The 230686-nt window shown below is 54.1% G+C and carries 202 protein-coding genes, 11 tRNA genes, 1 pseudogene, 1 riboswitch and 2 other annotated features (2 of these 217 cut by a window edge); of the genes and pseudogenes, 51 read left to right on the top strand and 163 right to left on the bottom strand.

Annotation, left to right across the window (positions count from 1 at the left end; translation table 11 throughout):
- From rlmN to OGM59_03090, 24 genes are all read right to left on the bottom strand, one after another.
- Positions 1–614 carry the 5' portion of a 23S rRNA (adenine(2503)-C(2))-methyltransferase RlmN gene (gene rlmN / locus OGM59_03205; protein UYI91486.1) on the bottom strand. 439 nt of this gene lie to the left of the window's left edge, so the window shows 614 of its 1053 coding nt (coding positions 1–614); it begins with the start codon at positions 612–614; its stop codon lies off the left edge, out of view.
- Positions 611–1852: a 16S rRNA (cytosine(967)-C(5))-methyltransferase RsmB gene (rsmB, locus tag OGM59_03200; GenBank protein ID UYI91485.1), complete on the bottom strand. Its 1242-nt coding sequence runs from the start codon at positions 1850–1852 to the stop codon at positions 611–613. Before rsmB ends, rlmN begins: the two co-directional genes overlap by 4 nt.
- Positions 1842–2537, bottom strand: coding sequence for a zinc metallopeptidase (locus tag OGM59_03195; protein ID UYI91484.1), 696 nt, complete (start codon positions 2535–2537; stop codon positions 1842–1844). Before OGM59_03195 ends, rsmB begins: the two co-directional genes overlap by 11 nt.
- Before the next feature lie 4 nt (positions 2538–2541).
- Positions 2542–3465 carry a methionyl-tRNA formyltransferase gene (gene fmt, locus OGM59_03190; GenBank protein UYI91750.1) on the bottom strand — a complete coding sequence of 308 codons (924 nt, stop codon included), beginning with the start codon at positions 3463–3465 and terminating at the stop codon, positions 2542–2544.
- A 10-nt stretch (positions 3466–3475) separates the two neighbouring features.
- On the bottom strand, positions 3476–3931 hold the full coding sequence (gene def, locus OGM59_03185) for a peptide deformylase (protein UYI91483.1): 456 nt from the start codon (positions 3929–3931) through the stop codon (positions 3476–3478).
- 8 nt (positions 3932–3939) lie between these two features.
- The gene (priA, locus tag OGM59_03180) at positions 3940–6177 is read right to left on the bottom strand and encodes a primosomal protein N' (protein UYI91482.1); all 2238 of its coding nucleotides are present in this window, start codon (positions 6175–6177) and stop codon (positions 3940–3942) included.
- A gap of 1 nt (position 6178) precedes the next feature.
- The gene (gene rpoZ, locus OGM59_03175) at positions 6179–6388 is read right to left on the bottom strand and encodes a DNA-directed RNA polymerase subunit omega (protein UYI91481.1); all 210 of its coding nucleotides are present in this window, start codon (positions 6386–6388) and stop codon (positions 6179–6181) included.
- 22 nt (positions 6389–6410) lie between these two features.
- The gene (gmk, locus tag OGM59_03170; protein ID UYI91480.1) at positions 6411–6998 is read right to left on the bottom strand and encodes a guanylate kinase; all 588 of its coding nucleotides are present in this window, start codon (positions 6996–6998) and stop codon (positions 6411–6413) included.
- Positions 6988–7239, bottom strand: coding sequence for a DUF370 domain-containing protein (locus tag OGM59_03165; GenBank protein ID UYI91479.1), 252 nt, complete (start codon positions 7237–7239; stop codon positions 6988–6990). The genes gmk and OGM59_03165 overlap by 11 nt, the downstream gene beginning before the upstream one ends.
- Positions 7239–8117, bottom strand: a complete 879-nt coding sequence (locus OGM59_03160) for a YicC family protein (GenBank protein ID UYI91478.1) — start codon at positions 8115–8117, stop codon at positions 7239–7241. Before OGM59_03160 ends, OGM59_03165 begins: the two co-directional genes overlap by 1 nt.
- 243 nt (positions 8118–8360) lie before the next feature.
- Positions 8361–8540 (bottom strand): hypothetical protein, encoded by a 180-nt coding sequence (locus OGM59_03155; protein UYI91477.1) that lies wholly within the window; start codon positions 8538–8540, stop codon positions 8361–8363.
- 18 nt (positions 8541–8558) lie between these two features.
- A complete protein-coding gene (locus tag OGM59_03150) occupies positions 8559–14717 on the bottom strand; it encodes a hypothetical protein (GenBank protein ID UYI91476.1) in 6159 nt (2052 codons plus the stop codon).
- A gap of 352 nt (positions 14718–15069) precedes the next feature.
- Positions 15070–16029 (bottom strand): WYL domain-containing protein, encoded by a 960-nt coding sequence (locus OGM59_03145; GenBank protein UYI91475.1) that lies wholly within the window; start codon positions 16027–16029, stop codon positions 15070–15072.
- Between the two features lie 96 nt (positions 16030–16125).
- Positions 16126–17583: a penicillin-binding transpeptidase domain-containing protein gene (locus OGM59_03140; GenBank protein ID UYI91474.1), complete on the bottom strand. Its 1458-nt coding sequence runs from the start codon at positions 17581–17583 to the stop codon at positions 16126–16128.
- A gap of 57 nt (positions 17584–17640) precedes the next feature.
- Positions 17641–18873, bottom strand: a complete 1233-nt coding sequence (locus OGM59_03135; GenBank protein ID UYI91473.1) for a U32 family peptidase — start codon at positions 18871–18873, stop codon at positions 17641–17643.
- Positions 18870–20111 carry an endolytic transglycosylase MltG gene (gene mltG, locus OGM59_03130; protein ID UYI91472.1) on the bottom strand — a complete coding sequence of 414 codons (1242 nt, stop codon included), beginning with the start codon at positions 20109–20111 and terminating at the stop codon, positions 18870–18872. Before mltG ends, OGM59_03135 begins: the two co-directional genes overlap by 4 nt.
- On the bottom strand, positions 20104–20685 hold the full coding sequence (locus OGM59_03125) for a 5-formyltetrahydrofolate cyclo-ligase (GenBank protein ID UYI91471.1): 582 nt from the start codon (positions 20683–20685) through the stop codon (positions 20104–20106). Before OGM59_03125 ends, mltG begins: the two co-directional genes overlap by 8 nt.
- On the bottom strand, positions 20676–21215 hold the full coding sequence (locus tag OGM59_03120; GenBank protein ID UYI91470.1) for a DJ-1/PfpI family protein: 540 nt from the start codon (positions 21213–21215) through the stop codon (positions 20676–20678). The genes OGM59_03125 and OGM59_03120 overlap by 10 nt, the downstream gene beginning before the upstream one ends.
- 16 nt (positions 21216–21231) lie before the next feature.
- Positions 21232–21906, bottom strand: a complete 675-nt coding sequence (locus OGM59_03115; protein UYI91469.1) for a GNAT family N-acetyltransferase — start codon at positions 21904–21906, stop codon at positions 21232–21234.
- Complete coding sequence (locus OGM59_03110) at positions 21890–22801, bottom strand: phosphatidylglycerol lysyltransferase domain-containing protein (GenBank protein ID UYI91468.1); 912 nt, start codon at positions 22799–22801, stop codon at positions 21890–21892. The genes OGM59_03115 and OGM59_03110 overlap by 17 nt, the downstream gene beginning before the upstream one ends.
- A 7-nt stretch (positions 22802–22808) precedes the next feature.
- A complete protein-coding gene (locus OGM59_03105; GenBank protein UYI91467.1) occupies positions 22809–23027 on the bottom strand; it encodes a DUF896 domain-containing protein in 219 nt (72 codons plus the stop codon).
- Positions 23027–24163: an RNA polymerase sigma factor RpoD gene (gene rpoD / locus OGM59_03100; protein ID UYI91466.1), complete on the bottom strand. Its 1137-nt coding sequence runs from the start codon at positions 24161–24163 to the stop codon at positions 23027–23029. Before rpoD ends, OGM59_03105 begins: the two co-directional genes overlap by 1 nt.
- Positions 24164–24209: 46 nt before the next feature.
- Entirely contained in the window at positions 24210–25907 is a 1698-nt protein-coding gene (gene dnaG / locus OGM59_03095; protein UYI91465.1) for a DNA primase, read from the bottom strand.
- A 73-nt stretch (positions 25908–25980) separates the two neighbouring features.
- Positions 25981–26982, bottom strand: a complete 1002-nt coding sequence (locus OGM59_03090) for a deoxyguanosinetriphosphate triphosphohydrolase (protein ID UYI91464.1) — start codon at positions 26980–26982, stop codon at positions 25981–25983.
- Positions 26983–27115: 133 nt separating this feature from the next.
- Here OGM59_03090 and OGM59_03085 point away from each other — a divergent pair, with 133 nt between their 5' ends.
- A complete protein-coding gene (locus OGM59_03085) occupies positions 27116–27949 on the top strand; it encodes a metallophosphoesterase (GenBank protein UYI91463.1) in 834 nt (277 codons plus the stop codon).
- A 56-nt stretch (positions 27950–28005) separates the two neighbouring features.
- Here OGM59_03085 and ispE read toward each other — a convergent pair whose 3' ends face one another.
- The 4 genes from ispE to OGM59_03065 are packed head-to-tail and all read right to left on the bottom strand — an operon-like array spanning position 28006 to position 31385.
- On the bottom strand, positions 28006–28899 hold the full coding sequence (gene ispE, locus OGM59_03080; GenBank protein UYI91462.1) for a 4-(cytidine 5'-diphospho)-2-C-methyl-D-erythritol kinase: 894 nt from the start codon (positions 28897–28899) through the stop codon (positions 28006–28008).
- On the bottom strand, positions 28889–30055 hold the full coding sequence (locus tag OGM59_03075; GenBank protein ID UYI91749.1) for an aminotransferase class I/II-fold pyridoxal phosphate-dependent enzyme: 1167 nt from the start codon (positions 30053–30055) through the stop codon (positions 28889–28891). Before OGM59_03075 ends, ispE begins: the two co-directional genes overlap by 11 nt.
- Positions 30056–30072: 17 nt before the next feature.
- Positions 30073–30555 (bottom strand): Lrp/AsnC family transcriptional regulator, encoded by a 483-nt coding sequence (locus tag OGM59_03070; GenBank protein ID UYI91461.1) that lies wholly within the window; start codon positions 30553–30555, stop codon positions 30073–30075.
- Positions 30556–30575: 20 nt separating this feature from the next.
- Positions 30576–31385 (bottom strand): histidinol-phosphatase HisJ family protein, encoded by an 810-nt coding sequence (locus tag OGM59_03065; GenBank protein UYI91460.1) that lies wholly within the window; start codon positions 31383–31385, stop codon positions 30576–30578.
- Between the two features lie 142 nt (positions 31386–31527).
- On the opposite strand from OGM59_03065, the gene OGM59_03060 reads away from it, so the two are divergent.
- Positions 31528–31797, top strand: coding sequence for an ACT domain-containing protein (locus tag OGM59_03060; protein ID UYI91459.1), 270 nt, complete (start codon positions 31528–31530; stop codon positions 31795–31797).
- Between the two features lie 14 nt (positions 31798–31811).
- Positions 31812–33167, top strand: a complete 1356-nt coding sequence (locus OGM59_03055; protein ID UYI91458.1) for a PFL family protein — start codon at positions 31812–31814, stop codon at positions 33165–33167.
- Between the two features lie 60 nt (positions 33168–33227).
- On the opposite strand, the gene OGM59_03050 is transcribed toward OGM59_03055, so the two are convergent.
- From OGM59_03050 to OGM59_03030, 5 genes are all read right to left on the bottom strand, one after another.
- Complete coding sequence (locus tag OGM59_03050; GenBank protein ID UYI91457.1) at positions 33228–33887, bottom strand: sigma-70 family RNA polymerase sigma factor; 660 nt, start codon at positions 33885–33887, stop codon at positions 33228–33230.
- Entirely contained in the window at positions 33881–34318 is a 438-nt protein-coding gene (gene spoIIAB / locus OGM59_03045) for an anti-sigma F factor (protein UYI91456.1), read from the bottom strand. Before spoIIAB ends, OGM59_03050 begins: the two co-directional genes overlap by 7 nt.
- Entirely contained in the window at positions 34302–34631 is a 330-nt protein-coding gene (locus OGM59_03040; GenBank protein ID UYI91455.1) for an anti-sigma factor antagonist, read from the bottom strand. The genes spoIIAB and OGM59_03040 overlap by 17 nt, the downstream gene beginning before the upstream one ends.
- Before the next feature lie 74 nt (positions 34632–34705).
- Positions 34706–35791: a Mur ligase family protein gene (locus OGM59_03035; protein ID UYI91454.1), complete on the bottom strand. Its 1086-nt coding sequence runs from the start codon at positions 35789–35791 to the stop codon at positions 34706–34708.
- A 25-nt stretch (positions 35792–35816) separates the two neighbouring features.
- The gene (locus tag OGM59_03030) at positions 35817–38441 is read right to left on the bottom strand and encodes a valine--tRNA ligase (GenBank protein ID UYI91453.1); all 2625 of its coding nucleotides are present in this window, start codon (positions 38439–38441) and stop codon (positions 35817–35819) included.
- A gap of 40 nt (positions 38442–38481) precedes the next feature.
- Positions 38482–38689: a binding site (T-box leader), on the bottom strand.
- 820 nt (positions 38690–39509) lie between these two features.
- Between OGM59_03030 and OGM59_03025 the strand changes: the two genes are divergently transcribed.
- Both OGM59_03025 and OGM59_03020 read left to right on the top strand, forming a co-directional pair.
- Positions 39510–39827 carry a DUF1292 domain-containing protein gene (locus tag OGM59_03025; protein UYI91452.1) on the top strand — a complete coding sequence of 106 codons (318 nt, stop codon included), beginning with the start codon at positions 39510–39512 and terminating at the stop codon, positions 39825–39827.
- A 279-nt stretch (positions 39828–40106) separates the two neighbouring features.
- Positions 40107–40189 (top strand) — tRNA-Leu (locus tag OGM59_03020).
- Positions 40190–40228: 39 nt separating this feature from the next.
- On the opposite strand, the gene OGM59_03015 is transcribed toward OGM59_03020, so the two are convergent.
- Genes OGM59_03015 through OGM59_02995 form a run of 5 tightly spaced genes read right to left on the bottom strand, consistent with a single transcriptional unit; the run spans position 40229 to position 46492 of the window.
- On the bottom strand, positions 40229–42169 hold the full coding sequence (locus OGM59_03015) for a YgiQ family radical SAM protein (protein UYI91451.1): 1941 nt from the start codon (positions 42167–42169) through the stop codon (positions 40229–40231).
- Positions 42159–44762: a DNA translocase FtsK gene (locus OGM59_03010; GenBank protein ID UYI91450.1), complete on the bottom strand. Its 2604-nt coding sequence runs from the start codon at positions 44760–44762 to the stop codon at positions 42159–42161. Before OGM59_03010 ends, OGM59_03015 begins: the two co-directional genes overlap by 11 nt.
- A gap of 24 nt (positions 44763–44786) precedes the next feature.
- Positions 44787–45587 (bottom strand): hypothetical protein, encoded by an 801-nt coding sequence (locus OGM59_03005; GenBank protein ID UYI91449.1) that lies wholly within the window; start codon positions 45585–45587, stop codon positions 44787–44789.
- Positions 45580–45789 carry a hypothetical protein gene (locus OGM59_03000; GenBank protein UYI91448.1) on the bottom strand — a complete coding sequence of 70 codons (210 nt, stop codon included), beginning with the start codon at positions 45787–45789 and terminating at the stop codon, positions 45580–45582. Before OGM59_03000 ends, OGM59_03005 begins: the two co-directional genes overlap by 8 nt.
- On the bottom strand, positions 45770–46492 hold the full coding sequence (locus tag OGM59_02995) for an ATP-dependent Clp protease proteolytic subunit (protein ID UYI91447.1): 723 nt from the start codon (positions 46490–46492) through the stop codon (positions 45770–45772). The genes OGM59_03000 and OGM59_02995 overlap by 20 nt, the downstream gene beginning before the upstream one ends.
- Before the next feature lie 188 nt (positions 46493–46680).
- Here OGM59_02995 and OGM59_02990 point away from each other — a divergent pair, with 188 nt between their 5' ends.
- Genes OGM59_02990 through OGM59_02975 form a run of 4 tightly spaced genes read left to right on the top strand, consistent with a single transcriptional unit; the run spans position 46681 to position 51196 of the window.
- Positions 46681–48618, top strand: coding sequence for an aconitate hydratase (locus OGM59_02990; GenBank protein ID UYI91446.1), 1938 nt, complete (start codon positions 46681–46683; stop codon positions 48616–48618).
- A gap of 26 nt (positions 48619–48644) precedes the next feature.
- A complete protein-coding gene (locus OGM59_02985) occupies positions 48645–49820 on the top strand; it encodes an isocitrate/isopropylmalate family dehydrogenase (protein UYI91445.1) in 1176 nt (391 codons plus the stop codon).
- Between the two features lie 28 nt (positions 49821–49848).
- Complete coding sequence (locus OGM59_02980; GenBank protein ID UYI91444.1) at positions 49849–50502, top strand: redox-sensing transcriptional repressor Rex; 654 nt, start codon at positions 49849–49851, stop codon at positions 50500–50502.
- A 4-nt stretch (positions 50503–50506) separates the two neighbouring features.
- Positions 50507–51196 (top strand): hypothetical protein, encoded by a 690-nt coding sequence (locus OGM59_02975; protein ID UYI91443.1) that lies wholly within the window; start codon positions 50507–50509, stop codon positions 51194–51196.
- Between the two features lie 112 nt (positions 51197–51308).
- Here OGM59_02975 and OGM59_02970 read toward each other — a convergent pair whose 3' ends face one another.
- From OGM59_02970 to OGM59_02945, 6 genes are all read right to left on the bottom strand, one after another.
- Positions 51309–52262 (bottom strand): L-lactate dehydrogenase, encoded by a 954-nt coding sequence (locus OGM59_02970; protein ID UYI91442.1) that lies wholly within the window; start codon positions 52260–52262, stop codon positions 51309–51311.
- 33 nt (positions 52263–52295) lie between these two features.
- The gene (locus tag OGM59_02965) at positions 52296–52838 is read right to left on the bottom strand and encodes a phosphoribosyltransferase family protein (GenBank protein ID UYI91441.1); all 543 of its coding nucleotides are present in this window, start codon (positions 52836–52838) and stop codon (positions 52296–52298) included.
- Positions 52835–53173, bottom strand: coding sequence for a histidine triad nucleotide-binding protein (locus tag OGM59_02960; GenBank protein UYI91440.1), 339 nt, complete (start codon positions 53171–53173; stop codon positions 52835–52837). Before OGM59_02960 ends, OGM59_02965 begins: the two co-directional genes overlap by 4 nt.
- A gap of 6 nt (positions 53174–53179) precedes the next feature.
- Positions 53180–55810, bottom strand: coding sequence for an alanine--tRNA ligase (gene alaS / locus OGM59_02955; protein UYI91439.1), 2631 nt, complete (start codon positions 55808–55810; stop codon positions 53180–53182).
- Positions 55811–55883: 73 nt separating this feature from the next.
- Positions 55884–56099: a PC4/YdbC family ssDNA-binding protein gene (locus tag OGM59_02950; protein UYI91438.1), complete on the bottom strand. Its 216-nt coding sequence runs from the start codon at positions 56097–56099 to the stop codon at positions 55884–55886.
- Between the two features lie 54 nt (positions 56100–56153).
- A complete protein-coding gene (locus OGM59_02945; protein ID UYI91437.1) occupies positions 56154–57377 on the bottom strand; it encodes an acetate kinase in 1224 nt (407 codons plus the stop codon).
- 91 nt (positions 57378–57468) lie between these two features.
- Here OGM59_02945 and OGM59_02940 point away from each other — a divergent pair, with 91 nt between their 5' ends.
- Positions 57469–58536 (top strand): nucleotidyltransferase family protein, encoded by a 1068-nt coding sequence (locus OGM59_02940; GenBank protein ID UYI91436.1) that lies wholly within the window; start codon positions 57469–57471, stop codon positions 58534–58536.
- Here the strand turns inward: OGM59_02940 and OGM59_02935 are convergent.
- The 4 genes from OGM59_02935 to OGM59_02920 are packed head-to-tail and all read right to left on the bottom strand — an operon-like array spanning position 58518 to position 65336.
- Positions 58518–59096, bottom strand: a complete 579-nt coding sequence (locus tag OGM59_02935; protein ID UYI91435.1) for a DUF4093 domain-containing protein — start codon at positions 59094–59096, stop codon at positions 58518–58520. The two genes, OGM59_02940 and OGM59_02935, sit on opposite strands and share 19 nt — an antisense overlap.
- On the bottom strand, positions 59093–60133 hold the full coding sequence (gene holA, locus OGM59_02930; protein ID UYI91434.1) for a DNA polymerase III subunit delta: 1041 nt from the start codon (positions 60131–60133) through the stop codon (positions 59093–59095). Before holA ends, OGM59_02935 begins: the two co-directional genes overlap by 4 nt.
- Positions 60124–62136 (bottom strand): ComEC/Rec2 family competence protein, encoded by a 2013-nt coding sequence (locus OGM59_02925; GenBank protein ID UYI91433.1) that lies wholly within the window; start codon positions 62134–62136, stop codon positions 60124–60126. The genes holA and OGM59_02925 overlap by 10 nt, the downstream gene beginning before the upstream one ends.
- Positions 62137–62174: 38 nt before the next feature.
- Positions 62175–65336, bottom strand: coding sequence for a DUF4981 domain-containing protein (locus tag OGM59_02920; GenBank protein ID UYI91432.1), 3162 nt, complete (start codon positions 65334–65336; stop codon positions 62175–62177).
- 149 nt (positions 65337–65485) lie between these two features.
- Here OGM59_02920 and OGM59_02915 point away from each other — a divergent pair, with 149 nt between their 5' ends.
- Together OGM59_02915 and OGM59_02910 are read left to right on the top strand one after the other, a co-directional pair.
- Positions 65486–66526, top strand: coding sequence for a peptidoglycan bridge formation glycyltransferase FemA/FemB family protein (locus OGM59_02915; protein ID UYI91431.1), 1041 nt, complete (start codon positions 65486–65488; stop codon positions 66524–66526).
- Entirely contained in the window at positions 66523–67602 is a 1080-nt protein-coding gene (locus tag OGM59_02910) for an alanine racemase (protein UYI91430.1), read from the top strand. The genes OGM59_02915 and OGM59_02910 overlap by 4 nt, the downstream gene beginning before the upstream one ends.
- Before the next feature lie 40 nt (positions 67603–67642).
- On the opposite strand, the gene OGM59_02905 is transcribed toward OGM59_02910, so the two are convergent.
- Entirely contained in the window at positions 67643–68176 is a 534-nt protein-coding gene (locus tag OGM59_02905; protein ID UYI91429.1) for a hypothetical protein, read from the bottom strand.
- 178 nt (positions 68177–68354) lie between these two features.
- On the opposite strand from OGM59_02905, the gene OGM59_02900 reads away from it, so the two are divergent.
- The gene (locus OGM59_02900) at positions 68355–69341 is read left to right on the top strand and encodes a hypothetical protein (GenBank protein UYI91428.1); all 987 of its coding nucleotides are present in this window, start codon (positions 68355–68357) and stop codon (positions 69339–69341) included.
- Between the two features lie 67 nt (positions 69342–69408).
- Here OGM59_02900 and rpiB read toward each other — a convergent pair whose 3' ends face one another.
- Genes rpiB through OGM59_02880 form a run of 4 tightly spaced genes read right to left on the bottom strand, consistent with a single transcriptional unit; the run spans position 69409 to position 72630 of the window.
- Complete coding sequence (gene rpiB / locus OGM59_02895; protein UYI91427.1) at positions 69409–69861, bottom strand: ribose 5-phosphate isomerase B; 453 nt, start codon at positions 69859–69861, stop codon at positions 69409–69411.
- Complete coding sequence (gene tsaB / locus OGM59_02890; protein UYI91426.1) at positions 69861–70532, bottom strand: tRNA (adenosine(37)-N6)-threonylcarbamoyltransferase complex dimerization subunit type 1 TsaB; 672 nt, start codon at positions 70530–70532, stop codon at positions 69861–69863. The genes rpiB and tsaB overlap by 1 nt, the downstream gene beginning before the upstream one ends.
- A complete protein-coding gene (tsaE, locus tag OGM59_02885) occupies positions 70529–70963 on the bottom strand; it encodes a tRNA (adenosine(37)-N6)-threonylcarbamoyltransferase complex ATPase subunit type 1 TsaE (protein ID UYI91425.1) in 435 nt (144 codons plus the stop codon). The genes tsaB and tsaE overlap by 4 nt, the downstream gene beginning before the upstream one ends.
- A complete protein-coding gene (locus OGM59_02880) occupies positions 70963–72630 on the bottom strand; it encodes a formate--tetrahydrofolate ligase (GenBank protein UYI91424.1) in 1668 nt (555 codons plus the stop codon). The genes tsaE and OGM59_02880 overlap by 1 nt, the downstream gene beginning before the upstream one ends.
- Before the next feature lie 159 nt (positions 72631–72789).
- Here OGM59_02880 and OGM59_02875 point away from each other — a divergent pair, with 159 nt between their 5' ends.
- A complete protein-coding gene (locus OGM59_02875) occupies positions 72790–73950 on the top strand; it encodes an FtsW/RodA/SpoVE family cell cycle protein (GenBank protein UYI91423.1) in 1161 nt (386 codons plus the stop codon).
- Positions 73951–74013: 63 nt separating this feature from the next.
- Here OGM59_02875 and OGM59_02870 read toward each other — a convergent pair whose 3' ends face one another.
- The 7 genes from OGM59_02870 to OGM59_02840 all read right to left on the bottom strand — a co-directional run bounded on the left by OGM59_02870 (position 74014) and on the right by OGM59_02840 (position 82721).
- Complete coding sequence (locus OGM59_02870; GenBank protein UYI91422.1) at positions 74014–75288, bottom strand: diaminopimelate decarboxylase; 1275 nt, start codon at positions 75286–75288, stop codon at positions 74014–74016.
- Positions 75289–75309: 21 nt separating this feature from the next.
- Entirely contained in the window at positions 75310–75900 is a 591-nt protein-coding gene (gene yihA / locus OGM59_02865; GenBank protein ID UYI91421.1) for a ribosome biogenesis GTP-binding protein YihA/YsxC, read from the bottom strand.
- Positions 75901–75907: 7 nt separating this feature from the next.
- A complete protein-coding gene (lon, locus tag OGM59_02860; protein ID UYI91420.1) occupies positions 75908–78325 on the bottom strand; it encodes an endopeptidase La in 2418 nt (805 codons plus the stop codon).
- Between the two features lie 139 nt (positions 78326–78464).
- Complete coding sequence (gene clpX / locus OGM59_02855) at positions 78465–79751, bottom strand: ATP-dependent Clp protease ATP-binding subunit ClpX (protein ID UYI91419.1); 1287 nt, start codon at positions 79749–79751, stop codon at positions 78465–78467.
- Positions 79752–79817: 66 nt separating this feature from the next.
- Positions 79818–80408, bottom strand: a complete 591-nt coding sequence (gene clpP, locus OGM59_02850) for an ATP-dependent Clp endopeptidase proteolytic subunit ClpP (GenBank protein UYI91418.1) — start codon at positions 80406–80408, stop codon at positions 79818–79820.
- 93 nt (positions 80409–80501) lie between these two features.
- On the bottom strand, positions 80502–81932 hold the full coding sequence (gene tig / locus OGM59_02845; GenBank protein UYI91417.1) for a trigger factor: 1431 nt from the start codon (positions 81930–81932) through the stop codon (positions 80502–80504).
- 102 nt (positions 81933–82034) lie between these two features.
- On the bottom strand, positions 82035–82721 hold the full coding sequence (locus OGM59_02840) for a metallophosphoesterase (protein ID UYI91416.1): 687 nt from the start codon (positions 82719–82721) through the stop codon (positions 82035–82037).
- A 66-nt stretch (positions 82722–82787) separates the two neighbouring features.
- Between OGM59_02840 and OGM59_02835 the strand changes: the two genes are divergently transcribed.
- On the top strand, positions 82788–82955 hold the full coding sequence (locus OGM59_02835) for a DUF1540 domain-containing protein (GenBank protein ID UYI91415.1): 168 nt from the start codon (positions 82788–82790) through the stop codon (positions 82953–82955).
- 64 nt (positions 82956–83019) lie between these two features.
- Here OGM59_02835 and thrC read toward each other — a convergent pair whose 3' ends face one another.
- From thrC to OGM59_02735, 20 genes are all read right to left on the bottom strand, one after another.
- The gene (gene thrC / locus OGM59_02830) at positions 83020–84516 is read right to left on the bottom strand and encodes a threonine synthase (protein ID UYI91414.1); all 1497 of its coding nucleotides are present in this window, start codon (positions 84514–84516) and stop codon (positions 83020–83022) included.
- A 53-nt stretch (positions 84517–84569) separates the two neighbouring features.
- Positions 84570–84932 (bottom strand): YraN family protein, encoded by a 363-nt coding sequence (locus OGM59_02825; GenBank protein UYI91413.1) that lies wholly within the window; start codon positions 84930–84932, stop codon positions 84570–84572.
- Positions 84929–85534 carry a ribonuclease HII gene (locus OGM59_02820; protein ID UYI91412.1) on the bottom strand — a complete coding sequence of 202 codons (606 nt, stop codon included), beginning with the start codon at positions 85532–85534 and terminating at the stop codon, positions 84929–84931. The genes OGM59_02825 and OGM59_02820 overlap by 4 nt, the downstream gene beginning before the upstream one ends.
- Entirely contained in the window at positions 85531–86397 is an 867-nt protein-coding gene (ylqF, locus tag OGM59_02815) for a ribosome biogenesis GTPase YlqF (protein UYI91411.1), read from the bottom strand. The genes OGM59_02820 and ylqF overlap by 4 nt, the downstream gene beginning before the upstream one ends.
- A 107-nt stretch (positions 86398–86504) precedes the next feature.
- On the bottom strand, positions 86505–86882 hold the full coding sequence (rplS, locus tag OGM59_02810) for a 50S ribosomal protein L19 (GenBank protein ID UYI91410.1): 378 nt from the start codon (positions 86880–86882) through the stop codon (positions 86505–86507).
- 164 nt (positions 86883–87046) lie between these two features.
- Complete coding sequence (locus OGM59_02805) at positions 87047–87727, bottom strand: TIGR03936 family radical SAM-associated protein (GenBank protein ID UYI91409.1); 681 nt, start codon at positions 87725–87727, stop codon at positions 87047–87049.
- Positions 87684–89555: a TIGR03960 family B12-binding radical SAM protein gene (locus tag OGM59_02800; GenBank protein ID UYI91408.1), complete on the bottom strand. Its 1872-nt coding sequence runs from the start codon at positions 89553–89555 to the stop codon at positions 87684–87686. The genes OGM59_02805 and OGM59_02800 overlap by 44 nt, the downstream gene beginning before the upstream one ends.
- Positions 89552–90073: a hypothetical protein gene (locus tag OGM59_02795; protein UYI91407.1), complete on the bottom strand. Its 522-nt coding sequence runs from the start codon at positions 90071–90073 to the stop codon at positions 89552–89554. Before OGM59_02795 ends, OGM59_02800 begins: the two co-directional genes overlap by 4 nt.
- Before the next feature lie 58 nt (positions 90074–90131).
- Complete coding sequence (gene ruvX / locus OGM59_02790; GenBank protein ID UYI91406.1) at positions 90132–90542, bottom strand: Holliday junction resolvase RuvX; 411 nt, start codon at positions 90540–90542, stop codon at positions 90132–90134.
- Positions 90543–90616: 74 nt separating this feature from the next.
- The gene (locus OGM59_02785) at positions 90617–91303 is read right to left on the bottom strand and encodes a histidine phosphatase family protein (protein ID UYI91405.1); all 687 of its coding nucleotides are present in this window, start codon (positions 91301–91303) and stop codon (positions 90617–90619) included.
- Positions 91300–93792 (bottom strand): transglycosylase domain-containing protein, encoded by a 2493-nt coding sequence (locus tag OGM59_02780; GenBank protein UYI91404.1) that lies wholly within the window; start codon positions 93790–93792, stop codon positions 91300–91302. Before OGM59_02780 ends, OGM59_02785 begins: the two co-directional genes overlap by 4 nt.
- 114 nt (positions 93793–93906) lie before the next feature.
- Positions 93907–94833, bottom strand: a complete 927-nt coding sequence (locus tag OGM59_02775; protein UYI91403.1) for an exonuclease domain-containing protein — start codon at positions 94831–94833, stop codon at positions 93907–93909.
- Positions 94834–94909: 76 nt separating this feature from the next.
- Positions 94910–95161, bottom strand: a complete 252-nt coding sequence (gene secG, locus OGM59_02770) for a preprotein translocase subunit SecG (protein ID UYI91402.1) — start codon at positions 95159–95161, stop codon at positions 94910–94912.
- 247 nt (positions 95162–95408) lie between these two features.
- The gene (locus tag OGM59_02765) at positions 95409–97646 is read right to left on the bottom strand and encodes a DNA topoisomerase (ATP-hydrolyzing) subunit A (protein UYI91401.1); all 2238 of its coding nucleotides are present in this window, start codon (positions 97644–97646) and stop codon (positions 95409–95411) included.
- Positions 97647–97659: 13 nt separating this feature from the next.
- The gene (locus OGM59_02760; protein UYI91400.1) at positions 97660–99645 is read right to left on the bottom strand and encodes a toprim domain-containing protein; all 1986 of its coding nucleotides are present in this window, start codon (positions 99643–99645) and stop codon (positions 97660–97662) included.
- Positions 99646–99756: 111 nt separating this feature from the next.
- Positions 99757–101781, bottom strand: a complete 2025-nt coding sequence (gene ftsH, locus OGM59_02755; GenBank protein UYI91748.1) for an ATP-dependent zinc metalloprotease FtsH — start codon at positions 101779–101781, stop codon at positions 99757–99759.
- Between the two features lie 12 nt (positions 101782–101793).
- On the bottom strand, positions 101794–103101 hold the full coding sequence (gene tilS, locus OGM59_02750) for a tRNA lysidine(34) synthetase TilS (GenBank protein UYI91399.1): 1308 nt from the start codon (positions 103099–103101) through the stop codon (positions 101794–101796).
- Positions 103091–104464: a replicative DNA helicase gene (gene dnaB, locus OGM59_02745; protein UYI91398.1), complete on the bottom strand. Its 1374-nt coding sequence runs from the start codon at positions 104462–104464 to the stop codon at positions 103091–103093. Before dnaB ends, tilS begins: the two co-directional genes overlap by 11 nt.
- Positions 104465–104496: 32 nt before the next feature.
- Positions 104497–104940 carry a 50S ribosomal protein L9 gene (rplI, locus tag OGM59_02740; protein UYI91397.1) on the bottom strand — a complete coding sequence of 148 codons (444 nt, stop codon included), beginning with the start codon at positions 104938–104940 and terminating at the stop codon, positions 104497–104499.
- Between the two features lie 10 nt (positions 104941–104950).
- Entirely contained in the window at positions 104951–106723 is a 1773-nt protein-coding gene (locus OGM59_02735) for a ribonuclease J (GenBank protein ID UYI91396.1), read from the bottom strand.
- Between the two features lie 170 nt (positions 106724–106893).
- Here OGM59_02735 and rnhA point away from each other — a divergent pair, with 170 nt between their 5' ends.
- Positions 106894–107331: a ribonuclease HI gene (rnhA, locus tag OGM59_02730; GenBank protein ID UYI91395.1), complete on the top strand. Its 438-nt coding sequence runs from the start codon at positions 106894–106896 to the stop codon at positions 107329–107331.
- A 77-nt stretch (positions 107332–107408) separates the two neighbouring features.
- Here rnhA and OGM59_02725 read toward each other — a convergent pair whose 3' ends face one another.
- The 9 genes from OGM59_02725 to OGM59_02685 all read right to left on the bottom strand — a co-directional run bounded on the left by OGM59_02725 (position 107409) and on the right by OGM59_02685 (position 115164).
- Complete coding sequence (locus tag OGM59_02725) at positions 107409–108839, bottom strand: VanW family protein (protein UYI91394.1); 1431 nt, start codon at positions 108837–108839, stop codon at positions 107409–107411.
- 20 nt (positions 108840–108859) lie between these two features.
- Positions 108860–109561 (bottom strand): L-ribulose-5-phosphate 4-epimerase, encoded by a 702-nt coding sequence (locus OGM59_02720; protein UYI91393.1) that lies wholly within the window; start codon positions 109559–109561, stop codon positions 108860–108862.
- Positions 109562–109567: 6 nt separating this feature from the next.
- The gene (locus OGM59_02715; GenBank protein UYI91392.1) at positions 109568–111175 is read right to left on the bottom strand and encodes an FGGY-family carbohydrate kinase; all 1608 of its coding nucleotides are present in this window, start codon (positions 111173–111175) and stop codon (positions 109568–109570) included.
- A 127-nt stretch (positions 111176–111302) separates the two neighbouring features.
- Positions 111303–112598: a hemolysin family protein gene (locus OGM59_02710; protein UYI91747.1), complete on the bottom strand. Its 1296-nt coding sequence runs from the start codon at positions 112596–112598 to the stop codon at positions 111303–111305.
- A 192-nt stretch (positions 112599–112790) separates the two neighbouring features.
- Positions 112791–113474: a double zinc ribbon domain-containing protein gene (locus OGM59_02705; protein UYI91391.1), complete on the bottom strand. Its 684-nt coding sequence runs from the start codon at positions 113472–113474 to the stop codon at positions 112791–112793.
- Positions 113471–113911: a helix-hairpin-helix domain-containing protein gene (locus OGM59_02700; GenBank protein ID UYI91390.1), complete on the bottom strand. Its 441-nt coding sequence runs from the start codon at positions 113909–113911 to the stop codon at positions 113471–113473. The genes OGM59_02705 and OGM59_02700 overlap by 4 nt, the downstream gene beginning before the upstream one ends.
- Positions 113912–113944: 33 nt before the next feature.
- The gene (locus tag OGM59_02695; GenBank protein UYI91389.1) at positions 113945–114943 is read right to left on the bottom strand and encodes an acyltransferase; all 999 of its coding nucleotides are present in this window, start codon (positions 114941–114943) and stop codon (positions 113945–113947) included.
- Between the two features lie 60 nt (positions 114944–115003).
- Positions 115004–115080 (bottom strand) — tRNA-Val (locus tag OGM59_02690).
- A 10-nt stretch (positions 115081–115090) separates the two neighbouring features.
- Positions 115091–115164, bottom strand: a tRNA-Gly gene (locus tag OGM59_02685).
- 177 nt (positions 115165–115341) lie between these two features.
- Between OGM59_02685 and OGM59_02680 the strand changes: the two genes are divergently transcribed.
- Together OGM59_02680 and OGM59_02675 are read left to right on the top strand one after the other, a co-directional pair.
- Positions 115342–115430: transfer RNA gene (locus tag OGM59_02680), tRNA-Ser, on the top strand.
- A 76-nt stretch (positions 115431–115506) separates the two neighbouring features.
- Positions 115507–115597 (top strand) — tRNA-Ser (locus tag OGM59_02675).
- A 392-nt stretch (positions 115598–115989) separates the two neighbouring features.
- Here the strand turns inward: OGM59_02675 and OGM59_02670 are convergent.
- The 17 genes from OGM59_02670 to OGM59_02590 all read right to left on the bottom strand — a co-directional run bounded on the left by OGM59_02670 (position 115990) and on the right by OGM59_02590 (position 126277).
- A tRNA-Cys gene (locus OGM59_02670) sits at positions 115990–116064 on the bottom strand.
- 40 nt (positions 116065–116104) lie between these two features.
- A tRNA-Gly gene (locus OGM59_02665) sits at positions 116105–116180 on the bottom strand.
- 5 nt (positions 116181–116185) lie between these two features.
- A tRNA-Phe gene (locus OGM59_02660) sits at positions 116186–116261 on the bottom strand.
- 5 nt (positions 116262–116266) lie between these two features.
- Positions 116267–116343: transfer RNA gene (locus OGM59_02655), tRNA-Asp, on the bottom strand.
- Between the two features lie 5 nt (positions 116344–116348).
- A tRNA-Val gene (locus OGM59_02650) sits at positions 116349–116424 on the bottom strand.
- Between the two features lie 73 nt (positions 116425–116497).
- Complete coding sequence (hslO, locus tag OGM59_02645; GenBank protein UYI91388.1) at positions 116498–117376, bottom strand: Hsp33 family molecular chaperone HslO; 879 nt, start codon at positions 117374–117376, stop codon at positions 116498–116500.
- A gap of 4 nt (positions 117377–117380) precedes the next feature.
- A complete protein-coding gene (locus OGM59_02640; protein UYI91387.1) occupies positions 117381–118112 on the bottom strand; it encodes a methyltransferase domain-containing protein in 732 nt (243 codons plus the stop codon).
- Positions 118096–118410: a YerC/YecD family TrpR-related protein gene (locus tag OGM59_02635; protein ID UYI91386.1), complete on the bottom strand. Its 315-nt coding sequence runs from the start codon at positions 118408–118410 to the stop codon at positions 118096–118098. The genes OGM59_02640 and OGM59_02635 overlap by 17 nt, the downstream gene beginning before the upstream one ends.
- A 103-nt stretch (positions 118411–118513) precedes the next feature.
- Positions 118514–119845, bottom strand: a complete 1332-nt coding sequence (locus tag OGM59_02630; protein UYI91385.1) for a sodium-dependent transporter — start codon at positions 119843–119845, stop codon at positions 118514–118516.
- 191 nt (positions 119846–120036) lie between these two features.
- A tRNA-Leu gene (locus OGM59_02625) sits at positions 120037–120121 on the bottom strand.
- A gap of 58 nt (positions 120122–120179) precedes the next feature.
- Complete coding sequence (locus OGM59_02620; protein ID UYI91384.1) at positions 120180–120836, bottom strand: HAD-IA family hydrolase; 657 nt, start codon at positions 120834–120836, stop codon at positions 120180–120182.
- Positions 120833–122086, bottom strand: a complete 1254-nt coding sequence (locus tag OGM59_02615; protein UYI91383.1) for a spermidine/putrescine ABC transporter substrate-binding protein — start codon at positions 122084–122086, stop codon at positions 120833–120835. Before OGM59_02615 ends, OGM59_02620 begins: the two co-directional genes overlap by 4 nt.
- The gene (locus OGM59_02610) at positions 122083–122904 is read right to left on the bottom strand and encodes an ABC transporter permease (protein UYI91382.1); all 822 of its coding nucleotides are present in this window, start codon (positions 122902–122904) and stop codon (positions 122083–122085) included. Before OGM59_02610 ends, OGM59_02615 begins: the two co-directional genes overlap by 4 nt.
- A complete protein-coding gene (locus tag OGM59_02605; protein UYI91381.1) occupies positions 122901–123725 on the bottom strand; it encodes an ABC transporter permease in 825 nt (274 codons plus the stop codon). The genes OGM59_02610 and OGM59_02605 overlap by 4 nt, the downstream gene beginning before the upstream one ends.
- Positions 123706–124851 (bottom strand): ABC transporter ATP-binding protein, encoded by a 1146-nt coding sequence (locus tag OGM59_02600; protein ID UYI91380.1) that lies wholly within the window; start codon positions 124849–124851, stop codon positions 123706–123708. The genes OGM59_02605 and OGM59_02600 overlap by 20 nt, the downstream gene beginning before the upstream one ends.
- Positions 124852–124988: 137 nt before the next feature.
- Positions 124989–125552 carry a dipicolinate synthase subunit B gene (locus tag OGM59_02595; protein ID UYI91379.1) on the bottom strand — a complete coding sequence of 188 codons (564 nt, stop codon included), beginning with the start codon at positions 125550–125552 and terminating at the stop codon, positions 124989–124991.
- Entirely contained in the window at positions 125549–126277 is a 729-nt protein-coding gene (locus OGM59_02590; protein UYI91378.1) for a hypothetical protein, read from the bottom strand. Before OGM59_02590 ends, OGM59_02595 begins: the two co-directional genes overlap by 4 nt.
- 145 nt (positions 126278–126422) lie before the next feature.
- Between OGM59_02590 and murC the strand changes: the two genes are divergently transcribed.
- Positions 126423–127820 (top strand): UDP-N-acetylmuramate--L-alanine ligase, encoded by a 1398-nt coding sequence (gene murC / locus OGM59_02585; GenBank protein UYI91377.1) that lies wholly within the window; start codon positions 126423–126425, stop codon positions 127818–127820.
- Between the two features lie 55 nt (positions 127821–127875).
- On the opposite strand, the gene OGM59_02580 is transcribed toward murC, so the two are convergent.
- On the bottom strand, positions 127876–129513 hold the full coding sequence (locus OGM59_02580; protein ID UYI91376.1) for a hypothetical protein: 1638 nt from the start codon (positions 129511–129513) through the stop codon (positions 127876–127878).
- Between the two features lie 178 nt (positions 129514–129691).
- On the opposite strand from OGM59_02580, the gene OGM59_02575 reads away from it, so the two are divergent.
- Complete coding sequence (locus OGM59_02575; GenBank protein UYI91375.1) at positions 129692–131071, top strand: 4-hydroxybutyrate CoA-transferase; 1380 nt, start codon at positions 129692–129694, stop codon at positions 131069–131071.
- 30 nt (positions 131072–131101) lie between these two features.
- Complete coding sequence (locus tag OGM59_02570) at positions 131102–132022, top strand: 2-oxo acid dehydrogenase subunit E2 (protein ID UYI91374.1); 921 nt, start codon at positions 131102–131104, stop codon at positions 132020–132022.
- Between the two features lie 94 nt (positions 132023–132116).
- Here OGM59_02570 and OGM59_02565 read toward each other — a convergent pair whose 3' ends face one another.
- The 9 genes from OGM59_02565 to OGM59_02525 all read right to left on the bottom strand — a co-directional run bounded on the left by OGM59_02565 (position 132117) and on the right by OGM59_02525 (position 143148).
- On the bottom strand, positions 132117–133406 hold the full coding sequence (locus OGM59_02565) for a CdaR family protein (protein UYI91373.1): 1290 nt from the start codon (positions 133404–133406) through the stop codon (positions 132117–132119).
- Entirely contained in the window at positions 133403–134269 is an 867-nt protein-coding gene (gene cdaA, locus OGM59_02560) for a diadenylate cyclase CdaA (protein UYI91372.1), read from the bottom strand. The genes OGM59_02565 and cdaA overlap by 4 nt, the downstream gene beginning before the upstream one ends.
- A gap of 68 nt (positions 134270–134337) precedes the next feature.
- Positions 134338–135465 carry an aminotransferase class V-fold PLP-dependent enzyme gene (locus OGM59_02555; protein ID UYI91371.1) on the bottom strand — a complete coding sequence of 376 codons (1128 nt, stop codon included), beginning with the start codon at positions 135463–135465 and terminating at the stop codon, positions 134338–134340.
- Positions 135462–135680 carry a hypothetical protein gene (locus OGM59_02550; GenBank protein UYI91370.1) on the bottom strand — a complete coding sequence of 73 codons (219 nt, stop codon included), beginning with the start codon at positions 135678–135680 and terminating at the stop codon, positions 135462–135464. The genes OGM59_02555 and OGM59_02550 overlap by 4 nt, the downstream gene beginning before the upstream one ends.
- A 73-nt stretch (positions 135681–135753) precedes the next feature.
- Positions 135754–138174, bottom strand: coding sequence for an MFS transporter (locus OGM59_02545; protein UYI91369.1), 2421 nt, complete (start codon positions 138172–138174; stop codon positions 135754–135756).
- A 270-nt stretch (positions 138175–138444) separates the two neighbouring features.
- Positions 138445–139362 (bottom strand): hypothetical protein, encoded by a 918-nt coding sequence (locus tag OGM59_02540; GenBank protein UYI91368.1) that lies wholly within the window; start codon positions 139360–139362, stop codon positions 138445–138447.
- A gap of 8 nt (positions 139363–139370) precedes the next feature.
- On the bottom strand, positions 139371–140444 hold the full coding sequence (locus tag OGM59_02535) for a radical SAM protein (GenBank protein UYI91367.1): 1074 nt from the start codon (positions 140442–140444) through the stop codon (positions 139371–139373).
- Positions 140445–140455: 11 nt separating this feature from the next.
- On the bottom strand, positions 140456–141166 hold the full coding sequence (locus tag OGM59_02530) for an NAD-dependent protein deacylase (protein ID UYI91366.1): 711 nt from the start codon (positions 141164–141166) through the stop codon (positions 140456–140458).
- Positions 141163–143148: a right-handed parallel beta-helix repeat-containing protein gene (locus OGM59_02525; protein ID UYI91365.1), complete on the bottom strand. Its 1986-nt coding sequence runs from the start codon at positions 143146–143148 to the stop codon at positions 141163–141165. The genes OGM59_02530 and OGM59_02525 overlap by 4 nt, the downstream gene beginning before the upstream one ends.
- 106 nt (positions 143149–143254) lie before the next feature.
- Here OGM59_02525 and mnmA point away from each other — a divergent pair, with 106 nt between their 5' ends.
- The 6 genes from mnmA to OGM59_02495 all read left to right on the top strand — a co-directional run bounded on the left by mnmA (position 143255) and on the right by OGM59_02495 (position 149071).
- Entirely contained in the window at positions 143255–144301 is a 1047-nt protein-coding gene (gene mnmA, locus OGM59_02520; protein ID UYI91746.1) for a tRNA 2-thiouridine(34) synthase MnmA, read from the top strand.
- 119 nt (positions 144302–144420) lie between these two features.
- Positions 144421–145530 carry an iron-containing alcohol dehydrogenase family protein gene (locus tag OGM59_02515; GenBank protein ID UYI91364.1) on the top strand — a complete coding sequence of 370 codons (1110 nt, stop codon included), beginning with the start codon at positions 144421–144423 and terminating at the stop codon, positions 145528–145530.
- Entirely contained in the window at positions 145527–146522 is a 996-nt protein-coding gene (locus OGM59_02510; protein ID UYI91363.1) for an ABC transporter substrate-binding protein, read from the top strand. The genes OGM59_02515 and OGM59_02510 overlap by 4 nt, the downstream gene beginning before the upstream one ends.
- Before the next feature lie 80 nt (positions 146523–146602).
- Positions 146603–147514 carry an ABC transporter permease gene (locus OGM59_02505; protein ID UYI91362.1) on the top strand — a complete coding sequence of 304 codons (912 nt, stop codon included), beginning with the start codon at positions 146603–146605 and terminating at the stop codon, positions 147512–147514.
- Positions 147507–148319, top strand: coding sequence for an ATP-binding cassette domain-containing protein (locus OGM59_02500; GenBank protein UYI91361.1), 813 nt, complete (start codon positions 147507–147509; stop codon positions 148317–148319). The genes OGM59_02505 and OGM59_02500 overlap by 8 nt, the downstream gene beginning before the upstream one ends.
- The gene (locus OGM59_02495; protein ID UYI91360.1) at positions 148316–149071 is read left to right on the top strand and encodes an exodeoxyribonuclease III; all 756 of its coding nucleotides are present in this window, start codon (positions 148316–148318) and stop codon (positions 149069–149071) included. Before OGM59_02500 ends, OGM59_02495 begins: the two co-directional genes overlap by 4 nt.
- A 75-nt stretch (positions 149072–149146) precedes the next feature.
- Here OGM59_02495 and OGM59_02490 read toward each other — a convergent pair whose 3' ends face one another.
- The 5 genes and pseudogenes from OGM59_02490 to OGM59_02470 all read right to left on the bottom strand — a co-directional run bounded on the left by OGM59_02490 (position 149147) and on the right by OGM59_02470 (position 154162).
- Complete coding sequence (locus tag OGM59_02490; GenBank protein ID UYI91359.1) at positions 149147–149698, bottom strand: DUF2726 domain-containing protein; 552 nt, start codon at positions 149696–149698, stop codon at positions 149147–149149.
- A gap of 95 nt (positions 149699–149793) precedes the next feature.
- A pseudogene (locus OGM59_02485) lies at positions 149794–150279 on the bottom strand (peptidylprolyl isomerase).
- 34 nt (positions 150280–150313) lie between these two features.
- The gene (locus OGM59_02480) at positions 150314–152011 is read right to left on the bottom strand and encodes a glycoside hydrolase family 2 (GenBank protein ID UYI91358.1); all 1698 of its coding nucleotides are present in this window, start codon (positions 152009–152011) and stop codon (positions 150314–150316) included.
- Positions 151998–153656 (bottom strand): ABC transporter ATP-binding protein/permease, encoded by a 1659-nt coding sequence (locus tag OGM59_02475; protein UYI91357.1) that lies wholly within the window; start codon positions 153654–153656, stop codon positions 151998–152000. The genes OGM59_02480 and OGM59_02475 overlap by 14 nt, the downstream gene beginning before the upstream one ends.
- A gap of 50 nt (positions 153657–153706) precedes the next feature.
- Positions 153707–154162, bottom strand: coding sequence for a S24/S26 family peptidase (locus OGM59_02470; GenBank protein ID UYI91356.1), 456 nt, complete (start codon positions 154160–154162; stop codon positions 153707–153709).
- Between the two features lie 110 nt (positions 154163–154272).
- Positions 154273–154448, top strand: a riboswitch (cobalamin riboswitch).
- Positions 154449–154541: 93 nt separating this feature from the next.
- On the opposite strand from OGM59_02470, the gene OGM59_02465 reads away from it, so the two are divergent.
- The 6 genes from OGM59_02465 (at position 154542) to sigK (ending at position 160342) form a co-directional block, all read left to right on the top strand.
- Positions 154542–155348, top strand: a complete 807-nt coding sequence (locus OGM59_02465) for a DUF4430 domain-containing protein (protein ID UYI91355.1) — start codon at positions 154542–154544, stop codon at positions 155346–155348.
- Positions 155349–155404: 56 nt separating this feature from the next.
- Positions 155405–156559, top strand: a complete 1155-nt coding sequence (locus OGM59_02460; protein UYI91354.1) for a hypothetical protein — start codon at positions 155405–155407, stop codon at positions 156557–156559.
- Positions 156560–156760: 201 nt separating this feature from the next.
- Positions 156761–158326: a zinc ribbon domain-containing protein gene (locus tag OGM59_02455; protein UYI91353.1), complete on the top strand. Its 1566-nt coding sequence runs from the start codon at positions 156761–156763 to the stop codon at positions 158324–158326.
- Positions 158327–158336: 10 nt separating this feature from the next.
- Positions 158337–158762 (top strand): hypothetical protein, encoded by a 426-nt coding sequence (locus tag OGM59_02450; GenBank protein ID UYI91352.1) that lies wholly within the window; start codon positions 158337–158339, stop codon positions 158760–158762.
- On the top strand, positions 158759–159511 hold the full coding sequence (locus OGM59_02445; GenBank protein UYI91351.1) for a serine/threonine protein kinase: 753 nt from the start codon (positions 158759–158761) through the stop codon (positions 159509–159511). The genes OGM59_02450 and OGM59_02445 overlap by 4 nt, the downstream gene beginning before the upstream one ends.
- 102 nt (positions 159512–159613) lie before the next feature.
- Complete coding sequence (gene sigK / locus OGM59_02440) at positions 159614–160342, top strand: RNA polymerase sporulation sigma factor SigK (protein UYI91350.1); 729 nt, start codon at positions 159614–159616, stop codon at positions 160340–160342.
- Here sigK and OGM59_02435 read toward each other — a convergent pair.
- The 4 genes from OGM59_02435 to OGM59_02420 form a co-directional block, all read right to left on the bottom strand.
- Complete coding sequence (locus tag OGM59_02435) at positions 160328–160855, bottom strand: FumA C-terminus/TtdB family hydratase beta subunit (protein UYI91349.1); 528 nt, start codon at positions 160853–160855, stop codon at positions 160328–160330. The genes sigK and OGM59_02435 overlap by 15 nt on opposite strands.
- A complete protein-coding gene (locus OGM59_02430) occupies positions 160855–161073 on the bottom strand; it encodes a hypothetical protein (GenBank protein UYI91348.1) in 219 nt (72 codons plus the stop codon). The genes OGM59_02435 and OGM59_02430 overlap by 1 nt, the downstream gene beginning before the upstream one ends.
- Before the next feature lie 63 nt (positions 161074–161136).
- A complete protein-coding gene (locus OGM59_02425) occupies positions 161137–162987 on the bottom strand; it encodes a peptidylprolyl isomerase (GenBank protein UYI91347.1) in 1851 nt (616 codons plus the stop codon).
- A 162-nt stretch (positions 162988–163149) separates the two neighbouring features.
- A complete protein-coding gene (locus OGM59_02420) occupies positions 163150–165006 on the bottom strand; it encodes a peptidylprolyl isomerase (GenBank protein ID UYI91346.1) in 1857 nt (618 codons plus the stop codon).
- Between the two features lie 189 nt (positions 165007–165195).
- On the opposite strand from OGM59_02420, the gene OGM59_02415 reads away from it, so the two are divergent.
- The 5 genes from OGM59_02415 (at position 165196) to OGM59_02395 (ending at position 170803) form a co-directional block, all read left to right on the top strand.
- Positions 165196–166563 (top strand): O-antigen ligase family protein, encoded by a 1368-nt coding sequence (locus OGM59_02415; protein ID UYI91345.1) that lies wholly within the window; start codon positions 165196–165198, stop codon positions 166561–166563.
- Between the two features lie 141 nt (positions 166564–166704).
- Positions 166705–168063 carry a Trk system potassium transporter TrkA gene (trkA, locus tag OGM59_02410; protein UYI91344.1) on the top strand — a complete coding sequence of 453 codons (1359 nt, stop codon included), beginning with the start codon at positions 166705–166707 and terminating at the stop codon, positions 168061–168063.
- A gap of 20 nt (positions 168064–168083) precedes the next feature.
- Complete coding sequence (locus OGM59_02405; GenBank protein ID UYI91343.1) at positions 168084–169526, top strand: TrkH family potassium uptake protein; 1443 nt, start codon at positions 168084–168086, stop codon at positions 169524–169526.
- Between the two features lie 132 nt (positions 169527–169658).
- Entirely contained in the window at positions 169659–170378 is a 720-nt protein-coding gene (locus tag OGM59_02400; protein UYI91342.1) for a threonine/serine exporter family protein, read from the top strand.
- On the top strand, positions 170375–170803 hold the full coding sequence (locus OGM59_02395; GenBank protein UYI91341.1) for a threonine/serine exporter family protein: 429 nt from the start codon (positions 170375–170377) through the stop codon (positions 170801–170803). The genes OGM59_02400 and OGM59_02395 overlap by 4 nt, the downstream gene beginning before the upstream one ends.
- Before the next feature lie 56 nt (positions 170804–170859).
- Here the strand turns inward: OGM59_02395 and OGM59_02390 are convergent, their stop codons facing one another.
- Positions 170860–171576 carry a histidine phosphatase family protein gene (locus OGM59_02390; GenBank protein ID UYI91340.1) on the bottom strand — a complete coding sequence of 239 codons (717 nt, stop codon included), beginning with the start codon at positions 171574–171576 and terminating at the stop codon, positions 170860–170862.
- A 70-nt stretch (positions 171577–171646) separates the two neighbouring features.
- Between OGM59_02390 and OGM59_02385 the strand changes: the two genes are divergently transcribed.
- The 4 genes from OGM59_02385 (at position 171647) to OGM59_02370 (ending at position 176684) form a co-directional block, all read left to right on the top strand.
- The gene (locus OGM59_02385) at positions 171647–172099 is read left to right on the top strand and encodes a YaiI/YqxD family protein (protein ID UYI91745.1); all 453 of its coding nucleotides are present in this window, start codon (positions 171647–171649) and stop codon (positions 172097–172099) included.
- Positions 172074–173144: a glycerate kinase gene (locus OGM59_02380; GenBank protein ID UYI91339.1), complete on the top strand. Its 1071-nt coding sequence runs from the start codon at positions 172074–172076 to the stop codon at positions 173142–173144. Before OGM59_02385 ends, OGM59_02380 begins: the two co-directional genes overlap by 26 nt.
- A 61-nt stretch (positions 173145–173205) precedes the next feature.
- Positions 173206–173424 (top strand): methylenetetrahydrofolate dehydrogenase, encoded by a 219-nt coding sequence (locus tag OGM59_02375; GenBank protein UYI91338.1) that lies wholly within the window; start codon positions 173206–173208, stop codon positions 173422–173424.
- 2 nt (positions 173425–173426) lie between these two features.
- Complete coding sequence (locus tag OGM59_02370; protein UYI91337.1) at positions 173427–176684, top strand: glycosyl hydrolase-related protein; 3258 nt, start codon at positions 173427–173429, stop codon at positions 176682–176684.
- 330 nt (positions 176685–177014) lie between these two features.
- Here the strand turns inward: OGM59_02370 and ftsZ are convergent, their stop codons facing one another.
- From ftsZ to OGM59_02310, 12 genes are all read right to left on the bottom strand, one after another.
- Complete coding sequence (ftsZ, locus tag OGM59_02365; GenBank protein ID UYI91336.1) at positions 177015–178127, bottom strand: cell division protein FtsZ; 1113 nt, start codon at positions 178125–178127, stop codon at positions 177015–177017.
- Between the two features lie 221 nt (positions 178128–178348).
- Entirely contained in the window at positions 178349–179257 is a 909-nt protein-coding gene (locus tag OGM59_02360; protein ID UYI91335.1) for an FtsQ-type POTRA domain-containing protein, read from the bottom strand.
- Positions 179229–180512, bottom strand: a complete 1284-nt coding sequence (murA, locus tag OGM59_02355) for a UDP-N-acetylglucosamine 1-carboxyvinyltransferase (GenBank protein UYI91334.1) — start codon at positions 180510–180512, stop codon at positions 179229–179231. The genes OGM59_02360 and murA overlap by 29 nt, the downstream gene beginning before the upstream one ends.
- 56 nt (positions 180513–180568) lie before the next feature.
- Positions 180569–181693 carry an undecaprenyldiphospho-muramoylpentapeptide beta-N-acetylglucosaminyltransferase gene (murG, locus tag OGM59_02350; GenBank protein UYI91333.1) on the bottom strand — a complete coding sequence of 375 codons (1125 nt, stop codon included), beginning with the start codon at positions 181691–181693 and terminating at the stop codon, positions 180569–180571.
- Entirely contained in the window at positions 181690–182913 is a 1224-nt protein-coding gene (locus tag OGM59_02345) for a putative lipid II flippase FtsW (GenBank protein ID UYI91332.1), read from the bottom strand. The genes murG and OGM59_02345 overlap by 4 nt, the downstream gene beginning before the upstream one ends.
- 31 nt (positions 182914–182944) lie before the next feature.
- The gene (mraY, locus tag OGM59_02340) at positions 182945–183994 is read right to left on the bottom strand and encodes a phospho-N-acetylmuramoyl-pentapeptide-transferase (GenBank protein ID UYI91331.1); all 1050 of its coding nucleotides are present in this window, start codon (positions 183992–183994) and stop codon (positions 182945–182947) included.
- Positions 183994–185358, bottom strand: coding sequence for a UDP-N-acetylmuramoyl-tripeptide--D-alanyl-D-alanine ligase (locus tag OGM59_02335; GenBank protein UYI91330.1), 1365 nt, complete (start codon positions 185356–185358; stop codon positions 183994–183996). The genes mraY and OGM59_02335 overlap by 1 nt, the downstream gene beginning before the upstream one ends.
- Complete coding sequence (locus tag OGM59_02330) at positions 185355–186794, bottom strand: UDP-N-acetylmuramoyl-L-alanyl-D-glutamate--2,6-diaminopimelate ligase (GenBank protein UYI91329.1); 1440 nt, start codon at positions 186792–186794, stop codon at positions 185355–185357. The genes OGM59_02335 and OGM59_02330 overlap by 4 nt, the downstream gene beginning before the upstream one ends.
- 17 nt (positions 186795–186811) lie before the next feature.
- Entirely contained in the window at positions 186812–189004 is a 2193-nt protein-coding gene (locus tag OGM59_02325) for a penicillin-binding transpeptidase domain-containing protein (protein ID UYI91328.1), read from the bottom strand.
- 147 nt (positions 189005–189151) lie between these two features.
- The gene (locus OGM59_02320) at positions 189152–189694 is read right to left on the bottom strand and encodes a hypothetical protein (protein UYI91327.1); all 543 of its coding nucleotides are present in this window, start codon (positions 189692–189694) and stop codon (positions 189152–189154) included.
- 46 nt (positions 189695–189740) lie between these two features.
- Complete coding sequence (gene rsmH / locus OGM59_02315) at positions 189741–190652, bottom strand: 16S rRNA (cytosine(1402)-N(4))-methyltransferase RsmH (protein UYI91326.1); 912 nt, start codon at positions 190650–190652, stop codon at positions 189741–189743.
- A 1-nt stretch (position 190653) separates the two neighbouring features.
- Positions 190654–191142 carry a hypothetical protein gene (locus OGM59_02310; GenBank protein UYI91325.1) on the bottom strand — a complete coding sequence of 163 codons (489 nt, stop codon included), beginning with the start codon at positions 191140–191142 and terminating at the stop codon, positions 190654–190656.
- 313 nt (positions 191143–191455) lie between these two features.
- On the opposite strand from OGM59_02310, the gene OGM59_02305 reads away from it, so the two are divergent.
- The gene (locus OGM59_02305; protein UYI91324.1) at positions 191456–192856 is read left to right on the top strand and encodes a glycoside-pentoside-hexuronide (GPH):cation symporter; all 1401 of its coding nucleotides are present in this window, start codon (positions 191456–191458) and stop codon (positions 192854–192856) included.
- 60 nt (positions 192857–192916) lie between these two features.
- Here OGM59_02305 and OGM59_02300 read toward each other — a convergent pair whose 3' ends face one another.
- The 13 genes from OGM59_02300 to OGM59_02240 form a co-directional block, all read right to left on the bottom strand.
- Positions 192917–194518 carry a potassium/proton antiporter gene (locus OGM59_02300; protein UYI91744.1) on the bottom strand — a complete coding sequence of 534 codons (1602 nt, stop codon included), beginning with the start codon at positions 194516–194518 and terminating at the stop codon, positions 192917–192919.
- 83 nt (positions 194519–194601) lie between these two features.
- Positions 194602–195180 (bottom strand): hypothetical protein, encoded by a 579-nt coding sequence (locus OGM59_02295; protein UYI91323.1) that lies wholly within the window; start codon positions 195178–195180, stop codon positions 194602–194604.
- 2 nt (positions 195181–195182) lie between these two features.
- Entirely contained in the window at positions 195183–195668 is a 486-nt protein-coding gene (gene coaD / locus OGM59_02290; GenBank protein UYI91322.1) for a pantetheine-phosphate adenylyltransferase, read from the bottom strand.
- Complete coding sequence (gene rsmD / locus OGM59_02285) at positions 195665–196216, bottom strand: 16S rRNA (guanine(966)-N(2))-methyltransferase RsmD (protein ID UYI91743.1); 552 nt, start codon at positions 196214–196216, stop codon at positions 195665–195667. The genes coaD and rsmD overlap by 4 nt, the downstream gene beginning before the upstream one ends.
- Positions 196217–196323: 107 nt before the next feature.
- Positions 196324–198156, bottom strand: coding sequence for an excinuclease ABC subunit UvrC (gene uvrC / locus OGM59_02280; GenBank protein UYI91321.1), 1833 nt, complete (start codon positions 198154–198156; stop codon positions 196324–196326).
- 67 nt (positions 198157–198223) lie between these two features.
- Positions 198224–198487, bottom strand: a complete 264-nt coding sequence (locus tag OGM59_02275; GenBank protein ID UYI91320.1) for an HPr family phosphocarrier protein — start codon at positions 198485–198487, stop codon at positions 198224–198226.
- Positions 198488–198661: 174 nt separating this feature from the next.
- The gene (trmD, locus tag OGM59_02270; protein ID UYI91742.1) at positions 198662–199405 is read right to left on the bottom strand and encodes a tRNA (guanosine(37)-N1)-methyltransferase TrmD; all 744 of its coding nucleotides are present in this window, start codon (positions 199403–199405) and stop codon (positions 198662–198664) included.
- The gene (gene rimM / locus OGM59_02265; protein UYI91319.1) at positions 199395–199904 is read right to left on the bottom strand and encodes a ribosome maturation factor RimM; all 510 of its coding nucleotides are present in this window, start codon (positions 199902–199904) and stop codon (positions 199395–199397) included. Before rimM ends, trmD begins: the two co-directional genes overlap by 11 nt.
- A 164-nt stretch (positions 199905–200068) precedes the next feature.
- Positions 200069–202606 (bottom strand): hypothetical protein, encoded by a 2538-nt coding sequence (locus tag OGM59_02260; GenBank protein ID UYI91318.1) that lies wholly within the window; start codon positions 202604–202606, stop codon positions 200069–200071.
- 200 nt (positions 202607–202806) lie between these two features.
- Complete coding sequence (locus tag OGM59_02255) at positions 202807–203040, bottom strand: KH domain-containing protein (protein UYI91317.1); 234 nt, start codon at positions 203038–203040, stop codon at positions 202807–202809.
- Between the two features lie 44 nt (positions 203041–203084).
- Complete coding sequence (rpsP, locus tag OGM59_02250; protein ID UYI91316.1) at positions 203085–203327, bottom strand: 30S ribosomal protein S16; 243 nt, start codon at positions 203325–203327, stop codon at positions 203085–203087.
- Between the two features lie 70 nt (positions 203328–203397).
- Entirely contained in the window at positions 203398–204795 is a 1398-nt protein-coding gene (gene ffh, locus OGM59_02245; protein UYI91315.1) for a signal recognition particle protein, read from the bottom strand.
- Positions 204796–204818: 23 nt separating this feature from the next.
- Entirely contained in the window at positions 204819–205181 is a 363-nt protein-coding gene (locus OGM59_02240; GenBank protein ID UYI91314.1) for a DNA-binding protein, read from the bottom strand.
- A 302-nt stretch (positions 205182–205483) separates the two neighbouring features.
- Between OGM59_02240 and OGM59_02235 the strand changes: the two genes are divergently transcribed.
- The 7 genes from OGM59_02235 to OGM59_02205 all read left to right on the top strand — a co-directional run bounded on the left by OGM59_02235 (position 205484) and on the right by OGM59_02205 (position 213211).
- Positions 205484–206617 carry a sodium ion-translocating decarboxylase subunit beta gene (locus tag OGM59_02235; protein UYI91313.1) on the top strand — a complete coding sequence of 378 codons (1134 nt, stop codon included), beginning with the start codon at positions 205484–205486 and terminating at the stop codon, positions 206615–206617.
- A gap of 12 nt (positions 206618–206629) precedes the next feature.
- Positions 206630–206827, top strand: coding sequence for an OadG-related small transporter subunit (locus OGM59_02230; GenBank protein ID UYI91312.1), 198 nt, complete (start codon positions 206630–206632; stop codon positions 206825–206827).
- 102 nt (positions 206828–206929) lie between these two features.
- Positions 206930–207169: a binding site (T-box leader), on the top strand.
- Between the two features lie 70 nt (positions 207170–207239).
- Entirely contained in the window at positions 207240–208259 is a 1020-nt protein-coding gene (pheS, locus tag OGM59_02225; GenBank protein ID UYI91311.1) for a phenylalanine--tRNA ligase subunit alpha, read from the top strand.
- 12 nt (positions 208260–208271) lie between these two features.
- On the top strand, positions 208272–210671 hold the full coding sequence (pheT, locus tag OGM59_02220; protein ID UYI91310.1) for a phenylalanine--tRNA ligase subunit beta: 2400 nt from the start codon (positions 208272–208274) through the stop codon (positions 210669–210671).
- Between the two features lie 130 nt (positions 210672–210801).
- Positions 210802–211029, top strand: a complete 228-nt coding sequence (locus OGM59_02215) for an IreB family regulatory phosphoprotein (protein UYI91741.1) — start codon at positions 210802–210804, stop codon at positions 211027–211029.
- Between the two features lie 18 nt (positions 211030–211047).
- A complete protein-coding gene (locus tag OGM59_02210; protein ID UYI91309.1) occupies positions 211048–211341 on the top strand; it encodes a hypothetical protein in 294 nt (97 codons plus the stop codon).
- 202 nt (positions 211342–211543) lie between these two features.
- Positions 211544–213211, top strand: coding sequence for a hypothetical protein (locus OGM59_02205; protein UYI91308.1), 1668 nt, complete (start codon positions 211544–211546; stop codon positions 213209–213211).
- A gap of 216 nt (positions 213212–213427) precedes the next feature.
- On the opposite strand, the gene OGM59_02200 is transcribed toward OGM59_02205, so the two are convergent.
- Both OGM59_02200 and OGM59_02195 read right to left on the bottom strand, forming a co-directional pair.
- Positions 213428–215086 (bottom strand): alpha-galactosidase, encoded by a 1659-nt coding sequence (locus tag OGM59_02200; GenBank protein UYI91307.1) that lies wholly within the window; start codon positions 215084–215086, stop codon positions 213428–213430.
- A 20-nt stretch (positions 215087–215106) separates the two neighbouring features.
- Entirely contained in the window at positions 215107–218193 is a 3087-nt protein-coding gene (locus OGM59_02195; protein ID UYI91306.1) for a DUF4981 domain-containing protein, read from the bottom strand.
- A gap of 509 nt (positions 218194–218702) precedes the next feature.
- Between OGM59_02195 and OGM59_02190 the strand changes: the two genes are divergently transcribed.
- Positions 218703–220100, top strand: coding sequence for an MATE family efflux transporter (locus tag OGM59_02190; protein UYI91305.1), 1398 nt, complete (start codon positions 218703–218705; stop codon positions 220098–220100).
- A 62-nt stretch (positions 220101–220162) separates the two neighbouring features.
- On the opposite strand, the gene OGM59_02185 is transcribed toward OGM59_02190, so the two are convergent.
- The 10 genes from OGM59_02185 to sigG form a co-directional block, all read right to left on the bottom strand.
- Complete coding sequence (locus OGM59_02185) at positions 220163–221605, bottom strand: MFS transporter (GenBank protein UYI91304.1); 1443 nt, start codon at positions 221603–221605, stop codon at positions 220163–220165.
- Positions 221606–221641: 36 nt separating this feature from the next.
- Complete coding sequence (locus tag OGM59_02180) at positions 221642–223009, bottom strand: metallophosphoesterase (protein ID UYI91303.1); 1368 nt, start codon at positions 223007–223009, stop codon at positions 221642–221644.
- A gap of 96 nt (positions 223010–223105) precedes the next feature.
- Complete coding sequence (locus OGM59_02175; protein ID UYI91302.1) at positions 223106–223903, bottom strand: AraC family transcriptional regulator; 798 nt, start codon at positions 223901–223903, stop codon at positions 223106–223108.
- A 157-nt stretch (positions 223904–224060) separates the two neighbouring features.
- On the bottom strand, positions 224061–225935 hold the full coding sequence (locus OGM59_02170) for a heavy metal translocating P-type ATPase (GenBank protein ID UYI91301.1): 1875 nt from the start codon (positions 225933–225935) through the stop codon (positions 224061–224063).
- 23 nt (positions 225936–225958) lie between these two features.
- Complete coding sequence (locus OGM59_02165) at positions 225959–226177, bottom strand: cation transporter (protein ID UYI91300.1); 219 nt, start codon at positions 226175–226177, stop codon at positions 225959–225961.
- Between the two features lie 241 nt (positions 226178–226418).
- Positions 226419–226898, bottom strand: coding sequence for a winged helix DNA-binding protein (locus OGM59_02160; protein UYI91299.1), 480 nt, complete (start codon positions 226896–226898; stop codon positions 226419–226421).
- Positions 226899–226998: 100 nt separating this feature from the next.
- A complete protein-coding gene (locus OGM59_02155; GenBank protein UYI91298.1) occupies positions 226999–227610 on the bottom strand; it encodes a DUF308 domain-containing protein in 612 nt (203 codons plus the stop codon).
- 173 nt (positions 227611–227783) lie between these two features.
- Complete coding sequence (gene fusA, locus OGM59_02150) at positions 227784–229838, bottom strand: elongation factor G (GenBank protein ID UYI91297.1); 2055 nt, start codon at positions 229836–229838, stop codon at positions 227784–227786.
- Positions 229839–230072: 234 nt separating this feature from the next.
- Positions 230073–230237, bottom strand: a complete 165-nt coding sequence (locus OGM59_02145) for a hypothetical protein (GenBank protein UYI91296.1) — start codon at positions 230235–230237, stop codon at positions 230073–230075.
- A gap of 292 nt (positions 230238–230529) precedes the next feature.
- On the bottom strand, positions 230530–230686 hold the final stretch of the coding sequence (gene sigG / locus OGM59_02140; protein UYI91295.1) for an RNA polymerase sporulation sigma factor SigG. The gene runs 611 nt beyond the window's last position; 157 of the gene's 768 nt are visible here — the last part of the coding sequence; its start codon lies off the right edge, out of view; its stop codon occupies positions 230530–230532.

Raw genomic sequence — 230686 nt, 5'->3', positions numbered from 1 at the left:
TCTTGCATCAAATCGTAAATACGATCCACCAACCCACAAGTGGAAATGGTAATATTGCGCAGGCTGATATTCAGCCCCCGAGGGTCGTTGACCGTATGTAAAAACGAGATGGTATTATCATAATTATCCAACGGCTCGCCAATGCCCATCATCACAATATGGGATATGCGGCAGCCCAGGTCGTTCTGGGCAGCGTGCACCTGACTCTCCATCTCCGCCGGCAGCAAATTTCGCTGAAAACCGGCAAGGGTAGACGCACAGAAGGTGCAGCCCATTTTGCACCCCACCTGGCTGGACACGCAAATGGTATAGCCATAGTTATAGTGCATCACCACGGACTCTACATACTCGCCATCGTTCAAACGAAACAGATATTTCACCGTATCGTCCACGGCAGAAACATATTTTTCCTCGATTCGGCAGGCGGGAATGGTAAACCTTTCGTCCAGTTTGCTCCGAAGATCCTTGGACAGATTGGTCATCTCCTCAAAGTCCTGCACCCCCACCTTGTGTAGCCAAGCGTACACCTGATCGGCACGAAAGCGCTTCAGCCCAAGGTCCCCAAACCGCTGGCAAAGTGCCGGATAAGTTAAACTTTTGATGTCCTCTTTCATGCCTGTCTCTCCAAAGCGGCGTAATAAAAGCCGTCGCTGCCCTGTTCACACGGAAAGCGGGTACATTCCGCCGCCAGGAAAAAGGCGCTGTGCCGGTCCAGAAATGCCGACACAACCTTTTCGTTCTCTTTTTTATGGAGGGTGCAGGTGGAATACACCAGTCGCCCGCCGGGTTTTAAGTAAGTAGCTGCCGTCTGCAAAATGGAAAGCTGCAAGGCAGGCAAATCCTTAATACTGTCTAAATCTTTATAGCGGATTTCCGGCTTGCGGCGGAGAATGCCAAAACCGGAACAGGGCACATCGCAAAGAATGGCGTCTGCTGCCGGAATGTCCCGGCTATGCAACGTAGCGTCCTGCACGCGGGATTCTATACAGTCCAGGTGTAACCGCCGGGCACCGCTCTCGATCAGCTCCACCCGGTGGGGGTGCAGATCACAGGCGATCAAGCGGCCGGTATTGTTCATCTGTTCCGCCAAAGTAAAGGATTTACCCCCCGGTGCGGCACACACATCCAGCACCGTCAGACCCGGTCGCACCTGCAAGGCAGCGCAGGCCAGGTAGCAGGACAAATCCTGCACATGAAAATAACCTTTTTGAAAAGCGGCTGAACGTTCCACATCAAAGCCGTCGTCCACTGTCAGTACTTTCTCCGGCAGCAGACGGGCTTGCACGCCTTCCTCTGCCAACATCTCCTGCAATTGACCGGGCGTCACAAACAAGGGATTTGGCACCAAAAATAATGGCGCACGACCGTTGATATAAGGCAGAAACGCCGCCGTAGCATCCGCTCCATAGGTCTTTTGCCACATAGCCAGCAGGGGCTGCGGCACAGAATAGCGGAGCGTGGGCGTATCCGGCAAATCCGGATCCGCGGCGATCTGCCGCAGTACCGCATTGATCATACGGCCGTAATAACCTTGGCCCACCGTCTTTGCCAGTTCCACCGTTTCATTTACCGCAGCAGGCACAGGCACCTTGTCCATATACAGCGCCTGGTAGGCGCCCATACGCAACAACACCCGCACCTTGGGCTTCAATCGCCCGGTGGTGAATTTATCCACCAAAGCGTCCAAAGTGATCTGCCGTTCCAATACGCCCCGCACCAATGCAGTGGCAAAAGCCCGTTCCTGGCCGTTGGCCACAGGTAAATGGTCGAGAGAAAGATTGGAATAGGCGCTCTCCTGTTGAATTTTATATAGGGTTTCAAACGCGGCTAAGCGCGGAGATTTAACGGTCATTGCTTCGTCCTGCCAGGAGCAGCAGCCGCAGCAAAGTAGCCAGCGCAGAGGCCAGCGCCGCCACATAGGTAAGGGCAGCAGCCGTCAGCACTTTCTTCGCACCTCGGTACTCCTGTTCGGTTAAAAATTGATTACTTTCAATGGTCTGCAAGGCCCGGCGAGAAGCGTTAAACTCCACCGGCAAAGTCAGCAGCTGAAACAGCGCCACTAAGGCATACAACACAATACCCACCATAATCAGCGGCCGCCAGGTAAATACCATGCCCAGCAGCACCAGCGGAATACCCAAAGAGGAACCGATGCGGGTGGCAGGAATGGCAGCGTTACGAATCTTTAGCGGTGCATAGCCCTGTGCGTGCTGGCAGGCGTGGCCCGCCTCATGACAGGCAACGCCAATGGCCGCCACAGAGGTGGCGTTATACACATCGCCGGACAGACAAATTTCTTTATTCTTCGGGTCGTAATAATCGGTGAGGGTGCCGCCGATCTGGCGAATTTGCACATCGGTAATGCCGTTTAGTTGCAACAGTCGCGCCGCCGCCTGGGCACCGGTCATGCCGCACATGGCGTGCACGCTGCTGTACCGACGGAAAGCCCGCTTCACCTTGATTTGACAATAAAAAGAAAACAGCAGGACCGGGATCATAATGACCCCGGTTGCGTAATAAAGCATATAGGCGTTCATAAAATCACGCTCCTAAAACAGTACCTACTGCCACCGGGTGCCCAGCCAAAAAGGCCTTGGCATCCATGGCTTTCTTCCCCTGGGGCTGCACGGTCAGCAATTCCAAACCGCCGCCATCACCGCAGGCAACAACCAATTTGCCCTTGCTCTCGATCACCGCACCGGGGGTGCTCCCCTTTTTTTCGCTTAAGCGAGCAGACAGCACCTTCACCGTCTTGTCGCCAATGGTGGTGGTGGCGCAGGGCCAGGAATACAGCCCCCGCACCTGATCGTGCAGCTGCGCTGCCGAGCGGTTCCAATCCAAGGGACTCATAGACTTGGAGATCATTTTGGCATAACCAAAATCCCCTGCCGGTTGGGGCACCGGGTGCAGATCGTCCAGCCTAGGTAAAATTTCTGCCAGCGCCTGTGCGCCTAAAGCCGACAGCCGTTCAAACAGCATTTCCGCCGTTTCCTCCGGGTCAATGGGTGTTTTCTTGACCAGCAGCATATCGCCGGTGTCCAGTCCTGCGTCCATTTGCATAATGGTCACGCCGGTCTCTGTTTCGCCGTCTAAGATGGCCCACTGAATGGGCGCCGCGCCTCGATATTTAGGCAGCAGCGAGGCGTGCACATTGATACAGCCATACCTGGGCAATTCCAATACCGCCCGGGGCAAAATGCGCCCGTATGCCACCACCACGATCAAATCCGGCGCCAAAGTCTTTAACTGCTCCAAAGTGGCCGGATCTTTCATTTTCTCCGGCTGAAAAACCGGCACGCCGTTCTCCGCAGCCAGCACCTTCACCGGTGGCGGAGTCAGCACCATTTTGCGCCCCTGTGGCTTATCCGGCTGGGTGAACACGCCCACCACACTGTGGGGGCTGTCCAGCAGAGTTTGCAGGCACGGCACGGCAAAATCCGGCGTGCCCATAAATACGATACGCAGCGTTTGCATCTCAGTCCTTCTTTACTGTTTTATCCATACGGTCAATAAAAAGCACACCGTCCAGGTGGTCGATCTCATGGCAGAATGCCCGGGCCTTTAGGTCCTCGCCGGTATAGACATGCCATTTGCCCTCTCGGTCCTGGCCTTTCACCTGCACCTTTTTGGGGCGGCGCACCGTCTCGTACCGACCGGGCAGAGACAGGCAGCCCTCCTGACCGCACTGCTCACCCTCGGTCTTTACGATTTCCGGGTTAATCAGTTCCACCGGGCCGTCGCCGCAGTCGATGACCACAATACGCTTGAGAATGCCCACCTGCACCGCAGCCAGACCCACGCCGTTGTCCTTATACATGGTCTCAAACATATCCTCCACCAAGGTGGCGATACGCCGGTCAAACACTTCCACCGTGCGACTCTTTTTTCTTAAGATCGGATCACCGTATTTTACTACATTCCGTAATGCCATTTTTTCTCCTAACCCAAGTCAATGGGGTTCAAATCTATGGAAATCTGCACCTTTCGCAGTTCTTTCATTTTAGCAGTGGCTTTTAACACCTGCATGAGCAAATTGCGAACAGATTTTGAATTTTTACACTTAATTGCCAGCCGATACCGATAAGTATTGCTGATTTTTGATATTCTTGCCGGTGAGGGACCAAGTACAATCAGCTTTTGCTGCTGTTCTTTATTCTCCAGCACCAGCGTGTCAAAAAAGGCCTTGGCTGCCAGCGCCGCTGCGTTCTCGTCTTCGCTGACAAAGAACACGCCGTAAATATCGCAAAACGGCGGATAGGTCAAAATACGCCGCAGAGCGTACTCCGTCTCAAAAAAAGCCGGGTAGTCTTGCCGTGCTGCCAAGTCGATCACCGGATTGCAGGGATCAATGGTCTGAATCACTGCCGTGCCGGTAGCGTCTCGCCGACCGCTGCGCCCCACCACCTGGGTGATCAGGTCAAAGGCACGCTCGTGACTCAGGTAATTTTCATCATACAGCGCATTATCCGCATTCACCACACCCACCAGGGTCACATCGTCAAAATCCAGCCCCTTAGCCACCATTTGGGTGCCCACCAAAATATCATATTCGTGGGCCGCAAAGGCGTCAAACAGCTTTTGGTGACTGAATTTACCTGCGGTGGTGTCTGCATCCATACGCAAAATTCGTGCCGCGGGAAACAGCGCTTGCAGTTCATCCTCGATCCGCTGGGTGCCGAACCCGCTGTACCGCACCGCGTGGCTGCCGCATTCCGGGCATATATTGTCCAAAGGCTTGGAATAGCCGCAATAGTGGCACATCAGCCGGTTGGAATAACTGTGATAAGTCAGCGAAATAGAGCAGTTGGGGCAGGTGATCACATGACCGCAGTCGTTGCAGGCAATGAATGTATTGTACCCTCGCCGGTTCATCAAAAGAATGGTCTGCTTGCCCGCGTCCAAATTGGACTGTATCTGCTTTTGCAGGGTGCGGCTTAGAGGCGAACGGTGCCCGGCGTGCAGCTCCCCCTTCATATCCACGGTACACACCTGCGGCAACGCAGCGTTGCCAAATCTGTGCTCCAGGGAACAAAGGGTATATTTCCCCGCCTTAGCCGCCGCATAGCTTTCAATACTGGGGGTGGCAGACGCCATCACAAACAGCGCACCGCTCTCCCCTGCCCGGTAGCGGGCAATGTCTCGGGCGTGGTAACGAGGGGTGCGCTCACTCTTGTATGTCAGCTCCTGCTCCTCGTCCATAATGATCAATCCCAGGGTGTGCAACGGCGCAAACACGGCGCTGCGGGTGCCCAGCACGATCTTAGCCTCTCCCCGGTCAGCACGTCGGTATTCATCGTTGCGCTCGCCTATGGACAAGCCGCTGTGCAGCACTGCCACCTGGCGTCCGTACCGTTGATGGAACAGCCCCAGCACCTGCGGAGTCAATCCGATTTCCGGCACCAGCACAATGGTATCTTTCCCCTGCTGCAACGCGCGGTCGATCAAGCGCATATACACCTGGGTCTTGCCGCTGCCGGTAACGCCGTACAACAGCGCGCTGCCGCCGTCACCATCCAGCATAGCGGACAGCGTGTGGTACGCCTTTGTCTGTTCGGCAGACAGTTCGATCTCCGACGCCTTGGGGGCAGCAGGCAGATCCGCGTACGGATTTCTGTACTTCTCTTTTTTGAAAAAACGCAGTACGCCGCACTTTTCCATATTTTTCAACACGCCATCGCCTACGCCGCAAAGGGTCTTAATCTCCTCCACGGTGGCGCTGCCAATGTCCAGCAGAAGGTCGGCAACAGACTGCTGCTTTGGCGTTAAGCGGGGCAGCTCTTCGCCGCGACTGACAGTCAATTCCGCCATACGCACCCCTGCCACGCCGATCTTACCGAACCCACGGGGCAGCATTTGCAGCAGGCACTCGTAGGTAGTGCAAAAATAGCGGTTTTTCATCCACCGAGCCAGCCGAATTTGGCTCTCATCCAGCACCGTACCGTAATCGCACACACGGGCAATGTCTTTCAGCGCCGGATTGATCCCCACAAACACTTGCAGCACAATTCCTCGGCGCAGTCGATTGCCGCTGCCAAAGGGCACCTCTACCGCCACGCCCGGGTGCACCTGATCCGCCAGTGCAGAAGGCACCGCATAATCGTAGTCACTGTCCAGATTAAAGAAGGTGCGCTCCACCGCCACGGTGGCAATGGGTCGGTTCTCTGCTTTGTCGCTCACTTTATTTCTGCTTGAGTTCGTCCGGCTCCTCAATCACATACTTACCGGAACTGATGTCGTCAATAGCCAAGGATACGGTCTTGGTGTCCAAATGCTCCTCATTGGCAATAGCCTCGTCCTGAATTTCCCGGGCGCGCTTGGCCGTGCCAACCACCAGGCTGTATCGGCTGTTTACATTCTTGAGCATTTCTTTCAAATCGGGATTAAACATAGTATTCTACCTCCAGTAGCAGTTATTCTGCGTTGCGCTTTGCCAGCTCATCGCAGATGATGTGATTGATTTCGTGCACAGCGGTGTCCAAATCGTCATTGAGCACCTGATATTTGTAGCAGTCACGGGACTGAAGCTCTACTTTGGCAATTTCCAGCCGGTTGCGGATCACTTCGTCCGTTTCGGACATACGCCCGCGCAGGCGCTGCTCCAAAATCTCAAAATTCGGCGGATACAGGAAGATGGACACACAGTCCGGGCAAATACGCATTACATTCTTTGCCCCCTGCACCTCGATGATCAAAAAGCAAACCTTGCCCCTGGCAATGGCCTGCTCCACCCCGGCAATAGGGGTGCCGTAATAGTTGCCGGAATACTCGGCATATTCAAAGAAGCCACCGTCCGCGATCATCTTTTCAAAATCCGCGCGGGTCTTGAAAAAATAGTTCACGCCGTCCACTTCGCCGGGTCGGGGCGCCCGGGTGGTGGCAGAAACGGACTCAACCACATCGTCCCGCAGTGCCTCAATGGCCCGAAAGACCGTGTCCTTGCCGCAACCGCTGGGTGCGGACAAAACAACTAATAAGCCTTTTTTGTTCTCACAATGCATCGCGCACCTCCGCAGAAAATTTTTCAGCAATTTTGTTCAGATCCAAATAAGACAGGATCACATTGTCACTGTCCGTAATAATAACGCTCATGGTCTTGCGGCCATGGGTGGCGTCAATGAGTGTTCCTTTTGCTTTGCCATCTTGCACAATGCGCTTAACCGGGGCAGACTCCGGGCTGACAACGGCGATCACCCGATCCGCATTCACAAGATTGTTAAAGCCGATATTCACCAGTTGCATTATTCGATGTTCTGGATCTGCTCTCTGATTTTTTCTACTTCAGCCTTAATGTCGATCACTTTACCGGCGATGGCTACATTGCTGGCCTTTGACCCGATGGTGTTGGCCTCCCGGTTGATTTCCTGCACCAGGAAGTCCATCTTTCTGCCAATGGGCTCCTCTGCCTCCAGAAATTTGCCCAGCTGGGCAATATGGGAGCGCAGGCGCACCGTTTCTTCCGCCACTGCCACTTTGTCTGCAAAGATGGCCGTTTCTTGGAGCAAGCGGCCCTCGTCCAAGGTCACATCGCCCAGCAGCTCGTGCACCCGGGCAGCAAGCTTTTCGTTATATTCCCGCACGGTTTGAGGGGAGCGTTCTTCCACAAACGCCACACAATCCAAAATGGTCTGTGCCCGCCCGGCCACATCGGCCTTCATTTTGGCGCCCTCTACCTCACGCATGGCAACAAACTTATCCAGCGCAGCGGCTGCCACCGTCTGCACATAGGACCAGATCTTGTCCTCGTCCTCCTCTGCCTTGCGCACCACCAATACATCAGGAAAGCGGGCAATAGCAGCAGCGCCCCAGTCCTGCTTCGCACCATAGGTGTCTGCAATCTCCTGCAAAGCGGTGTTGTAAGCACCGGCTAAAGTGTGGTTCACTGCCACCTGGGCGGCCTCTGTATTCAGCGCCTCAATGCCCACAAAGCAATCCACCTTGCCGCGAGACACCCGACTGTTTACAAAGGACTTGAGCTTATCCTCAATAAAGCCGTACTGCCGCGGCACCCGAGAGGAAAACTCAAAATAGCGGTGGTTAACAGACTTCAGCTCCACAGTGATGACATAGCCGTCAATCTCCTGCACCGCACGGCCGAACCCGGTCATGGATCGTATCATAATATTACCCCCAAAGAACGGTATTTTGCGCCCACAGCGCCCTGCGTTCTTTTGTTGCAAATATTATAGTCGTTCCCACAGGATAGGTCAACACTTTGTTCACAGTATATTTACATTATTCATAATATATTAACATTTGTATTCGTGAAGCGCAAGAATAATTCAAACGGAGCGTTTTTGCGGCATCTCCCCCACACCACGGCAAAAGAAAAAGCAGGAGATTGCTCTCCTGCTTTTTTTGATTTAATAAGACCCAGTGGGATCGTTGGCATAAAAACCGCCGGTGCCTTTTGCGCCGGGATCGTCGCCTACTTCTTCACCGCCTTGGTCAATACCACCGCCGCCTGTGCTGGAGTCGGTGAATACAGTGAAGATGTTGAACGCTTCTACCTCCATCTCAGGAGTACTATAACGCTTTTTCATGTTAAATTCCTCCTTTGATTAAGCGCCTAAGAAAGCGCTGTTGTCGCAAATGTTACCATAGGCAATGCACTGAACCGTTGTGGTCTTTGTGCCGCCGGTGACAAGCTGGGTTTCATAAGTGTAAGTGAACTTCACATACGCTCTGGTGTAAGTGGCAGTTGCAGCCGCATTGGCATTCTTGTAATTCAGAATAAACTGATTACTGAAGTCAATGGGACTCTTGGCCCTTGCCATCTTAACATTCTTGCCGGCCTGTACACTGTCTACGGTAAACGCAGCATCGGTAGCCATGGCGGCGTCGCGGGTGTAAAGGGTGCCCATCTCTGTGATCTTCACATCCGCCGGCAGACCGGTGGTTGCCGCACTGTAAGTGCTGAAGGTGGTGGCCGCAGATTTGGACTTCAGTCCAACACTGAATGCGGTGGGGAACTTATGCTCCAGACTGTAACGAATGTTCGCATCGGTATCCAGCCGTACCAGATGGCCGCCGTCTGTCACATAGTACCCGGCTGCACGGATTACATCACCGCGCTCGTCTTTCTCAGCAGTCAGATAATTGACTGTGAAGAATTCCTTGTTGGAGCCGTCAATATAGAAGTCATAGGCGCTGCCGTAGGTGGCGATGGCATAAGTGCTGCCGGTCTTCACTGCCAGTGCATACGCATCGGCAGCCTTAGGAACGGAAACACGCACATCGTAGCCCTTGGCATACAACTGCTCACCGTCCAAAGACACAGTGAATACATCTTGACCGTTATACACATAAACCGGGCGCAGGATCACTTGGTTGCCGCCGGCAATCTTGGCCAGCTCCGCCAAAGTGTAAGTGCCGTAGTTGATGTTGTGGGGTTTGTCGCCCTCCATCACCTGCCAGCCGGCCAGCTTGTAATACGCGGAGCCGGTCAGTGCAACGGCACTGTCGCCCACCTGCACCTGCTCCAACTGGGATACGGTTACATTGGTATCCTGCAGCAGTGTGCCCTGGTAAACATTGGATCTGTACTGATCCTGAACAGACAGCTGTACCTGATTCTCGGCAGGCGCAGTATCCGTAGTCAAATAAGCGGTTACCAGAATGCTGTCCGCGGCTGCGTTCTCATTTTGCATACGCAGAGTGTAGGTAGTGCCGTAGTTCAGCACATCCTTCTCCTTGCCGCCGGCGGTTACGGACCACTTATAAACGGAGCCGACTACGCCCTCCGGTACAGTAAAGGTACCTACGGTGCCGTAGAAATAAGACTGATTCTCAGACACGGTAATGGGCGCGGCTTTGTCTACCACATACTTAAATGTAACAGAGAACTGACGGCGCAGCGTGTCAGAATTGTTGGCGTCGTTCAGCGCAGTAACCAAAGCGCTTGTGGTGCTGTCCAGTACCTTCTGGCCGGGCAGCTGGGTATCGGCAGCGGACTGGCCGATGTTGCGGTAGCAACTGCCGTTGTACTCTACATACGCCCGGTCATTATTCGTACCGTCCGTATTGTAAGCACCGGCTGCGGACTGAGAGCCCTGGTAGGCCTGTGCCTTAAACACATTTTTCACCTGACCGTCCGTATATCCGGCCTGCGCCAGATATTCGTCCGTAAAGGCGTTCTTATCCTGGGTGCCCAGTACCACCACGAATGCGTCATACGCGGTGTAATCCGCCGGGACTTCAATGCCCTTGATGGCTGCGTCCAAAGCGTCTTTCTTGTTGTTGATGTCCGTCTGATATTTGGACAGCTCTGTGGTGGTGCCCTGCAGGGTTACCGTGCCTTGCAGCAGGGTTTCCACTGGTACCTGGCCTGTCTTAAACATAGGCTGATCGGTTTTTTCAGACTTGGTGTAGGTGGCGTTTGCGTTGGCGTCCTTATTATCGGACAGCTTCATAGCCGCCGTGGCCGCATCATCAAAGGTCAGCCAAGTAGACAGGGTGTAGTTCTGCTGGCGTACCGTCTCGTTATTCTCGTTGATCACATTTTTGGTCAAACCGTTATTGGAGATCTGTACGCGATCGGAGCCGCCGTACAACTGATTAAGCTGCGAATAATCCGCACGCTTCATCAGCTTGGCATAAGCCAGCACCAGATCGTCATGCAGCTTAGAGGCCGTCTGTGCCTTGTTATCTGCATACGGGTTATTCTTATCAGTACGGTTTGCTGTTGCCACTGGGCTCAAGTCCGTATAGTGCTGCTTGGCAGCATCAAAGGCCTTGATAAACGCGGCGGCACTGGAATCCGTATACGCACCGGTGCTGCTGTCGCCGTCCGTTACATCGTCATAGGCGTCCTGATAGATTTTGCCGATGGCAGTGGAGGCGTCCATATCCGCGTCCAGTTTGGTATAGCCCTGCTCATCCAAGCCCTTAGAAGTGTTAATGGCATTGTCTACCGCAGTGTCAAAGTCCGTGACCAGATCGTTGCGCTTTTCCACGAATTGATTATAAAACGCACCGCCGTCGGTGGCGTTCAGATCTGTCGCCGGGTTCCAAGAGGTGGCAGCGTCCATACCGGACAGGATTTCCATTGCCGTATCCGCAGAGAACCGGGTGATGCTCCGAATCAGCTGGTACATATTCGCACCCTGGAACTTATCTACATTCTTAAGCTTCTCGGAAGCTCTGTCCATCAGTGTGGTGGGGCTGGCAGAGTTTACATCTACGACATAAATCTTGGTGGCATCATTGATAATGGCTTTACAGTTATTCGCTGCTTTGTCGTAATTATCCTTTTTCCCATTGGTGTCACCATAAATACCCCACGGTACGGTATAGACACCTTCCGGTGAAGTCTTGCCGGTTTTTGCCATACAGCGATCGGGCATAAACTGCAATACATTATACCAAAGATGTGTAGAGAGATTGGACAAACCAAATTCACCGGTGGTATGGTTCCAATGGTTCTCTCTTTCACCGGCAATATTGTAACTGTCATTAGAGCCAATGTAATTGCCAAACTCCCAGTTAGTGGTGGAATAGCCTCTCCACATTTGATCCGTGGTCAACAAATTCTCATTGGTTGCGTCAGCTTGCAGATTCGGTTTTCCGCTGCTTTGGGGATAATCGGAAATTAAGCGGAAATAGGGGTTCGCATTCCCCGATGTCGTTGATTCCGCAGGGAACAAACCGTTTAAGGCGTTTGAATTCCACCCACTATCACGAATTTGAGACATCACAACAGGCATGCACATAATGTTGGTGGTGTCATTCTGTGAACCGTTATACAGAAATACAGCGGAATTATAGTAAATCTCGTACCGGTTGTTCACAAACGTCTTCACATCGTTGGAAGCATTTGCCTTACTGGTGGGGCCGGCATACAACAAATTTTGAGAATACTTTGCATTGACAGTTTCATAAGCTGAACCATCACCTTTACCGGTAGCCACCTGGGCACCTACGGTGCTGAATTCCGCCTTATAGGGAGTCATTTTTTGAATGGCTGCATACAAATCCGCATTCAGCTTGGCCACATATTCCATATCCGGCACTGTCTTGCCCAGCTTTACGGCGTCCAAATAGCGGGACGCCTTGTCATACAGTTCATAAGCCGGTGCCATATTGGTGAGAATATTGGTAGCGGAGAAAGTCTTCATTGTAGACTTAAACAGGTCCATGTTCTCACGGATCAGCGCCTCTGCGTACGCGCTGGTGTCCTTAATAAACAGGTCATACGCGTCAATGGAGCCACGGTAAATATTCACATCGGTGAGCTTACCGGTAGCGCCCTCGCCGTACACCACCTGGCCGCCGGTACCGCTGGCCGTGCCGTGGATCAGGCTCTGTAAGGTTAAGCCGTTATCCGCATACGTCTTGCACTGCGATTCGCGGGCCTTGTAGGCGTCATACATATACACCTGCTTGCCGTCAATATAAACATAGATACGGTCATAACTAATGTACGGTACCACCTGTAAGGTCACATGACTCCATTTATCCGTAGGCAAAGTGAAGGTAGAGTCAGACGTAAAGGACGAGTCGCCGCTCTTGTACTCGATGGTGCCGTCCTCATTGACGCGGAAGTAGTTATCACTATCGCCGCCCATACGGAATACGGCGCCGTTATCAATGGTATCGCCCGGATTATAGAGCATGGTATAGGTATAACCGGCAGCCGTGTCTGTCAGATCCTTTACCGGGTCCACCTGGGTGGCCACGCCTGACTTATCCAAAGGCAGGTAGGTGCCGTACACACTGTCCTTAGCGGGGGTATAGCCGGCAGCAGTGCAGGGGTCCTTATAGATCACCTGTGTGGTATTGGCGTCATAGTTGGTCTGCGTTGCCTTCAGCTGATCGGCCTTTGCATTCTCCACATCGCCCAAAGACAGTGCCTGGTCATAAATACAGAAGTCGCTGATGTAACCATCCAGCAGGTTATATGTGCCGCCGATGGTAGTGGACCAATAGGGGTTCACGCCAAAGGTCAGCTTAGATTGATTGGCACCGGCATTCTGGAATACGGCCTTGAACCAATCACTGTCCAGTACGGTGCCGAAGTTCTCGCCGGTTGTGGAAGAAGAAACCAGCTTGCCGTCTACAAATACGGTAAAGCAGCTTTTGGAGATGGAGAACACATAGGAGTGCCACTGGTTCTTCGCCAAGCTGCCGCTGGTTTTGGCCTCCGTGCCCTTCTTCATACCGATGGAAGTGTTATCTGCCTGGTAGGACAACAGATTGAATTTGTTCGGGGTACTATTAACATCAAATTTATTCAGATAGTTCCACTTGGGCGAATCGATAAAGTCAAAGATATGCGTATCAGCAACGATAGCGTCCGTCATATAGGAGTCAAAGGAGATGGTAATACCGCGATTGATGTTGGTGTCGGAGAACATGCCGTCCACATTCATCCAAGCGGTAGAAACGCCCTTTACCTCTTTATCAATGGTTTTATCTGCGGCAGAACCGGCGTTGGCCTGCTTACTGTTATCAAAGCGCGCCGCCAGTCGGCCGTCCTGCACCACCATATTAACACTGCTCACATTACCGTTGTGCTTGGTGGAGCCGTTATACGCACCAATATGGTTGCCGTTGCCGGACACATCCTCCCGGGCATTGTTAGAGGTAAAGTACCGGGCAATCAAGTGGCTGTTGGCGGTATCGCCGGGCTTCACAGCAGTCTGGGTAGAGGTCGCCTTACCGAAAGCCTGGGACAGGTTGTAATACTCCATATCGGAAATAGGAATAATGCAGCCGTGGCTGGGGTTCAGGTGATTGATGGAGCAATTATCCGCAGAAATCTTAGAATAGCTCTCAAAATCAGAAGTATAGGAGAAACCGAAGCCGCCGTCGGAGAAATAGTCCACCAGCACGCCGTAGCTGCTTGTGCCGGAGATGGGGAACACCTGCGGGCCTTCTGCCTGCGTATTGGAGACAGACTCGAAAATCTTCGCATTGGCAGCGTCATATTCGCCGTCAGAATTAGAAGGGCTCTTGCCGGTCTTAAAGGTGTACCAAACTTTCTTGGCACCGGTGCCGGAGGAAGCCTCTTTCTTATACAGCATTACATAGCCGTTTCCGTACGGGGTAATATCGGCGTCGATCACACCGTAGCCCGGGTCAAAGAGCACCTGCTTCTCGCTAAAAGTGCGGAAATCCGCAGTGTAAGAATAATAGATCTTGGCGCTCTCATTGGCCGCAGAGTCCGCCTCGTTGGTGGCGAAGTAGACCATATACTTGCCGGCTACCGGGTCCCAAATGGCCTCCGGTGCCCAGCACATGTTGGTAATGGTCTTGGAACCGCCGCCCTTGTCCGTAGCAAACTGGGGATTGGCCAGTTCGTCCCAGGTGATCAGGTCGTTGGACCCCCAGGTGTGCAGACCGGTATTATTATAGTTGCTGGTGGTGTTGGCGTCCGTTGCCACCATATAGTACTTATAATCTGCACCGTCCTGCGCCTTCATAATATAAGGGTCGCGAGAGTGGCCGGTGCCCTGAGAAGCACTTGCCACAGGCACGCCGCCGTTCAAGGCCTCGTAATTATAGCCGTCCTTAGATACGGCGTAAAAAACGTTCTCACCGTTGGTGGACTTAGCGTCATTTCTAAAATACGCAAACAAGTACGCACCGCTGGTGCTCTTGGGCAAATTGCTGCTCTCATCTGCGGCAGAAGCGGACAGACCTGCAAAAGGCAGGCTGGTGGCCAGCATCAGCACAGACAGGAACAAAGACAACAGCCGTTTGGATACTTTTTTTCCCATAGAATATACCTCCATAAATCTCTTTCTTTACCAAGCGGGGTAAAAAGCGCGCGCTGTTTACTGACGACACAGCACAGGCGCCAAATCCTGCCGGCAGTGTATGGGTATAGTTACCCACACTCATTTACAGAGTAATTATACTACGCTTGAGAATTTCTTGTCAATAGAAATTGTAAAATATTTGTTAACTAATTGGATTTTTATGGAAACACGACAATTATTAGGGCAGTGTCTGTTAATTATGCACAAATATCAACCATTTTCTGCAAGTGTATATCGACAATAATACCATACACAAATAGCGTATAAGCAGGCAAAAAAAGCAGCAGGGACTCCCCTGCTGCACAAAATTCTATTCTTTTGCATACGCGGACAGCACCGTCTCCGCCCGGGCACGCACGCTGTCGATCAGGCTCTGGGGCTCCAGCACCTGCACGCGACCGCCGTACTGCATCAGCCAACTGACCATGCCCTCACTGACCGCCGCCGAAATGGTGGTCTCAAAATGATCGCCGTCCACCGCGTGAATGGGAATGGCCGTGCCGAAGCGGTCCACCATTTCCTCCAGGGTATCCAACTTGCAAAGCAAGCGCACCGTTGCGGTCTCGCCGGAGAACATATTGAACATTTTGGCGGCATAGTCTGCCGTATCAAACCGGCCCTTATACGCGCTGACCTCCTCCACCGGTCGTGCCTTTTGGCTCAGCGGTGTAATACGGCGCATACGATCCAGGCGCAGGTTCATCAGATTGTCATATTTTTCGTTATTACAAACCAAATAGTAGTGATCGTCCTTCCAGATCAGCGCATAGGGCGACACGGTAAAGATCTTCTCTCGAAAGGTCTTTTTATTCTTGGGATCCACCGCCCGGCGCTTGTAGGCGAACTTGACCTTACAGCCGTCACAGATGGCCTGGTGCAAATTATCTATAATGTAATAGATCTCTTCATTCGAACATTTGTTCTCGCTCTGGCAATACACCTGGCGCACCAAGCTTTCCGCCTGGCCGGCGGAGAGCAGACTCTCCAGCTTCTGCACCAGCTTCTCCGTCTTCTTCGGCGTAATGAACCCGGCGGACTGCACCGCGTCCATCAACATACGCACCTCTGCCAGCTCAAAAGTACGACCGGCCATGTAAAAGCCCCGGCGGGGATAGTCTGTGCGGCACACATCAAAGCCCACCTCCTGGAGCGCTTTAATATCCGCATAAATGGATTTACGCTCGCACCGAATGCCATAGTCGTTCTGTAATCGTTCAATCAAATCCGTAGCAGACAGCGGATTTTCCTCATCGCTGTACTGCTGAAGCATCTGTAGGATGCGCAGTGTTTTTAACTTTGATGTTTGCAAGTAAAGTCCCCCCTATTGTATGGGCATTGTACCACAAAAGGGACAGTAATGCAAGGCCTACGGCAACTTTGATACAATGCGGCGAAACACCGGGCAGCAATCGGCAGCGCCGGAGGTGCCGTTTTCCCGCATCACCACAATGGCATAGCGGGGATGATCAAAGGGATACACCCCTGCAAAATAGGTATTGAGCACTTCCCTGCCCCGCACATAACGGCCGGACTGGGCGGTGGCGGTTTTACCGGCGGAGCGGCCACGATAATCGGCGCCGCTGCCGGTACCCGCTGCTACCACCGTGCGCATATAGGCCAGCAGCGTCTTTGCATGCCTTGCCTGCATCACGCGGCGCGGTTTCGCTGTCGCCTTGCCGGTCAAATCCGGCGAACAATACACGCCGCCACCGGCGATGGCCGCAACGCAACGGGCAAAGTGCAGCGGTGTGTCCGTCAGCTTCCCCTGCCCAAAGCCCAGCAGTGCCAGCTGGCCGGGAGACGCCAGCACCGACAGAGACGGCAGCCGCCCGGCAGCGCTCTGAAAATCCTTATACAGCGCAATCGGCGTGCCGAAGCCAAAATCCAGCCCCATTTGGTACAACCGCCCGGCGCCTAACTTCTGCGCCAGCTGCACAAAGTAGCAGTTACAGGAATGGGCCAGCGCCTGCTCCATCGTCTGCCGACCATGCACCCGACCGTTTTGGCACCGATAGACTGTATCGCCCACTTTAATTTCACCTTTACAGGCATAGACCGGCTGCAAGTCTGCTTCCAACGCCGCAGCGGCAACAATCAGCTTAAAAACGGAGCCAACAGCGTAAGCGGACAATGCGCGGTTATAGTAGTCCGCAGGTGCGCTATACACGGCGCGCACCTCTCCGGTAGGTACATCCAGCACCACCACAGCGCCGGTTTTGATCGACTCGGCCGCCTGCTCCACCGTCTTTTGAAGTTCCAGATCCAGCGTGGTTCGCATGGTGGCAGGGGCGCCGGTACGATCTGTTTGCTCCGTCATGGCATTGCCGGAGAGCACCCGCCCCATGGCGTCGGTGGCGAAGTTCAATTTTTTCTCCGTGGCAACGGCTGTATATTGACCCAGTCCGCCGCTGGCACGGTCCAGCAGCTGACGGGCGTGGAGGGTGGTGCTGTCCCGCACTGTGCGCTCCATAATTACAATGTGGTTTGTATCCGCCTTAGTGGCTACCGGCTCCAGCACCGGATAGCCTTTTTGCAGTTCCTTTGCAATGCGCTGCACATCTCCGGGCGCAAACAGGCGCGGGAGTTCTCGCAGGCAATCCTGCGTAGGGCGGATCACAGCCACCCACTCTTTGCGGGTGCCGCCCATGGATCGTCCCAGTCGGTCTGTGATTTCCGTATCGTTCTGTTCAAAAAGCAGGGTGTAGCTGTTATAGCTTTGACCTACGGCAAAATCACCGCTGCGCGCCACATACAGCACCCGCCCGCAAACGACGGTAAATAGCAGGCACATAACCAGTGAAAATGCGTGAAGCCGTCTACCCATAAAAATACACCCCCGGTGTAGTATGTACATCAGGGGTGCAAAAAATGCGTATTCTGTTTAGTCCTCGTCCCGCTTGCGGCGCAAAATAGCATCCGGGGACACCGGGCGATCCACGGTAAAGGAATACACCTCCGTTGCCTTATTGGCTGCCTCCGTATGCGTGCCGTCTGCCTCTCGCACCAGGTCTCGAACAGTCAGGGTATAGGGCTTTTGCCCCGGTTCCAGCACCTCCAGGATATCGCCCTCAAAGAAGCGATTGCGCTGGTCCACGATCAACCGGTTCCCCTGCTGGTCTCGGTACAGGGCGCACACATCCCAGGTGCGCACATAGCCGCCGGTATTCAGCTCCTGCCCATTCTGCAGCGGACCGAAGTTAAAGCCGGTGGTATAAACCCGATGGCTCATTTTTTCCATCTCCGCCAGCACCCAGTCCGGCACACGGAAGTCCGGGGACGGGTGGGCAAAATAAGCGTCCAGCGCCTGACGATAAGCGTGGGTCACAACGGCGGTATAATAGGCACTTTTGGCGCGACCCTCAATCTTAAACGAGTCCACTCCTGCAGCCACCAGCTCCGGGATATGCTCGATCATACACAAATCCTTGGAATTGAAAATATATGTGCCGTTCTCCTCTTGATTGATGGGAAAATACTGCCCCGGGCGGGTCTCCTCCATCAAGTGGTACTTCCAGCGGCAGGGCTGGGCACAGTCACCACGGTTGGCATCTCGCCCCACCATATAATCCGAGAGAATGCACCGACCGCTAAAGCTCATACACATGGCACCGTGAACAAAGGCCTCAATTTCCAGCTCCGGAGGCGTATGGTCCCGGATCATCTTGATCTCATCCAGTGAAAGCTCTCTTGCGGTAACGATCCGCTTGGCGCCCATTTGGTAAAAGGCATTGGCCGCCGCATAATTGACGATCCCCGCCTGGGTGGAAATATGCACTTCCACCTCCGGTGCCGCCTGCTTGGCAATAGCAAGCACGCCCATATCCGCAATGATAAAGGCGTCTACCCCTGCCGCCCGGGCACTGCGGAGAAAGTCCGGCAGCGCATCCAGCTCATAGCTGCGGGGCAAGGTGTTGCAGGTCAAATACAGCTTTTTCCCGGCAGCGTGCACCAGCTTGCAAGCCGCTTGCAGCTGCGCCGGGTCAAAATTGGATGGGTTGGAGCGCATACCAAATTGGGTTCCGCCCACATACACCGCGTCTGCACCGAACTTAACTGCCAATTCCAGCCGTTCCATATCCCCTGCCGGGGACAGCAATTCCACCCGCTTCATCATGCAGCCAGATAGGGGGCGTAGGTCTGTACCTTCTGCTTAAACTCGGCATAGGTCTTGGCAGTGTACAGATTGCCCTTGGTGTCATGGAAGAAGTAATAATAACCGGTATCCGACGGATGGAGCGCCGCCTGAACGGCCGCTTTACCCGGGTTGCAAATAGGACCGGCAGGCAGCCCCACCACGGTAGAGGTGGTCTGCGTATTGTAATAATCCAGATAATAGTCCGCCGTGTGGGCACTGGTTGAGGACAAATTTGGCTTTACAAAGTTGGTAATATAGTCAGAGGTGGACTGACAGCCCAGGGATGGGAAGTTGGTTTTATCGCTCAGGCGATTATGAATGACAGAGGAGATAGTTTTCATCTGCTTCTCACTGCCGGCTTCCTTTTGAATAATGGAGGCAATGGTCATTACCTCATACATGGAATAGCCCAGCTTTTTGGCCTGGGCGCGATCTTTTTCGGAGATCTTGCTGTCGCCGTTAGACAGGAACTTCTTCACCACGCTGGAGGCGTTCTCCCCCACAAAAAACTCGTAGGTATCCGGGAACATAAAGCCCTCCAGACGGTAAGGCACATGCTCATTGGCCTTTAAGTCCGCCACCATAGAATAGGTAAATTCTGTGGAATCGATCACGGACAGCAGCGCCGTTTTGTCACACACATCGTTCTCTGTCAGTTTATTGACGATCTCCGGTACGGTCATACCCTCAGGAAAAATCAGGGTCACCGTCTCCGAAGTGGCAGAGGAGCCCTGCAAGGTCTGCAGCATACCCTCCAGGCCCATTTTTCCGTTTAAGTAATACACCCCTGCCGGGTACGGTCCGCCGATGGGATCGTTAAGCACCTTATCGTGCAAGGTGGCAAAAAACTTGCAAAAGCCCTTGCACTTGATCAGTCCCTGGTCCGCCAGCAGGTCAATGGCATCTGAAGCGGTCTTGACCTCCTCCTGCATAGACACAGTGACGGTGGACTTGGTCTTGGTGATGGCCAAAATGTCATTCATACAGAACACGGCGTACACAGACAGTGCCATGGACACCGCAATCACCACAATAAAGAACACATAAGTGGACTTTACGCCGTTGCCTTTTTTCGCCGGCTTGCGTTTTGTACCCACCGGCGTGGTGCGAGGGGTGCGCTCCTGCACACCGTTAGAGAAATAGTAGTCCCCTTTACCGCTGAGCTCCGAGGGATTAATACCGTTCTCCCGCTGATTCAAATCTCTGTTTTCATTCATACGCTGCTCCTTGCTCCACGGCGAACACCCAGTCCTCCGTAGCAATCTGCTGTACCGGCAGATCATAGTCCCCCACCGGCAGGCAGTCCTGCAAAAAATCATTATAGCAAAGTCCTAGGGTCACCCCACGGAATTTTGCCAAAAACCGGTCATAGTATCCCTTACCGTAGCCCAGCCGATACCCTTTGCCATCAAAGCAAAGACCCGGCACCAAGCACAGGGCCTGACCGTCTAAATCCATATTGTATTGGGGCGCGGCTAAAGACGGCTCCCTTACACCGAAGCTGCCGCTTTCCAGATCTTCCAGCGCCTGCACCCGATAAAAGGCCATTTGCCCGGCATCGTCAAGACAGCGGGGCAAATAAAGCGCCTTGCCCTCTGCCAGCGCACGGCGAAGAATGCCGTCCGTCTGTATCTCCTCCGGCAGGGCGGCATAGCCTAAAAGCACACTTGCCTGCCCATAGGCGCTGCTGTCCAGCACCCGGCGGGCAATGGCGGCGTCCGCCGCGGCTCTGTTTATCTTTTCCCGTCGCCGCTGCCGAAATGCGCGGCGCAGGTCACCCTTTACGGACATTGAATGGTCTTGCGCACGTTGGCTGCCATTTCACGACCCTCCAACTGGCACACAATCTCCAGCCCAAAGTCCACAGCCACACCGGCGCCCTTGGCGGTGATAAAGTCGCCGTCGCACACCACATGCTTTTTAGAAATGGTGGCGCCGGTCAGTTCCTGCTCAAAGCCGGGAAAACAAATGGCTTCCTTCTCATTAAGCAGACCCTTGTGGCCCAAAATAGACGGTGCGGCGCAAATGGCACAGATCAGCGTGTTGCGCTCTGCAGCCTTGTCAATGGCATCCTGCACCACCGGGCTTTTTTCCAAATTCTTCGTACCGGGCATACCGCCGGGCAGCACAATGGCGTCTACATTCTTGAAGCGAAAGGCCTTGTCGCTAATGTCGCAGGTAACGCTGACCCCGCAGGACGCAGTGATTACACTGCCGCCGATGCCAACGGTCATCACGCCGATTTTGGCCCGGCGTAGCATATCCACCGGCGCCAACGCCTCGATCAGTTCAAATCCGTCCGCTAAAAAGACATAAACCATAGTTATGTAACCTCCGTTAATCCATATACAGGCCAAAGTAGCCCGGTGGCAACGCCCGGCGGCTCCACAGCATACCCACCGGCTCGGCAGTCAGCACATTGCCACTCTTTTGGATATATTCGCAAATCCGACCGTCCCGCACCGCGGCGATCCCATCGTCTTTACAATAGAAGCTGCCATCCAGCAGCACATTTTCCCGATACAGGTAGTCGCTATCTACCAGTTCCACCGCAGGCGTCGGTGTCCAGGCACGGCGGCGGTCAAAATACACCTGTTCCCCCGCCGTTTGCCAGCTGTCGTCTAACTGTGCCGGCATGGCGGTACCAAACAGCAGGGACTGAAAACCGAATTTGGCATACACATCGAAAAGATACGCCTCTGCCGGCACCAAACATAGAAAATCATAATCCAATGCCTGGGAATAGTCAATACATTTTTGCATAAAGCCCTGTTTTCTGTAATCCGGGTGGGTGGCTACCGCATACACATAAGCCCCCTGCTGTCCGTTATAGGTACAGTCCAGCAAAAACAGCATAGACACCAGCCGCTCCCCCACAAAGGCACCTACGCAGCGTTTGTGGCGGCAGTTGTCCAAAAAGAAGCGGATATACGCTTCATCGTCCCCAAACACCCGGTGCCAAAGATCAACGATCTGTGTGGCATCTTCCGTAAATTCAATTTTCGTCAACATAGGTGGCCACGCACTTCTCTAAGAATATCTCCGGGTGATAGGACTGCTTGGCCTTGCGCAAGCCCTCCAATCCTAAATCTTCTTCCCGATTCACATAGGTATAGCCACTTAGGCACTGCTGCGTGAATACCTGATTGATGATGGGGAACGCCCCGCGCATATCTGCCGGTGCCTTTTCAAAATGGGTCACAAAGCATTCCTTACTGTGAGGCTCACCCATGGTGTAGGCGATCACCTTGCCGCCCACCCGGATCAGTCCGCCTACAAAGCCCAACGCCTTGTAATTGTCAAAGGCGGAGAGCACCGCTTCAAACTCCAGGGAAAACTCGGCGTCCTCTTCTTTTTGTTCCGTTTGGTCTTTCTCGTCAATCCAGCTGGTATGCAGGGCAATGCACTCCCCCACATTCTCCGGGGTGAGCACTTCAAACTGCCAGTCCGGATACGCCTTCATAAAGTAGGTAATGTGCCCCCGCTTGCCGTGATACTTCTTGCCGGACAAATTGGCCATTTTCTCTACACTGTAAATATAATCGTTATAATCGTCGGAATAGGTGTAGTTGAATTTTCCCGGGAAATCCGCCTCCAGCAATTCTTTATAGCTGGCGGTCACACCCAGCAGGCGTAAAGTGACGCCATTTTCTGCCGCGTCCTGCTGTAACACCCGCACCGCATCGGCAAAATCGCCGGTGCCCACCGGGGGCGAATACGCAATGTCTGCCCCTCTGCCGTAACGGATCAGCAAAAAGTCCTTATAATGGCAAATGCGGGTCACATACGCCGTGCGCCAAACGAAAATGTTGCCAAATGTATACTCGCAGTTCATACTGTGGGCGTGGGACAGGCATTGATCCACCCAGGGCTTGTCCGTAATTTTCGGTTCCTTGAAATCAAGCATAAATGCGTTAATCTCCTTTGTTCTCGTTGCGTTGCAGCTTGTGCTTTTCACCGTTCGGCTCCACTACATAGGTGTTATCCAGTTGGCTGACCAAACTACGCTTAAACGAGTCAATGTAGCGACGGCGCAAAGCGCCTTGTTCTTCCTTTTCCGCCGGGGTCAGACCCTCCGGCGTTTTGGCCTTACGGGCCAGCGCGTTAATGCGCGCGATTTCTTCCGGTTTCATCAGTCCAAAAAGTCCTTTAATTTCTTACTTCTGCTGGGGTGGCGCAGCTTGCGCAGTGCCTTGGCCTCAATCTGGCGAATACGCTCACGGGTCACATTAAATTCCTTACCCACTTCCTCCAAGGTCTTGGGGTTTCCGTCCTCCAAGCCAAAGCGCAGACTCAGCACCTTTTCCTCTCTGGGGGTCAGGGTCTTAAGCACATCGGCCAGTTGTTCCTTGAGCAGGCTCATAGAGGCAGCGTCTGCCGGGGCCAGCGCGTCATCGTCCGGGATAAAGTCGCCCAAATGGCTATCCTCCTCTTCACCGATGGGGGTCTCCAAAGATACCGGCTCCTGGGCCACACGCATAATCTCACGCACCTTATCTACCGGCATCTCCAAATACTCGGAAATCTCGTCCGCCGTAGGCTCACGGCCGTTTTGGTGCAGCAGTTGGCTGTTGGCTTTCTTTACCTTATTGATGGTCTCCACCATGTGCACGGGAATACGGATGGTACGGGCCTGGTCCGCAATCGCGCGGGTAATCGCCTGGCGGATCCACCAGGTAGCATAGGTGGAGAACTTAAAGCCCTTGGTGTAGTCAAACTTGTCCACTGCTTTGATTAAGCCCAGGTTGCCCTCCTGGATCAGATCCAAGAACTGCATACCGCGACCCACATAGCGTTTGGCAATGCTCACCACCAAGCGCAGATTGGCCTCTGCCAGTCGCTTCTTGGCCTTTTCGTCATTATCCGCAATGCGGATTGCCAGCTCAATCTCCTCCTCCGGGGTTAGCAGCGGCACCCGGCCGATCTCTTTCAAATACACCTTGACCGGATCGTCCATGGCCGCGTTATCGTTAGTGGCTACCGTCTCCGCAGCGTCCGTCTCCTTGGGCAGATCCACTTCCAGCGGAATACCGTCCAGCGCCTCGGCAGAAAAGTCGTCTACAATGCTGATGTTGGCCGAGTCAATCATCTCGTTCAGTTTTTCCAGCTCGTCCACATCCAGGTCAAGCTCCACAATTACATTGTCGATCTCTTGTGCGGACAGGTGGCCGGACTGCTTGCCCCGCTCCACCAGCTTCTTAAAGGCAGCGTTTTTCTTTTCTTCGCTCACCTGCTGCTGGGCAGGCAAATGCAATTCGTTGTTGCTCATAGTCTGAATCCTCATTTCATCGTATTTCTATATGTAAACCCATGGTTTATGAATGATGGCGAAACAGGTCACGAAAGGCCTGGTCGTCCAGTTCTGCCGCGCTCTCCTGCTTTTTTTGCTGCTCAGCACGAATGGTTTGCAGGCAGTCGGAAAATTCCTGCTTGGCGTCCGCTGACTCACCGCCACGGGCAATAATACCGGACAGGCGACCCATCTCGTCGTCCGTCAACCGGTCCCGCAGGTCCATCAGCTCCGTACCGTCACCATTCTCCAGCCGTTGCAAGATCAGCGTAAACACCCGTTGGGCAAAGCCGGGGGTCAGCCACTGAGGGTCAAAGTCCTTGCACAGGCGGCTGCAATCCGGATAGCGCAGCAGCAAGCTGATCAACCGATCCTCCGCCCGCAGCTTACGCAGGGAGGCGTCTGTGGCCATCGTTTCCCGAGCGGTCTTTCGCATATTCTCCTGCACAATACGGTTGAATTCCCGTTTTTCTCTTCTGTTGCCTTGACGGGCAACCAGGTCTTGCAGCTGCACCTTCATATTCTGCCGCTCCACACCCAGTTCCTCCGACAGGCGGGATACATACAAATCCTGCTCCACCGGCGGCAAAGTTGATAGGATTTGCAGTGCGCCGCCGATAAAGTCGATCTTGCCCTGGGTAGTGGCCAAATTGTATTGACGGCGCAGGGCCAGCAGGCGAAACTCTGTTTCGTTAGACGCGCCCTCCAGCATACCCTTAAACTTGTCCCGACCGTAGGTACGAATAATTTCGTCCGGATCCTTGCCGCCCACCAGCGCGGGAATGCGCACTTTCACATCTGTTTGGTCAAACAGGGTCATGGCCTTTTGCAGTGCCTTTTGCCCCGCCTCGTCTGCATCGTAGGTTAGGATCACTTCCTTGGCGTAGCGGCTGATCAGCCGCACCTGCTCCGTAGTCAGCGCCGTACCGCAACCGGCCACCGCATTGGTAAACCCGGCCTGGTGCATGGCAATCACATCCATATAGCCCTCGCACAAAATCAGCGCGTCCTCTTTACTGTCTTTGGCAAAGTTCAGGGCAAACAGCTCGTTGGTCTTTTTGTATACCAGCGTGTCGCCGGTGTTGATATACTTGGGCTTGCTGTCATCCAGCACGCGACCGCCAAAGGCGATCACATTGCCCCGCACATCAATAATGGGGGTCATGACCCGGTTGCGGAAGTTGTCATAATACCCTTTTTGCCCTTTTCGGGCCAACCCGGCGTCCACCAGTTCTGCCGGTTGGTAGCCCTTGGTGCGCATATGCTTGAGCAATGCGTCCCACTGATTGGGGGCAAAGCCCAAACCAAAATGATTGATCGTGGCGGCGCTCAGTGCACGACCGATATAATAATCATAGCCCACCTTGCCCTCCGGGGACAGCAGCACGCTATGATAAAAGCGAGCGGCCTCTCGGTTCATCTCCAAGATCCGGCGACGCCGTTTGGACAGGGAGTCGTCAAAGCCCTCCTGGGGCATTTGCAGCCCTGCCCGCTGGGCCAGGGTCTTAACTGCGTCCAAATAGTCTAAATTCTCAATCTTTTTTAAGAAGGTGATGGCGTCCCCACCGGCACCGCAGCCAAAGCAGTAAAAGGACTGCGTGGCCGGGTACACGGTAAAGGACGGCGTTTTCTCATTATGAAAGGGGCACAAACCCACCAGAGTGGCGCCACGCCGCTTTAAGGTCACATAAGTGGAGATCACATCTTCTATATCCGTTTTCATTTTTAGTTCCTGCAAAAAACTATCGCTCAAAGCCACGATCTCTCACCTCTTTCTGTCTATACTATAATGACCCTTACTCATGCCAAAACATAGGCACAAACAGGTGGTTAAACACTTTCAGTGCATACGTATCGCTCATACCGGCTATGTAGTCGCACACGGCACGCTCGTCACCGTCCTCACCGGCAATGCGCACATATTCCTCCGGCATTTCCTCCACATGGTCAATGTAGTAGCCATAAATTTTCGTCAGCATATCCACGGCTTTACGCTCCTCGCCCTTGCACACCGGGTTGGTATATACGGCGGTAAACATAAAGTCGTGCAGATCGCAAAACAACTCGTAAGTGTCCGAGCTCATACGAATCTTGTCCGTACTGTTCTCGATCACATCAAGCACCATGTGGTTGATGCGCTGGGATTTAGTCATACCCAATGCCATACGCAGTTCCAGCGGAATATCCTCCTCCGCCATAACACCGGCACGGCAGGCGTCGTCAATATCATGATTGATGTAGGCGATTTTATCCGCAATGCGAATGATCTGCCCCTCCAAAGTGTAGGCCTCCTCTCCCTTGGTGTGGCAGAGAATGCCGTTTTTCACTTCATCGGTCAGGTTCAGCCCGGCGCCGTTTTTCTCGATCTTCTCCACCGTGCGCACGCTCTGGGCATAGTGGGTAAAGCCGCAGGAGCACAAGCTGTTCAGCGCCCGCTCCCCGGCGTGACCAAAGGGGGTGTGCCCCAGATCGTGCCCCAGGGCAATGGCCTCGGTGAGATCCTCATTCAGCTGCAACGCCCGGGCAATGGTGCGAGCGATTTGCGCCACCTCTAAGGTGTGGGTCAGGCGGGTGCGGTAGTGATCACCGCTGGGCGCCAGAAACACCTGGGTCTTGTGCTTGAGCCGCCGAAAGGAACGGCAATGAATGATCCGGTCCCGGTCACGCTGAAAACAGGTGCGGATCTCGCACGCCGGCTCCGGTCGCAAACGGCCGCGGCTCTCTGCCGCCAAGCAGGCTTTTGGCGACAATATGCGTCTTTCATTTTCTTCCGATCGCAAACGAATTGCACTGTCCATAACGCCACTCCTATCCAATAGTCTATATTTTATACGCAAAAAGAGAAAAAATCCCTTTATTTTATAAATTCAATTTGTTTCTTGACGAAAGCTAAGAAAAAAGGTATGCTGTTGATGAAATGAGTGATGAAAAATGTATTGGATTCTTCCCGTAATCCTTGCCGCGGTGGTGCTGTTTCTGGTCTTTGCCTATAACCAGAACAACCGCCCGGATATAACCGCATACGATATGTCGGCTCCCGGTGCGCCACCCTGTACGGTGGTGCACCTGTCAGATCTGCATTCCAAGCCCTCCGCTCGTATTTTAAACGAAACAGCCGCCCAAAAACCGGACATCATCTGCATTACCGGCGATTATATCAACGACAAAAATCGAAATCGCCAAAAAATGCTGGACTACGGACGGCAGCTGGTGCAGCTGGCGCCGGTGCTGTACATTCCCGGCAATCACGAGCGACGGCTGGCGGATTTTGATACTTTGATGCATGAACTGTCCGCCATCGGCTTTCATGTGCTGACGGATAAGATCGAAACGGTCAAGGGCATTACCTTCCTGGGGCTGGACGAAAATCAGGCCAGCTTTGAGGCCTATCGCCAGCGCAAGGCAGGCACTTTTCACTACCGGGACTCCTCTGCCCTGTTTGCCCGGCTGGCAGAACACCCGGGCTATAAGATCGTGCTGTGCCATTATCCGGAGAACTTCGCCGCCGTGGCAGAAAACAATTACCGGCAGTATGACTTTGACCTGCAACTGTCCGGCCACGCCCACGGCGGGCAATGGATCCTCCCGGGGATCGGGCCGGTGTTCTCCCCCGGTCAGGGTCTGCGCCCACAGTACGCCCGGGGCAGCTTTGGAGAGCGGCCGCGACTGATTGTCTCCCGCGGAATCGGCAACGCCGAGTTCCCCCTGCGGCTCTTTAACCACCCGGAGATCATCGTGCTGCACTTAAATCCAACAAGAGAATAGCCCTGCAAAAGCGACGCAAAGGTCACCGCATATACGGTGACCTTTTTATCGTTCTATCAAGCCTCTATGACATCTACAATTTTGCAGCCTTGCCGCACCGGCTTGGTGACGGCTATATCCTTGGCAAAAGGTGCCAAATCTTGTGCCGCTGCCAGGGCCTGTGCTTTGTCAGTGAAAATGCCAAAAAGGGTTGGCCCGCTGCCACTCATACAAACACCTGCTGCACCGGCTGCACGAAGCACTTCTTTCATCTCAATACGACCGGGCACCTCCACAAACTGCTCAAACACATTTTCCAGCTTGCCGCAAATGGCAGGCAGATCCCGATTCTGCACCGCAGTGAGCATACCCAGCTGGTCCGCATTATGGGTCTTGCCATTGGTGTCAAACAAACCGTAGGCCTTGCCGGTATTCACGCCAAAGTCCGGCTTTGCCAGTACAATATGACAAGACGGCATAGGCTTTAAGGGACTGAGCACCTCGCCAATTCCCTGTGCAAGGCAAGTGCCGCCTACAATGCAAAAGGGCACATCCGCACCGATCTGCACGCCCATGGCGCACAGCTGGTCCGTAGATAAATCCGTGCCCATCAGCCGGTTCAGAGCTACCAGCACCGCCGCACCGTCTGCACTGCCGCCGGCCAGACCCGCTGCGTGGGGAATGTGCTTCTCCAAGTGAATATGCAGTCCCGGACAGCGCAGCCCGGTGGTCTTAAAGAACAAAGCGGCCGCTTTCCATGCAATATTTTTATCGTCCAGGGGAATATCATCCATACTGGCAGTCAGCCGCAGCTTGCGCCCCGGCTCACGCTCCACAGTCACCCGATCGGCCACGCCCACGCTCTGCATAATCATAAACAGATCATGGTAGCCGTCGGTGCGGCGACGGATAATATCCAGCATTAAGTTGATCTTGGCATACGCCAGCACTTCTACGCGTTTAACGGTCATGCTCGTCCTCTAATTCTTTCACAAATTCACCGATACGGGTGACAGCCTCTTTAATGTTCTCAATAGAATAGCAGTAAGACACGCGGATAAAGCCCTCGCCGCAGTCGCCAAAGGCGTTGCCGGGCACCACAGCCACCCGCTTGGAATAAATGAGCCGCTCGCAAAATTCCTCGGAGCTAAGGCCGGTGGATTGAATGCAAGGGAACAAATAAAACGCTCCCTCCGGCTCAAAACAGGGCAGCCCGATCTCACGAAATGCGTGCACGGTAAAGCGGCGGCGCATATCATAATCCCGGCGCATTTTATCAATGTCCCCGTCCCCATGGCGCAGGGCCTCAATGGCAGCCGTTTGACTGGTGGTGGGGGCGGACATAATGGCAAACTGGTGCAGCTTGGTCATCTGCTGAATAATAGGTGCAGGCCCCAGTGCATAACCCAGGCGCCAGCCGGTCATGGAATAGGTCTTGGAAAAACCGTTGATAACCACCGTGCGCTCTGCCATGCCGGGCATGGCAGCAATGGAGGTGTGGTCCGCACCGCCGTAGGTCAGCTCGCTGTAAATCTCATCGGACAGCACATAAATCTTGTGCTTTTGCAGCACTCGACAAATTGGCTCCAAGTCCTCCCGGCGCATCACCGCACCGGTGGGATTGTTGGGGTATGGGAACACCAGCAGCTTGGTCTTAGGCGTAATAGCGGCTTCCAGTGCGGCAGCCGTCAGACGGAAGCGGTCTTCTTCCTTCGTTACCAGCGGCACAGCCACACCGCCGCTAACCTCTACCAGCGGTTTGTAGCACACAAAGGACGGCTCCACCACCAGCACCTCATCACCGGGGCACACCAATGTGCGGATGGCCATATCAATGCCTTCGGAGCCGCCAACTGTCACCAGTACCTGATTTTCAGCCCTGTACTGCAAATGATACCGGCGGGCATAGAAGGCACAGATCTCCTGCCGCAGGGACAGCAGCCCGGCGTTGGCAGTGTAGCGGGTAGCGCCCCGGTCTAAGGAGTCGATCCCCTCTCGGCGGATATGCCAGGGGGTCAAAAAGTCCGGCTCGCCCACGCCAAGGGAAATCACGTTATCCATCTCTTCCGCAATGGAAAAGAACTTGCGGATACCGCTGGGCTTTACATTGCAAAGAGCGGGATTCATATCATTTTCATATTGGATCACAGAGAAATATTCCCCCGATCGTCCGTATTCTTCTGTGCAAAGAGCATGCCCTGCTCTTTATACTTCTTTAGGATAAAGTGGGTGGCGGTAGACACCACATCTTCCATGGGCGACAGGCGGCTGGCAACGAACATGGACACCTCCTGGAAGGACTTGTCCGTCACCAGGCAGCACAGGTCATACCCACCGCTCATCAGGAAAATGCTCTCCACTTCTTCCAGCGCCGCAATGCGCCGGGCAATATCGTCAAAGCCGTGACCGAACTTGGGCTGCACTTTGATCTCGATCAGTGCAGTCACCGTTTCGTCCCCGGCTTTCTCCTTATCCAAAATGGCGCAATAGCCTTTGATCACGCCGTCCGCTTCATATTGGCGCACCTGCTGTGCCACCTGCGCTTCGTCCCGATCCAGCGCCGCCGCCAACTCTGCATTGGTCAGGCGAGGATTCTCTTTGATTAAACTTAACAGTTCATCCATCATATCGTTTTCTCTCCTTGTGTTTACGCAATGGGCACCAGCATAGGCTCCCTGCGGTTAAAGATGGTCACATAGTCAAACCCGCACTTCTTGGCCAGCGCCATACCCTTGTCCACATTGCCGCACAGCTTTTCCGGCACATGGGCGTCCGACCCAACGGTAATATACTGCCCGCCCATATCGTGAAAGCGCTGTATGTACGCTTCCCCGGGCAAGGTGTCGCCTAGAGGCATGGCGATGCCGCTGGTGTTGATTTCTAAGGCTTTATGGTTCTTAATAAGCGTTTCAAAGATCTCGCCGATCACATCGTCGAACCGGGTCATATCCACCGGGATCTTCTGCTCCCCAACCATATACCGCAGTGGGTAGGTCAGGTGCGCCAGCGAGTCAAAGCCGTCCCATTTTGCCAACTCCAGTTCCTTTTGAAAATACCGGCTCAGCAGGTCATAAACATCTTTATCCTTATAATCCATAAAAAAGAAGTCTTCCATCTCCGGCAGATTATGGATGGAGCCAAGCACAAAATCATAATTAAACTTATCCAGAATATGATTTGCCAGCGGGATATTATAAATGGCCTGGCCCAGCTCAATCCCCTGGAGCACCAGCAGTTGACCCTCAAAGTACCGCTTGCACTCAAAGGTCTCTACATACTGATTGGTACACAGCGCGCGAAAGTCCTCGGTCTTTGAGTCAATCTCGCAGTGATCGGTAATGGCAATACAGGACGCGCCCTTGGCCACCGCCGTCTCGCACAGCAGCATACAGGACTGTTTGCCGTCAAAGGAATGATCTGAGTGGGTGTGCAGGTCTACCAAATTTTCGTAATGCACAATTTCATCTCCAATCCGCTTGTTGCACAGTATTTTACCACAATCGGCGGAAGTTGAAAATATATTTTGCGCTTTTATTGAAAAAATTTTACATCTTTGTTATAATCATTAGAAAATAAAAGACAAAACGGAGGTCTTGATAATGAGAGCAGTCATCACAGTTGTAGGTAAAGATACCGTGGGCATTCTTGCCAAGGTGTCTGCCATCTGTGCCGAACACCAGGTGAATATTGTAGAAGTGACCCAGTCCATCTTGCAGGATATGTTCTGCATGATCATGATGGCGGACCTGACCCGTTGCAACACTTCTCTCTCCGCCCTGTCCGGCGAATTGGAGGACTTTGGCAAAGAAAGCAATCTTTCTATCCATGTGATGCATGAGGATATTTTTAACTCCATGCACAAGATTTAACAGGAGGCACTCCATTGATCAATACTTACGATATTTTAGAAACCATTCGTATGATCCAGGACGAGTGCCTGGACATTCGTACCACCACCATGGGCATTTCCCTTTTAGACTGTGCCGATACGGATATTGACAAGGCTTGCGCCAAGGTGTATGACAAAATTTGCACTAAGGCGGAGAAGCTGGTCCAGACCGGCGAGGACATTGAGCGGGAATACGGTATTCCTATTATCAACAAGCGAGTCAGCGTGACCCCCATTGCCATTATGGCAGGCATCAGCGGCGGCGACCCGGTAAAGTACGCCCTGGCGCTGGAAAAAGCAGCCCGCACCATCGGGGTGAACTTTATCGGCGGTTACAGTGCCCTGGTACAAAAGGGATTTGCCGCCGGCGACCGGGAACTGATTGACTCCATCCCCCGCGCGCTGGCAGAGACGGAGCACATTTGCTCCTCCGTAAACATCGGTTCCACCAAAGCCGGTATCAATATGGACGCGGTAAAGCTGATGGGCCAAAAGGTCAAGGAAGCCGCAGAGTTGACCAAAGAGAACGACTGCATCGGCGCCGGCAAGCTGGTTGTGTTTTGCAACGCCCCGGAGGATAACCCCTTTATGGCCGGTGCCTTTCACGGTGTGTCCGAGCCGGACTGCGTGATCAATGTGGGCGTGTCCGGCCCCGGCGTGGTGCGCGCGGCCGTTGCCAAGTTCCCGGACTACTCCATTAACGATATTGCAGAGCTGATTAAAAAGACCGCCTTTAAAGTCACCCGTATGGGTCAGCTGGTAGGCGTAGAGGCCTCTCGGCGGCTGGGCGTGCCCTTTGGCATTGTGGACCTGTCCCTGGCCCCCACCCCAGCGGTAGGCGACTCCGTGGCCCATATTTTGGAAGAGATTGGCCTGGAAAAGTGCGGCGGCGCAGGCACCACAGCTTGCCTGGCTATGCTCAACGATGCTGTCAAGAAAGGCGGCGTGATGGCCTCCTCCAGCGTAGGCGGCCTGTCCGGCGCCTTTATCCCGGTATCTGAGGACGCAGGTATGATCGACGCAGCCCGCTGTGGCGCGCTGACCATTGAGAAGCTGGAAGCCATGACCGCTGTTTGCTCCGTGGGTCTGGATATGATCGTCATTCCCGGCGACACCACGCCGGAGGTGATCAGCGGCATTATCGCCGACGAGGCCGCCATCGGTATGGTCAACTGCAAGACCACCGCCGTGCGCGTGATTCCCGCCATCGGCAAGCAGGTAGGCGACGAGCTGGAGTTCGGCGGCCTGCTGGGCGCCGGCCCTGTCATGAAAGTGAACACCGGCTCCCCTGCCAAGTTCATCAACCGCGGCGGCAAGATCCCTGCACCGCTCCATAGCCTGAAAAACTAACAAGTATATATCAAAAGGCACAGCATTACGCTGTGCCTTTTTTCTTTATAGCTTTTTGCTTTATCCGTCCATGACCCGGCGCATTTTTTGCAGGACGGCTTTTTCTTTACGGGAGACCTGCACTTGGGACAGACCCAGAATTTCCGCCGTTTTGCACTGGGTCAGACCCTTATAATAGCGCAGCTCCACCAGCATTTGCTCGCTTTTTTCCAGACCGTCCATGGCTTGCAAAACGGTCAGCCGATCAAACAGTTGTTCGCTGTCGTCCACCGGAATATCCAGTGTGGTATCGCCGTCCTCACCGGCACTGTTGATGGACACCGTAGGCTGCATAACACCCACGATCTCCGCCGCCTCTGCCGGGTCGCAAGACAGCAACTCCGCCAGTTCGCCAATGGTCGGCTCCCGCCCCTCCCGGCGCAAAAAGTCCTCCCGCAGTCGCGCGGCGTGGAGCGCCTTTTCCTTAAGCACCCGGCTGACCTTCACGGCGCCGCCGTCCCGAAACAGGCGCTTGATCTCGCCGATGATCACCGGCACTGCATAGGTAGAGAACGCATACCCCAGGGTCGGGTCAAACCGATCCACCGCCTTGATCAGCCCCACACAGCCGGACTGGTACAGATCGTCGTACTCAATGCCCCGCCCGCGAAAGCGATTGGCAACGGTATGCACAAGCCCCAGGTTCTCTCGGATTTGCCGCTCCCGCTCCGCAGTTACCATTTTTGCTTGCCGGTAATGCGTTTTTCCAGCACCACAGTGGTGCCCTTGCCCGGCTTAGAAGTGACTCGCAGCTTGTCGCAAAAGCTCTCCATCACCGTAAAGCCCAGCCCGGCGCGCTCTCCCTCCCCGGTGGTATAAAGCGGGGTCATGGCTTGCGGCACATCGGCGATACCACAGCCCTTGTCCCGCACGGTTACCCGCACCGCCGGCGGATCCAACAGTACCGTATGTATATAGATCTTGCCGCAGCAATCCTTATAGCCATGGACAATGCAGTTGGTCACCGCCTCTGACACGGCGGTTTTCAAGTCCGCCAGCTCCTCCAAGGTAGGATCCAGCGGTGCCGCAAAGGCAGACACCGCCACTCTTGCAAAGCCCTCATTGACACTACGAGCGTCCAAAGTCAAGCGAAATTCATTGGTCTTTTTCATCTTCGTTCTCCTTTATCAGTGCAATGCTCCCCAGCCCCGCCAGCTCCATAATCTTTTTGGTGCGGGCGGTCACATTCTTGATCTCCACCGTGCCTTGATAGCTGTGCACCAGCCGATAGCGACCCATCACCAGCCCAATGCCGCTGGAATCCATAAATGTGACATTCTTAAAATCCAAGATCAGGTGGCCGGGCAGCTTGTCCTGTATGGCGCTGTCGATCTGGCTGCGCACCGCAACGGCGGTATGGTGGTCGATCTCGCCAAACAGATAGGCAATAAGCAAATTGCCGCTGCTCTCTAAAGTTACATTCATACCATCACTCCAAAAAAATACCGGTCTGTTTACACTGTAACAGACCGGTTTTGCAGAATTTGCCGTATTGTGTTTTAGATCAAATCTTTTCTGATCTCCCGTGCTAAATAAAAAGAACCGCAGACCAAAACAAAGTCGCCGTCCGCCTTGGCTGCCGCCAGCGCCCGGTGTGGATTCGGCTCTGCGGTCACATCGGGGCAATACTTTTGCGCCGCCGCCGCCAAATCTTCCGCAGACAATGCACGCCCCATACCGGGCACGGTGGTGGCAATCACTCGACGACACCGGGGCAGCACCTGACAGAGATAACCGTCAATGTCCTTATCCTCCATCATCGCCAGTACGGCAGTGATTGGACGATCCGTAGGCAAACGGAGCAGCAGCGCCGCAGCACCGTCCGGATTGTGGGCGCCGTCCAGTAACAAATTTTCGCCAAAGTGCTCCCGCCGGGCAGGCAACATAGGCAGCCCCGGCGTGGTATCCACTCCCAGCAGGCGCAGCACTTCCCCGGCCACCGCCAAGTCATCCGCAATCGGGTCCCCCTGCTGGGCAGCTTCCGTCACCGGGCAATGCAGCGCACGACACCGCTCCAAAAATACATCTTTGGCGGCAATATGGGGGTACAGTACCACCGGGCAACCGGGCTTGATAATGCCGCTCTTTTCCCGAGCAATGGCTTCTACCGTATCGCCCAAAAACGCCGTATGGTCCAGCGCCACCTTGGCAAAGGCGCACACTGTGGGGTGAGCCAGCACATTGGTGCAATCCCCGGCGCCGCCCATACCGCATTCCACCACAGCGTAATCTACCCCGCAGCGGTAGAAGTACAGATACATCACGGCGGTGATCAGCTCAAATTCCGTCAACGGTTCCTTCGCAAAGACCTCTACGCAGTCCGCAAAGTCCTGCTTGGGAATCATCCAGCCGTCCACAGTGATCTGCTCGCGAAAGTCCGTGACCCAGGGGGAGCTGAACACGCCCACCCTGTACCCGGCACGGCGCAGGCCGTCGGCCACGGCAGCGCAAACGGTGCCCTTGCCGTTGGTGCCCGCCACATGGATCACCTGCAATTTGTTTTGCACACTGCCGGTCTTTTCCATAGCCGCCAACATGCGGGAAAGCCCCGGCTGCACGCCGAGGCTTTGCTTTTGTTTGATCAATTGAATTGCTGCTTCGTAGGTCATTTTACTTGCCCAAATTTTCCAGGGAGGAGCGCAAGTTAGCGATCTTTTCCGTCAGCTTGGCGGCCTCGTCCCGGTTCTGCTGGACCACTTTCTCCGGTGCTTTGTTCACAAAGCCCGGGTTGTCCAGCTTCTTGTTGATAAAGGCCAGCTTTTCCTCGGCAGCAGCCAGTTCCTTTTGCAGGCGCTTGGCCTCCGCCTCAAAGTCCACCAGATCGCCCAGAGGAATATAAATCTTGGCGTCGTTGGTAACAATGGTCACCGTGTTGCCCAGGTCACCAAAGGCGTCTGCGATCTCCACATCGGAAGCATAGGCCAACCGCTTGATAAACTCACTGCCTACGGCGAACACGTCGGAAAAGGCGGTCTCCACATAGACCTTGGACTTTTTGCTGGGGGGGATATTCATCTCCGCCCGGCGGTTACGGATCGCCCGAATGGCGTCCATAATCTTCTCCATCTGGGCTTCCTCATCCGCAAAGGACAGCGTCGGGTCATATTCCGGCCACTTGGAAATCATAATGGACTCCGTATCGTGGGGAATAGCCTGATAAATTTCTTCTGTAATAAAGGGCATAAAGGGGTGCAGCAGCTTCAGGATATCCGTCAACACATACACCAGCACCGCCTTGGCGGTATCGGCGCCCTCGCCGGACTGCAAACGGATCTTGGCGATCTCAATATACCAGTCGCAGAACACATCCCAAATAAAATCATACAGCTTGGCAACAGCGATACCCAGTTCAAACCGCTCCAGGTTGTCCGTCACTTCCTTAGCCAGGGTATTGACCTTGGAGAGAATCCACTTGTCCTCAATAGCCAGATCCTTCGGTAGGCCCGGATAGCTGTAATCATTGCCCAGATACATCAGCACAAAGCGGGCGGCGTTCCACAGCTTGTTTGCAAAGTTGCGGGAGGCCTTTACCTTCTCGTCGGAGAAGCGCATATCGTTGCCCGGCGCATTGCCGGTAGCCAGAGTAAAGCGCAAGGCATCGGCGCCGTACTGGTCGATCACCAGCAGCGGATCAATACCGTTGCCCAGGGACTTACTCATCTTGCGACCCTGTGCGTCACGCACCAGACCGTGGATCAGCACCGTGTGGAAGGGCACCTGGCCCATGTGCTCCACACCGGAGAAGATCATTCTGGCTACCCAGAAGAAGATAATGTCGTAGCCGGTGACCAGCGTATCCGTGGGATAGAAATACTCCAGTTCCTTGGTATCGTCCGGATAACCAAGGGTAGAAAACGGCCACAAGGCGGAGGAGAACCAGGTATCCAGGGTGTCCGGATCCTGGTGCACATGGTTGCTGCCGCACTTAGAGCAAGTATGCACTTCCTGGGCAGACACCATCACCTCACCGCAATCGTCGCAGTAATAGGCGGGAATACGATGACCCCACCACAGCTGGCGAGAGATACACCAGTCCTTAATATTCTCCATCCAGTGGAAGTAGGTCTTGTCAAACCGCTCGGGAACAAACTTCACTTCCCCGTTTCTGACCACCTCCACAGCCGGTTTTGCCAGCGGCTCCATCTTCACGAACCATTGCTTACTAACCCGCGGCTCCACGGTGGTGCCACAGCGGTAGCACGTGCCTACATTGTGGCTGTAATCCTCAATCTCCACCAAAGCGCCCTCGGCTTCCAGGTCCTCGACGATGGCCTTACGAGCCTCGTAGCGATCCATACCGGCGTACTTGGGATAATCATTCACGATCTTGGCGTCCGGGGTCAGAACATTGATGACCTCTAAATTGTGGCGCAGCCCCACCTCAAAGTCGTTGGGGTCGTGAGCCGGGGTGATCTTCACCACGCCAGTACCGAACTCAATATCCACATAATCATCGGCAATCACGGGAATCTCTCTATGCACAATGGGCAGGATCAGGGTCTTGCCAACCATATCTTTATAACGCTCGTCATTGGGGTTCACCGCCACGGCTGTATCGCCCAGCAGGGTCTCCGGTCGGGTGGTGGCCAGCTCCAGGTAGCCGCTGCCGTCCTTAAAGGGATAGCGCAGGTGCCAGAAGTGACCGGCCTGATCCTCGTACTCCACCTCTGCGTCAGAGATCGAGGTCAGGCAGTGGGGGCACCAGTTAATGATGCGCTCGCCCCGGTAAATCAGGCCCTTATCGTACAGCTTGCAAAAGACCTCGCGCACGGCCTTGCTGCATCCCTCGTCCAGAGTGAAACGCTCCCGATCCCAGTCGCAGGAGGAGCCAAGCTTTTTTAGCTGCTCCACAATGCGGCCGCCGTACTGGGCTTTCCACTCCCAGGCGCGCTCCAAGAACTTCTCCCGGCCGATCTCCTCTTTGGTGATGCCCTCTTTGCGCATGGCCTCTACGATCTTGGCCTCCGTTGCAATGGACGCGTGGTCCGTGCCCGGCAGCCACAGGGTCTCGTAACCCTCCATACGGCGCCAGCGGATGAGAATATCCTGCAAAGTCTCGTCCAACGCATGACCCATGTGCAGCTGGCCGGTAATGTTCGGCGGCGGGATCACGATGGTGTAGGGTTTCTTGTCCGGGTTCACCTCAGCGTGAAAATACTTGTGATCGCACCAGAATTTATAGGTGCGGTCTTCCACATTTTGTGGGCTATACTGTTTGTCCAACTCTTTTGCCATATTTTTTTGCTCCTTACAAAAATAAAAAAGCCCCGTCTCATAATGAGACGGAACTGAACTTCCGCGGTACCACTCAAATTGCGCGCCAAAGCGCGCCGCTCTTGCCTTAACGCGGCACACGGGTGCGACTACTGCCTTCACCGCACCGGCTCCCGGACTACCTTCCCGCATTGGGCGCGCCTGTTTGCACCGACCACAAGCTCTCTATGCCGCCGTCATGGGGTACTCCTTCCGTTCTTAGCCGTTTTCTATCGGTATTATAGTACCAAAACCGCCGCCCCTTGTCAAGCGGCAGCCGGGATTTTGCGCCCACAAAAGTATGCAAATCGGTTAAAGAAACCACATATCACTGATAAAACAGCAACAGCCGCAAACAAAAAAACAACTCCGGATGCCTTGCAACACCCGGAGCGTATGTCCACTTATTATTTAGTTTTTATTTTCGGCACATAACGTACACACTGTTTAGCCCATTGGACCGTACCTCGTTTTTTAGATTTTGACAAATATTAAAGTTGAAAAAACGAAATTTACTTCTCCATTGGAATTCACCTGGTCGTAAAATACATCATCTATGAAAGCACCGCCTAGCGGTACTCCCAGGTCACTTGCAGGTGGATGACCGATATATACCTTTACTATTCAGTTGAATCAGCGCCTGCCGTTCCAATCAATCCTGCATGATAACTCTTACTTTGCTCACTTGAGCTTGTGTGCGCCGTGCAATTCCGATTTGCACTCTGTCCATACACAAATCCGTTATACTCTATTGACGAGCGGTACAGGCGGTCTGCTGAAAGGGTTCACTCTCCATTGGACCGACCTCCTTATTAGATTGAACACGCCTTAACTACTTCCTAAGGCTTACCTCCTGTGTTCAACTACATAGTAGCACCAAAGTTGGCAGTTGTCAATAGGTTTTTACATATTTTTTTGATTTTTTGTGCATTACTGATAATGATTTTCCACATTATGCAAAATATGGGATTTGTCCCCCGCCAACCACAAAATAGCCATTGACGGCAATGGGCAAATAGAGTATAATGCAAAAAGAAAGGCGTGAGAACTATGAGCGATAACAAAGAACTGTACGAACCGGACCTGATCTCCGTGACCGACGACGACGGCAACGAGATTGTATTTGAACTGCTGGAGCGATACGAGACGGACGACGATGTGTATGTGGCCATCACCGAGTACCACGATGAGGCGGAAGAAATCGTAGAGGCAGACAACGAGGTCATTATTCTGAAAGTGCTGGAGGAAAACGGCGAGGAATATCTGGCCGAGATCGAGGACGAGATGGAATTTGAGCAGGTCTCCGATATTCTGATGGCTATGGTAGAAAAGAAATATGATGTAGAATATTTTGAGCCGGAGCAGTAAGAATAAAGAACAGAACATCTGTTCTGCCCTTCTCGACAACCGTGTGATTTAATAACCCGAACAATTTTTTACAAGGGTTTCCTGCTCGGTCGGCGGGTATGCAGGCCTCCCCTGCGGGGACGTTGGAAGCACAAAACCGAACGGCGGTCACCCACCTGCTTGAGATGCAGGTTATTCTCGTCACACGGCGGCTGGGCGGAATAAAGAGCGGAGCTTTGCGGCTTCGCTTTTTTTATACTTGATTTTTTTGGCACAAAATGCTAAAATAAGAGCCGTTATGCGGGTATGGTGGAATTGGCAGACACGCAGGATTTAGGTTCCTGTGGGCAACCGTGCAGGTTCGACCCCTGTTACCCGCACCAAAAAGCACGACAGTTTCAGCTGTCGTGCTTTTTTCATTTCTATTTCCTTTTCCCGGATCGGTTGCCATAGGGTTTACGCTTGGTGGACTTTCCGTCAAAGCGATTGTTTCCGCCAACCGGCTTTCCGTAGCCGCGCACGCTCCCCTTTGCTTTACCACCGGAACGGTCATCCGGTCGTCCGCCGGGCGGTGTTGCCGGGATCAAACACTTAGGGCCATTGCCGATCAGATCAGTACGATGGGCTCGACGCAGTGCCTCAGAACAAAGGGCGTAGTTCTTAGGATTATAATACTGAAGCAGTGCCCGCTGAAGTGCCTTGTCGTGGGCGTTCTTGGCCACATAGACCGATTCCATGGTGTACGGATCCACCTCCGTATAGAACATACAGGTGGAGATGGTACCCGGGGTGGGATAAAAGTCCTGCACCTGCTCCGGGCGAATGTGATTTTTCTTTAAGAAACACGCCAGTTCAATGGCATCGTCCAACCGGGAGCCGGGGTGCGAGCTCATCAGATACGGCACCAGGTACTGCTCCTTTTGGATTTGGCCGGTGTAGGTAAAATACCGGCGGGAAAACTCAATATACGCTTCAATATGGGGCTTGCCCATTTTGTCCAGCACCGCAGCGGAGCAGTGCTCCGGTGCCACTTTCAGCTGGCCGCTCACATGGTGCTGCACCAACTCCCGGAAGAAGCTGTCGTCCGGGTCACAAAGCAGATAATCATAGCGAATACCGCTGCGGATAAACACTTTCTTGACTCCATCCACCTGCCGCAGCGCCCGAAGAATGTCCAAATATTCCCGGTGGTCCGCCTGCAAATTGGGGCATGGTTTCGGCGCCAAGCATTTTTTGCCCTTGCACAGGCCGTGCTGCTCCTGCAAGGCGCAGCTGGGGTGGCGGAAGTTGGCGGTGGGGCCGCCCACATCATGAATATAGCCCTTGAAGTCCGGCATTTGGGTAATCTTTTGCGCTTCAATCAGCAGACTTTTTTTGCTGCGAGAGGTCACATAACGCCCTTGATGGAATGCAATGGAACAGAAATTGCAAGCGCCGAAACATCCCCGATTGTGGGTAATGGAAAAGCGCACTTCTTCAATGCCCGGCACACCGCCCAGTTTTTCATAACTGGGATGGTACGCCCGCATATACGGCAGGCTGTACACCCGGTCCAGCTCCGAGGTGGTCAGCGGCTCCATAGGCGGATTTTGCACCACCATCACCTTGCCGTGGCGCTGCTTGAGCAGCTTGCCCCGCACATGATCCTGCTCGTCCTGCTCCAGTCGGCAAGAGCGGGCATATTCCTTTTTAGAGGCACACACATTCTCAAAGGAGGGACACTCTACCCCACCAAAGGGTGTGTCTTTAGTGGGCACCGCATACATGGTGCCCCGAATATCGTGCATACTGCCCAGCGGCTCACCCGCTCGCAGGCGGCGGGCGATCTCCGTTATCTGCTTCTCTCCCATACCGTAGATCAGCAGATCAGCACCGGAGTCCACCAGCGCAGAGGGTCGAATGGCATCGTCCCAATAATCGTAATGCGCAAAGCGGCGCAGGGACGCCTCCAGCCCGCCTAAAATCACCGGACAGTCCGAGTAGGCCTCTTTTGCCAGGCGGGTATACACATTCACCGCCCGATCCGGGCGCTTGCCGTGCTTGCCACCGGCAGTATATGCGTCGTCGTGGCGCAGCTTCTTAGCGGCGGTATAGTGGGCCACCATAGAGTCAATATTCCCGGCAGTGATCAAAAAAGCATACTTGGGCCGTCCGAATTTCTGAAAGTCCCGCACGCTGTGCCAGTCCGGCTGGCTGAGCACCACCACCTTGAACCCCTGGCTCTCCAGCAAGCGGGTAATGATGGCAGCACCAAAGGACGGGTGATCCACATAGGCGTCACCCGTCACATACACAAAATCCGGTTGTTTCCACCCTCGCTCGCGCATTTCTGCCGGAGTAATGGGTAAAAAATCATTCTGCATCGGTTTGGTCCTCATCTGACTCCGCTTCCTCAAAGCGCATTTGCTCAGCGGTCTCTGCATTCATTTTCGGTGCCGGGCCTTGGTTCTGCATTTCCAGCCACTGCTGTTTGTTGATCCGCACTTCACGCTTTTTAGCGCCGTCCTGGGGACCGATGATCCCCTTCTCTTCCAGCTGGTCCATAATTTTTGCCCCGCGGGCATACCCTACGGACAACTTGCGCTGCAAAAAAGAGGTGGACGCGGTGCCGGTCTCCAGCACGATCTCCACCGCTTCCTCAAAGCGGGGATCCAGCTGTTCCGAACTCTCGTCGCCCTCAAAGGGACTTTTTTTATCCTGCACGGCCTTGGCCTCAATCTCTTTTTGAATTTCGTCGCTGTACTGGCTCTCGCCCTGGCTCTTTACAAAATCGCACAGGGACTCCACTTCTTCATCGCTGATATAGCAGCCCTGCACACGAATGGGCTTGGAGGAGCCAATGGGCGCATACAGCATATCGCCGTAGCCCAGCAGCTTCTCGGCGCCGGAGGCGTCCAAAATGGTACGAGAGTCAATCTGCGAGCTGACGGTCAGCGCAATTCGAGACGAAATGTTGGCCTTGATCAGACCGGTAATTACATCTACGGAGGGACGCTGGGTGGCGATCACCAGGTGCATACCCGCTGCACGTGCCATCTGTGCCAAACGGCAGATAGAGTCCTCGATCTCCTTAGGCGCCGCCATCATCAGGTCGGATAACTCATCAATGCAAATGACGATCTTAGGCATGGGCTGCATATCCTCATGCTTCTTCACATATTTGTTATAGCCCTCAATATCCCGTACGCCGGTGTCACTAAAGGTCTGGTAACGCTTGAGCATCTCAGACACAGCCCAGCCTAGCGCACCTGCCGCCTTGCGGGGATCGGTCACCACCGGCACCAACAAATGGGGAATGCCGGAATACTTGCTAAACTCTACTTTTTTAGGGTCAATCAGTACCAACTTCACCTCATCCGGCTTGGCACGATACAAAATAGACACAATAATGCTGTTCATACACACGGACTTACCGGAACCGGTGGTACCGGCGATCAGCAGATGGGGCATCTTTGCCACATCACAGTACACCGCATCGCCGGAAATATCCCGCCCAAGGCCCACAGACAGCATCGACCGCTGCTTGCCAAACTCCGGCGTGTCGATCAGCTCGCGCATAGATACGCCGCTTTTTACGGAATTGGGCACCTCGATACCCACCGCCGCTTTGCCGGGAATGGGGGCCTCAATACGCACATGGGTGGCCGCCAAATTCAGAGCAATATCGTCGGACAAATTGGTGATTTTAGAAATACGCACACCGGCAGCCGGTTTCAGCTCATACCGGGTCACGGTGGGGCCGCGGCTAATGTCCGTAATCGTAGCGTCCACATTAAAGGAATGGAGGGTGTCGATGAGCCGCTCTGCATTGGATTTCAGCTCCCCGCTCACATCTTTTACAGACTTATGCTGGGCAGGGGTCAGCAGGGATACCGGCGGCAGCTTATAATCTGCCACACCCGCTTCCATTTGGGCATCCGTGACGGTAAAGACTTCCGACGGATCCGTTTTCTTCGGATCGGCCTCCTCGGTGGCCTTGTCCACAATCTCATCCAAGGACTTGGCCTTTTCCGGGGCAGACTGTTTTTTCTCTGCTATTTTTTTGCTGTGCTTCTGGTTCAGTTCTTTTACAATACTGTCTGTATCCACAGCGTCCGTATTCTTCTTTTTGCCTTTTTGCGCAGGCGGCTCCTCCGCCTCCTGTTCGCCGGGGGCGTGCGCGTCCAGGGGCACATCAATATTGGCCTGGCGGCGCTCCCGGTACACCTCAATGGCATCCCCTGCCTTTTCATAGGCTTTCTTTGCGGGTTGTGCCGCGCCGTTTAAGAACTGCATCACCGTCAGTCGCGCCAGCAGCATAAAGTCCACCACCAGCAGCACCAAATCCACAATAATGGCCGGTGCCTTGCCAAAGGTCAGCAGTGCCCAACCGATAAGCGCACCGAAAAAGCCGCCGTTAAATTCATAAGGCGCCTGGGTGTAGCCCAACTTCACGCTGTCTGCAAATTTCAACCCGGTAGGGTTCTCAATAATATGGATCAACGCCGCAATCAGCAGCACGATAATTACGCTCTCCACGCCCTTGGCGATCAGCTCTCGGGGAGACACCGGGGACTTTTGTGCTGCTGTCCCCTCTTCCATCGCGCGTTTTTTGGCCTTGTTCTCCTTGTAAGAATAAAGGAGAATGATCGCCACCGCCAGTATGGGAAACAACACGGCCGCCAACATGCCAAACAGCCCTAAGTACACATTATGTACCACTTTCCATGCGCCGTCACCGCCGATCACCGCAACGAAGAAAAAAATCACCGACAAGGCAAAAATTGCCACGCCGACAATACGGCTGATGTTCTCCTGACGCTTGGCGGCAGCCGCTTGGGCTTCCAGCTCCATTTGCTCCCAACGAGCCTGTTCCGCCTTCGTGCGCTTTTTTGGCGCCGGAGCAGTCCCGCGGGCCGCAGCTTTCTTTTCTTCCCGGCGATGACCCCGGGCATTCTTCTTTTGTACATTCGCCATTTTATCTGTCCTTAAAAGCTAAAATTATCGTAAAATCAGTTCAAAAATACCCACCACGGCGCACACACCGGCCAGGGCAAAATCGTAATAGGCAAACGCCTTAAGCTTGCCCCCGTGCAGGATCCACAGCATCAGCTTCACCATAAAATAGGTCACCGCCGCACTGAGTACCACCGCCAAAATACCGGCAATGATATTTACATAAGTCACACAGGTGCAAATTTCCACCACGCCCAGCACCAACAGGGTCAGCACGCTGGACACCGCCGCAAAGCGGTAAGAGATTTTGCGTGCCACGCCCATCATCACGCCCAGGCAGAACAGCGCGCCCATATAGGACAGCCCGGCAATGGGCAGGGAAAAGGCGGAGGCAAACCCCAAAATTAAAGCGGCGTACCAGTCCACATTCTTTTGGGGACCGTGCTTTTTCATTTGCAACAGCGCCAGCAGAATAAGCCCGCCTGTGAGAGCGAAAAACACGCCCTCGTCCAGCAGTGTGCCGTTATAACCCATGCTGCGAAACAGGCCGTACACATTGCCATACTTGCCTGCCGGCACCAACAGCAAAACCATCGGCAAAAAGCCCAGCACCGTGCCGAACATAAACCGGCGTACACCGCCGGGGTTTACAAAGGGATTTTGCTTTGCAAACGCATCTTTGAAAAAGGCGATAAACTCGCCAAACAGCCGCACAAACAGCTTAATGAACACCAAGAAGATACCCAGTGCAATACCAATATGTACCAGCCCGGTCAGCTCGCTGCCATTGCCGCTGAACCGACCGGAAAAATCGTGAAAGATCGCCGAATGCCCACTTTCAGACACCGGGAGTACCCAGGTGACTGCCTGTGCGACGGCTTGAAATATCGCAGTTAAAAACCACATGATCCTGCCCTCCGAACAAAGAAGCGCCCTCCAGACTGTACCCGTTGTTCAGGTAGTCAAAAGGGTTACTGGAGCGGGGCGCCCGGCTGCCCTGCGCCGCCTGGTAGAACACATCCGCCTGGCTAATGACCGTCCACAGCATGGTGCTCCTCCTCAATGGTGCGGTTGAGAAACGCAAGTGCGTCACTAAGACCGCCCATTTGGTCAATGAGCCCGCAGTCCACAGCACCGGCACCGTCCAGCACCGTGCCTACATCCATCACCAGTTCCCCGGTCTTCATCATCAGGGCACGGAAATCGTCTGCGCTGATCTTGGCATTATGCGCAATAAAGCGCACGATCCGATCCTGCATTTTCTCAAAATAAGACAGGGTCTGGGGCACGCCCAGTACCAGGCCGTTCATACGCACCGGGTGCACCGTCATGGTGGCGCTGGGCACAATAAAACTGCGCCGACAAGACACCGCCAGGGGCACGCCGATGGAGTGGCCGCCACCCAGCACCAGAGAGGCGGTGGGCGTTCGCATGGTGGACAACAGCTCTGCAATGGCCAGCCCTGCCTCCACATCGCCGCCCACGGTGTTGAGAATAATCAGCAGGCCCTCTACATCGTCGCTTTCCTCAATGGCCACCAGCTGCGGGATTACATGCTCGTACTTGGTGGTCTTATTTTGACTGGGCAAAATATAGTGGCCCTCGATCTGGCCGATCACCGTTAAGCAGTGAATAAAATGGCCGTCCTTCTGTACCGTGATGGAGCCGGTCTGCAAATTGGGTTGCAGATCTTCCGTCTGAACTTCTTCGTTCTCTATTTCCTTTTCTGTATCCTCGTTTGTGTGCGGCATACCATTCCTCCCGGAATTAGTATGCCCGTTTCTCCACATTCAACGATAATTTTAGCATAAGGCGGGCAGAAATTCAACAATATAATGAAATCTAATTATTAAATCTTTATTCTAATTGACATTGCTGCCGATTTATTATAAAATGGGGTTTGACAATTCTTTGAACAACTCAGGAGGTTTTTTGAACAATGGGTCTTACACTTGCACAAAAATTGATCAAATCCCACCTGGTCGAGGGTGAAATGATCCCCGGACAGGAAATTGGGCTGAAAATTGACCAAACCCTTACGCAGGACGCAACCGGTACCATGGCGTACCTGGAATTCGAGGCTATGGGGGTCGATCGGGTCAAAACCGAGCGCTCCGTGGCGTACATCGACCACAACACCCTGCAAACCGGCTTTGAGAACGCCGACGACCACAGATACATTCAGACCGTGACGAAGAAGCATGGCATTTACTTCTCCCGCCCAGGCAACGGCATTTGCCACCAGGTGCATCTGGAGCGCTTTGGCATTCCGGGCAAAACCTTGATCGGCTCTGACAGCCACACCCCCACCGGCGGCGGTATCGGTATGCTGGCTATGGGCGCAGGTGGTATGGATGTGGCCGTAGCCATGGGCGGCGGCACCTACTATATCCCCATGCCCACCATGACCCGCATCAATCTGACCGGCTACTTAAAGCCCTGGGTCTCTGCCAAAGATGTGATCCTGGAAGTGCTGCGCCGTATGACCGTTAAAGGCGGCGTCGGCAAGATCATTGAGTACGGCGGCGAGGGCGTAAAGACCCTGTCCGTACCGGAGCGCGCCACCATCACCAACATGGGTGCGGAGCTGGGCGCTACCACCTCCATCTTCCCCTCTGACGAGATCACCCTGGCGTTTCTGAAAGCCCAGGACCGCGCAGACGACTGGACGGAGATTCTGCCGGATCCGGACGCGCAGTATGACGAAGTGATCAATATTGACCTGTGCGCACTGGAGCCCATGGCTGCCTGCCCGCACATGCCCGATAAAGTCAAGACCACCGAGGAGATCGGCAAGATCAAGGTGGATCAGGTAGCCATCGGCTCCTGCACCAACTCCTCTTTTGTGGATATGATGAAAGTTGCCAAGATCTTGAAAGGCAAAACCGTGTGCCCCACCGTTTCCCTTTGCATTGCCCCCGGCTCCAAGCAGGTTCTGAATATGCTGGCTATGAACGGCGCACTGGGTGATATGATCGGCGCCGGCGCCCGCATTCTGGAGTCTGCCTGCGGTCCGTGTATTGGTATGGGTCAATCCCCCAACAGCGGTGGCATCTCCCTGCGTACCTTTAACCGGAACTTTGAAGGCCGCAGCGGCACAAAGGACGCCGGTATCTACCTGGTATCTCCGGAAGTGGCGGCAGCCTCCGCCCTCACCGGTTATCTGACCGATCCCCGGGATCTGGGCGAGGCTCCCACGGTGGAAATGCCGGAGCACTTTACCATTAACGATAATATGATTGAGCCCCCGGCCGGTCCGGAGGAAGCCGCCAGCATAGAGGTGCTGCGCGGGCCCAACATCAAGCCCTTCCCCAAAACCGAACCGCTGCCGGAGAGCATTACCGCTAAGGCTGTGCTGAAAGTGGGCGACAATATCACCACTGACCACATTATGCCCGCAGGCGCCAAGATCCTGCCCTACCGTTCCAACATTCCGCACCTGAGTCAGTTCTGCTTCGGCGTGTGCGATGAGAGCTTCCCGGAGCGCATTAAAGCCGAGGGCAAAGGCATCATCATCGGCGGCGCCAACTATGGCCAAGGCTCCTCTCGTGAGCACGCGGCACTTGTACCCCTGTACCTGGGTGTTAAAGCGGTCATCACCAAGTCCTTCGCCCGTATCCATGTGGCAAACCTGGTCAACGCCGGTATTCTGCCTTTCACCTTTGCCAATGAGGCAGATTATGATCGCATTGACCAGATGGATCAGCTGGAACTGGCAGACATTCGCACCGCTATGGAGAACAACACCCCGGTGGTACTGAAGAACCTGACCAAGAATGAGAAATACCCCCTGGACGCCAGCCACCTGTCTGCCCGTCAGCGCGCCATGCTGCTGTGCGGCGGTCTGCTGGACTACACCAGAGAGAGCAATAAATAAGCAATTTTACAGATTGGAGAACCGTTATGACTGATGAGAAACAAGCCATTGACGCGGCAGTAGAACAGTTCCGCTCCCTGATGGAGAGCCAGCTGGCCCGCGCCAAGAGAATTCGTGAGGATAAGGACTTTACCGACTTTGACGCGCTGGACACCATTGTGATCGGTATTTGCGGCGGCGACGGTATCGGCCCCGTCATTACCAAGGAGAGCGAGCGTGTGCTGTCTTTCCTATTGAAAGACGAAGTGGCCAGCGGCAAGATCCAGTTTAAGGAGATCGACGGCCTGACCATTGAGAACCGTGCAGCCTGCAACAAGGCCATTCCGGACGATGTGCTGGCCCAGCTGAAAGCCTGCAATGTAATTTTGAAAGGCCCCACCACCACGCCCCGCGCCGGGGATCCGTGGCCCAATGTGGAGTCTGCCAATGTGGCAATGCGTAAAGAGCTGGACCTGTTTGCCAATATGCGCCCGGTTAAGGTGCCGGAACAGGGCATTGACTGGACCTTCTTTCGTGAGAATACCGAGGGCGGCTATGCCATCGGCTCTTACGGCGTGAACATCACTGACGACCTGGCCGTGGACTTTACTGTGGCCACGCGGGAAGGCTGCGAGCGTATTGCCCGCTTGGCCTACGACTACGCCCAAAAGAACCACAAGGGTAAGGTATCCATCATTACCAAAGCCAACATCATCAAGACCACCGACGGCAAGTTCTTAAAGACTGCCCAGATGATCGGCCAGGAGTACCCGGAAATCGTCACCGACGACTGGTATATAGATATTACCACCGCCAAGCTGATCGACCCCATGCGCCGCAAGGACTTTAAGGTCTTTGTGCTGCCCAACCTGTACGGCGACATTATCACCGACGAGGCTGCCGAGTTCCAGGGCGGCGTCGGCACTGCCGGTTCTGCAAACATCGGTAAGAAGTATGCGATGTTTGAGGCCATTCACGGCTCCGCACCCCGCATGATCAAAGAGGGCCGCGGCCAGTACGCTGACCCCTGCTCCATGCTGCGTGCCACCGTTATGCTGCTGTCCCACATTGGGTACCAAAAGCAGGCGGACGCTCTGGAGGCTGCGCTGGACAAGTGCATGTTTGAAGAAAAGAAGCTGGTAATCACCGGCCGTGCGGACGGCTGCACCTGCAGCGAATTTGGCGACTATGTGATGGACACCATCACCCGGATGACCAAATAAAATCGTTCTTTTGAGAGGGATGAACCCTATGGAAAAAAGAGAAAATATATCCATGTCCATCATCAAGCGTCTGCCCCGATACTACCGATTTTTGCAGAGTTTGAAGGACAATGGCATTGTACGCATCAGCTCCAAGGAGCTGGCGGACCGTATGGGTCTGACTGCCTCCCAAATTCGCCACGACTTTAACAGCTTTGGGGGATTTGGCCAGCAGGGTTACGGCTACAATGTGCCGGAACTGCAAAAACGCATTGGCGAAATTCTGTGTGTGGATAAAGAATTAAAAACCATTTTGATCGGTGCCGGCAACCTGGGTAAGGCGGTATCCAACAAGATCTTTATCCGGCAGAGCGGCTTTAAGCTCATTGGCATTTTTGACAAGAACGAAGCCATCTGCGGCAACATGATCAAGGGCATTCCTGTGCGCCACATCAATTATTTGGAGAACTTCTGTATTGATAACCAGCCGGTGTGCGCCGTAATCTGTATTCCCGGCAGCGATATGCAGGAGATCACGGATATGCTGGTGCGCCTGGGCGTGCGGGCCTTTTGGAACTTTAGCAATTACGACATTGCCATGGCTCACCCGGAGGTGCTGGTGGAGAATGTGCACCTGAATGACAGTCTGATGACCCTGGGCTACCTGACCAACACCTCTATGGCAGAGGACGAAGCGAGGTAACACAGTGAAACAGATTAGCACAAAAGAGATCGTAGATCTGTTTGCCTACAACAAGGATTCTGCGGTTTTGGTAGAGAAACGCCCCCTGCCCGGCAATGCCCAATACAAGGTGAACTACTCGGTGGTAAACTTTGCCACAGGCGAGCAGGAAGTGATCACCAAAAGCGCCTACCTGCTGCGCAAATTTGGCTCTGCGTTCCAAAAAATCAGTACCGAGATTCCCAACTTTGTACAGTGCGACGCGGCGGTGCTCTATGACCGGCGGGTGCTGGTAATCTACCCCAACGGCGAGGCCGGTATTTTTGACCGAGAGGGCACGCTGGAGTGGAACGGTATGTTCCAGTACCACGACGCCCCGGTGAAGCACCTGGCGCTGGAGGAGAAGTATTTTTGGAGCGTTTGTCCCGGCGAGAATGCGGTGATTCGCTACGCCTGCCAAAATATGAAGGTAGACCTGCGCATTGGCGGCAAGGACGCCCAAACCTTTGTTAACCCCCAGCATATCTGCCAGTACAACGGCGACCTGTATGTGGCCTGCGGCGGCAACAAAATCCGTAAGATCGATGGTATGGACTATACCGTGTCTGACTACCGCACCTTTTCCCAGCAGGTCAAACGGTATCACAAATTCGGCCAGTACGCCCTGGTGGTGCTGGAAAGCGGCACCTACCTGGTGGACGAAACCAAAGAATGACCCTTACATAAAAACAAGGCATACACCCGCAGGTGTATGCCTTGTTTTTATGCCATTTAGGGCGCAAAAAAGCCGCAGGCAATGCCTGCGGCTATCTTATTTCATTACAGTTTTACTCTCTGTCCATACCGATCTCCTCGATCATCTCGTGGATCACATCGGCAGAGGCGGCAAACTTGGCTTTTTCTTCCTCATTCAAGTCCATTTGGAGCACCTCACGCACACCGTTGCGATTCACCACCGCAGGCACGCCGATATAAATGCCCCGCTGACCGTACTCCCCTTTCAGGTACGCAGACACGGTAAAGATAGAATTCTCATCAAAAAGGATGGCACGGGTCAATCGTGCCAGCACCATACCGATACCGTAATAAGTGGCCTTCTTGGCCTTGATGATGGCATAAGCGGACTCCTTTACATCCACGGCGATCTGCTTCATATCCTCATCCAGTGCAGGATGCGTGGCCTTAAAGTCGTCCAAAGGTTTTACGCTGATCAGCGCCTGGCTCCAGGGCACGAACTCCGAGTCCCCATGCTCGCCGATCACATAAGCGTGCACATTGCGGGGGTTCACATGGAAATAATCGCTCATCATATGGCGCAAGCGAGCGCTGTCCAACGAAGTGCCGGAGCCCACCACTCGATTGGCCGGAAAGCCGGACAAGGTATAGACCACCTGGGTCATAATATCCACCGGGTTAGAGGCCACCAGGAAAACGCCGTTAAAGCCGCTGGCAATAATGGGCTGCACAATGGAGCTGAAAACCTTGTAGTTCTTTTGCAGCAGATCCCGGCGACTCTCACCGGGCAGCTGGGGCGCACCGGCACAGATCACAACCAGATCTGCGTCGCTGCAGTCGCTGTACTCCCCTGCTTTGATTTTCATGGAACTGGGCGCAAAGGGCAGACCGTGAGACAGATCCGCCGCCTCGCCCCAAGCGCGCTCCTTGTTGATGTCGATCAGTACCAACTCATCGCAAATATTCTGGTTCAGCAGCGCATAAGCAAAACTCATACCTACCATACCAACGCCTACAATGGCCACTTTCTTCTTATCTGACAACATTTGAATACCTCCCAAAGGACCGCCTCTGCTCTATTATTTGAAGAACAAAGGTAATTTTTCCAGGAAAATAATGTCTTTCCGATCGGCAGCGTCACCCTCAGCCAAGGGCGCGGCGCTGGCCACGATATTTGCACCGAACAGAGCCACCAGTTGCCGCAGCGCCTTTAAGCTGTCTCCGGTGGAGATCACATCATCCAACAGTAACACGCGCTTGCCGTCCAGCAGATCACCGTCCTCATGACCCAGGTACAGGGTCTGCTCCTTTTGGGTGGTGATGGAATGGACGGTTACCTTCTCTGGTCGGTCCATATACACCTTAACGCCCTTGCGAGCCACAATGTATTTTTTGCCGCTTTGGCGGCTCATTTCGTAAGCCAGCGGAATACTCTTGGCCTCCGGAGTCACAATATAGTCAAATTCCGGTACCTTTTTCAGCAGTTCTTCAGCGCAAGCCTTGGTTAGCTCCACATCACCAAAAAAGATAAAGGCCGCAATGTCCATACTGTCAGACACGGGGAAGCGCTTTAGCTGCCGCTCCAGCCCGGCAATATGTAAGGTGTAATATGCGTCACTCATAAAATCTTCTCCCCCAGTTCCGTACCGCCGATCACATGGAAATGCAGGTGCATCACGCTTTGCCCTGCATCCGCCCCACAGTTGGAGATCACCCGGTAAGAGGTAATCCCCTGGGACGCTGCGATCTGCGGGATCGTTTCAAAAATATGGGCAACCACGGCACTGTTGTCTGCCGTGATGGCGTTTACATTCTCAATATGTGCTTTAGGCACCACAAGAAAGTGCACCGGTGCCACCGGGTTCAGATCCTTAAAGGCCAGAATTTGATCATCCTCATACACCTTGGTGGAGGGAATATTGCCGCTGACGATCTCACAAAACACACACATTTGCATTGCTCCTTACTGGATCATATCCCGTACCAGCGCAGCAGCCTGAGCCATTGCATCCGGCAATTTGTCTACATTCTTACAACCGGCCATGGCGCTGTCCGGGCGACCGCCGCCGCCACCGCCGGCCAGTTTGGCAATCTCACGCACCACATCGCCGGCCTTTACGCCGCGGGCAATGGCTTCCTTGCCGCAAACGGCAACGATATTGGCTTTTTCGCCGTTAACACCGGCCACCACAGCCACCACATTGTCGCCTTTGTTCTTTAATTCATCGCCCATAGAACGCAGCGCGTCCGGAGCCACATCCGTCAAAGTGGCGGTATAGAATGCCAGACCGTCCAGGTCAACTGGAGCGGCGAACAGGTCTGCACTCTTTAAGTGCGCCAATTCCTCTTTCAGGCTCTTGATCTCCTTGTCTTTGGCCTTATCGCTGTCTGCCAAGGCGGCCAGCTTTTCCGGCAGGTCATGAACGGCGCTCCTCAGCATTGCCGCAGCGCCGGACAGCATACCGTCCGCCTGATAAATATGAACCAGTACATTGTTGCCGGTGAGTGCCGTAATGCGGCGCACGCCGGAGGCCACAGAGGCCTCGCTGACAATATGGAACAGGCCGATCTGGCCGCTGTTGTTTACATGGGTACCGCCGCAGAACTCGGTGGAGAAATCGCCGGCCTTGACCACCCGCACAATGTTGCCGTACTTCTCGCCAAAGAGCATCATAGCCCCCAGCTTCTTGGCCTCATCAATGGGCATCTCCATGCTCTCTACCGGGTGGGCGCCCATAATAAAGGCGTTAACCAGGTGCTCCACTTTCAGCAGCTCATCCCGGGTCATGGCGTTAAAGTGGGTAAAGTCAAAGCGCACTTCTCGCTCATCTACCAGCTGACCGGCCTGCTCCACATGAGTGCCCAACACCTGGCGCAGGGCAGCCTGCAATAGGTGCGCAGCCGTGTGGTTGCGCATAATGCTGCGGCGGCGCTCGGCATTGATCTCCGCCTGTACCGTATCACCCACGCTGACAATGCCGCGGGTCACTTCGCCGCGGTGCAGAAAGATCTTGTCCGCATTCTTCACAGTATCCGCCACGATAAAGGCATTGTCCGCGCCGTTCTTGATCACGCCGCTGTCGCCTACCTGGCCGCCGGACTGGGCATAAAACGGGGTCTTATCCAGCACCAGCGTGCCGCTATCCCCGGCACCCAGCATGTCTACCAACTCGCCGTCTGCATTCACAATAGCCAGCACCTTAGCATCGCAGGCAAAGTCTGTATAACCCACAAAGTCCGTGGCCGATGCATTGATTTTTACGCTATTGCCCTTCCAAGCGTCTGCACCGGCGTCCTTACGGGCGGCACGGGCGGTTGCTTTTTGGGCAGCCAGCAAGGCGTTGAACTTATCTTCATCCACGGTAATGCCCTTTTCCTCCAAAATATCCTTGGTCAGGTCCAGGGGGAAGCCGAAGGTGTCGTTCAGCTTAAAGGCGTCCTCGCCGGAGAACACATTGCCATCCAACTTGCTGATATATTCGTCCAGCATAGCCAAACCGGCGTCAATGGTCTTGCCAAAGGACTCCTCCTCAGACAGAATGATCTTTTTGATCAGCTCTGCCTTATCGGCCAGCTCCGGGTACGCCACATGGTTCTCATGGATCACCGTGTCGCACACTTTATACAGGAACGGTTCGTTCACGCCCAGCAATCTGCCGTGGCGGCAAGCCCGACGGATCAGGCGGCGCAGCACATAGCCCCGGCCGTTGTTGGACGGAATTACGCCGTCGCCGATCATAAAGGTGGCGGAACGCACATGGTCGGTAATGACGCGCAGGGACACATCCTTTTGCGCGTCCTCATGGTATTTGGCACCGGAGATCTCGCTGATCTTCTTCATAATGTTCTGCACGGTGTCCACTTCAAAAATATTGTCCACACCCTGGAGAATACAGGCCAGACGCTCCAAACCCATACCGGTATCAATATTCTTCTGCTTCAGCTCCGTGTAATTGCCGTTGCCGTCGTTATTGAACTGGCTAAACACATTGTTCCAAAACTCAACATACCGGTCGCACTCGCAGCCGGGGCCGCAATCCGGAGAGCCGCAGCCATACTTTTCGCCACGGTCAAAATAAATCTCCGAGCAGGGGCCGCAGGGGCCGGAGCCGTGCTCCCAAAAGTTGTCTTCCTTGCCCAGACGCACAATGTGGCTGGGATCAACGCCGTTTTGCTTTGTCCAAATCTCGAAAGCCTCGTCGTCGTCCTGATAAATGGTCACATACAGCTTGTCCTCCGGCATTTCCAGCACCTTGGTGCAGAACTCCCAGGCCCAAGCGGTGGCCTCTTTCTTAAAATAATCGCCAAAGGAGAAGTTGCCCAGCATTTCAAAGAAGGTGCCGTGACGGTCCGTTTTACCCACCTGCTCAATATCCGGGGTGCGAATGCACTTTTGGCAAGTTGTCACCCGGGTTCTGGGGGGTGTGACCTCGCCGGTAAAGTACTTTTTCATGGGAGCCATACCGGAGTTGATCAGCAGCAGGCTGTTATCCCCCTGGGGCACCAGCGAAAAGCTGGGCAGCCGCAGGTGGCCCTTGCTCTCAAAGAAAGACAGGTACTTCTCTCTCAAGTCGTTTAATGATGTCCATTCCATATCTAAAATTCACCTTTGAATAGATTTGTTACAAAAGGGCAAAGGGCACCCACCGGGTGCCCTCTCACCTTGCTTAGAGTTTTTCAACCAGATTTTTCAGCTCAACGATCTCTTCCTTGGTAAAGGTCAGACCTTTGCTCATCTTGGTGTGGTCGGGTGACCAGTCTCTCACATCGATCTTCGGCTCGCGGCCGTTCCAAGAGATCATATTTACCTCTCGGGTCCAGCCCCGCGCTGTCTCAGAGATCACACCCAGGTGCTCCGTAATCTCATACTTAATTTCCGGCATATTCGCTCCTCCTTTGCTGATAATATTGTATGTAAAAACAGAATTTACAAGCGCTTATTTTTGCAGGCTTTCTACAACCTTTTGGGTCTCCTGCGCGATCACCAGCTCCTCGTCGGTAGCCAGGATAAACACACGCACCTTGGCACTGGGATCGGTCAATTCCGCCTCGGCGCCCTTCACGGTGGCTTGGTTCAGTTCCTCGTCGATCTGCACACCCATATAACCCAGGTAAGAGCAGATCCGAGAGCGCAGCCAGTGGCCGTTTTCGCCGATACCGCCGGTAAACACAATGCCGTCCACGCCGTTCATAGCGGCAATATAGGAGCCGATAAACTTGGCGATCTCATAGGCCTGCATCTCATGCGCCAGGCTGGCACGCTTGTTGCCGGCATTCTGTGCGGCGCAAATGTCACGGTCATCGGAGGACACGCCGGAGATGGCGTTCACACCGGACTGCTTGTTGAGAATGGTGTCCATCTCATCCGGGGTCAGACCCAGCTTCTTCATCATAAAGGTGACCACAGAGGGGTCCACACCGCCGGAGCGGGTGCCCATCATAAAGCCGTCCAACGGGGTAAAGCCCATGGAGGTGTCTACCACTTTGCCGTGATCCACAGCAGCCACGGAAGAGCCGTTGCCCAGGTGGCAGGTGATCAGCTTCAGATCTTCAATGGGCTTGCCCATCTTGTCTGCGCAGCGGTGAGATACATAAAAGTGAGAAGTGCCATGGAAGCCGTAGCGGCGCACGCCGTACTTCTCGTACCACTCATAGGGTACAGCATACATATAAGCCTTCGGCGGCATAGTGCTGTGGAATGCGGTATCAAACACCACCACCTGGGGCACATCCGGACCCACAACGGCCTTGCAGGCCTCATAGCCCTGGATATGGCCGGGGTTGTGCAGCGGCGCCAGCGGAGACAGCTTGCGCAGGTTCTCCACTACCGTTTCATCCACCAGCACGCTGTGAGTGTAAATATCGCCGCCCTGCACGATGCGGTGGCCTACGGCGTCAATCTCTTTCATAGAGTCGATCACCTTGTGCTCGCTCTCGCACAGAATGTGCTTCACTTCGTTAAAAGCATCCGTATGGGTAGGCAGTTCCTTGTCGTACTCAAACTTCTGTCCATTCACCTTGACAGACACATTCTTCTCGCCGCCGTTGATGGTCATACCGATCCGCTCAATGACGCCTTTACACAGCACGGACAGATCGCTCATATCCATCAGCTGATATTTTAAGGAAGAACTACCGCAGTTAATAACCAGAATTTTCAAAATTTATCCCTCCAAATCTTGCAATAGAATTCTACAGCCATTATAATAATATATATATTATAATATTGTCAAGGGAAAACGGGATTTTTTTATGATCAGCGGTATAATTTGTGAATTTAACCCCTTTCACGCCGGGCATAAACACTTAATTGACCAAGTGAAGTGCCACCCCGGCGATGCTGTGGTGTGCGTCATGAGCGGCAACTTTGTGCAGCGGGGCACCTTTGCGGTGTATGACAAGCGCGCCCGCACGGAAGCAGCGCTAAAGGGTGGCGCCGACCTGGTGCTGGAGCTGCCCACCGCCTACGCCACCCGCTCTGCCGAGGGCTTTGCCCGGGCGGGGGTGCAGCTGCTGGAGGCCACCGGTGTGGTGGAGCGACTGACCTTTGGCACCGAATGCGCCGATTTGCAGGCGTTGACGGCACTGGCCGGAGAAATCAAGGCCCACCAAGGGGAGATCGCACAAGTGATGAAAACCGGGTGCTCCTACCCGGCAGCTCGGCGCAAAGTCATCGACAGCCCGCTGCTGGACACGCCTAATAACATTTTGGCACTGGAATATATGGAATGCACCCAACTACCCTGCACCTGTGTGCAGCGGCTGGGGCTGGGTCACGACACAGCGGACCCGCTGTACAGTGCCTCAGCGATTCGCGCCACTCTCCCGGCAGAGGCAATTTACAGTATAGAGCACTGCCAGCGGGCAGTGCTGGCGGTACTGCGCCGTATGGAAGCAGCGGACTGGGCCGCCATTGACGATGTGACCGACGGACTGGAGAACCGGCTGGCTCGGGCCGCTCAAAGCGCCACCAGCCTGGAGGAACTGTACACGACCATAAAGACCAAGCGGTACACCCACGCCCGCATTCGCCGCATTGTGCTGCGTGCCTACCTGGGCATTGGTAAAGGAGACTACCCGGCTACGCCGCCGTACCTGCGGGTGCTGGGCTTTAACGCTGTCGGCAAGGCGCTGCTGGCGAAAATGCAGCACAGCGCCACGCTTCCAACCGTAACCCGTATGGCAGATGTAAAAGCCCTTTCCCCGGAGGGGCAGGCGCTGTTCCGGCTGGAGAGCCGGTGCACGGACCTGTACGCCCTGGGCGCAAAAAAGCCCCTGCCCGGCGGCGCCGAGCAAAGGCTTCAAATCGTATCCACATAAGTTAAGAATTCGTCCCGCTGCATACGGCTGTTGAGATACGCCAATAAAGCGGAAGTAGAGAGGAACTCCGGCAAGTCCAGTGCTGCCAGGAGTTTCTTCTTTTTTTGCTTGCTGTCGGGGGTGCCCGCCAGTCCGGCGGCGTATAGATCATAGCTGGTGATGGGATCCTTGGGCAGCTGTGTGGTATAGCGCACTTGCAGCCGATCAAACAGCGCCGTCAGCACGCTGTCGTCGATCCCCTCCACGCCCAGTTTGCCCTCCTTTGAGGGCTTTTGCTTGCGGTGCTCTTTGCCGTACACATCCGGGATATACAGGTGCTTCACCTGCTGCGGGGGCAATCCCTTGGCAATGTAATTGCGAATTTGGAACCCGCTGTGATCCGAGTCGGTGAGAATGATGATTCCCCGCTCCATTGCCAGGCGGCGAATAAACTGCAACCGCTTTTTATCCTTATATATAGCGAATCCGCCGGTTTCTACGATCATGGCGTCCAGGAAGTTAGACAGCTTGATCTTGTCATACTTGCCCTCCACGATCACTGCTTCCTCAATATGAATCATTGGCCGCTGACGGCGATCACGGACAATTTGACGATCGCCTCCTCCAGTAAGATTTTTGCGTCCACCGCGGTGCTCTTCAGCGCTCGGTCCAGATCGTCCAGCACCTGCATAGAGCGGCGCAGCGCGCCCACAGACAGCTTGGCTGTGTCCCGCATGGCGTTATTCAGCACAAAGTCCCGCCCTTTGTAGTTATAATACCGGGCTATATCGTCCGCTCTGCGGCCGTCGATCTTGGCGCACTTCACTCGGTACATATCCACATAATGATTGATAAGCACTGCCGCAATCGGTATAGGTTCCTCGCCCAGTTCAAACAGGGTATGCAGCACCTTACAGGCGCCGCCGGTATCGCCTTTCAAAATGAATTTGGACAGGTCGTATACACGCGCTTGCAGGCACTTAGTGGCCATATCGTCAATGACCGCCGCCGTGATCTCGCCGTCTTTGCAAAAGGCAGACAGCTTGTCCAGTTCGTGCAGCAGGGTCTGCATATCCGTACCCACCACAGAAATCAAATATCGCGCCTGGTCCGTTTGCAGCACGGCGCCCCGCTTTTTGGCGCCGCTGACCAGCATTTTTACCAGGTCGCTCTGGGTGCGGGTGTTCAGCTCCACCGCGTCCCCGGCCTTAGCAAAAGCTTTAATAATGCTGTTCCAGCGCTTTTCCTTTTTTGTGTCCACCGGCAAAGACTGGTAGGTAAATACCAGGACCGTGGTGTCCGGCACATCCTTGAGATATGCCTTAATATCCTCCACATCCGCCTTTTTGTCAAAGGGAAAGTCATAGACCAGCACCAGATTACTGCCGCCCATCATAGGGAAAGTATCTGCATCGTGGAGCACATCGGACAGCTGCGTGCCGTCCTTTTCATAAATATGTATATTAAAATCCGCAAAGGCCGGGTCCACCGCCTTTTTCTTAATTTGGGCAATATAGTGGTCCTTTAAGTACCCCTCGTCGCCATAGATAAAATAGGCGTGGGACAGCGTGCCGCTTTTCAACTGGGCGCGCAGCTCCTTTTCGCCGATCACAGCCATGGATCGTTCCTCCTTATCTGCAAAGCTCTGTCCTGCCGCAGCGTAGCTGTCAGCAGTTCGTCCTCCGCCAGTGCCCTGGCGCATACCAGTGTACCGACAGCGGTGCTTTGCTTACCAAACGCTACCGTTAAGTCGCCGCCGTTCAGGTCGGTGCCGTTGCCCAGCACGAGCCGCTTGCCCTTGCAGGTAATAGAGACGTTGTAGCGCTTTTTATTATATCTGTATTGCACCTGCACCCCTTGCCAAGGCGTGGTATCCATTGCCGTGGCGGTGAGGAGATGCTCGCACTCCGGCTGCACAGCCAAAGCGGTATTACCGCCGGGCAGCAGTACATTCACCGGGTGCACCGCAGTGGTCAATGCGCGGGTATAATACCCCACCCGATCATCGGGCAGGTACACGGCCACCAGTTGCAGCCGCCGATTTTGCAGAATGCGCGTGTAGGCGTAGTAGGCGCTTTGATCCGGCGTGCCTACCAGCAAAGCATAATGCGTATCATACAGCAGCGCCGAGCTGCTGCCGATACAAAGGTAAGCGTTGCCCTGCTCCACTGCCAACCCGGCAAAGGAAGTCAACAAATAAAAAGCGCAGGCCACTGCCGCCGTAACACCCAACCGCTGCCGTTGCAACAGAAAGTGCACGCCGAAAAGCAACAGCACACCGGCAATGGCAACACAGGTCAACGGCCCGGTCAAATCTATAATCGGTGCGCCCAGTGCGCTAAACTTTTCCACCAGCCACAGCATACCGCCGGTGGTGCCGGACACCACCACCGCACAGGCATACACCAGATACGGCAGCGGCGTAAAGAACAACATGAGCAGTGCAGCGATCATGGCCACTTGTGCCAGCGGAATCAGCACCAAATTACTAAGCAGAGATAACAACGCCGTCTGCCCAAAGGACAGCCACATAAACGGCAGCGTATAAAGCAGCACGCTCACGGTGGCACTAAAGCTTTGGCGCAAAAATTTGGGAATATGCAGCCGAGCAAGGCTCTTGTTCAGCACCGGGGATAAAGTCAACAGCGACAGAACGGAAGTCACCGACAGCTGCAAGCTCACATCCGTTACCGCAAAGGGATCGGTACACAGCAGGAATACCGCCAGACCAAGTGAATTCAGGCCGTCCGCCTTGCGGCCAAACAGCCGTGCAGCCAGCAAAACAGCCATCATCAAAGAAGCACGCACCACGGAGGCGGAAAATCCGGCTACGCCATCATACACCAAAAGCACCGCACCTGTCAAAACCGTAGTCAGCCAAGCAGACAACCGCAGCTTGCGGAGCAGCCAGTAAAGAGAGCCCACGATCACAGATAAATGCAGTCCGGACACCGCCATCAAATGGGTAGCACCGCAGGTGCGAAAGTGACTGACCGCACCCACGGACAAATCCGTCTTACTACCGGTGATCAGCGCCGTTGCCAACGCACCGCGATCCCCGGGCAGCACGGCAGCAAAGCGGCTGCTGATGGCGTGGCGCATTTGAATAAGCGCCACTGCGCTGCCGGGTGCAGACTGGTTGGTCTTACGCACCCGGGCAGCCTTGCCGCTAAGGAATTCGCCGTCACTGAACTTGCCCCAGGCGGCGTAACCATTCTCACCGGTGGAGGCAAAAGTCACCTTGCCGGTATAGATACCGTCCGGCACATCGCCAAGATCCGCATGGGCAGAAAAGGTGCTGCGGATATTCTGGGGCACACCAGGCAAATCAATAGCCGTGGTCTTGACCGTATAATAGTTTTTCTCCGCACCCCGGCGCACATCGGTCACATAGAACTGCACCTGCGCCGTTTGGCCGACTAACTTTTGCTGTGGCAGATAGGCAGCGTGAACACCTACAATAAAGGTCACACAAGCCACCACCGCTCCAACCAGGCACAGCCACACGCTCACCCCTTGGCGCAATCGCGGTACGGAAAGCACCAAACAGAGCGCTGCCAACACCACGCCTAACGCAACGTACGCAAAGGTGACGGAAAAGAAGTTTAAGATCAGCAGCATTACCGCCGCCGAAAATCCCAAATGGGCAAACACACGTTTCATTTCTTTTTATGCATCGGCTCCAAGATAAAGGCATAGCTGCACTTCTCCCCTGCCGTTACCCGGTATGGGGCACGCACTGCGCCTTGGCCCGGCAGATCGCCGCCAACACCGCACTGGGCGCCGTCAATATTCAATGTGGTCAAGGACGAATCATAGGGAATCTCGTGGATATGCGCAGCCTTGTCCAGCCCCATAGTGGTGTAGTGATAAGCGCTAAAGGCAAAGGGTGTTTCATAGTACGCCTGCACCCGGAAGCCCTCGCCGTGACTGTCACACAAATACAAGTCGTAAGTATCCGTGCGGTTGCTGCTCTCCTGGGGACGCATATAGCGGTGCTCCAGCGCAGTCACCGTAGATTGATAACGACCCAGCGCAGCCCCGGTTTTTCGATCCCGATAGCTGGGGTGCGGCCCTCTGCCGTACCAGTTTACATACTCGTAGCTGCCCGGCAAGGTCATCTGGAAGCCGAAGCGCAGCATATCCTGCTTGGGCACGGCACTGTGGTACACATACAGCCGCCCATTGGGATATATTTTATATGTGATCAAGTCCTCTCGCAAGCGTGGCGTGGACATGGCAATGTGCACCTCCACCGTATTGTCTGCCCCGGCCTGCACCACGGTACGCAGCGCGTGGGTGCGGCGCTGGGCACGGCGCCAGCCGTACAGAGGATGGAACTTGATCAGCGGCGGCACAAAGTTGAGAAAATCAATATCATTATCTGTCAGCGCCCGGAAATAAGCAGGCTCCAAGGGCGCTACCAGTCGCTGGCTGCCGTCGATCACCCAGCTGACCACTCGCCCGTTTTGAATGGTCAGGTCAAAGTCGGCGCCCTGCACCTCTACCCGGTTACCCCGGTGGTCGTAGTGCAAATCGCCGCCGTCTTTCTCCGCCACAGGCTGAGGCATAGGCCGCAGCACAAATTGGTCCCAAGCAAAGGTAAAGCCCGCTGCCAGTCCCGGCAATTCCCGGGTGGTGGCAAAGGACACCGTCAGCACCGCCATACCGTCCCCAGTGACCTGATCCATCGTGTAAGGCAAAGACACCGTCACTTCCGACAAAGGCGGGCAATCGATCGGCTCCAGCTTGCCGTGCATCAGCAGGCGGCCGCCCACTTCGATCTGCCAGCGGCACTCCAGCGCATTTATATTGGTAAAGAGCATTTTGTTCTTTACGGTAAAGGAGCCGCTGTCCGGGTTCACAGCCAGGGTCTGCACCGGGGCATATACCTTTTGCACCTCGTAATACTGAGGATGCACCGTGCGGTCCGCACCGATAATCCCGTTGGCGCAAAAATAGGTATTGGACCCGGTAATGGCCGTGGTGTTTGGCAGCGAATACCAGTGCCGCGGCTCTTCTTTTTCAAAATCCGTGCCGTAAAGCCACAAGTCCGTGCCGTCCTGCGCCTTGCGGTGCAACGCCTGGTCCACAAAGTCCCAAATAAAGCCGCCGCACATATTGTCATATTTTTCAAAATCCGCCATATAGTCGGCAAAGTTGCCCAGGGAATTCTCCATAGAATGGGCATACTCGCACAGCAGCACCGGCTTGCCTTCATACATCTCAGCAGTAATGGGCTTGCTGTCCGCTGCCAGCTGATTGGCGATATTGTCATAGAGGGAAATGGTAATGGGCTCTTTCTTGCCCAACTTTTCCATCACATCGGCGGTGGGATACATACGGGAGATCACATCGCTTTTGGTCAGGTCAAAATCCCCCTCGTAGTGGAATTGGCGCGTGTCGTCCAGTGCCAGTGCCGCCTGCTTCATTGCAGAAAAGGCGGTACCGTCCCCGGCCTCATTGCCCAGACTCCACATAAACACACATGGATGATTCCGGTCCCGCAGTACCATACGCTCCATACGATCCACGCAGGCCGCCGTCCACACCGGGCTGTCCCCAGGCACACCTTTGCGGCGCACGCCATGGCTCTCCACCTCGCACTCGTCCATTACGTAAAGGCCGTAGCGATTGCAGTAGTCATAAAACCGGGGGTCATCCGGGTAATGGGAGGTGCGCACCGCGTTAATGTTGGCCTGTTTCATCAGGTCCATATCCTGCCGATACCGTTCCTCCGGCACAGCCCAGCCATTGTCCGGGTCAAAATCGTGGCGATTCACCCCGCGCACAAACAGGGGCATGCCGTTAAAATAGATTTTTTCGCCCCGAATTTCCACTTTCTTAAAGCCCACGGTGTAGCGCTTAGCGCAAAGCACGCGTTTTCCGCACAGCAACTCCATCACCAGCGTATAGGTGTTGGGCTGCTCGGCGGACCACAACAGCGGCGCCTTAGCCGCAGCTTCCAACTGCAAGGTCTGACGGGGCCGGTCCCCCTTGCAGGCAGCACTGCCCAGGTCATAGACCTTTTGGCCGTCCCGATACAAAGCGGCACGCAAGGTCAAGTCTTCTTTTGAGGGGGCGTACAGGTGCAAATAACCGTCCAGGCGCACCGTCCAGTCCCGAAAATCCGCGTCCGGCTCCGTACGGAAATAAAAATCCCGCAGGCAAGCCTTTGGCTCAGCGAACAAATACACCTCTCGGTAAATGCCACACAGCCACCACATATCTTGATCTTCCAGATAGCTGCCGTCACTGTACCGGTACACCTTGGCGCACACCAGATTTTCGCCATTCAAAAGATACCGGGTCACATCGAATTCGTGGGGTGTCATAGAGCCCTGGGAATAGCCTACAAATTGGCCGTTCACATACACCTCCAGCGCCGCCTTGGCTGCACCAAAGTGCAAGAACACCTGACGCCCCTTCCACTCCGGATCAATGGTAAAGGTGCGGCGATAGTAGCCCACCTCCTGCATAGCAGGGTCAATTTTTGGAATCTTGCCCTTGCTGCGGCTGAGCGCTCTGGGAAATGTGCTGGCATAATAGTAAGGCACGGAATAACCCTGGGTCTGCCACACGGAGGGCACGGGAATTTCCCGCCAGGTGCCGTCATCATAATCTGGTGCCTCAAAGCCCTCCAGTTCGTTTTTAACGCCTTGGCACCAGCTGAACTTCCAAAGCCCGTTCAGGCTCCGTTTGTATGGGCTGTTCTCCCCTGCCAGCGCCTGCGCCGCCGTATCATACGGCATGGCGATGGCGTGGCCGTCTTCTTTATTCACTGCGATCACACTGGGATCGGCATATCTTGGTTTTTGCATAGGTCTGCCCCCGATTCATACTATATAGATAATAATAAAGGAACGCCCGCCGCTTGTCAACATAGCAAAATGCAGAAAACCGCCGGAGTGGGTGGACAAGCGGGCAGAATGTTGGTATAATAAAAAGCAGAAATATAAAGGAGTCTGTTATGATCGAGCGTGTAACAAAAGAGAATTTAGACCAATATGAAGCGTTTATCAAAAAGCACCCCAAGGGCCTGTTCCAGCACTCCTCCAAGTGGGCTAAGGTCAAGTCCGCCTGGAAGTGGGAAGCCGTGATGTTGAGGGATGAGGACGGCAACATTAAGGGCAGCGCCGATGTGCTGATTCGTACCGTGCCGGTGATCAAAGCCTCCCTGCTTTACTGCTGCCGCGGCTTTGTGGCGGACGAAGATGATTTTGCCACCTTTGACGCGCTCTTTGCCGCGCTTTTGGATATTGCAAAGGAATACCACGGCTACTGTATTAAAATCGACCCGGAGATCACCGTGGAGAACAAGGCCTACAAGCAACATTTGCTGAACAAGGGCTTTGTAGAACTGAACCCGGGGTGTATGGATTTTGAGAATGTGCAGCCCCGGTTTGTTTACTGCTTTGACTACAACGGCCTCAACGAGCAGGAGCTGATGCTCACCTTTAAGCCGGATTACAGAAATCGAATCCGCAAAGCGCCAAAGAAAGGCGTGGAAGTGAAAGTGATGGGCACCGAGGCGCTGGACGACTTTGTACGCATTATGCAGGAGACCGGGGAGCGGGACAACTTCTCCACCCGACCGAAAAGCTATTTTGAGCAAATTATGAACTGCATGGGCGAGGACTGCCGCCTGTATATGGCCTACTATGAGGGCAAAGCCATTGCCGGCACCTTGGCGATTAAGTGGGGGCAGAATGTGATGAAATACCAGTACGGTGCCTCCTCCAACGCCCACCGCAATGTGTACCCCAACTATGCCTTGCAATGGGCCATGATGCAGTGGGGTATGGAATGCGGCTGTAAGGTCTATGACTTTGGCGGCATCAGCGGCGACTGCCAAAACCCGGACAACCCCCACTATGGTCTGTGGCGGTTTAAGCACGGCTTTGGCGGGTATATGAAAGAATTTATCGGCGAATTTGACTATGTGATCAACAAACCGGTGTACCACCTGTATAACTTGGCAACAAAGGTATTGGAAAAAGTAAGAAAATGAGCAGATATGTAATTGATAAAACCGCATTGATCGAGAATGTGCATTACCTGCAAAAGAAAGCGGGCGTGCCTATTATCGGCGTCGTTAAGGGCAACGGCTACGGCTTTGGCCTAACGGAACTGGCGCTGATCCTGGAGCACTGCGGCATCACCACTTTGGCAGTAACGGAAGTGACGGACATTGCCCCCCTGCGGGCGGTGCTGCAACCGAACACGGATATTTTAGTGATGCGCTCCACCTGCGTGGACAGCGAGGCGCGCCATATTGCGGACACCGGCTGTATTGCCACCATCGGCAGTACCCGGGCAGCACAGGTGATGCAAGCGGCGGCTGCCGATTTGGGTGTCAAGGTTCCGTGCCATTTGAAGATCGACACCGGCATGGGTCGCTACGGCTTTTTGCCTGCGCAGGTAGCGGAGGCCATTGCCTGCTACGACCTGCCTAATTTGGAATTCACCGGCGCATACACCCATTTTAGCAGCGCCTTTCACGACAAGGCCAAAACCATTGCCCAGCTGGAAGTGTTTAAGGACACGCTGGCGCAGATTGAAAAGGCCGGCAAGACCGTAGGTACCCGCCATGCAGCCAACTCCCCCGCATTGTTGAACGTGGAGCATGTGGCGCTGGACGCAGTACGCATCGGCTCCGCCTTTACCGGCAGAGTAATTACCCATAGCAAAACGCCCCTGCACCGCTTAGGTCGACTGGAGGCGGAAGTGGTGGACATGAAGGAAGTGCCCGCCGGTTATGCAGTGGGCTACAACGGCACCTTTGTTACCAAACGCCCCACCACCATTGCCATTGTGCCAATGGGGCATTATGACGGCTTCGGCCTGACTAAGGAGAAAGAGGATCACAACTTCCACAGTGTGCTCTCTGCCCTCAAGCAATTTCTCAAGAAAGCCCATTTGACCGTCACCATTAACGGCAAAGCCTACCCGGTGATCGGCGAGGTAGGGCTGTCCCACACGGCGGTGGATGTGACCGGCAGCAGCGTACAGCCCGGCGATATTGCCACCTGTGACCTGTCACCCTTGCTGGTGAATCCCCGCGTACCCCGCGTTTATACGGAATAATTCAAAAAGCGACTTGTATCTTACAAATACAAGTCGCTTTTCACTTCTTAAACACGCTGCGCAGGCGCTTCTCAATCTTACGGGCATACAACAGTTCCGCCACACCCAGCAGCCGCTCGTAAAGGAAGAACAGCAAATTCATCGCCAGCCAAAAACCAACCAAAAACCACTTGTTACTGCTCACCGCGTCCATTGGAATAGCAAACACATACACCAGCAGCAGATTCACTGCCGCCAGTGCCGCATTAAACAGCAGACACTCGGCAGCCAGCGCCACCGACCGAGGCCGCAGCCGCCCGATCCACTGGCGCACGATGGTATAATAGCCGAAAAAGAGCACATACATCAACATACACTCCTTGTCCGGCACCAAAAAGAAGCTGAGCAGCCCCGTAGACACATAAGTGATCCACGCTGTGCCGTAGCCGAAGGTGCGCACCAGCACCACCATCAATACCCCGGTGAGCATGGGGCATACATAGGCCAGCACCGGCACCACACCGCCGAAAAACAGCAGCAGCACGCTCAGCGCCGTACAAATACCGCTCATGGCGACCTTAGCCGCAGGGCGCATACGCCCCACCTCCCTTTCCGTTTGTATTCATTATAATCCATTTGGCTAATTCTGTAAAGAATATGAATAAGTGGTAAACATTTGGCGACTTACAGCCGTAACCCTTGCCTTTTATGCATAAAAAGACTATAATGTAGGAGATATTACGGTGCAGAGCACCAAAAGGAGCGTGTTCCCTTTGAAAAAGAGTATTGCATTGATCATGGCGCTGAGCGTACTGGTCTGCGGCGTCTTTGCTGCCTGCTCTTCCAAAAAGACAGACGGACAGAACTCTGCCGCCGACACCACCCAAGCCGGTTTGGCCAATGCAGACACCGAGTTTGGCACAGAGATCAACAAAGACGGCAAAGAAGTAGATGTGGTCTATGAAAAGGACAAAAAGGGCAAAAACCACGCCTACGAAATCAACAAAAACGGCGAAAAGGTAACCAATAGCAACGGCGACTATGTAGAAGTGCCGATTGAAGACGATAACAATAATAACGGTAACAACAACAATGGTAAGGAAAACGGAAACGGCGGCAATAACAACGGCGGCAACGGCAACGAAAATTTGAAGCCAAATCCCGTAACGCCGCAGGAGCCGGACAATAAAGGCGAGACCACCGGTAAAGAGCTGACCACCATTGAGGCGTCCAAGGATAAAGTGCCCTCCACCAATGCCAGCGGCAAAAAGGTGATTTTTTCCCAACAGGATCTGGAGCGCATCGCAGCGATGCTGGAGGTGCCCGGTCTGTACAAGTTCAGTTATGAGAACAAGGACGGCGTCAGCGCCGAAATGGCTACCCATGTTGCCGTTTGGATGGCTGCCCGTGAGGATATTAAGGGCACCAGTTTTCCCTCCGGCACCATTGTGCTGGATCTGTTCAAATACTACGGCCAAACGGTGGTCAACTTTAAGAGCAATTGCAACGCAGCGGCCAAGAAAGAAAACGCCCCCATCAGTTACAGCAACAAGGACAGCGTGTTCACCATCACCAAGGGCGAGGCTAAGCAGCAGTCCGTAAAGATCAACCGGGTAGAGTCCCTGGGCAACAACAACTACTACAAGGTCACCGGCTCCGTCAGCGGCGAAAAGAGCTGCAAAAAGGTGGTCGCCGTGGTGCAAAAGAATCGCCTGGATACGGAACTGGGCTTCTCTATTAAGGCACTGAAGTGGTCCTAAATTCAAAAATAAATTTCAATAAAAAAGCGCACAGGCGATTGCCTGTGCGCTTTTTTCTGTCTTAAACTCAGTAGAGCTTTTTGCCAGCCTCAATGTCCATAATTTGGTCAATACGGGTCTGGTGACGGCCACCCTCAAAGGGTGTGGTTAGGAACACCTGCACCAGCTCCAGAGCCAGCCCGGCGCCGACCACACGATCGCCCATGCACAGCACATTGGCATCATTATGGGCGCGGGTGTACTTGGCGCTGAAATAATCGGAGCAACAGGCAGCCCGAATGCCCTTGACCTTATTGGCAGCCATAGAGATGCCAATACCGGTACCGCAGCACAGAATGGCTTTTTCGCAAGTACCGTCTACCACCAAATCACAGGCCTTTTGGGCGCTGATGGCGTAATCGAAGCGTTCCGGGGAATAGCAGCCCACATCTTCTACTTCATAGCCCTGCTCCAGCAGCACTTTTTTAATCTCCTCTTTCAGCGGGAAGCCCGCATGATCGGAACCCATTGCAATCTTCATTATGATTCTCCTTTTTTTAATTTTAATTGCCGTTCCGCCTGGCTAAGCCGCAGATATACAGGCATCAGCGCAGCGGCGGGCATGGTTTTCTGTTTTTGGGCGGCCAGGGCCACGCCGTGCCCGGTCACATACTGCCGCTGTGGAGGGGCTACCTCCCCAGCCGGGAACAAGGGTGCAAACAACTGGGCGCCGTCACCGGCCACGATCACTCGGTCATAGGCGGCCAATTCTTCAGCCAGTGCAGCGCCGTCCACAGCCCGGTCCGGGCAAAGGCGCTCCACCTCACCGTTCTCCACACGAAAAAGGGCGTTATAGAACTGCCCACGGCGGGCGTCCATCACCACGCAGATCACTGCGTTCTCCTCCGGGAACTGGTACGCCACCGCTTCCAAAGCAGACACGGCGATACAAGGAATATCCCTGTCGAAGGCAAGACCTTTAACGGTGGCCACGCCAATCCGCACCCCGGTAAAGGAACCGGGACCGGCAGTAACAGCAATGGCGTCCAGGTCTGCCACCGAGGTGTCCCCCAGTACCCGCCGAATCATAGGCAGCAGGGTTTCGCTGTGGGTCAGGCCGTTATGGAGAAAGTCGCTGCGCACCACCGCGCCGTCACCACTACATAGAGCCGCGGCTGCGGTAACAGATGATGCATCTACCGCAAGGATCATGCTTTCTCCTCCTCTTTTTTATAAATCTCAATGGTGCGATCCTGCTCCCCTGTTTTGGAAATTTCCACCATCAGGGTGTCCGGCGGCAACGCACCGTACACATTCTCGCTCCATTCGATGGCCAGGTAAGCGCCAGTGTCCAAATAATCAAAGAACCCGGTGGAATACAAATCGTCCCAGCTGTCTACCCGGTACATATCAAAGTGGTGCAGGGTCACATCTCCCTGCCGATACGTATTGCAAATGGCAAAGGTAGGTGAAGTCACATCCACCGTCAACCCCAGCCCTTTTGCCAGTCCGGCGGTAAAGGCGGTTTTGCCCGCCCCCAGGTCGCCCAAGTAGGCAATCACCGTGCCGGTTGGCAAGGTCTTTGCCAGATCGGCAGCAATACGAACCGTATCCGCATAACTATGAGAATGAAATACTTGCATCAGAACAGCCCCACGGTGTTGCCCTGATCGTCCACATCAATGCGGTAGGCCGCCGGTGATTTGGACAGGCCGGGCATGATCATCACATTGCCGGTTTGGCACACCAGGAACCCGGCGCCGGCAGACAGACTGGCGCTGCTGACGGTAATGCGAAAGCCGCTGGGGCGCCCTAGCTTTGTGGGGTCGTCAGACAAACTGTACTGGGTCTTTGCCATACACACCGGGAGTTTGTCTGCCCCCAGTGCAATAAAGCCGTCAATGGCCTTTTTCGCCGCCTTCGTGTAGTCCACACCGTCGGCACCGTAGACCTCTTTGGCAATTTTCTCGATCTTCTCATACACCGGCAGATCCAGGTCGTACAGGGTATGGAAGTGATTTTCCTTTTCACAGGCGGCAGCCACTTTCTCTGCCAGCTCCAGACTGCCGGCGCCGCCCTCCGCAAAGCACTTGGTCACGGCAAAATCCGCGCCTGCCGCCTTGCAGATTTGCTCTACGTAGTCGATCTCCGCTTGGGTGTCCGCATAGAAGTGGTTGATCGCCACCACCACCGGCACACCGAATTTCTTCAAGTTCTCAATATGCGCCAGCAAATTGACAGAACCGGCGCGCAGCGCGTCTAAATTCTCCTCTTTCAGCTGATCCTTGGGTACGCCGCCGTTATATTTCATAGACCGCACGGTAGACACCAGCACCACGCAGGCGGGGGTCAGCCCCGCGTAGCGGCACTTAATGTCAAAGAATTTCTCTGCCCCCAGGTCAGAGCCAAAGCCCGCCTCGGTAATGGCGTAATCGCCCAGCTTCAACGCGGTTTTGGTAGCCCGTACAGAGTTGCAGCCGTGGGCAATATTGGCAAAGGGACCGCCGTGCATAATGGCCGGCGTATTCTCCAAGGTCTGCACCAAATTGGGCTTAATCGCATCCTTCAGCAGCACGGTCATGGCGCCGTTTGCCTGAATATCCCGGGCATACACCGGTGCGCCGTCGTAGGTATACGCTACCAAAATATCACCCAGCCGCTTTTTCAAATCTTGCAGATCCTCCGCAAGACACAGGATTGCCATTACCTCACTGGCAACGGTTATGCAAAAGTGATCCTCCCGGGGCACGCCGTTCAGGGTGCCGCCCAGAGAGCAGATAATATTGCGCAGGGCGCGATCGTTCATATCCATGCACCGCTTCACCTGCACACGGCGGGGATCAATCCCCAGCACATTCCCCTGCTGAATATGGTTATCCAGCAGCGCACACATCAGATTATTGGCACTGGTAATGGCATGCAGATCACCGGTAAAGTGCAGGTTAATGTCCTCCATAGGCACCACCTGGCTGTAACCGCCGCCGGCAGCGCCGCCCTTAATGCCGAACACCGGACCCAGGGACGGCTCCCGCAGAGCGATCACCGCATTTTTTCCCAGTTTGCACATCGCTTGACCCAAGCCGATACTCACGGTGGTCTTGCCCTCACCGGCAGGGGTAGGGTTGACCGCCGTTACCAGCACCAGCTTGCCGTCCGGACGATCTTGCAGCCGAGTCAGCAGATCATCGGACAGCTTCGCTTTATAATGGCCGTAAGGCTCCAGCTCCTCCGGATGAATACCCATAGCCGCAGCCACATCCGTAATTCTTTTCATTTTCGCCTGTGCGGCGATCTCAATATCTGTCAGCATATACATACTCCTGTACGCGCCACAGCGGGCGCAACGTTTCTCGCAAGTTATTATAACACAAGGGATAAAATAATCCAAGTAATAATTGCCCGCTTCTCTTGAATTCTGGCAAAATTCATAATATAATAAAGACTACCCTGTAATGAGAGGAGGCAGATCGTGCACAGTCGGCAAAAGCAATCGCCGCTGTTGGAATTATTTTCCGGTTTAGATTATGTAACTTTGCTAACCGCCATGGTTGGCTCTCTATACGGTTTGGCGCTGGTGTACAGCGCTACCCACTCTGCCTTAAAGGACGGCAAGATCATCAGCAGCGATGTGCGCTCCATGTTCCTGTCCGTGGCGCTGGGGGTAGTGATCTGCCTACTGGTTTCTAATGTGAACTATGAGGCGGTAGCCAAGCTGTGGCCGGTGATCGCCGCCGGGTGCGTAGGTTTGATGATCTACACTTTTTTCTTTGGCATTGCGCCGGATGCCCGGCAGGACGCCCGCAGCTGGATCGACCTGAAGGTGCTGACCTTCCAGTCCTCTGAGCTGCTGAAAGTAGGCTTTATCATCTCCTTTTCCTACCACCTGGATATGGTACGGGACAAGATCAATAAAATACGCACCATCATTCCTTTGGTGATCCACGGCATGATCCCCATTGGGCTGGTGCTGATGACCGGTGACGCCGGGTCTGCCCTGATCTTCCTGATTATGTTTATCGGCATGCTGTTCTTTGCCCGCATTAACATCGGCTACTTCTTAGCCGGGTTTTGCGCGCTGATCGTGGGTTTTGTGGCCGCCTGGAAGTTGAAGCTGATCTCCGGCTTGCAGCGGGAGCGGATCATTGCCCTGTTTTACCCGGAGCAATACGAGAGCACCATGTATCAACAAAATAACGGCAAGATCGCCATGGGCAACGGCGGTTTTCTCGGCCAAGGCTTCTTAAAGGGCGATATGACCCAAAGCGGCGCCGTGCCGGAAAATCAGAACGATATGATTCTGTCCGTAGCCGGTGAGGAATTTGGGTTTATCGGCGCACTGGCAGTGATTTTAATTTTAACGATACTGATTTTGCGGGTAGGTCAAACCGGCCTGCGTGCCCGGGATAACGGCGGCTACCTGATGTGCAGCGGCATTGCCGTTATGCTCTTTGCCCAGACCTTTGTTAATATCGGCATGGAGCTGAGCCTGCTGCCCTGCATCGGCATCACCCTGCCCCTGTTCTCCGCCGGCGGTTCCTCGTCACTCTGTATCTACCTGGCTTTGGGAATCGAGATGAGTGTGTACCGATACAGCAAATCGCAAACCGGCGCCATGTTCTATACCAAATAACCAACAGCAAAACGCAAAAAAGCGATCGGACAAAATTGTCCGGTCGCTCTTTTTTTATCTTTCTTAGCCTTTGATCAGGTCATTGTAAAAGTCAAAGCAATCAAAGGTGGCAAAGTAATCCTTGGGCGTCTCTGCCCGACGGATCATCTGGAAAGTGCCGTCGGTCTTCAACAAAATTTCCGCACTTTTCAGCTTGCCGTTATAGTTGTAGCCCATGGAGAAGCCGTGGGCGCCGGCGTCGTGGATAAACAGCAGATCGCCCCGTTCAATTTCCGGCAGCATACGGTCCACGGCAAATTTGTCGCAATTCTCGCAAAGGGAGCCGGTCACATCGTACTTGTGGTCGCAGGGCTGATCCTCCTTGCCCAGCACCGTCACATGGTGATACGCACCGTAGATGGCTGGGCGCATCAGGTTCACGGCGCAAGCATCTACGCCCACATACTCCTTATAAGTATGCTTTTCGTTAATGGCGCGGGTCACCAAGCCGCCGTAGGGGCCCATCATAAAGCGGCCGAGCTCGGTATAGATCGCCACATCGCCCATACCGTTGGCGGTAAGCACCTCATCATACACCTTATGTACACCGGCGCCGATCTTCAAAATATCATTCGGCTCCTGCTCCGGACGGTAAGGAATGCCAACACCGCCGGACAGATTGATAAAGCTGATTTTTACGCCCAGCTCGTTCTTCAGCCGCACTGCTACATCAAACAGCACCTTGGCCAGCAGCGGATAATACTCGTTGGTCACCGTATTGGAGCACAGGAAGGCATGCAGGCCGAACTCCTCTACGCCCTTGGGCTTCATGATCCGGAAGGCCTCAAACAGCTGTTCGGTGGTCATACCGTACTTGGCGTCTCCCGGGTTGTCCATAATATCATTGGTGATCTTAAACATACCGCCGGGATTGTAGCGGCAGCTCATTTTGCGGGGCAGCTTGCCGCAGGCTTTTTCCACTGCTTCAATATGGGTAATGTCATCCAGGTTGATGATACCGCCCAGGTCGTTGCAGTATTTGAACTCCTCTAAGGGCGTGTCGTTGGAAGAAAACATAATATCTTCCCCCACGGCGCCAATGGCTTTGGAGAGCATCAGCTCCGTCTTGGACGAGCAGTCACAGCCGCAGCCGTACTCCCGCAGAATGTTAATCAGAAAGGGGTTGGGCGTTGCCTTGACGGCAAAGAACTCCTTGTAGCCCTTGTTCCAGGCAAAAGCCTCTTTCAGTTTAGCCGCATTTTCCCGAATACCCCGCTCATCGTACAGATGAAAGGGGGTGGGAAACTGCGCTGCGATCTCCTCCGCCTTTTCCTTGGTGACAAAAGGTAATTTCTCCATCTTTTCTATCCTCCGCTTCTATCATTCCGACTGGCAGGCCAGTTCGATCACGGCCTTTAACTGTTCGCTCCCCTGCCCTTTCACAGAAGAGAACGGGATCACCTGCACGCCTGTGCCCAGGTTTGGCAACTCCGTGCCCAGTTCTTCCAGTCTTTTTTTATACTGAGTGGGTTTTAATTTATCCGCCTTGGTGAGCACCACCACAAAGGGCAGTCCGATCTGCTGCAAAAAGTCGATCATTTGCAGATCATCCGCCGTGGGGGCGTGGCGCATATCAATCAGCTGCACCACAAGGCGAATGGGCCGTCCGCTTTGAAAATAGCCCTCCATCAACTCACCAAACCGCTTTTTCTCCGCCTTAGAGATCTTGGCATAGCCGTAACCGGGCAGATCCACAAAGTGCACGCCGTCCACATCATAGAAGTTGACGGTCACCGTCTTGCCGGGTACGGAACTGACCCGAGCCAGAGACTTGCGGTTAAACAGGCGGTTGAGCAGTGAGCTTTTGCCCACATTGGAGCGCCCGGCAAAGGCAATCTCAATTCCGTCTGCCGGGGGCAGTTGGGCGGAGATGCCAAAGGCGCGATCAAAGGTTGCTTTGTTATAATTCATAGGCACCTCACTGAGCCACCGGCCGATCGGCACGCTTGGACTTGGCCACCGGCACGGCGGCGGGCTTGTCCTCCCGGGCGGTAGGTGTGGGCATGTATTCCAGCGCAATAGGCAGCACCTGGTCAAAGGTGTCTATCGGCACAAAGCGCACGCCCGCTTTCACCTCTTCGCCGATCTCCTGCAAATCCTTGCTGTTCTCCGCCGGAATAATCACCGTGGAGCAACCGGCCTTGTAGGCGGCCATACTCTTTTCTTTCAATCCACCGATGGGCAGCGCCCGCCCTTTTAGGCTGATCTCGCCAGTCATGGCCACATCACAGCGAATGGGAATGCCTGTCAGCTCGCTGACCAGCGCCGTGGTGATGGCCAGTCCGGCAGAGGGGCCGTCCTTGGGAATGGCTGCCTCCGGAGCGTGAATGTGCAAGTCTTTATTTTTATAGAACTGATCGTCAATACCATAGGTGTCTGTGCGGGAGCGGATAAAGCCCACGGCGGTCTTAACGCTCTCGGTCATCACATCGCCTAAATTACCGGTGATCTGCACCTTGCCGGTGCCCGGGAAGGCAGACACTTCAATGGGCAGCATGGTGCCGCCTACGGAAGTCCAAGCCAGACCGTTGACCACGCCCACTTGGTTTTCGCCTGGGATCAGGTCATCCGTGTACTTGGGCACGCCCAGATAGTCCTGCAAGTTCTTTTCGTTCACGCGAAAAGACTTGGCGCCACTTTCCAGCGCTACGGACGCCTTGCGGCACAGGGTGCCGATACATTTCTCCAGCCGCCGCACACCGGCCTCTCTGGTATAATGCGCGATGATCTCCTCCAGCGCGCCGTCCGTGACCTTAAACTCTCTGGCACTCAGCGCATGCTTGGTCATCTCTTTCTTCACCAAATGATCCTTGGCGATACGGAACTTCTCCGTAGCGGTATAGGAACCAAGCTCAATAACCTCCATACGGTCAAACAGCGGCGGAGCAATGGTGGAAGTATCATTGGCAGTGGTGATAAACAGCACCTTAGACAGATCCACAGGAAACTCAATATAATGATCGGCAAAGGTATTGTTCTGCTCCGGGTCCAGCGCCTCCAACAGTGCGGAGGACGGGTCGCCTTTGATGTCGTTGCCGATCTTGTCGATCTCGTCCAGCAAGATAATGGGGTTCATACTGCCGCTTTTGATCACTGCATCAATAATGCGGCCGGGCATAGCGCCGATATAAGTCTTTCTGTGGCCGCGAATTTCTGCCTCATCGTGGACACCGCCCAGCGCCACCCGCACATACTTGCGGTTCATGGCCTTTGCCAGGGATTTGACGATAGAGGTTTTACCTACCCCAGGCGGGCCTGCCAAACAGAGAATTTGACCGGAGAAGTCCGGGTTGCGCCGCAGCACTGCCAAGGACTCCACAATGCGGTCTTTCACTTTATCCAATCCGTAATGATCCTTATCCAGCACCTTGCGGGCACGATCCAGGCGCATATTGTCTTTGGTATATGTACCGAACGGAATTTCCAGGCACTTGTCCAAATAATTGCGCACCACTGTGGCCTCGTGGGAACCTTGGGGCATTTTTGCCAGCTTGTCGCATTCCTTTAGCAAATGGGTTTTGGCTTCCTCATCGCAGCGCAGCTTGCCGATCTTCTCCCGGTAGCCGTCCGCTTCCTCCTGGGGATTATCCTCCTCGCCCAAAGACTCGGAGATCACCCGCATTTCCTCCCGTAGGTAATACTCCCGCTGATTTTTGTCGATCTCAGCCTGCACGCGCTCATGCAGCTCCGTTTCAATCTCCAGGGTGGTATTTTCCTTGCTCAGGAGCATTAAGAGCATACGCAGCCGCTCACCCGGGTCCAAGCACTCCAGCACATCCTGCTTGTCCGCATAATCCATAAAGGTATTGGAGCAAATATAATCCGCCAAAGGACCGTTTTCCTGATAAGCAAGCACCTTAGCAATCACATCATTGCTGATTTTGGGTACCATCTCGGCGTAATGCTCAAATTCTTTTTTCACCGCACGGCGATAAGCATTGGCCCGATCCGGATCCAACTGATCCTCCGGTTCCTCCAGCGGCTGTACCACCGCAGAAAGAAACGGCTTGGTGCGTACAAACGCCATTAAAGCGCCGCGCCCGTCACCTTCGGCTACCACGCGCATATTTTCGCTGCCGGGAATGCGCATCATCTGCCGCACAGAGCAAATCACGCCTACGCCGAACAGATCATCCAGCCCCGGTTCATCCACCGCTGCGTCCTTTTGGGACACTAAAAAGATCTTTTGATCCGCATTCATGGCTGCTTTCAGCGCAGCAACGCTCTTTTTGCGCCCCACATCAAAGTGCAGCACCATATCCGGGAACATCACCAGTCCCCGCAAAGGGATCACCGGGAAGCTGGGCGCCGTCTCAAAAATGTTCATCTCGTCCATCTATAAAACCTACTTCTACATTCAAAAAATCATAAGCAGAAAAAAATCGCTACGCAGTATTATATAATAAAATATATAAAAAGGCAACCTGTAAAGGAAAAAAGAGCGCAATACGCTGCTGCGCACTGCACTCCTTTGCTTATGCGTTCTTTAGAGCACCGGCCGTTAGGTCGTGGCTCTCCTTCTTGGGATTGCGCAAAATGATCGGTTCTGCACCGCTGCGCACCGTCTCCGGGGTAATGGTCACCTTCTCCACCGTGCTGTCGCTGGGGATCTGGAACATCAGTTCCTTTAAGGTCGTCTCAAACACACTGCGCAGACCGCGGGCACCGGTTTTGCGCTCCAGGGTCACATCCGCCATAGCCGCCAGCGCCTCCGGCTGGAACTCCAGCTGCACCCCGTCCATTTGGAACATACGGGTATACTGCTTCACGATGGAATTCTTCGGCTCCGTCATAATGCGGATCAATGCCGGTTTATCCAAATTCTCTAAGACGGCGATCACGGGAATACGCCCAATCAGTTCCGGAATCAGCCCATACTTCACCAGATCGTGCTGCTCTACCCGCTCCATCACGCGGTTTTCGTCCACATCTTCCGCTTGAATATCCGCGCCAAAGCCCATAGACTTGCCACCGATCCGCTTCTCAATGATTTTTTCGATGCCGTCAAAGGCACCGCCGCAGATAAAGAGAATGTTCGTCGTATCAATCTGAATAAACTCCTGCTGGGGGTGCTTGCGCCCGCCGCCGGGGGGAACATTGGACACTGTTCCCTCCAAAATCTTCAGCAGCGCCTGCTGCACACCTTCGCCGCTTACATCACGGGTAATGGAGCGGTTCTCACTCTTGCGGCTGATTTTGTCAATCTCGTCCACATAGATAATGCCCCGTTCGGCGCGTTCCACATCAAAGTCCGCCGCCTGGATCAAGCGCAGCAAAATATTTTCTACGTCCTCGCCCACATACCCGGCCTCGGTCAGGGTGGTGGCGTCTGCAATGGCAAAGGGAACATTCAGGATCTTTGCCAGGGTCTGGGCCAGCATAGTTTTGCCCACGCCGGTGGGACCCATCAGCAAGATATTGCTCTTTTGCAGCTCCACATCGTCCTTTTGGGTACTGAAAATACGCTTATAGTGGTTATATACTGCAACGGACAGCGCTTTTTTTGCCTCGTCCTGGCCGATCACATAGGCGTCCAGCTGGGCCTTGATCTCTGCCGGCTTGGGCAGCACCATATCGCCGTCCTCCCCCTGCTTACCGGGGGCGTCCGCCAATTCGGTGCTCTGGATCAAGTCGTTGCAAAGGCGAATACACTCGTCACAGATAAATACGCCCGGACCCTCAATCAGCTTGTGAACCATTGCCTCTGACTTGCCGCAGAAGGAGCACCGGGTCATACGATTGTAATTGTCATCTCGTGCCATGTATGCACACTCCAAATCCAAAATAGAAAGACAGGACGGATGCTGCCATCCGTCCGTCTAACCGTGTTATCTCTTGTCGATCACCTTATCCACCAGGCCGTACGCCAGCGCTTCCTGTGCGGTCATGCTGTTATCTCGGTCTGTGTCCTGCACAATCTGCTCATAGCTCTTGCCGGTATTCTTGGCAAGAATTTCATTGAGTCGTTCCTTGGTGCGCACCAAGTTCTTGGCAGCCAATTCAATATCTGTCGCCTGACCGGTCAGGCCATTGCCGCCGATCAAGGGCTGGTGAATGAGTATTTCACTGTTGGGCAGTGCAATGCGCTTGCCCTTGGCGCCGCTGGAAAGCAAGAACGCACCCATGCTGGCGGCCATACCCACACAGATGGTGGACACATCGCACTTGATATAATTCATCGTGTCGTAAATCGCCAGACCGGCAGTTACGGAGCCGCCGGGGCTGTTGATATACAGGCTGATGTCTTTCTCACTGTCCTGGCTCTCCAAAAACAGCAGCTGGGCCACCACCAAAGAAGCGGTGGTGTCGTTCACCTGGTCAGAGAGCACAATAATACGGTCACTGAGCAGCCGGGAATAAATATCCATGGAGCGCTCGCCGGCGCCGGTCTGCTCTACAACATAAGGGACTAAAGCCATAAAATCACTTTCCTTAAACTCAGTTTATGCGGAAACACGGTCTGTTATAATATAGACCGTGTTTTGCTTATTCATTCAAAGGCATGCGCCGAATTACTCGGCGTCCTCCTCTTTCTTGGCGGTTTTCTTGGCAGCGGGCTTCTTAGCGGCAGTCTTTTTGGCAGCGGGCTTCTTCTCTGCCTTTTTGTCGTCTGCCTTCTTGGCAGTGGACTTCTTGGCGGCCTTCTTTTCCGCTTTCTTCGCTACCAACTTGGCGCTGTCCACGATCAGATCCAGTGCCTTCTTGGTGGTTACATCGGCAGCGATCTGGTCAGCCGGTACAGCCTTCTTGATCTGCTCCGCTTCCATACCATACTGCTGGGCCAGCTTGTCGATCTCGGCGTTGATCTCGTCCTCTGTGGCTTCCAGCTTCTCAGCAGCCACGATGGCTTCCAGTACCAAAGAAGCCTTAACCTGCTTCTCGGCGCCGTCCTTAAAGGTAGCGCGGAATGCGTCCATATCCTGACCCATGTACTGCAAGTAGGTCTGCAAGTCAATGCCCTGGGCCTGCAAGCGGTAAGCATAGTCGTTGATCATCTCGTCGGCGCGCTTGGTGAACATCACTTCCGGGATCTCGGCTTCCATACCGTCGATGGCCTGCTCCAGCAGCTGGTTCTCCAGATCGCGACGGGCTTCCTCCGCCTTTTTCTCGCTAAGCTGCTTCTTCAGGTCGGCTTTCAACTCGTCCAGAGTGTCAAACTCGGACACGTCCTTGGCAAACTCGTCGTCCAGTGCCGGTACTTCCTTGGTCTTGATCTCGTGGATCTTCACCTTAAACACAGCGTCTTTACCGGCCAGATTCTCTGCCTGGTACTCCTCCGGGAAAGTTACATTCACATCAAATGCTTCCTCGGTCTTGTGACCGGCTACCTGCTCCTCAAAGCCGGGGATAAAGGAACCGGAGCCCAGCTCCAGGGGATAGTTCTCGCCTTTGCCGCCGTCAAATGCAACGCCGTCCACAAAGCCCTCAAAGTCGATCTCTGCAGTGTCGCCCATCTCGGCAGCACGGTCCTCAACAGTCACCAGTCGGCTGTTTCTGTCCAGCATGTTGGTCAGCTCGTTGGCCACATCCTCATCGTCTGCCTCTGTGGGCAGCTGCACAGCCTCCAGGCCTTTATACTGGCCCAGCTTGACCTCCGGGTACACAGTGACCTTCATGGTCATATCCACGCCCTCGGACTTGCTGATGGTCTTAACATCCAGCTCGGCGGGAGAGTCCACCGTACGCAGACCGGCCTCCTCAATGGCAGCCGTAACAACTGCGGGATACACGATCTCCAGTGCGTCCTCATAGAAGAAGCCCTCACCGTAGAGCTTTTCGATCATACCCTGGGTAGCCTTGCCCTTTCTGAAGCCGGGCAGTTGGATAGATTTTCTGCGCTTCAAATATGCGTCCTTGCAAGCCTGAGTAAATTCCTCAGGGGCAACGGTAACCTCGATTTCATAAACATTGGTGTCCACTTTATTGGATGATTTCAGTGCCATTGCTTTGACCTCCTCAAAATTTATCTAATATCACCGATTTGGCATTATAACATATCTATTTCTTAATTTCAAGCAAGTATTTATATTATTTGGCTTTTCTGCTCATTTGCAGATAAATAAGGGGGTAAACGCCAGATGATCGGCAGAGATCAGGCGAAAATCAATGCCTTGATACTCCCCCTCAAAAGCAAACCGAGCGGCTGCGCCGTGCAAATGGCCGTAGTAGCACTTTTGCACGCCGTACTGCTGCAACAATTCTACGATCGGGGCGCAGGCATTCCCGGTGGTCACCGGCGGATAATGAAGAAAAACGATCTTTTCTCTGTCCCCTGCCGCCTCCAACGACATACGAATACGCCCGACTTCCCTGGCCAGCACTTTCTCGTCCTGGGCCTCCGGTGTGTCCTCAAAGAACCAGCCCCGGCTGCCGCACAAAGCCACATCGCCGTAAGGGATCGCCTGATTATGCAAAATCTGTAAAGTATCAAAATGATTTTCCTGCAAATACAGATCCATTTTGCGCTTGGTGTTCCACCAATAGTCATGATTGCCCTTAAGCAAGATTTTTTGCCCGGGCAGATCATTCAAAAAGGCAAAATCTGCCGTACATTCCGAGAATTTCATGGCCCAGCTAATGTCCCCGGCGATCACCACCGTATCCTGCGGTTCCACCAAATGGCGCCAATTGGCCGCCAAGCGAGCGGTATAATCGCTCCAGCCGGGAAAGCTGTCCATGGGCTTGTCCGTGCCAAAGGACAAATGGGTATCAGCAATGGCATACAGCGCCATAAGGCACCTCTTTTCCGTATAAAATACCCGCACCTGCACAAACTATGCGGGAAGGGAGTGAAAAAAATGGACGAGATCAAAGGCATTTCCTGTGAAGTCAAGAACTGCAAGTACCACGATGGCTCCGACTGCTGCACCGCTGGTCATATTCAGGTGGGCACGCAAAACGCGAAGACCTCTACGGACACCGCGTGCGAGACCTTCCAGTGCTGCGACGGCTGTTCTTGTAAGTAAAAAGACGAAAAAGACGAAAAAGGCAGGGTATCATCTTAGGATATCCTGCCCTCTTTTTGTTCTGTTACAGGTTCAGCAGCTGAAAAACCATCTGGCTCATATTCTCCCGGTCACATACCTGGGTAAAGCGCACGGCCTTATCCTTTAATGCAGCCAAGGGCGCCGGTACGGCAGCGCCGGTGACCCGGTGCAGTTCCTCTACCATATCGAACTCATCCAGCTGCGGGGTTTTGCCCTCCAGCACGGCAGTGAGCACGCTCTTGGAGAACTTGTAAGGAGAGGCGGTGGAATCAATCACCGTAGGCAGATCGTCGCCGGTCTGGGCTACATAGTCCCGGTACACCTTTACAGCCACGGCGGTGTGGGTGTCGCACAGGTAATTCTGATCGGTATAAGTCTTGTGAATGGTATCCGCCACAGCGGCCTCATCACAGTAACCGGCGGCAAACTCATTTTGGATCTTTGCCATCACTTCCGGCTCTACCGTGTATTTTCCGTTCTCCGCCAGCTGGGTCATCCAGCCGCGCACGGCAGCGTCGCTCTCGCCGCTCATATGGTACAGCAGCCGCTCCAGATTGGAGCTAATGAGAATATCCATAGAGGGAGAAGTGGTGGCGTAAAAGTCCCGGTTCCGGTCATAAGTGCCGGTTTTCAGGAAATCAGTCAGTACATTGTTGGTATTGGACGCGCAAACCATGGTCTGAATTGGCAGGCCCATGTGCTTGGCATAATACCCGGCCAAAATGTTGCCGAAGTTGCCGGTGGGCACCACCACATTCATGGGCTCGCCTACTTGCAGCTGACCCATTTTGCACAGATCCGCATAAGCGGAGAAGTAATAGACAATCTGCGGCACCAGACGGCCCCAGTTAATCGAATTGGCAGAAGAGAACATCATATTCTTCTTTGCCAACTCCGCCTTGATTTCGTCATTGGTAAAGATAGACTTAACGGCGCTCTGGGCGTCGTCAAAATTGCCGTGAATGGCGCAGACTGCCACATTCTCACCCTCCTGGGTGGTCATTTGCAGCTTCTGCATGGGAGACACGCCGTCCACCGGGTAAAACACCAGAATCTTGGTCTTGTCAACATCCTTAAAGCCCTCTAACGCCGCCTTGCCGGTATCGCCGGAGGTGGCCACCAGGATCACAATGGTCTTGCCCTCAGCGGTCTTTTTGGCAGATACGGTCATCAGATACGGCAGCAGCTGAAGCGCCATATCCTTAAAGGCACAGGTGGGACCGTGCCACAGCTCTAAGATATTCTCCTTGCCGCCGATATTCACCGTGGGTGCCACGGCGGGGCTGGAAAACTTATCTGCCCGGTAAGCACCCTCTACGCAGTAATTCAGCTCCTCGTCGGAAAAGTCCGTCAGGAAGGTGCGCAGCACGGTCTTGGCCCGGTCAATGTAGGACATCTCCATCATTTCCCGTACCGTGTCCATAGAAAAATGCGGCAGTTCCACCGGCACAAACAGGCCGCCCTCCTCGCTGATTCCCTGGGCAATGGCCTGGGCAGCGGTTACACGGATCTTGTTGTTTCTTGTTGAAGTATATAGCATACACGCTCTCCTATTCGTTGGGGGTTGTGATTTCGTTTTTCTTGCAGAATATTTTATACCAATGCAAAGGCATTTTCAAGGTGTTTTACGGATTTTGTGCCGTCCTTTTGTAAAAACACTTCAATTACATCAAATCTGGGCTGCTTTTTCGTTGGATTTTGGGCCAAAAACAGCTTGGCGGTTTGAATGATCCGCTCCTGCTTGTATTGGTCCACGAATTCCGCCGGGTCGGCAATGGCGCCCTGACTGCGGGTTTTGACCTCCACAAACACCAAATACCGCCCCTTGGTACATATCAGGTCGATCTCGCCAAAACGGCAGCGGTAGTTCACATCATACAGCTTATAGCCCTGCTTTTGCAAGTACCGGGCAGCCTCCAGCTCGCCGTACTTGCCGTAGTATTCCGGCCGGATCATCGGTTCATCCATTTCTTCAGGAACGACAGCCGGTGAATGGGGCTGATCCCGTACTGCTCCAGCCGTTCATAATGCAGCTTGGTGCCGTAGCCCTTGTGCTTTTCAAAAGCGTATTGCGGGTATTTCTCCGCCATTTGCAGCATATAGCGATCCCGGCTGACCTTAGCCAAAATAGACGCTGCCGCAATGCTGGCGCTTTGGGCGTCGCCCTTAATGATCGTGCGCACCTCCAAGGGCAAGTCAGGGGCACGGTTGCCGTCTACCAAAGCGCAGTCCGGCTGCACCGGCAGGGCGGCTACCGCCCGCTGCATGGCAAGGTAAGTGGCGTTGAGAATATTGATTTCATCAATTTCTTTTTCTGTGGCAGAGCCGATCCCATAGGCGGCGCACTGGCTGCAAATGGTGTCAAACAGGGCCTCCCGCTTTTTTTCGCTGAGCTTTTTGGAGTCGTTGACCCCCTCAATCACCTGCCCCGGGCGGAGCACCACCGCCGCCGCGTACACCGGACCTGCCAAAGGACCTCGCCCGGCTTCATCAATACCACAGATGCAGGTGTAGCCCTCTGCGCGGGCCTGATCTTCAAATGCTGTCCATTCCATCATTCCGGCAGTTCCAGGGTCATTCGCCCCAGCTTTCCTCCTCTAAATTCATCCGCCACAATCACTGCGGACCGGTTATAGTCGATCTCGCCGCCCCGCATTAAAAAGCCGCGCTTGCGGCCGATGGCTTCCAGTATTTCCCAGCCCTGCATATACTCGTCCACCTCAATGCCGTACCGCTGGATAATGGCCTGCGGTCTGGTGCGCCCCAGTACCTCCAGCAAACGGCAGGTCAAGGTCTCCAGGTCTGTTACTTCATCTTTTACAGAGCCGATAAACGCCAGCCGATCCCCTACTTCCGGATCGTCAAACTTTGGCCACAGCACGCCGGGGGTGTCCAGCAGCTCAATGCCGCCGCCCACAGCGAACCACTGATTTTGCCGGGTGACACCGGCCTTGTCGGCCACCTTGGCGCGGTTTTTACCGGCCATACGGTTGATAAAGGAGCTTTTGCCGGTGTTGGGAATACCCACCACCATCAGCCGCAGTGGCTTGCCGGCCATACCTCGCTGGGTATTCTTCTCAATGGTCTTTTTCAGCACCTGCTGCACCGTGGGCAAAAAGGCAGACAGTCCCTTGCCGCTGCGGCAATCCACTGCCAGGGCAGTTTTGCCCTGCGCCTCAAAGGCAGCAATCCAGCGCTTGGTGGCCGCCGGGTCTGCCACATCGCATTTATTCAGCAGCACGATCCGGGGCTTGCCCCGCACCAAGGTGTCTAACTCCGGGTTGGCGGAGCTATACGGCACGCGGGCGTCCAGCAGCTCCACCACCCCGTCCACCAGAGGCAGCATTTCCTTGATCTGGCGCCGAGTCTTTGCCATGTGGCCCGGGAACCACTGTACCTTTTGTTTTTGAAAATCAGCCATTGTCTTTACCTATCCTTACTTACTGCCCCCAGTTTACCATACACCGCGGAAAAAGGCAAATAAAAAAGCTCCTGTCACCAAGGTAACAGAAGCATTTTTTATGTGTCTTACTCAGCGTCGGCAGTCTTTGCAGCGTTATCTCTCTGCAAGTTCTCCTTCACCTTAGCAGCCTTACCCACACGGTCACGCAGGTAATACAGCTTTGCGCGACGAACCTTACCGGAGCGGATCACCTGCACGCTCTCCACATTGGGAGAATGCAGCGGGAATACACGCTCAATACCTACGCCGTAAGAAAGGCGACGTACGGTAAAGGTCTTGCTGATACCGGAACCTTTAATCGCAATCACAGTACCCTCAAACATCTGGATACGCTCACGAGAACCCTCGCGGATCTTTACGGCGACCTTAACGGTATCACCGATCTGGAATTTAGGTGTTTCTTCTTTCATGCTGCCCTGAGCAATCAAATCAAGTGCGTTCATCAATAACAACCTCCTTCTTATTTATGAGGTGTTCTTAACAGAGATCTGCCAGAGGACCACCCTCGTTATGCCTGTAACGCAGAGCATTTCGCTCGTTGCAAGAAGCGCAACGGAATAAATGCGTTAGTATATTAGCACACTCGGTGCAAAAAAGCAAGTGTTTTTTACTGAAAGGGCCGATAATCTTTATCCAGCAAGTCCAGTCGGTAGATTCGCTTCCATTCCCATGGCAGTTCCACCAAGCGCAGCAGCGTGTCGCACAGCAGCGTAGGATTCAGATTTTTCTCCTGCCCGGCGGCCAAACGCAGGTGCAGCACCACTCCCTGCGGGGTCAGCTCCACACTGTACCGGTCAATGAAGGTCTTAATATCCACTTCCTTCATCACCCGCTTGCGACCCACCTTGCCCTTCTTCAGCGCCAGAATCTGCGGCGCGTCCAATACGGCCTGTAGCTTCTCCGCCCCGGCGGCATTATCGTCAAAAGCCAAGGTAAAGTCATAATCGGAAAAGGCAATCTCCGTACAGTCCCAAAAGTCGCAAAACACATCTTCAATTTGAATATCCGGCGGTAGGGCAGCGTTCATACGCCGCTGCACCTCCAGAGGCTCCATGGGCTCTATCAATCGAATATCCATACTCTCGCAGGCACTCTCCACCCCCAAGGACAAAGGCAGCGAAAAGCGCATATAAGCGTGGGGGTTATACCCTTCGGTGAACCACAAGGGAATCCCCGCCCGGCGCAAGGCTCTGGACATGACCCGATTCACATCCAGGTGACCAATGTACTTGGCCCGCCCGGTTTTACTGAACCGCAGTCGTATCTCGTGCCACTTCTGGTCTTGCATCGCAATGTCCTCCGTTGAGTTTGTTGGCACCGCACCCGGCACAGCGGATCCGGCAATGGGGCGTGGTCACATTTTGGTGCGCCCGCTTGTTCTCCAGTTCCAGGAACTTGCGAGACACGCCGTAATCCAAATGATCCCAGGGCAGCAGCTCCTCAAAGGGGCGCCGCCGCTTGGTATAGAAGTCCGGATCCAGCCCGCATTCTTCAAAAGCCTGCATCCAGGCGTCAAAGTTGAAGTGATCGTCCCAAGAATCGAACTTGCAGCCCAGTTCAAAAGCCCGCAGCAGCACCTTGGACAGCCGCCGATCTCCCCGCGCCAGCACGCCCTCTAAAAGCGATGTGGGCGTTTCATGGTAGGACACGCGGATTTTGCGGCTGGGCACACTCTCCAACAAGTGGGCCTGCTTGGCCTTTAAGGAGGTCATGGTGTCCTCCGGCTCCCACTGGAAGGGCGTAAAGGGCTTGGGAATAAAGGACGCGCAGGACACGGACACGCTGACGGCGCAGCCTTTCTTGTGCTCCGGCGTGTTATAGTAGGCGTCTACCACCTTGCCCGCCAGCTGAGCGATACCGGCAATATCCTCCATGGTTTCCGTGGGCAGCCCCATCATAAAGTACAGCTTAACGGAAGTCCAGCCGCCGGCAAAGGCCTTGGTACAGGTGCGCAGCACTTCTTCTTCCGTCACATTCTTGTTGATTACATCCCGCATACGTTGAGTGCCTGCCTCCGGGGCAAAGGTCAGCCCGCTGCGGCGCACTTTGGACAGCTTGTCCACCAGCTCGTCGCTAAAGTTATCCACCCGCAGGCTGGGCAGGGACAAATTGATCTTGTCCCGCACGGTCCAGTCAATCAGGGAGGTGAGCATTTCGTTGACGCAGCTGTGGTCGGAGGTGGACAGAGAGCACAGGGACAGCTCATCATACCCGGTAGAGTCAATCAGCGCCTTGGACTGACGGTTAATGGTCTCTACACTCTTCTCCCGAATGGGGCGATAGATAAACCCGGCCTGGCAAAAGCGGCAGCCGCGAATACAGCCCCGAAAAATTTCTTCCACCGCCCGGTCGTGGACAATATCAATAAACGGCACCACAAAGCTGTCCGGGTAATAGCACTTGTTCATATCGGACACAATGGACTTCTTCACCGTTGCCGGTGCTCCGTGGGTGGGGGTCAGGGCACACAGGGTGCCGTCCGGGTTGTAGCTGTCCTCATAAAAAGACGGCACATAAATGCCCTGAATGTGCATAGCTGCTTCCAAAAACTCTTGCTTACTCTTGCCGCTCTCTTTACATTCTTTCAGCAGATCCAGCACCGTATTGGTGGTCTCTTCCCCCTCGCCTAGGAAGATGATGTCCGCAAACTCCGCCATCGGCTCCGGGTTGCAGGCGCAGGGACCGCCAAAGGCCACAATGGGGGTCAGCGACTTTCGATCCTCGGCACGCAAGGGCACCCCCGCCAGATCCAGCATATTCAGAATATTGGTATAAGACAGCTCGTACTGCATGGTAAAGCCGATCATATCAAAGTTCTTGATCGGGTCGCCGCTTTCCAGGGCAAACAACGGTTCGCCGTGGGCGCGCATCAGCGCCTCCATATCGTCCGCCGGGGCAAACACCCGCTCGCACCAAGTGTCCTCCCGCGCGTTGGCGACGCCGTAAAGGATTTTCATTCCCAGGTGGCTCATACCGATCTCATAAGTATCCGGAAAACAAAAGGCATAGCGCAGCGCCACTTTACTTTTATCTTTCATTACGCTGTTCAGTTCGCCACCGGCATAGCGCGCCGGTTTTTGCACCGATTGCAGCAGTTTTTCAATCTCTTTTCTCATACAGACCTCAAATTTGATAGCATTAAATACAGGCTGATTCCCAGGAGCGACACCCCGCCGCCCCGGTACAGCACATAGCCGCCCAGCCCGGTAAGCGCCGCCAGCGCCAGCGCGCTAAGCACGGCAGCCAGCCGTCGTGGCAGCCAAAGCGCCGCCAGCCGTCCCCCATCCAGCGGAAAAATGGGCAGCATATTCAGAAGAAACAACGCTCCGTTGGCCGGGTTCCGCAGCAGCACCCACAAAATCAGATTCACCGCCGGGCCGCCAAAAAGCACCGCCGTCTCTCGCCGCCGATCCGGCACCCGGTCATACCGCAGCGCCATACCGTAAAAGGACAAGCGCAGCTGCCTGGGCTGCAGTCCCAGGGCGCAAAGCGCCGTCAAGTGCCCGCACTCGTGGAGCACGGAGAACAGCAGCACCTGCCACAGCAATTCGTTCTGTGCCCAGGCGGCAAAAGTCAATATCCAAAAAAACGAATAATCCAGCCGCAACCGTGTGCGGCCCACCGTCCATTCCAAAAGCACCACCGCTACATCTATACGCAGCGCCGGTGCTCTCTATCCGCTAAGGCGCGGTTTAGCGGTGACTGTCCAAATAAGACTGCAAGATCACGCTGGCAGACACAGCGTCCACCTGCTTCTTGCTTTTTTTGCCATGCACATTGCCCGCAGACAGCAGGTCATAGGCCAGCACCGTAGTCAGGCGCTCGTCCTGGTACACCACCGGAAGTCCGGTAAGCTCCGATAGCGAATCGCCCAAGCGGCGGCAGGCGTCACACCGGTAGCCATAGCTGCCATCCATATTCCGGGGCAGCCCCACAACGATCTGCTCTGCTTTCTCTGCCTTGGCAAGAGCCGCCAGTTTCTCGGCCAGCTTCGGCGCGTAGCGCTCCTCCACCGTGTCATAGGCGGTGGCCAGCATCTCCCGCACATCGCAAAAGGCCACGCCGGTGCGCACATCGCCGTAGTCCACAGCCATCATTCGCATAGCGGTTCTCCTTCCTGTAAAAAAGAGCGAAAGGATCCATACCTTGTTGATCGCTTTCGCTCCGTTCGTGTTTATTATCTTCCAAAAGGGTCGTGCCGGTACTCCGGCCGCCACCAGTCCTGCTTACCCAAGGTAGCGCAGTCCGCCGGTAAATGAGAAGCGTCATTCTCCAGCAGCAAGCGAGGTGTGCCGCTTTCACCTACTTCTAAAACGGACACGCAGGTGTTTTCACCCCAGTTCACATCGTTCAGCCGCTCAATGGGCCAACCGTGTGCCCAGCACAGCAGATTGCGAATGGCACAGCCGTGGGAGGCCAGCAATACGGTCTTGCCCGGATGGCGGGCGGCAAGCAGCAGCACCGCGTCTCGCATACGGTCAAACACCTGTTGCATAGACTCCCCTTTTTCTATGGCAAAGGCATGGGGTTCGTCATTCCACAAGGCACTCTCCCTGGGGTAGCATTTAGGAAAGTCCGAAAAGGGCAGACCCTCAAATGCCCCGCCGTTGATCTCGATCAGGCTGTTCAGTATGTGGATCGGTAGCCTATGCGCCCGGTTGCAGGCCTGGGCAGTCTTCACGCTGCGGCGCAAGGGGCTGGAATAAATCACATCAAAGCGCTCCCCTGCCATACGCGCAGCCAACAGATCCAGCTGGCGGGCACCATTCTCGGTAATGTCGCCGTCCGTGATACCGTTAAATACCCGGCGGATATTCCCCTGTGCCTCGCAGTGGCGCACAACGATAAAGCGGGTGGTGCTCATTCGCCGTCGCCCTCATTGGCCTTGGTGGGCTTTGGCTCTGCCGGTGCAGAGGTCTGCGGCTTCTGGGCTGCGGTGGTCTCGCCGCCGGCGGCTGTGGTATTCTCGCCGTCTGCCGCAGTGGTGGTCTTGCCGGAACGGCCGGAATTGCCGTAGCTGCCGGAGCCGCTGCTCCCGCCGGTGGAATAGCCGTGGCCGCCGGAGCAGTTGCCGGGCAGGTTGTTCACATCGTACCAGCCGTACACGCCGGTGCCGCTGCGCAACTTGCCACAGGAGGGGCAATAGGAACGCTTTACGATGCCTTCCGGCTCCTCAAACTTGGTTTTATACTGATCGCTGTCCAGCTTGTCATACACGGCGGACATCACCGTCTTCCACAAAGTACCGGAGGGGTTACCGGACAAGCCGTAGTAGATCTCCTTGGGCTGGTCATAGCCGTACCATACCCCGGCCACAAAGTCCGGCGTGCCGCCCATAAACCAGCGGTCCTTATCGTCCGTAGTGGTACCGGTCTTGCCGAAGCACTGAATACCGGACAACTTGTAAGAAGTACCGGTGCCGGCGGTCATAACCGTTTGTAGCAACTTGTTCATCACCCAGGCGGTATTCTCAGACAGTGCGGACTCTTTGGTCTTTTCCGGCTGCTTTTGCAATACCACATTGCCCTGCACATCCTCGATCTTCGTGTAGCAGTACGGCTCGTAGTAGTAGCCGCCATTGCCAAAAGTGGCGTAGGCCGCGGTCATCTCCAGCACGGTTACACCGTTGGTCACACCGCCGGTAGCCATAGGTGCGTAGTCGCAGTCCTTCACGCTGTCCAGCGTGCTGATGTGGAACCGATTGCTGATAAAGTCCAGAGAGTAATCCACCGCGCCGGCGTCACTGATCATATCCAGTGTGCGGGCGGAGATGGTGTTTTTAGACTGAGCAAGACCGTACTGCAAGGTAACGGTGCTGCCGCTGTAACCGCCGCCCTGGTTGGTGGGCCAGGGTTTGCCGTCCACCACCTTCAGCGGGGCGTCTTTGATCATGGTGGACCAATAAATATTAGTGTTTTCGTCCTGCAAGCTCTTTTCGAGCGCCGGTCCGTACACGGACAAAGGCTTAATGGTAGAACCGGGCTGTCGCTTGGACATGGTGGCACGGTTCAGTCCCAAATTGACTTTCTTCTTTCCGGTGCCGCCCACCAAGCCTAAAACGCGGCCGTTATAGTCCATTACTACCATCGCACCCTGGACAGTCTCGTCCGGCATGCGTTTGTAGTTCTCGTACACATTTTCCAGTGCTTTCTGCACATCAAAATCAATGGCAGTGTAGATCTTCAGTCCGCCGCCGTAGACCATATTCTTGGCTTTCTTGTAAGTGTAGCCGTTCTTTTGCAGGTCCTCAATCACGGAGGTAATCACATGATCCACATAATAGCTGTTGACGGTCTGGGTCTTTTTGGTGCTCTTGGCTTTGACCTTAGAGCCTTTATATTCTTTGCTGTTGGTAAATACCAGCTTATAACTCTTGGCACTCTCGTACTCGTCTTTAGAAATGGAGCCCTCTTTATACATGGCCTCCAGGAAGTACTCCTGCCGTTTCTTATTGGCCTTAGGGTCATTCAAGGGATCATAGGTGGACGGCGCCTTGGTAATGGCTGCCAGACTGGCACACTCTGCTGCATTCAGATCCTTAATGTCCTTGCCAAAGTACTTCTCTGCGGCGGTCTTTACACCGTAGCAGCCATTGGACAGGTACACAGTGTTCAGGTACGCCTCAATGATCTCGTCTTTGCTGTAATTGCGCTCCAGGTTCAGCGCCTGCAAGATCTCGTTAAACTTACGGATAAAGGTCACCTGGTTTTCGTCCGTTAAGTTCTTGATCAACTGCTGGGTAATGGTGGAACCGCCCTGACCGAAGTTGGTGGGCTTGACAAACACGCCGATGGTACGCACCCAGTCCACACCATGGTGCTCATAAAAGCGCTTGTCCTCACCGGCCACAAATGCCTTGGGCATATAGGGGCTCATATCGTCCATGTCCACCCAAATGCGGTTTTCTTCCCCATGCAGGCGGGTGATCTCCACAGTCTTGCCGTTCTTGTCTGTTCCATAGATGAAAGAGGTCATATTTTGGCTGTACTTCTGCTCGGTCAGGTCAAAGACCTTGTCGCCATGAACCACGCTGTAACCGTAAATAAACAGCACGGAGCAGCACACAATGCCCACCACGCAAATGACCATCAGGCAACCCAGCAGCACCTTGCCTAACTTGCGGGCAGGGGTACTCTCTTTGGGTGGCTTGCTTGCCTTCTTGCGCTTTTTGGCAGCCAGGCGGTTCTCCATCTGCTGCTCTTTCTTATGCCGCGCCGCACGGTCCGCCGCTGCATTCCTCTGTACAGGCGCCTGCTGCGCCTGCTTTTCTACCGCGTGCCGGTCCTCGTCATAAGCCTTAGACGAGTTGTTCATAAACGAACGCAGCAGATCGTCATAATCTTTATTCGCCACGCACATACCTCCTAAGTCGTTCGTATGTATGGGTGATCGGGTCGGACAGACCCATTTTATATTTTAATAATTATACTACAAAGATTAAAATAAATAAAGCAAATTATGAATAAATTAAGAATTTTTTGCTTTCTTGTCGCTCTTGCTCGGTGCTTTCGTGCGGCCGTTTTCCCGATCCATGGCCCGGGAACGCTTGCGGCTCATGGGCTGCACCTTCTTGCTGATCTGCACATGATCGTACATTTGCTTGGCACGCAGCTGCACCCAATATTTGGTGCCGCAATCCCGACACTCGCCCCAATTCTTAAAGGCGTTGTTGGAAAATTCAAAGGGACGCAGCATTTGCAGTTCTTTATGGCAACGGGGGCACTGAAATTTTTGCTGTCGAAGATCGAACCCACGGCAAATGGCGTGGCGCAGGTAATAGGGCTTGTACAGCAGCCGCTCAAAATAATCCCCGGAGCAGTCACAAATATACGGCTCAAACAGTGCCGGATCATACACTTTCTTAAAACAGGCGGCGGCCACATAGCAGTCCTCCAGCGCCCGGTGCAGGTTCTCCTCCTCCACAGAGATTTGGAACTTCTCGGCACAGTGGGCCAGGCTGATCTGGTTGTTGTTAGGATTATCGGTTAAGAAGCGCATACAGTACTTTTGCGCGTCCGCATACCGCTGCATAAACGGTACATGGGCACGCTGGCTAAAATACTTGTAGTTGCCGGCCAGCACATACAGATCGCTGTCCGACCAGCTCATAAACACACAGTTGTCCGCCCCACTCCAGCGGGCAAAGTCCCGAAAAGCCTCCTCAAAAGGAATGCCGTTTTGCTTCACCTCATCCGGGGTAATGTGGGTCAGATCCTTAAACCGACCGGTAAGCCGCTTAGATACCTTGGGCAGAATCAGCTGCTTAAAAGTATCTACAATTTGCAGCCGTTCATCCAGCATCACAGCGCCGATCTCTATGATCTCGTTCATACCGGTCTGCGCCTTATAGTTGTAGGCATTATTCCATTCTAAATCAAAAATTACAAAGTTCATGTTCGTTCTCGTTCATTCATTGGGGTGACTGCAAAAAAAATAACCTTGCACGCGGCAAGGTTATCTTTGCGTTTGCTTATCCGACAAACAGGAAGATGAGAAATGCAGCAAGCACAATCACAAAGAAAGCCACGATCAGCCATTTTGTGATTTTTTCTAACTTAGCCTCAATCGTTCTGCCCTTGGATTTGCCCAAAAAGGTCTCTGCACCGCCGGCGATAGCACCGGACAGGTTCTGGGAACGACCCTCCTGCATCAATACAACGATAGTTATAATAATCGACGCCAAAATCAGCACTGCGCCGAAAACATAATGATACCAAAGCATGAAAACTTCCTCCGCTCATAATTTACTTCAGCATTATAGCATAGCACTACGAGAAATGCAACCCCTTTTTACCAACAATTTACTGGCATACAAAGGCGCGGCGGCACGCACACTATAAACGGCAACAAAGAGAGTGCGTTTGCCTTTGCTGCCTCCGCTGCCTTGCAGCGGGTTTACATAGGGCGTTTGCCGCCGGTTTTTACAGGTCGATGGAAGATCGACCCGTTTTTTATGCAATCACGCCGGATCAAAAGGTCAGCTGCTCGCCAATGTCCGCCGCCGAGGGCAGTGCGCCCGCTGCCGGCAGATTTTTGGCACGGTAGCGCCAGGGCTTTTCAAACTCGCCTTCTTTGTACAGGTACATACCGGTGACCTTTTTATTTTTCTTTAAGGTCATGGCAGAAATACCGATGGTGTCCTTCGTGGATTTGGCCAGCACGCCGCCGGTATTCAGCAGCAGCTTGCGCCCGCTGTCAGAGCACAGCACCACTTCCGTATCCTCCGGAATATACATAGCCGCCGCCAAGGGTGACTTGGCGGAATAAGCATTCAAGAGCTTCTTGCGGTTGGTCTTGGTCTGGTAGGCAGCCACATCCACTTTGGCGAACTTGCCGTTCTCAAAGGCAAAGAGCATATAGCCCTTATATTCGTGGAGCAGCGCCATGTATACCGGCTGCTCGTCCTCTTCCATTTCCAATTTACCGGCCACATACTCGCCAAGCTGGGACGCTTTGCCGTCCTCAAAGTCAGATAAGCGGGACTTGTACACCTGGTGGTGGTTGGTAAAGAACAGCAGTTCGTCCCTGTTGGAGGCTTCCTCCTCCCGGAGCATGGTGTCCCCCTCCTTGAGCTTTTGCTCGCCGCTCAAGCGCAGGTTGGCGGTCTTGATCTTCTTCAAATACCCCTCGGCAGAAAGGAACACAGTCACCGGGTAGTCCGGTACCTCCTGCTCCGTCTCCGGCGCAGCCTCCTGCACATCGTAAAGAATTTCCGAACGGCGGCCGGTGTCGTACTTCTGGGCTACCGCCTGCAACTCACCCACGATTACTTTTTTCATCTTGTTTTGGCTGGAGAGCACTTCCTCCAGCTGGGCGATCTCATTCTCCAAATTCTCAATATCTTGAATGCGCTTAAGGATATACTCCCGATTCAAGTGGCGCAGCTTGATCTCCGCCACATATTCCGCCTGGGTCTCGTCAATACCAAAGCCGATCATCAAATTGGGCACCACATCGACCTCTGCCTTGGTCTCCCGGACGATCTTAATCGCCTTATCAATATCCAACAGAATCTTGGACAGACCCTTGAGCAAATGCAGCTGGTCCCGCTTTTTGTTCAGCATAAAGGTCAGGCGGCGGCGCACACATTCCAGGCGGAAGTCGATCCACGCCATCAACAGCTCCCGTACGCCGTAGACCTTGGGTTTGCCGTCCACCAATACATTGAAGTTGCAGCTGAAGCTGTCCTCTAAGGGCGTCATCTTGTAAAGCCGCAGCATCAGGTCGTCTGCATGCACACCCCGCTTTAGGTCAATGGTGATCTTCAGACCGGTCAGATCCGTTTCGTCTCGAATATCGCTGATCTCCCGCACTTTGTTGGTCTTGACCAGCTCCACGATCTTGTCAATGATCGCTTCGGCGGTGGTGGTTGGCGGAATCTCCGTTACATCAATGCAGTTGTATTTTTTGTCATAGGTGTACTTGGCACGCACCCGCACAGAACCGCGGCCGGTGTCGTAAATTTTGTCCAGCTCCGGCTTATTATAGAGAATATAGCCGCCGCCTACAAAATCCGGCGCCAGTAGGGTGTCTGCGATTACATGCGCAGGGTTTTTGATCAGGGCAATGGTGGTGTCGCACACTTCCTTTAAGTTAAAAGAAGCGATGGATGAGGCCATACCTACGGCGATACCGGTGGTCACATTACAGAGAATGGACGGAAAGGTCACCGGCAGCAAAGTCGGCTCTTTCATGGTGTTGTCATAGTTGTCTACAAAGTCCACCGTGTCCTTGTTAATGTCGTCAAACAGCTCCCGGCAGATGGGCGCCAGCTTAGCCTCTGTGTAACGAGAGGCAGCGTACATCATATTTTTGCTGTAAGCTTTACCGAAGTTACCTTTAGACTCCACATAGGGATACAGCAGGCTCTCATTGCCCCGGGACAGGCGGATCATGGTGTCATAAATGGCCGCGTCCCCGTGAGGGTTCAGCTGCATGGTGCGCCCTACAATGTTGGCGCTCTTAATAAAGCCGCCGGTAAGCAGCTTCATATTGTACATCGTGTAAAGCAGCTTGCGGTGGGAGGGCTTAAAGCCGTCGATCTCCGGCAAGGCGCGGGAGAGGATCACGCTCATGGCGTAAGGCATATAGTTGCTCTTCAAGGTGTCCACAATGGGCTCCGTCTGCACGGTGCCGGCACCTTTGATATGCACATTTTCGTCCAGCTTCCCGGCAACCGGGCGCTGGTCCTTTTTCTTCTTTGGCAATGCACGCCCCTCCTTAGCTTACATCTGCGGCGTCCAGATACAGGTAGCCGTAGTCTGCAATATATTCTTTACGACCCTCCAGGTTGTCTCCCAGCAGCAGGTCAAAGAACTTGGAGGTCTCCTCTGCATCCGACGGAGTCACCTGGATAATGCGGCGGGTGGCCGGGTTCATGGTGGTCAGAGCCATCATCTCTGCCTCGTTTTCACCAAGACCTTTGGACCGCTGCACGGTATAGGGCGCGTCGCCGATCTCTGCCTTGATCTGGTCCATCTCCACTTCATTGTAGGCAAAATAGGTCTGGCCCTTGCAGGTCACCTCGTACAGCGGAGACTCGGCGATATACACCTTGCCTGCCTGGATCAGCTTGGGCATCAGGCGATAGATCATCGTCAAAATCAAGGTACGAATCTGAAAACCGTCCACATCCGCATCGGTGCAAATAAGCACTTTGTTCCACCGCAGGTTGTCCATATCAAAGGCGGACAGGTCCTTGGCAGCCTTGGAGCGCACTTCCACGCCGCAGCCCAGCACCTTGATCAGGTCGGTAATAATGTCGTTCTTAAAGATTTTATCATACTCGGACTTTAAGCAGTTGAGGATCTTGCCGCGCACCGGGATCACCGCCTGGAACCGGGCGTCCCGGGCCTGCTTGCAGGCACCCAATGCAGAGTCGCCCTCTACAATAAACACCTCTCGCTCGCTTACATCCTTGGAGCGGCAGTCCACAAACTTTTGAATGCGGTTGGTCATGTCCATCTTGGACTGCAAGGTGGTTTTTAAGGTTTTGCGGGTGTTCTCCGCCTTTACCCGGGCGCGCATATTTACCAGCACCTGGTTGGCGATCTTCTCCGCCTCCATCTTGTTCTCAATAAAGTACACTTCCAGGGATCTGCGGAAGAAGTCGGTCATAGCCTCCTGAATAAACTTATTGGTGATCGCCTTTTTGGTTTGGTTCTCGTAAGAAGTGTTGGTGGAGAAGGAGGACACCACAAAGATCACGCAGTCCTCCACATCCTGAATATTGATCTGACCATCTGATTTGGCGTACTTGTTATTGGCTTTCAGATAGGCATTGATCTGGCTCACAAAGGCACTGCGAAAGGCCTTTTCCGGCGAGCCGCCGTGCTCCAAAAAGCTGGAGTTGTGGTAATACTCTTTCAGCTGGGTTTTCAGCGAAAAGCACACCGCAGCCTTGATCTTCAACTTATAGTCATTAAGATCCGCACGGTCGCGGCCCACCCGCTCACACTCCCAGTATTGGGGAGTAGTAAAAGCGGTGTCCCCTGCCAGCTCCGCCACATAGTCCTGAATACCGTTTTGGTAACAAAATTCGGTGGTGTTGAACTTACCGCCGGCGGTCTCCTCCTTGAGCACAAAGTGCACGCCGTCATTAACAATGGCCTGGCGCTTCATCGTGGATACGAACCAATCTCGGGGAATGTTAATATCCGTAAACACCTGAATATCCGGCTTCCAGCGAATGCGGGAGCCGGTATCGCGCTTGTGGTACGGCTCCTTGTGCAGGCCGCCGATGTTCTCGCCCTTTTCAAAATGCAGGGTGTAGCAGTAGCCGTCCCGGTGAATTTCCGCGTCCATATATTCCGACGCATACTGGGTGGCGCAAAGCCCCAGGCCGTTGAGGCCCAGGGAGAACTCATAACTGCCTGCGCCGCCGGCGTTATCATATTTGGACCCGGCGTACATCTCGCAAAACAGCAGCTCCCAGTTCTCTCGCTGTTCGTTCTTGTTGTAATCCACAGGAATACCGCTGCCAAAGTCCTGCACCTCATAGGAGCCGTCCAGGTAGCGGGTCACCACGATCCGATTGCCGCGCCCCTCTCTGGCCTCGTCTATGGAGTTGCTCATAATTTCAAAGATGGAATGCTCACAGCCCTCTAACCCGTCCGAGCCGAAAATCACAGCCGGGCGCTTTCGCACACGGTCTGCACCACGCAGGGACTTAATGCTTTCGTTGCCGTAGGTGGCTTTTTTCGCCATGCTTTTCCCTCCGATAAATTGTCTTTAGTCGTTGATATTATACAATATCTTGTGGAAATGTCAAGAAATGAAAAAAGACAGCTACCGGTAAGTAACTGTCTTTTCTTGGGGTTATCGGTCGGATTTAGGTGTTTCCGGTGCAGGGTCTGCCGGGGCATTTTCCGCTTCCGCTGCCGGTGCGTCTCCGCCCTCCTGCGCAGGCTCCGGGGCTGTGTCCGCAGCAGTCTGTGTTTCTGCCGCAGGGGCTTCCGGTTCTTCTGTGGGTTGGGCTTCCGGTTCGTCCAGCTTGCCGTTTTCCATCAGCTGGGCAAACATCTCGCCGGTAAGCTTCTCTTTTTGCAGCAGGGTCTCCGCCACCAGCTCCAGCTTCTCGTAATGGGTCTTTAAGATCTCTTCCGTCTGGCTGTAAGCGTGACGCATCATCCGCTCAATCTCTGCGTCAATCTTGGCAGAGGTTGCCTCGCTGTAATTGTTTACATGGCCAAAGTCCTTGCCAAGGAATACCTCGTCGTTCTCATCGCTGAATACAGCTGGACCCAGTACCTCGCTCATGCCGTACTTGGCCACCATGTCCCGACAAATTTGGGTAGCGCGCTGCAAGTCGTTGGATGCGCCGGTAGAAATATCCCCCAGCGCCAACGCCTCGGCCACACGGCCGCCCAACATGGAGATCAGGTCGTCCAGCATCTCCTTTTTGGAATTGTAATTTTCCTCTTGCGGGGTGTACCATGTGTAGCCGCCGGCACCCAGACCCCGGGGAATAATGGAAATTTCCTTCACCGGGTCGTGGCCCTCTACATAGTAGGCTGCCACAGCGTGACCCGCCTCGTGGTAAGCGGTCAGGCGCTTGGCCTTCTTGGAATATTTATGGCTCTTTTTCTCCGTGCCCATTTGCACACGGGAGGAGGCGTCGTTAATTTCCGCCATAGTCAGGGCTTTCTTCTTGCGGCGCACAGCCAGCAAAGCAGCCTCGTTGAGCAGATTTTCCAAGTCTGCACCGGTAAAGCCGATGGTGTCCTTAGCCACTTCTTTCAAATCCACATCCGGACCCAGAGGCTTGTTGCGGGAATGAACTTTCAAAATATCCTCACGGCCCTGTGCATCCGGTCGATTCACGGTAATTTGACGGTCAAAACGACCGGGGCGCAGCAGCGCCGGATCCAGTACATCCGGCCGGTTGGTGGCAGCCATCACGATAATACCGCTGTTGGTGCCAAAGCCGTCCATCTCTACCAACAACTGGTTCAAGGTCTGCTCCCGCTCATCATTACCGCCGCCGGTGCCGGCACCTCTGTGACGGCCCACAGCATCAATCTCATCAATAAATACAATGGCCGGTGCCTTCTTCTTGGCCTGCTCAAACAGGTCGCGCACACGAGAAGCACCCACGCCCACATACATCTCTACAAAGTCAGAGCCGGAAATGGACAAAAACGGTGCGCCGGCCTCACCGGCCACAGCACGGGCCAGCAAAGTTTTACCGGTACCGGGAGGACCCACCAGCAGCACGCCGCGGGGAATACGGGCGCCCAGTGCGGTAAAGCTGTCCGGGTTCTTTAAGAACTCCACAATCTCCTCCAGCTCGCCCTTTTCCTCATCACAACCGGCCACATCCTGAAATGTGGTCTTGCGCTTTTCGTCCTCCACCAAGGTCTTGGCGCGGATCTTGCCAAAGCCCAGCGTCTTGTTGGTGTCGTTCATCATGGCGTTGTTCATCCGCCGGAACGCATAGAACCCAAGACCCACAATAGCAATGAGCATAATAAGCGACGGCAGCATACTGGTGAACCAGTTGCCGGAAGCGCCCTTTTTGTAGTTATAAGTAATGCGGTTCTTATTATTGGTCTGCTTGGCGTTATACGCGTCTACATTATCCTTCACATCATCCAAAAAGAGCGACACATTGGGCACGGTGTAGCGTTGCTCCTTCTCCGGGTCCTTAAAGGTCTTGTAGGTCAGTGCGCCGCTGGACAGATCCAGGGAAAAGTCCTTCACCTGGTTCTCTTCAAACATCTGCACCACTTGGGAGTATTGCACCTCTGTGCCGGATTGGTTAGAAGACAAATACCATACTGCCCCGATCAAAAGCACCGGGATCAAGATATAAAACAGAATGGACTTCCAATTTTTTGCCATATTATTCATCTATCAGTCCTCCGTATGGGAAACTACATAAAGCACGCTCCGGGTGGTGGCGTCCACCCCGACGCGCTGATCGCAGCAGCAGCCTGCCACGGCGATGATCCCCGAATCGTCCTCCGCCACCAGGGGCAGAGCGCGCCGACTGTGGGGCACGCGGTATTCGCAATAGAGCTTCTTCAGCGATTTGCTGCACCCGCGACCGGCGGGAGAAATGCGATCCCCTGCCTGCCGCTGCCGAAAGCGAACACTGCCTGTTATTTTATCATAGTCGCAATAAAAATCAATTTTTATTTGCGATAATTCACGAATCGTTAAAAATTCCGCAACAGATACCACGATTTGTTCATAAGCAATTGCTGCCGCCGGTGGCGCACCTGCCGCTTCCAGAGTCAGCACCCCACGCTGTACATGGGCAAATCCGCCGGGCAGCTGCAGCCGTCCGCCGGACGCAAGCAACTCGTCCAACTGTGCCAAGTGGAAGGCATCCACGCTAAACCGGTTTTGCTCTAAAAGCGCCGTCAGTGCCCGTCGGCGTAACGGCAGCGGTGCGGCATTAAGTACCGCCGTTTGCAAACCGTTTAAAGTTCTTGCCGCCTGTAAAAGTTCGGCAGTCTGCGCCTGCAAGTAGGCTTCATCCGCTTGCAAATTCTGCAAGGTACGGGCAGCATTTTGCATAAAGCCCGGGTGCACCCGGTCAAAATCCGGCACCAGCGTATGGCGAATGGCATTGCGGCTGTACCGCTCATCGGCGTTACTCTCATCGATCCGATAGTCGATATGCAGCGCCGTGCATGCCGAGCGCACTTCCTCTCCGGTGCAGTCCAGCAACGGACGAATAATCTTGCCCCGCACCGGCGCAATACCGGTGAGTCCTCGCAACCCGGTGCCCCGAGCCAAGCGAAACAGCATGGTCTCCACAGAATCCGAAAGCGTATGTGCCGTGGCGATCCGATCACAGTCCAGCGACTGAAAAAAGGCGTACCGCGCTTGCCGGGCATACGCCTCAACGCCCATACCGGCAGCCTTGGCCTCTCCGGGTGCGTCGATTGCTTTTTCAAAATAAGACAAATGCTGCCGGGCGCAAAAATCCCGCACAAAGGCAGCGTCCGCCCGGGAGCTTTCGCCCCGAATGCCGTGCTCCACATGGGCAACGGTGATCTTCAGCTGCCACCGTTCCCTGCGGCTGAGCAGGTAGTGAAGCAATAACATGGAGTCCGCCCCACCGGACACTGCTGCCACCACCCGGTCCTCCGGGCACAGCATATTGTGTTCCGTTACCGTCCGGTCAATCCGGTCAAACAAATCAGAATGCATTGGCTGTCTTGTCCACCGCACGGAAGCGGGTGAATTCCTTATCAAAGGTCATCTCAATGGTGCCGGTAGCGCCGTGGCGGTTCTTGGCCACGATCAGCTCCGTATGGTTCTCGTCGATGTCGTCCTGCTTGTCCTCATCCACCTCGCTGCGATAGTAGTCCTCACGGTAGAGGAACATCACAATATCTGCGTCCTGCTCAATGGAGCCGGACTCTCGCAGGTCGGACAGCTGGGGCTTATGGCTCTTGCCGCGCCCCTCGGTACTACGGGCCAACTGGGCACAGCAGATCACCGGGATCATCAGGTCCTTAGCCAACATTTTCAGCTGGCGGGTAATCTCGGACACCTCCTGCACACGGTTTTCCTTGCGGGTGGCAGATTTGATCAAGCCCAGATAGTCGATCATAATCACATCCACATCTTTCATGCGCCGCACCCGGGACTTGATCTCCGGCACGGTGATAGAAGAAGTATCATCTAAATACAACTCTACATCATTAAACTGACCGGCAGCATTGCCCAGGCGCACCCACTCGTCGTTGTCCAACTCGCCGGTGCGCAGCTTATGACTGGGCACACCGGCCTGGGACGCCAGCAAACGCTCTGCCAGCTGCTCCTTGGTCATCTCCAAGCTAAAGAACACGCACTTTTTGCGCGCCATCATGGACACATTGGATGCCAGGTTCAGGGCAAAACTGGTCTTACCCATAGCCGGGCGGGCGCCGATCAAGATAAAGTCCGACTTATTTAGGCCGGTAATGTAAGTATCCAGCAGACCGAAGCCGGTGGGAATGCCCTTATATTTTTCTTTGTCCTCGCCGGTGAGCTTGCCCAGGCGGTCATACACGCCGTTGACGATCACCTCGCTGACCTTGGTGGGGCCGCCGGTGTCCTTACCCTGTCGAATATCATAGATCTTCTGCTCTGCCGCATCTAAGATAGAGGAGGCGTCGCCCTCACCGCTGGCCGCATCGTCCATGATCTCCCGAGCCGTTTGGATCAGGGTTCGAAGATAAAACTGCTCCTTCACGATCTTGGCATAGCTGGCTACATTGGCCGTAGAAGGCACACTGTTTGCCAGCTGCACCAGGTATTCCCTGCCGCCTGCCACATCGTAATGTCCCTCTTTGGCCAGCACATCGGCAATCAGTACCGGGTCAATATTGGCCTGAGAAGAGGTGTACATGGACAGCATGGCGCCAAAGATGGCTCGGTGCTGAGGCAGATAAAAGCTCTCTGCCTTCAGGTGCATCAGCACCTCCTCCATACAGCCGGAATTCAGCAGAATACAGCCCAATACGCTTTGTTCCGCCTCTAAATTGTACGGCAGCGCCACGCCGCCGGTCGTTGTTGCTTCCGCCATTTTCATCACCGTTTATGTTGTTTGGATTTCTCTTATGCCTCGGTCACCTGTACAAGGATCTTTGCCGTAATCCCGGCATAGACTTTCACTTCTGCCTGTACGGTACCAAAAGTCTTAATGTCATCCATCACGATCTTGCGCTTGTCGATCTCCACGCCCAGATCCTTTTTGATCTGCGCCGCCACATCCTTAGAGGTGACAGAGCCGAACAGCTTGCCGTTGGCACCGGCCTTGGCTTTCAGCTGAAAGGTCTTGCCCTCCAGCTTCTGTGCGTCGGCGGTGGCTGCTTTCACTTCCTCAGCTTTGTGGAATTTCTTGGCCGTTTCCTTAGAGTTAAACTCGTTCATAGCGGTGGCATTGGCCTCTACCGCCAACCCCTTGGGAAAGAGAAAGTTGCGGGCGTAGCCGTCCGAGGCATTTACTAAATCGCCTTTTTTACCCAGCGCTTTTACATCTTGTTTCAAAATGACTTTCATACGCTTCTCCTTAAATCTCCATCAAAATGGGCAGCACCATGGGGCTGCGCTTGGTCTTTTCATACATCAGGTGGGAGATTTCATCCCGCAGCTTGGACTTAACGGTGTTCCAATCCCGACCCTTCACATCGTAGTAATCGTAGATCACATGGCAAGCCAGGTCGCGGGCCTTGTTCATCAGGTCTTCGTTCTCCTTCACATAGACAAACCCGCGGGACACTACATCCGGGCCGCTGACCACATCGCCGGTCTCCGCATCCAAAGTGGCCACCACAATGATAATGCCGTCCTGGGACAGATGCTTACGGTCGTTCAAAACAATATTGCCCACATCGCCCACGCCTAAGCCGTCTACATACACTTCGCCGGCAGGCACAGTCTCGATCTGCTTCATCTCCGTCTTGCTTAGAGAGATTTTTTCGCCGATATTGCCCAGGTAAATGTGCTTCATATCATAGCCCATGGACATAGCCAGCCCGGCGTGCTTTTGCAGGTGCTTTTGCTCGCCGTGCACGGGAATGAAATACTGAGGCTTAACAATACCCATCATCAATTTCAGCTCTTCCTGACAGGCGTGGCCGCTGACATGCACCTCGTACATCTTTTCGTAGATCACCTCTACATTGTGCTTCATCAGCTCGTTGACCACATTGCCCACCATCTTCTCGTTGCCGGGAATGGGCGTGGCAGAAATGATCACATAGTCGTTGGGGCCGATATTCACCTTGCGGTGCTCGCCAAAGGCAATCCGAGTCAAGGCGGACATGGGCTCGCCCTGGCTGCCGGTGGTAATAATCACCAGTTTATCATCCGGGTAACGCTTAATGGCGTCAATGGGAATGAGAATATTCTCCGGCACATTCAGGTAACCCAGATCCTGGCCCACCTGAACCAAATTTTCCAAGCTACGGCCGGTCACGGCCACCTTACGCCCTCTGGACTGGGCCACATCAATAATCTGCTGTACGCGGTGGATATTGGAAGCAAAGGTCGCCACCACAATGCGCTTATTGTGTGCCTTGCGGAACAGCTGCTCAAAGCTCTCGCCCACCTTGCGCTCGCTCATGGTATAGCCGGGGCGCTCTGCATTTGTGGAATCGGAAAGCAGTGCCAAAACGCCCTTTTTGCCATACTCGGCGAAGCGAGCCAGATCGATCATATCTCCGTCTACCGGAGTGGTGTCAATCTTAAAGTCGCCGGTTTGGATAATCACACCTGCCGGGCAGCGGATGGCAAGACCTACCGCGTCCGGAATGGAGTGGTTCACATGGATAAATTCAATATTAAAGGCACCCAGAGTGATGTTGTCCCGGGGGCGAATTTCCACCAGCTTGGCCTTGTTCAGCAGGCCGTGCTCCTTGAGCTTGCCCTGGATCAGGCCGATGGTCAGCTTAGTGGCATAGATGGGCACGTTGATCCGCTTGAGCAGGAATGCCAGGCCGCCGATATGGTCCTCGTGGCCGTGGGTCACCAATACGCCCTTGATTTTGTGTCTGTTTTTTTCTACATAGGTAAAATCCGGGATCACCAAGTCCACGCCCGGCAGATCCGATGTAGGGAATGCCAGACCGCAGTCCACAATGAACATATCGTCCTTGTATTCATATAGCGTCATGTTCTTGCCGATCTCATTCATACCGCCTAAAAATGCAATATGAACAGACTCCTCCGGCTTTTTCTGCCGCGGAGCGCCTTTCTTTACCGGTCTGCGGTATGTGTAGCGCTTCTTGGAATTCCGTTTTCCGGAAGCAGCCTTACCGTCAGACTTATTCTGATTGATCATTCGATTTGATTCCTCCTGTTAAATATAGTTTTCCGAACATCACAAATTGCATATATCATAAAATAAATAACGCCAAATGTCAAGTGGCCCCGGACCGGTGTACGGATTTTGCCACGCTGTATTGATTATTGCCACAAAGCGTGCTAAAATATCCCGGCGAGGTAATATTTATGAAAAAAGTGAGCATTTATACCGACGGCGCCTGCTCCGGCAACCCGGGCAAAGGTGGCTGGGGCGCTGTACTGGTGTATAACGGTACGGAAAAAGAAATGAGCGGCTTTGAAGCGGAAACCACCAACAACCGTATGGAACTGACGGCGGTGATCCGCGCCCTGGCAGCCTTGCGAGAGTCTTGCCTGGTGAGCCTGACCACCGACTCCAAATATGTGTGCGATGCGGTAACCAAGGGCTGGGTCTACGGCTGGCAGCGCAAGGGCTGGCGCAAGGCAGACGGCAAACCGGCACTGAATGTTGACCTGTGGCAGCAGCTGCTGCCCCTGTTGCAGACCCACACCGTCACCTTTAACTGGGTCAAGGGTCACGCCGGCCACCCCTATAATGAGCGGTGCGATGCCTTGGCGGTGCAGGAATACACCAAACACAAATAATCGCATCCCTATTCTACTACGAACAGGCGGACGAAAAAACGGCTATACCGACGAAAAATCGGTATAGCCGTTTTCTATTAGTATTTAGACTTGGCAGTGTAATTCACCTTGCCGCCTACATACCGGCGCAAGGTAAAGTTTTTGCCGCGCTGGCTCACTTTCAGGCTCACCTTTTTGGGCTTTGCCTCCTTGCTGGTGTAGAACTTGCAGGAGATGGTACCGTCCTTTACGCTCATTTTGATCTTAATGGGCATACCGGTATTGTTCTTCCAACGAAAGTCCTGAGAGCCCCACATAATGGCTGCGTCCCGACCCAGGGGCACATAGGTAACCCGCTGGCTGTGCTGGTGCCGCTCCACAATAGACACATTGGCAAGCAGTGCGGTATTAAACATGGTGGAAGCCACCTGGCAGATACCGCCGCCAACGCCCATAACCGTGCCGCTGCCGCTGAACACATAGGCCTCTTTATAACCACGGCTCTTGGTGCGCTTACCGACAACTTTATTAAAGGAAAAGGTCTGTCCCGGCTGGATCACGGTGCCGTCAATGGCCTTGCTGGCAATGCGCAGATTGGTGGTGCGGTTCTTATTGTTCACATACTTGGAAGAATAGCTGGCATACAGGTTGGAGTAGCTGGAGCTGGTCACCTTGCTGTAACTGCCGTTGTACACCTTGTTGGGAAAGGACAGGTACGCCCGCACCTGGGCATAGTATGTACTGCCCTTTTTGATTTTTTTGATGGTAGTGGAAGTGGCGGAGGACTTGGTGATCTTCACCGTCTTAACGCCCTTTTTCATCTTCTTATCCGTGCTGTAACGCACTTCATAACCGGAGCAGGTTACCTTGTTCCACCGGATCTTCAAATTCGTGCCGGACTTGGTCACGCTCTTCATGGACACAGTGGAGGGACGGGTGCCGGTATTCAGTACCGCGCTAAGGGGACCGGCATAGGAGCCGTCCTTTTTGCCGCAGGCAGCAATCTTGAAGTAGTATTTTTTACCGGCAGACAGCTTGCTGATTTTGGCCTTGGTGCCGCTGACAGTGGCAACCTTGCTGTAATTGCCGTTCGCAGAAGTAGACTGATACACCCGATACACGGCAGCGCCGGGTACCTGCTTCCAGTTAATTGTAATGGTGGTGGTGGTCCGGCTGGTGGACATACCGGTCACCCGACCGGGCAGAATCTTAAAGCTGCGGCTCACTACGCCGGTATAATCACCAGTGCCGGTCAACTTCACCTGGGCGGTGCCGCAGGCAGTATTGGCGCTGTACTGCACCTTGTAATCCTGCCCCTGGACCAGGGCAATATCGTTATACCGCACCTTCACCGTGGGGCGCAGAGCCTTACCGGTGTAGGTAGTAGAAGCGTACTGCAAGGTCACTGTGCAGTCCCGCAGGTCCACGGGGGTCGGCTCCTCTCCCTCTGCCGCAAAGGCAGACACCGTACCCAGGGAGCAGGCAATGAGCATTAGTAGGCTCAAGGTCAGGCTAAACAGTTTTTTCATAAGAACTCTCCTCTTTTCTGTTATTTTTTCTGTCCGTAATAAGCATTGGCGCCGTGCTTGCGCAGATAATGCTTATCCAGCAGGTAAGATTCAATTCCAATGGGCCGCTCCCCGGCAATGCGCTCGGTGCGACTGGCCATTTTGGCGATTTCTTCCAAGATCAGCGCGTTCTCCACAGAGGCGGCCGCGCTCTTGCCCCAGGTAAAGGGGCCGTGGCGCTGCACCAGCACACCGGGGAACGCCCCCGGGTCCAGTCCGCGCCGGTGGAACTCCTCCACGATCACCCCACCGGTATTGGCCTCATACGCCGTGTTGACCTCATCCTCCGTCAGACCACGGGCACAGGGTATGTCGCCGTAGGCAAAATCCGCGTGGGTAGTGCCGTAGGCCGGTATGTCCCGCCCGGCTTGCGCCCACGCACAGGCCCAGGAAGAATGGGTGTGGGTAATGCCCCCGATCTCCGGGAACGCCTTATATAACGCCAAATGGGTGGGGGTGTCGGACGAGGGATTCAACTCCCCTTCTACCCGGTTGCCGGCCAGGTCCATGACCACCATATCCGCCGGGGTCAATTCACTATATGGCACGCCGGATGGTTTTATGACAAACAACCCCTGTTCCCGGTCGATGGCCGACACATTGCCCCAGGTGAGCACCACCAAATTGTAGCGCACCAGATCCATATTGGCTTGGTAAACTTGTTCTTTTAATGCTTCTAACATCTGCTTTTATTCTCCCTCTGCCGCCCGGCGCTCTAAGTCCAGGGCTGCGTGGAATGCTTGCATATAGGCGTCAAAATCCGCCACATCCTGCGCCGTAGGCTCCACCGTCACCGTTTGACAGCAGGCAAACACCTGCCGCTCCAAGAAGGCAGCCAAACGCTCTCCGTTCTGCCGCTGCAGCATATATGCCGCCAGCAGTGCCATACCCCAGGGGCCGCCGGAACCGGCTGTCTCCATCACAGTAACCGGCGCCGCCAAAGCGGCGGCCAGCAGCCGCTGCCCCACCTGCGGGGTGGTAAAGAACCCGCCGTGGCCGTAAATTCGCTGCAAGGGCACCTGCTCGTCCCGAGTCAGAATATCCATACCCACTTTCAGCGCCGCCAAGGCACCGCACAGGTTGCTGCGCGTCAGATTGGGCCAATTCACCGTGCTGTCTGCCCGACGCACCGTCAACGGTCGCCCGGCGTCCAAATTCAAAATACTCTCGCCGGAGGTGTAGCCGTAGGTAACAATCCCGTCACAGTCCGGCGCACCGTCCACAGCGCTGTTAAACAAAAAATCATAGATCTTGCCGTCCGGCACAGGCTGCCCCATAGCAGCGGCAAAATCCCGCAGCAAACCGGCAATCACATTCACCTGGGACGAACAGTTATTGGCGTGCACCATTGCCACCGGGTGACCGCAAGGGGTGGTAACCATATCAATTTCCCGGTGCACCCGGGCAAGAGGCCGATCCAAAACCACCATAGCAAAAACAGAAGTGCCGGCAGACACATTCCCGGTGCCGGGCGCTACGCTGTTGGTGGCCACCATACCGGTGCCCGCGTCCCCCTCCGGGGGACAAAAGACCGCGCCGGGCTGCAAGGTACCGCTGGGATCCAGCAGCGCCGCCCCTGCCGGGGTCAGGGTGCCTGCGGGCGTACCCACCGGCAAAATCTCCGGCAGCAAATCCGCCAAAGTCCAAGGGTAGTGATCCTCTGCCACCAGCCGGTCAAAGGCTGCCAGCATTTTTGCGTCATACTGCCCGGTAGCCGGGTCTATGGGGAACATACCGGCGGCATCGCCCACACCCAATACCCGCCGACCGGTGAGCAAATAATGCACATACCCGGCCAAGGTATTCATGGATGAAAGCTGCTGCAAATGCGACTCTCCGTCCAGCACGCACTGGTACAAATGGGCCACACTCCACCGCAGGGGAATATTAAAGTTGAACAGCGCCGTCAGCTTTTCCGCCGCAGCGCCTGTATTGGTGTTGCGCCAGGTACGAAAGGGCACCAGCAGCCGATCGCTACTGTCAAAGGCCAAATAGCCGTGCATCATGGCACTGATCCCCGCCCCTGCCAGATGGGTCAGATCCGCGCCGCAAACCGCCTTTACATCTGCTGCCAAGGCGGCATAGCAGTCCTGCATACCGGCGATTATAGCTTCCTGGCTGTAAGACCACAAACCGTCCACCATTTGATTCTCCCACAGGTGGTGACCCTGGGCAATGATCCGATTATGCGCATCCAGCAGCACCGCCTTAATGCGGGTGGAGCCGAACTCCATACCCAATACGGCCTTGCCTGCGGTCACAGTTTGTGCGATCTCCTTTTGTCTGGCGATATCCATAGGCAGCTCCTTCATCTTTTCTGTCTTAATTTTACAGTATTCCCCTATTATTTGCAATACGCACGCAGCAGAAAAATCAAAAAAAATACGGCAAACTGTTCGTACAGCTTGCCGCACTTTTTGTGCATTATTCCTGTGGCTGCGCCTCATCTTTTTCCTTGAGCGTCAAAATACAGGAAGCCACCGTGTGCTTACGCACATCCAGCACCTGAATTTCCAGGTCCTCCGTCTCCACATCAAACTTGCTGCCATCCTTGGGAATGGTGCAGTACAGGCCGAAAATGTAGCCGCTGAGAGTTTCGTAAGTATCCACCGGCAGCTCCAGCCCGGTCAACTCCGCCACATCGTCCAGGGACACGCCACCCTTGATCTTCCAGGAGCGGTCAGTCAGAGGCACCACATCCGGCTGGGCGTTGGGCAGCTCCTGGTCGTTATCCAGGTCGCCTACCAGCTGTTCCAGCAGGTCGTTCATGGTGATAATACCCACGGTACCGCCGTACTCGTCCAGCACCACGGCAAAGTGGTTGTGGCTCTTTTGCATCAGTTCAAAGAGCACGTCGATCTTCATGGTCTCCGGCACATAAATAGGCTGCACAAAAGCGTCCTTTGTCACCGCAGCGCGGGTCTTGTCGGCAATACGGAAGAACTTTTTGGAATCCAGCACGGCCACCACATTATCGATAGAGCCCTTGAACACCGGGTACAGACTATGGGTACTGGCGGAGATCACTTTCTCCCAGGTGGTCACATCGTCGTCAATATCCAGCGCCTGAATATCCTTGCGATGGGTAGAAAACTCGCCGGCGTCCTTGTCGTCAAACTCAAAAACATTGACAATCATCTTCTGCTCGGTCTTGTCAAAAATACCCTTTTGACCGCCCACATCTACCAGCATACGGATCTCTTCTTCCGACACCTCTTCATCGTCCCCATTGGGGTCAATGCGCAGAATGCGCAGCACCAGGTTGGTAGAGGAAGTGAGCAACCACACCAGCGGGGCAAAGAATTTAGAGGACACATAGATCAGCCCGGACACACCCAGGGAGATCTGCTGGGTCTTTTTCATTGCCACCCGCTTGGGCACCAGTTCGCCAAATACCAGCGTCACATAAGACAGAATGATGGTAATGACGATCACGGCAATGGTATTCAGCGTGCTTTCTTTGATCTGCACGCCCAGATCATCCACCAACCAGCGCACAATCACATCGGAGAAGTTGTCCGCCGCAAAGGCGCTGCCCAAAAAGCCGGACAGGGTAATGGCGATCTGAATGGTAGCGAGAAAGCCCGCCGGTTTTTCCGTCAGCTTACGCAGCCGCTTCGCTCTGCGGTTGCCGTCCTCCGCCAGCTTTTCCAGCTTCAACTCGTTCATAGAAACGATAGCGATCTCCGCGCTGGCAAAAACGGCGTTGACCGCAATCAAAATAACCTGAATAAAAAGTTGCCACCCAAGGGGTATGTCCAAAGAGAATTCCTCCAGTTAATAAATAATCTAAAATTTATGGTTAAACAACCAAATTTACTTCACTATATCAAATCCGGCGCAGATTGTCAATGCAAATCGTACCGGCCGCCCGACTGCACGGCAAGCCGCGCCTTTTGCGCATGATCCGAACTACGCAATAGCCACCGTTGCCGCATATACCGCCTTGGCGCCGTGCATACGCAGCATTTTGGCGCATTCGTTCAGCGTAGCGCCGGTGGTCTTTACATCGTCAATAAGCAGGACGGTCTTGTTCCATAGCGCGCTGTCGTCGATCACCGCATACGCGCCGTACACATTCACCCGCCGACTGCGGGCGTTCTGCTTGCGTTGCGCCGGATTGTTGCGCACCTTCTCCAGCAGATCCGCATAGGGAATGTGCAACGCCCCTGCCACTCGGCGGGCCAGCAGTTCCGCTTGATTATAGCCGCGTTTTCTGCGGCGGCGCCTGCCCAAAGGCACAGCTGCCACATAGTCAAAGGCCACATCGGCGAAATCCACGCGCACAGCGGCAGCTATACAGTCGCCCATATAATCCGCCAGCATGGGAAAATCATAAAACTTCAAGTTATGAATAGCCGTCACCAAGCTGTCCCGATACACAAAGGGCGCGGTGACCCCGGCGTATTCATGGTGCTTACCCTTGCAGGTACAGTCTTTCTTGGAACGACCGCACAGCAGGCACTTGGGCCGGGCAATGGGACGCACCTTTTGGCACTCCGGGCAAAGGGTTTCATCCAGCGCCACCACCGTGCCGCACAGAGCGCAACGACGGGGAAAGAACCACCGCAGCACCCGCTCCAGCGCCGGGTTCATACGGTCAGGTACGGTGCGATCTTGGCATACAGCCCGTCACCGATACCGCGAATATCTTTGATCTGTTCCACAGAAGTATATTTGCCAATCTGCTCCCGATAGGCCAAAATCGCCGCCGCTCTTTGGTCACCGATACCTTGAATGGCGGTCAATTCCTCAAAAGTAGCCGTGTTCAGGTTCACCGGGTAACTGACTGTGCCTGCGTTGCCGGAAGCGGCGGTTTGTGCAGCCGTTGCCGTGCTGCTTGCAGCGGATCGACCAACGGTGGCGGCAGCCGACCCCGTCGTGGTACCGGACTGCACCGCCGTCGTCGGTGTTTCAACCAGCACGCCGGAGGAGATCTTCGGCTGGGATAAACCGAGATACAGGCACAGCCCTGCCAATAAAAACAGCGCCACGCCCACCATCACCAGGCTTTGGCCCTTCTCACTTTTCATATTGCTTCCTCTTCTCTCTTTTCACACGCTCGGTCAAGCCATCACTTGCCGGCTTTTTCGTTTATTCCAAAGGCCCTTAAGCCACAACCAGATTCCCGCAGCCAGCAGTGCCAGCGCCAAGGTCAGTACCGGCAACAGCCAATCTGCCGCCATGCCGCGCACACCCCACCAGGGCAGCAGCTGCCGCTGGGCCAGGTTCCGCAGCGCCGGGTGCAAAATGTAGATCGCCAACGCAGACCCCTCGGCGTACAGCACAAAGGGATTTTCCCAGGTGCAAGTCACATTCTGGGCCAGCAAAAACAAGCTGACCGCAGCCACCAAAGGCCCTAAATACAAATCGGCGCTATCGTTCAAATACCGATATTCCAAAACAGACAGTACTAAGCCTACCAACACACCAAGCGCAGGCCACTTGCGACCCAGGCGCTTGATCTGCGTCTCTGCTTCCTTAAACAGCAGACCCAACGCAAAACAGGGCAAACCGGTAAACCAAGCATTTCGGCTGTACTGGGCAGCCACCTCCCGGTGGAGCATACCCACCACCACTTCACCAAGCACCAGCGGCACCAACAGCAGCAGCGGCGCCCACCGCAACCAGTGGGTTCTGTGTATTTTCATCAAAAGCAGCACCACGCCGTAGCAGTAAATCAGCGCCGGAATAAACCATAGGTGCGGCTTGGATTGCGTGTTGTTCAGCAGGAAGAACGAAACCACATTTTCCATCGCATAATGGCTCTTAAAAAAGGCCGCCGGGGTTTTGTCACTAAGCAAGAAGCAACACCAAAGCGCATAAAATCCGGCCGCCGGAACAAAAATGCGCAAAAGTCGCCGCATGCGGTGCACCAGCCGACCGGCATCCTCTCGCTGCACCGCACCGTATGTAAAATAGCCAGATACCATAAAGAAAAACGGCACCGCCCACCGGGCAAACATACGCACCGTGCCACCCACATCGCCGGGAAACGGCACATGGAGCAGCAGCACAAACAGCGCCGCTGCCCATTTGAACAGGTCAAATGTTCTGTTCCGCAAATCACATCGTCCTTTATCTGCAAATATGAAGAAACCGCCTTGCAGTGCAAGACGGTTATATGGTAGAGATAGAGGGATTCGAACCCACGACCTCTCGCATGTGAAGCGAGCGCTCTAACCAACTGAGCTATACCTCTATATTTTCCGTGGAGCAGGTGAAGGGAATCGAACCCTCGTGTTCAGCTTGGGAAGCTGACATTCTACCATTGAACTACACCTGCGCATGTGCCTGAACGGCTTTCTCATCGCGTGCAAATACTATAACACATCTGTTTGAAAATTTCAACACCCTTTTTCCATTTTTTGAAAAAACTTTTCTGCCCTGTCACAAACGGTGTTTTTTCACTTTTTTGCTTGACAAGGCCCGCCCGGGTATGCTATTATATCAAAGCACAAACGGAGAGGTACCGAAGTGGTCATAACGGAGCGGTCTTGAAAACCGTCGTGTCGCAAGGCACCGTGGGTTCGAATCCCACTCTCTCCGCCATTCGGTATCACACAAGGAGCATGGCTCTTTGATGATAAAACTTGACAGCGGTTTAGCACAAGTTACAACACAGTATGCAGAAGTACTCAAGTTGGTGACGAGGCGCCCCTGCTAAGGGCGTAGGTCGGGCAACCGGCGCGAGAGTTCGAGTCTCTCCTTCTGCGCCAAAAGGTATCAAGGATTTTCCTTGGTACCTTTTCTTTTTGTTGCAACTTCCCACCCGGGAGAGACGAGAACTCTACTGTCCATCTTTTTGCGCAGCAAAAAGGGACATAAAATGGGATCGTTCGCGCAGCGAACAGACAGGGCAGCGCCCTGTCGAGTCTCTCCTTCTGCGCCAAAAGGCACTGAGGTTTTTTCCTTAGTGTCTTTTCTTTTTGTTTGCAACTTCCCACCCGGGAGAGACGAGAACGCTACCGTCCATCTTTTTGCGCAGCACTTCCCCGCTTTCCAAATAAAAGCAGAAAATCCCGGCACAGATGTGCCGGGAAAGCAAATATAAGCAGATGAAAATGGCAAAAGAAAAAGCGGCAGGTCTCACAAAGACTTGCCGCTTTATTGGAGGCACCACCCAGATTTGAACTGGGGCATAAAGGCTTTGCAGGCCTCTGCCTTACCACTTGGCTATGGTGCCGGGAAAAGAATGGGCACAATGTAGAATACAAAGTGCCCGATGGAGCGGATTACGAGACTCGAACTCGCTACCTCCACCTTGGCAAGGTGGCGCTCTACCAGATGAGCTAAATCCGCAGATATGGTGCTTCCGGACGGAATCGAACCATCGACACGAGGATTTTCAGTCCTCTGCTCTACCGACTGAGCTACAGAAGCACAAATGGCGACCCGGAACGGGCTCGAACCGTCGACCTCCAGCGTGACAGGCTGGCGTTCTAACCAGCTGAACTACCGGGCCATCTGTGGTGGAAGTTACAGGGCTCGAACCTGTGACCCTCTGCTTGTAAGGCAGATGCTCTCCCAGCTGAGCTAAACTTCCACAAGGTGTCGCCATCAGCGACGGGTTATATAATACAATAACTTTCCCGAAAAGTCAACACCTTTTTTCAATTTTATTTGGATTTTTTTAGCAGGTCATTTAACTGCTCCGGTGTGAAGCTGTAAGTCTTGTCGCAGAAGTGGCATTCCACCTGAATATCCTCCCCTGCGTCGATCATCTGGCGCAGTTCTTCTTCCCCGGCGGTGAGCAGCGCCGTCTCCACCCGCTCCCGGTTGCAGTTGCAGCGATAGGCAATGGGATATTCGTCCAGTTTGTCAATTTTCAAGGTGCCCATAGCCTTGGCGGCAATCTCGTCTACCGTCAGCCCCTGTGCCAGCATGGTGGTCACCGGCGGGATAGAGTCAATGGCCGTCTCAATCGCAGAGATAGTCTCCTCCGGGCAGCCGGGCAACAACTGGATCAAAAAGCCGCCGGCGCACTGCACGGTCAGGTCCGGGTTCACCAGCACACCCAAGGCGCACACGGAAGGGGTCTGCTCGGACACGGCAAAATAATTGGTAATATCCTCGGCGATCTCGCCGCTGACAATGGCAGTCTGACCCACATACGGCTCCTTTAGCCCCACATCTTTCATTACATACAGATAGCCGTCCGTACCTACGGCGCCCCGCACATCCAGCTTACCCTTATCGTTCAGCGGCAGCTCCACCACCGGGTTTTGCACATACCCCCGGGGATTGCCCTTGCTGTCCGACACTGCGATCAGCGAGCCTGCCGGTCCACCGCCGTTCAGGCGCAGGGTCACGCTGTCGTCCGCGCCCTTGAGCATATCGCCCATCATAGACGCCGCCGTCAGTAGGCGGCCTAAAGCCGCTGTGGTCACGGCAGAGGTGTGGTGAATCTGCTCCGCCCGAGCGGCAATATCCGTGGTATCCGCCGCCAAAATAAAGGCGCTGCCGTCCTCTGTGATAAATCTTACGATCTTGCCCATGGCATTATTCCTTTCTCTTGCAAACATAAAACACCCGCTGGGTCTCCGGCCCGGGGGCGTCTGTGGTCAGCTCCGCATAACGACCCAAAATCTCAAATTCCGAGAGTGCCGCCGTTAGCTGCCGATAGGTATAGGCCCGCTCGATAAAGCTGTCGCTTAAGCGGTCATAACTCTCGCCGTTATAGCAAAACAGGTCGATGAGCACCCGCACTGCCGTATCGTCCAGTACCTCATTGTCCCATACCAAATAATAATCTTCTTCATCAAACACAAAGGTCTGCCCTGCCAGCACCTGCCGGTGCTTATAAACCGTATTCACATCAAACAGAAACAGCCCGCCGGGGCGTAAATTCTCCGCCACACGGCAAAAGCAATCTTCCACATCGGACAAAGCCGTTAAGTGATTGATACTGTCCAGCAAACACACGCAGGCATCAAACTGCGCCGGGGCAGAATATTCCGTCATGGACGCCCGATAAAATGCGCCTTCCGGGCACTTGCTTTGGGCGATGGTGAGCATATCCGCAGACAGATCCACCCCGGTAACCCGGTAGCCCCGCTCCAAAAGGCAGCGGCTGATACTGCCGGTGCCGCAGGCCAGATCCAGCACCTGTGCCCCCGGTTCTACCCCATATTGCAAAAAGAAGCCGGAAATGTACGCACTTCTGGCTTCATACTCCACATTTTCCGTCAGGTGGTCATAGACCTGCGCCCAGGCATCATACGGATTCATCATTGCCCTGCTCTTGCCGGTCGATCCGCTCAAAGATCTTGTCATACCCATCGCAGCCGTACTGCAAAGAGCGGTTCACCCGGCTGATGGTAGCGGTAGACGCACCGGTCTCGTTGACAATATCCGTATATACGCATTTTTCGGACAGCATCTTTGCCACCACAATGCGCTGGCTGATGGCGTTGAGCTCCTGCACGGTGCACAGATCCTCAAAGAAATCGTAACACTCCTCTACATTCTCCAGCGCCAGCACAGCCTTAAACAAAAAGTCCAAATTCTTATTATGCAAATTCAGTCCCATAATGGCCTCCAAATTGAAATCTGCAATTATTTTAGCACACTAATGCGTGATAGTAAAGACTAAAAATGCAAATTCTCCAATTTTGCGTCCACTTTATGCAACGTTAAAACGCCACATGAGCGATCAGTGCCACCCCGCACAGCAGCGCTGCCAGGGGAACATAGACAAAACGGCCCACATTATACCAAAGCACACCATGGCGTTTACCGCTGCCGGTATTCACTGCCGCCAGCAGATCGTCCTTCTTCATAATAAAGAACCAGGACACAGCACCCAGGGTGGCGCCGATGGGGATAATGTAAATCGATACCAGGTCCATCCACGGTCCCCACTTAGAGATGGTCTCCATCCCGATCCCGGCACCCAAGCACACCACCGCCAGCAGCACCAGCACCACCTTGCGGCTCAGCTTGGGGAATCGATGAAGCAGGGACTCTGCCACTGCCTCAAACATATTTTGCAGGGAGCTGACCCCGGCAAAGATCATGGCCACATAAAGAATCACCGCAAACAGACGGCCCATGGGAATGTCCTGCAAGATCTCCGGCAGGGTCACAAACAGCAGACCGGGGCCTGCCCCCACATCCAGCCCGTAAGAGAAGCACGCGGGAATAATCACCAAGGACGCCACCAGCGCCGCAATGGTATCAAACAGTGCCGTATGGCGAGCAACACCTACCACATCCTCCTCTTTGGACAAATAGGCGCCGTAAGCAATCATACCGCTACCGGTGACGGACAAGGAAAAGAAAGCCTGTCCCATGGCGCTGATCCACACTTTCGGATCTTTCAGTGCGTCCCAATGGGGCGTGAGCATAAACCGATAGCCCTCGGCAGCGCCGGGCAGCAGCGCCACACGCACCGCCAGCACCAGGAAGATAATAAAAAACAGCGGCATCATCACTTTATTGGTCTTTTCAATACTGTTGGCACCCAACAGCAGGGTCAGCAGCGTGCCCACCACCACGATTATATGGTACGGTACCACAGAAAAATCCTTTGTAGAGAAAGCCTGAAACCAGCTGGCGGTATCCACCGTCATTAGCGTGCCGGTGACCGAATCCACCAGCGCCTTGAGCACGTAGCTAACGATAACCGCATAGCCGATGGCAATGCACATAGACCCGGCCAGCGGCAGCCACCCAAGGGCACCCCCGGCCTTCTCCGCCTTGGGACTGCGGGAGCGCCAGGCGCGGGCATAAGAGCCCAGGGTGCCGGTGCCGGCCCAGCGGCCCACAGCAAATTCAGCCGGCAGCGCAATGCAGCCGAACAGCACGACAAATAATAAATAGATCAGCAAAAACGCCCCGCCGCCGTTCTGGCCCATTTTGTTGGGAAAGCCCCACACATTGGCCATACCCACGGCCGAGCCCACGGACGCTAAGATAAAGCCCCAACGGGTGCCGAAGCGCTTTGCATTCTTTGACTTAGACATATAAAAAAATCCCCCATCCTTACAGTCGGACTATCATTATACGGGATAGCCCTATCGAAAGTCAAGCAGCAAAATGCCCCATCCGGCAGAACACCACCCGGGCAGAGCACTTTGTCTATTAAAAGTTATAAAGCGAGGGGAAAACAAAAAAGAAAAGACCCTGCGGACATACATCCGTCAAGGTCTTTTCTTGGTGCGAGAGACGGGACTTGAACCCGTACGAGTCACCCCACACGCCCCTCAAACGTGCGCGTCTGCCGATTCCGCCACTCTCGCTCAACGCATAGAATTATAGCAAATACGGCAGATATTGTCAAGGGCTTTGCCTACATTTTCAAAAAAGGCTGGGGATATGGCTGGGGTCATCAATAATGGCCGCCGGGTGCTGAGCAAACAGTTCTCCAAAGGAGCGAAAGCCCCAGGACACACCGATGGTCTCTATCCCCGCGTTGCGCCCGGTGATCATGTCCACATCACTGTCGCCAAAGTACATAGCCTCCTTGGCGCTGCAGCCCAGCGCCTCCAGCGCCATACGCACAGTGGTGGGGTCCGGTTTCTTGGGCAGGTCGTCCGTGGCGCCGATTACCACATCAAAATAGTCTTTGCCAAAGATCTGCTCCACCATACCCCGGGCAGCTTCCGCCGGTTTGTTGGTGACGACGCCCAGGCGAATGCCCCTGGTCTTTAAGTCATCCAGCGCCGCCTGAATCCCGGGATAGGCATGGGCGTGATCCATTTTAACAGCGTTATACCTCACCTTAAACATAGCGTAAGCTTCTTCCAGCTGTTCCGGTGAGAGTTGGTGCTCAAAAGCGCGCTCCACCAGCTTTTTGGCGCCGTTGCCTACCAATTTCTTATAATCTGCCTGGGTCCACTTGGGCGTGCGGCCGTACTGCTCCAGCACATAGTCCGTAGCCAGTCCCAGGTCATCAATCGTATTCACCAGCGTGCCGTCCAAATCAAAGATGGCGCACTTAAACTGCGTATTCAATACAGATCCCTCAAATCCTGTTCTTTATTCTTGCGAGCCTTATGGATCAGCCGAGCCGCCACCGCCACCACTGCCGCAGCGCCCACCGCACCGGACGCCCAGTAAATGCGCCGGTCCTGGGCTTTGCCGTCTGCTGACAGCTGGCCGCTTTTAACCCGAGCCCACAAGTCGTTTTGCAGCTCCAGAATATTCTGGGGCAAATTGTAAAAATACTGTCCCTTAGGCCATACCTTGGGGTACACCACCGGATTGCCGTACAGGGAATTGTTCTCATCCTGCCGCACCGCCAAATTGGGTGAAGCGTAGTAGATATACTCCTGATTGGCAAGCGCTACTTGTGGCTCTTGCATAAAGTTGATAAACGCCTCGGCGCCCTTTTTGTTTTGTGTGCATTTGGGCACGCACATGGCGTCATAAAACAGATTGACACCTTCCTCCGGAAAGCAGTAACCCAGATCCGGATTGTTGTCTTGCATCAGGATATAATCGCCGGCATAATAGGTGGCAAAGGCATACTCCCCGCTTTCCATCAGGTTGAACACCTCATCCATCACATACACCGGGTGCACCGCATCCTTTTGCTTGGCGAGCAGCTCCGCCGCCGCGTTCCAGTCCTCCTCCGAGGTGGTGTTCAAATCCTGTCCCAGCATGAACTGAGCCAGTGCAAAAGCGTCTCTGGAATTGTTAAACATCAGCACCTTGTCCCGGTACTGTTCGTCCCACAGCACAGACCAGCTTTTAGGCGCTTCTTTCACCAGCTTTTTGTTATAGATCAGCACCGTGGTGCCAATGTTGTAGCACACGGTGTACTTCTGCTGGGGGTCAAAATACAGCCCCTTGCAGTCCGGGGCAATATACTTGTCATAATTGGGAATATTGCCGTAGTCCAAAGGCAGCAGCATATCCTCCTCCAGCAGGCGCTGGATCATATAGTCCGAAGGAATGATCACATCATAGGACACACCGCCGCCGGACAGCTTGGAATACATATTTTCGTTTGATTCAAAATTGGTATAATTCACCTTGGCACCGGTGAGCCGCTCAAATTCCTTAACGGTATTCATAGCCCCTTCCTGCCCCTCGGAGATATACTCGCCCCAGTTATACACATTCACCGTAGTGCCTTGCAGACCCAGGTTCTTGTAATAGGCCTTTTGCGCCGGCGTGAAAACATCATCCGCCGCAAAGGCGCTGACGGGCATTGCCAGCAGCACCAGCAGGGTCAGCAGAAAAGAAAAACACTTTTTCATTGGCGCTCCCCCTTCTCCCGCTTCTCCGCTCTGGCCTGCATCCAGTTGGACAGGATCAGCAAAACCAAAATGGTCAAGAACATCAGAAATGACAAGGCGTACATATCCGGCTTCACCCGCTTTTTGGTCATAGAGAAAATGTAGATGGGCAGGGTCTGGAAGCTGGGTCCGTTGGTAAAGTAGCTGATGATAAAATCGTCCAGCGACAGCGTAAAGCTCATCACACAGCCGGTGATGATACCACTGAGAATCTCCGGAAATACGGTCTTAAAAAACGCCCGCACCGGCTTGCAGCCCAGGTCCACCGCCGCCTCGTAAATATTCATATCAAACTGGTGCAGCTTGGGAATCACATTCAAAATCACATAGGGCAGACTAAAGGTCACATGGGCAATCAGCAACGTCCAAAAGCCCAGCACATTGCTGCGGTGCACCAGTCCCCCGGCAAAGACGAACAGCAGCATCATAGAGATGCCGGTAACGATCTCCGGGTTCATCATGGGCACATTGGTCAGCAGCATCAGCGAGCGCTTATAGAGCTTGTGCCGACTGTTAAAGATACCCACCGCCGCCATTACGCCCAAGAGCGTGGACACCGCAGCGGTGCACAGTGCCAGCACCACGGTATTTTGCAGGGCGTGCATAGCCGCTGCGTTGCTGAACAACTCCTTGTACCAATGCGTCGAGAAGCCTTGCAGCATATAGGTGTTGGCGCTGCCATTAAAGGAGAACAGCCCGATCACCAAAATCGGCGCATACAAAAACACATAGATCAGTGCCTGATAAATCTTGCCGATGGCAGAGGCTTTCTTGCTCATACGATCACACCTCCGTCACTGCTGTCGTCCGCGCCAAAGCGGTTCATCACGCCCAGACAAATCAAAATCAGCACCATCAGCACCAGGGACAGCGCAGCCCCCAGGTTGTAGTTATTGGCGCTTTGAAACTGGGTCTCAATCACATCGCCAACCAGCACCACCTGGCCGCCGCCCAGCTTTTGGGTAATATAAAAGGTAGATACGCAGGGCACAAACACCATGGTAATGCCGGAGAGTACACCGGGCAGGGACATCGGCAACACCACCCGCTGAAACACCTGATGCCGACTGCTGCCCAAATCCTCTGCCGCCTCAATCAGCGAGCCGTCCAGCTTGGACAGTACGGAATAAATAGGCAGAATCATATAGGGTAGGAAATTATAAACCATACCCAATATTACAGCACCGCCGGTGTTGATCAGCTTGGCCGGCTCCAGCCCCACGGCGGTCAAAAAGCTGTTGATCACGCCGGAGTCACCTAAAATCGTCATCCAGCTGTAAGTACGAATGAGAAAGTTCATCCACATGGGCAGCATCACCAAGAGCACCACCGTTCGCTGGCGGCGCGCCGCGTGCTTGGAGATCAAATAGGCAAAGGGGTATCCCAAAAGCAGACAGATCACCGTGGCAGCCAAGCCATAGAGTACCGACAGCAAAATGGTAGACAGATAGGACGGGATTTGGCTCACCGAGTGGAGAGAAAAGGCGCCGCCGGTGTCCGTAAACGCATAGTAGACCACCATGCAAAGGGGCGCCAGTACAAACAGCACCGCCCAAAGGGCATAGGGCTTGTCCAGCAGTTTACGACCCAGATTGCTCATTGCTCTCCTCCTCCCAGTTATAATCGGCATCCGAGATATGGTCCATCTCGTCCGAGAAGGTGGAATAGTCGCCAAATTCGCCGCTGTACTCGCTGCGCTTCATAATATGAATAGCGTCCGGCTCAATATACATACCCACGGTATTGCCCGCCGCATGGTAATGCGTGGTCTGCACCATCCAGATAAAGCCGCCCACATCCACAAAGATCTCAAAGAACACACCCTTGAACACCACATCTGTAATGGTGCCGGTCAGGGCTGCCTTATGCCCCGGGTCGCACAGACGAATATCCTCCGGGCGCACCACAGCCTCTACAAATTCATTGGGGGCAAAGCCGCTGTCCAGGCAGTCAAAGGTCACGCCGCCAAAGCGCACCACATAATCCCGCACCATCACAGCGTCCACGATATTGGACTCTCCTATAAAATCCGCTACAAAGGCGTTTACCGGCTCGTTATAAATATCCTCCGGGGTGCCGATCTGCTGAATTTTGCCCTTATCCATCACCACCACCGTGTCGCTCATAGACAGCGCTTCCTCCTGGTCGTGGGTCACATAGATAAAGGTAATGCCCAGCCGCTTTTGAATGGCTTTCAGCTCCTTTTGCATATCCTTTCTCAGCTTTAAATCCAGCGCGCCCAGCGGCTCGTCCAGCAACAGCACATGGGGGTGATTGGCCAAAGCACGGGCAATGGCCACTCGCTGCTGCTGCCCGCCGGACAGAGAGGAGATACTCCGCTTTTCAAACCCTTTCAGGTTTACCAGCTCCAGCATTTCCGCCACCGTTTGGCGTACCTCGCTGCGGCTCTTCTTTTGCAGTTCCGGGCCGAAGGCGATGTTCTCATACACATTTAAATGCGGAAAAAGAGCATAACGCTGAAAAATGGTGTTCACCCGGCGTTTGTGCGGGGGCACATCATTGATGACTTTGCCTTCAAAGACCACTTTCCCACTGTCCGGCTGCACAAAGCCGGCAATACAGCGCAGCGTTGTGGTCTTGCCGCAGCCGGAGGGTCCCAGCAGCGTTATAAACTCTTTTTCATTTATATACAGATTCAGTTTGTCTAAAATCACATTGTCGCCGTAGCTGACCGTGATGTTCCGCAGGTCAATGATCTTTTCCAATTATGCACTTCCTCTTTTGTCAGAAAGCCGCCGCTCTCCGCCCGATTTTTTAGCTTTCGCCTATACTTAAATTTCGTTTTAAGCAATAAGACTAATATATGCATTTTTGCACCGATTGTCAATACGAAACAAAAAAATCAGAAAATTTTTTCCGCGATTTGCTGTCCCTGCGCTGCCAGTTCAATGGCCTGGGGCACTCGGGCAAAATCGCACACCATGGACTTGGGCTTCATATAGCAGTTATCCATGCCAAAGGGCACAAAATAAAAGTGCTTGTAATTGAGCAGCTGGCCGATATTCTTGGCAGCGCCGCCCAAAGCGTCATTGGTGGACACGCCAATGACCACCGGGGCGTCATTGCGCAGGTGGCTCTTGGCAGCCATCGTAACCGCCGTGTCCGTAATACCCGCTGCCAGCTTTGCCAGCGTGTTGCCGGTGCAGGGCACAATGGCCAGCACATCAAACATTTTCTTTGGTCCCACCGGCTCCGCCTGGGCAATTGTGTGGATAATACTGTTGCCGGTAATGGCAATCAGCCGATTTTGAATATCCACCGCGTCTCCAAAGCGGGTGTCCGTGGTGTAAGCCGTCTGGCTCATAATGGGCGTTATGGTATGACCGGCCCGCACCAGCACCTCCAGTGCCTCCAAGGACTTAGCAAAGGTGCAAAAGGAGCCGGTCAGGCAATACCCGATCTTCATTCCAGTCCCTCCTCAATCATTTCGGCCACAGTCTCGCCGATCAGCGCACCGGCAGTCTCCGGGGCGGTGCGGCCGGGCAGATTGCGTCCGTCCACCACCGTGATTCCCAGAGTGTGGGCCATCAGCGTATCCACCCCGCCGGGGAAGGACGCCAGGTCCACCAGTACCGTGTCTCGCCGCAGCGCCTGTAGCTCTCGCTTGGTAAAAATCATGTGGGGCACCGTATTATAGACCAAATCATAATTCCCCGGCTGCACCAGACCGGAAAAGTCCGTATGCCGGGCACCGGCAAACAGCGCCTGGGTCTTGCTCAGGGCACTGCGGGAACACACGGTCACATCGGCGCCGTGGGCCAGCAGCAGCCCGGAGAGTACCCGACCGATTCGCCCATAGCCACACACCAACACCCGGCTGCGGTAGAGCGCCCGCTCCAGATGATTTTGCGCCAACCACAGGGCGCCCTCGGCGGTGAGTATGCCGTTTTTCTCCGCAAAATTCTCATTTTTGCAGTAGTCCAGCGTGCCGGGATAGCTGCCGCCTCCTAAAAAAACGGTCTTGCCGTCCAGTCCCTCCAGCATATAATCCTTTGCCGGCACCGGCAGCAGCACAAAGTCCGCCGCCTGCACCTCCTCCACCTGCCGATAGGAGCACTGCTCCAGGTAAGCCGCCGCATACGCCATACGCCGATCGGCGGTAAACGGCACGGCAAATGTATCCAGTTTCATCTCTACACCCCACAACGGCATTTTGTGCCTATTCCTTTCTACTCCATATTCTATGACAGAAAATTTTTTCAGTTCCTGCGGAATATGTATTTATTTTTCCGCCTTTTGGTAGTATAATATGAAAAAAGAATTGGGAGGTTCTCTCATGAAAGATATAGATACTTTACTAAAGGAAGTCAAGCGCATCCACTTTATCGGCATCGGCGGCTCCGGCATGTGTCCCCTGGCCGAAATCCTGCTGTCCCTGGGCTATCAGCTGTCCGGCTCGGACAATAACGACACCGAGACTTTTCGCCGGATTGAAAAAGAGGGTGCAAAAGTCTATTTGGGCCAGACCAAGGCCAACCTGACCCCGGATATTCAGCTGGTAATTTACACCAACGCTATCTTAGAGGGCAATGAGGAGCTGGAATGGGCTAAGACGCATTACCCCTGCTTTGAGCGGGCAGAGCTGCTGGGCGCCATGAGCCGCATTTTCTCCAACTGCATCGGCATCAGCGGCACCCATGGCAAGACCACCACCTCTTCTATGACCACCCAGGTGCTGCTGGAGGCAGGGCTGGACCCCAGCGCCGTCATCGGCGGCAAGCTGCCTGCCATTAACGCCTACGGCCGCTACGGCCACAGCCAAAACTTTGTATGTGAAAGTTGCGAATACAACAACACCTTTTTGCATATGGATCCGGACATTGCGGTGGTGCTGAACATTGACCGGGATCACCTGGATTTCTTTGGCGATCTGGAGCACATTCAAGAGGCATTCATCAAATTTGCCAACAAGGCCACGCGCACGGTGATCTATAACGGCGACGACGCCAATACCGTAGAGGCCATGGCCCAGGTGACCGGCAAAAAGATGATCACCTTTGGCACCGGCGACCACTGTGACTGGCAGGCCAAGAACATTCATGTGCCCGGCGGGTTCCACTCCGATTACGATGTGTACCACAATGGGCAGTTCCTTTGCCACGCAGAGATTTGCGTGCCCGGCGCGCATAATATTCTCAATTCTCTGGCTGCCTTTGCCGCTGCCTATGAAAGCGGCGCCAAGCCGGAGGATATTTGCCGAGGGCTAAAGGACTTTCACGGTGCCCACCGGCGGTTTGAGCTCACCGGCACCTACTGCGGCGTAACCTTTGCCGACGATTACGGTCACCACCCCACCGAGTTGCAGGCCACTCTGCGCGCGGCTATGCAAATGGGCTACAAGCGGGTATGGGCGGTGCACCAGCCCTTTACCTTCAGCCGCACCAGCGAGTTGCTGGACGACTTTGCCCGGGTGCTGCAAATTCCGGACAAGTGCGTGATCTCTGCCATTATGGGCAGCCGCGAGGTAAACACCATCGGCATTCACGCCAAGGACTTGGCAGATAAGATCCCCGGTGCCCTGCAGCTGGATACTTTCCCGGAGATCGCCAAGTATGTGACCGACCATGTGGAGCCGGGTGACTTGGTGCTGACCCTGGGCTGCGGCGATGTGTATAAGGTCAATCAAATGATGGTCAAGATCATGAAAGACAAAGAAACCAACGCAAAATCATAGCATAAAGGAACAGCCTTTCCGACAATGAACGGAAAGGCTGCTTTTATATATCTTTTTATTTGTCCAGCGGTTCGATATGTACCGGGTGTTCCTTGTCGTCGATCTCAATATCCCCGCCGCCTTTGCTCCAAAGCGCGTAGCCGTCAGTAAGGGTGATCTCATTCTCAAAAATACGAATACCGCTGTGAACGGGCGCGGTGATCTTGCCGCCCAGCGTGATCGGCTCCACCAGCACCGCCGCCAGCGTGGGCCAAAACCGCTTTTGCCGCAGGGTTGGCAGGTGGAATACATTGTGATGAATTTGCATATCCCGCACCGGGCCGGACTCATACCAGTCGTTGGCGTCATTGCTGACGAACACATTGGCCATAAACACATGCTCAAAGGTGTTGTGATGAATATCTACATGACCGCCGGAGGTACAGAGAATGCCCCGGGTGGGAATGCCGTGAATGGAACAACCGCTGATTTCCACATTCGGGCAGTAGCTGGCATTCTCAATCACCACATTCTGCTGGCCTCGGAACTTGGCGTCTATATCCTCCGGCAAAGGCCGATCAAAGGTCAAGGTGCAGGTTTTGGCATCTATATCGTCCTCCGCCGCAGCCACGGTATTTTCTTCTCCACAGGGCTGCAAAGAGCTGCGATAATAAAAACGCACCGTATCGCCGGGGAAGAACGCCCGGTAGCCGCCCTGCTGTCGGTGCACGAACTGAAATACCGCCGTATGGTCGTCAACGCGGCGCACAAAGCGCAGGAACGCACCGTGAATGTTGATCGCGTCGTCATGGGCCTGGGTAAAGGAACAGTCCTTTATGGTAACCGTGCCCTTACAGCCGCACACATGAATACAGTCCGCAAAAGACGACACATGATGCTGCGAATCCGGGTGAAAGTGCACCCCGGTAAAGGACACATCCCGGCACATTTGGGTCAACCAGCCAAAGCCGTGCAGGTAATTCACCGTCACCTGTGCCACGGCAAGGTCGCTGCTCTCGGAGAAAAAGGCGCCTGCCGTCTCTCGGCAGTTGTTCATAGAGAGAGCGACCGTCTCCCCGATCTGATATTTCTTCTTCCGCAGGGACCATACATCGAAGGTGCGCGCCCCGGTGCGGCGGGTGCGGTGCAGTCCAAAAAACGGCTGGTCCACCTCACGGAACACCGTCTCCCCCTGGTGACGCACGGCGCAGCTGCTGTTCTCGTTGTTGCGCATTTGCCAGTAATTCTTCTTGGTAAAGGGACTTTGCTCAAAAAAGACCACGCTGCCGCCGTCCATATAAAAGGGCTGATTCTCCGGCACTCGATAGCTGACCGTGTGGCCTTGCTTGGCGGTCACCTCCAGCTCCACATTGGTGGGGCAGGCGTAACGAATGGTAAAATTCCGCAGAGTGATCTGCCGACACCGCAGTACGCCTAAAGCGCTGATGTTGCCGTGGAACACAAAAACGGAGCCGTCCCCGTCCAGGGTCAGTTGCTCTTTATCCTGCAACAAAATGCCAAAGGTCTTTTTCGGCCGCTGAAAGCTGTCTGTATTGCTGGTGTGTACCAACAAACTTTGGCAATAGTCTTTGTAAAAATGGTACTCCCCCTTAGGAAAGTGCAGGGTGTCCCCCGGCTGCATTTGGCGCAGGGCTTCCGTCACCCCGGCGGCAATATTCTTAGGCAGGCCAAACTGCGTCACTTCATAGATCATAATGAACCTCACAAATAGTACAGATTACCTTTATCATACAAAAAACGGCACGCAAATGCAAGAATTCATTGACAAACAGCGCGCCTAATACTATACTAATTCCTAAAGAATTGGCGTTTATTCGTCATTTTTTCGATTTTGTCTATTACTGTGCTGTACACAGGATTTTGGAGAGCCTATGGACTGGAAAAGCATATATCAGTCAAAGCGAATGACCGTAAACGAAGCCATTGCCCTGATCCATAACGGAGACAAGGTAGTCACCGGCTTTGCCTGCGGCGAGCCGCTGGGCATTGAACGGGCGCTGGTGGAGCAGTACTGGAACTTTCAGGATGTGGAGATCATCTCCATGCTCACCTTAGGGGATTGCCCCTGGACGGCGCCGGAAATGGCCGGGCACTTTCACCTGAACTGTCTGTTTGCCTCTGCCGGTAACCGGAACGCCATTGCCAACGGCACTTGCGACTTTACCACCTGCCATTTTTATGAGATTCCGGACCTGCTGGAGAATTATGTGTGCCCGGATGTGGCAGTGGTGATGGTATCGCCGCCGGACGAGCACGGCTATGTATCCTTTGGCACCACCGTGGACTACACCAAGGGTGTGTGCGGCGTGGCCAAAACCGTAATTGCCCAGGTCAACAGCTATATGCCCCGCACCTTTGGCAACAGCATTCGCCATGTACGGGAATTTGACGCCTTTGTAGAGATCAACGAGCCTCTGCCCCAGGTGCCCTCCGCAGAGATCAGCCAGGTGGAGCTGCAGATCGGCAAAAACCGCGCCGACCTGATCCACGACGGCGACTGCCTGCAACTGGGTATCGGCGGTATTCCCAACGCCGTGTGCGCCCAACTGTGGAACAAAAAGGATTTAGGCCTGCACAGTGAACTGGTAGGCGACGGCGTGGTGGACCTGCTGGAGGCAGGTGTCATCAACAATGCGAAAAAGCAAATTCACCGAGGCCGCACCGTCATTGGCGCCGCCTTGGGTACGGATAAACTGAACGCTTATATCAACAACAATCCATCCGTAGAGATGCACCCCATCAATTATGTAAACAATCCGGCGGTGATCGCCAAGAACGACAATGTGGTCTCCATTAACTCCTGCCTGCAAGTGGACTTGCTGGGGCAGGTGGTCGCAGACACCGTGGGGCTGAACCAATTTAGCGCCGTAGGCGGTCAGGTGGACTTTGTGCGAGGCGCCACCATGAGTCGTGGCGGCCGCTCCATTATTGCCATGCCCTCAACCGCCAAGCGGGGTCACCTTTCCCGCATTGTGCCCATTATCACCGAGGGCAGCGCCATCACCACCCCGCGTAACGATGTGAACTATGTGGTCACCGAGTACGGCGTGGCACAGTTAAAAGGCAAGACGCTCAAGGAACGGGCGCGGGCACTGATCAAAATTTGCCACCCAAAATTCCGACCCAAGCTGGCGTTGGAATACCGTCACAGGTTCAAGGAGGACCCGTTCCCCCGAGAGGAGATCGGCGACTACATCAAAGAAGTACGAGAAGAAGTATACAAAACAGCCGTGTCCATCATCGGCGGCTAATCATATAATACCCAAGCAAAAGGAGAACCAATGGCACTGATAAAAGAAGAACACTTTGGCATTGCACGCAAAATCGTATCCAACATGACCACAGAGAGCTGGCGAGAGATCCCCCACGCCATCGTGATGTACGAGGCAGATGTAACAGATATTTTGCCGGTAGTCAAAGCGTTGAATGCCAACTGCAAAAGCCGGGAGGAAAAGATCACTCTGAATACCGTGATGATGAAGATCATCTGCGAGGGGTTGAAGGCAGCGCCGTCCATGAACACACACCTGCTGTTTAATCGCCGCCTGGTGCGCGGGTGCCTGAAATATTTTGACCACATTGATGTGTCCATGCCCATGCTGCTGCCGGACGGACAGATGATGACCGTCAACATGCGCGATATGGGAAATAAGACCCTCAGCGAAATGACCGCCGCCATTGTGGACACCGAGCGCCGGGCGCGCAATTCCAACATGGACGAGGTCATGTACGAGGTATCGCTGGACAACACCTTGCAGCGACTGAAACAGGGCAAGGTGGCACAGACGGTAATGCGGCTGATCGGCTCCAAGACCGGCGCCCACAAGGTCACCACGCTCCACGGTGCGGAGAAGAAAAAATATTATTCCATCCCCACCACGGATCGCCTGACCAAGAAAGATATTGAGCAGGGCACCACAACCATCTCCAACATAGGCTCTATTTATAGAGAACACAAGGGCAGTTGTGCCCTCTTGGAGATCATTCCGCCCCAAACCACGGCCTTTGCCATTGACTCTATCCAAAAGCGTCCTTGCGTAATCACAGACGCACAGGGCAACGACACCATTGCGGTGCGCCAAATTCTGCCCATCACCATCGCCATGGATCATCGTGCGCTGGATTACAGCGATATCATCCCCTTTATGCGCAAGCTGGACGAGATCTTTGCCAATGCAGAAGTGCTCAAGCAGTGGAAATAATCCGCCCCCTTCATACACGCCATACCCCCTTTGGCGCGTATGCCAAAGCGGCAGCCTTTCGGCTGCCGCTCTTTTTTATATTTGGTATTTGGTTTTACTTTTTGCTCAGCTCCACGGTGGCCTGGTAAGTGCCGTAGGCCCAGGTGCCGTCTGCCTTTGCAATGCTGACGGTCACCGGCAGTTGGCGGGTGCCGGTCTTAATGCTCTCGCCCTTCTTGGCGGTCAGATCGCAAGAGAGCATCACATTCTTGGCCTTTAGTCCGCGAATGGCGCTTTTTGGTCCGATGATGGTCACCGAGTCGCTGTTCAGCGCTGTTACCTTGGCAGTGTAGCCCGCCGGCACATTGTTCAGCTTAACCCCGGCGGCAGACACATCAATGTCCTTGCTGGTGTAATCCGAGGGCACCACCACCCGTACGGTGACTTTCTCTGTATCGTCCAATACGGTGATTCCCTCCAGCTGGGTGGCGTTAAAGGTAAAGGTGTTTTCCCCTACCCGCAGGTCGGTAAAGTGCACCTCGCCCAGCTCGGCCGCCTTAATATCCGTTCCGGCCAGTACGCCGGCGCGAATGCTGTCTGTACTGTAATAAATCTTGATCTTAGACAGATCTACCGACTCCGGCGCGTCTGTTAAGGTCACATGGGTACTCAACTGCTTCACCTTGAGTACCGGTATGGTCAAGGTCAACTTCTCTGCGCCGTAATTCAGGGAAATGTAGTCCACCTTGTTACCGTACACATCCACGGCCTTTGGCTCAATATTGATGGTGGCAGTCTCCGACAGCTTGTCGTTTAAATTCACATCGGCTACTACCTTGCTGACCCGTGCAACATAGGTCTTGGGGCCGCTAACCACCACATTCGGTTCGTTGAGCAGGCTCTCCCCTGCCACAAAGCCGTCTGCCACATAGTCCTTCGTGTTGTAATTCAGCTTAATTTCCATCTCCTGCTCCTCCGGTACATCAAAGTATCCGGTATACACAGTAGGATAATAGCTCTCAACGGTAAAATCGCCGCTGTCCCCGGCGCTGACACTGATGGGAACCTCGTGGATGCCGGTGGTGGTCACCGAACTGGTTTGCAGCTTCACATCCAAATCGTCGGCAGAAATATCCTTAGCCAGGTACTTCTTGGCTCGTACGGTCACATTCACCGTCATACTGCTCTCGCCGTAGCACTTAAATCCCAACTCCTCCGTCACCGTGTCGGAAAAGTCGATCTTCAGCGGAACAGAAATATTCTTGGTGGTCTCCGGTGACAAATTCATCGAGGTGGCAATCCAAATGCACACCGCCGCCAGCAGAGAAATAATAATTAAGTTCTTGTCATTATAGATCAGCTTGCGCAAAGAAAAGCGCTTTTTGGGCTTTTGCTGTTCGCTCATTTTTTCATCCTCCTTACCAGACGGGAGATAATTTTATCGTCTGAGGAGGAACCGCTGGGCAGAAATTCCGTTTTCAAAATATCGCGCAGATCGCCGTCAGACACATCGTGGTTCAGCACACCGCCTATAGCAACGGAAATGGCACCGGTTTCCTCGCTGACAATCACCACCACAGCGTCGGACTGCTCCGTCAAACCGATACCCGCACGGTGGCGGGTGCCCAGGGCGGAGGACACGCTCTTTTTGGTCAAAGGCAGAATACAACCGGCTGCGTACAGCCGCCCGTCCCGAATCACAAGTGCGCCGTCATGGAGCGGTGATTTGGGGAAAAACACATTCTCAATCAACTGGCGAGAGGCCTTGGCGTGCAGTTCCGTGCCGCTGGCAATAATATCGCCCAGCATCGTCTCGTTCTCAAACACGATGAGGGCGCCCACATGCTGGTCGCTCATATCCGAGCAGGCCTTACAAGTGGCCTCAATACAGTCGCCGATCTCCGCCACATCAATGGCAACTCCCGGGTGAATGATCGTCTTTAGGCTCTTACCGGTGGCGCCTTTACCCACCTGCTCCAAAATATTCCGCAGCTCCGGACTGAATAAAATAGCCGCCAGCAGCAAAATATTGGAAAAAATGCTCTTAAAGATAAAGCTGGAAGCCTCCATGTGCAGCAAATTAACAATGCCATACATCACCAGCAGTAGCAAGATGCCCTTAGCCAACTGCATTGCCCGCGTTTCACGAATAATGCGAATGCAGCCATAAATGATTACGGCCACAAACAGAATATCCAGTGCGTCGCTAATGCCAAAGGTGGAAAACACGCTGAGTATCTTATTAAAGAAGTCGCCGATGGCACTCATACATTCACATCCTCACTTATACAATTCCTTATACTGATTGTAACATACTTTGAAAGTCAAATAAAGGGTTATTCCCGGAATTTTACAGAATTCAGGAAATATTCACATTCGTTCATCCCGGTAAACACGCCGGGACTGATCCGCACAGTGCCCCGCTTATCCGTACCAAAAAACCGATGGGCGCAAGGGGCGCAGTGATACCCGCCACGCACAGCGATCTGCCGGGCAGCCAAATAAGCTGCTGTCTCCTCCGAGGTGCGGTCGTCCACATTAAAGCTGAGCACCGGCACGCCAATATGCTCCGGGGGCGTGTACAGCTTTATCCCCGGACAGGCGGCCAACTCCTCATACAACCATCGGGTCAAGCGCATTTCGTACTCGTGTATTTCTGCCCGACCGGTCTTTTCAATAAACCGCACACCGGCACCCAGAGAGAGAATACCCGGGTTGTTCAGCGTTCCTGCCTCCAGCCGATCCGGCAGATCCGGCGGCATTTGCGGGTCAAAGGAGTGGCTGCCGGTACCCCCTTCGGTCAGGCTGTCCGGTGAAATGCCGTCAGCCAGCGCCAGCACGCCGGTGCCCATGGTGCCGAACAGACTTTTATGCCCCGGGGCGCACAGGGCGGAAATATGCATTGCCTGCATATCAATAGGCAAAATGCCTGCGCTTTGAGCGGCGTCTACCACAAAGAGCCAGCCCTTGCGGTGACAGTAGTCGCCAACAAGCCCCAGCGGGTGTACCACCCCAAACACATTGGAAGCATGGAGCATGGCCACCATCGCCGTATTGGGCTGCTCCAGTGCCCGGATATTCTGTAAAAAGCGGTCCGGGTCCGGGTGATACGGCACCAGGTCGTAGGTGATACGCCCCTCCCGGGCCAGCTTGTAGATGGGTCGAAACACCGCATTATGCTCCAAGGCGGAGATCAGCACATGATCCCCGGGCTTCAGCAGTCCTTTCAGTGCCGTATTCACTGCAGTCGTGCAATTGTTGGTAAACACAATATTCTGCTCCGGGCAATGAAAAAAGCGGCCCAGGCAGTCCCGCACAGCAAAAATCTTTTCTGCCGTCTGCACAGACTCCCGATAGCCGCCACGCCCACTGTTATACGCATACTTACGATTGGCCCGGTACACCGTCTCCAGCACGGAAAACGGCTTGGGATAGGTGGTGGCCGCATTGTCTAAATAAATCATAGCTGCTCCACCCCGGTGATCCGCACCCCATGCTGCCGTAGCAGTTCCAGCGCCTCCCCATCGCCGTCCTCCAGCCGTAACAGATACCCGCATCCGTCCGCCGGGCTGGGGCGCAGCTGCTTGTGTACAAACACACGGTAACCCGCATTTTTCAGCAGCTTGGCCCCCCTTTGTGCGTTGGTCACAGAACCAACCTTGATCTCATATATCATCATAAAAACCCCATTTCCTGTCATAGTTTATCCTATGCGGAAATGGGGTTTTCGTTATGTAGGGTTTACTTTTTGATTACTTACGCTTCTTGGCAGCCTTCTCGGCCTTGCGGCGAGCCAGTTCTGCCTCTTCCTCTGCACGCTTCTCAGCTAAGCGAGCTTCCTTCTGCTTGTCTTCCTCAGCAGCGGCAGCCTTTGCTTCATCATACAAAGCGGCAATTTCGTCAAAGTGCTTGTAATTCTCTTCCTGTACCAGCAGCTTCTGTGCGTCATTGTAGGGCTTCGCCGCACGGTTAAAGCGTGCAAACTCGTCCTGCAAAGCCTTAGATTTTGCCAATACAGACTTACGCTGTGCCTGTACATTCTTAATTTCAGCACGCAACTCACGAACCTTATCCAAGTCCCTCGCCTTGCGGGCAACTTCCTTGGCCTCAACCAATTCAGCAATACGCGCGTCCAGGTCGTCCTCACGATTGAACAGCTCGGTCAGTGCCTCCATATCCGGAGAAACGAATTCTTTTACGGTGCCGTAATACTTATCGTGTGCCTTCTTGGCAGAAATCTTTTTCTTAGCAATTTCAATAGAGAAACTACGGATTTCTTTCTCATCTTCCGTATCCTTCGGCATAGCCTTCGCAGCAGCCAGCTCCCGACGCAGCTCTGCCAAATCAGCAGACTTAATGCCGTCCAGACCCAGCGCATATACCTTAGAATACTCCGCAACCTGATGCTGCGTTACAGGCAGGCCGAACTTATCCAGCTCTTTGCAGACGAACTGAGAAATCTCAATTTCCTCATTGTATTCCAAATCAGCACGATACTGCTTTTTGGCAGCCTTACGCTCTGCCTTATCGCTGATATTGCGATAGCTGCTCTTATCTACGGTCTTAGGTGTAGCAACAGCCATTTCACGGGCGTTGTTTACCATATCAATGGCTTCAACAATCTGGTGATTATTCAGCGCCTTGTTGCCAAAGTCCTCAAACAGAGAACGCACCTGCAACACGCGGATTACGCTCTTTTGCTTCTTCTCATTAAAATCATAGAAGAAGTAAGGCGCCATATTCAGGAATGCACCCACGGCAGCCATAATAATCAGCACGCTCATCAGCTTGTACAGCAAGTCCGGGTCGCCGTTGTTTACATCCAAAATATCAAAGGAGTTTTTGTAGCCGTTGCCCTCATACACGCCGTATCTCTGATACACAGCAGGCAGAACGGCAGAGGTCAGCAATGTTACGATATTACCAATGGTCAGCACGGTTGCAAACATACCGTCAATACGCTCACCGGAACGATACTGCTGATAGTCACGAATATCTGCCTGAATGGCAGGTGTGGTAATCTGTTCAAATGCACCAACCAACCAGTTAAAGTACACGCAGATAAACAGCCACCAAATGCTGCGCATATTGATAATCATAGAAAGAATACAAACAATGTTTGCAAAGTTTACGGCAATCAGTACCTTCTTCTTGCCCCACTTGCGAATACAAATGGGGGCCAATAACATACCCCACAAAGAAGCGTTACCGGTCAAGGTTTGAATCAAGGCGAATGTACCGCCACTGCAGGTATGACCGTAGTTATAAGACCAGGTCAAAATATTGCCGTATGCACTCTCCAAGAAGCCAATCCATCCGGCCAAAGCAATAATCCAGAAATACTTATTCTTGGCAACTGCCTTAAAGGAGTCAATAAAGCTAATCTGAATGGTATGGGTCTTAGCCTGCACGATTTTTTCCTGTGTGTTGGCATAAACCATAATGGTCAGCACCATACCGAGAACGGCAAACACCGGGTAAGAAATCCGATACACACGAATATCATACAGGTCGTTGTTGGTGGCAAACTGCGCAACCAACGGCAGCACGATATTGATGATAGACGGTGCTAAGGAATACACAACGCTCTTGATTGCCAAAACATCCGTTCTCTCCTGCGTATTGGGAGAAAGCACGTGAATCAAGTTGGTATATGCATCCTGGAAGAAGTTAAAGAAGAACTGCAGCAACAAGTTAAAGATCAATACCATGACGCACTTAGCTATGTAGCCGCCCTCGTACCCCATAATCTTACCGGAGAATAAGGAATACATAGAATCATACGGGAACCACACATACGCCAAGGAAATCACGGCGGTAGGAATACCCATAGAAATCAGGTAGGGACGATATTTACCGCCCTTACCGCGTGTATTATCTACCATGTTGGCACGCACCGCCGTCAGCGGAATGTTTGCCAAGGTAGAAATCAGGTAAAGCACATACATATCCATAGGTGCAACGCCGATTGCGCCGCCTACGATCATATTTGTGGTAGAGACGACTAGCGCAGCGCCCATAGAAATCAAGAAGTATGCGCCGATACCGCCTACGGAATAAGCAGCCACCTCTTTGAAAGACATATACTTGCCTTTCGGCGGTTCTGTCCAGTAGTACTTAATGTTGTCGATGAGGCCTGTGGCTTTTGCTTTCAGGCCGGTTTGTTCTGCCATTGGATCTCCCCCTGTGTCATATTTCTGCAATATTATAACAAATCGGTTTATCAATTACAACCAAAAAAGAAATTTGTCCGCAGAAATTTTCTGTGCAACTTGTAATGTCCAAAATATTTTTAGACATTTTTCTCTGTTTTTGTCTATTATTTTCCAAAATGTGCAGAATTCATAGACAAATGATACAAAAAAACCGCCGAAAGTTTTTCGGCGGCTCCAAAGCGGCGGTGTCGGGTTACACATCACTTCGCTTGGTTGTTATTTGTTCCTTTACAGAGTAAAGGCGGCGGTCTTACCGCTGTACAAGACGGCAGTTAGGGTGTTGCCCTCCAGCGTAAAGTACGCACAGGAGCGTAGGGCGGCATAGGGGTTCTTTTTCATCTTCACTGCCGGCGCCTTTTCATTATCCGAGTAGGTAAAACCTTTTTGCAGTCCACCGGTTTGCAGTTCCTTATCCGTCATAGCAAAGCAGGTCAGCCCCTCCCCTTTGCGCACAGACAGCTCCGTTGCCACATCAAAGTTATACACCGTGTCGCCCAGGGTACAACGGGTAAAGTACCAGGGATTACCGGCGGCGTCCTTGCCGACGATATGCCCGGCGTCCACCCCGCCCTGTTGCAGCAGGAACTCAAACATACCGCTGATGGCAGCACTCATGCCCTTGCCTTGCAAAATGGCGGTGTAAGTGTCGGTCGCACTGTCGTCATAAGTCGTGTGGGTTGCCACATAGTGGTACACATTGAGGAGATACACATTATTGCTCACCGTGCCCTTGCCGCAGGCTTTCAGAATGGTATGGACCTTTTGGGAAAAGGCGCCCACCAGCCGGCGATGCGTATCCGTATCGTTTTTATATTTGATGGTCACGCCGGAATTGTCGCTGTTCACCGAAACCGTGTCCACCAGCGCCATCAGCGGAAAGCCTGTGTACAGCAGCCGGTTCACATCGTCCATCATATCCGTATTCACCCGCACGGCCACACCGCCCTCTGCAATGGCTTTGGCGATCTTCTCATACGCCCGCACAGCACTGGGGTCCGTCTGCTTATAATGGCTGTCATACGTATAGGCCAGGGTGTAAGCGGCAGGCGCAGCCGTGGTCGTCTCCTCCTTACCATCCTTTGAGCAGGCAGAGAACAGTCCCACCGTCAGTACCAGTGCCAGCAGTACAGAAATCGTCTTTTTCATAAAACACCTCAACGCAGTTGAGCAAACAAATGCTCCGTATTTGCAAAAAAAGTTTGGTAAGCCCGGCAATAATCCGTGCCCACTCGGTTGCGCTTGCAGCCGCCGCCCCGACAAAGCGTGAACCAGCGGCAGGTCTTGCACGCCGGGGGCAACTGAAAAGAATTCTTTAAGAATTCCACCATCTTTTCACTATGGAAAAAGCCGTCAAAATCCCCGGCACAGATATTGCCCAGGTACCAATCATCGGTACAGTAAAAGTCACAGGGGTAGGTACTGCCGTCCGCCTCCACCACAAACTGGGTAGCGCAGGTGCCGTTCATACCGCACTGCTCTGCGTTCTGCCCCCGAGCCAGCAGCAAGTAATTGTCAAACATACGCACAGACACCGGGTTACCCCGCAGGGCATCGTTGGCATACAGCTTGAACCCCTGCTGCAAAAAGGCGGCGTAGTCGTCATCGGTCATAAACAGATCCTCCGGCGCATCCATGGCAAAGGGGCGCAGGCAGGGTATGTACTGCAAGTGGCGCAGCCCTTGCTGCTTAAAGAAGCGATAGGACGATCGCACATGGGTAGCACCGTAAGCGGTGAGCACCGAGAGAATATTAAAAGGCACCCTGCGCCGGGTCAGCAGCTGCACACCGTGAAACACATCGTCAAAGGAGCTGCGTCCGTCCGGGTACACCCGGTAACGGTTGCCCTCCCGGTCGCCGTCCAGAGACACACCCACCAAACAGCCGTATTCCAAAAACAGGTCGCACCATTCGTCGTCCAGCAAAGTACCGTTGGTCTGCACGCAGAACTGGACGGTCACGCCGGGGCGCTGCCGTTCCTTGCAAGAGGAGAAGAAAAAGCGAAAAAAGTCTTTCCCCGCCAGCAGCGGTTCCCCGCCCTGAAAGGTAAAATATACCGGTCCGTCCCCGGCAAAAGCCAGGGCTTTGTCCATCACCTGCAAGGCGGTATCCCGGGTCATATAACCCTTGTTCTCCGTCTGCCGGGTAGCAGCCAGGTCGTGGTAAAAGCAGTATTTACACCGCAGATTGCAGTTGCCGGAAGCCGGCTTGAGCATCACTGAAATGGGCATAAGCGCCTCCGTTAGCGTACTTGAATTTGGGACAGCACCTGCCCCACCTTTTGGTGCAGCACCAAGTCTGCCAGCTTGTCCGCCGGGGTAGGATCCCGGTTAATGAGTACAAAGTGCTCCCCCTGAAAGTAGCGGATAAAGCCCGCCGCCGGGTACACAGAAAGAGATGTACCCGCCACGATCAGGCAGTCTGCCCGGGCAATGGCATGTACGGCGCCCTCTACGGTCTGTTGGTCAAGTCCTTCCTCATACAGCACCACATCCGGCTTGATAATCCCACCGCAAACGCACCGGGGTATACCGGCAGCCTCTGCCACCGCCTCCACACCGTAGGCTCTGCCGCAGCGCATACAGTGATTACGCAGCACGGAGCCGTGGAGCTCATATACCGTGCGGCTGCCCGCTGCCTGGTGCAGGCCGTCAATATTCTGGGTCACCACAGCGGTGCACTTGCCTGCTTGCTCCAGCTCTGCCAATTTGTAATGGGCAGCGTTAGGCTTGGCATGCGGGCACAGCATTTTGCTGCGGTAAAAGCGGTAGAATTCCGCCGGGTTCTCGTCAAAAAAGCTGCGAGAAAGGATCTGCTCCGGCGGATAGTCATATTGCTGATGATACAAGCCGTCCACACTGCGAAAGTCCGGAATACCGCTCTCGGTAGACACCCCGGCGCCGCCAAAAAAGACGATGCGCCGAGAACGATCTACAATTTCCTGTAAAGTCATCCTTTAATCCTCACTGCGGCGCGCGCCACGGGGCTTTCCGCAGTCACGCCGTTTGTTTTGGTTTGCGCCACCAGGCGATAGGCGGCGGTTTTGCCCCGCTTGGGGGCTGTGTCGATATAGCGGGTGCCGGTAAGCGTTACCACCCGGCGGTATTTGCCGCGGATGCTGCCGTCTCTACGGTAAAGCACATATTGCTTGGCGCCGGGGACCGCTTTCCACTGCAGGGCGATCTTGCCCTTATATTTGCCACGGCGGATCCGGCCGCCTACCAGGCGGGTACTGCCTATGGTTGAGAACTTCATATTCTTGCTGCCCTGCGCGATTCCCTGCCCCTTGGTGTTGCCGGTAAGCCGATCGCCCACGGTGGTCAGGGCAGTTCCCGGCTGGGAACTCATCCCATAGCGACGGCAGCCGCTGATCCGATTGCTGCCGGTGGCGGCAGTGCTCTTCTCCGCCAGGCAAATGCCGTTATGACCCATTGCCTGAATGGTATTGCGCAGCAGACGCGCCTTTTTGCTCCGCTGCACAAAAATGCCGTTGGTGGCCCCGGCGCGAATGGTGTTTTCCGTCACCTCTACCCCGTTGCTGTCCACAATGCAAACGGCGCTGGAGCGGCTGTTCGTTACCGTATTGCTCCGCAGCTCGTTGTTGTGGGAGGCGTCCATACACTTCAGCCCGTTGTGTAGGGCGGTGCAAGTATTTTTCTCGATCAAATTACCACTGCTGCCGTGAAGGAGAATTCCCACAGTGGTCTCCGCCGCCGCACCGGTATGGGTAATGCGGTTGTCTGCAAGCGTGCAGTTTTGCAGATCGGTGCCGGTGATCCCGCCGCCGGTGGTGGTAAGGGTGTTACCACTGACCGTCAGGTTATAGACTGCATAATTTCCGGCAGGCATTTTGCCGGTGGCCTTGCCGCCGTACAGAAACATACCCCTGGGCTTGTCCATCTCCGCTGTTTGACAAACGGAGATGATATTGTCGGTAATGCGGCTGCCGCAGTCCGTATTGCGCTTACCCAGCACCTTGCCGCTGCCGTCGGTGAACACATCGGTCACGCCGCTGTTTTTGCACATATAATATGCCACGCCCCGACCGCAGTCGGTGATGGTGTTCTTCTCGACCACTGTATCCACATAATTGGTGCACACAATAGCCGTGCCTTGCAGGCGCCGAAAGGTGTTGCCACGAATGGTAACGCCCTTCTGATACCGCCCGGCAAAGGCGTTGCGGGTGCCTACCCCGCAGATCAGGTCCTGAAATGTGCAGTCCTCTACGGTGATCTTTTGGTTCATCGTGCCGTCATAGGCCGGAAAGTTGGCGAAGTGCCGATTTTTCTCTAAAATATCAATTTGCAGCGCCTCCGCACTGCTCTCCGTTTGATTGGTCTGACCGGAGAACAGGCAGTTTACGAACCGCACATTGTACCCGGCGGCCAATTCTGCGTGGTGGGAGTCTGTGTTGTTGAGAAATGCCGTGCCGTCCACGGTCACATTCTTGCAATGCGCCAGGCGCAGCAGGCAGGAGCCGTTGGTATTGCCCGGCGCATAATCCAGCGTGCCGCCCCGCAGCGTGCAGTTCTCCAACGCAGAATATTCGGTGTAGTCCTTGCCGGTACGGTCCCGATTGGGTGAGATAAAGATGTTACCCTTGCCTGCATTGGCATTGAGTAGGGTCACCCCTGTCAGGTTCAGGGTCATATCAGACGCCAGCACAGCGCTCTTTGTCATTCGATATTCCCCGGGGGTCACGGTAACCGTGCAGGTGCCGTAGGCGCCGCTGCGCACCGTGTCCAGCGCCGATTGCAGCGCCGGGCAAGCGTTCTCCGGATCCATGGGCGCAGCGTAGCACACCTTCCCGCTGCTGTCCCGCACAGTCACGCTCTCCCCTGCATAAGCAGCAAAGGGCGCGCCCGCCACTGCCAGTAGCAGCCAAAAGGCCAAAAACAGCGGAAGGCACCGGCGAAAAAAACGCATTTTTTGCATAAAAACTAAAAACTCCCTCTTTACTTCTATTCCTGTATATATTAGTATAGTAGACTGAAAGTGTCAAGAAAGCAGGTGCGTTTTTTTGAAAAAAGCATTGATCGCCATGAGCGGCGGCGTGGACAGTTCCGTGGCCGCCAAGCTGATGTTGGACGCCGGGTACGACTGTATGGGTGCCACCATGAAGCTATTTGATAGCGACGATATTTTGATGGCCCAGCGGGAAAAGACCTGCTGTTCCCTGTCCGATGTGGAGGACGCCCGCAGCGTGGCCCGCCGACTGGGTATGCCCTATCAAGTGTTCAATTTTAAAGGCGACTTTAAGGAAAAGGTCATTGATAAATTTATTGCCACCTATGAGGCAGGCGGCACCCCCAACCCCTGCATTGACTGCAACAAGTGCTTAAAATTTGACACCCTGTGTCGCCGCGCCATCACCCTGGGCTACGACTATGTGGTCACCGGCCACTACGCCCGCATTGACTGCGTGGACGGCCGCTATCGGCTGCGCAAGGCGCTGGACGACAAAAAGGATCAAAGCTATGTGCTCTATAATCTATCCCAGGAGCAGCTGGCCCACACCCTGTTTCCCTTAGGTGAGCTGCATAAGGACCAGGTGCGCGCCATTGCAGAGGAAAACGGCTTTATCAACGCCCACAAAAGAGAAAGCCAGGACATTTGCTTTGTGCCGGACGGGGACTACGCCGCCTTTATTGAAAGCTATACCGGCCGCCACTATCCCCCCGGGGATTTTGTAGACACACAGGGGAATGTACTGGGCCGCCACAAGGGCATTATTCGCTACACCATCGGCCAGCGCCGTGGGCTGGGTCTTGCGCTGCCGGCGCCGCTGTATGTGTGCAAGAAGGATCCGGAAAGCAACACGGTGACCCTGTGCCCCAACGACCAACTGAACAGTACGGTGGTACGGGTGACCGAGTTCAACTGGCTGAGCATTGCAGCGCCTGCCGAACCGCTGCATGCTGCTGCCAAGATCCGCTACAATATGCACCAGGCGCCCTGCACCGTAGAGGTGCTGCCCGGCGGCGATGTACAGCTAACCTTTGACGCGCCGCAACGAGCGGTGACCCCCGGTCAGGCTGCCGTTATTTATGACGGCGACACGGTACTGGGCGGCGGACGCATTGTGTAGTTGCAATTTATCACTTTAACTTGCTAAAGAATTTCGTTGACAAAGCCCGCCTGCGGTGCTATAATTTTCACACAGTCCTATAAGAGGATTATAAGTTAGCCAGGAAGGACCTAAATCCTATGACGGATTATTCCATTACCCTGCCGTCCTATTCCATCGGCGAGCAGGTTTACAAGCAAATTCCAACGGTGTGCGCGCCCTTTGGCGCCACAGCGGTGGTGATCGGCGGACACAAAGCCATGGCAGCGGTGCGGGAGCGTCTGCTGGCCGCGATCCAAGGCAGCGCCGTGACCATTACGGATTTTGTGTGGTACGGCGGCGAGGCCAGTCGGGAGAACATTGCTGCCTTGGCAGAGAACCCGGCAGTGGCAGCAGCAGATATGATCTTTGCTGTTGGCGGCGGCAAGGCACTGGACACCGGCAAAGCCTATGGGGAAGAAAGCGGCAAGCCGGTATTCACCTTTCCCACCATTGCCTCCACCTGCGCGGCCACCACGGCAGTATCGATTCTGTACCACGCAGACGGCACCTTTTTGGCGCCGGATTTTCACAAAGCGCCGCCGGTGCACGCCTTTATTCTGCCCTCGGTGATTGCAGCCGCCCCACGGCGCTATATTTGGGCCGGTATGGGCGACACTTACGCCAAGTATTTTGAAGCGGAGATGAGCTCCCGAGGTGAAGCGCTGGTGCACTACCATGCCCTGGGTGTAAATGTGAGCCGAATGTGCTTGGACCCGCTGCTTACCTACGGTGCACAGGCCATGGCAGATATAGATGCCGCGCGCTGCACCTATGCAGTGGAGCAAGTGATTCTGGCTATCATCGTCACCACCGGCATTGCCTCTATTTTGTTGACGGCAGAGCATATTGTGGATTACAATTCCGGCCTGGCGCACGCCGTGTTTTACGCACTCACCGCCTGGCCCCATATTGAGGCGCGCCACCTGCACGGTGAAGTGGTGGGCTTTGGCGTGCTCATTCTGCTGCTGACCGACGGCAATTTGGACGGCTTCCGCCAGATGTACGCTTTCAACAGAAGCGTGGGACTCCCCACCGCCCTCTCCCAAGTGGAGATGACCGGTGCCGATGTGGAAAAGCTGGTGCCCCTGGTAGCCAAAATGCCGGACATTGCCCACAACCCCTACACCATAACCGAGGAAATGCTGCACAAAGCCTTTGCAGACCTCGATTATTATAATCAACACCAAGCGTTTAAGGAGAATGAATGATGAAAAAGTTTTTTGCCACCCTGCTGTGCCTGGCACTGGTTGCCGGCCTGTTCGCCGCCTGCTCCGGCAGCAAAGATAACAATGCCAAAGCAGACAGCAAGAAAGTAGGCATTGCCGTGCTGTCTGAGAACGGTGCCTTTACCGATATGCGTACCGGGATCGAGTCTAAGCTGAAAGAGAAGTACGGCGACAATGTGACCTGCGTGTACAAGAACGCTGCCGGTGACGCCGCCAGTCTGAGCACCATTGTGTCTGACTTTGACAACGGCGATTATGACGCAGTATTCACCATCGCCACCCCGGCCACGCAGGCGTTTGTGAACCAGGAGTCTGAAACCCCTTGCTTCTTCTGCGCCGTATCCGACCCGGTAGCTGCCAAAGTAATGTCCGCGCTGGACACCCCGGACAAAAACGCTACCGGTACTTCCAACGCCATTCCGGTATCTGAGATCATTGACATGGGCTACAAGCTGACCCCGGATGTAAAAAAATGGGGCTTTATTTACTCCACCAGCCAGGTGAACGCCACCTCCACCGTTAAGGCGGCCGAGAAGTACCTGGACAGCAAGAAAATCGCTTATGCGGAAAAGACCGTGGAAAACTCCGCCGATGTGAAGTCCGTCACCCAGTCCCTGATTGACGGCGGCTGTGATGTCATCTTCGTACCCAACGACTCTGTGGTACAGGACGGTGTGTCTGCCCTGACAGAGCTGTGCCAGGAGAAGAAGATTCCCACCTACTGCTCCTCTGCCACCACGGTTGCCTCCGGCTGCACCGCCACCCTGGCCATTGACGACAAGGGCATCGGCGAAAAGACCGCAGAAATGGCTATTCAGTATTTTGACGGCAAAAAGGTAGCGGAGATCCCCGCCCAGGTGTGCGGCATCGACTACTGCTCCGTAAACAAGACAGCGCTGGCTGCCGGCGGTTTGGCTACTCCCACCAAGGATACCGTTGGCTATGAGGTCAAGGTGCTGGAAGCAGCAAAATAAGCAACATAAATCACAAACCGGCGGGCGCGCTGCAAGGTGCGCCTGCTGCAATTTTTTCATACCCAAAGGAACAAGAACTTATGCTTTATCTCACTGCCCTGCAAGAGGGCTTACTGTACGGATTGTTGGCGCTGGGCGTTTACATCAGCCTGCGGGTGCTGGACATTCCTGACCTGACCACCGAGGGCAGCTTCGGTTTTGGCTCTGCACTGGCCGCCGTTTTGGCTGCCGGGGGCCACACCTATCTGTCCCTGCCCATTGCCTTTTTAGGCGGCATGGCCGCCGGACTAATCACCGGGCTGCTGCAAACCAAGCTGCAAGTACACCCGGTACTGGCCGGTATCATCACGATGAGCGGACTGTACTCCGTTAACTTGATTGTTCGGGGCGGCCCCAACCTGTCCATCGGCGCCGCCAATCTGTTTAAGCAGTTCTATAAGGCGCTGCACCTGACCGGCGATCAGCGCAAGGTGGCCGGTGCGCTGCTGGCGCTGGCGATCTGCCTGGTAGTGACCCTGCTGCTGATTGTATTCTTTAAGACCCATGTGGGCCTGTGTATCCGCGCTACCGGCGACAATCAGGATATGGTGCGCGCCTCCTCCATCAATGTGGACGCCACTCTGATCCTGGGGCTGTGCATCAGCAACGGACTGATCGGTCTGGCAGGCGCACTGGTGACCCATTATGTAGGTTACAGCGACACCTCCACCAGCAACGGCACGCTGATCTACGGCCTGGCCGCTGTCATTATCGGCGAGGCGCTGTTTGGCAAGCGGGGCGTCACCGTGGGGCTGATCTCCGCCGTGTGCGGCTCCGTGATCTACAAACTGATCGTCACCTTTGTGGTGGATATTGAGCTGTTTGGCACCAACAGCGCCAATTTGATGAAGCTGATGTGCGCCGTGATCGTGGCTGCCACCTTTATTATCCCGGCTGCCAAGCGCACCGCCCGGAACCGCAAAGTAAAGAAGGAGGCCCGCCGCAATGCTTGATGTAAAGAATGTTTCCAAGACCTTTGCCAAGGGCACCGTCAATGAACACATTGCCCTGGAGAAGATCAATTTGCACCTGGATCGGGGCGAATTTCTCACCATTGTTGGCTCCAACGGCGCCGGCAAATCCACCCTGTTTAACCTGATCTGCGGCACCTTTATGCAGGACAGCGGCACCGTTACACTGGACGGGCAGGATATTTCCTTTCTGCCGGAACACAGGCGTGCCAAGTTGATCGGCCGGGTGTTCCAGGACCCGATGAAGGGCACCGCACCGAATATGACCATTGAGGAAAACCTGGCGCTGGCCTACACCCGCGCCCACTCCAGCGGGCTGGCGCTGGCTCTGTCTAAGAAAAAGAGCAACTTTTTCCGGGAGCAGGTGTCTCGCTTTAATATGGGGCTGGAGGACCGAATGAAAACCAAGATCGGTCTGCTGTCCGGTGGGCAGCGGCAAGTGGTCACCTTGCTGATGTGCACCATCTGCACCCCCAAGCTGCTGCTCTTAGACGAACACACCGCCGCACTGGATCCGGTCACCGCCAAAAAGGTGATGGACATTACCAACGAGATCGTGGCAGAAAACAACATCACCACCATGATGATCACCCACAATATGTCCTCTGCGCTGGCCACCGGCGACCGCACCATTATGATGGACAGCGGCCGAATCATCATTGACCTGGACAAGGAGCAAAAGGCCCATATGACCGTGTCGGACCTGCTGGCACTATATCGGGAAAAAGAGACCAAAGAGTTTGACACCGACCGCATTTTGCTGCAAAAAGAGGAGCCGACCCAATGAAATGTATCAGCTGGAATGTAAACGGCCTGCGGGCCTGTATGGGCAAGGGCTTTGCCGACTTTTTTGCTGCGGCAAACGCGGACCTGTTTTGCCTGCAAGAGACCAAGCTGCAAGCGGGACAGATTGACTTTGCGCCTCCGGGCTACCACGCCTACTGGAACTATGCGGAGAAAAAGGGCTACTCCGGCACCGCCATCTTCTCCAAGCAGGAGCCGCTGCGGGTGCAGTACGGCATGGGCAAGGAGGAGCATGACCGGGAGGGGCGACTGATCACCCTGGAATTTCCTGAATTCTACTTTGCCACCGTATATGTGCCCAATTCTCAGCGAGAGTTAACCCGGCTGGACTACCGTATGCAGTGGGAGGACGACTTTCTTGCTTATCTGCAAACCCTGGATCAAAATAAACCAGTGATCTTCTGTGGCGACTTGAATGTGGCCCACCGGGAGATCGACCTGAAAAATCCAAAGACCAACCACAAAAACGCCGGTTTTACCGATGAAGAGCGAGGCAAAATGACCGCCCTGCTGGGTAGCGGATTTACCGATACTTTCCGCTACTTTTACCCGGATGCCACCGGCGTATACAGCTGGTGGAGCTATATGTTCCACGCCAGAGAGAAAAACGCCGGTTGGCGTATTGACTACTTTATCACCTCTGACCGGCTGCAACCTAAATTACGGGACGCCAAGATCCACACAGATATTTTTGGCAGCGACCACTGTCCCATTGAGCTGGACATCGACCTGTAATCCACAACAAAAAGACCACCTGCGCAAGCAAAACCTGCGTAGGTGGTCTCTTTATTTATACCTAACAATATGCTGCTATTCTGTCGGTGCAGTCGGAGCGGGGATCAAGCCCAGCTCTGCTAATTTTGCTGTAATATCTTCAAAATTATAAATATGCGCAACGGGATAACCGGCTTTTTGACACACTGCGTCCACAAAAGAATCTCTTTGCTGTCTGCTTTGCGCTTGGTGGCTTTTATCATCCAACTCTAAAAGCGCAAGTACCTGCAAATTATCCGGCTTGCACAGCACAAAATCAACATGCTTTTTACTGACCATATTGAAATACTTTATGCGGTCTTTGCCTTGCTTTTGACTGCTTACATCTACCAGATCAGCCAATCGAACCTTAGCCAAAATGTGCAGATTGTGCCGATCACAAATGGGCTTTAATTTTTTATAAAACGCCCATTCATTCTTTGTCAGCAGCAATTTTTTGGTGTACGGCAAATCTGCTTCCGCCGCACCCGGCTCGGGCGTTACCTGCTCCACGGGCTGTGCATTTTGCTTGCGTGTTCCCAGCAATACATTCAGCACCACAGACACAAGCGCGACCAACGCCAGTATGCCAATCACAACATATATCACTTTTCGATCCTCTTTTCTTTTTTTCCGTTTTATTCCTGCACTTCGATGGTATCGATCACCACATCATTGACCGGTTTATCCCCGGGGCCGCAGGGTACGGCAGCGATGGCGTCCAGCACATCGGCACCGTCGATCAGCTGGCCGAACACCGTGTGGTGGAAGTCCAGCCAGGGGGTGCCACCCACCTGCTTGTACTGCTCTACCACTTCCGTAGGATAGCCCTGGTCAGACAGCGCCTCCATTTGGTCAATCAAATTGGCGGGTACAGACTTCGCCTGGACCACAAAGAACTGGCTGCCGTTGGTGCCGGGGCCGCTGTTTGCCATAGACAGAGCGCCATAGTAATTGCGGGCGTCCAGCGCGAACTCATCCTCAAAAGGTTTGCCCCAAATGGACGCGCCGCCGCAGCCGGTACCGGTAGGATCGCCGCCCTGGATCATAAAATCCTGAATCACCCGGTGGAAGATCAGGCCGTCATAATAGCCGTTCTTGGCGTGGGTGATAAAATTCTCCACCGCCTTGGGCGCCGCTTCGTCCAGCAGCACAAAGGTCATATCGCCGCGGTTGGTTTTGATCACAGCTTTTTTGCCGTCTTTCTTTTCTAACTGATTCATCTTAATACTTCACTTTCTCATTGATTTTTTGCAGCACCGCCGGGTCGATCTTCGCCACCTGGCGGTCATAGGTCATCAGACCGTTGATCTCGTCCTCCACATCCGTCACCTGTGTATAAACGGTGGCAGCCAGGCCGGTTTTGATCTGGGGAATGATCACCTTGTTAAACAGTTTTTGGTACGCCGCCGTCAGCTTTTCCTTGCTGGGATAAACTCGGTAGCCAAAAGTGCGTTCGTTCCAGGTGTGACCGGGCGTTTTCAGCGCATAACCGCCAAACTCTGTCAGCAGCCAGGGCTTGTCGCCGGCGTGCACCCGAATGGGGGTAAAATAAATGTGCTTGCTGATCACATCACTGTCGCCGCAGGGGTGCCAGCCGCTGGCGGCGTCCACCGTGCGGGTGGGATCCCATTCTTTCAGCAGATTGTAGGCCACCGTAGAATCAAACTGACCCCAGCCCTCATTAAAGGGCACCCACATGGCAATACAGGGGCAGTTATACAGGGCGTCCACCATCTCCCACAGTTCCTGATAGTACAGCTCACGAGCGGCCGCGTCCGTGCGCTTAAAGGTCTTATACTTCCGGTCATCCAGGGTAATACCCACAAAGGGAATCGCGGAGATCTCCAGCCCGTAGTGCCCGCCGCCGTTGATCATATCCTGCCACACCAAAATGCCCTGCACATCGCAGTAATGATACCAAAGAAGCGGCTCCATTTTAATGTGCTTGCGCAGCATATTAAAACCACAGCGCTTTACATGGGTCACATCGTACGCCATAGCTGCATTGGCCGGTGGGGTCAAAAAGCCGTCCGGGTAATACCCCTGGTCCAGCAAACCGTTATGGAAATAAGGCTTATTGTTCAAAAACAGACGGGGCAGACCGTCCAAGTCCCGACCGACAGAGAACTTGCGCATACCGAAATAGGAACGGATCACCTCGCCGCAGGCCTCAAATTCCACCTGATAGAGAAACGGCGACTCCGGGCTCCAGGACTTAAAGTCCGGCAACGGCACATCTGTGTCCGTCGTGTCGGCGACCAAAGTCTCGCCGTCATAAATGCGGGTGCGTACATGGTCGGTGCCAAAGAATTCAAAATGCACGGCGGCGCCGTCATAATTCGGCGTGATCCGCACCTTCTCCAGGAATTCCACCGGCGTGGACTCCAGCCAAACGCTCTGCCAAATGCCGCTTTGGGGCGAATACCAAATACCGCCACGCTTGGTCTTTTGTTTTCCCCGGGAATACTGATTTTCGTCCGTAAAGTCCTGCACAGATACTTCCAGCTTGTTCTCCCCCGGTTGCAGGGCCTCTGTCAGCTCCAAAGTAAAGGGTGTGTAGCCCCCCTGATGGCCGCCCACCTGCACACCGTTTAAGTACACGGTGCACATTTGGTCCACCGCGCCAAAGTGCAGGAACACCCGCCCCCGGTTAAAGTTCTCCGGCAAAGCAAAGGTGCGCCGATAGTGCAGGTACTCACCGGGCTTTAAGGTGCGCTCCACCCCGGAAAGCGGCGTCTCCGGCGAGAAGGGCACGCAAATGGCCGTGTCCATCTGTACCGGCACGGTGCTGTCCCTGGTAAAGGCACACTGCCACATACCGTTTAAGCTCAGGTACGAATCCCGCACAAATTGCGGGCGCGGATACTCAGACAGCGGACAACTTTTGTCCAACTGCTTCCCCCATTCAGTCAGCATCATAAGTTCTCTCCTCACTTACAATTTTGCAGTCCTCAATGCGTACATGTTTATTACAGATCCGCAGCGCTGCCTTTTTATGAGACACAATAATGCAAGTCACATTTTGCAGCGCTTTCAGATTTTTCAAAAAGCGATGTTCCGTTTCCTCGTCCAGCGCGGAGGTGGCCTCGTCCAGCAGCAGCACCGGGGATTTGGACAGCAAACTGCGGGCAATGGCCAGCCGCTGCACCTGCCCCTCGGACAGGCCCATACCCCGCTCGCCGATCACAGTCATCAAACCCTGGGGCAATTCGTTGATAAAGGTGTCTGCACAGGCGATCTCAACGGCCCGCTGCACCTCCTCGTCCGTAGCGTTACTGTTAATAAACTTCAAATTATCCAGTATCGTGCCGGACAGAAGCATATTCCCTTGGGGCACATAGGCAAACAGTCGGCGGGTGTGCTTGTCTGCCGGGATATGGCTGCCGTCCGCCATCTCCAAGTAAATAGAGCCGTCCTGGGTAGGAAACACGCCCAGCAGCAACTTCAGCAGCGTGCTCTTGCCGATACCGGAGATGCCGGTGATGGCCACAAAGTCCCCTTTGTTAATGGTCAGTGAGGTATGATCCAGGATCACATCCCGGTCATAGCGGAAGTCGATATGATCGAACTGCAACGCCCGCAGATCCCGGTAAGCGGACGGTACATCCACATCGTCTGCGTTGCTGCTCTCCTCCTCCGGCAGATTCTCGATCTCCATCAGTCGCTCCGCAGAAGCAATGATGGCAAAATACTTGGGCATAATACCGGACAAAGAAGCAAACGGCCCCTGAATTTGGTTCACCAGCTGGAGCATGGCGGTAACTGTACCGTAGTCCAGCCCGTTTAGCAGTCGATAGGCGCCAAAGGCCAGGGCAAACACATAGCCGATATTAAAGGTGGTAGACAGCCCGGCGTTGGCGGCAATGCCAAAGAAGCGCCGCTTCATACGCGCCACATAATTCTCCTGTTGCAGCACATCCGTCTGCTGGTTGATCTTGTCCTCCGCCACAAAAGTCTTGATCACCAGCAGATTGCTGATGGTCTCTTGCATAAAGGAGCGGGTCTTGCCCTCCGTTTGCTGGACCTGCTTGTGCAAACGCTTTAAGGTCTTGCGAAACATACGGGTAGACAGGAACACAAACACCCCGCCCACCAAAAAAGCAAGGGCAAACACCTTGTCAATAATCACTAAGTAAATAAAGGCACTAAGCAGCTTGACGATAAAAAACACCACATTGGGCAACAAGGTGGTATAGCCGTCTGTAATCACCTGCACATCGTTAAACAGCAGATTATTCAGCTCGCCGGTATGATACTTGGACACACTGGCGTAGTCCTTTTTAATGAGCACCTGGAGCATATGCTTTTTGAAGATCATATCCAGGCGCGCCTTGCATCGCTCGGAAAAGCTGCTGCCGATTAGATTCAGTGCCATCTGCACCATGATCAGGATCAGCAGATAAATGGCATAGCGCACCACATAACCCCAGTCCTTGTATTCGGTAGCGCCGTTAATGATATGCTTGGAAAAATTGGCAAAGCACACAGACAGCGCCGCGCCCAGCGCGTTGGTAAACAACAGTACCGCCGCTTTAGGCAGCTGGCTCTTGCCGATGGCAGTCATCCAGCGAATGGCAGCCCAATCGGAGCGAGAGGGCTTTCGTTTGGTCCGGTTCAGGATCGTTCACCTCTTTTAAAAATATGGCGACGGATCCAGCCGCAGCCTTTATGGACAAACATGATCAGCGGGCGCACCGGGTACAGTGCCACCCACACCCGGCTGTACAGCCGGTAGCGGCGACTGTTTTGGCAGTCCACATATCGCTTTCCGTCCTTATAGAACCCGGCCAGCACGCCGCAAATGCTGTCGTCCGTAACATATTCCTTTTGAAGCCGATTGTCGCCGATAATTACATAATCCTCTGGGCGCACCCGCACAATACGATGCATAATGTACTTGCCGCCGGGGGTGCGATACACCGGCACATCGTACTTCTTTAGCCGCCCCCGGGGACGCACGATAATAATATTGTCCCGCCCTTGATGAATCAGCGGCCACATAGAGGTTCCACGGGTCAGCCCGGTATAAATGCCCTTTTCGGCAATGATCTGTTCAATGCTGTCGTACATACTTGCGAAAGCTCCATTATCTTAAAACAAAATATATCTATTTCAGTATAACAGATAGCTGGATTTTATGCAACTGTGTTGACCCAAAGAAAAAAAGGTGTTATACTGTAAAAAAACAAAAGAGCCGCGGTTCCCGGAAGGGATCAAATCGGAAGCACGGTGCAACGCCGTCACAACCGCCATTACCGTGATCGAGTTTTGCTCTGCACAGGCCATTGCGCAAGCGAGAAGGCGCAGAGCGAGTATATCGTAAGTCGGGACACCCGCCGCAGGCTTTGGATCGCAAACACACTTTTGGGCTTAAGGGAAAGATGTGGAGGCAGCGCTGGTATAACTGCGCCCTTTTCTGTCCCCTGCCCATGGCAAGGGACTTTTTATTTTGCAAAGAACACGAAAAAGCATTGCACTGCTGATGTTGGCACTGGCGCTGTTCTTTACCGGCTGCACGGCCGGAGCCAACGAACAGACCGGTCCCTCTCCGCAGAGTCAAACCGTTACGGCAGCCGGAAAAGCGGATACAACCGCCGCCAAGGCCGGTTCCAATACGGTCACCGGCACCACAGCCAAAGGCGCAGCGGCAGCCGGAACCACCGCCAAAACCGATGGTGCAAAAAGCAGCACCCCCACCGGCAGCACAGCTGCCAAAGCAAAGGGCAGCAGCGGCAAAAGCACAACCACCACCCGCGCCGCAAACAGCGCCAAGTGGCAGGGCGGCTCCGCCGGCCTGATCCCCACCGGCGGTACCACCCGCAAACAAACTACGCAGAAGCACACCACCAAGCGGCACACGACTCCCCAGTCCAAAACCGTGACCTGTACCATTACGGTGGAATGCAAGAATATTCACAAGCACATGAGCCAGCTGAAAAGCGGCCACGAGCGCTTTGTACCGAACGACGGCTACATTATCCACGCAGAGAGCCACACGGTGAATCGGGGCAGCACTGCCTACGATGTGCTGAAGCTGGCTTGCAACGCCCACGGCATACGCCTGACTGCCAAGAGCACTTCCTACGGTGTCTATGTGGTGGGGATCAACAACCTGGATGAAAAGGACTGCGGCAGCGCCAGCGGCTGGATGTACAAGGTCAACGGCACCGTACCTATGACCTCCTGCGGCAAATATAAAATGGACAACGGCGACAATCTGGTATTCTATTATGTATGCACCGGAGCCGATCGCTAAAGCGATATTTGCAGGTTTCACCTGTTCAAATAAAAAATAAAACGGAGGACAAAACAATGAAAAAACTGATGAGCACCTGCACTGCGCTTTTGCTGGCTGTGTGTATGCTGCTGCCGGCTTACAGCGCTTTTGCTGCAACCGACAACGACAAGATTGGCCAACGCCTGGAAAAGGTGGCGAGCCAGACCGAGGGCGCTACCAACTACCTGTACAAGGATAAGGACTTCGGCGTGGCCGACGCAGTAGACATGCTGGCTGCTGTGCGCAACTTCGATGCCAGCGATGCACAGGTGGAGGGCTTTATGGCTGCTGTGGAGAAAGAGCTGAAGGCGAACGGCGGCAAGCTGTATTACCCGGTGCCGGTATATGATGACAACTATGCACAGATCGGCACCAACAACACAGAGGAGCTGGAGCTGTATGCTGCCGTCATCTGTGTGTATGACGCCCTGGGCAAGGACTACACCGATGTGGCCGGCTATGACTTGAGCAAGCTGATGCAAAACTGCGGCACCGCTGTTTACGGCACCAACTACTACCTGTACCGCCTGGTGACAGAGGCCTGCGCCATTGTGGACGCGCCCCAGAGCTTTGTGCAGTCTGTGATCAAGAACCTGACCGATCTGTACAAGATGGGCGAGGGTCCGGATTTTTGGGGCGGTTACGGCGCATCTGCCGACGACCTGGGCGCGTTCCTTACCGCTTTGGCCCCCTATGCTGACGATTACAAAACCTACATTGACGACGCTGTGGAGCTGCTGGAGAAAAATGTGTCCGACGCAGGTTACACCAGCTGGGGTTCTGCCAATGCAGACTCCACCGCTATGGCACTGATGGCTTACAGCGCCTTGGACGATCAGGAAAAGGCGGACAAGGCCTACGACCTGCTTTGCAAATTCGAGTCCAAGACGACCGGTGTGTTCACTTACGACGGCGAGGAGAATTCGCTGGCCACCAAGGACGCTCTGACTGCACTGGGCTACTACACCGACCACCTGATCGGCCGCATTGTGATCGATCCTGATGATCCGACAGAGCCGACCACCAAGAAAAACGCCGAGAAGACCACTGCAAACAAGAGCACCAAGGAAACCACCAAGAAGAGCACTTCCAAAAAATCCCCGGCCACCGGCAACAATGCCGCTGCCGCCGGCGTGATGGCCATTACCGCTGCCGGCGTTTGCCTGCTGCTGGCCAAAAAGCGCAAATAAACCGTTCTAAACACAGACCGCACCTCACAAGGGGTGCGGTTTTTTCGTTGCTTTTTTTACCGCAAGTGTACGCAATTTGCGTATATCCTAACTCAAATCTTTTTGTTGTATCGGATTGACAAAAGCACCAATCCACACTACAATATAAAGTATATGCGAACGGTGGCGAACCGTACGGAAAGGGAAAGAATAATAGATATAATGATTGAGAAGAACTGTCCTCATTGCGGGGCGGCCATGCCGGAGGAGGCGCACTACTGTTTGCAGTGCATGACCCCCTGTACCCCGGCACAGCCCAGTACCGCCTATTTGAAATCCTGCGCAGAACATAGCCAAAAGCGTATCAACCGCAAGCAGATATCCGCTGTGCTGGCAGCAATGATTCTGCTGGTGGTACTGATTCCCAGCGTGATGGCGGCACCGCTCCTGCAGCAAAATACCGTCACCGCACAGGGTGCCCTCACCGGCACCGTACAGGCGGCGGAAACGGAGGCGGAAGCGCAGCCAAAGACACTGCTGGGCAAAGTGAAAAAAGCCGCGAAAAAAGCGGAGCAAAAGATACAGAGCGCCACCGGCAAGATGAAAGAGGCGGTGGGCATTGCCCCCACAGCGGAAGAAAAGCAGGCCATGGCCAACGAGGCCGCGAAGCAGGCCGCCCAACAGGCGGAAAGAGACAACCGCTCCACCGGCAACCGGGGTAATACCGGCAACACAAACTATCTGGGGAACGGCGGTGCAAGCAACGGCAACGGGCACAGCACCACCGGCACCACGGCCCCGTCCACAAACGGCACCACCAAGCCCGGCAGCACCACCACAACGACCACCACGAAACCGACCACCCAGCCGGAAAACACAGCCCTGCCCAAGCCGGAATATAACAAATACGAGTACACCTTGGACGGCGACTATGCCAAGGTGACCAAATACACCGGCAACGCCAAAGTTGTGGTACTCCCTGCCGCCATTGACGGACATCAGGTGAAATACTACTGTACCGGCACCTTTACAAATAAGGATATAGAACTGGCCGTTTTTGAGGATTTTGAGGTCTACCACACCTTGTGGGTACAAAACGCAGTTTTCAAAGACTGCAAAAAGCTGAAAAAGGTGGTATTTCCCAATCACGCTGACCTGGGCATTCTTCCCAACTTTGCCTTGGGCTGTACCGCTTTGAGCAAAATTGAAATCGACAACTGGCAATATAAAATGCAGGACGGCGTGCTGTACTACTACAACACAAATAGCTGGGCTGCTCAATACTACTGCGAGGGCTACACAGCCACCCGCTGGAATGTGGCGGAATACTGTACGGGCATCAACTGTGAAGAATCCTTAAAAAACAATGCCCATATTCACCAGCTGCGGCTGAATTCCTATGTGAGCTGTCCCCCCGGTTACAAACTGCCGGAGAGCCTGCAGGCCATCTATGTGGCAGAGGATAATAAGCAGTATTTTAGCAAAGACGGTGTGCTCTACTATGGGCCGAACACCAACAACCCCAACCGCCTGTTTTGTTATCCGGCCGACAAACCAGCCGTCACCTATACCATACCGGAAAATACAGTCTTCGATATGGGGTTCGTCAAGAACAAACACTTAAAGACCTTGGTGATTCCCAAGAGTGCAACGGTATATGACAGCACGCTGAAATACATTTGCCGCGGCACGGTGTTCCCAAATTTGGAGACCATTAAAGTACAAAAAGGCAGCCCCCACGTGGATTATATCCGCACCACATTCACCGGCAAGGTGATCGTATATTAAGGAGAACCGTATGGCAAAAAACACCAACGATCTGCTGGATCAGCTGGCAGACAACAACTGCTCCATTGACGACTACCTGGAAGAGAACCGGGAGGATATGATCGTTTTGGCAGCCAAGGATTTTTGGGAGGCAGCCATTGAACGCAGCGGAATGTCCAAGTGCAATATTATCAACAAGGCAGACTTTAACTACTGCTATTTTTACGATATTGTCAATGGGCGCAAGATCGCGTCCCGAGACAAGGTGATCCGCCTGATTCTCAGTATGCACCTGACCACCGACGACTGCCAGGAGGCACTGCGTATCAGCGGCCGCTCCGCCCTGTATCCCAAGGTACAGCGGGATGCACTGCTGATCTACGGGATTGAGAACCGCTACACCGTGGATGAAACCAACCAGCTGCTTTCCGCCCATGGGGAGGATACGCTCCGATGAGCAAAACAGAGAAAACGGAGATCAGCGACCTGCGCCGCTATATGGAACAGTCCCTGGCAGAGCACTACACGCAGGTTATTACATTTAAGGATCGGGGAGACAGCTTTGTGTCTTTGTACGCCCACAAAGACAGCGGCCAAAAAGTGCTGCTGCGCCGCTCCGGCAACCGCAACGACGGTGTGTACCGCGCTCTGCGAGGCAAGCGGCTGTGTAATTTGCCTATGGTTCTGGAAGTGTGCTCTGAAGAGGCACACCTGCTGGTGTTGGAAGAATATATAGAAGGGCGCACCCTGGACAAAATTCTGGACAGCGGTCAACTGACTTCGGCGCAGGCAGCAGCCTATACCATTGACCTGTGTCATGCGCTGGATGAACTGCACAACCTGGGTATTGTCCATCGGGATATTAAGCCCGCCAATGTGATGATCACTCCGGAGAACCGAGCGATTTTGCTGGATCTGAGCATTGCCCGGGAAATCAGCAGCGACCAGCAGGACACCCGCAGTCTTGGCACCGTAGGCTATGCGGCACCAGAGCAGTACGGCGTGGCACAAAGCAACCGCGCCACTGACCTGTACGCCTTAGGGGTACTGCTGAATACCATGATCACCGGCGTGCACCCGGCAGTGGATATTCCCCGCGGGCCCATTCGCCACATTGTGCAAAAGGCCACGGATACGCAAATATCCAAACGGTACAAATCTGCCGCTGCTATGGCTCGCGCCCTGCGTCCTTATGTACGGTTATAAAAATCAAGAAGTGCCCGATTAAGCGTCGGGCACTTCTTTACTTTTGTCTAAAAATTGTCACCCCTGGCACAATAAGCGCATAGACTGGAAGGGGTGATACTTATGTTCTCTGCGCTACTCTCTTTTTTAAGCGCCAATGTGCTGCTGTTTATTCTACATATTGACGGCAGCAGCAGTTTTCCAAAGCCTTTATCCGCCAAAGAGGAGCGGGCGGTACTGGAGCGACTGCAAGACGGTGACCCGGCGGCGCGAGCCACGCTCATTGAGCGCAATCTGCGGCTGGTAAGCCATATTGTAAAAAAATACTACTCCCGCACCAACGATACGGAGGATTTGGTAAGCATCGGCACCATTGGGCTCATCAAGGCCATAGACAGTTTTGACCCATCCAAGGGCACCCGCTTGGCCACTTACGCCAGCCGGTGTATAGAGAACGAGATCCTGATGTACTTCCGCGCCCAGCGCAAGACCAGCGGCGAGGTGCACCTGGGCGATGCCATTGAGATAGATAAAGACGGCAATCCCCTGACCCTGCAAGATGTGATCCGCGATGAACGGGATATGGAGCAGGAGCTGGAACAAAAAATCCGATGGGAAAAGGTGCGCCGCTACATTGAAGCCATGCCGGAGGGGCGGGAGCGGGAAATTTTGGTGCTGCGCTACGGTCTGGACAATCAAAAACCGCTGACCCAACGAGAAGTTGCGCAGCGGTTAAATATCAGTCGTTCTTATGTAAGCCGCATTGAAAAGAGCGTACTCACCGCCATTCGACGGGCGGTCCAGCCGGAAAAAAACGGCAAAAAGCAACGCAGCCGATCAACGATCAAATAAATTGCTACCGTCACAGGCAATAGCCACCGTTAAGGGGAAATCGGCAAATTCCAGTTCCTTTACCGACTCGCAACCCAGATCTTCATAGGCGATCACTTTGCAGGTCGTAATGCACTTGGAAGCCAGCGCACCGGCGCCGCCAATGGCACACAGATACACAGCCTTGTTGCGTACGATCGCATCACACACGGCGGCGTTGCGCTCGCCCTTGCCTACCATAGCCACCACGCCGGCGTCCAACAGGCGGGGGGCATACGGGTCCATACGGCTGCTGGTGGTGGGGCCGCAGGCACCCACGGCCAAGCCCTCCGGCGCAGGCGTAGGCCCGGCGTAGTAGATCACTGCGTCTTGCAGATCATAGGGCAGCGGCTCCGCGGCGTCCATGGCAGCCACAATGCGCTTGTGCGCCGCATCTCGGGAGGTATAAACACGCCCGGACAGCAGCACCCGATCCCCGGCGTGGAGCCGCGGGGCCATTTGGCGCAGCTGGGCGCAATTCAATTTATATTCCATTACTCTTGCTCCTGCAACCGGGCGCGCAGTGCGCGATTTTCGCTTTCCAGTGCTTCCAGCACGGCTATATTCTGCCGCAGCTCCCGATTGGCTTCTTTTAGTTGAAAGTCCAGATTTTTATTGACGATCTCCAGTCGCTGGCATTCAAAATTCACATCTTCCAGCGCAGCCATCAAGCGAGAGATCTCCGCTTGCAGGCGCTCTAAATCCGTTTGCACCGGACACTCCCCCTCTCTTTAGGGACAAACAGGAGGCGAAAAACCGCCTCCTGCAATGATCTGTTACATATCAATATCGGTGTCGATCTCAAAGTAGCGAGAACCGAACCAATGCTCCTTAATGGAGTAGGATTTCTCCAGCGCCTTGGTATCTGCGTCACCGTCAGAAGAAGCCATGGCCTGCTGGGCGGTGTACTTCCATGCGGGCATATTTGTCTGCTTCACGAAGTACATAATATGATAGCCGTAGTCCGTCTGTACCATGGCCACATCGCCGCTCTTACGGCTGCTGTCAAAGCACCAGTTGCCAAAGGAGTTCACCATCTGACCGGGATATACATTCTCGTACAGGCCGCCGTCTTTGGCGTTGTTGTCCGCAGAATTGTCCTTCGCCAGCTGGGCAAAGGCGTCCTCGGTCTTCTTGCCGCTGTTATACTGGGCCAAAATCTTCTCAGCCTTCTTTTTGGCGTCATTCCACTGCTTGGTGGTCGCCTGAGCGGCGGAAGTGTTTTTGCTATTCGTCTCCGGCTTAATGAGAATATGGCGTACATTAACGGTCTTGGTCTCAGACAGAGCCACCGGGCGCAGAACATACACCACAGAGGTGCTGTACTGCTTTACGTCACCGGCCTTGCGGTCCTTGCTGTACAGCCAGTCCAGGCCGGGATACTTGGTGCTGTCCTTGCTGTCCGCAGTGGCAATGGCCATCTGCTGGTTCTTCAAGGTGGTCTTGGTCACATCCAGCTGGGTGGAGTAACCGGCAGCCTTATAGGCTTTCTTGTAGAAATCGGAGGAGGCATACGCGCTGCACAAAGCAGTGAAGTTGGAACCGTCGCTCTTCAACGCCTTGGCAAAGGCCTTGGCATCATCCTCGGTGTCGCACTCAAAAGCACGAATGCTTACGCTCACCAAGTCGTCCCGATTTTCTTTGAGATACTTGTTATAATCGTCCTCGGAGTAGGTCTTGCTGGCCTTTTTCTCAGACAGGTCATTTTTATAATTCTGGGCAATGTAGGCGATCTTGGCCTCCTGGCGGAACGTCTTTTCCGTTACGCCGCGGCCCATGGCCTTTACAAGATATGCGCTTAAGGTATAACCGTACTTATGCGCCTGCTCCTTGTACTGCTTCATGGTATCATCAATGTCGCTCTGCTGCTCATCGGTGATCTTCGGTTCTTTGCCGTCGTTGGCCTTTACAGCCTCCAGGTAGTACATATAATTGGACTTGATGGTCTCCAGCACTTCGTCGTGCAGGTACTCCAGCCAAGTGACTTCCTTATTGTCGTCATTCTTGGTGGTTTGCTTAGATAGGGGCTTGTCAAAGTCCACATCCAGGTGGTACTTGCTCAAATCCAGGCCGTACTTCTGGTACTGGCTCTGCTGGCTCTGCATATTGTTGTAAGTCGTAGCAAAGTAGTAGTTGTATGTACTTACTTTAATATTGGCCTTTTGGTCCTTGCCGTCGGTAACGGTCAGCGCCGTCACCGTCTGGGCCGGCCAGCCCAGGTAGCTGATAAAGCCCTTTCGCACGGCACCGGTGGCCACATAGGTCACCAGCAGCGCCACCACAACCACCACCGCAATCACAGAGGTCGCGATCTTCTTGGTGCGCTTAGCCATCTGCAAGGCGGCCTTTTTGCTGCCCAGTGCAGCCAGCTGGCTTTGCAGTGCCTTGAGCTTTTGCTGCTCTTTTTCTTTCTTCTCGGTATCGCTCTCTGCGGCAACGGCGGCCTTGGTAGCCTCGATTTCCTTTAAGAGCTTTTCCTTCTTGGCAGCCAACTTAGCTGCGTTCTTTTCTGCCTTTTTCGCAGCGGCCTGCTTTTTCTTCTCAGCCTTTTTGTTGTCGGCGTCGGAAGAAAGGGTCTTGCCGCCGGTCAAAAGATCGTCGTCCAGTTCTTTTTTGTCTTTTGCCATTTGTCAATCATCCTTAATTCGTTAGAATTTACTAAAAACAATGCAAAGATATTTTACACTACTTGCTAAAATATTACAAGGGTTTTTTGTTTTTTTTCAATAAAATATACAAAAAAGCAGGCGTTCTCCGGAGAGAGCGCCTGTTCCCTTTGGGTTTTGGAATTATTCGCCGGTGGTGCCGGAGGCAGCAGAGCTGCCGGTGTTGCCGGAGGTAGCAGAGTTGCCGGCGGTGGTGCTCTCCTCCGGCTTAGCCTGGGTGGCCTTCTTCATCGCCGTCTTGTGCTCCTTTACGGCACAGCCGTCGACCATCTGGGTCTCCCGGTTGGAGAGAATGTCCTTTTTACAGTTGTACTGGTACTGAGGGCATTTGTCAATGAAATACATAATGTGGTAGCCGTACTTGGACTTTACAATGGCCACATCGCCGTACTTGCGGCTGTCGTCCATAGCCCATTTTTCAAATTCGGGCACCATGGCACCCTTTTTGGTGCCCTCAATCATACCACCGAAAACGCCCTGACCGCCTGCGGAGGTAGAATTGGTATCGGCGCTGTTTTCCTCCGCCAGCATGGCAAAATCATACTCGGTCTTGTCCGTCTTGTTGTACTGTGCCAGCAGCTTTTCAGCCTTTTCCTTGGCAGCTGCCCACTCTTTTTTGGTGTACTTCTTCTCGGTGGAGGAGGTGCTGCTGTTCTTGCTGTCTTCCCCGGGTGTCACCAGCAGGTGCCGCACGGAGTACACGGTGGTCTCGTCCAACTTAGGTGTGCCGGTCTTGATAAACAGATAGATAAATCCGTTTTCCTCGTCGCAGTAATAAGTGGTGTCGCCCACCTTGGTGCTGTCGTTAAACAGCCACTGCGTGGTCTCCTTGCCATAGGAGGTGTCCTTGGCGGTCATGGTGTTCTCCACATACTCGCTGAGCCCATCCACAGCCTTGGCCTCATTCTCAAAGTAGCCGCCGGCTACATACCGCTTGATCAAATCCGCGCACACAGTGGGAATCATCTTTTTCATATCCTTTACAGAATGGATCTTGGTCAAGTACTCCTTTGCCTTTTTCACCGACGCTGCCTTGGTCTCTGCGCTGGTGGTGTCATAGGTCATCTCAATAAAGGCAAAGGCGCAGTTGTAATAATCCTTACTGTGCGCCTTATAGAACGCATTGTATTCCGCATCGCTGATGTTGGAACGGGTCAGCGTGTGGCGATAATAGTTCTCAGCAATATATGCCTGCTCCTGCACGGTCTCCAGCGTGGCAGCGGTGCAGTAATCGCCGAATTCTTTCTCAATATAATCGTCCAGGGACTGATTCGCCTCGGAGGCGCTGGACTTTAAGCTGTCCATCTGCTCCTTGATGCTCTTCTTCTGATCCGCCGTCAGGGTAATACCCGCTGCCTGCCCAGCCTCATAATACGAGGTCACATACTGAATCTGATCCACGGTCTTGTCCTTGAACATTTGCAGCCATGTAATCTTCTCCCCATCAGAATTAGTCACATACTGCTTGCTGTAATCCTTGGTTGAGTCCAAGTCATAGTAGCCGTAATTGGCGTAGTTCAGGTAGTTCTGAACGATACGGGAATAATAGTAGTTGTATGCGCCCAGGGACACTTTTGTCTCACCCACCGTCAGGGCCGTGCCGCCGGGATTGAGCATTTCGCCCTCTTTGCCGTTAGGCACGGTGTAGTAACGTACACCTAACACTGCCAATACAGCCACCACGGCTGCAAACAGCAGACAAAACAGAGCGATCTTCAAAGGTGCCGTACGCACAGTAACCTGCTTTTCGCCGCTGTTTGCCGCAGGCGCAGCAGGTACAGACTCTGCCGGACGAGGTTTCTCCGCCGGCATCTGAATCTCATACTGATCATCGGCCAGGAAATTGTCATCCAAAGTAGGCGCCTGAGCCTCAAATTCCCAATTATCGTTTTCCTCATAACGCACAGAGGGCTTGGTTGCTTCCGGCGGTGCCGTATCCTTCTGCGGCTCATCACCGGACCATTTTTTCTCGTCGTCCATAGAACAATGCTCCTTTGTTTCAATGTCTTATCAATTATACTATACTTAGACTGCGGTTGCAACCTTTCTTTGCCGATGAAGGTGTAAACAATCTGTAAATCCCCCGCCCTTGCAAAATTCGCTGTCTTGTAGTAATATAGGGGCAGAAAACGCCAAGAAAAGTGCAGCCCCCCTGCACGGAGAGTGTATATGAAAGAAAAACTTGCCGCGCTAAAAATCGAATATCGCACCAACCCGGGCTGGTGTTGGCTCCTTGCCATCCTGTTTCTCTTTCCCCTGCTGCCGGAGTATGTAAGTCCCTTTATTCTGTTTGCGGGCTTTATCGTCTTTAAGGTGCAATGGAGCCGGGAGAGGCGAAAGGCCAAGGTGGGCACCATCGGCAAAATGATGATGCTGTTTATGGGCTATGCCCTTCTCAGCACCCTGTGGTCCCCCACGCCATTTTCCACTTTTTCCACCGCTGCGCTGTGGTGGGGTATGTTTCTGCTCCAGGTGATGATCTACAACTTGGCCCGCAGCCGGGACAAGATTGATGCGCTGCTGCAAACCTGCACCGCCAGCGCCTGCGTCAACGGCGTGATCGGCACCTTGCAGATCTGCGGCTACACCCTGAACCGCTACGACTGTATTCCGGACGGCGCCGTGCTGGTAACCCCGCTGTACAAGGGACTGGACAAATTCGTTTACACCCACCTGCCCTTTGCCATCAGCACCAAAACCTTTGACTCCCGAGCCAGCGGCACTTTTTCCAATCCCAATCTGCTGGCCACCCATATGGTGATCGCCTATCCCATTTCCATTTACCTGTTCTTAAACGCCAAGACAAAAAAGCAGAAAGTGCTGTGCTTTCTTGCCAATGTGCTCATCAGTGCCGGGCTCAGTTCCACCCTAACCCGCGCCGGCTGCGTGATTGCTTTGGCCGGCTGGGTCTTTATGTTCATTGTACTGTGCCGCCGGTACTGGAAGCAGATGCTCACCATCTTCCTGCCCACCATTGCAGTGATCGTGCCCTCCATTCTCACCCGGTACGGCATTATCTTCTCCTCCGGGGGCAACGGCGAGGCAAAAAAGTCCTCTGTGGCGCACTTTAATATTTGGGAAAGCCTGATTGATTATGTGCTCTCCCACACCCGGGCATTTTTCATCGGCACCGGCTTCGGATGTGAGGAAACCGGCAACATTCTCAAGTATATGTATAATCTGGACAAACCCCACGCCCACAATTTTGTTATTGAATTTTGGGTAGAGCTTGGGGTGGTCGGTATTATTCTGCTGGGCATTCTCCTGATCTGGAGCGCCGGCAAACTGCTGGAAATCAACACCAACAATTCCAGAAAGCTGACCCTTGTGTTTTGCGTGTTCACCTCCCTGGTGCTGTACCTGGGTTTTGGGCTGTCGGACTTTATCTTCAACTCCCCCAAGCAGATGATCTTTTTGTTCCTGTTGCTGGGGCTGACCCAATCCATCAGCTACTGCTACGACAAAACCGTCATTACAGACGCCCGCACCCTGGAACGGGCCGCCCGCAAAGAGATCCGCAACACCTTAAACCAATAAGCAAGAGCCGTCTGCCTGGGGCAGACGGTTTTTCATTTTATTTTTTAACACAGGTATATTGCAAATCCCGTATGAAAGTGGTATGATTTGGGGCAGTATAGGTTTGTAATTCTACTAAATCTAATTAAATGAGGAAAAAGAATGAATATTATTGTTGTTGGCTGTGGTAAGATCGGCTCCACCCTGGTGGAGAGCCTGTCCGCCGAAGGGCACGATGTAGTGGCGCTGGAAAAGGACGCCCACGTTCTGGAACAGATCACCAATATGTATGATGTGATGGGCGTCTGCGGCAACGGCGCCGACTGTGAGACCCTGGAGGAAGCAGCGGTAGACAAGGCGGAACTGGTGGTGGCGGCCACCGGCTCGGACGAGATGAATATGCTGTGCTGCTTTTTTGCCCGCAAAATGGGCGCCAAGCACACAATTGCCAGAGTGCGTAACCCGGAGTACAACGACCGTTCCCTTGGCTTTATGCGCCAGCAGCTGAACCTTTCTATGTCCATCAACCCGGAGCTGCTTACTGCACAGGAGCTGTTTAATATTCTCAAAGTGCCCTCTGCGGTGAAGATTGAATACTTCTCCGGGCGAAATTTTGAAATGGCAGAGTTGCGCCTGCGAGAGGACTCTATACTGGACGGCATTCGCCTGATCGACCTGCAAAAGAAGTACCATACCCGGGTGCTGATCTGTGCCGTGCGCCGGGGAGAACAGGCGTTTATCCCTGACGGCAACTTTATTCTCCATGGGGGCGACAAAATCAGCTTGACCGCCTCTCCGGCTGAAATTCAAAAGCTGCTCAAACGCCTGGGCGTGCTGCGCAAGCAGGCCAGAGATGTAATGATCCTGGGTGGCAGCCGCACTGCCTTTTACTTGGCCAAAATGCTTTCCAACACCGGCAACAATGTTAAGATCATCGACCAAAATCGGGCACGCTGCCGGAATCTGTGTGAGGCCCTGCCAAACGCTGTGATCATTAACGGCGATGGCTCCCAGCAGGAGCTGCTGTTGGAGGAGGGGCTGCGTTCTATGGACGCCTTTGTAGCACTCACCGGCATTGATGAGGAAAACATTTTAATGTCTTTGTTTGCTGCGTCCCAGAATGTACCCAAGGTGATCTCCAAGTTCAACCGCAACGAACTGGGCGATATGGCGGAAAAGCTGGGGCTGGACTGCCTGGTGTCGCCGAAAGACATCACCTCCGATGTGGTGGTTCGCTATGCCCGTGCCCTGCGCAATTCCCAGGACAGTAATATGGAAACGATGTATAAAATTATGGACGGCAAGGCGGAGGCGCTGGAGTTCAAAGTCTGCGGCAGCTCTGCCATAACCCAAACGGCGCTGAAAGACCTGGCATTAAGGCCAAACACCCTGATCGCCGGGATCATTCGAGGCAGAAAAACCATTATTCCCACCGGCGAGGACAAGATTATGCCCGGAGACAAAGTCGTGGTGCTGGCTGCCAATCGCCGCTTGCACGACCTGACGGATATTATTAAATAAAGATTAGAGGAACAGAAACCATGAACCGTAAAATGGTATTTTACATGATCGGTAAGATCGTTCAGGCGGAGGCAGCCATGCTGCTGTTGCCGCTGGTGGTGGCGCTCCTCTATAAAGAAACGCCGCTGCCCTTTCTCATCACCATCGGCATAGCCCTGGTGCTGGGTATCGCCCTGTCGCTGATCTTTAAGCCGAAAGACCGGGTGATCTACGCCAAAGAGGGCTTTGTAATCGTGGCCTTTGCCTGGATTGCCCTGTCCCTGATCGGTTGTATTCCCTTTGTGCTCAGCGGCGCGCTGCCCAACTTCTTTGACGCTTTTTTTGAGACAGTCAGCGGCTTCACCACCACCGGCGCCTCGGTAATGGCCGATGTGGAATCCATGCCCCACGGAGTGCTGATGTGGCGCAGCTTTACCCACTGGGTAGGTGGTATGGGTGTGCTGGTCTTTATTATGGCCATCATCCCCTCAGTTACGGACCGCTCCATTCACATTCTGCGAGCGGAAATGCCCGGTCCCATTGTGGGCAAGCTGGTACCCCGCGCCAAACAGACCGCGCGGATTCTCTATTTGATTTATGTTTTTCTCACCGCAGTGGAAGTCATCTTTCTGGTATGCGGCAAAATGCCCCTGTTTGACGCACTGGTGCATTCCTTTGGCACCGCAGGCACCGGCGGCTTTGGCATTAAAGCAGACAGTATCGGCAGCTACTCCACCTATTGTCAGGTGGTCATTACCATATTTATGCTGCTGTTCGGCGTCAACTTTAACCTGTATTTTCTGGCGCTGTTGCGCAACTTCCGCTCCCTATTCAAAAGTCAGGAATTGTGGTGCTACCTGGGCATCTTCGGTGTGGCAACGGCGCTGATCACCGCCAATATTTACAATCTGTACCACAGCCTGGGCAAGGCGTTGCAGCTATCCACCTTTCAAGTGGCGTCTATCCTGACCACCACCGGCTTCTCTACGGCAGACTTTGACCTGTGGCCGGATCTGTCCCGTTCCATTTTATTCCTGCTGATGTTTGTGGGCGGCTGTGCCGGTTCTACTGCCGGCGGACTGAAGGTCTCCCGCGTCATGCTGCTGTTTAAACTCATACGCCGGGAACTACGTCACATGCTGCACCCCCGCTCCGTAGGCGTGGTCAAATTAGAAGGCAAGCGGGTAGACAACGCGACCTTAAACGGCGTCAGTGCCTACTTTCCCATTTATTTTGCCTTCATCGCCGGGATCTTTCTAATCCTTTCGTTGGAGCCGAACTTTAATATAGAGAGCAACCTGTCCGCCACGGTGTCCTGCTTTAACAACATCGGTCCCGGCCTGGGGCTGGTGGGTCCGGTGCAAAGCTATACCGGATACTCGAACTTGTCCAAATTTGTCCTGTCCATGGCAATGCTGCTGGGGCGGTTGGAAATCTTCCCGCTTTGGTTTGCACTCTCCCCCTCCACCTGGTCCAAAAAATAAAAAGCGCAAGCAAAGACGCACAAGTCCGTAAAGACAGTCAATATAAAAACCCTCTTGATGTAAAATATGCACCAAGAGGGTTTTTATATTTTTTCCCGCTTTGCGCACACTAAGAATATGGAATCGCAAAAAATGCAAGCGCTGCGTCTATCCCTGGAGATCGGTGCGGCTATGATGGAAAGCGGTGGCGAAGTGCGCCGCACAGAAGATACAGTCACCCGGATCAATTATGCCGCCGGTGCCACAGATGCCCAGGTGTGGGCTGTGCCGGGCATACTCACCGCCACGGTGATCCTGGCGGACAACACCACCCATACCGGCACCAAGCGCTTGGGACCGGAGGAAATTGACCTGGCAGAGCTGGATCGACTAAATACCCTGTCCCGCCGCCTGTGCAGGGGCGAGACGGTAGACTGGACTGTCACCAAACGCCGGATATACAGCAGGCGCACCCGACTGCTATGCACCTTTTTGGCCACTGCTGCCTTTTGCATTTACTTTGGCGGCACTTGGGCAGAAGCGGTGCTGTGCGGCGGATTTGGCATTTTAGTGTCCGGCTATCGACCGGCACTGCAATCCGGCTTTACCGCCGTGCTGCTGGACGCCACAGTAGCCGGTCTACTGGCGTTTACGCCGCAGGCACTGGGACTGCCCCTACGGGGCGCCAACATACTCATTGGCACCATTATGTTGCTGGTGCCCGGGCTGACGGTGGGCAACGCGCTGCGAGATATGATTGACGGTGATCTGCTGGCCGGACTGCTGCAACTGGCAGAGGCAGTGCTGTGTGCCCTGGCTATCGCCCTGGGCTGTGCCTTTGCCCTTTGGCTGCCGGGGAGCGTGGGGCGGTGAGAGAGATCCTCTCCGGTGCCCTTGGCACTTTCGCTTTTTCTGTTTTAATGCAGGTGCCGCGGCGACTGCTGTTCTTTACAACTTTTGGCGGTCTGCTGTCCGGCACTGTATATCGGTTTGCCGAAGAAAATGGCATGGGGGCTTTTGGCGCCACCCTATGGGGCATGCTGGCCGTTGCCCTGTACGCAGAGCTGCTGGCGCGGGTGCTGAAAACCCCATCCACCGTACTGCTCTACCCCTCTACCGTGCCCCTGCTGCCCGGCAGCGCCATCTACTACGCCATGCAATACCTGTTGTGGGGCCAACCGAATCAAGCCGTTGCTTATGCTGCACAAACCTTACAGATCGCCACGGGTATGGGGCTTGGCGCTGTGCTGGTGGCGGTGCCTATCCGCCTATTGCGCGCACATCGAGAACAAAAATAATGCACCCTACCGGGATGGATCCCGGGCAAGGTGCATTTTTTATATTCTTTTTAATGTTAATGGCGGGTATCATCTTCAAAGCATTCGCAAAACCGCGCAGCAAACGCCGGCGGCTCCCCCGCCGCATACAGGTGGGACAAATCGCCAAACTGCTGCACACGGAAAGTGGCAATTCCTTGCTCCCGCTCCTCGGTCACCACTGTGGTAACGGAGGTGGGCAGCGCCACAAAATTGTGCCAAAGGGGCATCGGCGATACAGAGAGCAGGTGGCTGAGCAGCACCGCCTCTACACCAAAGTGACAAAACAGAACAATGGTATCATGATTGCCGTCTACCACATCAAACACTCGACCGTTGTGCCGATAGCCGTGCCGCGCCAGCAGGGTGTCCAAATGGCGGCATACATAGCGATACTCTTTCTCCACATTTTTGCTTTGCATCAGCCGCGTGTTCAACCACGCATCGGCCGAATAGTAATTGTCCTCCCTGCACCAGTAAGAAGGCAGCCGATCCCAACAGCCCTCCACTTTCAGCCCCCGGCGCACCTTGCCGCGGAATTCTTGCAGCCAATCCAGAGTCTCCGCGCTGCGCCCCAACCGCTGCAAAGTGGGTCGTGCCGTGTCCTGCGCTCGGCCCAAAGGTGAACAGTAAAATGCCTTTACATCTAATTTACACAGTCGCTCCGCCAACAGCTCTGCCTCCCGGAACCCCTTGGGGGTCAAAGAGTCCTTCTCATAGTCCGGATCGCCATGACGCACAATTAAAATTCGCATATCGTCACCGCCTTTCTTACGCCAGTATAACAGAATTGCAACCAAAATTCAAATGTGGTACAATATGGCTATGAAGATTTTAATTGACGCTGACGGCTGCCCGGTGGTGGATCTGACTCTGCAAGCAGCAGCCGAACATGGGCTGGAAGCCATACTCTTTTGCGACACCAGCCATGAGTTTAAAGAGAAAAACGCCCGGGTAGTCACAGTGGATAAAGGCAGCGACAGCGCAGACTTTGCCCTAATCCGCCAGGTGAATCCGGGAGACATAGTGGTGACCCAAGATTACGGACTGGCAGCCATGGTGCTGGCCAAGCGGGGCTATCCCATTACCCAAAACGGCAAGCGGCTCACCGATGCCAATATTGACACGCTACTGCTCACCCGCCACGCAGCCAAGAAAGCCCGGCGAGGCGGCTACCGGCTGAAAGGGCCGTCCAAGCGCACAGCAGAACAGGATAAAGACTTTCAAGGGGCACTCAGGAGGTTGATTGAAGATGCACATACTCATTGCGCCGGATAGCTACAAAGGCTCTCTGACCGCCCGCCAGGTGTGCGATATATTGGCGCAAGCGTTGCTGACCCACCCGGGGATGACGGTAGCCACCCTGCCCCTGTCCGACGGAGGCGAGGGATTTGGCACCTGCTGCGTTGACGCCTGTAAGGGCACTATCCTTTACACAAATGCCGTTGACCTATATGGCAATACAATACAAGCACCCCTGTACACCTGGGGCGATACGGCGCTGATCGAGTGTGCCGCAACCTGCGCTTTACAGACGAAAAAGGACATTATGGCCGCCTCCTCCTACGGCGTGGGTATGCAGCTAAAAAACGCCATAGACCTTGGTTTTCACCATTTTATCATCGGCCTTGGCGGCAGCGGTATGTGCGACGGCGGCGCCGGTGCGTTGGCAGCTCTTGGCGTGGCATTTTATGACCGAAACGGGACTTCTGTCCCCCACCCCACCGGCGGCGATCTTCAGCGGATCGAGCGGTTGCAGATCCCGGCTGATTTTCAGAATCGCGTAAAGGGAATGCACTTTACATACGCCTGCGATGTAACCAATCCTTATACAGGCGAAAACGGTGCCGCTGCGGTATTCGGTCCCCAAAAAGGTGCCACTCCGGCGCAAGTACAACTGCTGAACAACGGTATGGCACACCTGGCGGCTCTGTTGCCGAATGCTGTCAGTGCTTTGCCCGGTGCCGGTGCAGCCGGCGGACTGTGCGGCGGCCTGTACGGCGTACTGGGCGGTAGCACCCAAAGCGGTTTTGATCTGCTGGCGGCGCTGGCCGATCTGGACAGCGCCATTGCCGGGGCCGACCTGGTGATTACTGGCGAGGGGCGCACGGATCGGCAAACCTTGATGGGCAAGCTGCCTTATCGGGTGGCGCAACGCGCCAAAAAGCTGGGCAAGCGCTGTGTGGTGATCAGCGGCGATGGGGACGGCACCCTGGTGGGTGACAAGGTGATTACCTTAACAGATAAGGACACCCCGCCCCGGGCTGCCATTGCCCACGCTGCCGCCCTGCTGGCAGAAAAAGCCGATCTGCTCTTGCAATAATATGTTTTTAATATTATAATGAAGTATATTTTATGGGCTATGCCCGGAACAGGAGAACAGTATGAAAGTCAGACTTCCCAAACACAGAGAGTTTTTGATCAAATTTGCCGACGGTTATGAGAAAGAGGACGAGGCCTGGCAGGCATTGAATCAAATTGTAGCCGACTACTCCAAGGATGGCAAGAGCGTGTACACCCCCACCTTTATTGAGGACAATGAGGACAAGGTAAAGGCTCTGCAAGAGCAGTACGAATTTACCTATGAGATTATTGAGAAATAAGTATGCAAAAGAAGAAAGTATATGCAGTCTCCACCGCCCATCTGGACACGGTGTGGCGCTGGGATCTGCGCAAAACCATTGAGGAATACCTGCCGGATACCTTGCGTAAGAATTTTGATCTGATCGAGCGTTATCCCGACTACTGCTTCAATTTTGAAGGTGCCTTTCGCTATCAGCTGATTGAGGAATATTATCCTTTGGCCTTTGCGGAAATTCAAGATTTAGTAAAGCGCGGCAATTGGTATCCCGCCGGTGCCTGCTATGAGAACGGCGATGTGAATATTCCCTCTCCGGAGGCACTTTTTCGCAATATTCTCCTTGGCAATCGGTATTTTCAGGAAAAGTTCGGCGTGCAGTCTAAGGACATTTTTCTGCCTGACTGCTTTGGCTTCGGCCAGGCGCTGCCATCTGTGATGAAGTACGCCGGGCTACTGGGCTTTACTACCCAAAAGCTCAGCTGGGGCAGTGCCTACGGCGTGCCCTTTACCCTGGGTTATTGGCAAGGCGTGGACGGCAGCCGTGTGCTGGCGTGCCCCAACGCCCGGTCTTACCGTTCCAAATTCAGCGGCGACCTGCGCGGCGAAGTGTCCGTCATTGACGATGTGGCAAAGAACGCCTTTGAAGGCGGTCTCCCCTATGCCCAGCACCTGTACGGCACCGGCGACGTTGGCGGCGCTCCCACAGAGGAGAGCGTGCAAAGCGTGTGCGCCAGTGCGGCAGAAAATGGGCAAAAAGACTTTGATGTGATCAGTGCGCAGTCCGACCAAATTTTCAAGGACATTGATGCCCTGCCGGACAGCGACAAGGACCGCCTGCCCGTGTGGAACAACGAGCTGCTGATGACCAGCCACGGTGCCGGCGGTTACACTGCCCGGGCGATGGGCAAGCGACTGAACCGCCAATGTGAGGTGCTGGCCGATGTGACAGAGAGCACCCTCTCCACCGCGGAGCTGCTGGGGGTCTATACCTACCCGCAGGAAACGGTGACCAAGGCCTGGGAACGGCTGATCCAGCACCAGTTCCACGACGATCTGCCCGGCACCTCCAATATGGACATTTACAACACTGGGTGGAACGACTACCACACCTCGCTGGTGCAGCTGCAAGGGGAATACACCGGTGCAGTGGCTGCTATTGCCAACCAACTGGATACCCAATGGGTAACGGACTGCGCCCTGATCGTGCACAATCCCCTGCCCTTTGCCAGAACAGAATCGGTAGAAGCCCATGTACGACTGAATCACAACGGCAAGTACCTGCGGGTGCTGGATCGAGACGGGATTGAGCTGCCCAGCCAGGTAATCCGCAAAGAAGGCAAGGCATTTCACATGGCGGTGCTGGCCACCGTACCTCCTATGGGCTACCTGGTATTGGATGTGACGGCGGCAAACGCCCCCTGCCCGGTAAAGACCGACCTGCGTTGCGGCGAGCACATGCTGGAGAACCGCAAGTACCGTCTGCTGCTGAACAAAAACGGCGATATTGCCTTTTTGTATGATAAAGAGCTGGGGCGCCAGATTTTGGAAAGACCCATTAAGTTGGCTGTGCTCCACGATACCGGCGAACTGAACTACCCGGCGTGGGAAATGCGCAAGGCCGATATTGACAAAGCGCCTTATCTCTATGCCAACACGCCGAAGTTTGAACTGCTGGAGAGTGGCCCCGCCAAGGCGGCTGTTAAAGTTAGCCGTCAACTGGGCGTGTCTAAAGTGGAACAGGTGATCAGCCTGGATGCCGGCAGCAGCTGTATTCGGGTGGAGAACGCTGTAGATTGGCGCAGCCGCCGGTCTATGCTCAAGGCTGAATTTCCCTTTGTTGCCGCAGCAGACGGCGCGGACTACGACCTGGGACTGGGTGTAATCCACAGAGGAAATAATAACGAAAAGCTGTATGAAGTGCCGGCCCAAAAGTGGGCGGATCTGACAGGTAGCGACGGCGACTTTGGGGTGTCCGTCTTTTCAGACAGCAAATACGGCTGGGATAAGCCGGACGATCACACCCTGCGGCTCACCTGCCTGCACACGCCCGCCGGCGCTTTTATCAAAGAGGCGCGCCAGGATTTGATGGACCTTGGGCGCAACCGCTTCGGCTTTGGCATTTACAGCCACAAGGGCGGCTGGCAGACCGGCACGCAAACAGCGGCAGAAGCCTTTAGCAAACCGCTGGTCGCATTCCAAACCTCCGCCCGCAAGGACGGCAAGCTGGGTAGCGCATTTTCCGCGGCTGCATTAAATACGGAGAACGCCTTACTCCGCGCCTTTAAGAAAAGCGAGGATGGCAGCGGTTATATCGTCCGCATTGGCGAAGCTGCAGGCCAAGCACAAAAGGCTGTAACCTTCTCCGTCTATCGGCCCATCGCCGGTGCCACTCTGTGTACCGCAGACGAGCGACCGATGCAAGCGGTAGAGATCAAGAACGGTCAACTGACCTTTGATTTGAAGCCCTTTGAAGTGAAAACCTTTTTACTCACCTTTGAGGCAGAAAAGCTGCCCCGAGAGAAATTTAAAAAAATGGAACTTCCGGTGAACACCAAGGGCTTAACCACCGACGAGGATATGCGTAACTGCATTCTGCAAGGCGCCGGGTTCTCGCTGCCGGCAGAGTTGCTGCCGCAGGTACCCACTTATAAAGGCATTACATTTAAGCTGCCGCAGGTCAGCAACGGCAACGACCTGCTTGTGGCTCGCGGCGAGACTTTGGAGCTGCCCAAGGGCTGCACCAAGCTGTACTTTCTGGCAGCCAGCACCGCCGGTGACCGGCAGGCGGAATTTGCCACCGATCGGCGCACCAAGACCCTGACCATTCACAGTATGGCAGAGCTGCCATTTCTGTGGGATATGGCCGGACTGAAGCAGACCGCCCGCATTAAGGATGCGGACATTGCCCTTGAATTCACACACTGCCATCACCCGGAGGGCAACATTGCCGCCAAGAAAGCCTGGTTCTACCTGTATGAACTGGACATTCGCGGTGCCAAGACCCTGACCCTGCCAGAGGACAATCGACTGATCATTATGGCCATGACAGCGGTAAAGAAATACGCCAACACCACCCTGGCTACCCCCCTGCTGGACACTATTACCGGCGACTACGACTTTGACGATATTCCGCCAATGGAAAAACTCATTGACAAGGCGGACTTTGTCACCATTCGTGCAGGCAAGATCCAGGACCAGGCCAAGGGCGGTAAGGGCAAAGGCTGGAAAAGGGACAACCCCATTACCAACATCATTCGCTCTTATACAAAAAGTGAATGGTAACGGTGCATAAATATCAAAAGGACCGGTATGCAAATTCTGCATATCGGTCCTTTCTCTCTGTAAGGCACAACGCCTTTACAAAATCACAAAGTGAAAATCGATGTGGAAATCTATGTTCAAACTGTGGAAGTCTCCATTGGTTTGTGAACGAGATTTGCGAAAAACTCGGTGGAAAATGTGCAAAATGTAAAGGCTTTCACTTGCTTTCACATTATTTTCCACATTTCTATACCACAGAGACGATAAATATACATCCTGCCCACTTTTGAACGATCTGTATAAATACAAAGCGCTCCTGAAAAACAGGAGCGCTTTTTGTATCAAACTTGCTTACTTCTTAAAGAAATCCACAATCTGGTCAAAGGCGTCATCGTCGCTGTTGGTAAACGCAGAGGGGGCAGCAGTGGTAGGCGCCACAGGCTCGGTTACCGGCGGTGCAACCTCCAGGTTAGCGGTAGTAGACTTGATCTGATGATTGGGGCCTTCGTCACCAAAGCGGGTGGCGATGACGGTGATAATCATCTCGTCCTCCAGCTCCTCATCGAAGTTGGCACCCCAAATGATCTCACAATCCGGGTGAACCGCATTGGTCACGATGGTAGAAGCTGCATCAATCTCTTCCAGACCGATATCCGTAGAAGCGGTAATGTTCAGCAGTACGCCCCGGGCACCCTCGATAGAGGTGTTCAGCAGCGGAGAAGTGATGGCCTGCTTTGCAGCCACCTCGGCCTTGTCCTTGCCCTTGGCGCGGCCAACACCCATGTGCGCATAACCGGCGTCCTTCATGATCTCGGTCACATCAGCAAAGTCAGAGTTTACCAGACCGGTAGCATTTACCAGGTCAGAAATGGACTGCACGCCCTGGCGCAGTACATCATTCGCAATCTCAAAAGCGTTGAGCAGGGTGATCTTCTCATCGGTCACATACTTCAGATTTTCATTGGGAATGACCATCAGGGAGTCCACATACTGAGCCAGATCCTCGATGCCCTCTTTTGCCTGATTCATACGACGTTTGCCCTCAAAAGCAAAGGGAGTGGTCACAACGCCAACGGTAAGAATACCCATATCCTTGGCAATCTTCGCTACAACGGGAGCAGCGCCGGTACCGGTACCACCGCCCATACCGGCAGTGATAAATACCATCTCTGCGCCGGTCACAGCGTCAGTAATCGCCTCGCGGCTTTCCTCGGCGGCACGAGTGCCAACCTCCGGCTTAGCGCCGGCGCCACGACCCTTGGTAGCTTTTTCGCCGATCTCAATCTTATGAGAAGCGGCAGACTTAGCCAGAGCCGGACGATCCGTGTTGATCGCAACGAACTCCACATCCTGAATATTACATTTTACCATGCGGTTCACGGCGTTACCGCCGCCGCCGCCAACACCGATTACTTTAATCTGAACAACCTTGTTGTCATCCGTATCAATTTCATAACGAGCCATAGATTATGTATCTCCTTCATTTATTTTGTAAATCCATCAGTTTGTCAGTAGACAACTTTACAAATCATATTGTAACAATATTGTAATCCTTTTGCAACACTTTTTTTGAATATTTCTCAAAGTATTTGACAATTTTTCCGATTTTCAACCGGCGGGACTTTGTGCAGTTTCCACAAGTGTGCGAAACTTGTCTAAAATATGTATATTTATTTTCTTTACAGCTAATCTTCTGTAAAGTAATATTGCTTTTCACCTGTTAAACGAAGAGTTCCTTTCACAGAAGGGTTATCCTGATCCAACTGTGCACAGGCAGCTAAGCCCTGATGGATCTTCTTTTCCAGCTTCTCACAGGTGCCCAGCTTAAAGACGATCCGACCGTCATATACAATAGAGTTACTGTTCAGTCCCTCGCTGCAAATCGCCGTTGCCTCTGTGAACTGATAATCACGAATGGCCTGTGCCAACTGGGTCAAACACGCTGCTACATTCTTGTTGGCAAACTGGGCGGTCTGTCCCACCTTGGCACTTTTTAAATTGGCCTTTTGAATAAGAATGCTCTCTTTCGGCTTCTTCTGCACCACTTCCAGCACCTTGAACCGATCGTCCATCAAGGTATAGGTCTTGTCCTTATTCTTCACCGCATAGGCCGGTGCGGCGTCTGTCACCTGAATCTGAACGGTGCCGGGCAGCTTGCGCTTGATCTTGGCGCTGTACACATACGGCAGTGCCTGCTGCAACTGTTGGGCTGCCTTGTCCGTATCTGCCAAAAACAGGTTCTCCCCTGTTTCAATGGTACAAACGGAGAGCACCTTTTCCGTGTCATATACCTTACTGCCGGTAACGGTAATGCTCTCAATCTTAAAGAACACGGTCAGACACAGCACCGCCACAATCGCTACCGCCAGCAGCACCAAACCGATCACGGCCAAAGCCCGGCGCACGCTGCGCTTTAACCGGCGGCGTTTATTCTGTTTTTTGCGCCGTTCCTGACGGGTCATCGGCGGCGCCTGGCGCTGCTGCCGGGAAGCGGCTTGCTGCTGCTCCCGACGATACAGCTTCGGCGGCTCCAGCCCATTATCCAAGTAAGCGCTGCGCCGTTGTTCAGGCGGTTCTGGTGTCCTTTGTTTCATGGTTCGTCCTCTTGATATTTGCCCCTACCGCGGTGAGTACGGTCGGCAAGTCCTCATAGCCGCGGGTAATATGATGAATTTCGCTGATGGTGGAAGTACCGGCAGCAGCCAATGCAGCCACCACCAAGGCGGCACCGCCACGCAAGTCCGTAGCCTCTGCCTTTGCCCCGTGGAGCGTAGGCACACCGCGAATTACCTCCGTTTTGCCGCTAACAGCAATGTCACAGCCAAAGCGCTGCAACTGGCAGGTATAACGAAATCGATTTTCAAATATATTCTCACAAATCACAGATGTGCCCCGAGCAGTTGCAGCTGCGGCGGCAAGCACTGCCTGGCTGTCTGTGGGGAATCCCGGATACGGCATGGTGGTCAGCCGCTTAAAGGCGCGCAGCCGCTCCGGCGCTGTGATCAATAGATCTGTGCCGTCCAGGCGCAGGTCACATCCCATCTCCTGAAACACCGGCAGTACCGGTGCCAAATGCGCCGTGCGCACCTGCCGCAGCAACAGTTTACCCCCGGTAATGGCCGCAGCGCTCATATATGTTGACGCCACGATCCGATCCGGGATCACGGTATGCGCCGCGCTGTGGAGCGACGGTACACCCTCAACGGTCACCGTACCGTTGCCATCTACCAGCACCTTGCCGCCCACTGCATTTAAGAAGTCTGCCAGATCACCGATCTCCGGCTCTCGCGCTGCGTTCATTAAGGTAGTCACGCCCTTGGCGGTACAGGCCGCCAGCATCACGCACTCTGTGGCACCGACGCTGGGGAACGGCAAATGTATGGGACAACCCACCAGACCACCGGGCGCCGTACAGTGCATACAGCAGCCGTCCTCCGTGACCCGAGCACCCAGCTGCCGCAGAGCGGACAGGTGCAGATCAATGGGTCGCAGTCCAATATCGCACCCACCGGGATAACATACGGTGGCGCTGCCTGCCCGACTGAGAATCGCCGGTAAAAACAGCATGCTGGAGCGCATGGTACGCATCATTTCTTCGGAAATACAGGTGCCGCTCATCGTCGTAGCGTCTACGGTCACTACCCCCGGCTCCTGCTGCACCCGGCAGCCCAGAGACTGCAAAATGGCAGCGGCCGCCGCCACATCGGACAGCGCCGGGCAATTATGTATTTCACATACCCCGGGTACCAGCAGCGTGCCGGCTAAAATGGGCAGCGCAGCGTTTTTGGCGCCGTGCACCGGCAGCATACCCCGGAGTTTGGTCTGACCCTCGATTACATACTGTTCCATTCCATCACCCTCGTACTTGCCATACTATGCAAGGAGGGGACTTTGGGTGTATCGGGTTATTTTGCCTTTGCCAGGTCCAGGATTACATCGGCAATGCGGCTGCGAGCGTCAGCCACAGACATAGCCTTGGCATTACGCTCAATTTCAAACAGCTTTTCTTTATCGGAAAGCAACTCGTCCATCATGGCAGACAAGGTATCTGCGGACAAGTCCTTCTCCTCCAAAATACGGGCGGCATTACGATTTACCAGCGCCATCGCGTTGTGGAACTGGTGATTCTCTGCCACATAGGGCGAGGGAATTAAAATGGATGCCTTGCCCATGGCCTCAATCTCAGACAGAGAGGAGGCGCCGGCACGGCCGATCACCAAATCCGCCGCCGCCATACATACATCCATATTGTCAATATACTGGCGCACTTCCACCGTGCCTTTGCGACCATCGGTGAAGCCCGCCTGCGCAAACTTCTCTAAATATTCGCCGCCGTTGGTGCCCACAGAATGAATATGGTAACAGCTGCCGTCCTCTGCATGGCGCAGAAGAATGGGCAGCATGGCCTCATTCAGGGGCTTAGCACCCAGAGAGCCGCCAAAGGACAGTACCAACATTTGACCGTCCGGTATGCCCAGTCCTGCCCGGGCAGCCGCCCGATCGGCACACAGGAGTTGACCGCGCACCGGCAGACCGGTAACCACCGGCGGATTCTTCGGCGTTAAGTGCTTGGCAGCATCCTCTACCGTCAGCATAACCCGATCCACCGTTTTGGCCAGGGTCTTATTGGTAATGCCTGGGTAGGCGTTTTGCTCGTGAATACAAGTGGGAATACCCAGTTTCACCGCCTGTTGCAGCACCGGACCGCTGACATAACCGCCAAAGCCCACCACCACATCCGGCTGAAAGTCGGTGAGGATCTGTTTACATTTCTTTTCGCTTTTCATCAGCCAGGCCACCGTGCGCACATTGTGGGCAATGGCCGCCGGTGAAAAGGAACGGCGAAAGCCGCTGATCTGAATGGTCTTAAAATCGAACCCGGCAGCAGGCACCAGACGGCTTTCCATATGGTCCGCCGTGCCGACAAACAAAAACTCTGCCTCTGGATATTTTTCTCTTAGGTAGGAAGCCACAGCCAAAGCCGGGTTAATATGACCGGCTGTACCGCCGGTGGCAAACAGGAGCTTCATTCGCTTACCTCCACTCTTTGATTGTTTTTGCGTGATACGGAGAGCACCACGCCGATCTCGCCCAGCAACAGGATCAGTGCTGTGCCGCCGTAACTGAAGAACGGCAGCGCAATACCCGTGTTGGGAATGGTATCTGTGACCACCATAATGTTCAGCACCACCTGAAACCCGATCTGAGCCATAATGCCCAGCACCAGCAGGGAGCCGAACCGATTGGGGCACTTTTTGGCAATATCAACACCGCGCCACACTAAAAGCCCAAACAGAAGAATAATAAACGCAGCGCCTACAAAGCCAAGTTCCTCACATACAATAGAAAAGATAAAGTCGTTTTGCGGCTCAGACACATACAGGTACTTCTGCTTGGAATTGCCCAGCCCGGTGCCAAACAGACCGCCGGAGCCAATGGCATACAGGGAGTTGTTGGTCTGCCAGCGCAGATCATCCGGCGAGTAGCTTTTATCCAGCCAGGCGCGTATGCGCTCGCCGGCGTAATTCTCCAGCAACTCCGGATTGACCACCACCAGCACTGCCACAGCTGCCACGATACCAACGCCGATAGCAAACAACTTCCAGTTGCTGCCCCCGGCCCACATCAGCGACGCACCAATGAGAAAGATCAAAATGGTGCAGGACATGTGATGCTCTAAGTAGATCAGCCCGCAAAACACAGCTATGACCAAAATGGGATACACAAAGCCGTACTTAAACTTGCGCATTTGGTGGTAGTACCGACTGATATAATTGGCCAGCACCACCGAGATGGTGAACTTGGCCAGATCCGACGGCTGAAAAGTAATGGGACCAAGGGGGATCCAACGGCGAAAGCCCCGCAGATTTGTGTGATACACCAGCACCAAACACAGCAGCGCCAATGTGACCAGCAGCAGCGGCACAGTAGCCGCCTGGATCACCTTATAATTCAATTTGGATAGAATAAACATCGCCACCAGGCCCACAACTGCAAATATCAGCTGGCGGCTGATATAAGCATAGCTGTTGCCATCATCATTATAAAAAGCATAGGCATAGGAGGCGGAAAAAAGCATCACAAGCCCGATGGTGAGCAGCAGCAAAGACAGCGCCAAAAAAGGCACATCAAAGGAGCCGGTGACCCAAATATCACTTTTTTTCAGTCGCTGTTTGCCGCCTTTTTGCATGGGCAGCACCCGTTCCCCCTCGCTGTGGGAAGACAATGCGTTATCTGCGTGGTAAGCCACAGAATGCTCCTTTCTGTTCTTTCTTCAAATCTTATTTCCCGAAGGTGCCCTTAATCAGCAGCACCAAAGCGAGAATACATCCGGCGGCATTTACCAGTGAAAACACAACGCAAATCTTCTTTTCTTTCCAGCCGCACATCTCAAAGTGATGGTGAATGGGCGCCATTTTGAAAATACGCTTGCCGTGGGTGATCTTAAAGTAACCGATCTGGATAATATCGCTCATGGTCTCGCACACATAAACGATACCGAAAAGCAGCAGCAAAATCGGGCACTTGATACAGTAGCCTAAGGCTGCAACCAAACCACCTAGGAACAGGCTGCCGGTATCGCCCATAAAGGTCTTGGCCGGGTTCCAGTTCCAGCACAGGAAGCCCAACACGCCGCCCAAAATAGCTGCCGCCAAAATGGACATACCCGTGTAGCCGCAGTACATACCAAAATAGATAAAGGCAATGGCTACGGTAGCGGTCACAGAGGAACAAAGGCCGTCGATGCCGTCGGTCAAATTCACGGAATTTACCGTGCCGTAAATGATAAAGATGGACAGCACCCAAAACAGCAGTCCGGTGCCGAAATTGCGCTCAAAGTTCACGGAACCGGCAAAAGGCAAGTACCACACTGTGTTGTGGGAGAACCACAGGGTCGCCACATATCCTACTGCCACAATCAGCTGACCCAAAGACTTCTGCTTAGCAGACAGGCCCTCGTTGCGCTTCAGCTTGATTTTGATAAAATCGTCGGTAAAGCCTACAATCCCGTTGCCGAGGGCCAGGCACAGACCCGCCACCAGCAGAATGATCTCCCGCCCGGGGAGCAGTTCGGAGTAGGCGCTCTCCAGCGACCCGCCGGAAAAGTGCAGGGTCAAGGCGCCTACAATAAAGGCTACAATGATCCCGATAATAAACATCAATCCGCCCATATTGGGCGTGCCCTGCTTTTTCTTATGCCACACGGGGCCAATGTCCAAAATGGTTTGACCGAAGTGCAGCTTGCGCAACCACGGAATGATCACAAACCCCAGCCCTGCAGTGACGGCAAAGGCCACCACTAAACTGATCAGAACAGATACAATAGACATTACGCCTTCTCCCACCTTTCATACACCGTGTGCATTACATCCTCCAGGTGCATCCCACGGCTGCCCTTAAAGAGCACACCGTCACCGGGTTGTACCTGCTGCGCCAGCGACTGCGCCAGCGCCTCTTTTGTGTCAAACAATCGGGCGTTTTCCAGCCCCGCCTGCTTGGCCGCTTCTACAATATAGGCAGCGTCTGCCCCATAGGCCAGCACGCCGTCTATGCCATTCTCTGCCGCCATCTTGCCCACTTGGGTGTGTGCCTCCTTGGCGTAATCTCCCAGCTCCAGCATGGCCCCCAGCACCGCATAGCGGCGGTGCACCGGCAGCTTGCCCAAGGTTTGCAATGCCGCGCGCATGGAGTCCGGGCTGGCATTATAGCAGTCCTCAATCACCTGCACGCCACCTACCTGCACCAAATTTTGGCGCATACCGGCAGGCACATAGTTTGCCAGGGCTGACGCAGCAGCAACATGATCCACCCCGGTCACATAGCCCACAGCCATAGCCGCCAGGGCGTTATAAACATTATGTATACCCACAGTGGGAATGGTTACCGGCTGGGTAAAGGTGCTGTGGTGCACCGTAAAAGTGGTGGTGCTCCCCTGCTCTGCAATATCCGTGGCAGTAAAATCTGCGCTTTGATCGTCAATGGCAAAGGTCAAAAGCGGACGGTCCCCCAGCTTGACCGTGCGCAGCATATCATTATCTATATTCACAATCAGGGGCGCATCCGGTGCCATCCCCTCCAGTATTTCCAGTTTTGCCTGCAAAATTCCCGCCCGGGAACCCAGGTTCTCAATGTGGGACACGCCAATGTTGGTGATCAGTCCCACAGTGGGCGCCACCGCCCGGGTCAGACGGCTGATCTCGCCAAAATGGTTCATGCCCATTTCAATGACCGCCGCCGTGTGGCTGTCCTCCAAGCGGAACAGCATTTGAGGCACACCAATCTCGTTGTTCAGGTTGCCCTGTGTCTTTAAGGTATTATACTTGGCACCCAACACCAGAGCGATAAACTCCTTGGTGGTGGTTTTGCCCACGGAGCCGGTCAGGCCCACCACCGGCAACTGAAACCGCCGACGATACCAACCGGCCAACTGGAGCAGCGCCTTGCCGGTATCCGTTACCACCAGCTGGGGCACATCCGCGTCTACCGGGTGATCCACCAGGAGCGCCGCCGCACCTAACTTTGCCGCCTGAGACGCAAAGGAATGGCCGTCAAACCGTTCCCCCCGCAAGCAGACAAAGAGGCTGCCGGGCTGTATTTTTCTTGTATCCGTGCAAACATCGGCCAAGGTGGCCTGGGCTTGCATTTGGGGCAAGCCTAAGGCTGCCGCCGCTTCCTGTAAAGTAAATGCTTTCATTCTTTCTCGGCGCCGAGGATCTCTGCCACGACTTCTCTTTCATCAAAATGAATGGTGCCCGTAGGCAGAATTTGGTAGGTTTCATGGCCTTTGCCCGCCAACAGCACAATGTCTCCCGGCTCCGCGTGATGCAGTGCCCAGGCAATGGCCTCCTTGCGGTTTTCTACAACCACATAGGGCGTGGAGATGCCTTGCATACCCACTAAAATATCTTCAATAATGGCGTGGGGATTCTCGCTACGAGGATTATCCGAAGTAACCACACAAAAATCGGACAACTCTGCCGCAATCCGTCCCATCTTGGGACGCTTGGTCTTATCCCGATCGCCGCCACAGCCAAACAGAGTCATAATGCGACCGGTTGCGATCTCCCGCAGAGAAGAAATGATATTCTCCAGTCCGTCCGGTGAGTGGGCATAGTCGATGATCACCGTAAAGTCCGTGTCGGTAGGTACCACTTCAATGCGGCCCTTTACCCCTTTTGATTTGCTGATGGAGGTGAGCACGTCGCCAAACGGCACGCCCAGTTCCAGCGCACAAGTAGCGGCGCACAGCGAATTATAAACGGAAAACCGGCCGGGAATGGGGCAGTGACAGCGACCGATATTTTCCGGCGCCACCAACTCATATTCCACACCGCTGGGCTTAAAGTTCAGGTTCTTTGCCACATAGTCGGCGCTGTTGGTATCCACCGCATAAGTGGTCACCTGACAGGGCAGACCCTCCACAATCTTCAAGCCGTTTTTGTCGTCTGCATTTGTGACGGCTTTGTCGCAATTCTCAAACAAAATACGCTTGGAATTAAAGTAATTTTCCCAAGTCTTATGATAGTCCAAATGATCCTGGGTCAGATTGCTGAAGGCGGCAAGTGCAAAGTGAAGTCCCTTTACACGACCCTGTGCCAGCGCTTGGGAGGACACCTCCATCACACAATACTGACAACCGGCCTGTACCATCAAAGAAAACAGCTTTTGCAGCTCGTGTGCCTCCGGTGTGGTGTACTTGGCCGGGTAAACCTCGCTGCCCACCATATTCTGCACCGTGCCAATGAGGCCCACCTTTTTGCCTGCATTCTCCAAAATTTGCTTAATGAGGAATGTGGTGGTGGTTTTGCCGTTGGTGCCGGTAAGGCCGATCAGCTGCAACTTCTCTGCCGGGTTGCCGTAATAATTGGCACAAATGGTTGCATAGGCATCCCGGGTATTGGGGGTAATCACCTGGCTGGGCAGCCCCATGTCGTGGTCACATACCACGGCAACGGCGCCCTTTTCCAGCATTTCTGCCGCCACGGCGTGGCCGTCAAAGCTGGCGCCCTTGATGCACACAAACAGATACCCCGGCTCCACCAGCCGAGAGTCCTGGGTCACATCCAGCACCTCCACATCGTTGTAGGTACCGGTGCAGGGGATCCCCTGCAGCAATTCGGATACTTTCATTGCGATCTTCCCTTCTGTCAGTCTAAAACGGACTCTGTATTTTTGAACGATACAACGACCACTTTCCCCTGGGCAACCATAGAGCCTTGCTTCTCGCTTTGGCGATAGGCTTTTACATTGCCGGAGGACAAATCGTTGCCGGTGATCTCTATATTCAGATTGTGAGCCTGCGCCAATGCCTTGGCCTCACTAACGGAGCAGCCTGTAAAGTTAGGCACCTTTACCTTCTTTTCCTTACCGCTCTCCGTGTACAGCCACACCGTGCCGCCGGCCGGAATCACATCATTGCCGGAGGGGCTTTGTGCCACCACGGTTTTGCCGCTGCCCACCACCTTGTACTTGTACTTTTGCTCAGAAAGAGTGGATTTTGCTTTCTCCACCGTTTTGCCCGTAACGGACGGTACGGCGGTAGACAATGCAGACAGTTCGCTGTCGGTATAAACCGGCTCTACGCCCAGTTCCGTCATGGCCTGTTCCACTACCTGAGAAGCGATAGGCGCGCACAGTGCGCCGCCGCCCAGATCCTCATTCGGCTCATCTACAATAATCAGCATAGCAATTTGCGGGTCATCGGAGGGAGCGATGGCAGCAAAGGAGACAATATATTTGTCCTTCTCCCCTGCGGCGGACTCGCCCAGCTTGGTGGAAGTACCGGTTTTGCCGCCTACACGGTAACCGGCCACATAGCCATTCTTGCCGGTGCCCTCATCCACTACGGCCTTCATCATCTTACAGACCTTTTTGGAGGTATCTTCACTGATCACCTGGCGCACAGCGGTACGGCTGTTCTTTTGTACCACTTTACCGTCTGCGTCCCGCACCTCAGACACCACATAAGGCTTCAGCAGCGTGCCGCCGTTGGCAATGGCACACAATCCGGTGCACACCTGAATGGGGGTCAGGCTGTTGGTCTGGCCAAAGGAAGCGGAGGACAATTCCACAATGCCATACTGCTTCTCTTTATAATACTGGGGGCTGGCCTCGCCGGGCAGGTCGATGCCGGTAATATCCGTAAAGCCGAAGCCCTGGAAATATTTGAAATAATTGTGCACGCCCAGCCGCTGGCCAATGGTGATAAAGAACGGATTACAGGAGTTCTCCAGTCCTTGGGTCAGATTCTGTGTGCCGTGACCGGCGTGATAGTGGCAGTTCATTTTGTAATCTTCTACCTGAATGGAGCCGGTACAGGTGTAGCTGGTGTTCAAATTCACCACTTTTTCCTCCAGCGCAGCGCTGGCAATAAAGGTTTTGAACACGGAGCCGGGCACATAGGTATCAGACACGGTAAAATTGCGCCACTGATTTTGTACGGCAGCGCTCTCTGCCTCACTCTTTTTGGTCTTATCTTTAATTTTCTTAATGGCTTTTTTGTTCTTATCGTAAGTGAGTTTGTACGGCTCGTTGCAGTCATAATCCGGCATAGAGCTCATTGCCAGCACCGCGCCGGTGTTGCAATCCATCACCACACCGTAGGCGCCCTTGCTCCGGTACTGCTCCATGGTCTCCCGCAGACCCTTTTCCAGGTAATACTGAATGGTCTGGTTAATGGTCAACATCAGAGAGTCGCCGTCCTGCGCAGCAATAGAGGTGGAATAATCGTCGGAAATACTATTGGATTTGGCGTCCTTAGCCGTGATCAGCCGTCCCGGCGTACCGGTGAGCAGATCATTGTAGTTCTGCTCCAGACCGGACAAGCCCTGATCGTCTGCGCCGGTAAAGCCGATCACACTGGAGGCCAGTGAGCCGTACGGATAATATCGCTTGGTGGACTGCTCCATCCCAATGCAGTTGGCCATTGCCTGCTTGTCAATAAAATCCGCCAGCTGCTTTTTAATATTATTCTCCACCTGCTCCCGCACAATCACATAGTGATTTTTTTGTCGGGTTTTTTCTTCCAACGCCTTGGCTTCTTCTTCGTCCAAATCAAAGAGCTTGGTCAGCTCCGCGATTAGTACCGGACGCTGTTTGTCCTTAATATTCAGCGGATCCAGATATACGGTCCACACCGTAGCGGACTGGGCCAAAATATTACCGTCGCTGTCATAAATGGTACCGCGCATGGCCGGTATCTCCGTATCAGACAGCTGCTGACTCTCCGCCTTGGCGGCGTATTCGTCACCCTTTAGCACTTGCAGATAAAAAATACGGGCCACATCGAGAGAAAGCAAAAACAGCACAACGATCCCCAGGATCGTAATGCGATTGTTCATCACTTTTCTTCCGAAAATGGCCACAGTTTTATGCTCCTTTCTGCACAATAAGCGCAGATTTATGCCCATTCGACAGGCCGAATAAAATACTTATGAGAGTTGAAGCCAATGCTGCCAACTCTCAATCATACGTTTATGCTTCTTTCCTTATTCCCGCACCACACGGGCATAAGCGCCGGGGGACGGCTGGGTCTTTTGCGCCTTGGCGCGAGCCTGCATATAGGCGTCCACATCCACATAGCGCATTTGACCGGATTGCATTTTGCTCATACCCAGTTTTTCTACGGCGTATTGGTCAATCATCTCCACAGAGACCAAGGCGTCCAGCTGACTGTTCAGCCGTGTGCTCTCGCTCTGCGCTTCGCTGATCTGGCGATTGATGCTTGCCACTTCATGATTGAGTTTATTCTTCTGTGCAAAGGTAAAGAGCACGCCGCCCAGCATACCCAGGGTCACCAGCACGCTGACCACCAGGATTGCCGCCTGCTTGGCAGCCATACGCCCTTCGGTGTGCAGCTGCTGCTCGCTTTTCAGGCGGGTGTTCTCGTGCACCCGCAGTTCCCGCTTTCTTTGCCGCCGAGGCGGCTGATAGGCAGGTGCCGCCGCAGTTCTGTGGGCGTTAAACGCCTCCAGCGCATAGGAAGCGTCCGCAGAATACGCATACCGTCTGAAATCGCTGCTGTTTGTCATTTCGGCTCACCGACCTTTCCACATCTTTTATTTTTTACAATCTTCTTTAGTATTTTTCAAATACCCGCAACCGCGCGGAACGGGCGCGGGGGTTTTCCTCCAGCTCCGCCGCCGAGGGGGCAACGGACTTCAGCGCCTTGCCCTTGGGCTTATTACCGCACACGCACACCGGGAATTCCTTGGGGCAGGTGCAGCCCTTGCTCCACTGGGCAAAAGCATTCTTCACCATTCGATCCTCTAAGGAATGAAAGGTAATGATTACCAGCCGACCACCGGGGTTCAGGCAGTCAAAGGCGTCGTGCAACGCCTGCTGCAGCACATCCAGTTCACCGTTCACCTCAATGCGAATCGCCTGAAAGGAGCGCCGAGCCGGGTGGCCGTCGCGCATGGCTCGCTGGGGCATACTGGCTTTAATAATATCCACCAGCTGGAATGTAGTCTCAATGGGCTTTTCCTGCCGGGCTTTTACAATATTGGCGGCAATGCGGCGGCTGAATTTTTCCTCCCCATAGCGGTAGAGAATATCCGCCAGCGCAGCCTCGTCATAAGTATTGACCACGTCCGCGGCGCTGCGGCCGGTCTTACTCATACGCATATCCAGCGGCGCGTCTTGATGGAAGGAGAAGCCACGCTCCGCCGTATCCAGCTGAAAAGAGCTGACTCCCAGATCCAGCAGCATACCATCTATGCCGCTCAGACCCCTGTCGAGCAATATGTTTTTAATATTCGCAAAATTGTCGTGTACAATGGTCACATTAGGCAGATCGTCCAGCCGTCGGTGCAACACCGCAATGGCGTCCGGGTCCTGATCCACTGCCAGCAAGTGGCAGCCGCTTTCTGCAATAGCGCGCGCGTGACCGCCGCCCCCTGCCGTACCGTCTACCAGCCATTTGCCCGGGGTCGCCTGCATGGCTGCCACCGTCTCTGCAAACAGCACACTCTTGTGCACAAATTCCATCTTATACACCTGCCGTCTGCTCTTCCGAAGCCGGCTTTGCTTTCTTACCGGCATCCATCAGATCCAGGAAGTTGGTATCCGTCCGCAGGCCGTTGAACATGGTGTTGAAGCCCTCATTGGTCCAGATCTCAATGGTGCGCTTGTGACCTTGCATAATCACGGTAGAGCCGTTTTCCATGCCGGCATAGTCTTTCAGCCGGGCATTCAGCGTAAAGCGACCCTGTGCATCCAGCGTACACTCCTCTGCGTTGGAGAAGAAAATTTTGTTTTTCTCATACACTTCGTTAGCGGTACCGTCGTCCAGTGCCTCCACGCAGTGCATAAACTCATCTTGCGGATACAATTTGATACAGGTGCTGCCCCGCAGGTTCATACAAACCATAAAAAATTCCGTTCCCAGGCGTTCCCGCCACTTGGCCGGAACAGAAAGGCGCCCTTTGCTGTCCAGCTTCTGGTCCATATATGTACCCACAAAGATACCTAAATTCACAAGCGGCGCCTCCTTTCAGCTAAGATAAACAGAATGCATTTATGGGAAATCCCGCCCAAATCTCAGGTTTGGTTAGGGACAGTGATGAAAAACGATGGAATTTAGTGGAACTCTCACCACTCGTACTTATTATAATGGGCAGCCAAGGATATGTCAACCCTTAAATGATTTGTAACTCTTTTGTAACTACTCCACTTTTTCCACAAGGTTTGGTGCGTTTTTTAAAATTTGTTGCGCTGGGTGCACTATATATGCTATAATTGTAAAAAAATAATGCTCAAAGGGAACTTTGAGTCAAAACAGGAGACTGCTTATGGATGAATACAAGACCACCTGGCGTGAAAAGCTGGGTTACGGCATCGGTGCAGTGGGACTGGACCTAAGCTACGGTATGTTCTACTCGTACCTGTCCTACTACCTGTCAAGCGTACTGGGACTGAAAGAGGGCTTTTTGCTGCTGCTCACCCCGCTGGCGCGCATTTGGGACGGCGTTAACGACCCGATGATGGGCACCATTGTGGACAACACCAAAACCAAAATGGGCAAATACCGCCCTTGGATCATCATCGGCGCGCTGTCCAATGCCGTTGTGCTGACCCTACTGTTCACCAGCTTCGGCATGAGCGGTACCCGGCTCTATGTGTACATTGCCTTTATGTACATTCTGTGGGGCATGACCAACACCATGGCAGATATTCCCTACTGGTCCATGGTGCCTTCTTTCACTTCCGACCCGAAGGATCGGAACTTGGTAGCCACCGTAGCGCGCACCTTTAGCGGTATCGGACAGGGACTGATTACCATTCTGACCCCGCTGATCCTGCCCAAGCTGTCCGACGGTATCACCACCGACAAGGGGTACAGCGCCTCCGGCTTTTCTCGCTGGGCACTGATCTGTGCCGTGGCGCTGGTATGCTTCTCCCTGATCTGCGTGCTGAGCACCAAAGAGCGTCATGTAATCTACAAGGCAAATAAAGAGAAATTCAGTTTTAAGAAAATGTTCCAAGTGGTGGCGCATAACGATCAACTGGTCATCTTTATGATCTTTGCCATGCTCTCCAACGCCGGCTGGTATCTGACCAGCGGCACCGCTGTGTACTACTTTACCGATGTGTTGGAAAAGCCCACGGCACAGTCCATGTTCTCTACCATCGGCGCCGTCGGCTCTGCCGTGGGTCTGTTGGTCATTCCGCTGTTGTCTAAGAAATTTACCAAGCGCACCATCTACATCATCTCTCTGTGTATGACCATCTTTGGCTACATACTGATGTATATCTTCGGCCCGATACTGAAGCTTACCATTGCGCTGGACATCAGTTACATTATCTCCTCCGTGGGGATCAGCTCCATGTTTGTGGCGCAGACCATCTTCCTGGCAGATATTGTGGACTACGGCGAATACAAGAACGGTGAGCGCAACGAAAGCATTACTTTCTCTATGAAAGGCTTTTTGCAGAAGATGGCCTACACCATTCAGACCATCATTCTGTTTGGCGGTCTGGGTCTGATGCACTACAACCAGCAGATCGTCACTGCGCACATTAACGACGCCACCAAGACGGCCATCGGCTTTATCGCCTTTGGCGTGCCGCCCATTCTGGTGCTGCTGGCGCTGATCGTCTTTGTGCGCAAGTTCAAGCTGTACGGCGACTTGGCTGACAAGGTACACGCCTACATCGTGGATCGAGAGCGCAAGCGCACAGACGGTGAATAAATCTGAGAAAACATAAAAAGACGGTACAGTCACACGACTGTACCGTCTTTCTTTTTCTGCTTATGATTTAGATTGCGGGTCGTTAATCACCAACCGATCCCCCAAACGCAGCACCGTGTCGCCGTCCGGGATTAAAATCTGCCCACCCCGGCGCACCAGGATTACCAGCCGATCGCCGGTGTGGATCCGGCATAAGGGCTGATCCAGCCAGCTGCTGTCCGCATCCAGCGTTTTTTCATACAAATGCACGCCCTCTACCGCTCCCGCAGCCGTGCCGCTCAGAATCAAAGTATCTCCTGCCTGCAGCTGCACGCTGCCATCCGGCACGATCCGCCGATCTCCACGAAGAACCAATACTAAAATGGACGCCGGCGGCAGCACCACCTGACGCACAGCTTGCCCTGCCCAAGGGTGCCCCTCCGGCAGAGAAAAGCGGATGAACTGCACCGGTACCTCATCCACATAGTCGGTAAAGGTTTTCATTACATCGGCGCCGTCGTCGGTCATGCCCAGCTTTGCCGCCACTCGAGGCAAACAGGTACCCTGAAGCAGCACGGAGAACAGCACAATAAAGAACACAATATGGAACACATCGTTTTGCATCACCGCCGGGTGCATGGTTGCCATAATGGCGAATACGATGGACGCCGCGCCACGCAGACCGGACCAACTCACCAGCAGCTGCTGGCGAAGAGGCGCACGAAACGGCGTAAGCAGCAGTGCCACTGCTGCCGGGCGGGCCACAAAGGTCAGAAACAAGGCAATCAGCAGCGCCCGGGGCGCAATGTGCGGCAGCTGGGACAGAAATGCCAGCAGCCCCAGCAGGAAAAACAGTACCATTTGCATCAGCGCCGTGGCAGCGTCAAAAAAGTGTACCAGCCCGGACTTGTTGGGGATCCGGCTGTTGCCCAGAATCATACCGGTCAGATATACGCTGAGATAGCCGTTACCGCCCAGCATTTCCGGCAGCACATAGGACAGCAGCGCCACCGCCACGGCAAACACCGCATCAAACCCGGCAGAGAAGCGAAAGCGACCCAGCACCCATCGAGCCGCCAGTGCCAACACCACGCCAAACAGCACACCATAGCCAATCTGTGCCGCCAGCATGGCCGCAAATTGACCGCCGCTGCTGCCACCGTGCATCACAGACAGTACAATGGTGGTGAGCATGTACGAAAACGGATCGTTACTGCCGCTCTCCACCTCTAACAGCGATGCAGTATGATATTTCAAATTCAAGTGCCGACTGCGCAGCACGGAAAACACGGACGCCGCGTCGGTGGAGCTGATGACCGCACCGATCAGGAAGCTCTCCCACAGGGCAACCCCCAGCACAAAGTGGCAAAACACGCCCACCAGTCCGGCAGTAAGCACCGTGCCCACAGAGGACAGCAGCACCGCCTGCGCGGCCACCGGGCGCGCCGAGCGCACATTGGTACCAAAGCCGCCGTAAAACATAATAAACAGCAGTGCCACGGAGCACACATTTTGTGCCAGCTCAAAATTGTCAAAGGAGATCTTCACCACGCCATCTGTGCCGAAGAACATACCCAATAAAATAAAAAAGAGCAGCGCCGGAACGCCCACCTTGCCGGATAGGCGCTGAAACAAAACGCAGCCCAAAATAACAACGGCCGTCAGCCATAAAATCGTGGTCATGGCGGTCAAAAAAAGCACTCCTTTACTTATGAATAAAAAAAAGCGGAGCACCCACATAGATGGGAGTGCTCCGTTGCCGTTTTTTACGGATTGTCGTTTGCAGAGGTATTTCTGTGCTGACTGTTCATAATGTTCTGACGAATCCGGCGCACATCGCTCAGGGCTTTGTACAGAGAGTCGTCGATCTCCAGCAGGGTGTCGTCTGCATAATTGTTTACGGCGGTGAGCATCTCACGGCTCTTGTTCTGTGCCGTGGTCACCATCTCATTGGCCTGGGTAGTGGCTTTGCCCAGCAACTCGGAAGCCTGGTTCTGCGCCTGCTTCACATAAGCCTCGCCCTCGCTGTGGGCCTTGGCAATGATCTCCGTTGCCTCTTTCTGGGCGTTCTGGGTGATCTGATCGCGAGCCACCAGTTCCCGTGCCTGGGCCTGCGCCTCGCTGATGATCTTGGCCGCCTCTTTCTTGGCCTCGTCCAAAATATTGTTTCTGGAGTCCACAATGGCCTTAGCCTGCTTGGTCTCCTGAGGGGTATTCAGTCGAATATCCTCAATAATGGTCTTGATCTTGTCCACATCTACCAAAGATTTTTTGGTCATGGGCATAGAGGTGGCATCGTCCAGCACATCCTCCAGGTCTTCCAGCAAAATATCCGTATTGGTCATATCTAACGCTCTCCTTTACATCTTGCAATAATGTCATCTAAAATTTCTTTGGGCACAAAGGCGGAAATGTCCCCGTCCAGACGGCACACTTCCTTCACCATACTGGAGGATAAAAACATATTTTCCCCCTTGGCGGTGAGAAACACCGTTTCCAGTTGCGGACACAGGCTTTTGTTGGTGAGCGCCTGCTGAAATTCGTACTCAAAATCAGACAAAGCGCGCAGCCCTTTTACCACAGCGGCCGCACCAGTTTGCTTGGCGTAGTCCACCAGCAGGCCGTCATAAGTATCAATTTGAATGTTTTCTGCGTGCAGGCAGCGGCGAATCAGCCGGCAACGCTCCTCTACGGTAAAGAGGCCGTCCTGCTTGGCACTGTTTTGCATCACCAGCACCGTCACCTGATCAAACAGGCCGGCGGCGCGTTCAATAATGTCTAAATGCCCCAGGGTCACCGGGTCAAAGCTGCCCGGGCAAATGGCTGTTTTCATTCTGCCAAGTCCTTTCCGCGAAGATACAGGGCGATCTTGGTTTTGCCGTGGCGACGCTCCCGATCCAGTACGAAAGAGCCTACCTGGGCCGGCAGTTCCTCATCCCGCCCGGACTCGCACACCACCATGGCGTCATCAGACAGCCGGGGTACCAGTACGGGCAGCACCCGCTGCAAAATACCCTTGCCGTAAGGCGGATCCAGCAGCACCAGATCATAGGTCCCGCTGCGATTTAAGAACGACAGGGCGTCGGAAAAGACCACATTCGCCTGCTCCTCCAGCCGGCAGTGAGCCAAATTCCGCTCCACCACCTGCTTGGCGGAGCGGTTGTTCTCCACAAAAGTACAACTGCGGGCGCCGCGAGACAGCGCCTCGATCCCCAGCTGGCCGGAACCGGCAAACAGATCCAGCACACGGCGACCCTCAATATCAAATTGGATCATAGAGAACAACGCCTCTTTGACGGATTCTGTTGTAGGTCTGGTCACATCTTCACCGGGCAGGGTCTCTAACCGTCTGCCCCGTGCGGAACCGGTAATTACTCGCATCATTGTGCAACATTCCTTAATTTTATACGACTATCATTATACAGTCATCCGCACCGTTCGTCAAGTCGCCCGGCGGGATTTTTACGATTTGTAATAAATGGCAGTGCTTATTTCGCCGCTGTCTCACCGTGGTAATAGGCGTAAACGGCCTTGGCATTTTCCCGGGAAATGCCGGGCACTGCAGCCAGCTGCTCTTGGGTAGCCTCCCGCACGGCGGTCACGGTTTTCAGCGTCTTCAGCAATGCCTTGGCTTTGGCGGGACCGATCCCCTCAATCTGCAATAAAGTGGAATTGAAGGCGGATTTTTTATGCTTTTGGTGGTGGTAGCTGACCGCAAAACGGTGCACCTCCTCCTGAATGGAAGACACTAAAGTGAAGGACTGACGGTTGGCGTTGATTTGAATTTCACCACCGCCGGTAGAAATGGCCCGGGTGCGGTGCTTGCTATCCTTGACCATACCGAACACCGGCACATCAATATGCATACCGGCCAGCACCGGCAACACCGCGTGCACCTGGGCGTCGCCGCCGTCCAGCAAAATCAGATCCGGCAGGATCTTAAAGGTACTGTCCTCCGGGTCCTCCCGGTAATGGGTAAAACGCCGCTGCAGTACCTCCTGCATTGACCCCACATCATTTTGGCCGTCAAAGCCTTTAATGGCAAATTTTTTATAAGCTTTCTTCATGGGGCGGCCGTTGTGAAACACCACCATGCCCGCCACATTATCCGCACCAAAGGTGTGAGAAATATCATAGGACTCAATATATTCCGGTGCCTGGGGCAATCCCAGCAGCTGCGCCAACTCCTCCAGGGCGGCGAACTCTCGCCCTAAGCGCCCGGCGTTCTGCGCCAAATGCTCGTTGGCGTTCTTGATACACAACTGCACAATGGACAAGTGCTCCCCTTTTTGCGGGTGGATCAGGCTGACTTTTTTGCCTCGCTTATCCTCCAGCCAGGCAAGCAGCAATTTCTCGTCCTCCAGCTCTCCGTCCAAAGCGATCCGGGCAGGCACCCGGTCCCGCATAGAGTAGTACCGTTCGATCAGTGCACTGCGGGCGGCAGGCAGATCCTCCGGCGGATCCAGCAGCCAGTGCTCGCTGTCTGTCAGGCGACCGTTTTCAAAGCGGATCACCTCAAAGCAAGCCTTTTTCCCGGCGATCACCAGAGCAAACACATCCTCCTCCGGCACATTGATGGACACGACTTTTTGCCGTTCGTCCAAATTACGAATGGCCTTGATCCGGTCCCGCAGCTTGGCAGCCTCTTCAAATTCCATGGCCGCGCTGCACGCCTGCATACGGGCAGTCAATTCCTTCACTGCCTTGGCGCTGCCGCCCTTTAAAAAATCCACTGCATCTGCAATATTGGCGGCAAAATCAGACTTGCTGATCCGACCGGCACAAGGCGCGGAGCAAATACCCATAAAGCCGTTCAGGCAGGGGCGAGACTTGCCGTAATCTCGGGGAAATTGCTTATTGCACCGGGGCAATTTGTAAATCTTTAAGGTCTCCTCCACCGCCTGCTTCACGGAATAGCCGGAGGTGTACGGCCCTAAGTAGCTACTGCCGTCCTCCGTCATCTGCTTGCACTCGCTGATCTTAGAGAACGGCGGCGGGGTGATCTTGATATAATTATACCCCTTATCGTCCTTCAAAAGGATATTGTACTTGGGCTGATGTTGCTTGATCAGCGAGCACTCCAGCACCAGCGCCTCAAACTCGCTGTCACACAGGATATAATCAAAATCATCGGCGTGCTCCACCATGCGGATCACCTTTAAGGTGTGATTGGTGTGGGAGCCAAAGTAGGAAGACACCCGGTTTTTTAACGCCTTGGCCTTGCCGATATAAATGATCTTTTTGTTCTTATCCTTCATAATGTACACGCCCGGAGTGGTAGGCAGTGCCATTGCTTTTCTACGCAGTTCTTTCTCAGTCAATGCAGATCACCATAAAAAAATGCGGAGAAAAGAATTCTCCGCATACGCTGTTCGTATTGTGTGGCCGTTACTCGGTAAAGCCGCTCTTGACCAGGGCTACCAGACCCTCCACAGCTTCTTCCTCATCGGAACCGTCGGCGATGATGCGGATATCCGTGCCGCCCATAATACCGAGAGAAAGCACGCCCAACAGGCTCTTTGCGTTCACGCGGCGCTCTTCCTTCTCTACCCAAATAGAGGACTTGTACTCATTTGCCTTCTGAATAAAGAAAGTGGCGGGACGTGCATGCAGGCCAACCTGATTTTCCACCTTAACATCTTTCACGAACATAGTGATTACCTCGCTTAACTCAAATACACATTTTATGGATTCGGGTCGAAAGCCATCTCGACCCCAGTACTTTATATATTATACCATTAAAGTCCGTTCGGTCAACGCCTTGGGGCAAACTTCGTCTGTATTGTTAATTAGGCACAAAATTTTTTCACTCCATTTGTGCAAAATTCACAGAATTTTATTTGCTTTCAGCGTTTCCAAAATCTTCTTGTCCGCTTTTGTCAAATCCGCTCGTTCCAAGAGATCCGGCCGCCGCTCCAAGGTGCGCTGCAAGGACTGCTGCCGCCGCCACTTGGCAATGTTGGCATGGTGGCCGGAAAGCAGCACCTCCGGCACCTCTCGGCCCCGCCACACCGGCGGTCGGGTGTACTGGGGGTACTCCAGCAGGCTGTTATAATGGCTCTCCTCCTCAAAGCAGGCTGCGTCAGACAGCACGCCGGGCAGCAGGCGGGTCACACTGTCCGCCAGCACCAGCGCCGGCAACTCACCGCCGGTGAGCACATAGTCCCCTACGCTGATCTCCTCCGGCTGCAACTCCTCAATCACCCGCTCGTCAATGCCCTCATAATGGCCGCACAGCAGCACCAGATGCTCCATACCTGCCAGTTCTTTGACCCGCTGCTGGGTCAGGGTCTTGCCCTGGGGGGTCAGATAAATCAAATGGTGGGGCACATCCCCCGCCCGCTGGCAAATCGCTTGGTAGCAGTCATATACCGGCTGGGTCTGCATCACCATACCCATACCGCCGCCGTAGGGTGTATCGTCCACATTTCTGTACTTATTTTCTGTATAAGCCCGAATATCCGTGGCTTCGATCTCCACTTTCCCGGCCTTGCGTGCCCGGCCCACAATGCTCTCGTCCAGCACGGCGCGGCACATGTCCGGGAACAGGGTCATAATATCAATCCGCATCAAAAAGTCCTTTCATGGGGCGGATCTTTACCACCCCGGCGGCTACATCTTTCTCCACCACCACATCGTCAATGGCCGGCACCAGTGTGTGTGCCTTGCCCTTCTGCACATCGTAAATATCACAGGAGCCGTAGTTCTGCACATCGGCGATCGTGCCATACGCGGTGCCGCTGTCTGCATCTATCACCAGGCACCCCAACAGATCCTGAATATAGGTGCGCCCCTCCGGCAGCTTGCCGTCTGCTCGGTCGCCGTACAGCACCTTGCCCTTGATGGTCTCTGCCTGTTCAATAGAGGTGATCTCCGCAAAACGGATAATGGCTCCCTGCTTTTGGGGGCGCAGGGATGTTACATGCAGCGTGCGCTGCCCCTCCGGATCCAAATACAACACCTGAAAGCGGCGCAAGTAGTCCAGATCGTCACACCACAGGGTGAGTTTCATCTCCCCGCGGACACCGTGGGTATTGTTTAGCAGTCCAACTTCCAAATACTGTTTCATAGCGGCTCCGTTTCTTTTTTTGCTGCATTTATTATATGCAAATGGCCGCCGATTGTCAAACCGGCGCAAAAAGCGGTGCCACCCGGGCACCGCTTTTGCTTATTTTGTTTGCACTTTTCTTTTTTTGGCTTTTCTTCTGCTGTTTTTCCGGACAGCCGGCTTCTTTACAGTTGGATATCCTTGCTCAACTTGCCGTGGTGAATGGCATTGCCAATGTTGACAGGCGACAGATACACCTTGATCCGCTTGGCCGCTGCGTGCAGCGGATCCCGATCAAAGGGCACATCGCTCAGGCTCTTGACCCGAATACTCTCCGCCAGTTCGCGCAGGGTGCAGTCCGGGTCTGCCGCCAAAGTCACCGTATGGCTTTGACCGGGCAGCAGATCAAAATAGTTGTCGCTAAAGGGTAACGAAGTGCGGCTGCTCTCCAAATGCACCAGCCGGGCAAACCGGTCGGTGGTCACCGTCAGGCACAGTTGGTCTTTTTGGATCTCCACCTTGGTGTGCAGCTTGGCGCCGGGCAGCTGCAAGCGCTTTTCCTGGTCGAAAAGTACCGTCTTTTGTTGCAGGCAGGTGCCGTTTTGCACCAGCCGCACCGCCAAACCGGTGCGGCGCAGATCGTACTTTTTGCGCAGGGGCGCCATTTCCCGGGAAAAGGCCACCGCATTCTCCACCGGCGGCAACAACAGCTTCTTTTTCTCATTCTCCAGCGTGCCGGTAACAAAGTCGAACAGTTCGTACTCCACCGTCACCGTCTGGCGAGCGTTCAGGTCGTTGAGCACATACACATCGAACCGTTCCTTGCTGTCCTCTACCGACACGGACAAAGGCGCGTTAAACCGCCGTGCGCCGTATTGCAGCGCCTTGTAATTGCCGTAGTAGTCCAGGCTGGACCAGGAGCACACACCCCAACAGTCGTTAAACTGCCAGTACATAGCCCCGTTGCACTGCCCCTTGTGGCGGCGCCAGTGCTCGGTGGCGTCAGCAATGCAGGTATCCTGGGTCACCTGGGACAGATAGATATAATCCCAAAACCGCCGGGGCAAATGGAAACGAGAAGCAATATAATACACCATCTTGTCGTTGCCGCTGGCGCACTTTTGGTGCAGGTTAAATACCGGGCTGTTCAGGGCGTAATCCCCGGGCTTTGCGTACTGGCGAATGGCCTTGGCATCCGGCAGGCTCTCAAAGCCGAATTCGCTGCAAAAGCGGGTCATTCGTTTGCGGTAATACTGCATAGGCTGCAAGCCGTGCCACACGCCCCACAGGTGGGTGTCGCCTACATTGTCGCTGTAAACGCCCTCATTATGGGCAATGCCCACCGGTGAACCGGGGGTATAGGGCGTGTCCGGATCCTCCGCCCGAATTTCCGGCTCCAGGATCTCATAAAAGAATTTTTCCGTCCACTGCACATACTTTTGCATGTGCACCCAGGCCATGTGCATATCCTCGATCTCGTTATTGCCGCACCACACCGCCAAGCTGGGGTGGTGGCACAGCCGCTGCACCTGGGCGTGCACCTCGGTCTTTACATTCTCCAGGAATTCCGGCAGGAAGAAGGGGTACGCCTGGCAGGCAAAACCAAAGTCTTGCCACACCAGAAGCCCCCGCCGGTCGCAGGCGTCATAAAATGCGTCGGATGCATAGTAACCGCCGCCCCACACCCGCAGCATATTCAGGTTGGCAAACTGTGCAGCATCCAGCAGTGCCTCTAACTTTTTGTCATCAAAGCGGGTAATAAAGCTGTCCGGCGGAATCAAATTGGAGCCTTTGATAAACAGGGGCACGCCGTTTAACCGGAACTGGAAGTTCATACCGTATGGATCCCGCTCCCGGTTCAGCTCAATGGTGCGCAGACCCACACGCTTTTCCGCCCGGTCCAGTTCTTTCTCTTTCGCCGTCAGCACCGCCGATACCGTGTACAGGGGCTGGCGGTCCTTGCCGGACAGCTCCCGGGTCCACCACAGCTCCGGCTTCTCAATTTCGAACACAGCCTCGGTGCCTTTTTCCGTCAGCACCGTGCCGTCCGGGCAGGTCACCTGCAAGGTGCAGGTACAGTCACCGTACTGCTCCACTTGGGCCTTGGCGGTAATCACCGCCCCATCTCCCTGCAGCTGCTGGCGCACGGAAAGCTGCGCCACCCGGGCCGTATCCACGAAATCCAGCCCGATTTCCTCGGTAATACCGCTCACCGGCAGCACCGGACCCCAATCCCAGCCAAAGTGGCACTGGGGCTTACGAATATGAACAATGCCGTTCTGCCCGTTGGAGTTCATAGGGGTCATACACTTTTTGTATGCCGCGCTCACATACTCCACCGGTGAATAAAAGCGAATGGTCAGGGTGTTCTCCCCTACCTGCAAGCGCTCTTTTACCGGCACCCGGTAAGGCACAAAGCAGTTTTTGCCTTGCAGCACCCGGTGACCGTTAAGCGTCACATCACAGATGGTGTCCAGCATATCGCAGCGCAGATACACTGCGTCCGCTTGTAATTCTTCCGCCGTTACGGTAAACTGCTTTTCGTATACCCAGTCGGCGTGGCCCACCCAGCCTACTTCTTTTTCGTTCATACCCACAAACGGGTCCGGGATCTTGCCGGCTGCCATCAGGTCTAAGAAATTGCAGCCCGGCACCTTGGCCGGCATCCAGTCGCCCTGATCTGCCCGGCGAAAACGCCAGTCCCCGGTTAATGTTTTATACATCGGTATTCCCCCTATAGGTCAAGTTTTGCTATTCCATTATACCTAAGCCTACCTGTAAAGTCAAAGCAGAAATGCAGCGCCCGGAATACATTGCCGATTTTATCGTCCAGAACGGCAAAAAAGACACTTTACAGTATGAAATTCACAGCATAAAAAAGGACCCGTGCCGATGCACAGGTCCTTTTTGTTTACGCTTTTGATCAGTCGATCTCCACCGCAATTTTCTCGTCGCAGCGGGTGGCGGCAGCGCGCATAACCACGCGGATGGCCTTTGCAATACGACCCTGCTTGCCGATGACCCGACCCATATCACTCTCTGCAACATGCAGGTGATACACGATCACACCCTCATCGTCCGGCTGATCCACCTCTACCGTGACAGCGTCCGGCTGATCCACCAAACCACGGGTGATGGCTACCAATAGTTCTTCCAAGAAAACACCTCCATATTAGTTCTTGCAAATGGGCAAAGAACTAATTATAAAATGCCTTCCTTCTTCAGAATAGCCTTCACAGTGTCAGTGGGCTGTGCGCCGTTGGCGATCCACTTCTTTGCCTTCTCGCCGTCGATCTTCACCTCAGCGGGATCCACCATGGTGTTGTAAGTGCCGATCTCCTCAATGAAGCGACCGTTGCGGGGATATCTGGAATCTGCCACAACTACACGATAGAACGGTGCCTTCTTTGCGCCCATGCGGCGCAGTCTGATTTTTACTGCCATTTTTGTTACCTCCGTAAAAATAAGTAATAATGAATTTATATAACCAAAATGCTTTTGGCAATAGATAAAGTTAGAACCCAAAGGGGTTAGAGCCGCCGTTTTTGCCCATCATACGCTGGGCCATCTCCGGGTTTTGGCTCATCATGCGGCGCATTTTCTTACTCATCTTGGGGCCGCCCTTGCCGCCGCCAAACTGCTTGACCATCTTTTGCATCTGCTTAAACTGGGAAAGCAGCCGGTTCACATCCTCCACCTGCATACCGCAGCCGGCGGCGATACGCCGCTTTCTAGAAGGATTGATGATCTCCGGCTTGGTGCGCTCCTCCACGGTCATAGAGTAGATAATGGAGCGGAAGCGGTTAAACGCGCCCTCGTCAATGTCCTCGTCCTTAATCTTGGAGCCGATACCGGGCAGCATCTTAATGGTGTCACGCAGGGAGCCCATGCGCTCGATCTGGTCGAACTGATCCAAAAGATCGTTCAGATCAAACTTATTCTTCGCCAGCTTGCGTTCCAGCTCTGCCGCCTTTTTCTCGTCCAGGCTCATCTCTGCCCGTTCAATGAGGGAAAGCACATCGCCCATACCCAAAATACGGGAGGCCATACGACTGGGGTGGAAAGTCTCCAGCTGGTCCAGCTTTTCGCCGGTGCCGATGAATTTAATCGGCTTGCCGGTCACGGCTCGCACAGACAGCGCCGCACCGCCGCGGGTGTCACCGTCCAGCTTTGTCAGAATCACACCGTCAATGCCTAATGCCTCGTTAAAGCTCTTGGCCACATTCACAGCGTCTTGACCGGTCATGGCGTCAATCACCAGCAAAATCTCGTGCGGGTGAACAGTGGAGCGAATGTTTTGCAGCTCCGCCATCAGCGCCTCGTCCACATGCAGACGACCGGCGGTATCCAGCAGCACATAGTCGTTGCCGTGATCCCGCGCGTACTTTACTGCCTCACCGGCAATGGTCACCGGGTTCTCCGTGCCCATTTCAAACACAGGCACATCCACCTGGGCGCCTACCACCTGCAACTGCTTAATGGCTGCGGGTCGATACACGTCGCAGGCCACCAGCAAGGGTCGGTGCCCTTCTTTCTTCAACTTCTTTGCCAGTTTGGCAGAATGGGTGGTTTTACCGCTGCCCTGCAAGCCGCACATCATCACAACCGTCGGCGGGTGATTGGCAATGGCCAACCGGGACTCCGTGCCGCCCATCAACTCCGTTAACTCCTCGTTGACGATCTTGATGACCATTTGGCCGGGGGTCAGGGACTCCATCACATCCGCACCGATGGCACGCTGGGTCACCTTGGCGGTGAACTCCTTGGCCACCTTATAGTTGACATCCGCCTCCAGGAGCGCCATACGCACCTCGCGCATAGCTTCCTTTACATCGGACTCTGTAAGCTTGCCCTTGGCACGCAGCTTTTTAAATGAATTTTCCAGCCGTTCGCTGAGCCCTTCAAATGCCAAGTTCTACACTTCCGTTCTTTTTATCATTCGCAAAGATAAGCGGTCAGGGCCTTGATCCGGGCCACATTGTCGTTGATCTCCCGGGACAGTGTGTGCGACAGATTGTACGCATTAATGGCCTCGGCGCACTGCTCGATTTCTTCCAGTCCCTTCTTCAGGGTCTCGAACTTCTTAGCCAGACCCAAGCGACTCTCCATCTCAAACAGCTGGTTCTCCGCCCGCTTGATGGCGTCGCGCACGCCCTGACGGGTAATGCCCTCATTCTCTGCGATCTCAGAAAGCGAAAGGTCCTCGTCATAGTAATACACCAAAAAATCGTGCTGCTTTTGGGTCAACATTTCGCCGTAAAAATCCAGCAAAAAAGAAACTTCCAAATTCTTTGCCAAGGACGCCCTCCCCTTTCTTAGTCTCTTGCGCTGTAAAGTGAAAGTTCTTTACAGCAAGGGGTATTATACTAAAACCGGGCCGCCTTGTCAACCGCTCTCTGCATATTTTTTGCAACAAAATTTACGAAAAAAGCGCTTGACACAAGCTATAGTGCACCGCAAAAGCGCCACCCCACCGGATAGTGGTGCGCGCCGACAAAGCAAAAGACACAATTTGTTTACAAAATCGATACAAATCATTGACAAGCTGTCGCCTAATACATTATAATAGTCAAAGTCCAAAAAACACGGAGGTACTGTACATGAATCCATTGCATGAATTTGCAGCGCTGTTCTCCAACTTCGGCAACATTGATCCCCGTATGATCGTGATGTGGGTGGTTGGCGGCGTGCTGGTCTACCTTGCCATTAAGAAGGAAATGGAACCCACCCTGCTGCTGCCCATGGGCTTCGGCACCATTTTGGTGAATCTGCCCCTCAGCGGCGCCATTACCCAAGCCGGGGCGGAGGAAGGCCCCATATCCGTACTGTTCGATGCAGGCATTGCCAACGAGCTGTTCCCGCTGCTGCTGTTTATCGGTATCGGCGCCATGATCGACTTTGGCCCGCTGCTGAAGAACCCGTGGCTGATGCTCTTCGGTGCGGCCGCCCAGTTCGGTATTTTCTTCACTTTCTTTGTGGCCGGCTTCTTCTTTGATATTAACGACGCCGCGTCCATCGCCATTATCGGCGCTGCCGACGGCCCCACTTCCATCTTTGTGGCCAATACACTGCATTCCAAGTATCTGGGCGCCATTATGGTGGCTGCGTACTCTTATATGGCACTGGTGCCCATTATCCAGCCGCCGGTGATCAAGGCCGTAACTTCCAAGAAAGAGCGCCTGATCCGTATGAAATACCATGCAGGCGATGTAAGCAAAACCACCAAGATTGTGTTCCCCATCGTGGTAACTGCCGTTGCCGGTTTGGTGGCACCTAAGTCCGTTGCACTGGTAGGCTTCCTGATGTTCGGTAACCTGATCCGCGAGTGCGGCGTGCTCAACCAGCTGTCTGAGACGGCGCAGAACGCCTTTGCCAACATTATTACAATCCTGCTGGGTCTGACCGTCGCTGCCAAAATGCACTATCAGGACTTTGTATCCTGGCAGACCCTGATGATTCTGGGTCTGGGTCTGGTTGCCTTCATCTTTGATACCGTAGGCGGCGTGATGTTTGCCAAATTCATCAATCTGTTCCTGCCCAAGGAGAAGAAAATCAACCCCATGATCGGTGCAGCCGGTATCTCCGCATTCCCCATGAGCGGGCGTGTGGTCAACCAAATGGGCCTGAAAGAGGACCCGCAGAACTTCCTGTTGATGTACTCCATCAGCGTCAATGTTTCCGGCCAGATCGCCTCCGTTATTGCCGGCGGCCTGATCCTGACCCTGGTATCGTAAGGAGGATAAGATATGCAGACTTTATTTGCTTCTCTGCTGGCTGTGGTTACCATGGCCATCAACGCCCAGTCCTGGAAAACCACCCTGCCGGATATGCTCTTCGGTATGATCGGCATCTTTATCGTGATCGGCGTGATCATTCTTGTCACCTATGGGCTGAACAAAGCCTTTTCCAAAAAGAAGAAGAAGGACGACAAGGACGAGAAATAAAAACAAAATGAAACCCAAAGGCGCTCGGCAAGTCCGGGCGCTTTTTCTGTGCAAAAAACAGGGTTGCAAAATGCGACGGTCTATTGTATAATATAGGCAAATTCAAACGCTATGACGAAGAAAAGTAGCGCTCCCCCTGCTGTTTAGAGAGTCGCGGTCCCGGCTGAAAGCCGCAGCACAGCAGCCTGCGTGAAGTTCCCTTCCGAGCGGTTTTGCTGAACCACAGTAGGCAAGAACGGTGTGAGTACCGTTATCAGGCTCAAAGAGTGTTTGCTCCGATTGGCACTTGCCAACTTGCAAAAAACAGGGTGGTACCGCAGGTAATTCCGACTTGTCCCTATACGAACGGGGCAAGTCGTTTTTTATTTGCACACTGCCGCGAGCAATACAGAATGAAAGAAAGGATACGAAGATGAAAGCACAACTGGAACAAATCCGCCGGGCCGCCAAAGAAGCACTGGCCTCCTTTGACAGCGCCGAACAGCTGGAAAAAGCCCGTATTCAGTACTTGGGCAAAAAAGGCGAGCTGACCGCTATTTTGAAGCAGATGGGCAAGCTGTCTGCCGAGGAGCGCCCGGTGATCGGCCAACTGGCAAACGAAATTCGCAAGGACATTGAGGACACCATCGCCAACAAGTCCGCAGAGATCAAAAAGGCAGCCCAGGAGAAGCGGCTGGCTGAGGAAACGCTGGATGTGACCATGCCCGGCACCCTGCCACAGATCGGCTACAAACACCCGCTGTCCATCGTTTTGGACGAAATCAAGGACATCTTTATGGGCATGGGCTTTGACATTGCCGAGGGTCCGGAGGTGGAGTACGACTACTACAACTTTGAGGCACTGAACATCCCCAAAGACCACCCGGCCAGAGACACCCAGGACACCTTTTATATCAATGACAACATCGTACTGCGAACCCAAACTTCTCCGGTACAGATCCGTGTAATGGAAAAAACGCAGCCCCCCATTCGAATCATTGCCCCGGGCCGTGTATTCCGCTCCGACGCGGTAGATGCCACCCACTCTCCCCTGTTCCACCAGATCGAGGGCTTGGTGGTAGACAAGGGCATTACCATGGCAGACCTGAAAGGCACGCTGGAGACCTTTGCCAAGCGGCTGTACGGCGAGGATACAAAAATCCGCCTGCGTCCCCACCACTTCCCCTTTACAGAGCCCAGCTGCGAAATTGATGTCAGCTGCTTTAAGTGCGGCGGCAAGGGCTGTCCCTTCTGCAAGGGCGAAGGCTGGGTCGAGATCCTCGGCGGCGGCATGGTGCACCCCAAGGTGTTGAAAAACGGCGGCGTAGACCCGGATGTATACAGCGGCTTTGCCTTTGGCGTAGGCCTGGAGCGACTGGTGCTGTTCCGCTTTAATATTGACGATATGCGTTTGCTGTATGAGAACGATATGCGTTTTCTGTCCCAGTTTTAAGGAGGTGCAAATATGATTTTATCCAGAAAATGGGCCAACGATTATGTGGACCTAACCGATATTGACAACAAGACCTTTTGCGACGAAATGACCCTGTCCGGCTCCAAGGTGGAGGGGTATGAAGTGGAAGGCAGCGACATTGAAAATGTAGTTGTGGGCCAGGTTCTTTCTATGGAGAAACACCCGGACTCCGACCACCTGTGGGTGTGCCAAGTGTCCGTAGGCGACGATCAGCCGCTGCAAATCGTCACCGGCGCCCAGAACTTAAAGCCCATGGACATTGTGCCGGTGGCACTGGTGGGCGCTACGGTGATCAACCGCAAAGACCATAAGTTAGAAAAAATCAAAAAGGGCAAGCTGCGGGGGGTTGCTTCTGCCGGTATGCTGTGCTCCTTTGACGAACTGGGTTTGACCCAAAACGACTTCCCTTACGCCTGCGCCGACGGCATTTTTGTACTGGGGGACGACTGCGACAAGACCCTGGGCATGGATATTCACAAAGCCATCGGCTATGACGACACCTGCGTTGAGTTTGAGATCACCTCCAACCGGTGCGACTGCCTGTCCGTAACCGGTTTGGCCCGTGAGGCAGCGGCCACCTTTGACCGGCCTTTCACCTTGCCGGAGCCGGAAGTAAAGCCCGGCCACGGCAATGTAAACGACCTGCTGCAAGTGCATATTGAAGACGGCGAAAAGTGCTACCGTTACACCGGCGCTGTAGTAGAGAATGTGCGGGTCAAGGAGTCACCCCGCTGGCTGCGGGAGCGACTGCGTGCCTGCGGCGTGCGCCCCATCAGCAACATTGTAGATATTACCAACTATGTGATGCTGGAGTACGGCCAGCCCATGCACGCCTTTGACCTGCGTTACCTGGTAGGCAACACAGTGAATGTGCGTAACGCCAAGGCCGGCGAGACCATCACTACCCTGGACGGCGAGACCCGGGAGCTGACGGAGAATATGCTGGTGATTGCCGATACAGAGAAGCCTGTGGCCGTTGCCGGCGTAATGGGCGGCGAATACAGCGGTATTATGGACGACACCACCACCATCGTATTTGAGTCCGCCTGCTTTAACGGCACCTGCGTGCGCCGCACCGCCAAGGCGTTGGGTATGCGCACCGAGGCCTCTGCCCGGTACGAGAAAGAGCTGGATCCCAACCAAACCATGCGCGCCTTAAAGCGTGCCCTTCAACTGGTACAGCTGCTGGACGCCGGCGATGTGGTAGACGGCGTGGTGGACTGCTGCAAGAAAGTCAAAGAGCAGGTCACCGTGGACTGGGACTACCAGTGGATCAATCGGTTCATCGGCTTTGATCTCAGCGAGCAGCAGATGATCGATATTCTGAAGAAGATCGAATTTGATGTGCGCGACGGCAAGGTCTATGCTCCCACCTTCCGCAATGATATTGAGCACCTGGCAGACCTGGCGGAAGAAGTGGCCCGGTTCTACGGCTTCCACAACATTCCCAACCACATGCTGCAAGGCGCCGCCAACGGCAAGCTGACCCACCGCCAGTCCTTTGAGCGCAAGCTGGGCAACACGCTGCTGGCCTGCGGCTGCACCGAGGTATCCACCTTTAGCTTTATCAGCCCCAAAGCTTATGACAAGATCTGTCTGCCCCCGGACAGCGAACTGCGCAACTCCATTGTAATCCTGAACCCCCTGGGCGAGGACACCAGTATTATGCGCACCACCATCCTGCCCTCTATGCTGGATGTGCTGTCCTTTAACTACAACCACAAGACGGAGGCCGCTTGTATGTACGAGATGGGCACCGTTTACACCCCCACAACCCCGGACAAACTGCCCATCGAGAGTCAAAAGGTCACCATCGGTATGTACGGCAACGGCGCAGACTTCTTTGCGCTGAAAGGCATTGTGGAGAAGTTGCTGGACTGCCTGCATGTGGATCACTACGATGTGGAGCCGGTAAAAGATAACCCCACCTTCCACCCGGGCCGTACCGCCGCCTTCACCATGGACGGCAAGGTGCTGGCTACCCTGGGCGAAGTGCACCCCACCGTGGCAGAGAACTACGCCATTGGCACCCGGGTTTATCTGGCGGAGCTGGATGTGAACACCGCTTATGAGAACGAGAGCGGCACCCGCACCCACAAGCCCCTGCCCAAGTACCCGGCCAGCAACCGGGACCTGGCCTTTGTATGCGACAAGGAGATCCCGGTGCTGAAGTTGCAGCGCGCCATCGGCGAGGCCGTAGGCAAAACCCTGGAGAGCGTCAAGCTCTTTGATGTGTATCAGGGTGAGCAGATTGAAAAGGGCAAAAAGAGCGTGGCGTTTAACATTCGTATGCGCGCCCACGACCGCACCCTTACCGATGATGAAGCCGACGCTGCCATGAAGCGGGTGGTCAAAGCCCTGGACAAAATGGGCATCAGCCTGCGGAGTTGACCGAAAAAACGGACAACTGCCTGGTAATTTGACCGGAATATTGGAATTTTTGCATTTTAATATTGTAATTATTTCAAAAAATGTATATAATGATGTGTACGGAGGTGACTTTACCGTGACAGATAAGACCATGACATTTAGAATCGGTGATGAAAAAGAGGATGTTATGAAGGATACCTTAACCCAGGTGTTTGACGCCCTGCGGGAAAAGGGGTACAATCCCATTAACCAGATCGTAGGCTATCTGCTGTCTGAGGATCCCACCTACATCACCACCCACAACAATGCCCGCAGCCTGATCCGCCGGATCGACCGGGACGAGTTGTTGGCCGCTATGGTAAAGTCCTACTTAGATTAAAACGAAGGAGGCGTTCCCTTGGCGAAGAAAGGCGAATTCTTGGAATACAAAGGCAGACCGCTGGTACGCTGCGGCAACACCATTTACTACGGCAGTATGGCCGACCCGTTCGTTGTGTGCCTGAAGGTACAGAGTGAGAAGAAGCAGGGCGACCAAACCATTGCCGACAAAGTGATCATTCAGCTGCTGAATACGGACGAGCAGATCTCGCCCAAAGAGCAGGTGGTCAAAAAGAGCGAAAAGACCGGCCTGTTCAACGCGCTGGATCTGGGTGCCGTTTGGCTGGAAAGAGCCTTAAAGAAAAACGCGTAATCCCAAGTAACCAAAAGAACCGAGTGCAGTTTGCACTCGGTTTTCTTTATTGCCTGTTTCCGACGGCCTGCCCTTATTGCGGATTGCACAAGGGCGGGGGCGTTTTTTTATGCAATATGTGAATTGACTTCACCGGATCAACAACTTATAATTAAGATAAGGGTAATTTTACGCACTTTTGCAACGGAAGGGGCAACTGGATATGAAGAAGAATTTACGCAGCCTATTGTGCGGTCTGCTGGCACTGGTGCTGGTGTGTTCCTGCGCCGGCGCGGCCTTCGCCAAGGACAACGGCGCCACACCGGTAATCTCTGTGCACGGCATGGGCGGCTCCGGCCTGTACCTAAATCCGGGCACGGAGGATGAGCAGCAAGTGGGCGTGTTTGACGCCAAAAGTCTGCTCACCCGCGGCGGACTCATCCAAAATGTGCTGGCTGCCGTCGGCGGCAAGCAAACGGACCCGAACGCCGTCATTGACCAAATCGCCGATCTGATGAACGACTACCGCAACATCGCCTGCGATGAGGACGGCAACAGTCTTTACAATGTAGGCATCGCCAACTACTGGACCGACAGTCTGAAAAACCACCCGGGCTACCTGTCCGGCACCAGCAACGAGCCGGCCATTTGCCGCCAAGTGGCGCAGAATATCGGCGCAGACAAAGTGTTTGCCTTTAACTACGATTGGCGACTGGACGCCTGCGAAACGGCTGCCAAGCTGGCCGACTTTGTGAGTCAGGTCAAAGCCAAAACCGGTAAAAAGCAAGTGACCCTGATCGGCAGTTCAGAGGGCACGGTGATCCTCAGCGCCTACATAGATCAGTACGGCAATCGGGGTGACATCCGCCGTCTGGTGATGATCAACGGGGCGCTCACCGGCGTGTCCGTCACCAAGCTGTTTTGCCAAGATCTGCTGTTTGACGCGGATGTGGTCAAGAAATATTTAGACCGGGTGACCACCTCTTACCATAACCTGGACTTTGACTTTAGCCAGCTGAACCGGCTGGCAAACAGCCTGAATGTGAGCTACCTGTGTGACTTTTTGACCAAAGTAGCAGAGGACCCTGCACTGGTGGAGCGTGTGTATAACGAGATCTTTTACCCGGTGTTCGGCTGCATTCCCATGCTGTGGGAGTTTATCCCCTATGATGATTTTGACGACAGCGTGGATGCCATGACCGCCATCGGCTTTTTAGACCAAAGCAGCGGCCTGTATAAGAAGATCACCCGCTATCATAAGGTGCAAAAGCGCCTGCCCGGCAATCTGAAAGCCATGCAAAAGGCCGGCACCGATGTGGTGATCGTAGCCAACTACGGCCTGCCCAATATTCCCATTAACTCTGCGTATGCCAATCAGACAGATATTCTCATCGACACCAAATACGCTTCCGTGGGAGCCACCACGGCGGACTACGGCAAGACCTTGAAGCGCACCGGCGCCCATGTGTCGCCGGACCGTATTGTAGACGCCGCCACCTGTTTGCTCCCCAACAACACCTGGTTCTTTAAGGGCGTGGCCCATGTAAACTTCTGGTACGACAGCCAAGCCACCAAATTCTTGGCCGGACTGATCACCAACCCGGAGAAAAAGCAGTCTGTGCAGGCAGTAAAAGCCGCCACCGGCAACGGCCAGTTTGTCAATACGGACGAGAAGCAAAACATTGTACCCTTTAGCGCCGGCAAGAGCACAAACAACAGCGGTACGAAGAACACCAATCCCAAGAACACCGCGACTGCAGCTATGAAGTCCCCTGCCACCGGTGCCCATTGGAGCCTGGCAGTGGGCGGCTCCGGTCTGGCCGCCTCCGGCTTGCTCTTTGCCATGTACGCTCTGTTTGCCAAAAAGAAGAACGACACAGCCGCAAAATAATATCTATACTTAAACCAGCGCTCCCTTGCATAAGCAAGGGGGCATTTTTTTACCCAAAATTCGAAAAAGTTGCGGGCCTATGTAGGCATCGGCCCCTACTTACCAATCCCTCCACCGCCTACAGCGGTTCACCTCCCTTTACAAGGGAGGCAAAGTGGCAAAAATAGCGGCTCCCCTTTTTACAAGGAGAGCCGTATTTTTTGTATGAAACTGTAATCACTTTTCGTCTGCGCCGAAGGCGAAGATCTGGCCGGTGTACACATTGAACTGCATGGTACAGGGGCGGTCGCTCTGGGTATACCGCACAGTGAGCACATCGCCCTCCTGGCTCACATCCGTTAAAGTGGCGGTATCGGCCAGAGTATCGGCAAACAGACTGGCCTGCTCCGGCTTATAGGTGCTCACATCGTCCGAGGTGAAGAGCACGCCACCAAACAGCTGAATAAACTTAGCCAGCAGCGCCTGCTGCTCCGGGGTAAAGCTGATATTGTTGCGCCGTAGCAAGAACACATCCGGGTCGTTCAGGAACGCACGACCGTTCAGCCCACGGCGATACACGCTGTTGAGCACCGCATTGGGTGTAGACACATCCTCCCGGTGCATTTGGCGGCGCCGGGCTAAATGAGGCCAGCTGAGGGCCATATCTGCACCGATGCGCATATAGTCCGCCACGCCAAAGCTGGGCAGCATCGGTGCGCCGCAAGCCAGCAGCAGCTTATCCTCGCCCACGCACTCCCGCAGCAGCTCCATGGCGTCATACGCCACCTGGCCGCGGGTCTTGCCGTACAAGGGCTTAACGGAAGCGGCGTACAAAAAGTCCAGCTTCACCATATCAAAGCCCCAGGTATGCAGCACCGTTTGAAACACCTGCTTAATATACGCCCGGGCTTCCTTATGATAAATATCCAGGGCATAAAAGCCGCCCCAGTTGGCGCCCACCATCAAGGGGCTGCCCTTTTTGTCTGCCACCAGCCAGCCCGGGTGCTTCTTTGCCAAATAGGCATTCTTTTGCACCGCAAAAGGCGCCAGCCACAGCCCGGCTTTCAGCCCGCGCTGATGAACCGCATCCGCCACCCGGCGCATACCGAAGGGAAACTTCTTGCTGTCCACAGACAGCCAGTCGCCCACGGCGGTCTGGTAGCCGTCATCCACCTGGAAGGTATTGACCCCGGCGCAGGGGGCAATGGCCCGCAGATCATGCATGATGATATTGTGATTGATATTGCTGTAATAGTTGTACCAGGAGGTATAGCCCCGTAGCTTTTCCGTTTGGCGGGGGTGTACGCCCAAGGCGGCAAAGTAGCCGTCAAATACCGCGTCATAATGCCCCTGCTGCATATAGAGATCCAGCACCGGATAATCCTCCGTGAGCATCAGACCCTCCAGATCCTTAGACACTGCCAACACATTGCGGTTCATATCCGCCGTAATAACGGTAAAACCGGTGCGGTCCGTCAGGGAGCCGATAAAGTCCAGCATGTCGCCGGTGCGCACATAGGCAAAGCCGTGAGAATGGAACACGCCCGCCTGCTTTTCCTCCGGTACAAAGGTATAATCGCCGGTATACTGCATACCCAAGCGGCGGCCGATGGGCGATTTGCCAACGGTGCCCAGCCCGGGCATGCGCTCCGTGGGGCCGAATTCCCGGCTGTCCGTCCAGGACTGAAAGCCGTTGGCCATAAAGCGACTGGCCGGGGTAAACAGGAACGGCAGCTCCAGAATAAAACTGCGTACCTGTATGGGCGCGGTGGGGTGCAAAGTCACCTGCAAGCGGTGGTCGCTCTCCCGCACCTGCAAAAGCAGGTCCTCGTTACTGCCGGTGGCCGTCTTTACGGTGCTGCCCAGCTTATAATCAATGTGGTAGGAAAAGGTCATGGGGCGGTTCTCTCCAATCATTATTTTTTGAATTGCAGTGCGCAGCGCAGGGTCAAGGTCTGCATTTTCGGCAGCTTATACTGGGGCTTTAAGGTAGCCACAGCAGGCACATCGCCGCCAACACCCTGCTGGCCGCCGTCAATATTCACCGTCAGGTAATCATGGCGGGGCAGGTCGCAGGAATGCTTGGCTGCGTCCAGTTCCTCCAGGGTGTAGGGGTGCACGCCGGCCTCAAAAGCACGACCCACAGCGTCTACCCGCAGCTTCACATCGCTGCCCACTTCCAGCCAGCGCACATCGCAGCGGTTGCCGTTCTCCTGCGGATACAGGTAGTCGTGGATAAAGTCCTCGGCGCTCTTAAAGTGATACACGCCCAGGTACGCGCCGGTCTTGCGGTCGCAATAATTCTCGTGGGGGCCTTTACCGTAATAGGTCACGCCGTCCTCCCCGGACATCAGCTGGAAGGTAATGCCGTAACGGGGCAGATCCATGGGTACAATATTGCGACAGGTCTGGGTCACCAGTACCCGGCCGGACGGCAGCACCACATAGGTGGTCTCTACCTGATCCAGGTAGCGGCACAGCCAGCGCACGGTGATCTTCACCGCATCTTTGCCTTGCGTGGCTGTTACCTCCAGCGGGATCATAGCCTTGCCGGCGTTCTTAAAGGCATTCAGCCCGATCAGGGTGCGCACAAAGTCAAAGGGAATTTGGGCAATGCGCTCATTGTCAATATTGGCACGGCCAAAGCAGGGGCGCACGCCGCTGCGCAGGCACTCCCGACCGTCCAGTTCATAAGAGCTCAGCTCGCCGGTTTTCTTAGATACAGCCAGACTGAAATGATCGCCGCTGACCACATAGGCGTCTGCCCGCTTGCACAGGCTGATTGCTGCGGGCGTCTCCTTCTTCACAGAGAAATCGTACTGTCCCAGCACAAACTGCTCTCTGGCCATCAGGTGACCGGCAGGCAGGTGCATGGCGTCCGCCTTCAGAATTAAATAAGCGTCCAGCAGCTGCTCACTCTTGGTATTTAGGTCAAAGGGAATATCAATCGTCACCTTCTCCAAATGGCCCGCTGCCGGCAGGTCCATGGTCTCCTCTTGCAACACGCCGCTCTCATCGGACAAGGTCAGCCGCAGGGCAAAGGCGCTCAAGGGTGTAAACATAAACCGATTGACAATCTGCAAGGTGTTACCCACCCGGGTAAAGTCCGCCTGCTGGTAGCACTTAACCACCTCATAATAATGAGGGTTGGGTGAACGGTCGCCGCGGAACACACCGTTAAAGGCAAAATTGCCGTCGTTGGGCTTGTCGCCAAAGTCGCCGCCGTAGTTCCACTTGTCCTTGCCATCCTTGGTCTTGGTACGAATGGCCTGGTCCGCAAAGTCCCAAATATAGCCGCCGGCCAGCCGGTCGTACTTCTTAAAATCATTCCAATAATCGGAGAAGTTACCCATGGAGTTGCCCATGGCGTGGGCATACTCGCACTCGATAAAGGGCTTATCCCGGTACATCTCCGGAGTCAGGCGATAGCCCATACCGCCGTTCCAAAGCGCGCGGCTGTGGATATGGGGTTTGTTCTCGCCGATTTCTTTCATCTCCGTCTGCACGGTATACATCTCGCTGAACAGATCGCTGGTTTCCAAATGGGCGTCCGGCTCATAGTGGAAGGGCCGGGTGCGGTCAATCTGCTGGGCAGCTCGCTTCATATCCGGGAACGCCTTGCCGTTGCCGCTTTCATTGCCCAAGGACCAGAAGAGAATACAGCTGTGGTTCTTAAAGGAATTGACCATATTGGTCATTCGATAGCAGCACTGGGCGCTCCACTGGGGATTGCTGGCAGGAATTTGCTGGGCCAGACCGTGGGTCTCCAGGTTGTTCTCGCTCATAACCAAAATGCCGATCTCGTCGCACAGCTCATAGAACCGGCGGGAATTGGGATAATGGCAGGTGCGCACATTGGTGATATTGCTGCGCTTAAGCAGCTCCAGGTCGGAACGAATCATACGCTCCGGCACGGCGTGGCCGTAATCCGGGTGGAAATCATGGCGGTTCACGCCGCAGATCTTCAGCGGCACGCCGTTCAGTAGAATGAACGGTCCCCGCTTGGTGTCCGGATTATAACCGACGATCTTCACCTCTCTAAAGCCGTACTTATGGGTACGCAGGTCTACCGGCTCCCCGGCCACCAGCAATGTGGTCTCTACCGTGTATAGGTACGGATCCTCGTGGCTCCACAGATGGGGCGCCTCCACGGTGCAGTCCGTATCTACCGTAACCCGGCAGCCATCCTCCAGCACCGGGCAGCGAGCCTCCATTTGGCCTACGGCTTTGCCGTCTGCGTCTAAAATACGCACCCGGTAAGCGGCGTCTGAGCAGTCCGTCCCCCGGCACTCCACAGCTACCTGCATACGGAAGTGAGCCGTCTTGTAGTCCTCTGCAAATTCGCTGTAAAAATAAGTATCCTGAATATAGGTCTTGGGCTTGAACACCAGGTTCACATCCCGGAAGATACCAGACAGCCGCCACATATCCTGATCCTCCAGGTAGCTGCCATCGCAAAACTGATGCACTGTCACCGCCAAGCGGTTCTTGCCCGGGTGCACAAAGCGGGTTATATCGTACTCCGTCTCGTCAAAAGTATCTTGGGAATAGCCCACAAAGGTGCCGTTCATATACACCTCGCCACAGGAGTTAATCCCACCGAAGTGCACGAACACATTATCCGCCAGCTCTTCTTCAGTCAAATCAAAATCCCGAATATACAGACCCTGCGGATTCTTCTTGTCGTCAATATGGGGAATGTTAATCTTTGAGATCGGCGTAGGGTAATTGATATTGGTATAAATGGGGGTGCCATAGCCCTTGATCTGCCACTCGGAGGGCACCTCTAAATCGTCAAAGCTAAAGGGGTCGAATTCCGGGTTCTGATAGCCCTCTATCGTCTGATCGCTGCCGGGCAGGAATTTAAACTTCCAAATGCCATTCAGCAGCCGGCGCTTTTCTTCCCCGGTGTGGACATCCCTTGGAAAGCCGGCGGCACTGCGCCGCTCGGTGTTGACACTGAATGTGTCTATATCTTGCCAGATGGGTATATCTTTGTTCATACTGTTACTCCTTATGTTTAGAATCCCCGCCGCAGGCCAAAGGGCAAACTGCGGTTAATAACAGTATAACGGAAACGGCGGCACTTTTCAATGCAAAATCCGCAAATCGCCGGGATAATGGGCAAAAAAACAGCAGACCGTCGAACCGCCGACAATCTGCTCTTTTATTATACGACACTGTCGCCCATCAGGCAATAAATGTGCTGTACAGTTTAGAAATAAAGCCCGGTCCCTACTGTTTGGCCAATAAAATCAGTCCGTGTGAATTCGCCGGTACTGCGCCGGGGTGCAGCCGTACTGCTTGCGAAAAGCGGCGGGCCGGGGCCCTATCCCCCGGCAAAGGCACTGGTAAAAAGTGCAAACAAAGGCAGCAAGCAAGCTGAAAAACTGCACAAATAATAAAGAAAAGAGAGAGCGAATTTTTCACTCTCTCTGTTTTTATCCCCTGCCCTAGGGTTTACCTATGAGAAATGCGGGTGTATAATAGTGCCGGATGAAGTGAGGCAACTATGAAAGATACAAGAGTAAATTCGGATCAAAAACAAAACAGCGCCACCATGTTGATGACCGAGGGCAAAATCTGGAAACAGCTATTGGTGTTTGCCGTGCCGTTGATTCTGGGCAATCTGCTGCAACAGATGTACAACGCAGTGGACTCCATTATTGTAGGCAACTACGTAGGCAGCAATGCGCTGGCCGCCGTTGGCTCCAGCAATGCACTCATTAACCTGCTGATCGCCTTTGCCCAAGGGGCGTCCGTAGGCGCCGGCGTGGTGATCTCCCAGTTCTTAGGTGCAGGCGATACCAAGCGAGTGCACCGGGCAGTCCACACGGCAGCCACCATCGCCTTATTGCTAGGCCTAATACTCACCGGGGCCGGCATCGCTCTGAGCCGGGTGCTGCTGGTGGCCATGGACACCCCAACCGCTGTACTGAACGACTCAGTGCTGTACCTGCGCATTTACGCCGGCGGTTTCCTCTTTAATGTGGTGTACAATATGGCCACCGGTATTCTCAACGCTGCCGGCAATTCCCGCCGCCCGCTGCTGTACCTGGGCGCCGCCTCCGTGACCAACATTGTACTGGACTTGGTGCTTATTGAGGGGTGCAAAATGGGCGTAGCCGGTGCCGCTGTGGCTACCGATGTGAGCCAGCTGATCTCCTGCCTGCTGGCAGTTAGCTACCTGCTGCGGGTAAAGTCCGATTATAGAATCCGCGTGAAAAGCCTGTGCCTGGACGGCGATATGGCCAGGCGCATTGTTCGCGTGGGGCTGCCTACCGGCATACAGAATATGGTCATCAGCTTCTCCAATGTGCTGGTGCAAACCAGTGTTAACCACTACGGCGCTATGGCCATGGCCGGATTCACCGCCTACTTAAAGGTGGACGGCTTTAACATATTGCCGGTGCTGAGTATCAGCATGGCAGTGACCACCTTTGTGGGCCAAAACTACGGTGCAGGAAATCTAAAGCGGGTCAAAAGCGGAATGTGGACCGCCCTGCTGATGAGCACCGTTTATACCATACTGACCGGCGCGCTGCTGCTGACGTTCTCCCACCCGGTGATGCGGCTGTTCACCTCAGACAGCGCCGCCATTCATTACGGTGTGTTGGCGATGAAATACTTTTGCCCCTACTATGTACTGCTGGGTGCGCTGAATGTGCTGGCAGGCACTGTGCGTGGCACCGGCAAAAGCATACCGCCCATGCTCATACTGCTGTTTTCCATGTGCATCTTCCGCATCATTTGGATCCAACTGGCAGTGCCCCATTATGACAACATCGACGGTGTGTTTATCCTCTACCCCATCTCCTGGATAATCGGCTTAGTGCTGATGGCACTGTACACCTGGAAAGGTCACTGGCTACACTACGGCAACGAAGAAGAGAAGTCGAAAACAGCATAACAAAAGGCAAATGGAAACGCACCTTGCAATCGTTGGATCGCAAGGTGCGTTTCTTTATTGTTTTAATCTTCTGCCGCCACATCGTAGGTTTTGCGCTGCTCCAGCAGTTTTGCATGAATTTCTGCCTTGCGGGCACCGGTGAGCTTGTAAAAGAAAAAGGGCACACCGGCCAGGAACATCATAATACCGTGGAAGATGGTGTAGAAGAACAACATCCAGATCTTGGTCTTCAGGGATTGCAGGGTGCCGTCCTGGATGCCCTGCACATAGCCGCAAATAGAGTTGTCTCCGTACAGAATCAGCGGAGACAGGGCACCGGCAACGGTGCCGCTGACCATGGTAAAGATACCGATGACAAATCCCAAAGAGGCGTCCATTCGCTTGCCTGTCTTCAACTCAATATCCTCCAGCACATCTGCCTGGAACATATTAGGCAGCAGATTGGAGGCACCAAACTGCAAGCCGATCAGGAACAGGAACACGATAAACACGATTTGGAGCGGACCACCGGAAGTTTCCTGCTTAAAGTAGGTGTAACCGATCAGGAACGCGCCGGTGTTGGCAATCAGTGAGTAGATGCCGCTGGCAATATACAGTACCCGGGAGTCAAATTTCTTCAGCAGGAAGTTGATAACCAGCATACCCACAGCGGTGCCGATACCGGTGGGCAAGCCGAACAGCAGAAACTTGCTGGAATCGCCCAGCAGCGCCGCTGCCAGGAAGGTGCCCATAAAGTTGGCAATGCCACGAAAGCTCTTTAAGAATTCGGACACAATAATGGTCCAGGCATACTTGTTACGCAAAATGTCGCCAAAGCCCTCCATTGGGTTCTTGCGCTCATTCTCATAGGCAATGCGCTCCCGCGTGGCACGCATACCGCCCAGCATAGTGATAATGCCCATCACGCCGCTCAGAGCGGCGCAAAGAATAAATTGCAGTGCCTTATTGTCTTTCCAGATCAGACCCAGCACTAAAATGATCACCAAGGATGCAGAGTTACCCACCGCAGAAACAATGCCACGGAATGACATCACCGTGTCCCGCTCACGCAAGTTAGGCGACATCACCACAGCCAGGTTGTTGATGGTATTGCCGAAGGTGTTCATCACGCCCCACAGAATGCCCACGGTACACAAATAGATCATCAACAGCGTGCCTGTCAGGCCCCCGGGCACCCAAAAACTAAGAAACAGCAACAGCCCCATAGGCACTGCCGCCAGCATGACCAGCGGACGGAACTTGCCCCGCTTGCCAATGGCGCGGCCGTCAATGTACATGACAATAAAGAAGTTCAGCACCCAGGGCACCACGCTCACCAGCGTGTTAAACAGCGCCGCCTGGTGCTGATTGATCTGCACCACATCCACTAAAAAGTTGTTGCGGTACTGCCCCACCATACCGGTCATATTGGTATAGAAAAACACAGACACCATGTACCATATAAATTCGCCGGTGCCAATCTGCTTTTGGTCGACTGCGGGTGCAGCCATGGTCTTGCCGGACATTTAGAAATTCCCCCTTCAAAAATGCCGCTTTTGTTTTTATTTAGTCAACTGCAAGGTGCAGTTGTAATCCCGTTGCTTTTTGTCGCCGATCATGGAGAGCACAAAGGCGCGCAGATCGGAGAGCTGCGGATTGCCGGCGGAGAGCTTCTTCTCCAAAATATGCAACACCGGAGACAGACGACGCAGCAGGTGATCCAGCGCGTCATACATGGGCGTACCGGGCACGTACGGCTCGTTGCCCATAAAGATATTACGCACCAGCTCCACGCCCACATCTGCCACTCGACGATCACCGATGGACGGATCCACCCGGAACCAAAACAGCCGCCCCAGCTGCTTTACCGTCAGCTTTTGCAGCAGCTTGCCTACTGCCGTGACCGGACCTTTCAGCTTTTCCTTGCCTTGGCTGCCGCCGAATTTACCCATAAAGGCATCAAAATCCGTAGCCATAGCGTCCATTATATCCGTGATCATACGGTCAAAGCGCCACTGCAGATATTCTGCCGCGGTGCGCCCGCCTTTATCATAGTCAAAGTCATCAATCGTGTAGGAGCGAATGTCCACCTGGCCATCCGGTGCCACCGTCACCTTGCGATAGGCGCAGGGACAGCCCACAAAGCATCCGGTCTGCACATCGGTAATGGTGTTGCCTGCCGGCGAGATGTGCTCTGTCACCGCCTGAGCGTGCATATGACCGGTAAAGATCAGCTCCAGCCCGGCGTCTGCCAGCGTGTTGGCGGTTTGTTCCCAGTCGGTCAAATGGGCGTCGCCGATCAGACCCATCACTGCCGAGAACGGCAGCAACGGATAATGGGTCATAGCAATGATCCGCTCCCCGGCAGCGTGTGCCGCCTGAATTTGTGCCACTGCCCAGTCCAACTGCTCCGGCCAAAGGCCCTTAAAGTCCTTGCAGTCGCCGTCACAATTCAGTGCCAACAACCGCAGGCCCGGCGCCAGCTGCGCCACATAAGACATACTCTCCCGGTGCTCGGCAATGGCGTCGTCAAATCCGAATTCCCGGTAAAAGTCCCGCAGGTCGCTGCGCTCCATGCCGGCAACCGGCACCGTGCGGTCACCTATAAATTCGCAGGGATTCTCCGCATAGTCATGGCGGGCAGTGATCAAGTAAATCTTTTTGCCCGCTTCTTGCAGTCGGTACAGCCGCTTGCGAAAGCCCACATGGCTTTGGTATTCGCCTCGGTACACCAAATCGCCGGGGATCAGGATCACACGCGTCTCCCTGTCCGCTGCAATCTGGGCAAACCCGGCGTCAAGGATGGCCGGCGTCTCCGCCACACACTTTTGGTCTGTGCGGGAGCGGGCCTCGTAAGCCGATCCGCTGCGGCCGAAGGACTCGTCAAAATAATGGGGGTCCGTCACTAAATAAAAGGAAAAATCGCTCATGATTCTATCTCCCGGGCAAAGGAGCCCTATATATTATAAAATATCACAACAATAGCTTTTATTCAACTGGATATATCCAATATTGCTTGCGATTTATCACATTTCCGTGAGCGCGCGAAAGCGACTGGGAGAGCACCCGGTTCCCTGCTTAAAGGCATAAGAAAAATACTGGGCGTCCGTATAGGACAGGGCATCTGCAATTTCGCTGACAGTCATCTGGGTATTGATCAGGTAATCCTTTGCGATCTGCAGACGACAGTTTTTGTAATATTGATACGGCGTCACGCCGAATTTGGCAGAAAACCGGTTGATAATATGATTTTTGGAATAATTCAAAGTCCGGCATAGTTCCTCAAGATCCAAGTGCATGGTGGCACGGTTCTCAATCTCCCGCTTGATGCGATCCGCCAGGTCATACTCCGCGGTGATCTGCCGATCGTAAATGCTCTGCACCAAGCTAAACAGCACCGGCGCCATGGCGATCTGGGCCTTGTCTTGATCCTGATTGTTGAACCCCAGGCTAAACAAGCGGGCAAAGGCCTTTTCCACATAACAGCCATGAAACAAATAGGTGTCCCGAGGCAAATAGGTGCGTAGCAGGCAGTCTGCCACCGGACCGCTAAAACTGATAAAATACTTGTGCCAGGGGTGGTTCTGATCCGCATAATAGGTGTGGCGGCTGCCCTCGGTCAGAAGAAACACATCCCCCGCCTTGGGGTACAATACCTGGCCGTTGATCTCCAGTGTGCCAGCGCCATCCACAATATATTCCAGAGAGTTTAGATCACTGCACGATCGACTGATCCGATATTTGCCGTCGCACACCGTCTCTCCCACAAAGCGCACCTCCAGCGGGCGCCCACTCTCCGCAAACAGCTTAATGTTCTCATACATTGTGACAATTCAAACCTTTCTTCATTTATACTCCCGTTAGCAGCAGCCTATGTGTGATAATTTTAATATAGCACAAACCGACAGGAACCGCAATCCCCGTAGGGCATAAAAAACGACGGTTGCAAGCCATAGCCCTGCAACCGCCGTTGTTCAGTCATTATTTGATTTTCAGTGCGCGGGTGGCGTTGAGCACCGCCAGTACCATCACGCCCACATCGGCAAAAATCGCCAGCCACATACCGGCAATACCCAGAGCGCCCAGCACCAGGCAAACAGCCTTCACCGCCAGGGCGAACACAATATTTTGCCATACGATCTGCAAGGTGTGGCGCGAGATCTTCATGGCCAGCGCAATCTTAGACGGATCATCGTCCATCAGCACCACATCTGCCGCTTCAATGGCAGCGTCCGAGCCGAGGGCGCCCATAGCGATCCCCACATCCGCGCGGGACAGCACCGGCGCGTCGTTAATCCCGTCACCTACAAAGGCCAGGTTCTCCTTGGGACCTTTCTCTGCCAGCAGCTTTTCCACCTGCGCCACCTTATCTCCGGGCAGCAGCTCGCTTTCCACCCGATCCATACCGATCTCCGCAGCCACCCGATCTGCCGCAGCCTTTGCGTCACCGGTGAGCATGACGGTCATTTTTACGCCATTCTCCTTGAGCGCAGCCATCGCTGCCTTGGCGGTGGGCTTCACCACATCAGAAATGACAATGCAGCCGATATACTTGCCATCCGCCGCTACATACACGGTTGTGCCGTCCGTACGCGCATCGGGCAGGGCAGCGCCGATCTTTTCCATCAGCTTGGCGTTACCCACAGCTACCGGATGGCCGTCCACCAACGCCTGCACGCCGTGACCGGCGATCTCCTGAATGGCGCTGACCCGCTCCCCTTGCAGAGGCTGACCGTAAGCATCTTTCAAGCTTTGACTGATGGGGTGATGCGATCCACTCTCCGCATAGGCCGCCAGACCCAGCAACACCTTTTTATCCACCCCCGGCGCCGGGTACACACCGGTCACCTGGAACACCCCTTTGGTCAGGGTGCCGGTTTTGTCACATACAATATATTTGGTGTCTGCCAAAGCTTCCAAGTAGTTGGAGCCTTTCACCAAAATACCGTTTTTAGAAGCGCAGCCGATACCGCCGAAGAAACTCAGCGGAATAGAGATCACCAGCGCGCAGGGGCAGCTGATGACCAAAAAGGTCAGTGCTCTTGTGATCCACTCGGCCCACATAGCCGGATGACCTGCCAACAGGCGAATCAACGGCGGCAGCACTGCCAGCGCCAATGCGCTGTAACACACGGCGGGGGTATAGTATCGGGCGAACTTGGTGATAAAGTTCTCGGACTTGGACTTTTTCATGGCAGAATTCTCCACCAAATCCAAGATTTTAGACACGGTAGACTCGCCGAATGGCTTGGTGGTGCGCACCGTAATGCGCCCGCTCATATTGATGCAGCCACTAATCACATCGTCTCCCGGCTTGGCCTCCCGTGGCACGCTCTCGCCGGTAAGCGCACCGGTATTCAGGGTTGTATTGCCCTCTACGATCACACCGTCAATGGGCACCTTTTCGCCGGGATCCACCACAATCTCCGTGCCCACTTCCACATCGTCCGGATCCACCTGTTCCAGTTTGCCGTCCACCATCAAATTGGCATAGTCCGGACGAATATCCATCAGGGCGGCAATGTTCTTACGGCTCTTGCCCACCGCCACACTCTGGAACAGCTCGCCGATCTGGTAAAACAGCATAACGGCCACGCCCTCTTTGAAGTCTTGTAAGCAAAGGGCGCCAACGGTGGCCACTGCCATTAAGAAATTCTCATCAAACACCTGGCGGTTTTTGATCCCCTTAAGCGCTTTCCAAAGAATATCGTAGCCGATCACAAAATACGGCACCAAATACAGAACAATCATAGCCCACTGTGGCAGCAGGGCCAGCTTATCCAGCAGGATCACCCCTGCCAGCAGCACCAGCGCAACAATAATGCGCACCAGCACTTTCTTTTGCTTCTTGCTCATACCTTTCCCTCCCAAATGCAGGTTTACAAAAAGATCTCGCAATCGCTCTCCACCCGCTTGCAATTTTTTCGGGCGGCTGCCATCACTGCATCCACATCCGCACCTGCTTCAAATTCCACTTTCAACTTTAAGGTCATAAAGCTCAGGACAGCGTTCTGCACACCGGGGGTCTTTTTCACAGCGTCTTCCATCTTGGCAGCACAATTGGCACAATCCACGTCCACATTATAAGTCTTTTTCATAGCCATTCTCCTATGCAAAATGTTTGTTTTTTTGCTCTGAACAGTATTTCATATTCTCATCTGTTCATATATTATTATATTCAACCGGATAGAGCATGTCAATAGATTTCTGAAAAAAGGCGCAAAAAATAGGCAGTGCACCACTTTTGCTCATCAACCGGGTACACCACCTGCAATGACGGTTCAAAACAGACAGAAAAAACCGCCCTGCCGAAACAGGACGGTTCAAGTTTATAATAGATTACATATCGGCAATGTTTGCCTGCACAATTTCCAGAATCCGATCCAGATCCTGAATATCCGCATCGTTCAAACCGGCATACAGGGTCTCGATCATTTCTTTCTCTTTGGCATGGAAATCAGCGATCACAGGCTTTGCTTTCTCGGTAAGGGCAATACAAACAGCGCGACGATCCTGCACATTACGCTCAACGGTCACATAGCCCTGCTGACGCAGATTCTCTACGCAGCGACTAATCATACCCTTGGAGTACTCCGTATCACAGCTCACATCGCGCACGGCCTGCGGGGTCTTGGATTGATCCAGGCACAGCAGGATCTCAACCATACATCTGGATACTTTTGCCTTTTTTTCGCCCATTACAGCCACAGCGGGTGCGGCCTCCAAGCCTACGGTCTCAGCCAGCTTCTGGCGCTTTTTGGAAATAGCTTTGGAGGTTTGAATGAACTTGCTGCCGAATGCAGTCATTTTTTTGCTCATAATGAAGTCCTTTCTGCTTCACCCTCTTCTCGCCTATAAATATACTATAAAACAAAATCCTTGTCAAGCAGGAAAGCAGAAAATCGTATGCATTTATCGATTATTTTACACTTTCGTCCTGATCATCCAATACGCGAGCGTTTTCGTCAATGATCGGCGCCGTACGATTCACTGCGTCCTCCACAGAGCGGCCCACCTTGCGCAACTGCACATAGCCAACGGCTTCCATCACTGCATACAGCAGCAGCGCTACGCCCAGCATTCTGGCCAGCGCCAGGGCGGTATGAAAAGGATTGACCATACACACGATCCCTAAAATGACGGACACCATCGTCAGTGCCAGATTGACACCCCAGCCGGGCAGCAGCCGCATTTCCCGCCGCAGGGCGATCACCAGACCAATGATCCCGCCGCAAAAGATAGATGCACCAAACAGGAATTCTACCAATGTGAGAATACTCTGGTACTTGACGCAGACGATCACGCCGCACACCATGGAAATCAATCCCGCAGACAGCGCCACCGGGCCGGCAGTCTTGCGAAAATACTGCACCACCCCAACAGCGCCCATAATCAACAAAGCACCGCCAAAGGCCAGGCTGATATAGCGAATACTGGCTTCCGGAAAAATCAGCAGTGCCAGCCCGCACAACGCGGAAACAATGATACTGACAATGGAATAAGAACGAAATTTCTCAAACAATTCGCGCATCGTGATCCCTCCAATAGAAACGATTGCCCTAAACCGGGCACACCTCATTTATAGCACCAAACGGCCCCTTTGTCAAATCATAGACAAGCCGCCCTTTTTCAGTATGCCATCGAAGCCGAAAATCATACAAAACAGCCCCCGGCGTACCGAGGGCTGCCCGTATATAATATGTATTATAACTGACTGGCCTCCGCCTTGATCTTTTGTGCAATGTGCTCCGGGCACCGATCATAGCGGGCAAAGGCGGTGGTAAAGGAACCACGACCCTGGGTCATTTGGCGCATGGCGGTAGAGAAGGTAGACATCTCCGACTCCGGCACCTCCGCCATGATCTCCTGGCTGCCGTCCCCGGAAGGGGTCATACCCAGCACGCGCCCGCGGCGCTTGTTAATATCACCGATCACATCGCCCATAGCCTCATCGTTCACCGTTGCGGTCACTGTCAGGATCGGCTCCAGCAGCACCGGCATCGCCTTGGGAATGCCCTCTTTATAGGCCAGGGACGCAGCGGTCTTAAAGCTCATTTCGCTGGAGTCTACCGGGTGGTAAGAGCCGTCAAACAGCGTGGCCTTTACGCCCACCATAGGATACCCGGCCAGCACACCCTTTTGCATACTCTCCCGCAGACCCTTTTCTACTGCCGGGAAGAAATTCTTGGGCACGGCGCCGCCTACCACACGCTCGGCGAACACCAGTTCTTCTGTATCATAAGGCTCAAATTCAATAAACACATCACCAAATTGGCCGTGGCCGCCGGACTGCTTCTTGTGCCGCCCTTGGGCAGAGACCTTCATAGTAATGGTCTCCCGGTACGCCACGCGCGGCTGCACCAATGTCGCCTCCACACCGAATTTGCTCTTCAGCCGGGCCATCGCCACATCCAGGTGCTGCTCGCCCAGGCCGCTGAGGATTTGCTGATGGGTCTCGTTGTTGACGCCAAAGTGCAGGGACGGATCCTCCTCGCACAGACGGCTGAGACCGGAAGCCACTTTCTCCTCCTCGCCTTTCTTGGCCACTTCCACAGCCATGGCATAGGTGGCACTCGGAATATGCACACCGTCCAGGGTCACCACTTGCCCGGCGCTGCAAAGGGTATCGCCGGTGGCAAAGCCGCCCAGCTTGGTCACTGCACCAATATCCCCGGCGGACAGTTCGCTGATGTCCGTCTGCTTGGCGCCGAATACGCTTACCATCTTGCCCATGCGCTCCTCTTTGCCGGTGCGGGCGTTGTAAGCAGGGGTAGCGGCAGTGATTTTGCCGCTGATCACCTTAAAGTAAGACAGCTTGCCGATAAACGGATCCGCCACCGTCTTAAAGCAGACCGCAGCCAAGGGTCCGTTGGGGTCCGGGGTCAGCTCGATAGGCTCACCGTCAGCGTCTGCCGCATACTCACTCTTAGGCGCAGGACAAACCTCCGCCAGGAAATCCAGCAACAGATCGCAGGCCGTCTCTGCCAAACCGCTCAGGGCAAACACCGGGATAATGGAGCCGTCCGCCACGCCGGCTTTCAGCCCGCGGATTTTCTCCTCCGGGGTCAACTCCTCGCCCTCAAAATATTTTTCCATCAGCTCTTCATCAGCAGAGGCCACGGCTTCCGTAAACACGGCCTGTACCGCCGCAAAGCGTGGAGCGTCGTCCGGCTGGGCATCACTCTCAGTGCGCTTGCCGTCTGCATACGCATAGGCCTTGCCGTCAATCATATTGTAATAGGCAGCCACCTTGCCGCCGGAGATGATGGGCACCACCACCGGGCAGGCCGCCGTGCCGAACTTGGCCACAATGCCGTTAAAGCTCTTGTAGAAATCCGCACGATCGTCGTCCATTTTGGTAGTCACCAGCACCCGCGCCATACGGCGGGAGCCGGCGTTCTTAAATGCCTTTTCCGCACCCACAGCCAGACCGCTGCGGGCAGACACCACGATCACCGCCGTCTCTGCGGCGCGCAAGCCCTCAAAGGCCCCTTGCTCAAAGTCAAACAAACCGGGGGTGTCAATAAAGTTCAACTTTTTGCTCTTATATTCAATGGAAGCCACGGCGCTGGCCATACTGATGTGGCGCTTTTTCTCCTCGGCGTCAAAGTCAGTCACCGTGTTGCCGTCAGCCACTTTGCCGGCGCGCTCCGTCGCCCCTGCCAAATGCAGCATAGCCTCCAGCAGGGTGGTTTTGCCCTTGGAAGCGTGACCTGCAAGCGCAATGTTCCGAATTTGATCAGGTGCATAAGTTTTCATAAGTCCATCCCTCTTTAATAAGAATTGCTTTTGTGCATATTGTATAATATTTTTCAACATCCGTCAATGCTTTTTGCAGCCCTTTTACAAATAATTTGCAAAACTCCATCGCAAGGCAGCCAAGTGCCCCGTACAATATATGCACGCACCCCTACCGCAGAACCCCACCGACGCCCCTAAAATAGCAGAAATGGGCATAGAAATAGCCGGGCGGATAACTGCCCGGCCGTTTCGTTAGATTGGGTTGGTGGAAATGGGAATAATACGAACAATGTCGCCCACTTCGTTGCGAATGCCCACGGCAATTTGCACAAACAACAAATCGCCCTCTGACAAAGTCGCTTCAATGATTACATAATCGTCCGTTTCTACCAGATCTTTCGTATCCTCTACAATCATTTTCAATCCTCCTTTGTGTCGATTATGACACAAAGTGGATATAATTGTCAATGTTTTTTGTAAATTTAGTACACACCGTCCTATAAAGTTCACATTCTCATCCGTTTTATATAGCATCATTCCACATTTTGTCGATTAGGCATTTTTGCGATTATGCCCACCAGCAGCGTTGTTGGAGGGATAAATACACGGACTATACGCTGAAGTCGTCTTATCCTTGCTGATCGTTACCGTTTTGGCGCTCTTAAACTTGCTGCTGGCACTATAGTTGTTACTGTGGCTTTTGTTTTATCTATTTGCCCTTAATGCGGCGCAGGGCGGTTTTTTCCAGTCGGCTGACCTGGGCCTGGCTGATGCCGATCTCAGCCGCCACCTCCATTTGGGTTTTGCCCTCCATAAAGCGCTTATAGAGAATGTTGCGCTCCCGATCGTCCAGCTGCCTGATCTGA

The sequence above is a fragment of the Oscillospiraceae bacterium genome (assembly GCA_025757685.1).
GTDB lineage: Bacteria > Bacillota > Clostridia > Oscillospirales > Acutalibacteraceae > CAG-217.
Note: the sequence above shows the minus strand (reverse complement) of the source record. Positions and strands in the feature narration are given on the sequence as shown.

What these genes read in the sequence shown, in the direction of transcription:
- OGM59_02605 (UYI91381.1), bottom strand. Translation starts at nt 123,725, where the DNA reads ATGAGCAATCTGGGTCGTAAACTGCTGGACAAGCCCTATGCCCTTTGG.
- OGM59_02425 (UYI91347.1), bottom strand. Translation starts at nt 162,987, where the DNA reads ATGGCAAAAGACAAAAAAGAACTGGACGACGATCTTTTGACCGGCGGC.
- OGM59_03105 (UYI91467.1), bottom strand. Translation starts at nt 23,027, where the DNA reads ATGAAACCGGAAGAAATCGCGCGCATTAACGCGCTGGCCCGTAAGGCC.
- OGM59_02615 (UYI91383.1), bottom strand. Translation starts at nt 122,086, where the DNA reads ATGAAAAAGTGTTTTTCTTTTCTGCTGACCCTGCTGGTGCTGCTGGCA.
- OGM59_02445 (UYI91351.1), top strand. Translation starts at nt 158,759, where the DNA reads ATGAGCAAAACAGAGAAAACGGAGATCAGCGACCTGCGCCGCTATATG.
- OGM59_03135 (UYI91473.1), bottom strand. Translation starts at nt 18,873, where the DNA reads ATGATGAAGCGGGTGGAATTGCTGTCCCCGGCAGGGGATATGGAACGG.
- OGM59_03085 (UYI91463.1), top strand. Translation starts at nt 27,116, where the DNA reads ATGTATTGGATTCTTCCCGTAATCCTTGCCGCGGTGGTGCTGTTTCTG.
- clpP (UYI91418.1), bottom strand. Translation starts at nt 80,408, where the DNA reads ATGGCTTTAGTCCCTTATGTTGTAGAGCAGACCGGCGCCGGCGAGCGC.
- OGM59_02205 (UYI91308.1), top strand. Translation starts at nt 211,544, where the DNA reads ATGAAGAAGAATTTACGCAGCCTATTGTGCGGTCTGCTGGCACTGGTG.
- OGM59_03015 (UYI91451.1), bottom strand. Translation starts at nt 42,169, where the DNA reads ATGCAGAATGATTTTTTACCCATTACTCCGGCAGAAATGCGCGAGCGA.
- OGM59_03145 (UYI91475.1), bottom strand. Translation starts at nt 16,029, where the DNA reads ATGCTTCAGCAGTACAGCGATGAGGAAAATCCGCTGTCTGCTACGGAT.
- OGM59_03090 (UYI91464.1), bottom strand. Translation starts at nt 26,982, where the DNA reads ATGGACAGTGCAATTCGTTTGCGATCGGAAGAAAATGAAAGACGCATA.
- OGM59_02190 (UYI91305.1), top strand. Translation starts at nt 218,703, where the DNA reads ATGAAAGATACAAGAGTAAATTCGGATCAAAAACAAAACAGCGCCACC.
- OGM59_02820 (UYI91412.1), bottom strand. Translation starts at nt 85,534, where the DNA reads ATGATGGAATGGACAGCATTTGAAGATCAGGCCCGCGCAGAGGGCTAC.
- OGM59_02390 (UYI91340.1), bottom strand. Translation starts at nt 171,576, where the DNA reads ATGCGAATTTTAATTGTGCGTCATGGCGATCCGGACTATGAGAAGGAC.
- OGM59_03160 (UYI91478.1), bottom strand. Translation starts at nt 8,117, where the DNA reads ATGATACGATCCATGACCGGGTTCGGCCGTGCGGTGCAGGAGATTGAC.
- rplI (UYI91397.1), bottom strand. Translation starts at nt 104,940, where the DNA reads ATGAAAGTCATTTTGAAACAAGATGTAAAAGCGCTGGGTAAAAAAGGC.
- tsaE (UYI91425.1), bottom strand. Translation starts at nt 70,963, where the DNA reads ATGCAAGTATTTCATTCTCATAGTTATGCGGATACGGTTCGTATTGCT.
- mraY (UYI91331.1), bottom strand. Translation starts at nt 183,994, where the DNA reads ATGTCTATTGTATCTGTTCTGATCAGTTTAGTGGTGGCCTTTGCCGTC.
- OGM59_02715 (UYI91392.1), bottom strand. Translation starts at nt 111,175, where the DNA reads ATGGATATCGCCAGACAAAAGGAGATCGCACAAACTGTGACCGCAGGC.
- OGM59_02550 (UYI91370.1), bottom strand. Translation starts at nt 135,680, where the DNA reads ATGATGATATATGAGATCAAGGTTGGTTCTGTGACCAACGCACAAAGG.
- OGM59_02635 (UYI91386.1), bottom strand. Translation starts at nt 118,410, where the DNA reads ATGGGACTGAATTTGCATAATAAGAATTTGGACTTTTTGTTTAAGGCT.
- OGM59_02320 (UYI91327.1), bottom strand. Translation starts at nt 189,694, where the DNA reads ATGACAAACAGCAGCGATTTCAGACGGTATGCGTATTCTGCGGACGCT.
- OGM59_03040 (UYI91455.1), bottom strand. Translation starts at nt 34,631, where the DNA reads ATGAATGTAACTTTAGAGAGCAGCGGCAATTTGCTTATTGCCTATCTG.
- dnaB (UYI91398.1), bottom strand. Translation starts at nt 104,464, where the DNA reads ATGGCGGAAGCAACAACGACCGGCGGCGTGGCGCTGCCGTACAATTTA.
- OGM59_02785 (UYI91405.1), bottom strand. Translation starts at nt 91,303, where the DNA reads ATGAGCACCACCCGCTTTATCGTTGTGCGCCACTGCGAGGCACAGGGG.
- OGM59_02185 (UYI91304.1), bottom strand. Translation starts at nt 221,605, where the DNA reads ATGTCCGGCAAGACCATGGCTGCACCCGCAGTCGACCAAAAGCAGATT.
- def (UYI91483.1), bottom strand. Translation starts at nt 3,931, where the DNA reads ATGGCATTACGGAATGTAGTAAAATACGGTGATCCGATCTTAAGAAAA.
- OGM59_02160 (UYI91299.1), bottom strand. Translation starts at nt 226,898, where the DNA reads ATGAGCAAAAAAATGACTGCATTCGGCAGCAAGTTCATTCAAACCTCC.
- OGM59_02970 (UYI91442.1), bottom strand. Translation starts at nt 52,262, where the DNA reads ATGTTGTCAGATAAGAAGAAAGTGGCCATTGTAGGCGTTGGTATGGTA.
- dnaG (UYI91465.1), bottom strand. Translation starts at nt 25,907, where the DNA reads ATGAAAACGGATATAGAAGATGTGATCTCCACTTATGTGACCTTAAAG.
- OGM59_02300 (UYI91744.1), bottom strand. Translation starts at nt 194,518, where the DNA reads ATGACCACGATTTTATGGCTGACGGCCGTTGTTATTTTGGGCTGCGTT.
- OGM59_02905 (UYI91429.1), bottom strand. Translation starts at nt 68,176, where the DNA reads ATGCGCCCTGCGGCTAAGGTCGCCATGAGCGGTATTTGTACGGCGCTG.
- OGM59_02760 (UYI91400.1), bottom strand. Translation starts at nt 99,645, where the DNA reads ATGGCGAAAAAAGCCACCTACGGCAACGAAAGCATTAAGTCCCTGCGT.
- pheT (UYI91310.1), top strand. Translation starts at nt 208,272, where the DNA reads ATGATTTTATCCAGAAAATGGGCCAACGATTATGTGGACCTAACCGAT.
- OGM59_02565 (UYI91373.1), bottom strand. Translation starts at nt 133,406, where the DNA reads ATGAGCGAACAGCAAAAGCCCAAAAAGCGCTTTTCTTTGCGCAAGCTG.
- hslO (UYI91388.1), bottom strand. Translation starts at nt 117,376, where the DNA reads ATGGGCAAGATCGTAAGATTTATCACAGAGGACGGCAGCGCCTTTATT.
- OGM59_02950 (UYI91438.1), bottom strand. Translation starts at nt 56,099, where the DNA reads ATGCCGGAAATTAAGTATGAGATTACGGAGCACCTGGGTGTGATCTCT.
- OGM59_02385 (UYI91745.1), top strand. Translation starts at nt 171,647, where the DNA reads ATGAAGATTTTAATTGACGCTGACGGCTGCCCGGTGGTGGATCTGACT.
- thrC (UYI91414.1), bottom strand. Translation starts at nt 84,516, where the DNA reads ATGCTATATACTTCAACAAGAAACAACAAGATCCGTGTAACCGCTGCC.
- tig (UYI91417.1), bottom strand. Translation starts at nt 81,932, where the DNA reads ATGGCACTGAAATCATCCAATAAAGTGGACACCAATGTTTATGAAATC.
- OGM59_02230 (UYI91312.1), top strand. Translation starts at nt 206,630, where the DNA reads ATGCAGACTTTATTTGCTTCTCTGCTGGCTGTGGTTACCATGGCCATC.
- OGM59_03115 (UYI91469.1), bottom strand. Translation starts at nt 21,906, where the DNA reads ATGTTGACGAAAATTGAATTTACGGAAGATGCCACACAGATCGTTGAT.
- OGM59_02805 (UYI91409.1), bottom strand. Translation starts at nt 87,727, where the DNA reads ATGCAAGACCAGAAGTGGCACGAGATACGACTGCGGTTCAGTAAAACC.
- ylqF (UYI91411.1), bottom strand. Translation starts at nt 86,397, where the DNA reads ATGGCTGATTTTCAAAAACAAAAGGTACAGTGGTTCCCGGGCCACATG.
- OGM59_02995 (UYI91447.1), bottom strand. Translation starts at nt 46,492, where the DNA reads ATGCCGCACACAAACGAGGATACAGAAAAGGAAATAGAGAACGAAGAA.
- OGM59_02575 (UYI91375.1), top strand. Translation starts at nt 129,692, where the DNA reads ATGGACTGGAAAAGCATATATCAGTCAAAGCGAATGACCGTAAACGAA.
- OGM59_02275 (UYI91320.1), bottom strand. Translation starts at nt 198,487, where the DNA reads ATGTTCGTGAAAGATGTTAAGGTGGAAAATCAGGTTGGCCTGCATGCA.
- OGM59_03025 (UYI91452.1), top strand. Translation starts at nt 39,510, where the DNA reads ATGAGCGATAACAAAGAACTGTACGAACCGGACCTGATCTCCGTGACC.
- OGM59_02540 (UYI91368.1), bottom strand. Translation starts at nt 139,362, where the DNA reads ATGAAAAAGACGATTTCTGTACTGCTGGCACTGGTACTGACGGTGGGA.
- tilS (UYI91399.1), bottom strand. Translation starts at nt 103,101, where the DNA reads ATGCATTCTGATTTGTTTGACCGGATTGACCGGACGGTAACGGAACAC.
- OGM59_02380 (UYI91339.1), top strand. Translation starts at nt 172,074, where the DNA reads ATGCACATACTCATTGCGCCGGATAGCTACAAAGGCTCTCTGACCGCC.
- OGM59_03110 (UYI91468.1), bottom strand. Translation starts at nt 22,801, where the DNA reads ATGCTTGATTTCAAGGAACCGAAAATTACGGACAAGCCCTGGGTGGAT.
- OGM59_02215 (UYI91741.1), top strand. Translation starts at nt 210,802, where the DNA reads ATGACATTTAGAATCGGTGATGAAAAAGAGGATGTTATGAAGGATACC.
- pheS (UYI91311.1), top strand. Translation starts at nt 207,240, where the DNA reads ATGAAAGCACAACTGGAACAAATCCGCCGGGCCGCCAAAGAAGCACTG.
- OGM59_03000 (UYI91448.1), bottom strand. Translation starts at nt 45,789, where the DNA reads ATGCTGTGGACGGTCATTAGCCAGGCGGATGTGTTCTACCAGGCGGCG.
- sigK (UYI91350.1), top strand. Translation starts at nt 159,614, where the DNA reads ATGTTCTCTGCGCTACTCTCTTTTTTAAGCGCCAATGTGCTGCTGTTT.
- OGM59_02870 (UYI91422.1), bottom strand. Translation starts at nt 75,288, where the DNA reads ATGGAGAAATTACCTTTTGTCACCAAGGAAAAGGCGGAGGAGATCGCA.
- OGM59_02325 (UYI91328.1), bottom strand. Translation starts at nt 189,004, where the DNA reads ATGAACAATCGCATTACGATCCTGGGGATCGTTGTGCTGTTTTTGCTT.
- OGM59_02155 (UYI91298.1), bottom strand. Translation starts at nt 227,610, where the DNA reads ATGCGCGAATTGTTTGAGAAATTTCGTTCTTATTCCATTGTCAGTATC.
- OGM59_02370 (UYI91337.1), top strand. Translation starts at nt 173,427, where the DNA reads ATGCAAAAGAAGAAAGTATATGCAGTCTCCACCGCCCATCTGGACACG.
- OGM59_02505 (UYI91362.1), top strand. Translation starts at nt 146,603, where the DNA reads ATGCTTTATCTCACTGCCCTGCAAGAGGGCTTACTGTACGGATTGTTG.
- OGM59_02915 (UYI91431.1), top strand. Translation starts at nt 65,486, where the DNA reads ATGATCGAGCGTGTAACAAAAGAGAATTTAGACCAATATGAAGCGTTT.
- rsmH (UYI91326.1), bottom strand. Translation starts at nt 190,652, where the DNA reads ATGGAATTTGTGCACAAGAGTGTGCTGTTTGCAGAGACGGTGGCAGCC.
- OGM59_02990 (UYI91446.1), top strand. Translation starts at nt 46,681, where the DNA reads ATGGGTCTTACACTTGCACAAAAATTGATCAAATCCCACCTGGTCGAG.
- ftsH (UYI91748.1), bottom strand. Translation starts at nt 101,781, where the DNA reads ATGGCAAAAAATTGGAAGTCCATTCTGTTTTATATCTTGATCCCGGTG.
- OGM59_02450 (UYI91352.1), top strand. Translation starts at nt 158,337, where the DNA reads ATGGCAAAAAACACCAACGATCTGCTGGATCAGCTGGCAGACAACAAC.
- OGM59_03070 (UYI91461.1), bottom strand. Translation starts at nt 30,555, where the DNA reads ATGATGGATGAACTGTTAAGTTTAATCAAAGAGAATCCTCGCCTGACC.
- OGM59_02375 (UYI91338.1), top strand. Translation starts at nt 173,206, where the DNA reads ATGAAAGTCAGACTTCCCAAACACAGAGAGTTTTTGATCAAATTTGCC.
- ruvX (UYI91406.1), bottom strand. Translation starts at nt 90,542, where the DNA reads ATGCGAATGATGGCTGTGGACTACGGCGATGTGCGCACCGGCGTGGCC.
- OGM59_02965 (UYI91441.1), bottom strand. Translation starts at nt 52,838, where the DNA reads ATGAGTGACGCATATTACACCTTACATATTGCCGGGCTGGAGCGGCAG.
- OGM59_03030 (UYI91453.1), bottom strand. Translation starts at nt 38,441, where the DNA reads ATGGCAAAAGAGTTGGACAAACAGTATAGCCCACAAAATGTGGAAGAC.
- OGM59_03050 (UYI91457.1), bottom strand. Translation starts at nt 33,887, where the DNA reads ATGGTAACTGCGGAGCGGGAGCGGCAAATCCGAGAGAACCTGGGGCTT.
- cdaA (UYI91372.1), bottom strand. Translation starts at nt 134,269, where the DNA reads ATGAGTGCCATCGGCGACTTCTTTAATAAGATACTCAGCGTGTTTTCC.
- lon (UYI91420.1), bottom strand. Translation starts at nt 78,325, where the DNA reads ATGGACGAGATGAACATTTTTGAGACGGCGCCCAGCTTCCCGGTGATC.
- OGM59_02980 (UYI91444.1), top strand. Translation starts at nt 49,849, where the DNA reads ATGGAAAAAAGAGAAAATATATCCATGTCCATCATCAAGCGTCTGCCC.
- OGM59_02405 (UYI91343.1), top strand. Translation starts at nt 168,084, where the DNA reads ATGAACCGTAAAATGGTATTTTACATGATCGGTAAGATCGTTCAGGCG.
- OGM59_03060 (UYI91459.1), top strand. Translation starts at nt 31,528, where the DNA reads ATGAGAGCAGTCATCACAGTTGTAGGTAAAGATACCGTGGGCATTCTT.
- OGM59_02175 (UYI91302.1), bottom strand. Translation starts at nt 223,903, where the DNA reads ATGTATGAGAACATTAAGCTGTTTGCGGAGAGTGGGCGCCCGCTGGAG.
- OGM59_03140 (UYI91474.1), bottom strand. Translation starts at nt 17,583, where the DNA reads ATGGGTAGACGGCTTCACGCATTTTCACTGGTTATGTGCCTGCTATTT.
- OGM59_02480 (UYI91358.1), bottom strand. Translation starts at nt 152,011, where the DNA reads ATGATGCTGACTGAATGGGGGAAGCAGTTGGACAAAAGTTGTCCGCTG.
- OGM59_02545 (UYI91369.1), bottom strand. Translation starts at nt 138,174, where the DNA reads ATGGCAGAACAAACCGGCCTGAAAGCAAAAGCCACAGGCCTCATCGAC.
- OGM59_02590 (UYI91378.1), bottom strand. Translation starts at nt 126,277, where the DNA reads ATGAAACTGGATACATTTGCCGTGCCGTTTACCGCCGATCGGCGTATG.
- OGM59_03195 (UYI91484.1), bottom strand. Translation starts at nt 2,537, where the DNA reads ATGAACGCCTATATGCTTTATTACGCAACCGGGGTCATTATGATCCCG.
- OGM59_03155 (UYI91477.1), bottom strand. Translation starts at nt 8,540, where the DNA reads ATGAAAAAGCGTTATAGTACTCCTGAGATGGAGGTAGAAGCGTTCAAC.
- OGM59_02725 (UYI91394.1), bottom strand. Translation starts at nt 108,839, where the DNA reads ATGAAAAAACTGTTTAGCCTGACCTTGAGCCTACTAATGCTCATTGCC.
- OGM59_02640 (UYI91387.1), bottom strand. Translation starts at nt 118,112, where the DNA reads ATGATGAATCCGTATGATGCCTGGGCGCAGGTCTATGACCACCTGACG.
- OGM59_02305 (UYI91324.1), top strand. Translation starts at nt 191,456, where the DNA reads ATGGATGAATACAAGACCACCTGGCGTGAAAAGCTGGGTTACGGCATC.
- OGM59_02455 (UYI91353.1), top strand. Translation starts at nt 156,761, where the DNA reads ATGATTGAGAAGAACTGTCCTCATTGCGGGGCGGCCATGCCGGAGGAG.
- alaS (UYI91439.1), bottom strand. Translation starts at nt 55,810, where the DNA reads ATGGAATGGACATCATTAAACGACTTGAGAGAGAAGTACCTGTCTTTC.
- OGM59_02570 (UYI91374.1), top strand. Translation starts at nt 131,102, where the DNA reads ATGGCACTGATAAAAGAAGAACACTTTGGCATTGCACGCAAAATCGTA.
- OGM59_02415 (UYI91345.1), top strand. Translation starts at nt 165,196, where the DNA reads ATGAAAGAAAAACTTGCCGCGCTAAAAATCGAATATCGCACCAACCCG.
- OGM59_02500 (UYI91361.1), top strand. Translation starts at nt 147,507, where the DNA reads ATGCTTGATGTAAAGAATGTTTCCAAGACCTTTGCCAAGGGCACCGTC.
- holA (UYI91434.1), bottom strand. Translation starts at nt 60,133, where the DNA reads ATGGCTGTGATCGGCGAAAAGGAGCTGCGCGCCCAGTTGAAAAGCGGC.
- OGM59_02985 (UYI91445.1), top strand. Translation starts at nt 48,645, where the DNA reads ATGACTGATGAGAAACAAGCCATTGACGCGGCAGTAGAACAGTTCCGC.
- OGM59_02145 (UYI91296.1), bottom strand. Translation starts at nt 230,237, where the DNA reads ATGATTGTAGAGGATACGAAAGATCTGGTAGAAACGGACGATTATGTA.
- OGM59_02835 (UYI91415.1), top strand. Translation starts at nt 82,788, where the DNA reads ATGGACGAGATCAAAGGCATTTCCTGTGAAGTCAAGAACTGCAAGTAC.
- OGM59_02360 (UYI91335.1), bottom strand. Translation starts at nt 179,257, where the DNA reads ATGAAACAAAGGACACCAGAACCGCCTGAACAACGGCGCAGCGCTTAC.
- ispE (UYI91462.1), bottom strand. Translation starts at nt 28,899, where the DNA reads ATGACCGTTAAACGCGTAGAAGTGCTGGCGTATGCCAAGATCAACTTA.
- murG (UYI91333.1), bottom strand. Translation starts at nt 181,693, where the DNA reads ATGAAGCTCCTGTTTGCCACCGGCGGTACAGCCGGTCATATTAACCCG.
- OGM59_02330 (UYI91329.1), bottom strand. Translation starts at nt 186,794, where the DNA reads ATGAAAGTATCCGAATTGCTGCAGGGGATCCCCTGCACCGGTACCTAC.
- OGM59_02435 (UYI91349.1), bottom strand. Translation starts at nt 160,855, where the DNA reads ATGGAATATAAATTGAATTGCGCCCAGCTGCGCCAAATGGCCCCGCGG.
- coaD (UYI91322.1), bottom strand. Translation starts at nt 195,668, where the DNA reads ATGAAAACAGCCATTTGCCCGGGCAGCTTTGACCCGGTGACCCTGGGG.
- OGM59_02530 (UYI91366.1), bottom strand. Translation starts at nt 141,166, where the DNA reads ATGACTTTACAGGAAATTGTAGATCGTTCTCGGCGCATCGTCTTTTTT.
- OGM59_02700 (UYI91390.1), bottom strand. Translation starts at nt 113,911, where the DNA reads ATGAAAAGTGAGAAGGGCCAAAGCCTGGTGATGGTGGGCGTGGCGCTG.
- OGM59_02260 (UYI91318.1), bottom strand. Translation starts at nt 202,606, where the DNA reads ATGTATAAAACATTAACCGGGGACTGGCGTTTTCGCCGGGCAGATCAG.
- rpsP (UYI91316.1), bottom strand. Translation starts at nt 203,327, where the DNA reads ATGGCAGTAAAAATCAGACTGCGCCGCATGGGCGCAAAGAAGGCACCG.
- OGM59_02470 (UYI91356.1), bottom strand. Translation starts at nt 154,162, where the DNA reads ATGTACGACAGCATTGAACAGATCATTGCCGAAAAGGGCATTTATACC.
- rpoD (UYI91466.1), bottom strand. Translation starts at nt 24,163, where the DNA reads ATGAGCAACAACGAATTGCATTTGCCTGCCCAGCAGCAGGTGAGCGAA.
- OGM59_02940 (UYI91436.1), top strand. Translation starts at nt 57,469, where the DNA reads ATGATCAGCGGTATAATTTGTGAATTTAACCCCTTTCACGCCGGGCAT.
- OGM59_02475 (UYI91357.1), bottom strand. Translation starts at nt 153,656, where the DNA reads ATGACTGCCATCGGCAAGAGCCAGCTGCCTAAAGCGGCGGTACTGTTG.
- OGM59_02180 (UYI91303.1), bottom strand. Translation starts at nt 223,009, where the DNA reads ATGAGCGATTTTTCCTTTTATTTAGTGACGGACCCCCATTATTTTGAC.
- OGM59_03125 (UYI91471.1), bottom strand. Translation starts at nt 20,685, where the DNA reads ATGTCCGTAAAGGGTGACCTGCGCCGCGCATTTCGGCAGCGGCGACGG.
- mltG (UYI91472.1), bottom strand. Translation starts at nt 20,111, where the DNA reads ATGAATGAAAACAGAGATTTGAATCAGCGGGAGAACGGTATTAATCCC.
- secG (UYI91402.1), bottom strand. Translation starts at nt 95,161, where the DNA reads ATGCTTTGGTATCATTATGTTTTCGGCGCAGTGCTGATTTTGGCGTCG.
- rpiB (UYI91427.1), bottom strand. Translation starts at nt 69,861, where the DNA reads ATGAAGATTGCAATGGGTTCCGATCATGCGGGCTTCCCGCTGAAAGAG.
- OGM59_02235 (UYI91313.1), top strand. Translation starts at nt 205,484, where the DNA reads ATGAATCCATTGCATGAATTTGCAGCGCTGTTCTCCAACTTCGGCAAC.
- rimM (UYI91319.1), bottom strand. Translation starts at nt 199,904, where the DNA reads ATGAAACAGTATTTGGAAGTTGGACTGCTAAACAATACCCACGGTGTC.
- OGM59_03010 (UYI91450.1), bottom strand. Translation starts at nt 44,762, where the DNA reads ATGGCGAATGTACAAAAGAAGAATGCCCGGGGTCATCGCCGGGAAGAA.
- OGM59_02825 (UYI91413.1), bottom strand. Translation starts at nt 84,932, where the DNA reads ATGATCCGGCCGGAATACTACGGCAAGTACGGCGAGCTGGAGGCTGCC.
- rnhA (UYI91395.1), top strand. Translation starts at nt 106,894, where the DNA reads ATGAAAAAAGTGAGCATTTATACCGACGGCGCCTGCTCCGGCAACCCG.
- OGM59_02925 (UYI91433.1), bottom strand. Translation starts at nt 62,136, where the DNA reads ATGCTGCTGATCTTAAACTTCTTTTCCGTCACCTTTGCGTACGTTGCG.
- OGM59_02555 (UYI91371.1), bottom strand. Translation starts at nt 135,465, where the DNA reads ATGATTTATTTAGACAATGCGGCCACCACCTATCCCAAGCCGTTTTCC.
- OGM59_02840 (UYI91416.1), bottom strand. Translation starts at nt 82,721, where the DNA reads ATGGCGCTGTATGCCATTGCTGATACCCATTTGTCCTTTGGCACGGAC.
- OGM59_02525 (UYI91365.1), bottom strand. Translation starts at nt 143,148, where the DNA reads ATGCAAAAAATGCGTTTTTTTCGCCGGTGCCTTCCGCTGTTTTTGGCC.
- OGM59_02630 (UYI91385.1), bottom strand. Translation starts at nt 119,845, where the DNA reads ATGTCTAAGTCAAAGAATGCAAAGCGCTTCGGCACCCGTTGGGGCTTT.
- OGM59_02400 (UYI91342.1), top strand. Translation starts at nt 169,659, where the DNA reads ATGCAAGCGCTGCGTCTATCCCTGGAGATCGGTGCGGCTATGATGGAA.
- OGM59_02800 (UYI91408.1), bottom strand. Translation starts at nt 89,555, where the DNA reads ATGAGAAAAGAGATTGAAAAACTGCTGCAATCGGTGCAAAAACCGGCG.
- murA (UYI91334.1), bottom strand. Translation starts at nt 180,512, where the DNA reads ATGGAACAGTATGTAATCGAGGGTCAGACCAAACTCCGGGGTATGCTG.
- OGM59_02170 (UYI91301.1), bottom strand. Translation starts at nt 225,935, where the DNA reads ATGAGCAAGAAGCAAAAGAAAGTGCTGGTGCGCATTATTGTTGCGCTG.
- fusA (UYI91297.1), bottom strand. Translation starts at nt 229,838, where the DNA reads ATGAAAACTTATGCACCTGATCAAATTCGGAACATTGCGCTTGCAGGT.
- OGM59_02165 (UYI91300.1), bottom strand. Translation starts at nt 226,177, where the DNA reads ATGAAAAAGACTTATAATGTGGACGTGGATTGTGCCAATTGTGCTGCC.
- OGM59_02335 (UYI91330.1), bottom strand. Translation starts at nt 185,358, where the DNA reads ATGAAAGCATTTACTTTACAGGAAGCGGCGGCAGCCTTAGGCTTGCCC.
- OGM59_02495 (UYI91360.1), top strand. Translation starts at nt 148,316, where the DNA reads ATGAAATGTATCAGCTGGAATGTAAACGGCCTGCGGGCCTGTATGGGC.
- OGM59_02535 (UYI91367.1), bottom strand. Translation starts at nt 140,444, where the DNA reads ATGCCCATTTCAGTGATGCTCAAGCCGGCTTCCGGCAACTGCAATCTG.
- OGM59_03075 (UYI91749.1), bottom strand. Translation starts at nt 30,055, where the DNA reads ATGAATCCCGCTCTTTGCAATGTAAAGCCCAGCGGTATCCGCAAGTTC.
- OGM59_03150 (UYI91476.1), bottom strand. Translation starts at nt 14,717, where the DNA reads ATGGGAAAAAAAGTATCCAAACGGCTGTTGTCTTTGTTCCTGTCTGTG.
- clpX (UYI91419.1), bottom strand. Translation starts at nt 79,751, where the DNA reads ATGGCACGAGATGACAATTACAATCGTATGACCCGGTGCTCCTTCTGC.
- OGM59_02720 (UYI91393.1), bottom strand. Translation starts at nt 109,561, where the DNA reads ATGTTAGAAGCATTAAAAGAACAAGTTTACCAAGCCAATATGGATCTG.
- yihA (UYI91421.1), bottom strand. Translation starts at nt 75,900, where the DNA reads ATGAATTATAACAAAGCAACCTTTGATCGCGCCTTTGGCATCTCCGCC.
- rsmB (UYI91485.1), bottom strand. Translation starts at nt 1,852, where the DNA reads ATGACCGTTAAATCTCCGCGCTTAGCCGCGTTTGAAACCCTATATAAA.
- OGM59_02595 (UYI91379.1), bottom strand. Translation starts at nt 125,552, where the DNA reads ATGAAGATCGGGTATTGCCTGACCGGCTCCTTTTGCACCTTTGCTAAG.
- OGM59_02200 (UYI91307.1), bottom strand. Translation starts at nt 215,086, where the DNA reads ATGACCTTTTCCTACCACATTGATTATAAGCTGGGCAGCACCGTAAAG.
- mnmA (UYI91746.1), top strand. Translation starts at nt 143,255, where the DNA reads ATGAGCGGCGGCGTGGACAGTTCCGTGGCCGCCAAGCTGATGTTGGAC.
- OGM59_02775 (UYI91403.1), bottom strand. Translation starts at nt 94,833, where the DNA reads ATGAACTTTGTAATTTTTGATTTAGAATGGAATAATGCCTACAACTAT.
- OGM59_03120 (UYI91470.1), bottom strand. Translation starts at nt 21,215, where the DNA reads ATGGTTTATGTCTTTTTAGCGGACGGATTTGAACTGATCGAGGCGTTG.
- ftsZ (UYI91336.1), bottom strand. Translation starts at nt 178,127, where the DNA reads ATGGCTCGTTATGAAATTGATACGGATGACAACAAGGTTGTTCAGATT.
- OGM59_02295 (UYI91323.1), bottom strand. Translation starts at nt 195,180, where the DNA reads ATGACCAATACGGATATTTTGCTGGAAGACCTGGAGGATGTGCTGGAC.
- OGM59_02880 (UYI91424.1), bottom strand. Translation starts at nt 72,630, where the DNA reads ATGCTGACAGATATTGAGATCGCCGCACAGGCGAAAATGAAAAGAATT.
- OGM59_02705 (UYI91391.1), bottom strand. Translation starts at nt 113,474, where the DNA reads ATGAACCCGGCGCTGGAGCGGGTGCTGCGGTGGTTCTTTCCCCGTCGT.
- spoIIAB (UYI91456.1), bottom strand. Translation starts at nt 34,318, where the DNA reads ATGAAAAAGACCAATGAATTTCGCTTGACTTTGGACGCTCGTAGTGTC.
- OGM59_02510 (UYI91363.1), top strand. Translation starts at nt 145,527, where the DNA reads ATGATGAAAAAGTTTTTTGCCACCCTGCTGTGCCTGGCACTGGTTGCC.
- OGM59_02960 (UYI91440.1), bottom strand. Translation starts at nt 53,173, where the DNA reads ATGCAAATGTGTGTGTTTTGTGAGATCGTCAGCGGCAATATTCCCTCC.
- OGM59_02460 (UYI91354.1), top strand. Translation starts at nt 155,405, where the DNA reads ATGAAAAAACTGATGAGCACCTGCACTGCGCTTTTGCTGGCTGTGTGT.
- OGM59_02515 (UYI91364.1), top strand. Translation starts at nt 144,421, where the DNA reads ATGACGGATTATTCCATTACCCTGCCGTCCTATTCCATCGGCGAGCAG.
- OGM59_02580 (UYI91376.1), bottom strand. Translation starts at nt 129,513, where the DNA reads ATGATCTATGAAGTGACGCAGTTTGGCCTGCCTAAGAATATTGCCGCC.
- OGM59_03165 (UYI91479.1), bottom strand. Translation starts at nt 7,239, where the DNA reads ATGCAACTGGTGAATATCGGCTTTAACAATCTTGTGAATGCGGATCGG.
- OGM59_02920 (UYI91432.1), bottom strand. Translation starts at nt 65,336, where the DNA reads ATGCAAAAACCAAGATATGCCGATCCCAGTGTGATCGCAGTGAATAAA.
- OGM59_02195 (UYI91306.1), bottom strand. Translation starts at nt 218,193, where the DNA reads ATGAACAAAGATATACCCATCTGGCAAGATATAGACACATTCAGTGTC.
- OGM59_02420 (UYI91346.1), bottom strand. Translation starts at nt 165,006, where the DNA reads ATGGACGACGAGAAAAAATGGTCCGGTGATGAGCCGCAGAAGGATACG.
- OGM59_02610 (UYI91382.1), bottom strand. Translation starts at nt 122,904, where the DNA reads ATGAGCAAGAAAGCCTCTGCCATCGGCAAGATTTATCAGGCACTGATC.
- OGM59_02935 (UYI91435.1), bottom strand. Translation starts at nt 59,096, where the DNA reads ATGATTCATATTGAGGAAGCAGTGATCGTGGAGGGCAAGTATGACAAG.
- OGM59_02910 (UYI91430.1), top strand. Translation starts at nt 66,523, where the DNA reads ATGAGCAGATATGTAATTGATAAAACCGCATTGATCGAGAATGTGCAT.
- rplS (UYI91410.1), bottom strand. Translation starts at nt 86,882, where the DNA reads ATGAACGCACTTGATTTGATTGCTCAGGGCAGCATGAAAGAAGAAACA.
- rsmD (UYI91743.1), bottom strand. Translation starts at nt 196,216, where the DNA reads ATGCGAGTAATTACCGGTTCCGCACGGGGCAGACGGTTAGAGACCCTG.
- gmk (UYI91480.1), bottom strand. Translation starts at nt 6,998, where the DNA reads ATGCATTGTGAGAACAAAAAAGGCTTATTAGTTGTTTTGTCCGCACCC.
- murC (UYI91377.1), top strand. Translation starts at nt 126,423, where the DNA reads ATGAAAGATATAGATACTTTACTAAAGGAAGTCAAGCGCATCCACTTT.
- rpoZ (UYI91481.1), bottom strand. Translation starts at nt 6,388, where the DNA reads ATGTTTAATCCCGATTTGAAAGAAATGCTCAAGAATGTAAACAGCCGA.
- trmD (UYI91742.1), bottom strand. Translation starts at nt 199,405, where the DNA reads ATGCGGATTGATATTATGACCCTGTTCCCGGACATGTGCCGCGCCGTG.
- tsaB (UYI91426.1), bottom strand. Translation starts at nt 70,532, where the DNA reads ATGATCCTTGCGGTAGATGCATCATCTGTTACCGCAGCCGCGGCTCTA.
- OGM59_02735 (UYI91396.1), bottom strand. Translation starts at nt 106,723, where the DNA reads ATGATCAATCAGAATAAGTCTGACGGTAAGGCTGCTTCCGGAAAACGG.
- trkA (UYI91344.1), top strand. Translation starts at nt 166,705, where the DNA reads ATGAATATTATTGTTGTTGGCTGTGGTAAGATCGGCTCCACCCTGGTG.